The organism is Sphingobacteriales bacterium, assembly GCA_016719635.1.
In the GTDB taxonomy this organism is placed as follows: Bacteria; Bacteroidota; Bacteroidia; order Chitinophagales; family JADIYW01; genus JADJSS01.
Genome location: JADJYT010000001.1, coordinates 115,343 through 346,028, shown reverse-complemented (window position 1 = coordinate 346,028; position 230,686 = coordinate 115,343). Strand labels below are relative to the sequence as shown.

Annotated in this window: 206 protein-coding genes, 2 tRNA genes, 4 pseudogenes and 1 CRISPR repeat array (2 of these 213 cut by a window edge); of the genes and pseudogenes, 79 read left to right on the top strand and 133 right to left on the bottom strand. The window is 39.7% G+C overall.

Annotated elements, in window-relative coordinates; translation table 11 throughout:
• The 6 genes from IPM95_01625 to IPM95_01600 all read right to left on the bottom strand — a co-directional run.
• Positions 1 to 266 carry the 5' portion of a hypothetical protein gene (locus IPM95_01625; protein ID MBK9328016.1) on the bottom strand. The gene continues 256 nt to the left of window position 1, outside the view, so 266 of the gene's 522 nt are visible here — the first part of the coding sequence; its start codon is at positions 264 to 266; its stop codon lies beyond the left edge, outside the window.
• An 84-nt stretch (positions 267 to 350) separates the two neighbouring features.
• Complete coding sequence (locus IPM95_01620; protein MBK9328015.1) at positions 351 to 1,112, bottom strand: TPM domain-containing protein; 762 nt, start codon at positions 1,110 to 1,112, stop codon at positions 351 to 353.
• Positions 1,093 to 1,533 (bottom strand): TPM domain-containing protein, encoded by a 441-nt coding sequence (locus tag IPM95_01615; protein MBK9328014.1) that lies wholly within the window; start codon positions 1,531 to 1,533, stop codon positions 1,093 to 1,095. Before IPM95_01615 ends, IPM95_01620 begins: the two co-directional genes overlap by 20 nt.
• Before the next feature lie 4 nt (positions 1,534 to 1,537).
• On the bottom strand, positions 1,538 to 2,119 hold the full coding sequence (locus IPM95_01610) for a LemA family protein (protein MBK9328013.1): 582 nt from the start codon (positions 2,117 to 2,119) through the stop codon (positions 1,538 to 1,540).
• A gap of 153 nt (positions 2,120 to 2,272) precedes the next feature.
• Positions 2,273 to 2,512: a hypothetical protein gene (locus tag IPM95_01605; GenBank protein ID MBK9328012.1), complete on the bottom strand. Its 240-nt coding sequence runs from the start codon at positions 2,510 to 2,512 to the stop codon at positions 2,273 to 2,275.
• A gap of 75 nt (positions 2,513 to 2,587) precedes the next feature.
• The gene (locus IPM95_01600) at positions 2,588 to 4,237 is read right to left on the bottom strand and encodes a hypothetical protein (GenBank protein MBK9328011.1); all 1,650 of its coding nucleotides are present in this window, start codon (positions 4,235 to 4,237) and stop codon (positions 2,588 to 2,590) included.
• A gap of 186 nt (positions 4,238 to 4,423) precedes the next feature.
• Here IPM95_01600 and IPM95_01595 point away from each other — a divergent pair, with 186 nt between their 5' ends.
• Complete coding sequence (locus IPM95_01595) at positions 4,424 to 5,095, top strand: phosphoadenylyl-sulfate reductase (protein MBK9328010.1); 672 nt, start codon at positions 4,424 to 4,426, stop codon at positions 5,093 to 5,095.
• 65 nt (positions 5,096 to 5,160) lie between these two features.
• Positions 5,161 to 6,083 (top strand): annotated as a pseudogene (locus IPM95_01590) (SDR family oxidoreductase).
• A 225-nt stretch (positions 6,084 to 6,308) separates the two neighbouring features.
• On the opposite strand, the gene IPM95_01585 reads toward IPM95_01590, so the two are convergent.
• Both IPM95_01585 and IPM95_01580 read right to left on the bottom strand, forming a co-directional pair.
• Positions 6,309 to 7,232 (bottom strand): hypothetical protein, encoded by a 924-nt coding sequence (locus IPM95_01585; GenBank protein ID MBK9328009.1) that lies wholly within the window; start codon positions 7,230 to 7,232, stop codon positions 6,309 to 6,311.
• Between the two features lie 108 nt (positions 7,233 to 7,340).
• A complete protein-coding gene (locus IPM95_01580) occupies positions 7,341 to 7,823 on the bottom strand; it encodes a hypothetical protein (protein ID MBK9328008.1) in 483 nt (160 codons plus the stop codon).
• Between the two features lie 642 nt (positions 7,824 to 8,465).
• Here IPM95_01580 and IPM95_01575 point away from each other — a divergent pair.
• On the top strand, positions 8,466 to 9,023 hold the full coding sequence (locus IPM95_01575) for a hypothetical protein (protein MBK9328007.1): 558 nt from the start codon (positions 8,466 to 8,468) through the stop codon (positions 9,021 to 9,023).
• A gap of 47 nt (positions 9,024 to 9,070) precedes the next feature.
• Here IPM95_01575 and IPM95_01570 read toward each other — a convergent pair whose 3' ends face one another.
• Complete coding sequence (locus tag IPM95_01570; GenBank protein MBK9328006.1) at positions 9,071 to 10,345, bottom strand: metallophosphoesterase; 1,275 nt, start codon at positions 10,343 to 10,345, stop codon at positions 9,071 to 9,073.
• 57 nt (positions 10,346 to 10,402) lie between these two features.
• Between IPM95_01570 and IPM95_01565 the strand changes: the two genes are divergently transcribed.
• Positions 10,403 to 12,253 carry a hypothetical protein gene (locus IPM95_01565; protein ID MBK9328005.1) on the top strand — a complete coding sequence of 617 codons (1,851 nt, stop codon included), beginning with the start codon at positions 10,403 to 10,405 and terminating at the stop codon, positions 12,251 to 12,253.
• Positions 12,254 to 12,261: 8 nt separating this feature from the next.
• On the opposite strand, the gene IPM95_01560 is transcribed toward IPM95_01565, so the two are convergent.
• Together IPM95_01560 and IPM95_01555 are read right to left on the bottom strand one after the other, a co-directional pair.
• On the bottom strand, positions 12,262 to 12,618 hold the full coding sequence (locus IPM95_01560) for an META domain-containing protein (GenBank protein MBK9328004.1): 357 nt from the start codon (positions 12,616 to 12,618) through the stop codon (positions 12,262 to 12,264).
• Positions 12,619 to 12,626: 8 nt separating this feature from the next.
• Positions 12,627 to 12,845: a DUF4377 domain-containing protein gene (locus tag IPM95_01555; protein ID MBK9328003.1), complete on the bottom strand. Its 219-nt coding sequence runs from the start codon at positions 12,843 to 12,845 to the stop codon at positions 12,627 to 12,629.
• A gap of 161 nt (positions 12,846 to 13,006) precedes the next feature.
• On the opposite strand from IPM95_01555, the gene IPM95_01550 reads away from it, so the two are divergent.
• A complete protein-coding gene (locus IPM95_01550) occupies positions 13,007 to 13,450 on the top strand; it encodes a heme-binding domain-containing protein (protein ID MBK9328002.1) in 444 nt (147 codons plus the stop codon).
• A gap of 6 nt (positions 13,451 to 13,456) precedes the next feature.
• On the opposite strand, the gene IPM95_01545 is transcribed toward IPM95_01550, so the two are convergent.
• A complete protein-coding gene (locus tag IPM95_01545; protein MBK9328001.1) occupies positions 13,457 to 14,431 on the bottom strand; it encodes a polyprenyl synthetase family protein in 975 nt (324 codons plus the stop codon).
• Between the two features lie 73 nt (positions 14,432 to 14,504).
• On the opposite strand from IPM95_01545, the gene IPM95_01540 reads away from it, so the two are divergent.
• Positions 14,505 to 15,020, top strand: coding sequence for a hypothetical protein (locus IPM95_01540; GenBank protein ID MBK9328000.1), 516 nt, complete (start codon positions 14,505 to 14,507; stop codon positions 15,018 to 15,020).
• Positions 15,004 to 16,323 (top strand): AarF/ABC1/UbiB kinase family protein, encoded by a 1,320-nt coding sequence (locus IPM95_01535; protein MBK9327999.1) that lies wholly within the window; start codon positions 15,004 to 15,006, stop codon positions 16,321 to 16,323. The genes IPM95_01540 and IPM95_01535 overlap by 17 nt, the downstream gene beginning before the upstream one ends.
• Here the strand turns inward: IPM95_01535 and IPM95_01530 are convergent, their stop codons facing one another.
• From IPM95_01530 to IPM95_01505, 6 genes are all read right to left on the bottom strand, one after another.
• Entirely contained in the window at positions 16,324 to 17,679 is a 1,356-nt protein-coding gene (locus IPM95_01530) for a DUF58 domain-containing protein (protein MBK9327998.1), read from the bottom strand.
• A gap of 8 nt (positions 17,680 to 17,687) precedes the next feature.
• Complete coding sequence (locus tag IPM95_01525; GenBank protein ID MBK9327997.1) at positions 17,688 to 18,668, bottom strand: MoxR family ATPase; 981 nt, start codon at positions 18,666 to 18,668, stop codon at positions 17,688 to 17,690.
• Between the two features lie 7 nt (positions 18,669 to 18,675).
• The gene (locus IPM95_01520) at positions 18,676 to 19,995 is read right to left on the bottom strand and encodes a hypothetical protein (GenBank protein MBK9327996.1); all 1,320 of its coding nucleotides are present in this window, start codon (positions 19,993 to 19,995) and stop codon (positions 18,676 to 18,678) included.
• 1 nt (position 19,996) lies between these two features.
• Positions 19,997 to 20,716, bottom strand: a complete 720-nt coding sequence (locus tag IPM95_01515) for a hypothetical protein (GenBank protein ID MBK9327995.1) — start codon at positions 20,714 to 20,716, stop codon at positions 19,997 to 19,999.
• Positions 20,706 to 21,302, bottom strand: coding sequence for a hypothetical protein (locus IPM95_01510; protein ID MBK9327994.1), 597 nt, complete (start codon positions 21,300 to 21,302; stop codon positions 20,706 to 20,708). The genes IPM95_01515 and IPM95_01510 overlap by 11 nt, the downstream gene beginning before the upstream one ends.
• Positions 21,303 to 21,413: 111 nt before the next feature.
• Positions 21,414 to 22,565: a stage II sporulation protein M gene (locus tag IPM95_01505; GenBank protein ID MBK9327993.1), complete on the bottom strand. Its 1,152-nt coding sequence runs from the start codon at positions 22,563 to 22,565 to the stop codon at positions 21,414 to 21,416.
• A gap of 97 nt (positions 22,566 to 22,662) precedes the next feature.
• On the opposite strand from IPM95_01505, the gene IPM95_01500 reads away from it, so the two are divergent.
• Positions 22,663 to 23,403, top strand: coding sequence for an RDD family protein (locus tag IPM95_01500; protein ID MBK9327992.1), 741 nt, complete (start codon positions 22,663 to 22,665; stop codon positions 23,401 to 23,403).
• A 47-nt stretch (positions 23,404 to 23,450) separates the two neighbouring features.
• On the opposite strand, the gene IPM95_01495 is transcribed toward IPM95_01500, so the two are convergent.
• Complete coding sequence (locus IPM95_01495; GenBank protein ID MBK9327991.1) at positions 23,451 to 24,053, bottom strand: DUF1573 domain-containing protein; 603 nt, start codon at positions 24,051 to 24,053, stop codon at positions 23,451 to 23,453.
• 128 nt (positions 24,054 to 24,181) lie between these two features.
• On the opposite strand from IPM95_01495, the gene IPM95_01490 reads away from it, so the two are divergent.
• The 4 genes from IPM95_01490 (at position 24,182) to IPM95_01475 (ending at position 28,690) form a co-directional block, all read left to right on the top strand.
• A complete protein-coding gene (locus tag IPM95_01490; protein ID MBK9327990.1) occupies positions 24,182 to 24,844 on the top strand; it encodes a PorT family protein in 663 nt (220 codons plus the stop codon).
• A 150-nt stretch (positions 24,845 to 24,994) separates the two neighbouring features.
• Positions 24,995 to 26,866 carry a type IIA DNA topoisomerase subunit B gene (locus IPM95_01485; GenBank protein MBK9327989.1) on the top strand — a complete coding sequence of 624 codons (1,872 nt, stop codon included), beginning with the start codon at positions 24,995 to 24,997 and terminating at the stop codon, positions 26,864 to 26,866.
• 364 nt (positions 26,867 to 27,230) lie between these two features.
• Complete coding sequence (locus tag IPM95_01480) at positions 27,231 to 27,953, top strand: helix-turn-helix transcriptional regulator (protein MBK9327988.1); 723 nt, start codon at positions 27,231 to 27,233, stop codon at positions 27,951 to 27,953.
• Positions 27,954 to 27,973: 20 nt separating this feature from the next.
• Positions 27,974 to 28,690 (top strand): hypothetical protein, encoded by a 717-nt coding sequence (locus tag IPM95_01475; GenBank protein MBK9327987.1) that lies wholly within the window; start codon positions 27,974 to 27,976, stop codon positions 28,688 to 28,690.
• Positions 28,691 to 29,355: 665 nt separating this feature from the next.
• A CRISPR array of direct repeats spans positions 29,356 to 31,512; the repeat unit is 34 nt; unit sequence TTTTAAATTGTGTTCTTTATATATTGGTTTCAGC.
• Between the two features lie 234 nt (positions 31,513 to 31,746).
• Here IPM95_01475 and cas2 read toward each other — a convergent pair.
• From cas2 to IPM95_01440, 7 genes and pseudogenes are all read right to left on the bottom strand, one after another.
• A complete protein-coding gene (cas2, locus tag IPM95_01470) occupies positions 31,747 to 32,076 on the bottom strand; it encodes a CRISPR-associated endonuclease Cas2 (GenBank protein ID MBK9327986.1) in 330 nt (109 codons plus the stop codon).
• Between the two features lie 56 nt (positions 32,077 to 32,132).
• Positions 32,133 to 33,241 (bottom strand): annotated as a pseudogene (locus tag IPM95_01465) (IS3 family transposase).
• 218 nt (positions 33,242 to 33,459) lie between these two features.
• Positions 33,460 to 34,350 carry a type II CRISPR-associated endonuclease Cas1 gene (gene cas1 / locus IPM95_01460; GenBank protein MBK9327985.1) on the bottom strand — a complete coding sequence of 297 codons (891 nt, stop codon included), beginning with the start codon at positions 34,348 to 34,350 and terminating at the stop codon, positions 33,460 to 33,462.
• 133 nt (positions 34,351 to 34,483) lie between these two features.
• The gene (locus tag IPM95_01455; GenBank protein MBK9327984.1) at positions 34,484 to 34,768 is read right to left on the bottom strand and encodes a hypothetical protein; all 285 of its coding nucleotides are present in this window, start codon (positions 34,766 to 34,768) and stop codon (positions 34,484 to 34,486) included.
• Positions 34,756 to 35,301, bottom strand: coding sequence for a hypothetical protein (locus tag IPM95_01450; protein ID MBK9327983.1), 546 nt, complete (start codon positions 35,299 to 35,301; stop codon positions 34,756 to 34,758). The genes IPM95_01455 and IPM95_01450 overlap by 13 nt, the downstream gene beginning before the upstream one ends.
• A gap of 200 nt (positions 35,302 to 35,501) precedes the next feature.
• Complete coding sequence (locus IPM95_01445) at positions 35,502 to 36,827, bottom strand: HNH endonuclease (GenBank protein ID MBK9327982.1); 1,326 nt, start codon at positions 36,825 to 36,827, stop codon at positions 35,502 to 35,504.
• Between the two features lie 371 nt (positions 36,828 to 37,198).
• On the bottom strand, positions 37,199 to 37,933 hold the full coding sequence (locus IPM95_01440; GenBank protein ID MBK9327981.1) for a hypothetical protein: 735 nt from the start codon (positions 37,931 to 37,933) through the stop codon (positions 37,199 to 37,201).
• Positions 37,934 to 38,216: 283 nt separating this feature from the next.
• On the opposite strand from IPM95_01440, the gene IPM95_01435 reads away from it, so the two are divergent.
• Together IPM95_01435 and IPM95_01430 are read left to right on the top strand one after the other, a co-directional pair.
• Complete coding sequence (locus tag IPM95_01435) at positions 38,217 to 40,613, top strand: DNA gyrase/topoisomerase IV subunit A (protein MBK9327980.1); 2,397 nt, start codon at positions 38,217 to 38,219, stop codon at positions 40,611 to 40,613.
• A 67-nt stretch (positions 40,614 to 40,680) separates the two neighbouring features.
• Positions 40,681 to 41,445, top strand: coding sequence for a pentapeptide repeat-containing protein (locus IPM95_01430; GenBank protein MBK9327979.1), 765 nt, complete (start codon positions 40,681 to 40,683; stop codon positions 41,443 to 41,445).
• A 15-nt stretch (positions 41,446 to 41,460) separates the two neighbouring features.
• Here the strand turns inward: IPM95_01430 and IPM95_01425 are convergent, their stop codons facing one another.
• Positions 41,461 to 42,099, bottom strand: coding sequence for a nucleotidyl transferase AbiEii/AbiGii toxin family protein (locus tag IPM95_01425; GenBank protein MBK9327978.1), 639 nt, complete (start codon positions 42,097 to 42,099; stop codon positions 41,461 to 41,463).
• A 300-nt stretch (positions 42,100 to 42,399) separates the two neighbouring features.
• Between IPM95_01425 and IPM95_01420 the strand changes: the two genes are divergently transcribed.
• The gene (locus IPM95_01420) at positions 42,400 to 43,275 is read left to right on the top strand and encodes a 1-aminocyclopropane-1-carboxylate deaminase/D-cysteine desulfhydrase (GenBank protein MBK9327977.1); all 876 of its coding nucleotides are present in this window, start codon (positions 42,400 to 42,402) and stop codon (positions 43,273 to 43,275) included.
• Between the two features lie 84 nt (positions 43,276 to 43,359).
• Here the strand turns inward: IPM95_01420 and IPM95_01415 are convergent, their stop codons facing one another.
• The 4 genes from IPM95_01415 to IPM95_01400 form a co-directional block, all read right to left on the bottom strand.
• Positions 43,360 to 45,444, bottom strand: a complete 2,085-nt coding sequence (locus IPM95_01415) for a M13 family metallopeptidase (protein MBK9327976.1) — start codon at positions 45,442 to 45,444, stop codon at positions 43,360 to 43,362.
• Positions 45,445 to 45,505: 61 nt separating this feature from the next.
• Positions 45,506 to 46,003 (bottom strand): DUF2061 domain-containing protein, encoded by a 498-nt coding sequence (locus IPM95_01410; protein ID MBK9327975.1) that lies wholly within the window; start codon positions 46,001 to 46,003, stop codon positions 45,506 to 45,508.
• Positions 46,004 to 46,100: 97 nt separating this feature from the next.
• Positions 46,101 to 46,673, bottom strand: a complete 573-nt coding sequence (locus IPM95_01405; protein MBK9327974.1) for a type 1 periplasmic binding fold superfamily protein — start codon at positions 46,671 to 46,673, stop codon at positions 46,101 to 46,103.
• 11 nt (positions 46,674 to 46,684) lie between these two features.
• Positions 46,685 to 49,018 (bottom strand): TonB-dependent receptor, encoded by a 2,334-nt coding sequence (locus IPM95_01400; protein MBK9327973.1) that lies wholly within the window; start codon positions 49,016 to 49,018, stop codon positions 46,685 to 46,687.
• A 124-nt stretch (positions 49,019 to 49,142) separates the two neighbouring features.
• Here IPM95_01400 and IPM95_01395 point away from each other — a divergent pair.
• The 3 genes from IPM95_01395 (at position 49,143) to IPM95_01385 (ending at position 51,733) form a co-directional block, all read left to right on the top strand.
• Positions 49,143 to 49,217: transfer RNA gene (locus tag IPM95_01395), tRNA-Val, on the top strand.
• 138 nt (positions 49,218 to 49,355) lie between these two features.
• Positions 49,356 to 50,519, top strand: coding sequence for a HAMP domain-containing histidine kinase (locus IPM95_01390; protein ID MBK9327972.1), 1,164 nt, complete (start codon positions 49,356 to 49,358; stop codon positions 50,517 to 50,519).
• An 83-nt stretch (positions 50,520 to 50,602) separates the two neighbouring features.
• On the top strand, positions 50,603 to 51,733 hold the full coding sequence (locus tag IPM95_01385; GenBank protein ID MBK9327971.1) for a cysteine desulfurase: 1,131 nt from the start codon (positions 50,603 to 50,605) through the stop codon (positions 51,731 to 51,733).
• A gap of 10 nt (positions 51,734 to 51,743) precedes the next feature.
• Here the strand turns inward: IPM95_01385 and IPM95_01380 are convergent, their stop codons facing one another.
• From IPM95_01380 to IPM95_01355, 6 genes are read right to left on the bottom strand one after another with little or no spacing between them, the layout of a single operon-like run.
• Entirely contained in the window at positions 51,744 to 52,631 is an 888-nt protein-coding gene (locus IPM95_01380; protein ID MBK9327970.1) for a ribose-phosphate pyrophosphokinase, read from the bottom strand.
• Positions 52,631 to 54,115 carry a thymidine phosphorylase family protein gene (locus tag IPM95_01375; protein ID MBK9327969.1) on the bottom strand — a complete coding sequence of 495 codons (1,485 nt, stop codon included), beginning with the start codon at positions 54,113 to 54,115 and terminating at the stop codon, positions 52,631 to 52,633. Before IPM95_01375 ends, IPM95_01380 begins: the two co-directional genes overlap by 1 nt.
• A 1-nt stretch (position 54,116) precedes the next feature.
• The gene (locus IPM95_01370; GenBank protein MBK9327968.1) at positions 54,117 to 54,980 is read right to left on the bottom strand and encodes a restriction endonuclease; all 864 of its coding nucleotides are present in this window, start codon (positions 54,978 to 54,980) and stop codon (positions 54,117 to 54,119) included.
• Positions 54,981 to 54,984: 4 nt separating this feature from the next.
• Positions 54,985 to 55,476, bottom strand: a complete 492-nt coding sequence (locus tag IPM95_01365) for an asparaginase (protein ID MBK9327967.1) — start codon at positions 55,474 to 55,476, stop codon at positions 54,985 to 54,987.
• 4 nt (positions 55,477 to 55,480) lie between these two features.
• On the bottom strand, positions 55,481 to 56,044 hold the full coding sequence (locus IPM95_01360) for an RDD family protein (GenBank protein ID MBK9327966.1): 564 nt from the start codon (positions 56,042 to 56,044) through the stop codon (positions 55,481 to 55,483).
• A gap of 33 nt (positions 56,045 to 56,077) precedes the next feature.
• Entirely contained in the window at positions 56,078 to 57,073 is a 996-nt protein-coding gene (locus IPM95_01355; protein ID MBK9327965.1) for an acyl-CoA reductase, read from the bottom strand.
• Positions 57,074 to 57,144: 71 nt separating this feature from the next.
• Here IPM95_01355 and IPM95_01350 point away from each other — a divergent pair, with 71 nt between their 5' ends.
• Positions 57,145 to 57,492: a 4Fe-4S dicluster domain-containing protein gene (locus IPM95_01350; protein MBK9327964.1), complete on the top strand. Its 348-nt coding sequence runs from the start codon at positions 57,145 to 57,147 to the stop codon at positions 57,490 to 57,492.
• A gap of 81 nt (positions 57,493 to 57,573) precedes the next feature.
• Here the strand turns inward: IPM95_01350 and IPM95_01345 are convergent, their stop codons facing one another.
• The 7 genes from IPM95_01345 to IPM95_01315 all read right to left on the bottom strand — a co-directional run bounded on the left by IPM95_01345 (position 57,574) and on the right by IPM95_01315 (position 62,667).
• Positions 57,574 to 58,542, bottom strand: coding sequence for a zinc metalloprotease (locus IPM95_01345; protein ID MBK9327963.1), 969 nt, complete (start codon positions 58,540 to 58,542; stop codon positions 57,574 to 57,576).
• Positions 58,543 to 58,715: 173 nt separating this feature from the next.
• The gene (locus IPM95_01340) at positions 58,716 to 59,432 is read right to left on the bottom strand and encodes a T9SS type A sorting domain-containing protein (protein MBK9327962.1); all 717 of its coding nucleotides are present in this window, start codon (positions 59,430 to 59,432) and stop codon (positions 58,716 to 58,718) included.
• Positions 59,433 to 59,516: 84 nt separating this feature from the next.
• Positions 59,517 to 59,765 carry a hypothetical protein gene (locus IPM95_01335; GenBank protein MBK9327961.1) on the bottom strand — a complete coding sequence of 83 codons (249 nt, stop codon included), beginning with the start codon at positions 59,763 to 59,765 and terminating at the stop codon, positions 59,517 to 59,519.
• Between the two features lie 80 nt (positions 59,766 to 59,845).
• Positions 59,846 to 60,241: a hypothetical protein gene (locus tag IPM95_01330; GenBank protein MBK9327960.1), complete on the bottom strand. Its 396-nt coding sequence runs from the start codon at positions 60,239 to 60,241 to the stop codon at positions 59,846 to 59,848.
• A gap of 166 nt (positions 60,242 to 60,407) precedes the next feature.
• Positions 60,408 to 60,998, bottom strand: coding sequence for a hypothetical protein (locus IPM95_01325; GenBank protein MBK9327959.1), 591 nt, complete (start codon positions 60,996 to 60,998; stop codon positions 60,408 to 60,410).
• A complete protein-coding gene (locus IPM95_01320; protein ID MBK9327958.1) occupies positions 60,962 to 61,591 on the bottom strand; it encodes a hypothetical protein in 630 nt (209 codons plus the stop codon). The genes IPM95_01325 and IPM95_01320 overlap by 37 nt, the downstream gene beginning before the upstream one ends.
• A gap of 185 nt (positions 61,592 to 61,776) precedes the next feature.
• On the bottom strand, positions 61,777 to 62,667 hold the full coding sequence (locus tag IPM95_01315) for a 3-hydroxybutyryl-CoA dehydrogenase (GenBank protein ID MBK9327957.1): 891 nt from the start codon (positions 62,665 to 62,667) through the stop codon (positions 61,777 to 61,779).
• A 294-nt stretch (positions 62,668 to 62,961) separates the two neighbouring features.
• Here IPM95_01315 and IPM95_01310 point away from each other — a divergent pair, with 294 nt between their 5' ends.
• The 3 genes from IPM95_01310 (at position 62,962) to IPM95_01300 (ending at position 65,794) form a co-directional block, all read left to right on the top strand.
• Positions 62,962 to 63,618: an alpha-galactosidase gene (locus IPM95_01310; protein MBK9327956.1), complete on the top strand. Its 657-nt coding sequence runs from the start codon at positions 62,962 to 62,964 to the stop codon at positions 63,616 to 63,618.
• A gap of 5 nt (positions 63,619 to 63,623) precedes the next feature.
• Positions 63,624 to 64,610, top strand: a complete 987-nt coding sequence (locus tag IPM95_01305; protein ID MBK9327955.1) for a hypothetical protein — start codon at positions 63,624 to 63,626, stop codon at positions 64,608 to 64,610.
• Positions 64,611 to 64,717: 107 nt separating this feature from the next.
• Positions 64,718 to 65,794 (top strand): tetratricopeptide repeat protein, encoded by a 1,077-nt coding sequence (locus tag IPM95_01300; protein MBK9327954.1) that lies wholly within the window; start codon positions 64,718 to 64,720, stop codon positions 65,792 to 65,794.
• Positions 65,795 to 65,797: 3 nt separating this feature from the next.
• Here IPM95_01300 and IPM95_01295 read toward each other — a convergent pair whose 3' ends face one another.
• The 3 genes and pseudogenes from IPM95_01295 to ung form a co-directional block, all read right to left on the bottom strand.
• Positions 65,798 to 68,356 carry a TonB-dependent receptor gene (locus tag IPM95_01295; protein ID MBK9327953.1) on the bottom strand — a complete coding sequence of 853 codons (2,559 nt, stop codon included), beginning with the start codon at positions 68,354 to 68,356 and terminating at the stop codon, positions 65,798 to 65,800.
• A 92-nt stretch (positions 68,357 to 68,448) separates the two neighbouring features.
• Positions 68,449 to 68,838: a DUF423 domain-containing protein gene (locus IPM95_01290; protein MBK9327952.1), complete on the bottom strand. Its 390-nt coding sequence runs from the start codon at positions 68,836 to 68,838 to the stop codon at positions 68,449 to 68,451.
• A 230-nt stretch (positions 68,839 to 69,068) separates the two neighbouring features.
• Positions 69,069 to 69,750: pseudogene (gene ung, locus IPM95_01285) on the bottom strand (uracil-DNA glycosylase).
• A 110-nt stretch (positions 69,751 to 69,860) separates the two neighbouring features.
• On the opposite strand from ung, the gene IPM95_01280 reads away from it, so the two are divergent.
• A tRNA-Arg gene (locus tag IPM95_01280) sits at positions 69,861 to 69,933 on the top strand.
• Positions 69,934 to 70,104: 171 nt separating this feature from the next.
• On the opposite strand, the gene IPM95_01275 is transcribed toward IPM95_01280, so the two are convergent.
• A complete protein-coding gene (locus tag IPM95_01275) occupies positions 70,105 to 70,299 on the bottom strand; it encodes a hypothetical protein (GenBank protein MBK9327951.1) in 195 nt (64 codons plus the stop codon).
• Positions 70,300 to 70,432: 133 nt separating this feature from the next.
• On the opposite strand from IPM95_01275, the gene IPM95_01270 reads away from it, so the two are divergent.
• Entirely contained in the window at positions 70,433 to 70,942 is a 510-nt protein-coding gene (locus tag IPM95_01270; protein ID MBK9327950.1) for a thermonuclease family protein, read from the top strand.
• 26 nt (positions 70,943 to 70,968) lie between these two features.
• Entirely contained in the window at positions 70,969 to 71,772 is an 804-nt protein-coding gene (locus IPM95_01265; protein ID MBK9327949.1) for a hypothetical protein, read from the top strand.
• A 200-nt stretch (positions 71,773 to 71,972) separates the two neighbouring features.
• On the opposite strand, the gene IPM95_01260 is transcribed toward IPM95_01265, so the two are convergent.
• The gene (locus tag IPM95_01260; GenBank protein MBK9327948.1) at positions 71,973 to 72,317 is read right to left on the bottom strand and encodes a hypothetical protein; all 345 of its coding nucleotides are present in this window, start codon (positions 72,315 to 72,317) and stop codon (positions 71,973 to 71,975) included.
• Positions 72,318 to 72,341: 24 nt separating this feature from the next.
• Between IPM95_01260 and IPM95_01255 the strand changes: the two genes are divergently transcribed.
• On the top strand, positions 72,342 to 72,593 hold the full coding sequence (locus IPM95_01255) for a hypothetical protein (GenBank protein ID MBK9327947.1): 252 nt from the start codon (positions 72,342 to 72,344) through the stop codon (positions 72,591 to 72,593).
• A 1,197-nt stretch (positions 72,594 to 73,790) separates the two neighbouring features.
• A complete protein-coding gene (locus tag IPM95_01250) occupies positions 73,791 to 74,144 on the top strand; it encodes a hypothetical protein (GenBank protein MBK9327946.1) in 354 nt (117 codons plus the stop codon).
• A 180-nt stretch (positions 74,145 to 74,324) separates the two neighbouring features.
• On the opposite strand, the gene IPM95_01245 is transcribed toward IPM95_01250, so the two are convergent.
• The 28 genes from IPM95_01245 to IPM95_01110 form a co-directional block, all read right to left on the bottom strand.
• Positions 74,325 to 76,865 carry a heavy metal translocating P-type ATPase gene (locus IPM95_01245; GenBank protein ID MBK9327945.1) on the bottom strand — a complete coding sequence of 847 codons (2,541 nt, stop codon included), beginning with the start codon at positions 76,863 to 76,865 and terminating at the stop codon, positions 74,325 to 74,327.
• A gap of 19 nt (positions 76,866 to 76,884) precedes the next feature.
• The gene (locus IPM95_01240; GenBank protein MBK9327944.1) at positions 76,885 to 78,099 is read right to left on the bottom strand and encodes an efflux RND transporter periplasmic adaptor subunit; all 1,215 of its coding nucleotides are present in this window, start codon (positions 78,097 to 78,099) and stop codon (positions 76,885 to 76,887) included.
• A gap of 10 nt (positions 78,100 to 78,109) precedes the next feature.
• Complete coding sequence (locus IPM95_01235; GenBank protein ID MBK9327943.1) at positions 78,110 to 79,366, bottom strand: efflux RND transporter periplasmic adaptor subunit; 1,257 nt, start codon at positions 79,364 to 79,366, stop codon at positions 78,110 to 78,112.
• Between the two features lie 2 nt (positions 79,367 to 79,368).
• Positions 79,369 to 80,625: a TolC family protein gene (locus tag IPM95_01230; protein MBK9327942.1), complete on the bottom strand. Its 1,257-nt coding sequence runs from the start codon at positions 80,623 to 80,625 to the stop codon at positions 79,369 to 79,371.
• A complete protein-coding gene (locus IPM95_01225; protein ID MBK9327941.1) occupies positions 80,612 to 82,549 on the bottom strand; it encodes an efflux RND transporter permease subunit in 1,938 nt (645 codons plus the stop codon). Before IPM95_01225 ends, IPM95_01230 begins: the two co-directional genes overlap by 14 nt.
• Positions 82,546 to 83,838, bottom strand: a complete 1,293-nt coding sequence (locus IPM95_01220; protein MBK9327940.1) for an efflux RND transporter permease subunit — start codon at positions 83,836 to 83,838, stop codon at positions 82,546 to 82,548. The genes IPM95_01225 and IPM95_01220 overlap by 4 nt, the downstream gene beginning before the upstream one ends.
• A gap of 11 nt (positions 83,839 to 83,849) precedes the next feature.
• Complete coding sequence (locus IPM95_01215; protein ID MBK9327939.1) at positions 83,850 to 84,314, bottom strand: heme-binding domain-containing protein; 465 nt, start codon at positions 84,312 to 84,314, stop codon at positions 83,850 to 83,852.
• Between the two features lie 3 nt (positions 84,315 to 84,317).
• On the bottom strand, positions 84,318 to 84,995 hold the full coding sequence (locus IPM95_01210) for a DUF3347 domain-containing protein (protein MBK9327938.1): 678 nt from the start codon (positions 84,993 to 84,995) through the stop codon (positions 84,318 to 84,320).
• A gap of 51 nt (positions 84,996 to 85,046) precedes the next feature.
• Positions 85,047 to 86,093, bottom strand: a complete 1,047-nt coding sequence (locus IPM95_01205; protein MBK9327937.1) for a DUF1513 domain-containing protein — start codon at positions 86,091 to 86,093, stop codon at positions 85,047 to 85,049.
• A gap of 73 nt (positions 86,094 to 86,166) precedes the next feature.
• Complete coding sequence (locus IPM95_01200; GenBank protein MBK9327936.1) at positions 86,167 to 86,673, bottom strand: hypothetical protein; 507 nt, start codon at positions 86,671 to 86,673, stop codon at positions 86,167 to 86,169.
• A 141-nt stretch (positions 86,674 to 86,814) separates the two neighbouring features.
• Positions 86,815 to 87,249: a hypothetical protein gene (locus IPM95_01195; protein MBK9327935.1), complete on the bottom strand. Its 435-nt coding sequence runs from the start codon at positions 87,247 to 87,249 to the stop codon at positions 86,815 to 86,817.
• Between the two features lie 77 nt (positions 87,250 to 87,326).
• Complete coding sequence (cadA, locus tag IPM95_01190; protein ID MBK9327934.1) at positions 87,327 to 89,309, bottom strand: cadmium-translocating P-type ATPase; 1,983 nt, start codon at positions 89,307 to 89,309, stop codon at positions 87,327 to 87,329.
• A gap of 9 nt (positions 89,310 to 89,318) precedes the next feature.
• The gene (locus tag IPM95_01185) at positions 89,319 to 89,672 is read right to left on the bottom strand and encodes a heavy-metal-associated domain-containing protein (protein MBK9327933.1); all 354 of its coding nucleotides are present in this window, start codon (positions 89,670 to 89,672) and stop codon (positions 89,319 to 89,321) included.
• Between the two features lie 26 nt (positions 89,673 to 89,698).
• On the bottom strand, positions 89,699 to 90,067 hold the full coding sequence (locus IPM95_01180; GenBank protein MBK9327932.1) for a DUF3703 domain-containing protein: 369 nt from the start codon (positions 90,065 to 90,067) through the stop codon (positions 89,699 to 89,701).
• Between the two features lie 11 nt (positions 90,068 to 90,078).
• Complete coding sequence (locus IPM95_01175) at positions 90,079 to 91,380, bottom strand: efflux RND transporter periplasmic adaptor subunit (protein MBK9327931.1); 1,302 nt, start codon at positions 91,378 to 91,380, stop codon at positions 90,079 to 90,081.
• 7 nt (positions 91,381 to 91,387) lie between these two features.
• Positions 91,388 to 95,755 (bottom strand): CusA/CzcA family heavy metal efflux RND transporter, encoded by a 4,368-nt coding sequence (locus IPM95_01170; protein ID MBK9327930.1) that lies wholly within the window; start codon positions 95,753 to 95,755, stop codon positions 91,388 to 91,390.
• A gap of 547 nt (positions 95,756 to 96,302) precedes the next feature.
• Complete coding sequence (locus tag IPM95_01165) at positions 96,303 to 98,381, bottom strand: hypothetical protein (protein MBK9327929.1); 2,079 nt, start codon at positions 98,379 to 98,381, stop codon at positions 96,303 to 96,305.
• A 181-nt stretch (positions 98,382 to 98,562) separates the two neighbouring features.
• Positions 98,563 to 99,354 (bottom strand): nucleotidyl transferase AbiEii/AbiGii toxin family protein, encoded by a 792-nt coding sequence (locus IPM95_01160; GenBank protein ID MBK9327928.1) that lies wholly within the window; start codon positions 99,352 to 99,354, stop codon positions 98,563 to 98,565.
• Between the two features lie 39 nt (positions 99,355 to 99,393).
• Positions 99,394 to 100,212 (bottom strand): type IV toxin-antitoxin system AbiEi family antitoxin, encoded by an 819-nt coding sequence (locus IPM95_01155; protein ID MBK9327927.1) that lies wholly within the window; start codon positions 100,210 to 100,212, stop codon positions 99,394 to 99,396.
• Between the two features lie 119 nt (positions 100,213 to 100,331).
• Entirely contained in the window at positions 100,332 to 102,590 is a 2,259-nt protein-coding gene (locus IPM95_01150) for a DUF3987 domain-containing protein (GenBank protein MBK9327926.1), read from the bottom strand.
• 1 nt (position 102,591) lies between these two features.
• The gene (locus IPM95_01145) at positions 102,592 to 102,921 is read right to left on the bottom strand and encodes a helix-turn-helix domain-containing protein (protein MBK9327925.1); all 330 of its coding nucleotides are present in this window, start codon (positions 102,919 to 102,921) and stop codon (positions 102,592 to 102,594) included.
• A 114-nt stretch (positions 102,922 to 103,035) separates the two neighbouring features.
• Positions 103,036 to 104,049, bottom strand: coding sequence for a hypothetical protein (locus IPM95_01140; protein ID MBK9327924.1), 1,014 nt, complete (start codon positions 104,047 to 104,049; stop codon positions 103,036 to 103,038).
• Between the two features lie 26 nt (positions 104,050 to 104,075).
• A complete protein-coding gene (locus tag IPM95_01135) occupies positions 104,076 to 105,302 on the bottom strand; it encodes a site-specific integrase (protein MBK9327923.1) in 1,227 nt (408 codons plus the stop codon).
• Between the two features lie 280 nt (positions 105,303 to 105,582).
• Positions 105,583 to 105,996 carry a hypothetical protein gene (locus IPM95_01130; protein ID MBK9327922.1) on the bottom strand — a complete coding sequence of 138 codons (414 nt, stop codon included), beginning with the start codon at positions 105,994 to 105,996 and terminating at the stop codon, positions 105,583 to 105,585.
• 14 nt (positions 105,997 to 106,010) lie between these two features.
• Positions 106,011 to 106,355, bottom strand: coding sequence for a hypothetical protein (locus IPM95_01125; protein ID MBK9327921.1), 345 nt, complete (start codon positions 106,353 to 106,355; stop codon positions 106,011 to 106,013).
• Positions 106,356 to 106,560: 205 nt separating this feature from the next.
• On the bottom strand, positions 106,561 to 107,052 hold the full coding sequence (locus IPM95_01120) for a DUF4442 domain-containing protein (protein ID MBK9327920.1): 492 nt from the start codon (positions 107,050 to 107,052) through the stop codon (positions 106,561 to 106,563).
• Between the two features lie 14 nt (positions 107,053 to 107,066).
• Positions 107,067 to 107,807, bottom strand: a complete 741-nt coding sequence (locus IPM95_01115; GenBank protein MBK9327919.1) for a polyprenol monophosphomannose synthase — start codon at positions 107,805 to 107,807, stop codon at positions 107,067 to 107,069.
• 97 nt (positions 107,808 to 107,904) lie between these two features.
• Positions 107,905 to 109,263, bottom strand: a complete 1,359-nt coding sequence (locus IPM95_01110) for a peptidoglycan synthetase (GenBank protein ID MBK9327918.1) — start codon at positions 109,261 to 109,263, stop codon at positions 107,905 to 107,907.
• A gap of 324 nt (positions 109,264 to 109,587) precedes the next feature.
• Here IPM95_01110 and ytxJ point away from each other — a divergent pair, with 324 nt between their 5' ends.
• The 4 genes from ytxJ to IPM95_01090 all read left to right on the top strand — a co-directional run bounded on the left by ytxJ (position 109,588) and on the right by IPM95_01090 (position 112,365).
• A complete protein-coding gene (ytxJ, locus tag IPM95_01105; GenBank protein ID MBK9327917.1) occupies positions 109,588 to 109,911 on the top strand; it encodes a bacillithiol system redox-active protein YtxJ in 324 nt (107 codons plus the stop codon).
• A 137-nt stretch (positions 109,912 to 110,048) separates the two neighbouring features.
• Positions 110,049 to 110,825 carry a hypothetical protein gene (locus IPM95_01100; protein ID MBK9327916.1) on the top strand — a complete coding sequence of 259 codons (777 nt, stop codon included), beginning with the start codon at positions 110,049 to 110,051 and terminating at the stop codon, positions 110,823 to 110,825.
• A 47-nt stretch (positions 110,826 to 110,872) separates the two neighbouring features.
• A complete protein-coding gene (lipA, locus tag IPM95_01095; protein ID MBK9327915.1) occupies positions 110,873 to 111,733 on the top strand; it encodes a lipoyl synthase in 861 nt (286 codons plus the stop codon).
• A 14-nt stretch (positions 111,734 to 111,747) separates the two neighbouring features.
• Entirely contained in the window at positions 111,748 to 112,365 is a 618-nt protein-coding gene (locus tag IPM95_01090; GenBank protein ID MBK9327914.1) for a hypothetical protein, read from the top strand.
• Positions 112,366 to 112,368: 3 nt separating this feature from the next.
• Here IPM95_01090 and IPM95_01085 read toward each other — a convergent pair whose 3' ends face one another.
• Genes IPM95_01085 through IPM95_01070 form a run of 4 tightly spaced genes read right to left on the bottom strand, consistent with a single transcriptional unit; the run spans position 112,369 to position 115,525 of the window.
• Positions 112,369 to 113,628, bottom strand: a complete 1,260-nt coding sequence (locus IPM95_01085; protein ID MBK9327913.1) for a DEAD/DEAH box helicase — start codon at positions 113,626 to 113,628, stop codon at positions 112,369 to 112,371.
• 19 nt (positions 113,629 to 113,647) lie between these two features.
• On the bottom strand, positions 113,648 to 114,175 hold the full coding sequence (locus IPM95_01080) for a GNAT family N-acetyltransferase (protein MBK9327912.1): 528 nt from the start codon (positions 114,173 to 114,175) through the stop codon (positions 113,648 to 113,650).
• Between the two features lie 41 nt (positions 114,176 to 114,216).
• Positions 114,217 to 114,966, bottom strand: coding sequence for a tetratricopeptide repeat protein (locus IPM95_01075; GenBank protein ID MBK9327911.1), 750 nt, complete (start codon positions 114,964 to 114,966; stop codon positions 114,217 to 114,219).
• The gene (locus tag IPM95_01070) at positions 114,959 to 115,525 is read right to left on the bottom strand and encodes a sigma-70 family RNA polymerase sigma factor (protein MBK9327910.1); all 567 of its coding nucleotides are present in this window, start codon (positions 115,523 to 115,525) and stop codon (positions 114,959 to 114,961) included. Before IPM95_01070 ends, IPM95_01075 begins: the two co-directional genes overlap by 8 nt.
• Positions 115,526 to 115,626: 101 nt before the next feature.
• Between IPM95_01070 and IPM95_01065 the strand changes: the two genes are divergently transcribed.
• Both IPM95_01065 and IPM95_01060 read left to right on the top strand, forming a co-directional pair.
• On the top strand, positions 115,627 to 116,418 hold the full coding sequence (locus IPM95_01065; protein ID MBK9327909.1) for a hypothetical protein: 792 nt from the start codon (positions 115,627 to 115,629) through the stop codon (positions 116,416 to 116,418).
• Positions 116,419 to 116,444: 26 nt separating this feature from the next.
• Positions 116,445 to 117,686: a T9SS type A sorting domain-containing protein gene (locus tag IPM95_01060; GenBank protein MBK9327908.1), complete on the top strand. Its 1,242-nt coding sequence runs from the start codon at positions 116,445 to 116,447 to the stop codon at positions 117,684 to 117,686.
• 8 nt (positions 117,687 to 117,694) lie between these two features.
• Here the strand turns inward: IPM95_01060 and IPM95_01055 are convergent, their stop codons facing one another.
• A complete protein-coding gene (locus IPM95_01055) occupies positions 117,695 to 118,060 on the bottom strand; it encodes a lipocalin family protein (protein MBK9327907.1) in 366 nt (121 codons plus the stop codon).
• Positions 118,061 to 118,197: 137 nt separating this feature from the next.
• On the opposite strand from IPM95_01055, the gene IPM95_01050 reads away from it, so the two are divergent.
• The 4 genes from IPM95_01050 (at position 118,198) to IPM95_01035 (ending at position 127,617) form a co-directional block, all read left to right on the top strand.
• Positions 118,198 to 118,482, top strand: coding sequence for a co-chaperone GroES (locus tag IPM95_01050; GenBank protein ID MBK9327906.1), 285 nt, complete (start codon positions 118,198 to 118,200; stop codon positions 118,480 to 118,482).
• Between the two features lie 112 nt (positions 118,483 to 118,594).
• On the top strand, positions 118,595 to 120,235 hold the full coding sequence (gene groL, locus IPM95_01045) for a chaperonin GroEL (GenBank protein MBK9327905.1): 1,641 nt from the start codon (positions 118,595 to 118,597) through the stop codon (positions 120,233 to 120,235).
• 202 nt (positions 120,236 to 120,437) lie between these two features.
• Entirely contained in the window at positions 120,438 to 123,830 is a 3,393-nt protein-coding gene (locus tag IPM95_01040; protein ID MBK9327904.1) for a gliding motility-associated C-terminal domain-containing protein, read from the top strand.
• A 64-nt stretch (positions 123,831 to 123,894) separates the two neighbouring features.
• On the top strand, positions 123,895 to 127,617 hold the full coding sequence (locus IPM95_01035) for a gliding motility-associated C-terminal domain-containing protein (protein MBK9327903.1): 3,723 nt from the start codon (positions 123,895 to 123,897) through the stop codon (positions 127,615 to 127,617).
• Between the two features lie 18 nt (positions 127,618 to 127,635).
• Here IPM95_01035 and IPM95_01030 read toward each other — a convergent pair whose 3' ends face one another.
• Both IPM95_01030 and argB read right to left on the bottom strand, forming a co-directional pair.
• Complete coding sequence (locus tag IPM95_01030; GenBank protein MBK9327902.1) at positions 127,636 to 128,703, bottom strand: M20 family metallo-hydrolase; 1,068 nt, start codon at positions 128,701 to 128,703, stop codon at positions 127,636 to 127,638.
• Between the two features lies 1 nt (position 128,704).
• On the bottom strand, positions 128,705 to 129,496 hold the full coding sequence (gene argB / locus IPM95_01025) for an acetylglutamate kinase (GenBank protein ID MBK9327901.1): 792 nt from the start codon (positions 129,494 to 129,496) through the stop codon (positions 128,705 to 128,707).
• 34 nt (positions 129,497 to 129,530) lie between these two features.
• Between argB and IPM95_01020 the strand changes: the two genes are divergently transcribed.
• From IPM95_01020 to IPM95_01010, 3 genes are read left to right on the top strand one after another with little or no spacing between them, the layout of a single operon-like run.
• Positions 129,531 to 130,517, top strand: coding sequence for a hypothetical protein (locus IPM95_01020; GenBank protein MBK9327900.1), 987 nt, complete (start codon positions 129,531 to 129,533; stop codon positions 130,515 to 130,517).
• Positions 130,518 to 130,557: 40 nt separating this feature from the next.
• Positions 130,558 to 131,556: a hypothetical protein gene (locus tag IPM95_01015; protein ID MBK9327899.1), complete on the top strand. Its 999-nt coding sequence runs from the start codon at positions 130,558 to 130,560 to the stop codon at positions 131,554 to 131,556.
• A gap of 11 nt (positions 131,557 to 131,567) precedes the next feature.
• The gene (locus IPM95_01010; GenBank protein MBK9327898.1) at positions 131,568 to 132,215 is read left to right on the top strand and encodes a hypothetical protein; all 648 of its coding nucleotides are present in this window, start codon (positions 131,568 to 131,570) and stop codon (positions 132,213 to 132,215) included.
• Here the strand turns inward: IPM95_01010 and IPM95_01005 are convergent.
• From IPM95_01005 to IPM95_00945, 13 genes and pseudogenes are all read right to left on the bottom strand, one after another.
• Positions 132,212 to 132,802, bottom strand: a complete 591-nt coding sequence (locus IPM95_01005) for a hypothetical protein (protein ID MBK9327897.1) — start codon at positions 132,800 to 132,802, stop codon at positions 132,212 to 132,214. The genes IPM95_01010 and IPM95_01005 overlap by 4 nt on opposite strands.
• A 101-nt stretch (positions 132,803 to 132,903) precedes the next feature.
• Positions 132,904 to 133,872 carry an N-acetylornithine carbamoyltransferase gene (locus tag IPM95_01000; protein MBK9327896.1) on the bottom strand — a complete coding sequence of 323 codons (969 nt, stop codon included), beginning with the start codon at positions 133,870 to 133,872 and terminating at the stop codon, positions 132,904 to 132,906.
• Positions 133,869 to 134,998 (bottom strand): annotated as a pseudogene (locus IPM95_00995) (aspartate aminotransferase family protein). Before IPM95_00995 ends, IPM95_01000 begins: the two are co-directional and overlap by 4 nt.
• Positions 134,999 to 135,021: 23 nt before the next feature.
• Positions 135,022 to 135,987, bottom strand: a complete 966-nt coding sequence (locus IPM95_00990) for an N-acetyl-gamma-glutamyl-phosphate reductase (GenBank protein ID MBK9327895.1) — start codon at positions 135,985 to 135,987, stop codon at positions 135,022 to 135,024.
• 128 nt (positions 135,988 to 136,115) lie between these two features.
• A complete protein-coding gene (gene ffh, locus IPM95_00985) occupies positions 136,116 to 137,423 on the bottom strand; it encodes a signal recognition particle protein (protein MBK9327894.1) in 1,308 nt (435 codons plus the stop codon).
• Between the two features lie 19 nt (positions 137,424 to 137,442).
• Positions 137,443 to 138,330 carry a hypothetical protein gene (locus IPM95_00980; protein MBK9327893.1) on the bottom strand — a complete coding sequence of 296 codons (888 nt, stop codon included), beginning with the start codon at positions 138,328 to 138,330 and terminating at the stop codon, positions 137,443 to 137,445.
• 20 nt (positions 138,331 to 138,350) lie between these two features.
• The gene (locus IPM95_00975; protein MBK9327892.1) at positions 138,351 to 139,808 is read right to left on the bottom strand and encodes a carboxylesterase family protein; all 1,458 of its coding nucleotides are present in this window, start codon (positions 139,806 to 139,808) and stop codon (positions 138,351 to 138,353) included.
• Between the two features lie 136 nt (positions 139,809 to 139,944).
• Positions 139,945 to 141,372, bottom strand: a complete 1,428-nt coding sequence (locus tag IPM95_00970; GenBank protein MBK9327891.1) for a glyceraldehyde-3-phosphate dehydrogenase — start codon at positions 141,370 to 141,372, stop codon at positions 139,945 to 139,947.
• A 76-nt stretch (positions 141,373 to 141,448) separates the two neighbouring features.
• Positions 141,449 to 142,318, bottom strand: coding sequence for an RNA polymerase sigma factor RpoD/SigA (locus tag IPM95_00965; protein ID MBK9327890.1), 870 nt, complete (start codon positions 142,316 to 142,318; stop codon positions 141,449 to 141,451).
• A gap of 179 nt (positions 142,319 to 142,497) precedes the next feature.
• A complete protein-coding gene (locus tag IPM95_00960; protein MBK9327889.1) occupies positions 142,498 to 143,022 on the bottom strand; it encodes a putative metal-dependent hydrolase in 525 nt (174 codons plus the stop codon).
• 199 nt (positions 143,023 to 143,221) lie between these two features.
• Positions 143,222 to 144,976, bottom strand: coding sequence for an alkaline phosphatase D family protein (locus IPM95_00955; protein MBK9327888.1), 1,755 nt, complete (start codon positions 144,974 to 144,976; stop codon positions 143,222 to 143,224).
• Between the two features lie 109 nt (positions 144,977 to 145,085).
• Positions 145,086 to 145,796, bottom strand: a complete 711-nt coding sequence (locus IPM95_00950; protein ID MBK9327887.1) for a methyltransferase — start codon at positions 145,794 to 145,796, stop codon at positions 145,086 to 145,088.
• Positions 145,797 to 145,882: 86 nt separating this feature from the next.
• Entirely contained in the window at positions 145,883 to 147,367 is a 1,485-nt protein-coding gene (locus tag IPM95_00945; GenBank protein ID MBK9327886.1) for a Do family serine endopeptidase, read from the bottom strand.
• Positions 147,368 to 147,500: 133 nt separating this feature from the next.
• On the opposite strand from IPM95_00945, the gene IPM95_00940 reads away from it, so the two are divergent.
• Genes IPM95_00940 through IPM95_00930 form a run of 3 tightly spaced genes read left to right on the top strand, consistent with a single transcriptional unit; the run spans position 147,501 to position 150,294 of the window.
• The gene (locus IPM95_00940) at positions 147,501 to 148,289 is read left to right on the top strand and encodes a diaminopimelate epimerase (protein ID MBK9327885.1); all 789 of its coding nucleotides are present in this window, start codon (positions 147,501 to 147,503) and stop codon (positions 148,287 to 148,289) included.
• Entirely contained in the window at positions 148,286 to 149,236 is a 951-nt protein-coding gene (locus IPM95_00935; GenBank protein MBK9327884.1) for a magnesium transporter CorA family protein, read from the top strand. The genes IPM95_00940 and IPM95_00935 overlap by 4 nt, the downstream gene beginning before the upstream one ends.
• Positions 149,236 to 150,294 (top strand): AI-2E family transporter, encoded by a 1,059-nt coding sequence (locus tag IPM95_00930; GenBank protein ID MBK9327883.1) that lies wholly within the window; start codon positions 149,236 to 149,238, stop codon positions 150,292 to 150,294. The genes IPM95_00935 and IPM95_00930 overlap by 1 nt, the downstream gene beginning before the upstream one ends.
• Positions 150,295 to 150,621: 327 nt before the next feature.
• On the opposite strand, the gene IPM95_00925 is transcribed toward IPM95_00930, so the two are convergent.
• The 3 genes from IPM95_00925 to IPM95_00915 all read right to left on the bottom strand — a co-directional run bounded on the left by IPM95_00925 (position 150,622) and on the right by IPM95_00915 (position 153,439).
• On the bottom strand, positions 150,622 to 151,497 hold the full coding sequence (locus IPM95_00925) for a metal-dependent hydrolase (protein ID MBK9327882.1): 876 nt from the start codon (positions 151,495 to 151,497) through the stop codon (positions 150,622 to 150,624).
• A 44-nt stretch (positions 151,498 to 151,541) separates the two neighbouring features.
• Positions 151,542 to 152,399 (bottom strand): metal-dependent hydrolase, encoded by an 858-nt coding sequence (locus tag IPM95_00920; GenBank protein MBK9327881.1) that lies wholly within the window; start codon positions 152,397 to 152,399, stop codon positions 151,542 to 151,544.
• A 92-nt stretch (positions 152,400 to 152,491) separates the two neighbouring features.
• Complete coding sequence (locus IPM95_00915; GenBank protein ID MBK9327880.1) at positions 152,492 to 153,439, bottom strand: methionyl-tRNA formyltransferase; 948 nt, start codon at positions 153,437 to 153,439, stop codon at positions 152,492 to 152,494.
• A gap of 207 nt (positions 153,440 to 153,646) precedes the next feature.
• On the opposite strand from IPM95_00915, the gene IPM95_00910 reads away from it, so the two are divergent.
• From IPM95_00910 to IPM95_00900, 3 genes are read left to right on the top strand one after another with little or no spacing between them, the layout of a single operon-like run.
• Positions 153,647 to 155,437 (top strand): FAD-dependent oxidoreductase, encoded by a 1,791-nt coding sequence (locus IPM95_00910; protein MBK9327879.1) that lies wholly within the window; start codon positions 153,647 to 153,649, stop codon positions 155,435 to 155,437.
• Positions 155,425 to 157,251, top strand: coding sequence for a 2-oxoacid:acceptor oxidoreductase subunit alpha (locus IPM95_00905; protein ID MBK9327878.1), 1,827 nt, complete (start codon positions 155,425 to 155,427; stop codon positions 157,249 to 157,251). Before IPM95_00910 ends, IPM95_00905 begins: the two co-directional genes overlap by 13 nt.
• Positions 157,252 to 157,254: 3 nt before the next feature.
• On the top strand, positions 157,255 to 158,307 hold the full coding sequence (locus tag IPM95_00900; GenBank protein MBK9327877.1) for a 2-oxoacid:ferredoxin oxidoreductase subunit beta: 1,053 nt from the start codon (positions 157,255 to 157,257) through the stop codon (positions 158,305 to 158,307).
• Between the two features lie 70 nt (positions 158,308 to 158,377).
• Here IPM95_00900 and IPM95_00895 read toward each other — a convergent pair whose 3' ends face one another.
• The 7 genes from IPM95_00895 to sufB all read right to left on the bottom strand — a co-directional run bounded on the left by IPM95_00895 (position 158,378) and on the right by sufB (position 164,727).
• The gene (locus tag IPM95_00895; protein MBK9327876.1) at positions 158,378 to 158,794 is read right to left on the bottom strand and encodes a BrxA/BrxB family bacilliredoxin; all 417 of its coding nucleotides are present in this window, start codon (positions 158,792 to 158,794) and stop codon (positions 158,378 to 158,380) included.
• 155 nt (positions 158,795 to 158,949) lie between these two features.
• On the bottom strand, positions 158,950 to 159,270 hold the full coding sequence (locus IPM95_00890; GenBank protein MBK9327875.1) for an SUF system Fe-S cluster assembly protein: 321 nt from the start codon (positions 159,268 to 159,270) through the stop codon (positions 158,950 to 158,952).
• Positions 159,271 to 159,297: 27 nt separating this feature from the next.
• Positions 159,298 to 159,717 (bottom strand): SufE family protein, encoded by a 420-nt coding sequence (locus tag IPM95_00885; protein MBK9327874.1) that lies wholly within the window; start codon positions 159,715 to 159,717, stop codon positions 159,298 to 159,300.
• Positions 159,717 to 160,937 (bottom strand): cysteine desulfurase, encoded by a 1,221-nt coding sequence (locus IPM95_00880; GenBank protein MBK9327873.1) that lies wholly within the window; start codon positions 160,935 to 160,937, stop codon positions 159,717 to 159,719. Before IPM95_00880 ends, IPM95_00885 begins: the two co-directional genes overlap by 1 nt.
• A gap of 80 nt (positions 160,938 to 161,017) precedes the next feature.
• The gene (gene sufD / locus IPM95_00875) at positions 161,018 to 162,253 is read right to left on the bottom strand and encodes a Fe-S cluster assembly protein SufD (protein MBK9327872.1); all 1,236 of its coding nucleotides are present in this window, start codon (positions 162,251 to 162,253) and stop codon (positions 161,018 to 161,020) included.
• 83 nt (positions 162,254 to 162,336) lie between these two features.
• Positions 162,337 to 163,089 (bottom strand): Fe-S cluster assembly ATPase SufC, encoded by a 753-nt coding sequence (gene sufC, locus IPM95_00870; protein ID MBK9327871.1) that lies wholly within the window; start codon positions 163,087 to 163,089, stop codon positions 162,337 to 162,339.
• A 189-nt stretch (positions 163,090 to 163,278) separates the two neighbouring features.
• Complete coding sequence (sufB, locus tag IPM95_00865; GenBank protein MBK9327870.1) at positions 163,279 to 164,727, bottom strand: Fe-S cluster assembly protein SufB; 1,449 nt, start codon at positions 164,725 to 164,727, stop codon at positions 163,279 to 163,281.
• Positions 164,728 to 164,864: 137 nt separating this feature from the next.
• Between sufB and IPM95_00860 the strand changes: the two genes are divergently transcribed.
• Entirely contained in the window at positions 164,865 to 165,617 is a 753-nt protein-coding gene (locus tag IPM95_00860) for a DUF481 domain-containing protein (protein MBK9327869.1), read from the top strand.
• A gap of 61 nt (positions 165,618 to 165,678) precedes the next feature.
• Positions 165,679 to 167,229 carry an acyl-CoA carboxylase subunit beta gene (locus IPM95_00855; protein ID MBK9327868.1) on the top strand — a complete coding sequence of 517 codons (1,551 nt, stop codon included), beginning with the start codon at positions 165,679 to 165,681 and terminating at the stop codon, positions 167,227 to 167,229.
• Positions 167,230 to 167,247: 18 nt separating this feature from the next.
• Here IPM95_00855 and IPM95_00850 read toward each other — a convergent pair whose 3' ends face one another.
• A complete protein-coding gene (locus IPM95_00850; protein ID MBK9327867.1) occupies positions 167,248 to 168,114 on the bottom strand; it encodes a sphingomyelin phosphodiesterase in 867 nt (288 codons plus the stop codon).
• A gap of 112 nt (positions 168,115 to 168,226) precedes the next feature.
• Here IPM95_00850 and IPM95_00845 point away from each other — a divergent pair, with 112 nt between their 5' ends.
• From IPM95_00845 to IPM95_00830, 4 genes are all read left to right on the top strand, one after another.
• On the top strand, positions 168,227 to 169,276 hold the full coding sequence (locus IPM95_00845; GenBank protein ID MBK9327866.1) for an alkaline phosphatase family protein: 1,050 nt from the start codon (positions 168,227 to 168,229) through the stop codon (positions 169,274 to 169,276).
• A 184-nt stretch (positions 169,277 to 169,460) separates the two neighbouring features.
• Positions 169,461 to 170,543 (top strand): M42 family metallopeptidase, encoded by a 1,083-nt coding sequence (locus IPM95_00840; protein MBK9327865.1) that lies wholly within the window; start codon positions 169,461 to 169,463, stop codon positions 170,541 to 170,543.
• A 79-nt stretch (positions 170,544 to 170,622) separates the two neighbouring features.
• Positions 170,623 to 171,513 (top strand): UbiA family prenyltransferase, encoded by an 891-nt coding sequence (locus tag IPM95_00835; protein ID MBK9327864.1) that lies wholly within the window; start codon positions 170,623 to 170,625, stop codon positions 171,511 to 171,513.
• Between the two features lie 6 nt (positions 171,514 to 171,519).
• Positions 171,520 to 172,299, top strand: a complete 780-nt coding sequence (locus IPM95_00830; protein ID MBK9327863.1) for an aminotransferase class IV — start codon at positions 171,520 to 171,522, stop codon at positions 172,297 to 172,299.
• Position 172,300: 1 nt separating this feature from the next.
• Here the strand turns inward: IPM95_00830 and IPM95_00825 are convergent, their stop codons facing one another.
• Positions 172,301 to 172,723, bottom strand: coding sequence for a CBS domain-containing protein (locus tag IPM95_00825; protein ID MBK9327862.1), 423 nt, complete (start codon positions 172,721 to 172,723; stop codon positions 172,301 to 172,303).
• A 94-nt stretch (positions 172,724 to 172,817) separates the two neighbouring features.
• Between IPM95_00825 and IPM95_00820 the strand changes: the two genes are divergently transcribed.
• From IPM95_00820 to IPM95_00810, 3 genes are all read left to right on the top strand, one after another.
• Positions 172,818 to 174,137, top strand: a complete 1,320-nt coding sequence (locus IPM95_00820; GenBank protein ID MBK9327861.1) for a deoxyribodipyrimidine photo-lyase — start codon at positions 172,818 to 172,820, stop codon at positions 174,135 to 174,137.
• Between the two features lie 362 nt (positions 174,138 to 174,499).
• Positions 174,500 to 174,688, top strand: coding sequence for a hypothetical protein (locus tag IPM95_00815; GenBank protein MBK9327860.1), 189 nt, complete (start codon positions 174,500 to 174,502; stop codon positions 174,686 to 174,688).
• On the top strand, positions 174,672 to 175,589 hold the full coding sequence (locus IPM95_00810; GenBank protein ID MBK9327859.1) for a hypothetical protein: 918 nt from the start codon (positions 174,672 to 174,674) through the stop codon (positions 175,587 to 175,589). The genes IPM95_00815 and IPM95_00810 overlap by 17 nt, the downstream gene beginning before the upstream one ends.
• A 1-nt stretch (position 175,590) precedes the next feature.
• On the opposite strand, the gene IPM95_00805 is transcribed toward IPM95_00810, so the two are convergent.
• The 4 genes from IPM95_00805 to IPM95_00790 form a co-directional block, all read right to left on the bottom strand.
• Entirely contained in the window at positions 175,591 to 177,075 is a 1,485-nt protein-coding gene (locus tag IPM95_00805; protein ID MBK9327858.1) for a T9SS type A sorting domain-containing protein, read from the bottom strand.
• A 37-nt stretch (positions 177,076 to 177,112) separates the two neighbouring features.
• The gene (locus tag IPM95_00800; GenBank protein MBK9327857.1) at positions 177,113 to 177,667 is read right to left on the bottom strand and encodes a YqgE/AlgH family protein; all 555 of its coding nucleotides are present in this window, start codon (positions 177,665 to 177,667) and stop codon (positions 177,113 to 177,115) included.
• A 19-nt stretch (positions 177,668 to 177,686) separates the two neighbouring features.
• Positions 177,687 to 177,971 (bottom strand): hypothetical protein, encoded by a 285-nt coding sequence (locus IPM95_00795; GenBank protein MBK9327856.1) that lies wholly within the window; start codon positions 177,969 to 177,971, stop codon positions 177,687 to 177,689.
• A gap of 119 nt (positions 177,972 to 178,090) precedes the next feature.
• Entirely contained in the window at positions 178,091 to 178,930 is an 840-nt protein-coding gene (locus IPM95_00790) for a DUF5103 domain-containing protein (GenBank protein MBK9327855.1), read from the bottom strand.
• Between the two features lie 154 nt (positions 178,931 to 179,084).
• On the opposite strand from IPM95_00790, the gene IPM95_00785 reads away from it, so the two are divergent.
• Positions 179,085 to 180,041, top strand: coding sequence for a GSCFA domain-containing protein (locus IPM95_00785; GenBank protein MBK9327854.1), 957 nt, complete (start codon positions 179,085 to 179,087; stop codon positions 180,039 to 180,041).
• Here IPM95_00785 and IPM95_00780 read toward each other — a convergent pair.
• Genes IPM95_00780 through IPM95_00770 form a run of 3 tightly spaced genes read right to left on the bottom strand, consistent with a single transcriptional unit; the run spans position 180,022 to position 183,979 of the window.
• Positions 180,022 to 181,806 carry a hypothetical protein gene (locus IPM95_00780; GenBank protein ID MBK9327853.1) on the bottom strand — a complete coding sequence of 595 codons (1,785 nt, stop codon included), beginning with the start codon at positions 181,804 to 181,806 and terminating at the stop codon, positions 180,022 to 180,024. The genes IPM95_00785 and IPM95_00780 overlap by 20 nt on opposite strands.
• Positions 181,803 to 183,623, bottom strand: a complete 1,821-nt coding sequence (locus IPM95_00775; GenBank protein MBK9327852.1) for a hypothetical protein — start codon at positions 183,621 to 183,623, stop codon at positions 181,803 to 181,805. The genes IPM95_00780 and IPM95_00775 overlap by 4 nt, the downstream gene beginning before the upstream one ends.
• The gene (locus tag IPM95_00770; GenBank protein ID MBK9327851.1) at positions 183,617 to 183,979 is read right to left on the bottom strand and encodes an MmcQ/YjbR family DNA-binding protein; all 363 of its coding nucleotides are present in this window, start codon (positions 183,977 to 183,979) and stop codon (positions 183,617 to 183,619) included. Before IPM95_00770 ends, IPM95_00775 begins: the two co-directional genes overlap by 7 nt.
• Before the next feature lie 82 nt (positions 183,980 to 184,061).
• Here IPM95_00770 and aceK point away from each other — a divergent pair, with 82 nt between their 5' ends.
• Together aceK and IPM95_00760 are read left to right on the top strand one after the other, a co-directional pair.
• Entirely contained in the window at positions 184,062 to 185,786 is a 1,725-nt protein-coding gene (gene aceK / locus IPM95_00765; GenBank protein ID MBK9327850.1) for a bifunctional isocitrate dehydrogenase kinase/phosphatase, read from the top strand.
• A gap of 10 nt (positions 185,787 to 185,796) precedes the next feature.
• Positions 185,797 to 186,627, top strand: a complete 831-nt coding sequence (locus tag IPM95_00760) for a hypothetical protein (GenBank protein ID MBK9327849.1) — start codon at positions 185,797 to 185,799, stop codon at positions 186,625 to 186,627.
• 136 nt (positions 186,628 to 186,763) lie between these two features.
• On the opposite strand, the gene IPM95_00755 is transcribed toward IPM95_00760, so the two are convergent.
• Entirely contained in the window at positions 186,764 to 188,077 is a 1,314-nt protein-coding gene (locus tag IPM95_00755; GenBank protein ID MBK9327848.1) for a TlpA family protein disulfide reductase, read from the bottom strand.
• A 257-nt stretch (positions 188,078 to 188,334) separates the two neighbouring features.
• Here IPM95_00755 and IPM95_00750 point away from each other — a divergent pair, with 257 nt between their 5' ends.
• Both IPM95_00750 and IPM95_00745 read left to right on the top strand, forming a co-directional pair.
• Positions 188,335 to 189,033 carry a glycosyltransferase gene (locus tag IPM95_00750; protein ID MBK9327847.1) on the top strand — a complete coding sequence of 233 codons (699 nt, stop codon included), beginning with the start codon at positions 188,335 to 188,337 and terminating at the stop codon, positions 189,031 to 189,033.
• Positions 189,034 to 189,077: 44 nt separating this feature from the next.
• Positions 189,078 to 190,085, top strand: coding sequence for a DUF288 domain-containing protein (locus IPM95_00745; protein MBK9327846.1), 1,008 nt, complete (start codon positions 189,078 to 189,080; stop codon positions 190,083 to 190,085).
• On the opposite strand, the gene bshB1 is transcribed toward IPM95_00745, so the two are convergent.
• Genes bshB1 through IPM95_00725 form a run of 4 tightly spaced genes read right to left on the bottom strand, consistent with a single transcriptional unit; the run spans position 190,086 to position 193,098 of the window.
• Positions 190,086 to 190,805 (bottom strand): bacillithiol biosynthesis deacetylase BshB1, encoded by a 720-nt coding sequence (bshB1, locus tag IPM95_00740; protein ID MBK9327845.1) that lies wholly within the window; start codon positions 190,803 to 190,805, stop codon positions 190,086 to 190,088.
• A gap of 57 nt (positions 190,806 to 190,862) precedes the next feature.
• Positions 190,863 to 191,987 (bottom strand): hypothetical protein, encoded by a 1,125-nt coding sequence (locus tag IPM95_00735; protein MBK9327844.1) that lies wholly within the window; start codon positions 191,985 to 191,987, stop codon positions 190,863 to 190,865.
• A gap of 12 nt (positions 191,988 to 191,999) precedes the next feature.
• Positions 192,000 to 192,497 (bottom strand): glutathione peroxidase, encoded by a 498-nt coding sequence (locus IPM95_00730; protein MBK9327843.1) that lies wholly within the window; start codon positions 192,495 to 192,497, stop codon positions 192,000 to 192,002.
• Complete coding sequence (locus tag IPM95_00725; GenBank protein MBK9327842.1) at positions 192,451 to 193,098, bottom strand: DUF4294 domain-containing protein; 648 nt, start codon at positions 193,096 to 193,098, stop codon at positions 192,451 to 192,453. Before IPM95_00725 ends, IPM95_00730 begins: the two co-directional genes overlap by 47 nt.
• Before the next feature lie 139 nt (positions 193,099 to 193,237).
• Here IPM95_00725 and IPM95_00720 point away from each other — a divergent pair, with 139 nt between their 5' ends.
• From IPM95_00720 to IPM95_00690, 7 genes are all read left to right on the top strand, one after another.
• A complete protein-coding gene (locus IPM95_00720) occupies positions 193,238 to 195,007 on the top strand; it encodes a sensor histidine kinase (GenBank protein MBK9327841.1) in 1,770 nt (589 codons plus the stop codon).
• Between the two features lie 5 nt (positions 195,008 to 195,012).
• Entirely contained in the window at positions 195,013 to 195,651 is a 639-nt protein-coding gene (locus IPM95_00715) for a response regulator transcription factor (GenBank protein MBK9327840.1), read from the top strand.
• Between the two features lie 92 nt (positions 195,652 to 195,743).
• On the top strand, positions 195,744 to 196,538 hold the full coding sequence (locus IPM95_00710) for a hypothetical protein (GenBank protein ID MBK9327839.1): 795 nt from the start codon (positions 195,744 to 195,746) through the stop codon (positions 196,536 to 196,538).
• Positions 196,539 to 196,689: 151 nt separating this feature from the next.
• Positions 196,690 to 197,115 (top strand): 6-carboxytetrahydropterin synthase, encoded by a 426-nt coding sequence (locus IPM95_00705; GenBank protein MBK9327838.1) that lies wholly within the window; start codon positions 196,690 to 196,692, stop codon positions 197,113 to 197,115.
• 124 nt (positions 197,116 to 197,239) lie between these two features.
• Positions 197,240 to 197,551: a DUF4286 family protein gene (locus tag IPM95_00700; protein MBK9327837.1), complete on the top strand. Its 312-nt coding sequence runs from the start codon at positions 197,240 to 197,242 to the stop codon at positions 197,549 to 197,551.
• A 56-nt stretch (positions 197,552 to 197,607) separates the two neighbouring features.
• A complete protein-coding gene (locus tag IPM95_00695; GenBank protein MBK9327836.1) occupies positions 197,608 to 198,444 on the top strand; it encodes an MBL fold metallo-hydrolase in 837 nt (278 codons plus the stop codon).
• Positions 198,444 to 199,976, top strand: a complete 1,533-nt coding sequence (locus IPM95_00690; GenBank protein ID MBK9327835.1) for a PD40 domain-containing protein — start codon at positions 198,444 to 198,446, stop codon at positions 199,974 to 199,976. The genes IPM95_00695 and IPM95_00690 overlap by 1 nt, the downstream gene beginning before the upstream one ends.
• A 9-nt stretch (positions 199,977 to 199,985) precedes the next feature.
• Here the strand turns inward: IPM95_00690 and IPM95_00685 are convergent, their stop codons facing one another.
• The gene (locus IPM95_00685; protein ID MBK9327834.1) at positions 199,986 to 200,414 is read right to left on the bottom strand and encodes an RDD family protein; all 429 of its coding nucleotides are present in this window, start codon (positions 200,412 to 200,414) and stop codon (positions 199,986 to 199,988) included.
• 96 nt (positions 200,415 to 200,510) lie between these two features.
• Between IPM95_00685 and IPM95_00680 the strand changes: the two genes are divergently transcribed.
• From IPM95_00680 to IPM95_00665, 4 genes are all read left to right on the top strand, one after another.
• Complete coding sequence (locus IPM95_00680; GenBank protein ID MBK9327833.1) at positions 200,511 to 201,251, top strand: hypothetical protein; 741 nt, start codon at positions 200,511 to 200,513, stop codon at positions 201,249 to 201,251.
• Positions 201,252 to 201,256: 5 nt separating this feature from the next.
• Complete coding sequence (locus tag IPM95_00675) at positions 201,257 to 203,068, top strand: transporter substrate-binding domain-containing protein (protein ID MBK9327832.1); 1,812 nt, start codon at positions 201,257 to 201,259, stop codon at positions 203,066 to 203,068.
• 142 nt (positions 203,069 to 203,210) lie between these two features.
• Positions 203,211 to 204,398, top strand: a complete 1,188-nt coding sequence (locus IPM95_00670) for a DEAD/DEAH box helicase (protein MBK9327831.1) — start codon at positions 203,211 to 203,213, stop codon at positions 204,396 to 204,398.
• Between the two features lie 233 nt (positions 204,399 to 204,631).
• Positions 204,632 to 206,917 carry a T9SS type A sorting domain-containing protein gene (locus IPM95_00665; GenBank protein MBK9327830.1) on the top strand — a complete coding sequence of 762 codons (2,286 nt, stop codon included), beginning with the start codon at positions 204,632 to 204,634 and terminating at the stop codon, positions 206,915 to 206,917.
• A 75-nt stretch (positions 206,918 to 206,992) separates the two neighbouring features.
• Here IPM95_00665 and IPM95_00660 read toward each other — a convergent pair whose 3' ends face one another.
• The 7 genes from IPM95_00660 to sucC form a co-directional block, all read right to left on the bottom strand.
• Positions 206,993 to 208,819 (bottom strand): long-chain-acyl-CoA synthetase, encoded by a 1,827-nt coding sequence (locus IPM95_00660; protein MBK9327829.1) that lies wholly within the window; start codon positions 208,817 to 208,819, stop codon positions 206,993 to 206,995.
• A 5-nt stretch (positions 208,820 to 208,824) separates the two neighbouring features.
• Positions 208,825 to 210,024, bottom strand: coding sequence for an acyl-CoA dehydrogenase family protein (locus IPM95_00655; GenBank protein ID MBK9327828.1), 1,200 nt, complete (start codon positions 210,022 to 210,024; stop codon positions 208,825 to 208,827).
• Positions 210,025 to 210,036: 12 nt separating this feature from the next.
• Positions 210,037 to 211,356 carry an acyl-CoA/acyl-ACP dehydrogenase gene (locus tag IPM95_00650; protein MBK9327827.1) on the bottom strand — a complete coding sequence of 440 codons (1,320 nt, stop codon included), beginning with the start codon at positions 211,354 to 211,356 and terminating at the stop codon, positions 210,037 to 210,039.
• 146 nt (positions 211,357 to 211,502) lie between these two features.
• Positions 211,503 to 213,491: a T9SS type A sorting domain-containing protein gene (locus IPM95_00645; GenBank protein MBK9327826.1), complete on the bottom strand. Its 1,989-nt coding sequence runs from the start codon at positions 213,489 to 213,491 to the stop codon at positions 211,503 to 211,505.
• 53 nt (positions 213,492 to 213,544) lie between these two features.
• Positions 213,545 to 214,165, bottom strand: coding sequence for a threonylcarbamoyl-AMP synthase (locus IPM95_00640; GenBank protein ID MBK9327825.1), 621 nt, complete (start codon positions 214,163 to 214,165; stop codon positions 213,545 to 213,547).
• 98 nt (positions 214,166 to 214,263) lie between these two features.
• On the bottom strand, positions 214,264 to 214,761 hold the full coding sequence (locus tag IPM95_00635) for a DUF1761 domain-containing protein (protein ID MBK9327824.1): 498 nt from the start codon (positions 214,759 to 214,761) through the stop codon (positions 214,264 to 214,266).
• A gap of 153 nt (positions 214,762 to 214,914) precedes the next feature.
• Positions 214,915 to 216,105, bottom strand: coding sequence for an ADP-forming succinate--CoA ligase subunit beta (gene sucC / locus IPM95_00630; GenBank protein MBK9327823.1), 1,191 nt, complete (start codon positions 216,103 to 216,105; stop codon positions 214,915 to 214,917).
• A 126-nt stretch (positions 216,106 to 216,231) separates the two neighbouring features.
• Here sucC and IPM95_00625 point away from each other — a divergent pair, with 126 nt between their 5' ends.
• The 4 genes from IPM95_00625 to IPM95_00610 are packed head-to-tail and all read left to right on the top strand — an operon-like array spanning position 216,232 to position 218,969.
• Entirely contained in the window at positions 216,232 to 217,008 is a 777-nt protein-coding gene (locus IPM95_00625; GenBank protein ID MBK9327822.1) for a DUF3822 family protein, read from the top strand.
• Between the two features lie 27 nt (positions 217,009 to 217,035).
• A complete protein-coding gene (locus IPM95_00620; GenBank protein ID MBK9327821.1) occupies positions 217,036 to 217,584 on the top strand; it encodes an RsmD family RNA methyltransferase in 549 nt (182 codons plus the stop codon).
• Positions 217,581 to 218,291: a 16S rRNA (uracil(1498)-N(3))-methyltransferase gene (locus IPM95_00615; GenBank protein MBK9327820.1), complete on the top strand. Its 711-nt coding sequence runs from the start codon at positions 217,581 to 217,583 to the stop codon at positions 218,289 to 218,291. Before IPM95_00620 ends, IPM95_00615 begins: the two co-directional genes overlap by 4 nt.
• 6 nt (positions 218,292 to 218,297) lie before the next feature.
• A complete protein-coding gene (locus IPM95_00610; protein MBK9327819.1) occupies positions 218,298 to 218,969 on the top strand; it encodes a DUF4159 domain-containing protein in 672 nt (223 codons plus the stop codon).
• 2 nt (positions 218,970 to 218,971) lie between these two features.
• On the opposite strand, the gene IPM95_00605 is transcribed toward IPM95_00610, so the two are convergent.
• A complete protein-coding gene (locus IPM95_00605) occupies positions 218,972 to 221,638 on the bottom strand; it encodes an LPS-assembly protein LptD (protein ID MBK9327818.1) in 2,667 nt (888 codons plus the stop codon).
• Between the two features lie 91 nt (positions 221,639 to 221,729).
• Between IPM95_00605 and IPM95_00600 the strand changes: the two genes are divergently transcribed.
• From IPM95_00600 to IPM95_00585, 4 genes are all read left to right on the top strand, one after another.
• Entirely contained in the window at positions 221,730 to 222,971 is a 1,242-nt protein-coding gene (locus tag IPM95_00600) for an N-acetylmuramoyl-L-alanine amidase (GenBank protein MBK9327817.1), read from the top strand.
• A 47-nt stretch (positions 222,972 to 223,018) separates the two neighbouring features.
• Positions 223,019 to 223,594 carry an MCE family protein gene (locus IPM95_00595; GenBank protein ID MBK9327816.1) on the top strand — a complete coding sequence of 192 codons (576 nt, stop codon included), beginning with the start codon at positions 223,019 to 223,021 and terminating at the stop codon, positions 223,592 to 223,594.
• Positions 223,578 to 224,075, top strand: coding sequence for a hypothetical protein (locus IPM95_00590; protein MBK9327815.1), 498 nt, complete (start codon positions 223,578 to 223,580; stop codon positions 224,073 to 224,075). The genes IPM95_00595 and IPM95_00590 overlap by 17 nt, the downstream gene beginning before the upstream one ends.
• Before the next feature lie 255 nt (positions 224,076 to 224,330).
• Complete coding sequence (locus IPM95_00585; GenBank protein ID MBK9327814.1) at positions 224,331 to 225,869, top strand: hypothetical protein; 1,539 nt, start codon at positions 224,331 to 224,333, stop codon at positions 225,867 to 225,869.
• A gap of 187 nt (positions 225,870 to 226,056) precedes the next feature.
• On the opposite strand, the gene IPM95_00580 is transcribed toward IPM95_00585, so the two are convergent.
• From IPM95_00580 to IPM95_00570, 3 genes are all read right to left on the bottom strand, one after another.
• A complete protein-coding gene (locus IPM95_00580; GenBank protein ID MBK9327813.1) occupies positions 226,057 to 226,527 on the bottom strand; it encodes an OmpA family protein in 471 nt (156 codons plus the stop codon).
• A gap of 138 nt (positions 226,528 to 226,665) precedes the next feature.
• A complete protein-coding gene (locus IPM95_00575; protein MBK9327812.1) occupies positions 226,666 to 229,851 on the bottom strand; it encodes a DUF3604 domain-containing protein in 3,186 nt (1,061 codons plus the stop codon).
• 198 nt (positions 229,852 to 230,049) lie between these two features.
• Positions 230,050 to 230,686, bottom strand: partial view of an amino acid permease gene (locus tag IPM95_00570; protein MBK9327811.1) — the 3' end only. It continues 1,043 nt past the right edge of the window; 637 of the gene's 1,680 nt are visible here — the last part of the coding sequence; its start codon lies beyond the right edge, outside the window; the stop codon is at positions 230,050 to 230,052.

Sequence of the window (230,686 nt, the reverse complement as noted above, 5' to 3'; positions counted from 1 at the left end):
GAACGTGGGTGAATGGATTTACCCGATTTGGATACAATTGTTCCAACATCTTTTCCGTCTATGGTTAAATCCAGCACCACATCTTTCAGTGTATAGGATTCTTCACTGTGATTAAAAAATACGGCAAGCCCTCTTGCTTTGGCATTTTCTTTAGACAAATTCCCTAAGTCTAAATTCGCCAATTTATTAAATTCTATACTTTTCTTTTCCTGTTTGCAAGAGAATAGGGTGAAGGCGGTGAACAGCAGCAGCAATTTTTTTTTCATGGCATCCGATTCTGATTTATTTTTGTAAAAGTATTCAATCGGCTTCAATAGTTTATTTTTTTAATCTTTTTTTAGAAAACACTTTTACCAGCTTCCGGAACTTCCTCCGCCGCCGAAACTGCCGCCGCCACCGCCGCTAAATCCGCCGCCGCCGCCCCAGGAACTGCCGCCACCGCTCCAGGAACTGCCACCTCCCGAATTCCAGGTCCAGCCGCCGCCGCTGACTGATACACTCGATTTCCCACTGGATATGATATAAGCGATAAATACGATAAAGACAATAATCAGGATATAGGCCCAGGGCGGTATAGCATCTGTGCCGGTATGTTCAGATGATTGAAAAGTGCCCTGCATGAGTTCGATAAGACGGTTTGAGGCATCCTCCAGTCCTCTGTAATAGTTGTTCTGTTTAAATGCAGGAACAATCAATTCATCAATAATATGTTTGCTGTCATAATCCGTTACATAACTTTCCAGTCCGTATCCTATTTCAATGTCCACCTTGCGGTCGTTTTTGGATACTAAAATCAGGACTCCGTTATTCTTATCTTTTTGACCGATACCCCATTTCCTTCCCAATCGCAGGGCAAAATCTTCAATACTGTAATCGCCAATCGTTTCAACACAGACGATGTAAATCTGCGTAGAGGTGGAGTCATTGTACGCCAGTAATTTTGTTTCCAGTGCATCCCTGTTTTCATTACTTAGCATGGAGGCGAAATCATTCACCAGCCGGAAGGGGGTGGGGATGTCCGGAATACCTTCTTTATCCAACGTCTGACCTCCTGCAAAAAAATGCAATGTCAGCAGTATAATTGCCAGTATCTTATTCAAAGGAGAGGTCATTTGGTAAATCGTTTCTGTCTAATTGATCGATATCCGGAAAGTGGGTACTTAAGGTAATTCCTATTGTCTGGACACATTTCATTATGCCTTCCATGAAGTGTTGGCTGGAGAAATCTTCTCTCAGGTTGCCCAATACAACATCCCAAAAATCAGGATGGACCTTTTGGTGTATCGCTTCATCACCAATGATGGCAAATTTTTTATCTTTTACGGCAATGTAGAGTAAAACGCCATTCCTGAAAGGCGTCTTATACATTTTCAGGGATTGAAAAACTTTCAATGCTCTGTCGTAGGCATCCTGGTCGCAGCGGTCATCAATATGAACGCGTATTTCGCCGCTGGTATGCAATTCTGCCTCACGGATAGCGGCAACCACCGTGTCTTTTTCAACATCCGATAAAAATGTTTTTGCAGATGCCATTGATTTAGAATTGAACTTTCGGCGCTTTTTCTGCTCCCGGATCTGCTTTGAACGGTTCTTTTTCCTTGAACTTAAAGATCATGGCCGTAATGTTGGAAGGGAAAGTACGGATTTGCGTATTGTAATTCTGAACGGCGGCATTGTAATCCCTGCGGGCAACATTGATTCTGTTTTCCGTTCGTTCCAACTGATTCATCAGTTCGCTGAATGCCTCTGTGGCTTTCAGTGTCGGGTATTGTTCGGCAACTGCCAGCAATCTGGACAGGGCGCCGCTGAGCTGTGACTGCGCTTCCTGGAATTTAGCCATATTTTCCGGGGTGATGTCTTCCGCCTTCAACTGGATGGAGGTAGCTTTTGAACGGGCTTCCACAACGGCAATCAATGTCTCTTTCTCAAATTTCGCTTCTCCTTTCACCGTCTCTACCAAATTACCGATCAGGTAGGCCCTGCGCTGATAGGCTGCTTCCACATCCGCCCAGGCCTTCTTTACGCCTTCATCGTAGGAAACTATGCTGTTATAGGAGCAACTCTGCAGAAAAAAAGAACTGATAATAAGTACAAATAGATAAATAAACTGCTTTTTCATGATTTTTTGTTTGAATAAATATAATCAATAATTGTTGCTTTTAGTTCCATTTAGTTGAAAATTTTCAAGGGGAATGTATGCTTTAGATATATGTAATAAAAAAAAGAGCAACAAATACAGTTGCTCTTTTCCTTGCAATTTTTAATTTTATTGTTATTTCAAAGAACAGTCTTGTTCTTCTGTGCCGGTAACAGACAGATTGTCTTCCAAATCGCATTCTGCAACTGCTGCATCTCTTGGAACAGCTACTCCCAAAATTGATCTTAAAATCTTAAAACTTGAAGTTACAGCACCTGTTGTTGGATTTTTGCATTCACACGTATAATCTTTTTTACATGAAACGGATCCTAATAGAATCATAGCCGCAAAAGCTAAAAAAGTCATTTTTTTCATAAACATTGATTTTTGGTTTATTAATAATTACTCAAATGTATAAAAAATATTTAAAATCAGCATTTTTTCTGAATGTTATTTTAACTTTTTAGTAAAAGAGATCAGGTTAATGGCTTTACTAATATCAACCGTCCCTTTAATGGCATCGATTACATGGCCGCTTTCATCATACAACTCCAGTATATCGTAACTTCCCGTGTCGAGATTTAAAATAGCCTTAATTTCAGTATTATTGCGGGATAATACAGAGAATATTTCCATTGTAATCTCAGCCAGATAGCATGGGTTTCTTATATTAAAAATCACATAATAGTTCGTATTGCTTTTCTTGTCGGTACAGATAGCTAACAGTCTTCTCTCCCTGAGTTCTCTTTTTGCCTTTTCAATGGTTATTAATAATGAATCCTGATAACATAATAGTTGCGTTTGGAAAACGGTAGCTTTTGCTTTCTTTGCCCACTTTACCATCTCAGCGTATCCTTTTACGGTTGTTAATGGGTTGCTTATTGGTTGGCCGGAGGGTATTGTAAAATGAGAATTTTTAAGATTCAGCACATTTATTCCGCCGTCACTGAGCATCACCAGACCATGTCTGTACGGAGATATAACGGTGTTTATAATGGCTCCACCTTCTACCGTGAATCCATCAGGCTGTTCCAGAATATTATTAAATCCGCCTGATGACACTATTATCAGAGATTCATCCTTCTTTTGTCGTTCATGCTTTGACACAATGTCGCCCGCTGCAAAGTAATGTGCATCGATATATTCCTGTAATGAATCTTTTCGGGTAAGCCATATGCTTTCACCTATCGTTTTTCCATCGGTTGTTATGAGTCCGTAAGTCCGAACTGCCGGTGTATTGTTTGTGTAAAAGTATTTTTTTATTAGTCTCTGAGTGAGTGCGGGATTCTCTAAAATGGATAAATCCGGTTTTTCATATTCTCTTCTTATAAAAATATGTGCAATCAATAAAATAATTAAAATCAGAATTCCGTAAACTGTTTTTTTTCCACCAGCCCAAATGAGATATGAAGTGAAAAATAAAATAAACAACATCAAAAACCAAAATGCATCGCCCAGTTTTTCATAATACATATAAAAATAATCTTCTAAGTTTACATAGGTTCTGAGAAAGACATATTTAAAATTACCTTTCCTGAAATTGACAATTGCCTTTGTCAGGTTTCCGGGTACGGTACAGATGAATACCTTTCGGTCGGAAAGCCTGGATATAAGTTTTTTGTTTTCAGGGTCTCTGACATCAAAGGTCGTGTTCTGTATGCCGTATTCTAATTTCTTTGCCACCTGACCCAGAATAAAATAACCTATAACGGAATAGATTTCAGTTGAATCTCCGGTATTTTTATAATCCAGGTATTTTTCCCCAATAGTTATCTTTCTTTCTATATTTTCAGCAGTAACAGGATAACTCCCGTTATTGTAATCACACAGCTGATATAAAAAATCATCTCCGCCGTTTAACGTGTGATTTAAAAAGAGTCTGTCTGCTTCTAATTGCTTTATGTCGCTAAAGGATACGTTTTTAAGGTATTTTTGATAAGGGAATTGTTTTAGAAAATCATTCCTGGGTTTAGGTTCGTTGCTTCTAAAATGCTGAGTCATGAAAGCGCTCTGTGCAAAAGCCGTTACGGCATACATAAACATAAATAGTGCCGTCATGTAAAATTTCATCCGATTGAATCCTGCGATTAATACATTCATGCTGGAAAATGTGTTGTACCTTCTTAAGAGAGTGGTACTCAAATATACTAAAACCGTTTACAGATAATGGTATAGGACAGTTTATTATTGCCAAATCCGATTGTAAGTTACAGGCAGCTGATTTTCTAATGATTTATTAATGTCAATCTATCTTAAGTATGCATTTTAAGGTTTTATTTTTATTCTATGACATTTGAGGCAGAAATAGACAATATTCGAAAAAAGATTGAAACGTACCGTAAAGAGGGCAAATCCATGTTTGCAGGTTCTTCTTTTCAGACGCATTCCATACCGATGCTTCATATAATCTCTGTTATTGATAATTCCATTCCCGTATATTTTCTGAATACAGGATATCTGTTTCCGCAAACCATAGAATACAGGGATGAGATTGCCGCTTCATTCAGGATAAATGTGACGGACGTAAAATCATCCACGCCGAGAAATATGCAGAAAGATGAAAACGGGCGTTTGTTGTTCACCTCTGACCCTGATTTCTGCTGTCATTTAAATAAGGTTGCACCGATGGAACCCATCCTGCGTTCCCATGATATCTGGATTAACGGAGTCAGGGCTGACCAGAATGCGAACCGGGCAAAGATGAAAGAAGAGCAGCAGACGCCGCAGGGAGCGATGCGTTATCATCCGATGCTGCACTGGACCAGACAGATGATCTGGGCATACATTAAAGAGCATAATATCCCGCATCATCCGCTGGATGCCGAAGGCTATACCAGTATTGGATGTGAACCCTGCACGAGAAAGATTGATGCCTCCCAGATGGGAGACGAGCGTATGGCGCGTTGGTTCGGTTTAAATAAAACGGAATGCGGGTTGCATACGGAGTTAATCCAATAATGATAGAATCAAGTAACAAGAGTTTGATGAACAGTGTAAATCAGACTACATATAGGATAAATTGAATGAAAGTATTAATAACAGGAGGTGCAGGCTATATTGGAACGGAACTGGTGAAGAAACTGGTAAAGATTCCAAAGGTTAAAGAAATTGTCGTGTACGACAACCTAAGCAAGGGCGGATACAATTTTTTCCTGTGTACCTGCATCGGCGGTGATAATATACGTTTTGTACAGGGGGATATACTGGACACGCGCAAACTGAAGAAAGAGCTTCAGGGAGTGGATGTGGTTTTCAATCTGGCTGCCAAAATCGCATCCCCATACGCAGATGCGGATCCGCACCTGTATGAGCAAATCAATCACTGGGGTACGGCAGAACTTACTTATGCCGTTGAAGAAAGCGATATAAAAAGTTCATTCATGTGAGCAGTTTGTCCGTTTACGGTTCATCCGGCAAAGGGAAGCTGATTACTGAAAGCACCAAACTAAATCCACGGACCAATTACGGTATTTCCAAAATGAGAGGAGAGGCGTTTGTGGAAAGGCTGATGAAAAAATCAGATGTACAGATTGTCCGTCTGGGAAATGTATACGGATTTAATCAATCCATGCGCTTTGACGCAGTCATCAACCGGTTTGCCTTTGAAGCTAATTTCCTTAAAAAGATTTCTATACATGGCGATGGTCAGCAAATCCGTTCATTTATAGATGTGGATAAGGCTGCCAAATACATTACGCAGATTCCGTTCCTGAATGTACCATCCGGCGTCTATAATCTGGTGGATTTTAACAAGTCGGTGATGGATATAGCATTGGCTTTCAAGGATTTATTTCCAGAATTGGAGATGCAGTTCATCAACCAGCACCTGCAACTGAGAAATATTGCCGTCGAAGAGGATTGTAAGATTTATAAATACCTCCCACGGGAGGCTTCCAATTTTAAGGACGATTTATTCACCATGATTAATCAGTTTGCATTCCATTGATTAATAATTGATTATATTCTTCTGTTATTTTTTTGCCTGTTATGGGTATTTATGCACATTGAGTTATCCACATTTATTACTTATTAATCAAATGTTAATAGAAAAAAATAATTCAAAAAATTTGGATTTTAATTCCTGCGTATTATTTTTGTCCCAGGGTTTTTATGTTTCTAGACTTTAGGGTCTGACGGGTAAGTGCAAAGCTTACCCGTTTTTTTGTTACCCCTAGTTTATAATCCCCAATATCCGCTGGTCGTTTATCTTTAATATATCCAGCAATATCTCCCACAGGATGTCGTAAAATACGATTTCACTTTCATGCATGATCTGATGGCTGTAGTTTTCTTTCAGCGCCATGTATTCCTTTTGTTTGTTCAGTTCTTTATAATTAAAACTTTTCTTTTCCATAATGGAAAGCAGCTTGATAAACAAATTACTTCTGGAATCGGAGTCTTCTTTCAGGTATCTGGTTTGATAAACTCTCAACGTTTCAATTTGCTGCATCGCATTATCCAGGTCATTTCGTCCGATATAAAACAGGATGGAAGCGATTCTGGCGGCTAAGTTAAATCCCGATTTGTCGTGGGTGGCGTTTGGTATCTCATTGGAAAACTTGGACAGGCTGAATTTGTAATTTCCGTTTTTGATATAATTTTCGAGGAACTCTGCATATGCGTTGTAAATCACCCATCTTTCTTTCAGTACGGAATTTGCATTTTTATATTGTGCCGTGGAGTGAATCTGATGGATGATCTGTTTTGACTGTTCCGTTTGTTTCTGATTCAGCAGGATTTTTATCTCAAATTCTTTCACCGCCAGATAGCTTACACCCTTTGCGGCCGGCAGCAGCGCATAAATGAGTGACAGCGCCTGTTCATCCTTTCGCAGGTCGAACAGAGATTTTAGTTTATAGATGTAAATGGTATTCAGATAGTTTTCCGCCAGGATAGAGGAGGAGTATTTTTTGTAATCAGCCAGGAACTCGTCACAGACTTCATTCATTTTGGTATTATTACCCAATATTTCAAAATAAAACAGCTGCGTTCGGATGTAGATAAAGTAAACAACCAGCGATTTGGATTCTTTTACCAGTGCTTTGATCTCTTCAGTATGTTCCTTTATGCGCTCTTCCTTCTCTTTCCGGTTCATTTTTATGTAATGTGCCGCGAGGACTACACCGGTGTATATTATCTGGGCTTTCTGTTCCAGTTCATATTCCTTGGCATAAAGCTGATAGGCAGCATATTCCTCGCTGTATCATTTTTCATCGCCGGTCATTCCGTAGTGTACCAGCAGCTTGTAGGAATATTCCTTCAGCATATCAAAGAAGTTATTCTTCTTGGCAGTACCGTAAGCTTCTATGATCAGTTGGATCGAGGCATTTCTGTTTTCCGCATACCGCAATAAGATGTTGCTCAGATATAATCGGTTGACACAGTCAAAGTAGGCTTTCTTACTGCTGTCGCTTTCAGCAGCATTGTTGATGTCAATGAAGTAAAGCGTATTCAGCAGCCTGTTTTTAAAACGGGATTTTAACTTCCTGTAGGTTGCGGCTTCACCGGAAGACTGGTATAGATAATTCAACGCATCTTCATCCGAGTGGATTTCACCATTGGCAATGCCGTCGTAAAACTTCGCAAATAAGGTATCTTTCCTGCTGATTAATGACTTATCAAATACCTCTATCTGGCTCAATTTGCGTTTATTGATGATTTGTACCAGCTCTTTCAGATTCTCCATAGCTTATTTGTATTATATATTACTACTAAGATTGTCCTTTAATGCGAATAAATTTGTTATTAAATTTCCACAATGGTGGAAATAAGAATGTCACATTGATAACAAAAATGCCTTTTGCGCCCGCCTTTGTCTGATATACCTTTACATCATCAAACAGCGAGAAATGAATTGTACTTGTTTGGATATTAAAAAAAGGGCGCAGGCAGGTATGATTCATTTCCCGATAGATACAAAAAGCACTAAGATGATTATCAACATACTAAGAAATATAAAAACCCAATTGAGAGAGAAACGTATTTTTTTGATAATGAATCAATTAAAACCATTGGCTATGTTGACAATTATCACAGACGACGGAGTTGGGAGGTCTTAATGTAACCCAGTCTAGGAACATAAAAGCCCCCAACTCTTAGTCTAAAACGAAAAACCTGACCTGAAATCTAACAGAAGAAACCCAAAACCTAAGTCCGGGAGCATAAAAACCCAAATCCTTGATTTAGCAACACAAAACCCGACAGATGCTGAGACTAAGAGCATAAATTCCCTGGCTGCATTGTAAAAAATCTCCTCTGTCAATTTAGAACCCGGCTGTTTCCGGCCGGCTTCTTTTTTAAACTGATTTGGATATTAAAATGCATTTCTATGAAAAAGACCATTTATTTAATCCTTCTCCTTTCACTGTCCAATTATATGAAAGCCCAGGTGCTGTTTTCGTTTGTTGGAACAGGAGCAGAACAGGATGCAATGAAGCATCACCTGAATGTTGCTTCAGATGAAGAGAATATCGCAAGCGGTTTCCAATTTAATTCCTATAAAATAAATGATACACTGGTACTTTCCGTAACTGGTCCAAAAACGATAATCCGGAAATTAACATTTAACAATAAGATGAAAAAATGTGATTTTGACCAGGTTATCCTGCCCAATTGCGACCCATGCTCTAAAAAACAGTTGGAAGTTATTTTAAATGACAAAAAGATGCAATGGAAAGAAATTTCCAAAAACCAGTATTTATCGAGTATAGAACGGAAAACAATCTTAACGGTCACTCATGATGTGAATAACGTTTGTACGGTAATGACGTTTAAAGAATTAAACATAAATAAAGACGCGTATCTCGGTTTATATAAGGATTATGATGAATATACGACGGCGGAGTATGACTTGACTTTGAAATCGGTTTCCGATTCTCCCCAATGAACAGAAATGAGAAATTTTTTAAAGGCTGACAGAAAGTTCAGCTTTTTTTATGCACTCTCTAGTTGGAAAACCGTTATCTCGGGCGATATACCCAGCCGGCCCGGGTATCCCAGAAAGCCAACACCGCGGTTGACATACAGATGTTGCTGCACACTTTTGTATAAGCCAGCCCAATGCGGATAGACAAATTTTGACGGACTCCATTTGATATTCAATGTAGGAATTTCCACCCCAAACTGAAAACCATGCGTATGGCCGCTGAAAGTGACATGGATATTTTTATAGCGAGAAAGTTGTGAAATTTCTTTATCCCAGTGGGATGGATCGTGAGACAGAAGCAGCTGAATATCGGCATTTTCAGCACCCGAATAAGCTTTTTGTAAATTTCCGAAGGAGCCAAACCTCAGCGTATGGCCGATATACTGAACGCCAATGATAGCTAACTTCTTTCCGTTTCTTTCCAGTATTCTGTTTTCATCCATCAGCAGATCCCAGCCTAACTCTTCCCGTTGGATACGAAGCAGTTCGTTGAAATTATCCTTCATCATCTTATCCGTATCCCATTTTACATACATGCCGTAATCATGATTACCCAGGATGGAATAAACCTTGATTTTTGCTTTTACATTTTTGAGGATGGAAATATAGGGTTTGACTTCCCTTGCAGCATAATTGACCAAATCCCCGGTAAAAAAAACGAAATCGGCTGCTTCATCATTCACCAGTTTTACGATTTTTTCAATGGCGGATTTATCGGCAAAACTACCGACATGTAAATCGGATATCTGGACAATCTTAATGTCTTTCCATTCGTCCGGCAAGTTAGGTATGGGTAATTTTACATTTCTTTTCTGATAGTTATACGCACCCCGGACAATTCCGTAAAAGAAGGCACCGAATGTGGCGGATCCGACCATTAAACCCACACGACTGAAAAACTGCAGGCGGGATATGCCGTTAGCCTGCACATCTGAGGCGGTAGTGGGTCCAAATAAATTGAATGCATAGCGAAATAAACGCAGTATGTCGTCAACAAGCAGGAATGGTATGATGAGCAGTTTGCCTACAAATACTGCCTGTGCAATGCCCATAATAAAAATCTTACTCCATCCGTGCCAGTTGGTAAACCCTTTCGTGATCAGGATGGCCAGTGCGATGTAGGTAATGGATGACAATGTCCAGTAGATGATATAGGCAATGCGTTGGGTAGCAGGTTTTGAAACGGAGAAGGATGTTTTGAGAGACTGAAATACATAAATGTCCACTGTTATCGTGATGAGCAGCGGCAAAAGCATCCAGGCGGGGTTAAATCGATTATTCATAAAAAATTCAACAAGGAAACGTGATATATGTTGTAAATTGAGTGCGAATTTAAGGGAATGTCTTACATAAAAAGAAATAAAACAGCAGTATTTCTTGTATTAGCCGCCTGTAGTCTGGTATTAGTGCTTCAGACCGCCTTTTCAGATAAAAAAACAGCATTGGAACGTACCCAGACGTATTGCCTGGAAAATATTAAATTATTTCAGGCGCAACTGGATACCTTTCAAGATCTTAGCCGGCAGCAAGCAACCCGAAAACAACTGGTGGAGCGTTTTAAAAAAGCCCGAATCGATTTTAAACGGTTTGAATTTTTCCTGGAATACATGGATAACAGAAGGCATCCGTTTTTTAATGGTGCAAATGCGGTTGAAATGGATGACGGCTATAACCCGAATGCAAAACCGGAAGGACTGCAGGTTCTGGAAGCTGAATTATTTACAGACAGCCTGGATTACGAAAGGATTGTTTTTCTGACCAAACAATTGAAATACCGTGCACTTTCCTTTTATCTGTATCTGAAAGATTCGAAACTGAAGGACACCTATATTTTTGAATCACTTCGCTTTCACCTGATACGGATGGAAACACTCAGTCTCGTTTCATTTGATTCTCCGGAAATCAGAAACAACGTAAAAGAGATGGTAACCACCTTACAGACGATACATACCATTTTATCCTTCTACAGGGATGAAAGGAATGATGCCGCAATCAGTTCGCTGCAACTTGATATTAAGTCTTCCATTGCATACCTGTCATTCAAAGACTTTAATTCACTTGACAGATTGCTTTTTATAAGGAAATACCTGCAACCGCTTGCAAAAGGACTCTCGAATGTACAGCAAAAACAGAAGGTTCCTTATCTCGAAGAATATAATAAGTTATTCAGGGTGGTTAATTTGAAATCAACCACCATTTATGATACCGCTTTCATAAATCCCAGGTTTTTTGCACAGGACAAATATTACAAGGATAATCCGTTGTATGCAGAACTGGGAAAAAAACTGTTTTTTGATAAACGGCTTTCTGCTGACGGCAGCATGAGCTGCGGCACCTGTCATCAACCGCAGAATTTTTTCACAGACAGGTTGCCGACAGCCATTACCAATAAAACGGGGGAGTTCCAGAAGCGTAACACGCCTTCTTTACTCAATGTGGCTTTTCAGGCCTCCTACTTTTATGATTTTGCCGCGGTTACGTTGGAGAGCCAGGTTGATCATGTTGTGGTAAATCCGCTGGAATTTAATCACAGTTATGATGAGATACTGAAACGCATCAGCAGCGATACCCAATATGTCCGTTTGTTTGCTGCTGCTTTTCCGGAATTCAAACAGGAGACGGTTTCCATCTATGGCATCAATACATGCATTTCAGAATTTCAGCGAAAGATGATTTTTTTGAATTCACCTTTTGATAAATATATGCGCGGACAAACCACCACACTGGATGCATCCGTGAAACGAGGATTCAATTTATTTATGGGCAAGGCGCAATGCGGTTCCTGTCATTTTGCACCTACCTATTATGGTTTGACACCTCCGTTTTACGGAACTTCCGAATCCGAGGTATTGGGCGTTATCCAAACATTTGATACGATTCATCCGGTTCTGGACGATGATATCGGACGATTTAAGAATTTCGAAATTGACCAGTTTAAATTTTCGTTCAAGACGTCTACCGTCAGAAATGCTCAACTGACAGCTCCATATATGCACAACGGAAGTTTCAGAACGCTGGAGGAGGTAATAGAATTTTATAATATGGGCGGCGGTGCCGGGATGAAACTGGATGTTCCGAATCAAACATTGCCGGATAACAGATTGAATCTGACAAAGCAGGACAAAAAGGATATCATTTCATTTATGAACGCACTGACCGATACGACCGGTATATCCCGGTTTAAATTATAGCTGCTGTTTTATTTCTTCTTTGTAAAAAGTGCCACGAGTGATTTACCCTTATAGAGGTACAGCATTTTAGAAGCCACTTTATAATTTGTCGCTGAATTTATCGCTTTCAGAAAGTCAGTTTCAATAGAATGTTTCCTGCAGGCCATCTTGGTAGTTATAACATTTTCAAATGTCAGTTGAGACTTGTCTATCGTAACGGAAGCGCTGAATGAATTGCAATCGGTGTTTCCTGTGACAGTATTGTTTTTCATATCAAACTGCAGATAGGCTTTCTGCAGGCTGAATGTCTTGATACCATCTTTCATCTTTAACTTATACAGCAACCAGGTACTGCTGTCTCTTATAGAAATAGCCGGCTTTTCCATGCTTTCGGCTAAAGTGTCTTTTTTATTTTTGATTTGATTTCGCTTAATGTATATTTCAGCAGTGTGCTGGAATCTGATGTCCGTACTTCCACCAGTAAACAATATTCATAACCTTCTTTGTAACTAAATCCTTCAATGGGATAACTGAATGCTTTCCATTCACCTATGGGTTCATCACGTGTCAGCAGGCACTTTGAAGCATCGCAATCCGTTTGTTTATCGGACACATATATCACTTTCAAATAGGAAATCGCATAACTATGCGATAAATAACAAACACAGAGTATTAAAAGAAGGTACCTCATTTGGGCAAAGTTATAAATTTTTGATGATTGGGATTGTATTTTGCCCGTTAATGCACTAAATTGGAGTACACAAATAATAGGTTATGAGAAGAAAAATCTTGTTGAGTATCTTATTGGCATTGATTGTAATTCAGTTTTTCCATCCTGTTAAAAACCAAGATGCTGAACTGTTGTCTACGGATATCACAAAAGTGCATCCAGTGCCGGAAGATGTCTTAACCATTCTTAAAACATCCTGCTACGATTGTCACAGCAACAATACCGTTTATCCGTGGTACAACAATATACAGCCTGTTGCCTGGTGGTTGAGCAATCATGTAAAGGAAGGTAAAGAACATCTTAATTTCTCCGATTTTGGCTCTTATCCGGAGAAGAAAGCCAAACATAAACTGCAGGAGGTGAAAGAAGCCATAGAAGAAAATGAAATGCCTTTGACGAGCTATACGATCATCCACCGGAATGCAGCACTGAATGATGCGCAAAAGAAACTGGTACTGGATTGGGTAAACAGTACCGGTGTCAAATAGGAATGGTTAAAAGCTACGTAATACCAAATAATCAACGAGTTGTTTCAAGACTGTTTTCTTGTCCTCCGTCAGATTAAGCTGTTCTAATGCCTGCAGGGATTGCTCGATGTAAAAATTCCGTTGTTCTGTTCCGAACGGTTTGATTTTGTATTCCTCAAAAATAGTCAGGGTTTCTTTCACTTTTTCAGCATTGCCGATACCGGTGCTTTCTGTAAGAATGTCAAGACGATGGTCATTCTGCGCCCTGCAAAGTCTCATAGCTTCAATCAGCAGCAACGTTTTTTTATTTTGAATGATGTCCCCGCCCGGTTGTTTGCCCACCAGTTGCTCATCGCCGTAGCAGTCCAGTATGTCATCCTGTATCTGAAATCCTATTCCGAGGTTTTCGGCATACGTATAGAGCAAATCTGCATCTTTATCGTCCGCATTTCCGAGTATTGCCCCGATTTTCATACTCGCAGCCAGCAATACAGCCGTTTTTAACCGAATCATCTCAATATATGCCTCGTGAGATACATCTTCCGAAGTTTCAAAATCAATGTCATATTGCTGCCCTTCGCAAACTTCGATAGCCGTTTGGGTGTAGACTTCCACTATTTTCTTAAAGCAACGTTCATCCACCTTGTTTAAACATTGATAAGCTTTTATCAGCAAGGTATCTCCGCTTAAAATGGCCGTATTCAGGTTGTATTTTTCATGTACCGTCACAAATCCCCTCCTGACCGGTGCTTTGTCCATCACATCATCGTGTATCAGGGTGAAGTTGTGAAAATATTCTATGGCTAACGCGGCAGGCAGCGCATCTTCCGCATGCCCTCCGAACAGTTCATTGGCTAAAAGCAGCAGGGTAGGGCGCAGCCGTTTCCCGCCGATTTGCAGAAAGTAATTACATGGTTCATATAAGTTAGAAGGCTCACCTTGCAGCAGATTGTCCTGTAAATACTGATTAAAAAGTTCTCTTAATGCTTCGATTGAACGCATAGATTAACAATTTCTAACAAAAATAAGTGATTTAATAGAACTAATTTTAGATTCTCGCATTATATTATCAAAAATGAATACAGCACTGCAAATTGAATGGACGACTGCCTTTGACAAAACCAGGGAAATATGTGAGGAGGATGCAAGTTTTTTCCAATATTCCGTCCGTGAAAAGATGATGGCGTTGATCTATACCTTCCTGCAAACCCTGCAGGAAAATGAACTGCAATTTTCCAGGCCTTTACAGGAAAACCGGTTGCCGTTTATCAGCAATCGTTTTCTGCAGGAACTTAAATCAGACTTTAACAGTTATACCGGTAACCTTCTTTTGGAAGGGACAAATTCCGGTGAAATACAGGCAAGGCCATTTATTGCCAATTATTATCAGTCCTTGTTGTGGAATGCTTTCCAGTCGATATTATACTTTTGGGCAAATGACAAAAGCGATAATAAAGAAAATACGGATGTGATGGTGGAAAAAACGGTTCATTTTACATTTGATATGCTTGCACCCAATCCGATTGATTCCGGAATTGACCTGGCACAACATTTTTTTAAGCTGAGAAAAGCAGATGCAGGAACAAGATAAGATACCAACTTCCAAAGTGGAAAGAGCTTCCAGGGTATTCCGGACCAGCATGAAGGTGGGTGCCAATTATATCAAACACAGCGCACAGAAAGCCGTCAGTAAGGAGGTGGATGAAGATGCGTATAATCAGAAAAATGCGGAGGAATTGTTTAAACTGATGAGCCAGTTGAAGGGCAGTGCCCTGAAAATTGCACAAATGATGAGCATGGACAATGGCTTATTGCCGAAAGGATATGCCGAGAAATTTGCGATGGCACAAAACAGCGCAATGGCTCTGAGTGCGCCCTTGGTCATGAACACGTTTAAAAAATATATTGGCAAAGCACCCAACGAACTTTTCGATTCATTCAAGCTGAATGCGGTGTATGCAGCATCTATCGGTCAGGTACATGAGGCTTATAAAGGCGGCAGGAAGCTGGCCGTTAAGCTGCAATATCCCGGTGTGGCCGACAGTATCCATTCCGATATTAATTTGGTGAAACCGCTCATTCTGCGATTTATCGGGGTAAAAGAAAAGGACGTCAGGCAATATTTTGAGGAATTTGAAGAACGGCTGAATGAAGAATGTGACTACGAACTGGAATTGAAAAACGGAACGGAAATAGCCGAAGCCTGCAGGGATATTCCCAATCTGATCATTCCCAAATATTACAAAGGTTTATCGGGAAAGAAAATACTGACGATGGAATGGATAGATGCCCGGCCATTGCAGTCTTTCATAGACAATGAAACCGACCAGGCAAAGAAGAATCAGGTCGGGCAGGCGTTGCTGGATTTTTTGCACACATCCATTCACGTGCATCATCGTTTTCATGCCGATCCGCATCCGGGTAATTTCCTGGTGACAAATGATAACAAGTTGGTTGTACTGGATTTCGGCTGTGTTAAGGTTTTACCGGAAGATTTTTATACCTACTATTTCGCATTGGCGAAAGACGAAGTCTTTAATGACCCCGGAAAATTGCGCATTTGCCTGGAAGGCCTGGATATGCTGTGGAAAGAGGATAGCGAAGAGGTGGAGAAGCTGTTTTATGAAACCGCTGTCCGGGCGATACAGAACATGTCGAAACCCATGAAAAGCGATGTTTTTTATTTCGGCGATAAGGCATTTTACGATGAACTGCAGGCACACGGAGAAGAAATCATGGGCAATAAAGATTTCAGGAAGCCTTCTGCCATGCGCGGCTCCAGGCATGCCATTTACCTGCATCGCGCATTTTTCGGACTTTATTCCATTTTGTTCAAACTGGATGCCACCGTCAATATAGACAGACGGTTTTTGGATAAGATTCACATTGACTGATCATATCCAGCCTTTAGCCTTAAATTCAAGGTATTTATTGATGGTCAGCGTTGATAAGTCTTCCGGAGCGGTCAGCACCGACTGAATGCCGTATTTGGCTAATTCTTTCACCATCATTTCCTTTTCTGCAAGTATTTTTTTACCGATAGTCTTGTGGTAGATTTCCAGCGTATCGGAGGCGTGTTCATAGCTGTATCTTTCAATCTCGGTATTTTTAAAAACCACCACAAGCAATAAATGTGTGTGATTTAATCTTCTTAAAACAGGCAGGTATCTTTCCAGCGTGTAGTAACTCTCAAAGTTTGTATAGAGTATCAGCAGGCTGCGCTGTTTGATCAGTTTGTTGACAGCATTAAACAGCAATTCGAAATTTGCTTCCAAACCGCTTTCCTGTTCTTTGTGCAGCGTTTCTGAAATCAGTTTCAACTGCCCTGGTTTTTTTGAAGCTTTGATGAAACTGCCCATCTTTTCATTAAAGGTGAGGATACCAGCTTTGTCCTCTTTCCGAATGGCCGTGTTGGAAATCACCAAGGTGGTGTTGATGGCATAATCCAGTAAACTTAACCCGTTGAACGGTAAATCCATTGCCCTGCTTTTGTCCAGTATGGAATAAATCTGCTGGGATTTTTCATCTCCGTATTGGTTAACCATAATCTGGTTTCGCCGTCCGGTCGCTTTCCAGTTGATGGTTCGGACATCATCGCCGCCGGTATAGCTTTTTATCTGCTCAAATTCATAGCTATGCCCGATTTTGCGCATTTTCCGGATACCCTGAAAGGTGTGCAGTCTGTTGAATAATAATAACTCATGTTTCCTGACTTGAACGGATGATGGATAAACAGGGGTGACCGTTTTTAGTTGGAAGATAATTTTATGCTGAATCAGGCCAAGTAAGGTGGAAACAAAAATGTTGCAGTTTCCAAAGGAATATTCGCCTCTTGTCAGCGGCCGGACTGAATAGGTTACCATTTTCTGTTCGCCGGATGACAGGTGGAATTTGAATGAGAAGTCTCTCTTTTGAAATTCAACAGGCAATTCGTCTGCCACTTCAATGTTTGCAGTGGTCAGTTGGTTGTTTCGGATGAAAATGCGAATCTGTTGTTCATCGCCCAATGGCAAAACGGAAGGAGTCTCTCTGGAACAATCTATTTTCTTATCAGATATCTTTACGATAATAAAATCCAGCACTGAAAATGATGCCAGCAGAATCAGTAACAATTTTGCTAATGGTAAGAGGAAATCAAAAGAGAAACTGAGGATAAAAAACAAAACCACTATGGCCCATGCATAGAAGAATCGTCTCGTAAGAAACGTGTTGTATATAAATCGCTGATAGTTGTTTTTAATGGAATTCATTCGTTTGTTTATCTCGGAACTTCAATTTGCCGTATGATCTGACGGATAACATCCTGAGCGGTAATGCCTTCCATTTCTTTTTCCGGTGAAGGTATAACCCTGTGGTTCAGCACCGCTTCTGATACGGTTCGCACATCATCCGGCGTTACAAATGCCCTGCCGGAGATGGCGGCCATTGCCTTGCCGGCTTTCAGTAAAGAAAGGGATGCACGGGGAGAAGCGCCTAAAAAAAGATCGCCGTGCTGTCTGGTCTGATGCACAATCTGTGCGATATAGTGAATGATTTCTTCTTTCACAAATATGTTTTCAATAATGGAACTAACACGTTTTATGTCATCAGCATGAACAACGGGTTGGACGTCATCGGTCACTTTCGCCGAGAAATCATTGTTAAAGCGGTGCAGGATTTGTTTTTCTTCTTCCAGATTCGGATAGTCCATGACGATCTTAAAGATAAAACGGTCCAGTTGGGCTTCCGGCAGGCGGTAGGTGCCTTCCTGTTCAATGGGGTTTTGCGTTGCCAGTACCATAAATGGAAATGCCATCTGATGGGTGTGCCCGTCGATGGAAACCTGCCGTTCTTCCATCAGCTCAAATAAAGCAGCCTGTGTTTTTGCCGGTGACCGGTTGATTTCATCAATCAAAATGATATTGGAAAAAACAGGTCCGGGCCGGAAATTAAATTCCGAATCTTTCAGATTAAAAACGGATGTTCCGAGAATATCCGTCGGCATTAAATCAGGTGTAAACTGAATGCGGGAAAATCCGACTGAAATCGTTTTGGCAAGCATTTTCGCTGTCAGCGTTTTGGCTATTCCCGGCACACCTTCCAGCAGGATGTGTCCCCCCGTAAATAAGGCAGAGAGCATAAGGTCAATGGTGCCTGTTTGCCCGATGATAACCTTTGACATCTCTGTCTTTATTTTTTCTGCCGTATCGGTTATGAACAGGATGTCTGCCTGTTGTTTTGATTCATTGATTTCTTCCATCGTATGATTATTTACAATTTTTATAAAAGTATTCCAATTCGGCGTTTAACTGTTGTAATTGCCTGCTGCTGATTTTTTTCTCTGTACGGATTCTATTGAAAGTATTGAAAATGGATTGCACCGATTCTATTGAAACAGATGATTTTTGTGCCAGTAAATTATAAAATGATTCGTCCGTTTCATTGGTTTTGAGAAAATATTTTTGCCGGATATGATTGAGAAGCTGTAACCGCATTTCCAGCGCTATTTCAAGGTGTTCCTCAGCATTGAAATAAAGCTGTCCTATCGTTTCAACATATTTTAAGGAAGTGTTTTCTTTGGGAGGAATGACTGGAATGATGTTCTGCCGTCGTTTCGCATGGAAAAAACCATAGATAATTACCCCTAAAATGGTCAGATACCATGCCCACCTCAATGTAGCGTGTTTTAGTATGAAGTATAGCGGGCTGTCGCCGAAATTGCTGTTGCCACGGTACTGATTCCCGGTATCAAATTTATATTCATGCGATACATCATCCCACAGGGTGGTTTGGTCCGGCAAATGGGAAAACACCTTTTCGGCATATTCCAGCCCTTTTTGGGTCCGCATGAAATAATTGGTAAAAGGTATGGCGGAGAGTAAAATAACGATCTGTCCCTTTCCGTGTTTTAGTATCGCAAGATTCAATCCGGAATCATACGATTCTTCCAGCCCGGCAAATGAAATGGAATTGATATCCGGAATCGGATATACGCATTCAGAATCAGGTAATGCCCGAAAGGTATTGTAATGGTTGATGATGGTGTCCGCTTTGTTCTTAAGGTAATAGATATAACCATTGCTGTCTTTTAGAGTTGGATGTATGAAATTAAAAGTACTGTACCGCTTGATTTCACTGACAGAGTCGTAAAGTTTATAGTATACTTCATTATAACCGGATGTGACTTTCAGGTGATAGGATTTGTTGATAATACTGTCCAGGAACAGGTAGTGGAATCCTTCACAGCTGATAAAAACGGTGTTCCCGTTTTCGGCAAACCGGTAGAGCGCAGCTGTTGACGCAGAATCATAATAGGGAATGTTATGGATAAAGATATAGTTGTAGGTTTTGTTGCTGTCCAGTTTTTTCAATGTTTCCGGCAGTGGTTTCCTGATTTCAGCAAACCCGTATCTGCTGTACTTCTGTTTTAATAATTCATACGTAATAAATGTACCATAGGCATTCTTTCCGGATTTGTCCAGATTCAAACTCCATTCACCGGAACTGCCTTTCAGTAAATAATATCCGGCTGCGAGAAGCAGTATGACCAGACCGGTCAGGATATATTTATTTCGTTCTCCCGGCACTTTATTTTATTTGGTGTAGAAAGTTTACAAAATCAGGTTGTATGGATTCATATTCCGTTTCTGAAAAATCATTATTGCCAAACCAGCATTCCTCATACAGGTGGGTCAGTTTCTTATAGATGGCATAATATTCGCCGCTTTCTTTTAGTTCACTCAGGTACTGTTTGTTGGTTTTGTATTTTTTCCAGTTGATTTTCCCGTTAAACGAGAGCTGCTGTATGATCATCAGATAGTACAGCCGGATGGCGAGTTTAAAGTTTTTATCTTTTATCGCGGCATATAGATGCGGGTCTATAGCCGCAGTGTCGAGATGCTCTTCAATATCATCCAGCCCTATGCTGATGTCTTTATTCTTTGATTTAACCTTGTATGGCCGTATGCCCAGCACATTCAGCACTAAAAAAAGCAAGGCAAGCAGGATGCCGCCGAATAATATCCATTTTAGATATAATCTTACATTTGGGGGAAGGTTCAGGCTCCATTGTTTTTGTGCCGTATTTTTTTTCTTCTCTTTCTTCCTTTCAGGCTTCACTTCCCTGATTTTAATTTTCTGCTTCAATGCACTCCACTCCGTTTTATTTAATTTTTTTATGGACAGGGACTGCTCTTCGTATTGTTTTTGCTGCATTCGCCCCTTTTCATAACCCGTTGGCTGACCAACACCTGCAAAGTGGGCGTAAAACAGAATGGATGCAGTTAAGGATATGCGCTTAAAGAACATGTTTCCCGGAAGTTTTGCCTAGTTTGTCAAGTTCAAGAATAAGACCTTCTGCACAATGCCTTTCTTTTTGGGAAAAATAAAATATACCCTGAGAGATACAGAATAACTGCGTGCTCATTGTTATGATGGTGGTAACCGCAACAAGAAAAAACAGGAGGAATACGGAGTCGCTGTCAGCGAGGTCATTCGTCAGGTTCAAGGCCACTGCCTGATAGATTATCCAGAAGATGGAGGAGCTGATAAGCAGGAAAAGCGCAAGGCTCAGCAGGATGAATACCGTATGTACGGCAAAAAGATTCATTAACCCTGACTTAAAGGTCATGGTGAAGGAGTTAAACCGTTTTGCCGTTCCGGTTTGTACATATGGGAAAAACACAGAAAAGGATGTGATGAATTGCATGGGAAGAATGAACAGGTAGGTATATAGTTCAAATTTGTAATAGGATATGAATAAATAAAACGCTGTCTGTACACATGCATTTATCAGAATTTGTTTACGGTTCTGCTTCATCCAGTCAAAAAAGGGAATCTTTGCCGTTTTATTTTGCTCAGACAACTCTCCGGAAAACAGGTATGCCGCCTGCATGGATATGAATGTAAAAAGAACAGGCAGCGAAATGGTGAACCAATTCTTTTCACCGGCAAGTAAATAATGATTCAGATTAATAAGGGACCATTCAGTATAATAAATGTCCTGTCACAGGTATTTCTTATTGATGGTGATGCCAATCAGGGTGAAAATCAGCATACTCCTGAAAATGGCGGCAATAAACAGACCGGCGTATTTTCTGTAAATCCGGAATGTATCCAGTATGATTTCAGAAACCTTCCTGATGGAATAGAAATCAAACGGCGGAAAAATTTCAGGCAGTACCTTCTCCGCTTCCGGAATGCGTAGTGTGCCGTTTCGTTTTTTCACCCAGGGCAAATAGACATAATACCCTAAAATGAAGAACAGCGAGATGATGATCAGAGCCAGCCTGAGGATATCCGGCGCCTGTGTGTATCTGGTTAAAAAAGATTCGATGATTCCGGCGGCAACTGTAATCGGCAGTACGGAAAAAAATATTTTGGTGGCTCTTTGAGCAGAGGATAAGAATGATTGTGTTCGGCTGTAGGTACCCGGAAATACCAGCCCTTTCCCTAAGGCCAGCCCGGCAGTTCCGCAAATGACCATGGCGGAAATTTCCAGGGTGCCATGCAGCCAGACCGCCAGAAAGGAGTCCCAGAACAGCCCCCGCTGGATGAAATAAAACTGAAAGGCAGAAAGCATCAATCCGTTTTGCAGTAAGACAAGTATCGATCCGATGCCCAGTACCAGGCCCGAAAAAAAGGTAAGTATATCGACCTTTAAGTTATTGATGACTATGCGGACAAACATTTCGATGGGGCCGGATTGTTTATACACTGCCATCGGATCTTTTTTAGCAATGTTTTCTGCCGTCATGGCCACATACCCGTCACCGAGTATCCTGTTGGCAAATTCGCTGTCATGCCGGTAGGTCAGTAATCCGATGGCAATTGCAACGATTAAGATGATAAATGACAGCAGCAGCTCCGATCGGTGATAATACATGATGGAAGGCAGTTCCTCCATCCAGAAATTTCGGAAGACGGATTGTTTTCTGCGGTTTCTGCTGAATACTTTATGGAAAATACCCTGTGCTAGGCTGTTCAGATAAACCCTTACGGAACGGTTGGCGTAAAAAGTTCTGGCGTATGATAAATCATCTGTGATCTGGATATACAGTTTACTGTACAGATTTGAATCTTTGACCTTATTCCGGGACATTTCTTCAAACTCGGCCCACTTTTTATGGTTTTGCCGTATGAATTTAGTTTCCTTCATCCGTCGCCAAAATAATAAAATTTAAGAATGGAAGTACTTGATTAATTGATAATAAATGTTGTTATTTGATGCAGTCTGCATTTCAGTATTTTATACTATGGCAAAAATAGACGTCGTAACCACTCAAAAAGTAACCATCCAGTATGATACCGCAGGTTTTATGTGGCGGTTTATTGCGTGGTTGATCGATATTTCTGTTATTGCGTTGGTTTTTATTATTATCCTCTACTTTTTATTCACCTACGATGTGTTATCCGGATCCAGGACACTTACTTCTGTACTGACAGGATTGCTGATCTTTTTACAGTATTTCTATACGTTAGTGCTGGAGGTGCTGACCAATGGGCAAAGTATCGGAAAAAAAATCACGGGTATTGCGGTCATTAAACTGAACGGCAACGCGCTGGAACTGAATGATTATCTGATACGGTGGGCATACAGGGTGATAGACTTCGGATTTTCCGGATTTTCTATCGGCACCATTTCCATCCTGATGAGCGCTAAAAATCAACGGCTGGGCGATATGATAGCAGGTACGACTGTGGTGAAACTGAAACCGGAAAGGGTAGTGACGCTGGTCGATTTGCAGAACCTGCCTGAAAAAGATGACTATGTGCCTAAGTTTCCCCGGGTAACAAGTTACAGCGATGAGGAAATGCTGGCACTGAAAAACCTGCTGCTTCGCTCACAGCAATACAGCAATCCCATCTATCAGCAGCTGTTAAAGGATACTGTCCGGAAAATAAGAGGCCAGTTAAACATTGAAGAATATACCCAAATGGATGACCGCACTTTTCTGAAAGAAATTATCAGTGAGTATGTAATCCTGACCAGATAAAAAAAAGCCTCCCAAAGGAGGCTTTAAATGGTTCTTTCTGGACAAAATTATTTTGTTCCGGTTGTCTTTGTAAGCGTTTTTGTAACAGGCTTGGTTGTAGGTTTTACCGTACTTTTAGTCTTGGTAGCAGTTGATGATGCTTTTGAGGTGGTGCTCTTTACAGCAGTTTTTGCTGCCGGTGCAGTAATGGTTGGAGCCGGAGCCGGAGTAGGGATGATAGAACTTGGTTCTGTTGCGGTTGGAACCACAGCAGCAGCTTCTACCGTTCCGCTGATTTTTAACACTACCGGTGAATTTTTAGCATTGGAGTTTACCGTTACACTTTTAGAGAATGGTCCTACTCTGTGCGTGTCATAGTGAACTTTAATCTCTGCTTTTTGGCCCGGCATAATCGGTTCTTTAGGGTACGTCGGAACTGTACAGCCGCAAGATCCGTGTGCTTCACTGATTACGATTGGCGTTTTTCCGGAATTGGTAAAGGAAAATACTCTGTTACCATCAGCATCTTGTTTGATGGTGCCATAATCAATGGCATCGTTGTCAAAAGTCATAGTCGGCGCGTTAGGGTCTGGTGCTGCAGCCGGTGCATCATCTGCAAATACTCCGAAAGTACCTGCCATAAGTGTTAGTGCTAAGAATAATTTTTTCATGTTTGTATTTTTTTATTACTGTAACAAATGTAATGCCTTTTACAACATACCGCTTTGATTGCTGAAAAAATTAAGTATAGTTTAACAAAAACCACATAATCTTTCAAAAACTACGGTATATTTGTCTTATGAATCCCCGAAAACTGATTTTTTCATTTCTCTTTTTTGCCATTACAATTCATGTATTGGCGGAAGTGGGTGTAACCGTAGGTGCACGTGCCGGATTCAATATTGCACACCTGAGAAAATACACTCCGCCGGATATGTATGCTAAGAGAGTCATTATGGGCGCAGACCTCGCCGCTGTTTTACGTATTGATTTCAATAAAAATTTTGGTATTCAGACGGAAGTGGAATTTACTCAAAAGGGGCAGGGCTGGAAACGAACGCAGGACTCCGCGCATTATACCGGAAAACGTATAGCTAATTATGTGCAGTTTCCCATATTGGCCGTAGGCAGGGTGGGTACTGAAAAATACAAAGCCGTTTTCTTATTGGGGCCATATTTTGCATACTGGACCGGTGGTTATACCCAACAGTCGGTATCGGTTGACCATCAGTCCCTGAATGCCCAAACGGTGAAATATGACTTCACCAAAAATGATAACCGTTTCGATGTGGGCTTGGTGACTGCCGCCGGAGCGGATTTTAAGGTGGGCAAAGGGTGGATAGAGCTGATGGCGCGCCACAACCTTGGGTTTTTAAGCACAGCTAAGAAAAATTCCGGCTTGCCGAATACCTATCACTGCAACTTCAGCCTTTCTTTGGGGTACCGCTATACCATCAAATAATCTTCGGTAGCCTAATTATACCCCCGTGTGGAAAAATTCATCCCGCTTTCTTCCTTCAGATTGATACTTTTGTTTGCAACGTACGTGGATTTGTTTAAGTTCCGGCGTTCATTTACCCTGTAACAATTAACGAATAACCTGTTACCCATCATGGCTGAAGTTCAATATACCGAAGAAAACATACGCTCCCTCGACTGGAAAGAACATATCCGTCTGCGACCGGGTATGTATATCGGAAAACTGGGAGACGGATCCGCTCCGGATGACGGTATTTATGTGCTGCTGAAAGAGATCATCGACAACTCCATCGATGAGTTTGTCATGGGATACGGAAAGCAGATTGAAATTGAAATAAAAGATAAGATGGCCATCATCCGCGATTACGGCAGAGGTATCCCTTTAGGCTCCGTAATAGATTGCGTTTCTAAAATCAATACCGGCGGGAAATACGATTCCCGTGCTTTCCAGAAATCGGTAGGCCTGAATGGTGTCGGAACGAAAGCCGTCAATGCCCTCTCCACGTATTTTAAGGTCGAATCCGTCCGGGACGGGGAGAAGAAGGCAGCGGAGTTTGACAAAGGGGAATTGGCAAAAGATTATAAGATTGAAAAAACGGCAGATAAAAACGGCACTCGTTTTCAGTTTCACGCCGATAATTCCATTTTCAGGAATTTCCATTATGTAGCGGAGTTTGTAGAAGAGCAGCTTTGGAACTATGCATACCTGAATGCCGGGCTTACGATTCATTTTAACGGCAATAAATTTGTTTCCAAAGACGGGCTGAAAGATTTACTGACTAAAAAAACCAATGAAGCCGAATTGCGCTATCCGATCATCCACCTGAAAGATACGGATATAGAAATTGCCATCACCCACAACAATCAATACGGCGAAGAATACTATTCGTTTGTCAACGGGCAATATACCACTCAGGGCGGTACACACCTGGCGGCATTTAAGGAGGCGATTGTGAAAACACTCCGCGAATTCTATAAAAAACAATTTGAAGCTTCCGATATCCGTCAGGCGATCGTGGGAGCTGTTTCCGTCCGGGTGCAGGAACCGGTGTTTGAGTCGCAGACAAAGACCAAATTAGGCTCGCAGAACATGTGGGAAAACGGCCCGAGCCTAAAAGCGTTTGTCAATGATTTTGTGAAGGACAAGCTCGACTCCTTTTTACATAAGAATCCGGCCATTGCGGATGCCATGCTGAAACGGATACAGCAATCCGAACGGGAACGAAAAGATTTGAGCGGTATCCGTAAACTGGCGAATGAACGTGCCAAGGCCGCCAACCTGCACAACAAGAAACTACGCGACTGCCGGGTGCATTATACCGATGAAAAAAATGAACTGCACAAGGATACGACCTTGTTCATTACAGAAGGGGATTCCGCTTCCGGTTCCATTACCAAGGCCCGTAACCCGCAGACGCAGGCGGTGTTCAGCTTGCGCGGAAAGCCACTGAACTGTTACGGACTGACGAAAAAGATCGTGTACCAGAACGAAGAGTTTAATTTGCTGCAGCACGCCCTGGACATTGAGGAAGACGTCGATAACCTGCGCTACAACAACGTGGTGATAGCCACCGATGCCGATGTGGACGGCATGCATATCCGTTTGCTGCTGATGACGTTCTTTTTGCAGTTCTTTCCCGAATTGGTGAAGAAAGGGCATTTGTACGTACTGAATACCCCTTTATTCCGGGTCAGAGATAAAAAAGAAACCATATACTGCTATTCTGACCAGGAAAGGCTAAAGGCCATCGGAAAGCTGAAAGGCAAGCCTGAAATCACCCGATTCAAAGGATTGGGAGAGATTTCACCGAATGAATTTGAACAGTTTATCGGCAATGATATCCGCCTGGAACCGGTGGTGCTGAAAAGCAACCAGAGCATTGAGCAACTGCTGGAATACTATATGGGCAAAAACACCCCTGAGCGGCAATTGTTTATTATCAATAACCTTAAGATAGAGAAAGACGTAGTGGAAGAGAACCCTATTCCTGTAGTTGCCTTGTAGTAATTTTATTACCAGACCCAATGCTGGTCGCCTGACCAACATCAAATTAGTTTATATAAACAGGACATTCCTGTTTTCGGGTTTGTCTGCATAAATTACCTTTTACTCAAGCATTGTACCGTTCACACATTTTCCCTGCTATATTTATGTAGATTTACTACTTTGGTATAGCTAATTATGAGGAGTTCCTTAGATTCCGGTCAATAAAAAGCATGATTTTGTACATATTTATAGGGATATATTTTGTTTAGGTCTCCTGTTATTTATGTAGAGATAGTGTTCGAATATATTTTATTTAAAAATTATTTACAGTTGCATGCCGGTACGAACCTGATTTATTGTTAAATTTATAATTACCGAAGCTATGAATGAAACTTACAACGAACTGAATTCCTTAGTGCAGGTTTTTGAAGAAAGCCGGACATCCTTTATGGATGATTATGACCTGGCTTTGGCTGAACTGCAAAACAAAGCGGATGCTTCCCCGAAAATCTGTCAGATTGTGGACTTTGAAAAACATTGCCAGATTTATTTTAATCCTGTTGCTGTTTCGTATTTCGGCGTTTCCAATGAAGAATTATTAAAGTTGGGATTTCAGTATGTATTCAAATACCTGCATCCCGAAAATTTTGATATCATTCGAACCCATTTAGCCTATTTTGCCAATCCTGACAACTACGGCAGGGTACTTTCACATGTTTACTACGTCAATACCAAAACAGGCTGGAGATGGCTGTACAATTGCACCAAGGTGGCTACCTACACCAATGAAGGGAAGGCAAAGTATCTTTTTGTCAACGGAACGGATATTTCCGATTTTTTAGAAGGTAAAAAAGATAAGTTCAGAAAACTGAGAAAGAACCTGGCTTTTGTGGAAGAAAACGCGCAGCATTTCGAAAAGTTAACCCCCAGAGAAAAAGAAATCCTGCACCTGATTGTATCGGAACGCAACAGCCAGGAAATTGCCGAGATGTTAAAAGTCAGTCCCGTAACCGTTGATACCCATAGAAATAACATTATTAAGAAACTTCAGGTGAAATCATCGGTTGGGCTGGTAAAGTATGCCATCATGTTTGACCTGATTTAACCGAAAATAACCCAACGTCCATGAATGTAATTAAATCATCCTTACAGCAGCTCGCAGAGGCATTTAAACAAGCCGATGTCGGGTATGATGAATCATTGGGATATCTGAAAAAACTATGTGATGCATGCAAACAGGTGGCGGTTATCCGAAATATGGACAACAATCTTGTCTGTCATATCAATGACGCTGCACAATCCTACTTTGGTCTCAGCAAACAGGACGTGGAGCACAAGGGCATATCTTTTGCGAAAAAGATATTACATCCCGATTTCCAGCATCTGTACCCGGTGGCGATGACCTTTATTGCCAATCCGGAAAATTTTAACAAGCCGTATGAATACATCTATCTGTTTAAAACCGCCACCGGCTGGACGTGGACCTATACCTGTTTCCAGATAATGGCCCTGCACCCGGACGGTACCCCCCGTTACATCGTGTGTATTGCAGATGATGTTAATAATATCCTGAACAGCAATACTGCCACCGAAAAGTTTGTTTCAGAAATTGACGGACTGAACAACCTGCAACTGGACAGGTACCTGTCCTTATCCAGCCGGGAAAAGGAAATCCTGCGGTTGATCAGTAAGGAATATACGACGAATGAGATTGCACAGGAACTCTTTATCAGCAAGGCTACGGTAGATTCGCACCGCAAGCATCTGCTGCGGAAGCTGAACGTCAAGAGTGCGATTGGCCTGGCCAAGTATTCCCTGCTGTTCGATGCTGAAAATCAATAGCTTCAACTACATAAATGTAGGGATAATCCTTCAGAATCACACTTGAAATTTCATTATATGGTTGTATTTCAGGATAGTTATAATTCAACTATCTTGGAATACAAAACTATAAAACAGGAAAGAGTTATTTATAACCAAAAGGCTGGAAGATTCTTTACTCTTTCTGTTCGTTTTACTGATAATCTTATTACCTGGTTTAATATCTAAATAAATCCCCGGCATTTAATCTATTCCCACTGGCAGGCCGCAGACCGGGTAGCGGTCTGTTTTTAACCTTACACAAGGATTCAGTAAAAGACCATTGCTACATAAATATAGGGATAGAATTCCTGCTCCGGTATTTTCATTTTAACTATAAATGATGATTGTCTGAGTTGTTAAATTGCCCGAAATTTGACCTAAATCAAAGTTTGTACCAGTTAGTCGTATAATTTGATTATCAGTAAGGAGAGAATGGGTGAACTGAGCATACTCATATCCTGTCATAAAACCATGAAACTATGAAATACCAATAATCAGTTCATCATTTTTTTCATAAAGACGGGTGTGTGCAGAAATGCACACACTTTTTTTTATTGCATGGATTGACGCTGGCCGACCTGAATGAATGTTTTCTTAAACCGCCCAGAAAAAAATAAAAATCCAATTAAAAATTGGATTTCACCTTTTAAATTGTGTTCTTTATATATTGGTTTCAGCTAAAAGCGGATATAAAGCTCCGTATCTGAGGTTGTGAATTGATTTTAAATTGTGTTCTTTATATATTGGTTTCAGCAATGGAAAAGATTGTGGAGATTGTGAGTGTGTTGTGAATTGATTTTAAATTGTGTTCTTTATATATTGGTTTCAGCTAATGTGTTAGCTGCCGTTGTATCTGATATGTTGTGAATTGATTTTAAATTGTGTTCTTTATATATTGGTTTCAGCGAAGTATTTATTTTACGTGTTTGTGCATAGTTGTGAATTGATTTTAAATTGTGTTCTTTATATATTGGTTTCAGCACAGGGCAGGTTTTTAATCGGCTCACAGATAAAGTTGTGAATTGATTTTAAATTGTGTTCTTTATATATTGGTTTCAGCGGTTCCAAGAAGAACCCTAAAATCATAAGGGTTGTGAATTGATTTTAAATTGTGTTCTTTATATATTGGTTTCAGCATTATGTATTTTGCCAGTTACTACATAGAACAGTTGTGAATTGATTTTAAATTGTGTTCTTTATATATTGGTTTCAGCTTTTGCGTTCGAATTCCGACCAGTACTGCCTCGTTGTGAATTGATTTTAAATTGTGTTCTTTATATATTGGTTTCAGCTATGAGAAGGAAGAAACTGAAACATCGTAGTTGTGAATTGATTTTAAATTGTGTTCTTTATATATTGGTTTCAGCACAACTCCATATCATTGTCTAATGTCGAAGTTGTGAATTGATTTTAAATTGTGTTCTTTATATATTGGTTTCAGCTGGATATGGACAGCACGATTTAGAGATCAGTTGTGAATTGATTTTAAATTGTGTTCTTTATATATTGGTTTCAGCGAACCGGTGCCAGCGTATGCATAAATATATAGGTTGTGAATTGATTTTAAATTGTGTTCTTTATATATTGGTTTCAGCCGGATGGCTAAGGACCATAATATTGCCATTGTTGTGAATTGATTTTAAATTGTGTTCTTTATATATTGGTTTCAGCCTGAATGTCTTTGAGATTTACCTTTCTAAAGTTGTGAATTGATTTTAAATTGTGTTCTTTATATATTGGTTTCAGCCACCATCAGCATCAACGTGACCGGACAGAGTTGTGAATTGATTTTAAATTGTGTTCTTTATATATTGGTAACAACATTAGAGAAAGCGAGTACGACGGAAATTGCAGTTGTGAATTGATTTTAAATTGTGTTCTTTATATATTGGTTTCAGCCCAGTTTATCGCAGATACATTTAGCAATCAGTTGTGAATTGATTTTAAATTGTGTTCTTTATATATTGGTTTCAGCAGGGATATCCAGCGTATTATCATGGATACCGTTGTGAATTGATTTTAAATTGTGTTCTTTATATATTGGTTTCAGCTGCAATGTCTAAAGAAATAAAACATCAATTGTTGTGAATTGATTTTAAATTGTGTTCTTTATATATTGGTTTCAGCACAACTCCATATCATTGTCTAATGTCGAAGGTTGTGAATTGATTTTAAATTGTGTTCTTTATATATTGGTTTCAGCCAAAGTCCATCCGGTTCAAAGCTCTTCGCAGTTGTGAATTGATTTTAAATTGTGTTCTTTATATATTGGTTTCAGCTCATACTGATGAATATATTGCGGCGGTATTGTTGTGAATTGATTTTAAATTGTGTTCTTTATATATTGGTTTCAGCTCATACTGATGAATATATTGCGGCGGTATTGTTGTGAATTGATTTTAAATTGTGTTCTTTATATATTGGTTTCAGCGGCAATCCATCAACATCCGAAATTTTATCTGTTGTGAATTGATTTTAAATTGTGTTCTTTATATATTGGTTTCAGCTAAAAAGTTCTATCAGATGACAGGAATCGGGTTGTGAATTGATTTTAAATTGTGTTCTTTATATATTGGTTTCAGCCCGTTTTTAAGGTTGGTATTATAGAGTTGTGAATTGATTTTAAATTGTGTTCTTTATATATTGGTTTCAGCATAGATCTGAAAAGGATATTGGTAAATAGTTGTGAATTGATTTTAAATTGTGTTCTTTATATATTGGTTTCAGCCTGGGAATGATAAAGTGTTCTTATATATTGTTTCCATGATTTTAAATTGTGTTCTTTATATATTGGTTTCAGCTGAAACCGTCAAACCACCAATATATATTGATATTCCGGCTGAAAACCGATGTGAAAAAATGCTCCGTATCCGCTATGAAACAGCAGGGTGGGAGCATTTTTTTCTTTCCCCGTCATTTCGACGCAGGAGAAATCTCCTTCTAATTATTGAATATTTAATTTTTTGAAAGGTTGAAGAAAAAAGATCGCTTCGTCGTTCCTCCTCGCGATGACGTTCGCGTGTATGTACTGAAAATTAAAACAATTCCAGTTGCTGCGGGATGTCCGGCAGTTCTGCCTCTTTCTTTCCGATAAATAACTCCATTTGTCCAAATTGCTTGTCCGTAATACAGATAATGCCGACATGTCCCAGCTCCGGCAGCATCCGCTTTACCCGTTTGACGTGCACCTCCGCATTTTCACGGCTGCTGCAATGGCGCAGGTAGATGGAAAACTGGAACATGGAAAAACCATCTTCCATCAATCCTTTGCGGAATTTGGCATACCGCTTACGGTCTTTCTCCGTTTCGGTCGGTAAATCGAAAAACACCAGTATCCACATAATCTGATAAGCGTTCAGGTGCATGATGTGAATAATAATTTTGAACCAATTACCTGCTTTACCCACTGTAAGTACCCCATTTATCGGACAGTCAAATTTAGAGTATTTGTTTGATTTAATAAATTAATTTTCCATTCATTGGGTGTTTGATTCTGTAAAGATTCGTGAGGTCGTCTGTTATTGTATTCTTCTATCCATTCTGCTGTGAGTATTCTTACTTCGTTCAGTTCAAAAAACAGGTAGGCATCCAATACTGCTTCCCTGTATAATCGGTTAAATCGTTCTATATAGCCATTCTGCATTGGTCTTCCTGGCTGTATGAACTGAAGTTTTATTTCATTGTCTGTACACCATAGTTCAAAGTCTTTGGAGGTAAATTCCGGACCGTTGTCTGTTCTTATCATGCGTGGCTTTCCTCTGTACCCAATAATCTGTTGCAATGTCCTGATGACTCTTTTAGCAGAAAGGGGAGGTGTCTATCTCTATAGCCAGTACTTCTCTCGATCCATCATCCATCACATTAAATGTCCTGATCTTTCGGTTCCCCACCATACCGTCACTCATGAACTCCATGCTCAAGCTCTGATTGATATGACTCTGCTGTACCACTCGTTGTTTTACTCTCGCCGGCAACCTCCTTTTGCCTTTTCGTTTTCTGTTTAATTTTAATAGCTTATAAACCCGATATACCCGTTTGTGATTCCAGCTTTTGCCCGCTCTGCGCAGATACGCAAATAACTTCCTGAATCCATAGGATGGATGCTTAAAGGCTAAATCCTGCGCTCTGTAATCACGTCTGTGTCATCCTTCTTACTCCGGTAATAATACTGAGAACGAGGTAATGAGGTCATTTTACAGGCCCTGCTCACCGGAACTTCATAATCCTTTACTATGGATGCTGTCAGTTCCTTTGTTTGCAGAGCCCCAGCCTTTTTGAGATAACATCCTTTAGTATGGAGTGATCCAGGCTTAATTCTGCGTACATCTTCTTCAGACGGGAATTTTCCTCTTCCAAATCTTTGAGTCTCCTTACATCAGAGGTTTCCATACCTCCGTATTTGCTCTTCCAGTTGTAAAAGGTAGCATCCGAGATGCCATGCTCCCGACAGATCTCTTTGGTGGTTCTGCCACCTTCCTGTTGTTTTAAAATGGAAACTATCTGCGTTTCCGTAAAGCGTGTCTTTTTCATAGTAAACAATTTAAATTTAAGAATTTTACTCCATTTTTAAACTGTCTGAGTTTTAGGGACACTTACACCACCCCTTAATCCCCTCAGCGGAGGGGAGACTCGGTTCGTGGAATGCAATACGGTCCTTTCATGTAATTTTTAAGCCCGTATGGTTTCCGGCTGATTGCACTGAATTGCACTGTCCATTTCCCCTCTCGAGAGGGGGTGGGGGTGTGTCCTTACGCGAATTCCGGATACAACACTTTCCGGCCTTTCCCCTCGAAACAAGCCGCCAGTGAGGCCGTCGTGCGCTGTAAACCCACCATCAGCGGGCTCTTATTCCCGTCTATCACCAGATCCATCGCAGGTATTTCCAATAATCGTTTTTTGACAACGGTCGTCAGTTCCTGTTCATCCGTTTCCAGCATCAATTGTTTCACCAGATGGTCCACATACGGACGGTAAGGCTCCATGATGTCATCCGCCAGGCAATATGCGTTGTATTTATTGCGGTGGTGGATGCCGAGGGTGGGCAACAGTCCCGAAGCCACCAGGCCTCTTGCCACGGTCGCCCTCAGGATGGCATAGCCGTAATTCAGGAAGTTGTTGGGGTAATCGCCAAACCGGTGCCGTGTAAAATACGGGTCTTCTTCCTGAAACAGGTTGTTCCAGTAATACCTGGAAGCCTGCGCTTCCTGGTTGGATGTATCGCCGCTCAAAACCATTTTCTCACAGCGTTTCATATAGGCGCTGTCTATCTCCCAGATATCGAGTACTGCCGCCTGGTTGGATATTTTAGATCGGATGGTTTGCTGCCAGAGCTGTTTCTTTATGGGTTCGCTCGCTTCCACCTGTGCCTGAAACTTTTCGGATTGCTGGGTGTGCCCGTCTAAATTGAGCAGCAGTCCGGTAGGGTGGTGCTTGTCGTTGCAGGTGATGACGGCGGCATTGTTGTCCAATAATTTATGCAGAACGGCATGGGTGACCGAAATCTGCGGATGGTCAATCACCAGCACGCCTATATCTTCTATAGCCACCGCAGTCTCTCGCTCTTCAGTCTTAATCAGCAGTTGCTGCTGCTGCACCGAGAGGCGGGTAGGATTGCCGAAGTATAGGGTGCGTTTAATCATTATTCACCAATTTTAATAATTTCGCCTAATTGGTTAATTCTAATCTTAGTTAATCTTTTTAAATGATCATTTGACTGTATTCTTTCCCAAGTTATACCCCTTAAAGAAGTATCCGTTCTCAATACTGTTGTTTCTAAATGATGTCGAAGTCTATTTGAAATGTTCCAGCATTGTTTTTACTCAATTTCTGTATTCTAAATAATTTATTACTTATTTGTTTTCTGTTTTTTGAATCCCAGAAATTTATTTCATTTTCTTCTTTTGGATTTTCTGTATGTTTTAAGTCAAATACAAACAAGTCATTTATTTGCATAGAGAAATGAAATTTACCTAATAAGCTATTATCGTTTTTATTAATAATAGGATAGGGCTTTCCTGTTTGTAGAATATTGAGTTTGCCAATTTCTACCTTTCCCAAAATGAAACAACTTTATCTATTAACTTGCCTTCTTCATTTTTATAAATAAGTGCATGATGGTTGCTGCCTGTTTTTACATATCCGTTTCTTACTTTTTCTACCTTGCTTTCGTCATAGACTGTTATAGATTTTATTTGAATAGCATTTTCTTTGCTTAGCCATATTGGATTTTCTTCTAAATTTGAGAAAGCATTTTTAATTTTCCCTTTCTCTTTAATTCTTGCTTCAAGTATATCTTTGATTTTTTTGTCTGTAATTTTTTCAATTTGGGCAGGAGTCACATGTTCTGATAATTTTACTCTTTTTGTACAAACAAATTCATAAACTGCAACATCTTTAAGTTCCAAGCCTTTAAAAAATAAAGGATTTTTCTTAAGAGTTTTTGGGTTAAAAGCTACTTGTACATTATTATCAAATGCATTTAAGTATTCTTTAAGGAATTTTTTGATTTCCTCGTTTGCTATATTTTCAATGTCAATTAATTTATCATTCAGTTTTACTTTTTTCTCTGCAATTCGTTTTACTTGACCCATTACAGTTTCTTCATGTAGTCTGCCACGAGGAACCCATGTGATTTGAGGAGTACTATTTTTAGGAATATTGATGTTCTTACTTAATACCTTAGAATTATTTCTTAATAGAAATAAAAATAGTATCTAAATGTTCTTTTGTTTTCTTCCTTAAATCCTTTATAGGTTCATCAATAAATGTCGGATAAATCAGCAAAGCTTTTTTAAATCGTATTTTCTGTCGGTTCTATTTCATCACTAAGTATTTTTTCAATTTCTATTCGTTCTTCTTTACTTAACAAATTTCGTTCATATTGATACAGTTTATTTAAGTTATTCAACTTAAAGATAATTTTCTGGTCTGTTAATGCACAAATTAGTGCGTCAACTGCATGGTGTCTATGGTCATCACGCTTATTCCAATCTTTAATTGTTTCAAATGTTTTTGTGCTACCTTCCTTGTCTTTTCTTTCTTTGATTTCTACCTGTCCAATTGCCCTGTATTTTTCAATGTTTATTTCTTGAAGTACTTCTTTTAGTTGCCATTTCTCTCTTAAGTAGTCTGTAATCTGCCCAGTAGTGGTATATGTATTTTCACAAACTGTTTTTAACATTTTTACAGCTTCTTTAGATATATATTGCGAATCTTTTTTCATCCGCTCTACAAAGTCTGAAGGTATGTCTTCTCCTTTGCACATTAACATCTCAAATTTTTGTTTGGAAATTTTTCCTTTGCCATCGTTATACAAACTGTTGACTCTCTCAATGTAGTCTGCAAATCTTTGTTCTCCACGGGATAGCATGAAATCATAAGCAGTTTGTTGGTTTTTATCTTTATTACATTTTCTATGAGCTAGAATAAAATTATTCATGTTATTGCTAAACGATCTAGATTTTGGCAGAATATGCTCTATGTCAGCTTGGCCAGAAATGAAGTCAGTGTTTGTAATTGTATTGTTGCAATACAAACATAGTTGGTTTGTCTCTTCCCACAATTTATATCGTTGAGTATCTCTTCCATTTACTAATTTAAAATTGTATTCATTTTGTAATCGTGCTCTGATTTCATCATTTAATTTTTTATTTTTAGAATTTTGAATAGTGAGATTCTTTCTTGTTTTAGCATTGTTCCTCAATTCTCTAGCTAATTCAACTCTTATTTCATCAAACTTACCATGTTTTTCTATTGCAAGGTTTACCATGTTCACTACTTGATTTAGAATCTGTTCAACAACGGGGTTTCTTAAGCTGTTTTGTTTTATTGGTTCTAATTTTTGTTTTATTTCTACAATTGTTTTATATCCACTATGGTCATATCCAACCTTATAGCATGCTACGTTGTATTGCGAACCTTTTTCTAAATGAGGGAGTAATTTTTTTATTGCTTTTGTTGACAAACTGCCATAATCTGCATTAAAACCTACTTCATTCGCAATAATAGTAGATTGTTCTTTTGTGAACCTAAATCGCTTTTCTAGGGTGTATAATTTCAGATTCTGTTGGTAGGGAGTATAATATATGCCACAATTCAAATAATCCTCCTTTTTCATCATTGTTTTGATAGTTGAAAAATAAAAATTTGTTTTCGTCTTTAATACCTGCTTTAATTAATGCATTTTTTATGATACAATATGTTCTACTTCCGTCTAATTCGGTAAAATTTAAATAAATATTTTCTCTAGTTGAAAATCCTAATGCTTTTTTTATTGCTGATACTGTCAGTTTGTATTTACTTTTTGCTTCAACTTCATAAAAAAGTTTATGAAAAAGAATATTTTTCTGTTCTTGGGTGGGTTGTTTATTTTCGCCATTAGGTAATTTCCAAGCTAAATCATTTAATCGTTGCCATATCCTGAAAATTTCAAAAATGGAGATGATTTATTTATCGCTTTATGGTATTTTTCAAACAAGCAATTTGATACTAATCCTTTTGACTCTTTAATGGGCGCTGATAAAATAATATTTGATTTCTAAATGTGTTGTATGAAGTTCCTTTGTTATCATCTTCATGAATGCCTCCAGTTAATATTGTTGGATGAAATTGTTTTTGAAATTCCCAAATTCTATCAAATTCTTCTATGTATGAAGTACGCAAATAAGTTCTTTCTCTGAGTAATATTTCTATTGGATTCCTTGAATTAATTAATTCACTATATAAGTGTTGACCGATAGTTTCATTACCAAGTTCTTTTTCAAGTTGTGCTAATCTTTTTTTATATTCAGTAGAACTTTCTTCTTCGCTGTTTGATTTTCTATTGCTTAAAAAACCTCTGCGCTGGTTTAGGTGTATAAGTACCCTGCCAAATTCTTCTAAAGTTAATTTTTCCTTAATAGCTTTGTCTCTTAATCCATATAATTCTATTGCAGATAATCTGAATAAATTTTCATTGGGAAACATATTCTTTGTTTCCAATTCAGCATATAGTTTATCTCTCCTTAGTTTAAATCTTTGTATTCCTCTTCTTATGCCTCTGTCTGTTGTTCTGTCTATGTTTTTGCTGGCTGTATTTCCAGAGTAAAATTTACCATGAAAGTTTGGATCTTCTGGTACAATTCGAACAGCCATCTCTGTTATTATTTTTTCTTTTTCATGTTCTTGTATTACAGATAAACCGACTGAAGAAACACCAATGTCTAATCCAAGTATTTTTTTCATATTCTGAATGTATTTTATGATGATTACACTAATTTAATAAAAATATTTCTTTAATCTGATTTTTTCTATATATTTGCAGTACACAATTTAAAATCAATTCACAATAAGGATTATTCCGTTGTGAAAACATTCAAGGCGGGGCAACTCGCCTTTTTTATTATTGAGATACACAGAATCCCGTTTTCTATAAAACCACCTCATTTTTATCTCCACACCCGTTTAAAACTCTTTTTGTAAATCTTCTTTCCTTGTCATATACTTGCAGGTTGAAGAGATTTGTACCATGTCCACCGAAGAATACAACGAGCAGCAGAACGGTCACATCACCACCATTGACGGTTTATATGAGAACTGGTTCCTGGATTATGCCTCCTATGTCATCATGGAGCGCGCCGTGCCGGCCCTGTACGACGGGTTTAAGCCCGTTCAGCGCCGTATCCTGCACGCCATGAAGGAAATGGAGCGTTTGTCCAAATTTGCACTGGATGTGGTCTTCAATGAGGACACTACCGAATGGCAGCTTTCCTATGACGGCAGAAAACGCGAACCGGTGGAACTGCCGGTCAAATTTCCCTTGCTGCTCGCTCAGGGCGCGGAAGGTATTGCCGTGGGACTGTCCACCAAAATCATGTCGCATAATTTCTGTGAACTGATAGATGCTTCCATCAAATGCCTGCGCAGGGAACCATTTGAATTGTATCCCGATTTCCTGACCGGCGGCCTGGCGGATGTGCGCGAGTACAACGACGGCAAACGAGGCGGACGGATCCGGGTGCGCGCCAAAATAGAAATTGTCGATAAGAAAACGCTTAAAATAACGGAAATACCCTTCGGCACCACCACCACGGACCTGATTGATTCCATCCTGAAAGCCAACGAAAAAGGAAAAATTAAGGTAAAAAAGGTGGTGGACAATACCGCCAAAGACGTGGAGATACTGATAGAGCTGCAGCCGCAGGTTTCTCCCAGTGTGACGGTGGATGCGCTCTATGCCTTTTCAGACTGTGAGTTATCGATTTCACCGAATACCTGTGTGATCATAGGGGATAAGCCCCATTTTATCGGGGTGACGGAGGCGTTGAAATTATCAACCGATACGACGCTGGAGTTGCTGAAACGGGAGCTGGAAATTGACCTGAAGGACCTGGAAAACAAATGGCATTTCTCCTCGCTGGAGAAAATTTTCATCGAACAAAGAATTTATCGTGACATTGAGGAGGAGGAAACCTGGGAAGGGGTGATTGCCGCCATCGACAAAGGCCTGACGCCGTTCAGGAAATTGCTGATGCGCGAAGTGACGGAAGAGGATATTGTGCGGCTGACGGAGATAAAAATCAAACGCATCTCCAAATTTGATAAGAAGAAGGCGGATGAATACATCCGGGGGCTGGAAGTGGCGATGGAGGAAACAAAGAAGAACCTGAAATCGCTGACAAAATACGCCATACGCTACTTTGAAGAATTGCTGAAAAAATACGGCAAGGGCAAAGAGCGCAAGACGGAGATTGCGCTGTTTGATACGGTGGAAGTGAAAACGGTGGCCGCCAATAATGAGAAATTATATGTCAACAGGGCGGAAGGTTTTATCGGCTTTGGCAAGGATTTGAAAAAGGAGGAGTTTATTTCCGAATGTTCGGATATCGACGATATCATTGCCTTCATGAAAGACGGCACCATGAAAGTGGTGCGCAACTCCGAAAAGGTGTTTGTGGGCAAAGATGTGATACATGTGGCTGTCTGGAAAAAGAACGACGAGCGTACTACGTACAACTGCGTTTACCTGGATGGAAAATCGGGCACCAGCTATGCCAAGCGGTTTAATGTCACTTCCATCACCCGGGACAAGGAATATCCCATTACGCAGGGCCATCCTAAATCGAAAGTCTTGTATTTTTCGGTGAATCCGAACGGGGAGGCGGAAAGCTGCAGCGTGGTGCTGTCGCCGACCTGCAGTGCGCGCAACAAGGTATTTGAGTTTGATTTTTACAATCTGGATATCAAGGGCAGGGGTTCTGTGGGCAATATCGTGACGAAGTATCCGGTGAAAAAAATAGAGCAGAAAGGAAAGGGCAGAACTACCCTCGGCGGTGTGGAAATCTGGCTGGACGATACGGTAGGACGGTTGAATACGGAAAAACGCGGCCGCTACCTGGGCTCTTTCCAGAATGAAGACAGGATACTGGTGGTGCTGAAATCCGGCGAGTATTACCTGACCAATTTTGATTTGACGAACCGCTATGCGATGAACGATGTATTTGCCATCGATAAGCTGTATCCGACCACAACGGTGACGGCAGTACATTATTCGGATTCCAAGAAAGCGAACTATGTCAAACGTTTCCAGATAGAAACGACCACTATCGATACCAAATACAATTTCATTTCCGATGAAAACAATGCGAAGCTGGTTTTTGCCACCCTTTATACCAATCCGACCATCGAATATATACTGGATATGGGTAAAGGAAAGGTGAGTGCGCCTTATACTGAAAATCTGGCCGACTTTATTGAGGTGAAAGGCTGGAAGGCTATTGGCAATAAATTGTGCGGCGGTACTGTCAAAGGGATTAAGCTGGTGGAAACGGCACACGATGACGAACAGGATGCCAACTTTGATGTAGATTTCGAAATCACCAATTTATCGGACAAGAAGGAGCCGGAGCAGGGAGAATTGTTTTAATAATATCCGCTGAAATGGATGGAAACTCGATTTATTTTAATACTTTAGAGTACCAAAACTCTTTAAAATGAAGTATTTAATTGTTAAATCCAGGCGGATTTATCTCTTTCTTTTTATGTTTATTAGTATTTCTGCCTATTCCCAATCCGGTACAAAAACCGTTTTGCAATGGGCTGTACTGGCAAAAAACGGCGAGAAAAAACTGGCGGGTGCCAACCTGACCGGAGTTCAGCTGCAAAAAGCAGATTTAAGCGGAGCGGATTTAAGCAATGCCAATTTAACGGGTGTCAACCTGAGCGGAGCGAATCTGAGCGGAGCGAAATTGTACGGCTGTAATTTAACGGGTGTCAATTTTACAGGGGCAAATCTGACGAAGGCGAATTTCTTGGCAACCAATATGCATTTTGTCAACCTTCGGGATGCAAATCTGACACAGGCGCTTTTACAGGAAGCGGATTTGAAGTACGCCATCCTGAACGGCGCCAACATGACAGCTGCGAATCTGATTCTTTCCATCCTGGAAAATGCGGACCTGCAGAATGCCAACCTGAGTCAGGCGCTGTTTGTGTATGAGTCATCCCCCACACAGCAGTCAACGACCGTGTATGAGAATAAATCAAACCCGACATCCGGTGCCGCCTCTGCCGCCCAAATATTGGTTCCTGAAATTGTGGAAACAGAGGCCTTAGGTATGGCCCTGGAGAAGATGGAAAAAACGAAAACGATGCCGGTGAAACTGACCGGTGCTAAAATCAATTCCGGTACCAAGGGGATACTGGTGGCGTGGGCCAAGAAAAACGGCGCGGTGGTGGTGCCCTCGCTGATAAAGTAAAGGATTTACGGCTGTTTAACCATCCCTTTTCATCTTTTTAAAAAACAATTTTACGGCCGTATTAATGGCTGACTTCATTTCTTTCCACTCTGCGCTAATCAAACTTACAGGTGTGGCGGTGTTTTCGGCATCGTCAAAATAATTCATTGAACGGTATAGTTCGAAGGCATTATCTTTAGTGAATACCATCTTATAGAATTCTACCAATTCATCTAAACTGTAATGTTGTAATAAAAGATAAAAATCATAAAAATCTTTTTTTGAACCACGCTGAGTCAGCGCATTCAGTTTTAATGCGGCAATGTCCGGAATGGATGCCATACGTACGCCTTCTTCCGTATCAACCGGCAGGAGTGTATTTACAATCGGATGTTTAACGAAATCAATTTTCACATCCTCTATGAAGCAGAATAACATTCTGCTGTTATTTCCTTTGAAATCGAAAGAAGGATATTTTTTTTCTAAGTGTTGTTTTAATTCAAATACATCAAAATCTTCAAAAGAAAACAAGTCCAGATCAATGGATTTCCTGTGTCCGAATTTCAGAGAAAGTGCTGTTCCTCCGACTAAGAAAAAATGTTGAAGATATTTATCCTGCATCAGCTCCACCAGGATTCTCCACGTTGTTGGCTCAACTGTGTTTTTGAATAGCATTTAAAGTTGGATTTATCAATTTCAAAAAAGGTAGAAACGAAATTTAGATTTCTGGGACTTAGGTAATTTGCGGACTGTATATCTTTTTGAATTCTCTCGTAAGGATAGATTTTAAGCAGATTCTCAAAGTCACATATATTACCACAGGATATTATTCTGCTGATAATAAAGACGCTGTTTTTTTCAATATCCAATGTGTCGAAATCAGTATCCCAGAATAACCGTTTGTCAATTAAATCCTGTTTATTCATTAAATTAAAAATCTTTTATCAAATTTACAGGAATAACTCTAATGCTGCAATGAAAGGATCGGATATTTTTGTATTGCCAACCCCCTTACAGCCCATTCACAATGATATTACCCGGCAGTTTAAGGTTCAGCTGTTCATGAAACGGGATGACCTGATTCATCCGGAAATATCCGGCAATAAATGGCGCAAGCTGAAATATAATACAGAACAGGCGAGGCTGGAAAATAAAGCCACCTTGCTGACGTTTGGCGGCGCATACTCCAATCATATTACGGCGACTGCCGCTGCCGGAAGACTCCTTGGATTTAAGACCATCGGCATCATCAGAGGAGAGGAGTATCAGCCTTTGAATAAAAGCCTTCAGTTTGCGGTTGATTCCGGGATGCAGTTGTATTATATCAACAGGGCTGCCTATAAAGACAAACAGCATATACCTTTTACTTTATTCCCTGATCTTGATTCGATGTATGTCATACCCGAAGGCGGGGCGAATGCATTAGCGGTAAAGGGATGTGCTGAAATACCGGAAGAGATTCAAATGGATTTCGATTATATCTGCTGCGCCTGTGGAACGGGAACCACACTGGCGGGAATGGCAGGTAGCCTGAAATCACATCAGCAGGCTGTTGGTTTTCCCGTTTTGAAAAATGGGGCGTTTCTGTCGGATGAGATTAAACGGCTCACTACAGCTGATTTTCAGCTGATAACGGATTACCATTTCGGTGGATATGCAAAAACAACGCCTCAATTGATTCAATTCATCAAGGATTTTTATGCTGAACACCATATTTTGCTGGATTATGTGTACACCGGCAAGATGATGTACGGCATCATGGATTTGATAGCTAAAAACCATTTCCCACCGGAATCTGTTATTGTCGCCGTTCACACGGGAGGAGTAATGAATGCCAATGTGTTTGATTAGCTTTTTTTATTCTTGCCTGAATACTTAAAAACAGGAAACGCCGTCTTTAGACGGCGCTTCCTGTATCTTATTTGAAAAAAAAGGCTACCACATTTTTGCCCTGTCAGCTTCGTTGATATACATGCCGTCACCCGGTTTCACATTAAATGCCTTGTGGAAATCAGGCAGATTGCTCAAAACACCGTTTACCCTGTATTTAGGAAGTGAATGCGGGTCGGATAAGGTTTGCATACGCATAGACTCCGGCCGCATATTTTCCCGCCAGATAATCGCATAGTTGATAAAGAAACGTTGTTCAGGTGTCAGTCCGCTGATTAGAGTGTTTTTAGTGCCTGTTGCTTTTTTCAGGGCGTTTAAACTGATAATCATACCTCCCAAATCGGCAATATTTTCCCCTAATGTAAGTTCACCGTTTATATGTAAACTGTCTCCGGGAAAAATCAGATAGCTGTTGTATTGTTTTACGAATTTATCTGTCAGTGCCTGATAGCTTTTTTTATCTTCTTCCGTCCACCAGTTCTTTAGGTTTCCTTCCGCATCAAACTGACTACCTTCGTCATCAAATCCATGCGTGATTTCATGGCCGATGACCATTCCGATACCTCCGTAGTTTACGGCGTCATCGCCTTTAGCATAAAAGAAAGGCGGTTGCAGGATGGCTGCCGGAAAGACAATTTCATTGATTAACGGATTGTAATAGGCATTTACCGTTTGAGGGCCCATACCCCATTCTGTTCTGTCAATCTTGTCTTTTTTTAACCTTGCCAGTACCCGTAAGTTTTCTGCATAGGCGCAATTCAGCACATTTAATACAAACGGCTGGTTGCTGACATCCGTATTTTCATAAGTCCACCATTTATCAGGATAGCCTATCTTCACATCTATTTTAGCCAGTTTTTCCAGTGCTTTTGCCTTTGTTTCAGCACCCATCCAGCTCAGGTTACTGATTCGCTCTTTTAAAGATGCCTTGATATTGTCTACCAAATCCAAAGAGCGTTTTTTAGCATAAGGTGAAAAATTCGTTTTTACATATTCCTGTCCGATCAGGTCTCTCAAGTTATCCTCTGAAACCCGTGCGACGCGTTTCCATCTTGGTTCCAGTGTTTTTATACCACTCAGCGCTTTTCCATAAAAATCAAAACGTGCATTAACAATAGCATCGTTCAGGTATTTGGCGGTGCTGTTTAATAATTGAAATTGAATATAGGAAACCCACTTGTCATGAGGTACATTCGCAAACATACTGTCTAATGATACAAAGAAACCCGGTTGTCCGACAACTATTTCATGCGGTGATACTTTCATCTCTGTAAAGAAAGCATCCCAGTCAATATGCTTATAGTCTTCTTTTAATTTATCAATTGTATATAAATTATAATTTTTTTCCGGATCTCTTAATTCAACCCTCGATAAGGAAGCACCGGCCAGTTTAGTCTCCATTTCCAAAACATTTTCCATCTGTTCTTTCGCTGAAACAGTTTTATCCAGACCAGCTAATTGGAAGAGTGTTTTTATATACTCCCGGTATGCTTCCAGGTTTTTCAGGGACTTTTCATCCTTGCGGAAATAAAAATCCCTGTCCGGTAATCCTAATCCGCCTTGCCCGATATACGTTATGTACCTGGTTGTATTTTTTGCATCCACTTCCACGGAATAACCAAGGGGGGAATTAATATTACGCATACCTAATCTGGATAGTATTTTACTAAGTTCCGATGGCGTGGCGGCATTTTCTATTTCTGTAAACCAGGGTTTTAAAGGTTCTACACCCACCTTGTTAATGGTAACGGTATCCATCGCATTCCTGTAGAAGTCCCCCAGAATTTGCAGGTTGGATCCTTTCGGTGCTTTTATCTTTTGGTTGGCGGCATTTTCCAGAATTTTCTTCACAACTATCCTGCTTTGTTCGTCCAGTACATCAAACATGCCATACCTGGATTTGTCAGAAGGAATCGGATTAGCTTTACTCCATTTATCATTGACATGGTCATAAAAGTCTTTACCCGGTTGGATTGTTGTGCTGAAATCACTTTTCCTGATGGCTACCTCTTTAACAGCCTTTGGATTGTTTTTGGCAGGTGCCGGTTTTGCCGTTGTTGGTGCTGCTGACTGAGCAGTAAAACTTACCGAAAGTATTAATACCGGTAAAATTGCTTTGTTGAAGATCATAAAAAATAATTAGGTTGCAAAATTAGTAGAAAGATGTGACTTAATATTACAATATGTACAACTATTTATTGTTCAGGTCACTTACGGTCTCATGTTTCCTCGTGTAGCGCATCCAGATGCGTTCATGTAAATAAAAGAGGAAGACTTTAGTGATGACTTCTGTAAATCCTATTTTAAAGGCTGTAGTATAATCACCTGTCCATATGGTAGCGATAATAATGGTGTCCAGCGTACCTACGATTCGCCAGCTAATGCCTTTTACGACACTTCTCAGATGTGATTCTTTCCAAATGTCATCTTTGTGCTCATAATCACTCAATTCTTCTTCTGACAGGATTTTCTGGCTTTCAATCCTTACTAACCCCCATTTTATCTTAAACCAGGCTCTTTCATGCAGGTAAAACAGGATTATTTTTGTAAAAACTTCCGTAAATCCAATTTTCAAGGCACTTCCGAGGCTTCCTGTAAAAATATACGATAACACCATGGTGTCCAGTGTGCCGATAATCCTCCAGGTGACACCTTTCGTCAGACTGATAAAATGCTTGTCCTTTTGCATACTACTATTATATACTCTATAGGAATAGTGTACTACAAATATACATTTTTCAATTCAATTCTATAAAAATGAGTGAAATTATTTACATCGGGCGGTATTACCGCACAATTAACGGAAATGCAATTTCGATGTCTGTTTCTCCGTTGGCATTGGTGATATCGTTTTCAGAAACATTCGCTGCGCTTTTATCGGGTGCATGCCGGAGAATAATTTTTAGTGCGCCATTTGCAGCACCAGATGCAGACTGACAACTAAACACCAATCCAAGCGGTTTGCCGTTATCATCATAATCGAGATAGGAAAAGTTGGATAAGAAACCAGCGGGAATGGACTGATAGAAAAACTGGTGAGCGGTATCTTCTTCCGTTATTTCATGATTGATGGTATCCGCTACCGGATTCCGTTCGTCTAACAGCAGCAGGCTTGCATTAAAAATTCTGTCAGCCGGCAACCTTAAGGTATCGGGTGTCAGTATGGCATCTTCTCCGCCATCGCCGTCTAAATCCCTGAACGTAATGCTGTACGAGTTGTAAGGATATGCGGTATCTGTCAGCGTAAGTTGGACGGTTGTAATCAGTTCGGATTCGTTAACGGGCAATGGCTCCTTTATACAACCATTGGTTATCAGTATAATTGAAAATAAAGCGGCAGAAGAGATGTGTTTTATCATAAAACTGTTTTTTAAGATTTTGTGAATGAGTAACGTATTCTGAAGGTCAGGTTCCATCCCGGTTCATCGGAGTAATATCTGAATCGATTCATGTAATCCCGATACACGGTATTGGTTATGTTTTCGCCCGTTACAGAAAAGGAGAGGGAGTGATGCTCGTTGAGAACAAAATCAAAGCCGGCATCCGCATTCAGAACAGTATAGGCGTTTGGGGTGGCCTTATAATCGGCAATCAGTACGGGTGTGTTTTTTTGTTTGAAAGTATGTTGTACATTCATTCCCAGGTGCACATGTCGGATCTTTTTAAAATCATGGTGCAGCTCAAAACCCGCGCTGATTCTGTCAGCCGGCATGTAAATTAAATGATCATTGATGCTGGTATTTTTACCTCTTCCTATACTGGATTTCAGGAAGAGCGATAAAAAGTCTATTGGTTCGCTGCTTATCGTTATATCCAGTCCGAGCAAACGGGCATCGGTTTGATAATATTGAAATGCGGGAAAGGCTCCCCGAATGGTAACAATAGGCTTGGGTAATGGAGCCAGGTAGATAAAATCATATATTTTAGAGATGTAAAAAGTGGCTTCTGCCTGAATATATTTTTTATAGGAAGCAGTAAATGTGGAAACCCATTTAATGCCTTTTTCGGGTTTTAAATTCGCGTTGCCGAACTCCAGTACTGCGATGCCATGATGCAGCCCGTCGCTGAACAATTCAGAGGCATTCGGAAAACGGGAACTGAACGATAAATTATTTTGCAGTCGCATATTACCGGAGGTGTTTTTCCAGCTTCCGCCAATTGTGAATGCATAGGTGTGGAAATTGTAGACCGGTTTTTGCAGGACATTGTTATTGTCAAACCGGAGTGCTAAAAAACGGGTATAGTCATACCGTCCTCCAAATTCCAGCGTGAAATGCTGCAGCTGAATTTTCTCCATATCAAAAATGCCGATACCATATTGATAATAATCCGGAATCAGCGGACGTATACCGGTAGATGAATTATTAAAATTATGTTTGGTCAGAAAATTAAATCCGCTTTTACCTTCCATGCTGATATCTTTTGAATCGAATCTTTTGAATCGGCTGTAGGTACCCAGCAGGTTATGAGACCATAATTGCATATCGAGTGCGGGGATTTCGGAGCGTCCGCCCCGACGGATATCGAATTCCTTACGCTTGTTGACTTGAAGGGAATAGGTGACATCCAGATGGCTTTGATTGGAAAAATACTTAATGATATTTATCTTCGCCAGGTGATGGTACACATCCTGTTTTGGATTCTCTATATTGTAATTGAAAGGTTTTACTATTAATGGCGTATCGCTTTCAATCGCATTTTCCAGATCCGTCAAATTGCCGATGTGCGAACTTCTTAAAATGCCTAAATCCTGATGATATAAGGAGTAGAATGCATTTATATCCCAATTTTTCTTTAGTACGCCTATGCCTGCGGATAAATTCCCTTCCTGTAATCCCGTATTGGTTAAGTTGTAATGCGGTGCCTGTCCGTCTCCTAAGCGTTTATACGTGCCTTGTACGAAATAGGCGATTTGTTTTTTGAATCCCTGTTCTATTTTTGCTGAAGTGATGATACCACGCCCATTCGTTTGCCCGACCAGGCTAAACCCGGCTTTTAGGTGCTGATTCTTTTGTAAAACAGGCGGTTCCAAAAGTATCATTCCACCCAAGGCATCCGTACCATATTCCAGGCTGCCGGCACCTTTTATCACTTTAACCGTATTGGATGCCATCGGATCTATTTCAGGCGCATGCTCTGTGCCCCAGTCTTGCGTTTCCAGTTTCACACCATTGCTGATAATGGATATACGGTCGCCGTATAATCCGTGAATGACCGGTTTGCTGACGGTTGACCCTGTTTTTAGCTGGTTCACACCGGAAATGGTGGATAGTATGGTACCTAAATCCTTACCTTCCAGTTTATGGAGAGTCTTAATATCCAGCACAGTGGTATTTTGGGAATTCTGACCATTTGTTCTGGATGCTGTAGATATGATTTCTGCAAGTTCCTCTGCGTGATGTTCCAGGTAAAAGTCCTTATTGGTGTTTTGGGTAATACTCCAGATAACCGTATCACTGGAACATCCGATATGATCTATGACAAATGAATATGTACCCGGACAAATACCGGAAAACTCAAAATTTCCCTTTTCATCTGCCGCCGTTCCGGTCTGAAGTTCAAGGATATAAATATTTGCAAAACTCAGGGCGGATCTGTCATGTTCGTCCAGCACTCTGCCAGTAATTTTGATGGTGCAGTTTTGTGAATAGGAGTTGAGACCTATAATAACTAAAAGATATAAATATGTCAGCTTATGCAACATGATTGCAAATGTAAGTGTTTTTAAAATAAGATGCAATCTAGTTGCAGGTTAAAATTAATGTAAAAAAGTTTTTTATTTGCTTAGATAATTCTATATTAGCACTCCTTTACAAAAAGGCGGTAAAGGGCGCATAGCTCAGCTGGTTCAGAGCACCTGCCTTACAAGCAGGGGGTCCGCGGTTCGAACCCGTGTGCGCCCACAAAGTCCCGACATTATGTCGGGACTTTTTTTATTGAGATACTGATAGCCGGTTCGACTTCTCCAACTAGATAGCCATTCTAATTGGTTTGACTATCTAATATTCCTTTTGTCTGTTTCTTTTCCTATTTTTACTAAAATGAATTTCTATCAACATAGAAACCGCTGGAAAGTCCTGCTTTTCCTGTTTGCTGTGAGTATCATATTTTTTACATTATGGTATACACATCGGCTTGCAAAGTCGATTGCAAGGGAAGAGATTAAAAAAGCCGAAGAAATTGCGGAAGCCTACAAGGTGCTGAGCAGCAATACGTCAGATGAGATTGAGTTATCCAAAGCATTGGATAAGATCAGGTATAATGATAACATCCCGGTGATTTGGACAAATGCCAATGAGGAGATACTGGCACACAAGAATTTCGATTCGACCAAGGTGGTGAAGGATAAAAATTATTTACCCGATCAGCTGAAAATGCTCAAAACGATTCGGCAATTCATAGAAATTGATTTACCGGACAGTGAAAAACAGTATCTGTATTACAAAGATTCCGACCTGCTTATCGGTATCCGTAAATATCCGTTTTATGTACTGGCACTGGTCGCCTTGTTTTTTATTATCAGTTATGCGGCGTTCACATCTTCCCGCCGGGCGGAGCAGAATCAGGTTTGGGTGGGGCTTGCCAAAGAAACGGCGCATCAGTTGGGAACCCCATTGTCTTCTCTTTCCGCCTGGATTGACATTCTTCGGGAAAAATTAAACACGGAAGAGGATGAGATGATGTTTGAGGAGATGCAGAAAGACATAGACAGGCTGGTTCTTATTGCCGAAAGATTTTCCAAAATCGGTTCGGTGCCTGAGTTGCAGCGACACCGGGTGACCGACGTGTTGCAACACGGTGTTGATTACATCTCCAAACGGGCATCTAAAAAAATCAATATCTATCTCCTAAAGTCCGATGAAAATATTATTGCCATGCTGAACCCGCCGCTGTTTGAATGGGTACTGGAGAATGTCATGAAAAATGCACTGGATGCGATGGAAGAATCCGGTGAGATACATGTACATGCCTTTGAGAAAGATGGGTTGGTAAACATTGATATTCAGGATACGGGTAAAGGAGTTCCTAAAAACAGTTTTGAACAGATTTTTGAACCGGGATACAGCAGTAAGAAAAGAGGCTGGGGACTGGGTTTAACACTGGCCAGGCGAATTATCGAGGAATATCATCATGGAAAGATTTTTGTGAAAGATTCTTCTTCCAAAGGAACCACCTTCCGGATTATTCTGAAAGCAGAGGCCTAGTTCAAGACTTTATAACGGTAAAAGTAAATGAGATTTTATTGCTAATTTTACAGACTTATAATTTCCAAATTTCTGACTGTTACATGAAAGTATATTTTGACAATGCCGCTACGACACCGATTGACGAAGAGGTACTGGAAGCCATGATGCCCTATCTTAAAGAACATTTCGGCAATCCATCTACGCAATATTCATTTGGACGTGATACAAGGGCAGCCGTGGAAGAGGCGCGTAAAACCGTTGCTCAGCTCATCAATGCCCAACCCGGTGAAATCATCTTTACATCCGGCGCCACAGAAGCAAACAATATGGCTGTCAAAGGTGCGGTGATGTATCTGGATGTGAAACGCATCATCACTTCTCCGATTGAACACCATTGTGTGGAATATTCCGTCGATTTTTGCAGAGATCAGCTGCATGCTGAAATAAAGCTGGTCAAAATAGATGACAAAGGAAATGTAGATCTGGAAGATTTGAACCGTTTACTGGCAGCTTCCTCAAAAAGAACTCTGGTCACGTTGATGCATGCCAATAATGAAATCGGCACCTTGCTGGATATTGAGAAAGTCGGGACATTGTGTAAGCAATACCAGGCCTTGTTTCATTCAGATACAGTGCAGACATTTGCCCATTTACCGATAGATGTTCAAAAGATGCAGGTGGATTTTATATCAGGAGCCGCACATAAATTTCACGGACCGAAAGGTGCCGGATTTTTGTTTATGCGCAAACAGAACAAGGTGAAGCCTCTGATTCACGGGGGCGGGCAGGAGCGTGGTTTTCGTGCCGGAACAGAAAATGTGTATGGCATTGTGGGTTTGGCAGCCGCAGCAAAAAAAGCGTATGCAAATCTTGAACAGGATGCAGCCTGTATCAGGGGTATTAAAAATTATTTTATCGAACAGCTGAAAGCGAACTTTCCAGATATCGGTTTTAATGGTAATACAGATGACAGAAGTTTGTATACGGTGTTGAATGTTTCGTTTCCGCCGAATGATAAATCAGCCTTGCTGTTGTTTGCTCTGGATATGGAAGGTATTTGCTGCAGTGGTGGCAGTGCCTGTGGCAGTGGCGCCTCGGCGGGTTCCCACGTGGTGAGGGCATTGCATAAAGATGACAACAGGGTATCCATCCGTTTTTCCTTTTCTAAACACAATACGAAAGATGAAGTGGATTATGTCATAGGTAAACTGAAACAGATTTATTCGTTGTGATTTTCTGAAATCAGCGATGTTCCTCACTCAGGCTGCTGATGATTAAGTCGCTCACATCTATCTGATTGGACAGATGCTGTATGGTATTGCAGGTCACCACTCTGCCGACACCAGAATTCAGTAAATCGTTGTATGCATTTCCTGAAAATAGTCCGTGAACCCCGATACAAACTGCCGGCTTTAATCCGGATTCCATTAGGTGGCCTGCGGTAACAATCATCGTCTTTGCCGTAGAAATGATATCATCTATCAGTACCGGCGTGAAGTCTTTATAGTCATACACATCAGGAACGGATATTCTTACCTCTGTGTCGCTGAGCCTTGTTTTATTCAAAACTATAAAAGGTGTGTTCATTTTTTCTGCTGTCTTCGTTACCCACTGTTCACTTTCACTATCCGGCCCCACGAGCAAAGGCTTCTCTATGTTTGTATTTATCCAGCTGGAAATGACAGAAGTGGCGTGTAAGACCTTGCAGGGAATCGGATAGATTTCATTCATGGAACTTCTTCGGTGCAAATGAGGGTCTATGGTAATCAATTCATCTGCAAAAGAGGCTAACAGTGCTGCAAAATAGGAGCTGGTCACCGCTTCTCCGGAATGAAACTGTTTGTCTTGCCGCATGTAGGCTAGGTAAGGAGCTACCAATGTGATTTTCATCGCACCTTCATCCTTGAGCAATTTACATAAAAAATAGAGCGGTAAAAATTTTGTATCCGGTTGATGCAGCGAATCAATGAATATCACTTCCTTTTCCCGGACATCAGAAAGTAAGCGCACATAGGTTTCTCCGTCCGGAAAGGTATGCAATGTCATTTCCCCGATAGGAATAACCAGTTTATGCGAGATGGCATACGCAATGGCTTCATTACCCGGCATAAAATAAATGATTCTATCCATTATTCAAACGTAATGAGGTGATTGATGGTCTTTACATATTCTTTCACATACTCCAACTGTCCTTGCCCTTCGGCATATATGGAATACAGGACATCACCAGATTTGACGTACTTTCCGATGGGGGCGTTGAAAAGAATTCCAGCCCCCGGAGACTTAGGTGCGCCGGCAAGTTTGGCGATACGGGCCAATTTCCGGTTATCTATTTCATTGACTATGCCGTCCTTCTCTGCCAGCACATCAAAGGTATATGCCCCTTTTTCAGGAATGGAAAATCTGCCCTGTGCCAGGCAAACAGCCTTCAGCTTTTGAAGGGCCTTTCCGGAGGTGATGATGTCATCCGCCATTTTTTTTCCATTGCCGGCATCACATTTTTGGGCGAGCTCCAATAGCTTTCCCGCAATGGTGGTGGCGCGGTCTCTCAGGTCTGATGGAGCATCGGCATCATTGTTTAAAACACTCAGTACGTCCAGCGCTTCCAACGCCGGGCCTATACCTCTTCCAACCGGTTGTGAGCCATCCGTAATCAGGACTGTCATATTCAGGCCTATGGCTTCACCCACCGCTTCAAAATAATATTTCATTTTCAAGGCATCTTCATGCGAACGGACTTTGGCCGTTTTTCCAAACGGAATATCAATGATGACATGTGTAGAACCGGCAGCAGCTTTTTTAGAAAGCACGGAAGCGATCATCTGCGGTTCGCTGTCTATATCCAGCGCTTTCTCCACATAAATGAGCAGGTCATCGGCAGGGCTAAGTTTCACTTCACCGCCCCAAACCAGACAGGCATTCTCTTTTTTGACGACTTCTTTTATTTCATCAATGGATAGATTTACATTGGTGATGGTTTCCATCATATCCGAAGTCCCGGCAGGGGAAGTGATGGCTTTGGAAGATGTTTTAGGAATGATGAGTCCGGCAGCAGCGACAATACTAACCACTATGGGGGTTGTTCGGTTGCCGGGTACGCGACCCACACAGTGTTTGTCATAAATAATAGGTTGCTCCCATTTGATTTGCTGTCCTGCCACGAACATGGCTTTGGTTAGATATACCATCTCCTGCAGGTTCATATTGTTGCCGGCACAGGCGGTGACAAAGGCTGCCAGCTCTATATTGGAGTAGTAGCCATTGACGACGTCTGTTATAATTTCATGGTAGGCAGCTTCACTCAATTCTTTGCCATATATTTTTGCTCTGACATAACTTAATGAATTGATGGGCTGAAGATGTTTGATGACAATCGTGTCGCCTTCTTTTACCTTGAGCCTGTTCATGGCTTCTTCCGAAAGCCCGGCTTCGCCAACCTGCAGCAGGTTGGAATGAACGGTGTTGAGTGTTGCTATTATCTTGGAACCGTTGAAATGCACAAAAACCCTGGTCAACACCTTAAACCCTTCAGAGTGGGTGAGCGGCGAATCCTCCCGAATATAGAGGGTATTCTCATGAGAAGCATGTATGCCGATATTTTTTAAGCGGAACATTTTATCTGGTAGAGTGATTGTGGTTGTTTGCTGCCATCTGGCAAAGCTGATTGCCTTCGTCATATACAGATTTAAGTCTTGCTTCCTTTACACCAGCATTACGAAGTATATTTTCATCGTGATAGATTTCACGGACGAGTATATAATTCTTTTCCAGCAGGTTTTGTTTTTCCGTTCTGGTAAGGCTGGTAAGGCAGGTGAGCGGGTATAAACCTGTTTTGTCAATTATATCTTTCAGGGAATTATTTTTAGGATAATTCCAGCTCAGCAGATGCATTTTTTTACATAATCCGTAGGAGAGGGCATCATCGGTGAATTTGGTATTTGTGGCTATCCATCCGATAAAATTGGTTTTATCATCCTTTTTCAGCCCGTTATCCAGCACATCCTGAAACCGTGCAAAAATATAGAGCGGTGTTTTTACATCTACGGAAAACCCGGATTGATTTCTGTATTTACACTCGACAAATTCAATGGTATTTTCCTTTTCGGCAACTACGTCAATCTCGTGTGTTACGCATTTCCCCTGAACTATCTTACCTACCTGGACATGATATCCCTGCTGTTTAAATAGTTCTCCGACAAACCGTTCAAATGGAAATCCGGTAGGACCAAATTCCATCAGCCCCCTTTTCAGGTAATAGCGTGCCGCCTTTGTTTTGGACTGGTTTCTGAGCAGCTTAAAGGCCTCACTATAGATTTTCTTTGTGGTGATTCCCTCATATAAATTTGGCAAAAGTGTATCGGTGATGGATTTGATTTCTTCCGCTGTTGCATGGGCGCGCGTCAGGGAGTTTATAAGTTTCTCCAGCGAAAATGCTTCACTCTCTCCCGATGCCTTGGTTACGTATATCTTATCTTTCATTTCTTTATTCATCCAGTGATTCAAACAAACCAAGTTCCTTATTCTTGCGGGCGCTGTTCCAATGAAAATATTTACCATTCATGGAGATGTAAATTCCATTTGGCAATGTCTGTACAAATGCCAGTGCGGCACCCAGGTTAAACAATCCGTCGGAACTGCCGAATTTATAGGGTATCATGGCTCCAGTCAGCACGATGGTTTTAGCGGTAATTTTAGAAGCCAGCAGTTTTGCCGTTTCCACCATCGTATCCGTACCGTGTGTAATGACAATCTTGTCCTCTTCACAGTGCCGGCAATTATGCGCGATGATATTTCTGTCCTCTTCCGTCATTTCCAGGCTGTCAATCATCATTAATGTCCGGATATTGACATCCAGTTTACATCTGCCTAACTCGAGCATTTCCGGTACATGCGTGTCTTCAAAGAATAATTTGCCGTTGAGTTCATTGTACTCTTTGTCAAACGTACCGCCGGTTATGAATAATCGAATCTGCATAGGTTTAATCTTCAACTACTAATGTTTTTGGAATCGAATCGTGCCAGAAAATAGCGGACGTAAAAAGCCCGCTGACATATTCAAACGGAATGATCCTGCAAAATGAGCGTATAAGACACTGCCCGAAACTCAGTTCCGTCCCATCGCTTGAAACTACTTTGGTTCTGGTGAAAAACTTTCCGATGGTTTTTCCGAATTTATATTCCATAAAAACATAGTAAAAGGGAAATGTAAGCAGGAATAAAATTTGTATCACCTCATTTTCTGTCATGGTAAATGTATATCCCATCGAATGAATGAACATGATGATGAGAATGATGATGAAAATGATACAGGTGATGTCGATGATATAATTGATGAACCGTTTTGACAAAGGAGCGGTTACATAGGTCTGCTTTTCAATTAGATCGAGCATGCCGGATTCATTGGTCAGTTCAAATTCCTTTTTCACCTTATACCCTGTATCGTATTCATTGACGTGGCCGCAGTTGAGGCACCTGACCTGTGTCCGGGAGAATTGCTCGTACAAGGTATTGCCACAGGATGAACAAATATAGGAGGAGTGCATTTCGGGTTGGATTGAGGTATAAAAATACGGTTTTTACAATTCTAAAATAAATTTCATCGTGTCAATATTGTCGGCATAGTCATTTAGGCGCGGTTGCTGGCTTTTACCAAACGGCAGAAAATCCTTTCCTATTACACATTGGATGTTTTCATTTTCGGCAATTATAAAATTAGTTACCTCATCCAGCGTTTCGTAGCGTTCCACATGCAGGCAGGATATGGGCGAATGCAGGCTTTTGTTTTCAACGATGTTGATGAAATCGATATCAATCAAATGGGTTTGGTTCATCAGGAATAAGGTACGCTGATAATCCAGGTTGTTCATGTACTGGTTATGTTCCATTATGCCACTATAGCAGGAGAAGCCCTCTTTTAAGGAATATAGATCGTATTCCTGCGGCACAAAAATCTTGGATACGTTCCTGCATCCCAATCCAAAATAATCAAATATGTCGGCACCTAAGGCAGTAAGTTCTTCTTTCGTCTCATTTCCTGTCAAAACGGCGATAGAGTTTCTGTTTCTGCGAATGATGTTTTTATATTTTCCAAAATAGTATTCAAAGTGTTTGGCTGTATTATTGCTACCCGTGGCAATAATTGCGTCAAAGTTCTCCAGCTTTGGCTGGATGGATATGAAATCTTTAAACTCCGGTTCAAATTCTGTCAGTTTCTCCAAAAGATGGGGTAATAAATAGCTGTCTTTATCCGACAATTTGAGCTGTAAGCTGTTTCCCGATACCAATATGCATAAAATATCGTGAAAAGCGACCATCGGGATATTTCCTGCCGCAACAGTAGCAATTATTTTAGGTGTCTTGTATGATAAACCATATCCCTCAACCCATTTTTCCAGATTATCTTTAGACAGAAATTCAGTGGATATATTATTCAGTGCCTTTAATGTATTCGTTTTGGTGAACCAGGTATTGTGTAAATAGGTTGTGTGAATGGCTTCCAGCAGTGAAACTGGGCTTTCTTTGATGTAATTTCCAAGTTCGGCAAGTGCCTGTATACGGGTTTCTGTATTCATTAACTATAAATTATTGTTTTTCTTTTATCAATTTTGTGCTCAATGTATATATTTGTGCAAAAGTACAACAAATGGCAATCAGAATAACCGATGAATGTATAAATTGTGGCGCATGTGAGCCGGAATGCCCGAATAATGCGATTTACGAGGGTGGTATTGAGTGGGCTATCAAGGATGGAACGAATGTATCCGGACAATATACCTTAAAAGATGGAAGTGTGGTAGGTGTTGATGAAAAGCAAAAACCGGTTTCCAACGATGTTTATTTTATAGTAACAGATAAATGCACCGAATGCAAAGGATTTCACGAAGAACCACAATGCGCGGCGGTCTGCCCGGTGGATTGCTGTATTCCCGATGAGATGAATGTAGAAACGGAAGAAGAACTGTTAGCAAGAAAAGCAAGATTGCACATATAAGTTGTTCATTAGCATATAAATAAAAAGTCCCGAATTAATTCGGGACTTTTTATTTATGCTATTATGTTGGTTATTTAACTATTATAGTGCAAAAGACGCTCTTGGTCCGCCGGTAGCAAAAACAGCCAGAATTCTTGATTTTTGACCTAAAGAGAACATATACATACACGGATCGTCTGTATAATCCATATAGTTCATCGTCATTTCGATAGGTGTACCTGTACAGGTAGATTTGTGACCTGCGGCAGGACATCCATAATTGGCGGTGTTATGTGTTGGCGTATCACTTACCAGGTCGCTTCCGCAGGTGGCATCACCCCAGATGTGGCGTAAGTTCAGCCAATGACCAACTTCGTGAGTCGCTGTTCTGCCTTTGTTATAAGGAGCCCGAACCGTACCTGTACGTCCAAAAGCGGTATTTAAGATTACCACGCCATCCGTTGAAGAAGAACCGCCTGGAAATTGAGCGTAACCCAGAATCCCGTTTGATAATGTACATGACCACATATTTAATTTAGTTGTAGGAGAGGTCGGATTGATACCGCCCTGTGAGCTTTTCTTCATGGCATCATTGGTTCCCCAACTTCTTTTGTTAGTGGATTTTCGGATAACCTGGTCTAATACGAAACGTATACCAACATTTGCCTTAACACCGGAAAAAGCAGACGGAACCAGGCTGTAGTCAGCATTGGTGGCATTAAAGTCTTCGTTCAATACGTCAATTTGGGACTGAATCTGAGTTAAAGAAATATTTTCAGAAGCTGTTTTGTATAACACGTTGACAACCACCGGTATTTCAATTACACCATTCACCAAACGGGCAGTGGCTCCTTTAGCAATGGCATCCTGTGTGAATGCTTCAATGGAGTTCATACGCGCTTCCAATGCAGGATCTGCATTCATCTGTGCTGCCAATACTTCCATGGAGCCGCAGCTTCTTTGTACACTGGTGTTGTTGTCTGTCGGATTAACCAATTGGTCATCTTCATTTTTTTTACATCCGGCAAAAAGCACAGCAGCCAGTGAGCCGATTAAAATTAGTTTTTTCATTAATAAGAGTTTTATATTAAAAATAGTTTGTTTACGACTAAAACATTAAGCTAATTTAAACAAAGTATCTTATAAACGAAATTTATGTTTCGAATATTTTACCCACATCCGTGTATTTTAACAAAAATGACAAAAAAAAGGCTATTATAATTAACATATTATATCTGTCATTTTCATTGTACTATCACGGAACTGCTGTAAATGGCGGTTCCGTCATTCAGCTTTATCCAATAGATGCCTTTTGGAAAACGGCTCATATCCAAATCAAAAAGGGATGATGCCTGATGGGGTTTCTTTTCCAGGTACAAGGTTTCACCTTTGATACTGACAATTTCCAGTTCAACGGCAGAATTGGTCGCATTCTCAAATTGGACACTGAATTTGCCCGCATTCGGATTGGGATAGAGCTTCAATTTTCCTTTATTTGCCGGGTTTGTTTTGACAGCAGACAATAAGATGATATTTGTTCTTACCGTATTCGTCGCAACCGGCTCATTGTAATCAAAGAAAATATGTGCGGTATTATCGATGCTGCTGCCTAAGGAAAGTCCGGTTTTCGGGCTTACTTTATAAGAAATAAAGCCGGTACTGGAAATGTCGAGTGTATCAAAGGACAGGCGGATATTGCTGAACGTAAACTTGAGGATATGCTCGTCGATGATATCGAGCGTATAGGTATGGGATGCGCCCGTTATTTGAAGTGAAGAGGCATCCACATTAACGCTGAGCGTATCCAGTACCACCACTCTGAAAGCAGTATCATTGCCGTAGTTTTGGAAATGGATGATGTAGGATATATACTCCCCGTTGCTGACTTGCGATGGAGTCAATGTGCTGCCGGATAAAATGGATTTCTCATTCGGGTCGTAAGAAGTTCTGATGACTCTCACTTACTTCAGCCGCATTATCCAATGGCGTCAGGTCAATGGAGTCGCTTTCGAACCAGCCTTTGGAACTAATCGTATCGTCACCGTTTAATACAGGGGTATTTCGGCTGTAAAATCAATAGCGACGGAAAGGGTTGAGTTGGGCAGGAGGTTGGAAATATCCCAAACGATGGTGTCTTCATTGCTGAAGGAATAATTGGGATTCGTGCTGATATTCAGCAACCGGCTGTCCATTTGCAATTTTAATTTGCCGGTAGCCGTTGTGGTGCCGATATTCTTAACGGAAACGGTATATCGGTTGTTTTGTCCCAATCGGGTCATCCAGTTGTTGAACATATTAACTCCGATATCGTTTTTGCCTGGAACAGGATGTAAGGCAAAATATAAAGTGTCTGCATTAAAGTAATCAGGATGGGTTATCCGTTGCTCAGGAGAAACAGTGTAATAATCATTATATAAATGAAGTTTGGCGGTATAGGCTCCTGTGTCAGAAAGAAATTAAACGGATACAGTGTGTTTAAGTGCTGGGTAAGTATTTCATCACCCTTTTGAGTGACGGCGTAACCATTGCCAAATTGTTCATCACCTGCATCCATATTGTTATTCGTATTGTAGTCTATGAATGCGATCCCTCTAAGGTTATTGAAGTTGTGGGAAAAATAACCCAGGTAAATATCGCCTTGTCCTAAATTGCAATAGGTGTTTTCGTTACAGGCGATAAAGAATTTTCCTCTGTCATAATAGCTCTTGTAAAAAGAATACTCCGGTTTGGCATCAATAATCATGCGCTCTTTTACAGCACCGGTCTGCATATCCAGTACCTGGATTAAATGAATGGTTTTACAATTGGAGCAGGAGGTTTCATTATAACTGGTGAAATGATAGATATCATTCCTGTCGTACGATAATTGGGAATTGGTACCATTAACTTCATCAGTGCCTAATGACCAAAACCTGTCATTATAATAAATGGTATCATTAAAAACCGCCTGGCTGGTCCCATTTTTTTATTCCGTTCTCAATCAGTTCATTATTCAAATAGATGGAATTATTGCTGGCAATGACCGTTTTGTATATCTCATTACTGGCAATTCCTGTATTGTATTCCCATAAGAGATTGAAGTGAATGTCGTAACATCGCAATATGCTGTCATCTAGAGGATAAGGAAGCCTGAATATACGGGAGGTGTCATCGTATCTCCCGTTGTAGCTGGGCATCAGGATGTCGTTAATATCAACGTTGTCGGTGCGTGTATACGATAAATCATTCGGATTGATCACTACCCGTATCATATTGTTAAAGTTGCTTCTGTTGTAATGAAATCGAACAATGGAGTTGGAAGAACTGTAATTATATATCGGCTGATACTGCATTTCCTCTGTGTCAATCAGCGTATCGCTTTTGATTAAATTTCCTGAAGAATCTAATAATCCATATACCAGTGCGGCTGAATCATTTGTAATGCTCCAGGAATATCTATGTGCAACATATACACTGAAAAACGTGTTCTTATTGGATAACGGCAATAGTGTCAGGTTGGAATATATATTATTAGGATCTTCCGGCAACAATCCGGATTTCGATATCTGTGTTCTCCATAAAATACTACCCGTATTGGAAATCGAAAGAACATCACTTTCTGTTTTTGATCACTTTTATAGGTGTAAATGCTATAACCACCTTCCGGTTTATTTTGTATAAAGTAATCATAAATGGTGCCTGAGTCCGGGATACTATCCACTTCCCACAGAAACTGTCCACCTTTGTCAAATTTCATTCCTCTCATCTTCGAATCATAGATTGTTCCCATGGTATCCTCCGGTCTGAAATAAAAAATAACAAAGAACCCGCCGTCATTATCAAATGTCAGGTAACTGCTGTTTAGGGGCAGATAAGGTATGAGAGAGTCAATGGAGCTGTTGTAAAGGGTGTTTTTATCTTTATCTAATTTAATCAGCCGATACCTCAGGTTGATTAATACATCCGGATCATTATCATATATTTCATAGATTATACTCGTGGTGGAATCAGCATTCTCATGCGTACTGATGATAACTTCATTAGTCGTATTTCCAATACATTCTTCCCTTACCAAATGTTGCGCATGTGTTAAAACAATGGATATACACATACAGATTGCAACCAGTATGCTTTTTTGCATAATTCAATAGTTTATGTAAATGTATGCAATTCAAATAATATTAGTCAGAGATAAATTTAATCTAATGTAGTAAAGAATAAGTTTTTATTTTTATATTTTGTTGAAATTCAGGTAAATGCGTCTGAATATGTAGGAAGTGTTTGTTTTGACCCGTCCTGTGGTGTAAAAATAGTAAGCAGGAATGTTTATTTCACAAACATACCGCTCACATTGATGTCTTTACTGCCAGCTTCGTATCTGTAAAAACCTTCACCGCTTTTCACACCCAAATATCCGGCGGTGACCATATTTACCAGCAGCGGACAAGGCGCGTATTTAGGGTTTCCGAAACCTTCGTGTAGTACTCTTAAAATGGCCAGGCAGACATCCAACCCAATAAAATCTGCGAGTTGCAGCGGTCCCATCGGATGGGCCATGCCCAGTTTCATCACCGTGTCAATTTCATGGACGCCTGCTACGCCTTCATAAAGTGAATAGATGGCTTCATTGATCATAGGCATCAGGATACGGTTGGCTACAAATCCCGGATAGTCGGTCACTTCTACCGGAATTTTTTGCAGTGCCTTCGACACTTCAAAAACCAGATGGGTGGTTTCATCACTCGTCGCGTAACCGCGTATCACCTCCACCAATTTCATCACGGGCACCGGATTCATGAAGTGCATACCTATCACCCTGTCCGGGCGTTTCGTCACTGCCGCAATCCGGGTTATGGAAATCGAGGACGTGTTGCTGGCCAGTATGCAATGCAACGGACATACTTCGTCCAGTTCTTTAAAAATCTTTTCTTTAATGCTGAAATGCTCAGAAGCAGCCTCAATCACCAGATCACTGTTGGCTGCCGCGGCCTTTAGTTCTGTGTAGGTTTGTATATTTTGAAGTGTGGTACTTTTGATGTCTTCCGTAATGGCTCCTTTTTGTATCTGCCGGTCCAGATTTTTAGTAATGGTCTGTATGGCCTTATTCAATGCCGTTTGTGCGATATCCACCAGCGCTACCTGATAGCCAAATTGCGCACAAACATGTGCGATGCCGTTTCCCATAGTGCCTGAACCGATTACGGTTATCTGTTTGATGGACATTTTTCGTTATTTTAGCGCAAGTTATCAAATTTTAGTATGCAATTCCAACAATTTTCCTGAAATATAAATCAGACAACGAAGCGAAAGAAATAACGTCTTCTGATTTTTCCGTGTTTGAAAATGAAGCGCTTAAGGTGGAATTTTTGCTGGATGCGGTTGGGGATGATAATCGCTATAAGTGCACCTTACAGCAAACGTCCTGTTGAACTGATGGATTTTTATATTACCGCCAGAGGTTGATTACAGTGAAACCAGACATATTTTCTGTATAAAAATCAGAAAGGCATCGTGCATAGCTGGACCTATACCTATATCCAGCTTCCCAAACGCCACCTGTTGTTTTTGGGTTCTTTGAATGACAACATAGGATATACCATTTTTGAGCACAATGCTGTACGTAATCAGTTACTGATTAAAAAGGATTGTGAAGGATTGGCCGTGCAGAACGAAACCGTTCTGATGGATATACTGCATATTCAATCGTATGAGTTTGTCTGTTTCCAGCGATATTTTGAGGCCCAGCAATTAAAATCTGTTCATGTCAAACCAGCTATCGGCTGGACCAGCTGGTATTATTACTATACTAACATTTCCGAAAAAATCATTGAAGACAATTTGCTTTCTTTTGCCAAAATAACGTTCCCTATTGAAATTTTTCAGATTGATGACGGATATCAGAAAGCGGTAGGCGACTGGCTGCATTTCAATGCACGCTTCCCGAATGGCCTGACTTCCATCGTTGACAAAATCCATGCACAAGGTGTGAAAGCGGGATTGTGGCTGGCACCGCTGGCTTGCGAACATGATTCCTTCATTGTAAGAGAAAAACCAGACTGGATTGTGAAAGACGATAAAGGCAGTTTTTTAAGATCGGGTTTAATCCGCTCTGGAGTTATTGGTTTTATGCTCTGGATGTTTACAACGAGGAAGTGCGGGCTTATCTGAAAGAGGTGTTTCATATAGTCCTGCGCGAATGGAATTTTGATCTGGTGAAACTGGACTTTTTATATGGCACGGCGTTGGCACCAAGATATGGTAAGTCGCGCGGGCAGATCATGCGGGAAGCGATGGAGTTTTTGAGGGAATGTATTGGCTATGATAAGATGATTTTAGGCTGCGGAGTGCCGTTGAGTGCGGCCATGGAAACCACGGATTACTGCCGCATCGGACCGGATATCCATTTAACCTGGGATTTTAAGATTTTGAAATGGATACGCGCCAGAGAGCGGCCATCCGTGTTAAATGCCATTCATAATACCATTTCAAGGCGGCATCTTTCCGGAAAATGGTTCTGGAACGATCCGGATGTTTTTCTGCTCCGGAAAAATAAGAATATGCTATCCTTTGACGAAAAATATTCCTTGCTGCTGGCGAACCTGCTGTTCGGCCACCTGCTTTTTACATCTGACAATATTGGAGAATATGATGAAAAAACGTTGTTGCTGTACAAATCCATTTTTCCGCTGATGGCTGTAGAAGATGTGCAGGTGTTGTATCAGGATAATTTTTATACCATTCATTTTCGAATAAAGGACAAATATTTCCTGGTTCTGATGAATACGGGAGATATGTCTAAAATGTATAAGCTGCCGGACAATCTGTATTATGATAATGTAAAACAGGAATTGGTAAAAGGGGATAAACGGATTGAAATTCCCAAACACAGTTCCAAATGCTACCTCACCGTTGGGTTTACTCCGTTTGCCATCGCCGGCAGCAGCGGACATTTCTTTTCTGGCACAGAAATTGAAAATATTTTTATGACGGGTAATAATATTGAACTGAAATGGACAGAAGGGATATTGAACGACGTAAAGATATACATCAAGGTTCCGACAGGTTATGCCGTGGAGACAATAAACAAAAGTGGAAACTTTAAACGAATTGAGAAAAAGGATTTTTCTATTATTGAAGTGGAAAAACGTACTTTAAATTAAACGATAAAACTATTAAGTTACTGAGGTATTTATTTATGAATAGTGCTTTCACAAGAATATTCAGTTCGCTGCGTATTCACTGTTTCCTGCTAATTATTTACCTTTTAGTGAATAACTCAGCTGTTGTTGCACAGTCCGGTGACCCGGTTTTCGACTTCGCCAAACAGCAGTTCGATGATAAATTATACCTCCCTGCCATCTCTTCCCTTAAAGGATACATAGCCAGAAAACCAAATGATGCCAATGCCTTATACCTGCTGGCAAAGTGTTATTCTGAAATAGGAGATTTTACACAGGCTAATGTTACCTATGAAAAGGTTTTAAAGTTTAAACCCAAAATATTTGAATTGTACGAAGATTTAGGAAACAACAACAAAAAACAAAATAAATTTGATATTGCAGCTGAATACTACACCAAAGCATTGTTGATAAGGGATACCAGCATCCGTGTACTGAACAACCGCGGTATGTGTTTTTATTACCTGGAGAATTTTGAAGCGGCCATCAGGGATTTTAATAAAGTCATTAAACTGGATTCTACCTATTACCTGGCCTATAACAACAGAGGTTCTTCCAGGTATAATAATCAGAATATAGCCGAAGCAAGTATAATCGATTTACGCATGGCAGAAACGGATTTTAATAAATGCCTTAAACTCCAGCCTGACTTTCAGCTGGCCTACAGAAACAGAGGTATCGTTCGTTACTATATGGACAGCCTGAATACGGCCTATAAGGATTTGTGGACAGCTATCCAGCTGGATCCGGACGATGCCAACGCTCACTATTATTTGGGTAAAACATTGTATAAGCAGAATAAATACCCGATTGCCATTCAGTTTTATGACAATGCAATCAAATTGGTGAATTATAAATCAGATATGTTCCTGGATCGTGGTATCTGTAAACTGGAAATGGGAGAGTTTGGGGGGGCTAAGGAAGATTTTGTCATGGCTTCACTTATCAATAAACAAGACCCGAAGATACCTTATAATATGGCACGTTTATATGCGGCAGAAGCAGACAAATCAGGTTTTATCTTTGCTCTGAGAAGAGCCAAAGAACTTGGACTATTTATAAATGGCAGGTATTTTACTTATATAAACAAAGATAAGTATTTTGCCAATTATCTGAAAGATAAAGATTTTATGGAGCTCATTGAAGAGTTGAAGTGGGGAAAGTAAAAACTATCCGCCGCCTTCCACGCCGCTGCCACTGTCTTCAAAGTTGGATTTCTTCTGTTTGGGCATACCTTGTTTTTGCTCTGACTTCCCAAAACGATAGGTAAACACTATATTGCCCACGGTACTTTCCCAATAACGTCTGACAGTGCCGTCAAATGTACTGCCATTGGTGGAAACACCAAAATACTGAGAATGAAATATGTCGCTTACATTTACTGCGATGCTCGCTCTGTTTTCCTTTAAGAAATCATAACGGAATCCGATATTGGCAAAAACCATCGGAGTGATTTCTCCCTGAAGGAACTTGATTTTGCTTCTGTAAGAAACCATGAGCTGAAGCGTTGCCCTTGGAGTAAGGTTAAACGTATTCATTAACCGCAGGTTATACTGAAAACTGTTGGTGGTGGCATCCACCTCGCCATTAGGCACATTTCCCTGTATCTTATTGTAAAATAAATTAGCAGACAGCACAAAATTCCACCACCTGAATAGGGTTGTCTTATTGGTAAACTCCACACCGATATTTTGTCCGGTATTCAGGTTGTCAAAGTTTACAACAGAACGGCCAAGGCTGTCAACCGTTCTGAAACGGGTGAAAACATTGTATGCGTAACGATAATAAACGGTGGTGCTGAAAAAGACGCTTCGCTGAAAGGTGGAATCTCTTTTTCCCGGTTTGATATCTATGTTTTTGACATGGGTTATTTCTGCCGCATGTGTGTAGGCAGGTTTCATTCCCGGATTACCGGTCAGGATGTTATACGGATCGCTGTAGTTGCCAAACGGATTGAGCTGTTCCGGGTTTGGCCGGTTGATACGTTTGCTGTAACTCACACTTAGTGAATGGTTCTTTTTTAAATTGAAGGACAAGGATGCTGACGGGAAGTAATCAAAATATTTTTGACGGTAGGATTGGCTGCCTACATTCTGCGTCAAATCGATGTTTGTATTTTCCAGCCGTATGCCGGCTTTGTAGTTGGCGATTTTTTTGATGCTTCCGCCAAAAATGATATAACCGGCATGGATCATTTCCTGATATCGGTATCTATTGGAAATGGAACTGTCATAAACGGTCACCAGCGTGGTGGTATTCAACGAATCAGCATATAGTTCGGTGGTATAGTCACGCATATTGAACCGATAACCGAATTCCAGCCTTGATTGGATCTTTTTGAATGGCTGCGTATAATCTGCCTGCACAAACCCGGAGTGGCCGGTATTATAGTTGCTGTTGGTTTGCCGTTGCGGAATCATCAAAACCTCCTTGTCGTTTACATCTAATGTCTTTTGCACATAGCGAACAGGCTTGCTGGTTCTGTCAGAATAGGCATAATTCCCTGCAATGACCAGGTCATTGCTGTTGTCTTTGAATGTTCTTCTGAAGGAAGCATTGACCTCCCCATTCCAGTTTACATTCTTCGAGTTGGAATATCGGTCGTAAGAATTGATGTAATTAAACAGGGAATCCAAAAAATCAGTATTCACCTTCCCTTTTCCATTGCCGTTGGATTCACTCAGCAGCAAAGAAAACGATAAGGTGTTTTTTTCCTTTATGTACCAGTCTAAACTGGAGTTGATCGTGTTGGAAAAATTCAGGGTTGTACCATAATCATTGGTGTTCAGGTAGAACGGAGGCTGTCCGGGATAAAAATTATACCGTTCGCCGATCCCTTTGTAATAGGATTCGGTAAACCGAAAGTTATAAGAGGTCGAAAAGCTGATACTTTTCTTCCTGAAATTGAGTGTCACTCCTGTATTGATATCGTATTTGGTGCCGTATCCAACGGTGAAATTTCCGTTTAGCCCTATTTTGGTGTTTTTTTTCAGGACAATGTTGATGATTCCCACTTCTCCTTCCGCATCGTATTTGGCTGATGGATTATTAATGACTTCTATACTCTCAATCTGGGAAGAGGGAATGGCATCGAGTATCGCTTTCGTATTGTTGGACGTAATTCCCGAAGGCCGCCCATTGATAAAGACCTTTAAATTGCCCGAACCGCGCATGGAAAGATTGCCATCCTGATCTACCTCCACAACAGGCACCTGTTTCAGGGCATCCGTTGCGGAACCGCCTGCCGTCATGATATTTTTTTCGATATTAAAAACCTTTTTTTCCGCATTCACGGTCATGATGCTCTTCTCTCCGGTGATTTCCACTTCCTGCAATACCTTTGTATCTTCCTGAACTTTAAGGGTGCCCAGATTCGTTTCCACTTTGTCCGGCGGAATGATTGATAGTTTTTCAATCACATAGTCCGTATATCCTACAAAACTGACGGTAAGTCTATAGGCACCTAAGCGGATATTGGAGATTTCAAAATTTCCTTTTTCATCTACAAGGCCTCCGTATATTTTGCTGGAATCTTTCAGGTTCTGGATAGTCACAGAAGAATACTCCAATGGGGTATTTTTGGCTGCATCCAGTACCTTCCCGTAAATCCTGCCGATAGCAGGCGGCGGTCCGTTCAATCCCTGCGGCGGCTGAGCGGATAGGGAGAGAGTCAGCAGGAGCAGAGAGAAGGACAAAAGAAAAAGGAAGAAAGCGGGTGTTTTTTTCATGGGTTATTTTTGGATAAAAAGGATGGAAACCGGAGTCTGACTTTTTTAAACGACAGGTTATCCGTTATCAGTATTTGAGCAGACAAAAAATATTACAGTTTGGTGAAAGAAATTGCCAGCAAAACCCAGCCTGTGATAAGACATAAACCGCCCAATGGTGTAACCGGTCCTAAAACAGGAGTCAGTGCATCCGTACCCAGTAAACTGCGGGTGGCCAGTAAATATAAGGAACCGGAAAACAACAGGATGCCGGCGGTGAAAAACCAGCCCGCCAATGTCAGAGTCTTTGCCTGTATCTTATCGGCTAAAAATACAACTGCCATAAGGGCTATGACGTGGTAAAACTGGTAGCTGACGGCTTTTTCATAAATCGTATGTTGATAGGCATCCAGCTTGTCTTTCAGAGCATGTGCGCCGAAAGCACCCAGTATGACGGCCAATGCTCCGTAAACAGCGACAATGATTCCAAAGGTCTTTTGCATAAATAATTTTGCACAAAAATATCAAAATATCATGAAAGCAAACCAGTTGTACGGTTATACTATTGTTATTCCAGGACTATTGGTTCAGTTATGGCTAACTGTAAGGATTTATAAGATGAAATCTATGTTTCATGTTATCAATATATAGTTTTATGGCTTATCATAAATTATTCATATTCGAGATTGTGGATGCAATTTTCAAATATGCCTTTAGCGTTTTTACCAATTCCTTATAGCTGCCAGTCTATCGTTGCTTCTCCTTTTTGTGCCAGTATTTCATTGGTTTTGGAAAAATGATTGCAGCCGAAAAAACCATTGTAGGCGGAAAAAGGGGAGGTGCGCCGCTTTCAGGATGGTATGCCTGGTGTCGTCAATCAGCACAGCTTTTTGCTGTGCAAATGCCCCCCACAGGATAAATATCAGTCCCCTGCGTTCTTTGGACAGCTTTTGAATCACGGCATTTGTAAATTCTTCCCAGCCTTTTTTCTGGTGCGAGGTCGGCTGGTTGGCTTCCACCGTCAGGATGGCGTTCAATAAAAACACACCCTGTTCCGCCCATTTCTGAAGGCAGCCATGGCCGGGTATCTCAAATCCCGGAACATCATCCTTCAGTTCCTTAAAGATATTCACCAGGCTGGGCGGTGGTTTGACGCCGTGCTGCACGGAAAAACACAAGCCATGTGCCTGTCCCGTTCCGTGATAGGGGTCTTGCCCCAGTATCACCACTTTCACTTTGTCAAACGGTGTGGAATTGAAAGCATTGAATATAAGGGAACCGGGCGGATAGATGCTTTTACCGCTTGTTTTTTCCTGCTGCAGAAAATGCCGCAGTTCCCTGAAATACGGTTTTTCAAACTCATCGGCCAATACCCTTTTCCAGCTCTCTTCTATCTGTATGTTCGTTTCGGACATGATTTTTTAAACTTATTTTTTGGGAAATTAGTCATTTAAAGAATATCTTTGCACTCCGTTACAGGAAAAGTTTGCAGTTTCCAATATAAAAGTTTGCAAATAATCCATTTGGCCGCGTAGCTCAGGGGATAGAGCAACTGCCTTCTAAGCAGTCGGTCGCACGTTCGATTCGTGCCGCGGTCACAGTAAAATAAGGGTTTTAGCGAGGTGCTGAAACCCTTTATTTTTTAAATGTGACCTCAAATGTGACCTATAAAAAGTTGAATAAATGCAACCACACAACAATTAAAGGAAAATAAGAAGCTGGATTTTAAGATGCCGGTTGCCTATCATAAGCAAAGGCGGACTGAGATTTTAGTTTAATTGCTTGAAAACAACCTCAAACTGTAATCCCATATACTGGCAAAACTCTTCAATAGTAACAACCTGGTGTTGTTCTTTCTTGAAATATTCCCTGATTCTTTTAATAAGGTATCTGCCATATCTGTCACTTTTGCCTGTGATTATCTGAATGTCTTTCGGATAAATACACAGTCTATTCATTGTCAAATATTCAATTTATGAGTAAAGATAATTAATTTTTTACATAGGTAAAAGTGTGTTTGTTGGCATAATTATGCAAAAACGGAAATGTCGGAAGCTCTTATTTTACAAGTATATCCAGTGTATTTATATTTGGTGCATGGTTCGATTTTATAAGATATTATTTATCATTATTTCTTTGGCATTTTGCTTGAAGTTATCAGCAAATGATAGTGCAAGAGTTGTTTGTGTCAAAGATGGAGATACTTATGTTTTGAGAAAAGGAAATACATATTTTACTTTACGTCTCAAAAATGTTGATGCACCTGAATTAAAACAACCTTATGGTTATTTATCATTCGTGTACACAAGTAAATTAATATCAGGTAAAATGGTATCGTATGACAGTACCGGGAAAGATTTGTATGGTAGAGTGCTTGCTGATATTTGGATTAATAATCAACGACTGGACAGTATGCTAATTCGTAATGGATGGGCATGGCATTATCAAACATACAGTAAAGATTCACTTTTAAAATCTTTGATGGTGATTGCAATAAATGAAAAAACAGGACTTTGGAAGTGTGGAATGACTGGCGTTTGTCCACCTTCCTTTTGGAGATCATATAATTTAAAAGACAGAAGTAAATATTGTAATACTTGTAAATAATTTTTAAACATTTAAATCTAAAAAAAATGGCTAAACAAAAAGGTCCCTTAAAATATGTCGGTACCATCGGCGACATCAGACATTTTAAAATCAAAGGGCAAGAAGGATATTTCGCAGGCATGTCCGGCGGTCCAACCGATGCACAAGTTAAAACGGCTCCAGAGTTTCAACGTACTCGAGAAAACATGTCTGAATTTGGAGGCTGTGCAAAAGCAGGAAAATCAATCCGTGTTGCAATGTCAGAAGTACTGAACGGTATGACAGACCCGCAATGTACCGGAAGGCTGACATCCATCATGAAGAAAATTAACCTGGAAGATGGTACAGAAGCTCGTGGTGAAAGAAAAGTAGAAATAAGTACACAGCGCACGTACTTACATGGTTTTGGATTTGATAAAAACATTTCCTTTGCCAGTGTTTCTTATGTGCCGTACTTACTGAATCATTCTGTAGACCGGTTAACAAGTAATTTCACCACCTTGGCTGCAACACCTGCCAGCTCTATCAATGCACCAATCGGAGCTACACATTTCCGGTACATAAATGCGATTGGAGTAGTTTCAGATTACGCATTTAATGCTTCCACCGGCACGTATGAGCCTACTAATCCCGAATTAAATGAGTTGAGTAGTACAACCTATGGTTCCTATTCACCATTAAATGCTGCATATGCAGGTGAGGTATTAGATGCTTCACTTCCTGTCGGTACGGTAATGACCGCTGATGTATCAGTCTTGCATTGCATTGGTATTGAGTTCTTCCAAGAAGTAAATGGTAATTTCTACAAATTCTCTTCCGGGAACTGTTTAACCATAGACAATGTCTATTAAAAGGATTAAAAGAAATTTCAGGCGCACCGTTCGTGATGGTCGCAATCCCTCCACAGGAGCATAGTTGTTAGTTTAGGTTTCTCTCGTAATCCTGCATGAAAGTGCAGGATTTTTTATTTTATGTTGTTTACATATCAATAAACGAATTAACGGGCATATATGTATGCCTTATGTATGTCTTATGTGTGCTTTACCTACGACTATAAAAAGGAACGTTTATAAAATATGGCTCTTCTTGCTTGTCTGACAAGCTGCAGATTCTTTTCATACAGTGTTTCTAACTGTTCGAACTTCTGCGCCTGGCTGATGGCAGTTTGAAAATCGGCTTTGTTTTCATTGGATTTACGCAATGATTTAGACAGGCACTCCTTTATGTCATCTATCGTGATATATTGGATAACAGAGCCTTTATGGTAGTAATGAAAGGCTTTTGAGTACCAGAGCGCAAAACAGAGCCAGTAAAGCTGCTCTTTCAGCTCTTCGCTTTCAGCGATGCAAACGAAACAATTCGGGCAGGAAGATTTCAAAGGCTTCCCGCTGTTCATGCCTTTATTTAGGATGAAGAAAAAATGACCTTCGTAGTTGAAGTTTTTGTTAAATGTTTTGAGTTGAACGGTACACATAGTATGAGCATTAATTTTTGTGCTCGCTGCGCTTCGCGCATCACCCATAAACCCAAAAGAAAAGAAGAAAAAAAACGGCAAAAAAAAAGAAAAAAGAAAGCCACTATTTTAAGTGGTGAAGCCTTGGGATGTCAAGGTTTTTTGGAAAAAAATACTACCTCATCGACATTGTTGAGTTTATTGAAGAAAGGTTATTGAGGTGGAGATTTTTTTTCAAAAATACATTTTAACCTTGCAGCCCAATGGCGAGCCACTTACCTTTGCTTTCTTTTTTATTTTTTGGGGATATATGTGCTGTTCAATTTTTCAATATTAAAAATGGATGGTTGATTTTGTAGAATGATTGGGATTTGCAGTAAAGGGCAAGGGTGCGAAGCACTCTTGCTTTTCAAACTGAGGTGGCTGATGGAATGAAGATGCAATGGAGTGGAGGGATCGGGAGCGGATGAAAGTAGCGACCGCCCGGAACGGAATGCATCGAAATGGAAGAAGCGACCGCAAGCATATTTGGTTTCCTTTAACGGAATGCTTGAGGTTATGTAGTATGGGGCAAGTGTATGACTGAATGGAATGAACAAAATTACTTTGGTGCTTGAAGTGGATTGAGCAGATGCATTGCAGCTTCGGCATTATTTTGTAAATTTTCTCACACAAAATAATAAGCGTGGGTATGCATCTGCCAATACACGAAAAGCAATAGCATAGCTTTTGTGAAATGGAATGAAGGAACACTCTTGCTTAGGGTGCTGAGGTGGCTGATGGAATGGAGCTGCAGCGGAATGGAAGAAGCGACCGCAAGGCACGCAAGAATGTAGGCTTTCAGCATTTATAAAAACACCTATAAACAACTACAACATTTTTTATGAATGCTGACTGTGGTGGCGGCTACTTAACATAGTGTGCTTATGTGACAGCCATTGCCAGGCATGATAATGAGCGTTGGCATGGCTGTGCGCAGCGTACACATAAGAGCACATTATGTATAAGTTGCTTCAGACCATTTTTTTTGGCGTGATTTTTTGTTTGTAGAATAGCATGGCGCTTTGCTTTGTTCCTTCGATAAACTCAGGAAGACATTAGTAGCGAGATTCTTTACTTCGCTCAGAATGACATTAGGAGAAAGCAATGTGCCATAATGGGCAGGTACAAAAAGCATGACAATAAAAATGGGCTGCGACACCACAGATGCAGTATAGGTATGATTTTAGCTTGGCTACTGCATAAGCCTACATTATTGAAAGGGAAAATAAATGTATGGATTTAGACCATAAGAACCTGTAATGTAAATCAACCTTTCACATTGGTGGCATGGTATTTGAATATGAAAGGTAAATTATTGGTTTCAACATGTAAACCAGTAAGCTTAATAATAAAAAGTTAAATAATACTAATAATATGAAATCAAGAACAAAATTCGCTGCCTTTTTTCTATTTGCATTACTTGCATTGTCGCTAAGCAGCTGCAAAAAATGTAAAAACGAGCAACCTGCAGCCCGAATTATCAATAATGGAACACAAAAGGCAAGCGTTCAGATTCAAACTTCTAATGGTAATACAGTGAACATTAATAATGTTGATCCAGGTACTTCGTCTTCTTACAGCAACTACGCTGCCGGTCAAGTTAAATTTACGCTTAAGATTAATGGTGTAGATTATGAAGAAACCGTACAACTAAGTAATTGCTTCTACTACGATATTGCGATTGACAGCAATAATAATATCACTACGGTAGCAATTGACAGGAATTAACAGGTATCATTAGTGATAAAAGGTAGTTTATAAAGATAATTATTTCATTTTAGTGGCAAATCGCGCTGTGATTTTCATTATTTACAGCATTCTTTTTCGCGGATAAATATTGCTTTGAAGAGCCTTTTTAATATATTCAAAAGCCATTTCCCGATTTTGATTAATTGCTGTTTCATTCAGTTATAGTTTTATACTTCTTAATCTTAATGAATTTGCTATTACAGATACTGAACTGAAACTCATAGCAGCAGCGGCAATCATAGGTGATAATAATATTCCAAATACAGGATATAAAACACCTGCTGCAACAGGAATACCTAATACATTATAAAAGAATGCGAAAAATAAATTTTGCTTAATGTTTTTCATTACGGAATGACTTAAATTCTTTGCTTTTACTATACCCTGCAAATCGCCTTTTAATAAGGTAATTTCTGAACTTTCGATAGCAACATCCGTTCCTGTACCCATTGCGATACCAATGTCTGCCTGTGCCAGAGCAGGTGCGTCATTTATACCATCACCCGCCATTGCAACAATTTTACCTTCCGCTTGTAATCGCTTAATTTCATTTAATTTATCCTGTGGCAAACATTCCGCCTTAAAGTTAGTTAGATGCAATTCATCTGCCACTGCTTTTGCTGTATTATGATTATCACCAGTCAGCATGATAACTTCCACGCCTTGTTCTATTAATGTTTTTATTGCATTCTTACTTGTTGTTTTTATAGCATCTGTAATGGTTACGTATCCCTGAATTACTCCATCAACAGCAATATAAGAAACTGTTTTTCCTAATATCTGCTCATTAGTAATTTGCTTTTCAATCTCCGATGAAATAACCGCTTGCGCTTGTTCCATCAGTTTTTTATTTCCTAAAGCTATTTTCTTATCTGTTATTGTACCGACAACACCTTTTCCGGCAACGGCTTCAAAATCCTTTACGTCAACAATCCCTATTGTTTTCAATTTTGCGAATTTCACTACGGCTTCTGCTAATGGATGTTCGCTGTATTGATTTAATGATGCGCTGTATTTTAGTAATTCATTTTCATCGAATGTATTAAATGCTACTACTTTTTCAACGGATGGTTTTCCTTCTGTAATCGTGCCTGTTTTATCTGTAATCAGCACATTAATCTTATTCATATTCTCCAATGCTTCCGCATTTTTTATGAGGACACCATTTTGCGCACCTTTACCTACACCCACCATTATAGACATTGGCGTTGCTAATCCTAAAGCACAGGGACAAGCTATAATTAACACAGCGATAGCATTAACGAATGCAAAAACATAAGGTGATTCTACGCCGAATATCGCCCATGCAATAAATGTAACTATTGAAATAAAAATTACTATCGGTACAAAGTATTTTGAAATTTTATCGGCTAACTTTTGAATTGGTGCTCTTGAACGACTTGCAGTATTTACCATTTCAATAATCTGTGCGAGTAATGTTTCGGCACCAATTTTCTCTGCTCTCATTATAAATGATTTAGTGCCATTGATAGTTCCTGTACTCACTTTGTCATCTTTTTTCTTATCCACCGGAATGGGTTCACCAGTAATCATTGATTCATCCACGTTGCTGCTTCCATCTGTTATAATACCATCCACAGGAATTTTTTCACCCGGTTTTACACGTAATAAATCACCTTTCTTAATGTCATCAATGGCAATGACTTTATCTATACCGTCTAACACCAAGGTAGCTTCTGTCGGTGCTAATTTTAAAAGTTCTTTAATTGCTCCACTGGTTTGACTGTGCGCTCTTGCTTCTAATAATTGTCCTAATAAAACCAATGTCAGAATAACTGTTACTGCTTCAAAATATACAAAGACTGTTCCGTTATGACTTTTAAACTGGTCAGGAAAGATATTAGGAAAAAGCATTGCAATAATACTAAACAAGAATGCAGCACCTGCGCCGATTCCTATTAATGTAAACATGTTCAAATTCATGGTTCTAATGGAAGTCCAGGCTCTTTGAAAGTACATCCAGCACGCATAAAAAACAACAGGTAAGGACAAGCCAAATTGTAACCAGTTCCACGCTATTTGTGGCATAAGGCTTGTCAAGTGTAGACCCGGGATCATTTCCAACATTGCAATTACAAAGATTGGAACTGTAAAAGCGGTAGAAACTATCATTTTTTTTAATAGTTCCTTGTATGTATTATCTTCTTCGCTAAGTGCTGTTGTTATCGGAATTAAATCCATACCACAAATAGGACAGGCACCGGGTGCATCTCTAATAATTTCAGGATGCATCGGACAAGTGTACTGCGTTTTTTGTACAGTAAGTTCAGGAACTTTTTCTAAATTCATTCCGCATACAGGGCAATTACCTGCTTTGTCATACATTTTGTCTCCCTCACAATGCATCGGACAATAATATTTTCCGTTGCAATTTTTTGGAAGCGGTTTTATATCTGTTGTATGTTTATTGTGTGATGAACAACATGATTTTGTTTCATCAGTAGTATCTATTTTAGCAGCTATGTTTTGATTGTTAAACATTTCTATGGTATAATTACCCGCAGTTGTTAAAGCAGTTTGCAATTGTTCAATCGGAATATGTTTTTCCATTGTAATGGTTGCAATCGGCGGATTTAACGTAACGACAGCAGAAATACCTTCTACTGCATTCAATGTTTTTTCAACTTTCGTTCTGCATCCATCACAACTCATGCCTGTTATTTTATAAGTATGTATCATTATTATTGATTTTAAATTATTACATTTTCATTCCTTCCATAGGGTCACTACCTTTTCTAAATTTATATTCACTATTGATAGCATAAGCACCCGTGATTACAATCTTTTTTGTTTTGTCCATTTCTGATTTTATTTCTATCATTCCATTAATTTCTGCACCTGTTTCGACCATTCTATTTTCAAAAACGCCCGGTCTTTTCTCTACCCAGATATACGTTGCATTTTCTTCCCGAATGACAGCATCGGTAGGAATAAACAAGCCTTTAATGTCAGGTTGTTTAAATTTAATTACTGCCTGCATACCGGGTTTTAGCATTACATTCTGATTTGGTATCTCCAGGCGAATCAGCAGTAATCTTGAATCGGGATTGATTTCAGGATTGATAAAGGTGATTTTTGAGTTTATTGATTTATCTGGAAAATCAGTAAAGGAGATACTTGCATTCTGCCCTAAACTTACCTGATTTGCATAGTTTGCATTTATCTGCGCTTCCAACCAGAGGTTACTCAGGTCTGCTATCCTGATTAAACCGGACCCTTCCATTACATAACTGCCTTCCGTAACAGTTATCTCTGTAATGTAGCCACTGTATGTGCTGTAAAAAGTGATGTACGGAGAAACTTCATTGTTTTTTTGCAGGCTTTCAATCTGTTTATTTGTTAAGCCATAAAATAATAGTTTCTGTTCCGCTGCATCCATCATTGTTTTAGCATTTTTACCAAAATCACCCGGAATTGACAATTGTTTAAATGCTGCCAAATAATCCTGTTTTGCAATGGCAATATCTTCACTATACAATACATATAAGGGGTCATTTACCTTTATAAAATTTCCTGTCGTCTTGAAATATAATTTTTCAATCCGTCCCATTGTTCTTGCAGAAATTGTTTTAATATTATTCTGATTATACGTCAGAATACCTGTGTATGATTCTTCCCTTCTGGTTTTCGTTTCTTCAATCGTTTGTGTTGTAATATTTCCAAGTTTGATTTGCTGTTCGCTTAATGAAATTTCGTCTTCGGTATCGGCACTATTTTTTATAGGAATCAAGTCCATGTGACAAATAGGGCATTTACCAGGTTTGTCTACCCTAATCTGAGGGTGCATAGAGCAAGTGTAATACGAAACGTCACCCGAATTATGTTTACTATGGTCTTCCGAATCTTTATTTATACAAGCCGTTACAGTAATAACAAATGCAAGCAGTATGCCGATTATTTTAAATATCTTCATCTAATTCCGTTTATCTGGTTTTAATAAAACTTTCACTATCAATCAAATATTGAGCATTGGCGGCAATGGTGTCCGTTTTTGTAATTCCGCCCAAAATCTGTATGAAATTATTGATTTCAATACCTGTTTTTATTTCTCTCGCTTTAAAGCCATTCTCTAATCTTGTAAACACCATTTTTTTAGTACCGATGCTTACCATTGCCTGCTTTGGCAGCCAAAGTGCTTTTACCGGATTTGTTCTGACGTTGCCCTGCAAGCGCAAACCAACCGGCAGTTTCAGTTTGCTATTGTTTAAATAGACTCTTATTCTAAGGCTGTTGTCTGACTGATTGAGCTGTGTTTCAATGAAGTTTATTTTTGCATATACCGGATCAGCAGTATTTAGTTCAGAAGAAATAACTACAGTCTGATTGAGTTTAATTAAGCTGCTGTAACCCTGTAATACATTAAAAACAGCCCAAACCTTATCCGTGTTCGATAATTTAAAAACCACTTCACCTTTTTTAATGTAATCACCTTCTTTGATATTTAGCATATCCGTACTTTTACGGCTTCCAGTGTTTTGCATGCCATTACCATTCGCGGAGCCACCCATTTCTTCCGTACTTTGAATAATGCCATAAGCAGGACTATAAATAGAAATGACCGGATTTGTCTTTTTAGTTTCTTTGAGTGATTTTAACTGAGTTTCCGTTATGCCATAGAGCATCAATTTGTGTTTAGAAGCTGCTATCAGTGATTCATTTTCTGCATCATTCGTCATCAGGTAAATATAATTCTGCTGCTCTGTCAGTAATTCAGGGCTGTACAGGTCAAAAAGTTTCTGACCTTTATTTACTCTCTGATATTTATAATTTACATACATTTTCTCTATTCTTCCACTTACTCTTGCCGCAATGTTTACGGAAGCGTTCGGGTCGTATTCCACTATGCCCGGCAAATTTATTTCCGCGCTTACGGATGTATCTACCGGAGTTGTCGTTTGAAAATCACCTACTATAAAGTTGTCCGTCGGTTTCAACAGATTTTCAGACAATGTGCTATCCATTTCCTGCGTATGTGTTTCTATTTTTATCAGTTTCATTCCACAAATCGGACAATTACCCGGTTTATTCTTTCTGATTTGAGGATGCATAGAGCATGTATATACTTCTTTTTGGCCATGACTATCCATCGTGCCGTGTTGTTTTATAATCAAGAAATATACGCCGACACCGATTGCAGCAATTATCAGAAGAATCAGACTATATTTTAGGATTTTTTTCATGCTTATTTGATTTCAAGTTGTTTTTCAATTTCCACCTGTGTCAGAAGTATAGCCTGTAATTTTTCGAGTGCATCCATCTGCGCCATATTTAATGCTTCCCATGCATCTAAAACGACGAATAAATCACCTGTGTTGTTCTGCCATGTAATCAATGCTGTTTCATAATTCCTACGCAACGCAGGAATAATACTGTTTTGTGTTATTTCGTACTGTTTATTCAGACTAATCAATTCGGTACTCATACCCGAAATCATACCTGTTGCTTCATTTAATATCATTTCCTTTTGCCACTTCAAGCTCTCATTCTTCAATAAATAACTATTTGCATTCGCTTTGAACATTTTAGATGACCAGGGCATAAACGGCATATTCACCATCAGCATCGCTGAGAATTGCTGTGGCTGTTTGCCAAAGGCAAACATGTGTTCATACCGGACACCAAACTCAGGTAATAATTTTGTTTTTTCCGCTTTTGCCTTTAACTGATTTATTGTTATTGTTTTATCAATGGCTTTTACATCACTTCTGTTTAATGAGAGGGACGTAGTATCAGACAGCAGATATTTCAGTTCATTCAGGTTGTAGGAAGTGTCAACTTCAAAGATGTTATTCTTATCTCTTACCATCAATGTATTCAACATTATCCGTTTTTGAGCAATATCATTCTGCAACATGACTATCATATTTTGCAATTCACTGTATTGAGATTTTGCTTTGTAGTACGTGGGCAGTTTATCCATATTGTACTGGTATCTGATTTCCATGCTTTTTATCATATATTCCAGCAACAATAAATTGTCATTTGCAATCTTAATTTTTTTATTCAGCACCATCCATTGATAATAACTTGTCTTAGCCGCAGCATTCAACTGATTTATTGTATAGTTTTTATTTTCTTTCTCCACAGAAGACATCGAACTCATATATTCATAGTCGGCTTTCAGTTTTTTAGCATTCGGAAACATTTGTGTAACACCTAACATATAGGAACCCATGCCTTGATTCATATCATCTGCTTTCCACATTTTAGCATTGTAGGGCGTCATAAAGAAGCCGGTGTTTACCTGTGGCGGCATCCAGCTTTTAGCCCCTTTTGCCGCAGCATCCATGCTCTGAATATCGGCTTCATACATTTTCAGCTGCGGGTTATTTGTTTTTATGATTGCCAAAACCGTATCGAGCGGGAGCATTTGGGCTACTGCATTTGTACTGCTTATTAACAGGCAAGCTATAATGATATAGTATTTACTCTTTTGCATCTATAATATTTATTTTACCATTTCTTTTTAATTCACGAAGTTTTACCATTTCAAACACAACCGGCGTTACCAATAACACATAAATGGTGGATGTAATTGTACCTCCGATAAGCGGAACTGTAATTGGCAGCATAATATCTGACCCTGTACCGGTAGCCCAAAGGATAGGTACCAACCCGAATAATGAAACCGAAACTGTCATAAGCTTAGGTCTTAACCGTTTTGCAGAGCCATCAATGATATATTGTCTCAAGATATCTTCCGTAATCGTTTTTTTATCATTTCCATGTTTCGCTATCATTTTATTCATGGCCTCGTTGAGATAAATAGTCATTAGCATGGCTGTTTCAATAGCCATACCAAATAGTGCAATGAAGCCGACCGCTACAGCCACTGACAGGTTAATGCCGTAAAAATATACCATAAAAATGCCGCCGATTAAAGCAAATGGCACCGTTATCATTGTTATGATGGCTTCTTTCATGGAGCCGTATGTAAAGAATAATATCAAGAAAATTATAAGCACCACTATGGGCATTATCAACTTTAATGTTTTGTTTGCCCTTAACTGATTTTCCCACTGTCCGCTCCATTCCACATAATATCCTTTTGGCATTTTAGCAATCATTGCATTTAGTTTTTTCTGTGCATCCTTTACTGTGCTTCCTAAATCACGATCCCGTACATTAAATAAAACACTACCTCTTAGCATGGCATTTTCACTGTTTATCATAGGCGGACCATCGCTTATTTTAATATCCGCCACCGATTCTAAGGGAATAGGACCAAACTGCATGGTTTGCACCTGTAATTTTTTTAATGCTTCAATGCTATTTCTATATTCCTGAGCATATCTTGCATTTACAGAGAAGCGCTGCCTTCCTTCGATGGTTGTCGTTAATTTCATACCACCAATAGATGCTTCGACCACATTGTTTATATCATCTATCGTTAGTCCATATCTGCCAATCACTTCCCGTTTGGGCTGTATGTCTATATATTTCCCACCTGTTATAGGTTCTGAATATAAATCTTTCACTCCATCAGTCCCTTCGAGTGCTTTCTTTATTTTTTGTGATAAGACATCAATGGTGTCTAAACTTTCCCCGTAAATCTTTATACCGACATCGGTTCTTATACCTGTTGAAAGCATATTTATCCGATTGATAATAGGCTGTGTGAAACCATTTGTTACGCCCGGTATTTGCAGTTTGTTGTTGATTTCAGTTATAATGTCATCCTTTGTTTTATCTTCCCTCCACTCGTTATGAGGTTTCAGCAGAATAATCGTTTCTATCATACTTACGGGGCTATTGTCTGTTGCCGTATTAGCTCTGCCAGCCTTACCTAACACATGTTCCACTTCCGGTACTGATTTAATCAGCTTATCCTGCACCTGTAATATTCGTTTCACTTCCGAATTTGATACATCGGGCAAGGTTACCGGCATAAATAATATAGAGCCTTCATCCAGTGGCGGCATAAATTCGGAACCCAGCCGAGTGTACATGAATATCCCAATCAATAATGCAATACTATTTATTGCCAAGACTGATTTTCTCCACTTTAAGCAAAATGTAAGAACAGGGGTGTATAGTGTCTCTAATCCTTTATTAATCGGATTCTTTTCTTCCGGGCGTAGTTTACCCTTCAATAAAAAGCTGATTAAAACAGGTGTAAGCGTAATGGCAAAAAACGCATCTACGATGAGAATAAAAGACTTTGTATATGCCAAAGGACTAAATAACTTACCTTCCATGCCCGTTAAGAGAAATACCGGTAAAAATGAAGCTATTACAATAATGGTGGAATAAAACACACCCGGACCCACCAACTTAGAAGATGCCTCAATTATCTTTAGCTTTTCTTCATCAGAAATAGGGTCGTATTCTTTTTTGAATAATTTTTTAATCTTATCTATCATTCCGACTCGGTTTTATTGTTATCAAATTCCTGCTGCCTTTCGGATATACTCCGATAGGCATTTTCCACCATTACAATGCCATCATCCACGACTACACCAATTGCAAGGGCAATACCCGTAAGTGACATGATATTGGAAGAAATACCAAAAGTCTCCAAGAGAATGAAGCCTACGGCTACCGATATCGGCAATTGAATCAGAATAATCAGGGCACTTCTCCAATGAAACAGGAAGAGCAGGATTACGATTGATACCGCTATCATTTCTTCGAGCAAAGTGCCTTTTACCGATTCTATCGCTTTCTCAATCAGTTCGCTTCTGTCGTAGGATGTTTTAAATGAAACGCCTTCGGGTAATCCTTTTTCCACTTCCTTCATTTTTTCCTTAACGGCTTTTATAACCTTGTCGGCATTTTCGCCATATCGCATTACCACTATTCCGCCTACCACTTCTCCTTCGCCATTCTGGTCGAAGATGCCCAAACGTAAATCGCCCCCCATTTGTACAGAGCCTATATCTTTTACCCTTACCGGAATGGAGTTGTAATTTTTAACCGCAATGTCTTCTATGTCGTTTATGTTTTTAATGTATCCTAATCCTCTAATAATATAGGACATATCACTCATTTCAAATTTTCTGCCCCCGACATCGTTGTTGTTTGTCTTTACAGCATTCATCACTTCCATCATACTGACATTGTAATATTGCATTTTTAAAGGATCTAAAACCAACTGGTATTGTTTTTCAAAACCACCAAAAGAGGCCACTTCGGCTACCCCCGGAACGGTTTGCAAAGCAAATTTCACATACCAATCCTGCAATGCCCTTTGCTCGCCCAAATCCATGCCATTCGCTTCGAGGTGATACCAGAATATGTGACCGACACCGGTACCATCGGGACCTAATGTAGGCACTACACTCTGAGGCAGTAAACGCTGGGCATAATTCAATCTTTCCAAAACACGGGTTCTTGCCCAGTATATATCTACATTGTCTTCAAAAATGATGTAAACAAAACTCATCCCAAACATAGATGCACCACGAATGTTTTTCACTTTGGGAATGCCCTGCAGGTTAGATACCAATGGATAGGTAACCTGTGCTTCAATCACCTGGGGGCTTCTGCCCATCCATTCCGTAAATACAATTACCTGATTTTCTGATAAGTCAGGAATAGCGTCAATTGGATTCTGCTTTACACTATAAATACCCCAACCCAATAAGCCGGCTGAAATGAGCAATACGATTATCCTGTTTTTTAATGAGAATGCTATTAGTTTTTCTACCATAGAATTTTACTTTACTGATTTGATGAAAGACTGTCTCTCGTCTTATTTGCCCAATTTATAATTAACTCTTTGTTGCCGGAGGATAGAACAGCCTTTTTGTGTAATATTAAATAAGATGATATTGGCATCTTATCATCCTGAATCTGGCTTGCAATTGACTTAAACTTGCTCATTTGTCTGCGTTGTGAATAAGAGCCAAAATCACTAAAATTGAGTTTGTCTTTTCCATTCTTTATATGATTATTCAGTATCCATCCAACAGGTTCTATATTGACGTAAAAAGGATAATTAGTATTGTTGCTATGACAATCATAACAAGACATTTTTAAGACATTTAAAACGCTGTCAGGTATATTAAACGTCTTTGTTATATCTGTTGACAATAGCTGTCCGCTTTCGTTGCGAACAGGTCTGATAAATTGAATGCCCATCAATACAAGCAGCAGCAATAATAATATCTTTTTTAAGACAGACATAAATTATTTTAATTCCTCTTTCACCGTACCACAAGATGACATAGCTTTTCCATAATAAGGATTTTTTATATCCTTCGTTTCACTTAGCCATATCGCACCTTTATTGTCATTATACATAGGACAAAAATCTTTGTATAAGGTTTGACCTGCACCAAACGCTTTTACTAAATCATACATATCTTTGCTCAATAAATCAAAGTGTTCACGCTGGTGAGCAATGTTACCTGAATTTGCACCGATGTGTTCTGCATGTTCCCTTGCATCATCTTCAATATCTTCAAAGATTTTCTTTTGCTCAGCCGTTAATGCTGACTTGTCGAAAGCCTTAAACGCTGCTTCCAATGCTTTGCCTGCGGTTGCAGCATTGTTCGTATTATCGTTCGTAAATGCATTTTTTAACTGCAGATAATCACCTACAATCTCTTTAATTGTACCTGTCGTTTTTGTTTCTGCTTCTAATGGGGGCGTAGTTGCATTCATATCTACCGGTACGGATAATTCCATACCACATTTAGAACATTTATCACCCTTGTTACCCATTATTTCAGGATGCATAGGACAGGCATACATTTTAGAAGAATTTTCGGCAGCGTCGCTACCAGTTTCATTTGACGTTTTATTGTTACAAGCTGTAAATGCAATAAGGATTGCAAAACTTATAAGGATTAATTTTTTATACATTTTTTAGTTGTTTAATTTGTGTTAAAGAATACTACCTACTACGAGATTTCATTATTGTCTAATAACAATACCGTTTGGTTTTTTGCCAACATTTATAGTCTTAGATACCGTATGTGCTGATACATTTACAACCGATACCGTGTTCGCCATTTGGTTGGTTACATATGCAGTATTGCCATTAAATACAATAGCATGGGCACCTGCACCAGTAGCAAATTCACCATGCTTCATCCAGTTATTACCACCCATATCCAAGAAATAAGCTACTTTTCCATTGTCAGGGTCTGTCACCCACAACTCACCTGTAGTAGCATGGTATGCTGCATAACCAGGCATAAAACCTAAAGTGACAGTGCCTACCACTGCATTAGTGGCAACATCAACAATACTAATTGAATTTCCGGCTTCATTGTCAATAAACATTTTTCCAATTGAGGATGTCCATGCACCCACAGGGTCTAAGCCAACAGCCAGAGTAGTTATCACTGATTTAGTTATGGGATTTATGACTGTGACCGTATTGCTTCCACCATTACACACATACGCCTTAGATCCATCTGCACTAAATGTAACTTCGGCGGGATCTTCACCAACGGTAATTGTATTTTTCAGGCTGTATGTGTTTGCATCGTATACTAACACCGTACCTGTGGCATCCATTTGAGAAGTCCAAATTTCTGTGCCATCCGGTGAATAGATTGCGTTATGGTTCATCATCGGCGTTTCAATATTTTTTAGCATTGAACCATTCGTTGCATCTAATATAATAACTTTACCCATCATGCCAGCCATGCCACCAGAATGCCCTGCGCTTAAATCCATTCCAGGGACGCCAATAGCCAAGTGATTTTCATGGTTGTATATATGATGCGGCCACATAATCATATCTGAACCAGCACCCATTAATTCTATTGTTTCCGTTACTTCATTCTTACTCAGATTAATAACCGATATACTTGCATCTTCACCATTTACCACATAAGCGGCAGGGTAGTTTATATTTAAAGGAGTTTCATTTTTTTTACATGCAACTGATATCATTATTATTGATACAAGCATTACGAGGCTAAAAGCTGTAATTTTATTGAATTTTTTCATTTTGTTTATTTTATAATGATGAATAATGCCTGCTGAGTAAAAATATTTACCCAGCAGGTGCATTTAATTCAAATTACATTCCTTTGCGAACAATCTTTGAAGGCTGGTAAGTTGTTACTTTCTTAGCTGAAAGTGCCATTCCGCATTTTGAGCATTTTCCGGCATCTTTTTCCAATTCAGAAGGATGCATGGAGCATTCATATCTGTTTTCAGCAGTACCATCGTTTTTGAATGTAGCGTATATTAATAATGTGTTTGGTCCATTTTTAAATTTCAACGTGGCAACCAATTGTTTAAAATCTACAGCAGCGCCATTGATAACAAAAGCAGATTCCCCGAAAGGGCTTAAGGTTACTTTCTGTTTTTTGCCGTTTACATCTTTTAATTTTACGGTTGCCGTTACATCTTTATTTGAATATGGCGAGTCCTTTTCGTCTGTAATAAACAGATATAAATTACCGTCCATTTTCATTAATTGCGCTTTTAATGACAGGTCTGAAGCTGTATTATTTTGCGCGTTTACTGCCATTGTACCTACTATCATTATAATAGCTAATACTAAATTTGAGATTGATTTCATTTTTTAGGAAATTTTAAGTTGAATAATAATTGATTAAATGTAGACGATATGTCTGTATAATGCTTACAGCATTATATTATAATATTACATAATACCTAACAGGTATCCTGCCATTTCCTGAGTGGAAATTAAAATCAACTACTAACAACGGAAGATTTGCAACTCAACAGGGGTTGGCCGCAACAAATATTTAATGGTGTATAGATTATCGGGAGGCGGAATGCCTGTGATATATCTATCAAAATTTGTCTGATGATTATAAATGAAGTTATTTATAAGGAAATCACTGCAAACTATTTTATTAAAAGGTTTTAGCTCTATTTGATTTGCTGTAAAACCTTCAATCGGCAATTTTTTAAAGAACTGCTTTTGTTCGCAGCAATCTTTTTTCTTCACCGATTTTTCAGGACAACAGGTAGCCACCTGTTTTTCCATACCACAGTCCGCCTTCGTAAAAAAGGCAAAATCTTTTGTGTTTGAAGAATTACAAATATGTACCGATAATGCTACCCCATTGCTTGTTGTAAAAACAAGTAATGCCATTAATAGTGCCGGTATGTTGGTTTTGTACTTCATTTAACTATGTAAATTTAGTTCTAATATTTGGATATTGCAACTGGCAATAGTTTATAAATTGTTAAATAGTCAATCTTTTAAAACTTCATTCTTTGTATTCTAACAGCATTTAATATGGCTAATAATGCTACACCTACATCTGCAAAAACGGCTTCCCACATGGTGGCTAAACCACCTGCGCCGAGTATTAACACAATGGCTTTTACTGTGAATGCCAAACCTATGTTTTGCCAAACAATCTTTTTAGTTTGTTTGCCTATATTAATTGCCATTGCAATTTTTGAAGGTTCATCATTCTGAATTACAACGTCAGCAGTTTCAATAGTTGCATCACTACCTAAACCACCCATTGCTATACCTACATTGCTTAATGCTACTACTGGTGCATCATTTACACCATCACCAACAAATGCAACTGTTTCTTTCCTGTCTTTAATTTCTTTGACTTTATTTACTTTGTCTTCAGGTAGCAAATCACCAAAAGCATTATCAATTCCTAATTTATCTGCAACATATTTTACCACCGAAGTTTTATCGCCACTTAACATAGTAGTTTTTACTTTCATGCTGTGCAACTTATTTACAGCATCCTGTGCGTCTTCTTTAATTTCATCGGCAATAGTTAAATAACCAGCGAATTTTTTATCATAGGCAATTGCAATTACCGTATAAACGAGTTCATCGGAATTTACATCATAAATAATATTGAATTTATCCATCAACTTGAAATTACCGACTAATAATTCTTTTTCATTGATGTTTGCTTTTAAACCATGACCTGCAATTTCCACAACGTTGCTTAGTTGTATAGATGTATTTACATTTCCTACATATTTATGAATAGCAGTAGCCACCGGATGTGTGCTTTGACTTTCCAACCCATTTACCATTTGCAGCATCTCCTCTTTATTAAATTCTGTTTTGATATTTACTTCTTGAACATCAAACACGCCTTTGGTTAACGTTCCTGTTTTATCCATCACCACATTTTGGATATTGGCAATTATATCTAAGAAGTTACTTCCTTTAAATAAAATACCGTTCCGAGATGCTGCACCAATGCCACCAAAATAACCCAATGGAATACTAATGACTAAAGCACATGGACAAGAAATAACTAAGAATACTAAAGCACGATATAACCAATCTTTAAAAACATAATCGTTGACAAACAGCATAGGCAATACACAAATGGCAACAGCTAAGAACACAACAATAGGTGTATAGATTTTGGCGAACTTTCTGATAAATAATTCTGTTGGTGCTTTTTGTGCTGTGGCGTTTTGCACTAATTCTAAAATTTTTGACAGCTTACTATCTTTATATGCCGTTGTTACTTTAATTTGAGAAACTGTATTTAGGTTTATCATACCTGCTAAAACAATTTCGCCTTTTTGTTTGGTATCAGGTTTACTTTCACCTGTCAAAGCTGCTGTATTAAATGATGCTGATTCTGATAGTAATTCACCATCTAATCCTAATTTTTCACCTGCTTTTAATTGTATTATATCATTAATGTTTACCGCTACTGCTTTTACTGTTTTAGCTTCGTTATTTTGCAAGATAGTTACGGTGTCAGGTCGTTGGTCAAGTAATGTTTTGATGTTTGCTTTGGCTCTTTTTACCGCTAAGGTTTGAAACACTTCACCAACAGCATAAAATAACATTACGGCAACACCTTCAGGATATTCGCCAATAGCAAATGCACCAATAGTAGCAATACTCATTAATAAAAACTCTGAAAATATTTCGCCTTTGCTTATACTTACAAATGCTTCTTTAAGTACTGGCAAACCAACCGGGATATATGCTGCGATATACCAAATAATTCTTATCCAACCTGTAAACCATGATTGAGGAAAATAATTATCAAATGCTAATGCCATTAGCAATAACACCAAACTAATAATTGCCGGTAAAAACATGCTGAATGTACTTTGACTTTCTGTATGTTGGTGTACCTCTTCCACAGAATGTTCTTCAGCAAGCTGATTTATTTTTTCTTCCTGAGTACAGCAAAGTTGTTTTCCTTCTTTGTCGTAAATGTGTTTATGTGTCATCTTGTATTTTTATTGTTTACAGCATCCGTCTAATTGTTCTACATATTCAGCAGTTGCCTTTTGGTCATCTGCATCATATCCCGCTTTGTTAATCTGGTCTTTAATGCTTTTAATACTTACCTGTGTCGGATTAAATGAAATTTTTATTCTTGAATTTTGCACATCTAATGTTACCGTTTTAACTCCTTTTAATTTCTTTACGGATTTCTCTATGCGGGATTTGCATGATTCGCATTGACTGCAATGGTCGCAATAGATTTTAGTTTTTATAGTTGTAGTTGTGTAAGCTGTTTGTGCAATTATATTATTTGAGAAAAAAAATAAAGATGCTGTAATTAGAAATAATTTGGTGATTGTTTTCATTGATTAATTATTTTAGTGAAGAAATTTTAGTTTTTAGAATTATTAATGATTTCTTTGAGGTCGTTTGGAATTTCCATAACCTTTAATGGTGGTACATTTGCGCCACCTGTGTTCCCTGTAGGAATTTTGCCGACAAATGATTTAACGCCACCGACTAATAAGCGTGGAATTTGTCCAATGATTTCTTTTGTATCTTTTATTTTAATTCCAAATAAAAGCATTTGCCAATGAACTACCGTGTGTTCTATTGGATATGGTTGTGCTAAGATATGCGCACGTTCTAAGTGATACCAACTATCCGCTAAATCATTTTTTTGAAATGTTACTTTTGCATTGCTTAACTCGGATTCATAGAATGGAATTAATTTTACCGGCATTTTAGTATTTATTTTCATAGCATTTAATTTTAATGTTCATGTGCTTCGCCTTGGTTAGTTAATTTAGCATTGACAAAAAATGCACCTTTGGTTACAATTTTTGCATCTTTTGGTATTTCTGTTACTGTTGTAATTGCTGTATATCCAACATTTGAAACACCTTTTACAATTTCTATTCTCTCAAAGTTTGTAGTTGGTTGTTTTTCTTTTTCTTCATCATGTTTCTCATTTGCTGCATGCTTGTGTCCTTCTTCTTCATCGTGATGTTCGTCTGGTTTTTTATCCGTGATTACAAAGATATAACTTTTACCTTCTGCATCTACAATGGCTTCGTTTGGTACTGCTGATGTAGTTACATTATTTAAACTAACAATAGCTGTAATATTCATACCATCTATGAGTCCTGTTTTATTGCCTTGTACAGTACAATGTATTGGAATGGTTTTACTGTCATTTTCAAATGAGGTGCCTATACTGTAAATTTTAGCATCGTATTCATTTACCGGATTGTTGGTTAATGTAAAATGAATTACCTGTCCTACTTTTAGCATTGGTAAGTCTTTTTCAAAAACATTTAAATCTAAATGTAACTGATTATTATCTACAATTTCTGCAACAGGTGATGATACATCTACATAGCTTCCGATTTTAGCTAATACGTTACTGATAGTGCCATTTATCGGACTTTTAACAACTAATGCTGATTGCAGATTTGTGTTACTTACATTGCTTGGATTGATACCCATGAGTTGTATTTGCTGTTGTAATGATGCTCTTCGTGTGCGTAATGTTTTTAGTTCTGCATCGGCACTCTGATAGTTTTTTAATGCACCAGCATTGCCATCGTTCAATTCTTTTTGACGTGCTAACTCTTGTTCTGCATACGTTATTTTACTTGCAATGGTTAAGTATTCTTCCTGTAATTGTATAAATTGAGGATTAGTAATTGTTGCAATTACTTGTCCACTTTTTACATAACTACCTACCTGTACATTTATGGTTTTGATAACACCACCATACAAAGAAGTTGCATTTGCTTTATTATTATTTGGCACCCTCAATGCACCATTAACTTTTAATGTAGCGGTTAGCTGCTTCTGTTCTATGCTCCCTAATACAATGCCTACGGTTTTGATCTGTACAGCGGTAAGTGATGCAATCGAGGCTTCTGTACTTTTTTCCTCCAGTTCACCTGTTGTTTTTTCTTCTTTGGCTTCTTGTGTTGTTCCGTGTTTATGACCATCACTTTCATTATGCGAACATGCAGTAAATAATGCTATTATAATTAGCATTAGATATTTATTGTGGATAGATTTTATATTAAACTTCATTTTGTATTTATTTACTGATTAGATAATTGATATTAATAACCGATTGATTGATTTGCTGTATGGATTGCAAATACTTTAATTCTGTATCGGTGGCATTTTGCAATGCTAATATGTATTCGATATAACTTGCTTCGCCAGTTTTATATCCTAATTTTGCCGCTTTTATTATTTCAGTTGCAGTTGGAATAGCTTGTTGTGTATAGTAATTATATTGCATTAAATACTGATTGTATTGTTGGAATGCATTCAATAATTGTATTTCTAACTGGTGTTGCTCGGTTTGTGCAGTAGCTTGCAATGCCTGCTTTTGATACTCTAACGATTTTATTTTTGCTTTAGTAGCACCAAATGTAAGTGGTATGCCAATGCCAACAGTACCAACATGGAAACGATTTCCAGCATTAAAATATTTTTCCTGATTGTTGATGGTTTGGAAACCAATTAATGATTGATTGTTATAACCAAACGTAAAATCAGGTAAGCCTAATGCTTTTTCTGCTTTTTTATTTTGTTCAACCACTTCTGCATCCTGCAATATTATTTTTATTGTTGGATTTTGTGAAAGTAATGTGCTATCTAAAATAGTAGTTGTTACTAATGGTTGATATGATTTTGTATCTTCAATAGTAAAATCATCATCTGTATTCATCCACATTTTTAGCAAATTATATGTTGCTGTTACATCATTTTCGCTTTGCTGCAACAATAACTTTATTTCACTTCGTTTTGATTCGGCGGTTGTTTTTTCCAATTGTTTCGTTTCTCCTGTTTTATAACGAAGTGCAGAAGCATTTACAAAATCAACGTACAAACTATCTAAATACAGTAATTTATTTTTATTATTTTGTAAAAATAATAATTGATAATAATAGGTTTGCACTTGTGCTTTTATTTCATTTTGGGTTACTTGCTTCATTAATTCTTTACTAACTACTTCTGCTTTAATTACTCCTTTTTTTGCAGCGAATAAAGAAGGAAACGGAATAGTTTGAGAAATCTCAAATGCATTATCAAATTGCTTACTATTGTATTGACCTAACTGTACATTGAAATTAGTTTTTGGAATCTCTTTTGCAGATTTACTTAAACTTTTAGCAGCCAATATAGATAACTCGTTTGCTTTTAGTTTTGTACTGTTTTTAAGTGCTATACTTACTGCATCTTCTACACTTAGTTGCTGTGATGTAGTTTGTGCATTTGAGTATTGTATTGATAACAATAGAAATACTAAAACAGTAGTAACAGGTTTCATTTTTGATTTTCTTTTTAATGAGATTTTAGAATTGAAAATGATGTATAGCAGAGGCAGTACAAATAAAGTTAAAAAAGTAGCAGAGATTAAACCACCAATTACTACTGTTGCCAATGGTTTTTGAACTTCCGCACCAGCGCTTCCGCTTAATGCCATTGGTAAGAATCCGAAAGAAGCTACTGTTGCTGTCATTAACACCGGCCGTAAGCGAATTTTAGTGCCTTCAATAACACGGCTAATGACATCATGCCAGCCTTCTTTTTCTAACTGATTGAATGTGCCTATTAATACAATACCGTTTAATACAGCGACGCCAAACAAGGCTATAAAACCAATGCCTGCCGATATGCTAAATGGCATACCGCGTAATAACAAAGCAAACACACCACCTATGGCACTCATGGGAATGGCTGTGAAAATAAGCGATGCCTGTTTTAAAGAATTGAATGTAAAATAGAGCAACATAAAAATTAGCAGTAAAGAAACAGGTACTGCTATCATTAAACGTTTTGATGCCTTTTGTAAATTCTCAAAAGTACCACCATAATTGAAATAATAACCTGCCGGCAATTTGATTTCAGCACTTAATTTCTGTTGGATTTCCTCTACCACACTTTGCACATCTCTGCCATCTACATTAAAGCCTACTACAATTCTTCTTTTACCTGCTTCACGACTTATTTGTGCCGCTCCTAATTTGTATGATACATTTGCTACCTGCGATAATGGTATCTGATTGCCTGATGGTGTTGGAATGAACAGATTGTTTACATCATCAATACTACTCCGATATGCACTATCTAAACGAACTACCAGGTCAAATTTACGTTCGTTTTCATAAACAACACCTGCTGATTTACCCGCAAAAGCTGTACTTACCATTGCGTTTACATCTTCTATGTTTAAATTATAATTAGCTAATCGCATTCTGTCGTATTCTATATTAATTTGTGGTAAGCCATCTACACGTTCAACCATAGGAGAAGATGCTCCATCTACGTTTTGAATGACTTTGCCTATTTTATTTGCATATAATAGTAGTGTGTCCATATTTTCGCCGAAAACCTTTACTGCCACATCCTGACGGATACCTGTCATTAACTCATTAAAACGCATCTGTATCGGTTGATTCTTTTCAAAGAAAACCCCAGGAATAGCTTCTAATTTTTCCTCAATTTCGTCTGCTAATTCATTGTAGCTTTTTTTAGATTTCCATTCTTTCTGAGGTTTTAGAATAATCATCATATCTGTTGCTTCCGGGGGCATCGGGTCAGTAGGCACTTCTGCCGCACCTGTTTTTCCAACTATCATTTTCACTTCGTCAAACCTTTTAATTACTCTTGAAGCCTGCATAGATGTTTCTATGCTTTGGCTCAATGAAGTGCCTTGTGGTAAAATACAATGAAATGCGAAATCTCCTTCCTGAAGTGTTGGAATAAATTCGCCACCTATTCTGCTGAATAAAAATAGAGCTGCAGCAAATAATACTACTGTAACCGATATTAAAACATATTTAATTCTAATCGCTTTTAGCAATAAAGGTTTATAAATTCCATAAAAATAATCCATCATCTTGTCAGAAAAGTTTTTCCGTTGATTTTGTTGTTTTGGCAAAATCAAAGCACACATCATTGGTATATAGGTTAACGATAGTATTAACGCACCCAATATTGCAAAACCTACTGTCATTGCCATAGGTTTAAACATTTTACCTTCAATACCGATTAATGAAAGTATCGGAATGTAAACAATCAATATAATTATTTCGCCAAATGCAGCACTACTTCTTATTTTAGAGGCTGATTTAAATACCTCATTGTCCATATCTGACTGAGATAATTTTTGAGTGGATTTCCTTAAGCCTAAATGGTGTAATGTAGCTTCCACTATAATAACTGCACCATCTACAATTAAACCAAAATCAATTGCACCTAAACTCATTAAATTGGCACTTACACCAAATACATTCATCAAGCCTAATGCAAATAACATGGATAATGGAATTGCTGATGCAACAATTAAACCTGCTCTTAAATTGCCAAGAAAAACAACCAATACAAAAATGACAATCAATGCACCTTCAATCAGGTTTTTTTCAACGGTTGATATTGCACGTTTTACTAAATCGGTTCTGTCTAAATAGGCTTCAATCACCACATCCTCCGGCAATGATTTTTGTATAGTAACCATTTTTTCTTTGATGCGTTTTACCACATCGCTGCTATTATGACCTTTCAGCATCATTACCACACCACCAACGGCATCCACTTCGCCGTTATAAGTCATTGCACCGTAGCGCACCGCATATCCAAACTTTACTTCTGCTACATCTTTTATAAAAACTGGTACACTGTTAGGATTGCTTTTAACCATAATATTCTTTACATCTTCTAACGATGTAACCAAACCCACGCCACGAATAAAATAGGCGTTAGGCTTTTTATCAATATACGCACCTCCAGTGTTTTGATTATTTTTGTCTAATGCGTTAAAAATATCCGGTATGGTTACTCCCATTGCTTTCAACCGATTAGGATTAACAGCAACTTCATACTGCTTTAATTTCCCCCCAAAACTATTTACCTCCGCTACCCCTTTTGTTCCATTCAATTGTCTTGCCACAATCCAATCCTGCATGGTACGCAGATCCATTGCAGTATAGTTGCTTTCGCTTTCTTTTTTTGGATGTAAAACATATTGATACACTTCTCCAAGGCCTGTACTAACCGGAGCCAATTCAGGTATTCCAATACCTTCCGGTATATTTTCTTCAGCATCTTTTAATTTTTCGTTAATGAGCTGCCTTGCAAAATATATATCTACCTTTTCATCAAAAACTACGGTAATTACAGACAAACCAAATCTTGAAATACTTCGAGTTTCTTCAATATCTGGAAGATTTGCGATGCTTTGCTCAATAGGAAAGGTGACTAACTGCTCTACTTCCTGACCCGCTAATGTAGGACATATTGTAATTATTTGTACCTGATTGTTTGTAATATCAGGTACGGCATCAATAGATAATTTTGTAGCGCTCCATAAGCCCCAAATGATGAGTGCTAAAGTCATTATACCAATAATGAATTTATTTTTTATACTAAAATGGATGATTTTGTTTAACATATCTAAAATTTAATAATCGTGAATAATGCTACTATTGAGCTAATCAATAAGCATAAAAGCATTACGATGTAATGCAAAAAAAGAGACGATTAAGAAATTTTAGGTGGTTGCCAAATAGTGGCACTGAACTGAGAGATAAATGTTTGGTTGTATATTGCTATACAATTGATAAAATTCTCAGGTTTTAAAACTGTTTGAGCTATCGGATAATTAATCTTACTTGCAACAGGCTGACCGCAACAAGCACAAATACAAAATGGTGTGCAATTTTCATTTTCATGTTTGTGGCTGTTATGAGATTGTTCCGTTTTTTTCCGCTCACCACATTCAACATTATCACCACATGGTGCGAATGAGAGCATCAAAATGTATATGCTGAATATGATGGTAAAAATTTTCACAACGTAAAGATGTTAAAATTATTGAACAATTTTTACCTGAGTTAATTTAAATATTCCATACACAAGCATAAATAAGTGGATTTAACATTAATTATCAAACAAAAATGTGTAATAATATCAAAAATAAGGCTTCTGCTCTCTTAAATTTATAAAAACCATAAGTTTTCTTTTCCAAAATCAGGCAATTTATCATGCTGAAAATATGGATAGATTTGCGCTACCATTTCAGGGTATTTGATGGTGACAGGCAGGCTTTGCTGGTCTGTGCTTTTCCAATACATACGGCTAAACTGATATACCTGGTCTATCAGTTGCTCAACCAAATCCATGTCGTCCAACATGCCGCTTTCAGAACATGCCAGAGAAATTTTTACCGGAAAGTGGTATTCTTTTTTCTTCGGGGATGAATATTCATCGTAGCGGGTATTGTTGAACAGGAGATATTCTTTTCTGCCTACTTTTATAATAGTACCACTGTAAGGCATCAGGTTTTTTGTGTCTGTGGTGTCAAATCCCAATAGTTCCTTACTTTCTGTTTTGTTTATAGTAAGAATAATGACCGGTATATTTAATCCTAATTTATGCAGGGTTTCCATTATTGGTCTCAATTCCTTTTTGCCTATGTCTTTATAAAAATGAATGATTAACCTATCTGCTTTATGGTTGGTTACTATAAATTTCAATACCGCTTCTCGAATAGAACCTGCCAAGCTCGTTGTATCGTTTGCGTTGAAACAATCAAAGCCTTTAAAGATTCCTTCATTATTGAAGCAGAATGCAGAACCTACAAACCTTGTTTTTTGAGATACCGAGAAGAATGCGCCTACGCCTACTATCAATTCGTTTGTAGTGGGTCTGTTTAAACGCCAGGGGATACCACCCAGTTTCGCCAACATTGCAATTTGCAGGTGCGGCAGGAAGGTATTAAAATCATTGTTTTTGTAGCCGTTTCTGTGAATGTGTTCCGTTTTAATGACCTGTGATAAAATCCCTTCATTTAGTAATATTTCTTTCAAGCGATAATAAATCGCATTGCGACCTGCATCCTTATCGGCTTTAGGGACAGGATTGATATATATAGCGAGGTATTTTGTGTCGGGCAATTTATCCATATTCTTTATCGCTTTATGTACGGTGGATATGGCTTCGTTTAAGTTTTCGTATTCTATATTTCCCGTTACATCCAGTTCAAAGGGTAATCTGATGTAATCATTCATGCTTGGAAACGGAAATTTTTCGTGATAGAATCCATTTTTTAAATAATTGTAGATGGCTTTAACGGCTGTATCCTTGTCGGACTTCTGATAAATGAAAAAGAATTTTACATTGTTTGGCGGCGGCACGGATTTGAACGGCCCTTTGCTTTTAAAATCTTTCTTAGGGTCTCTGCCTACCTTTCCGTTTGAATACTGCAACTCATTCGATTCGGGATTTATTATCCGAACCGTATCACCGGGCGGTGTGAAGTATCCTTCTTCTGCCAATGGCAGTATTTTGCGAAACTCTTTTGTGTTTAAGTAGTTGTTGTAAAAGTCTTCCAATATTTTAAAATATTTGGGATAGCGATTTTCAAATGTGGGTACATCGAATTTAATTCCGAGATGTGGTTTTAATGTATTGCTTAGTACCGGATAGTTCTTATCGTGGTTTAATTTCTGTTGATCGGTTAAATATTTCCATCTGTTCAACACTCCGTTACAGTTTATCCAATTATAATATTGTGTCTGAAAATCGGCAATTTCCGCCAGGCTTTTGTTGTACACCTTAGTAGTACCATCGTAGGATACGACCAATTCGGGACCATCCGTAAAGCGGCTGTGCTGTACCTTGAGTGTAAACTGGTTATATACCTTGTATAGGTTGTCGCTTAGCTGCTTGTTTTGAAAATAGACTTCAATTTCCTTAGTGAAATTGCTGTGCATTATATCTGCCTTGCCGGAAAAGTAATTGCGAATGAGGTACCTGTAATAATGCAGGGAGAAGTACACGTTATCATACAGGTTTACCTTTATTCTTATGGCGTTTTCTTTTGCCGGTTGAAAATCGGTGTAGAGCCACTGACCTTCGTGTAATTCGCTTTCGTGGATTTTATCTTCAAACAAATCATTTAAATCGTCTTTGTGGATGCGGCAATAGTTGTCATGATTTGTTGTATAGAATGCAAATTCTACTTCTGCTACAGGTACGTCAAAAGGAATGACGTTTAGTTTTATGGTTTGTTTCATGATTTAAAATTTGTATTTCTATGGCATAGTTTTTAAAATATTTTTTAACTCAAATAAGCAATGGCGAATTTTTTCTTATCATATAGTCAAATATAAGAAAAGAAAAAATAAAGACTGAGTGTTGGTTTAGGAATTTGCAAACATTGCAAAGTCTGCAAGGTTGCAAGAATGCAATTGCATTTTATATTTTATCGAGAAGCTCTGATTTCACCAATTGGTAAGCCGCTTGCTGGTCGTAATTTTCTGCAGGTCTGATTAATCCTGCTATATCACCTAAAAACTCAGGGTCCTGCATCTTGGCTTCCATGTTTTGCAAGTACAGTTTTTGACCGGGCGGGTTGTCAACGGCAAACTTCATATACTCATGGTAACATTTCAGCAGCGCATCTTTATCCAAATCGGGTTGATTTACCAGCGCCTTGTGCATGTCGTATAGATCTCTGCCTTTTCTTCGTTGGTAAAGTGCCCTTAGTTTTGTGCCCAGTAATTCCTCTAAGCGATAGGTGGTAATATTACACCCACCTGTAAACCATGATGATTTTACTTCAAATGGGAATTGCTGATAACCTAATACCGTGAAGTGTTCACGACAGTTTGTTTCTACTTTAAGGCGAAGGTTTTGTACCGGAGGGAACTCCGATTCAAAGCGAAATTTGAGTGTATTGTTACTATTTTTTTGTGCTACTGAACTTTCTCCTAAAAAGGCCAGCCGTTCCTGCAATCGCTGAATGGTTTCTTTGATGGGTTCGGGTCTAATTTGTACCAAATCAATATCTTCAGAATATCGAGGTTGTGGGTGTAAATACAATTTGTGCAATGCCGTACCACCTCTAAATGCCAGACTTGATGCCAGCCATTCGTCAGAAAATATTTCTACCAATGCACGGCAAATGACCAAGTCTTGCTCTACCTGTTCGTTGGTTTGCCATGGCACGTGGTTTGCCCATTCTGTTATGTATGCCTGTGGTATCATTATCAGTTTATCTCTTTATCTTTTGGTCAAAAGAACCAACTAAAAGTCAGTTTCTATTTCTGTATTTACAATCACTTTCCATCGGTTTTCGGATGAAAAGCCTTTTTTGCCGGTTGATGCTTTTAGCGGAATACGAAATAGTTTAGCTTCGTTTATTTGTAATGAATGAAAAAGAGCATCTGCCAGAATCTGATTCTTAAATTCATGTTCTAACAAATAGCCTAATCGCTGTAAAGCTGTAACGTGCGTATTTTGTAACAGGTATTGGTTAAACACTTCCGGCTTTATAGCTTCTGCTAATTCATTTAAAACAGTAGCCACCCTGTTTATGCCACCCATTCTTTTTTCATATTGAATCAGGTCTGTCGCTGTTAGTATGGGGTTTGATATTTTTAAATATCCTGCCTCTGTTTTTTTTGTTTCCAACAAATTTACCGGTAATTCTTTTTTACTGATGTAGTTTACTTTCAGTCCTTTTTTGTTTGTTGGTCTTAACACAGGCAAGGTCGTAATTACAAAAAACACCTGCGGCTGCTGATGCGATGCCCCGTGATATGCGGCTGCATTTAACAGTGCCAAATAATACGGACGATTGAGTTCTTTCATAAATGCATCTAAATACAAAGATGGTGGTAAAATGCCCTTTGATTTGTATTGAGGCGGAATTATCAAATAATATCCTTTGTGAATAGAGATAATCAATCCTTTTTTTGAAAGGCGGCTTAATGAACTCTTAATGGCTATTGCTGAAAAGTTAGATAATTGTTCTTGAATGAACGCTAATGAAAATGCATATTTACCCTGTGATTGAAGGTTTTCAACCCATTTATGAATCTTTATTTCTACTTGTACACTCATTTAAAGAGTTATTCTATGCGAAAGGTACTGAAAAACGGTGCTTTTTGCAATTATTTTATCTTTTTATTTTAAAAATAAAGTAAGATTATGGACTGTCTAATATAGCTAATGCCAGAAAATCAGCATTTCAAATATGTGCCAGATTTGATTTTAGTCAAGTTTTTGCCGACTGAAGTTTTCAACATTTCATCGATGGTGCGTGTGCCTAAGCTGAACTTTTTGCCTGTTTCTATGGCTTCTTTCCGGCTGAACTCCTTCGGCAATGCGTCAAAGAGTTTACGCTTACCATCGCCGGACAGAAATTCCATCCTGTCGTTTTGTTTTGGCAAATTGTTGAACATTAAAATATTGTGCTGCAGGTAGGTTTGTGTAATCATCAGGGCATTCTTAAAATCTTCCTGTGTGCAATACATGAAATCTGATATCTCTGCGTTTTCTACCTTGCGCATAGCGGTAAATATCATGCAAAGGCGGAAGGTAACCAGCCCCAATCGGAATACAATACTGGCAGCATCTTCGCCGGTGAAGATGGTCACGTCTGACAGTCTGCTTCTAAATGTGCTGTTTAGGCTATCCCATTGGTCGTCACTTAACAGTATTTCTGTGGGTGATTGTTCCAAAAACTCAATGCTTTGCAATAACATATCGGCTAACTTGTCGAAGTGGTCGTTGTAAATAATAGAACGATTTTGAGGGGACGGGTCCTGCCATTCTATTTCGTTTTTATAGGCATAAAACATAAAACGACTGAAAAGTCCATCTTCGGCAGATGCAATGAGCTTTGGAGCTTGTGCCGGTGTACCCGTTATCGTAATAGCCAGACGTGGTTCATTAACTTCTATAAATTCATTGTTGGTTTTACGTGATACGGAGATTTTTTCATGGTGGAATGCACCTCGCATGATAGAAGAGTAATCGCCCCAATCCTGTTTCTTTGTGCTGCTCATGGTATCTGCTTCCGTTTCGCAGATAATGCCTTGTCCGTCATTGGCTTGCAAATGCTCGATAATCCTTGCCTGACTGCAATTAGCCGGAATGAATACTATTTTGAAGGGTGGTTCTTCGGGTTTCTCGGGCAATGGTTCTCCCTTTTTTACCTGATGCTGTTTGTTTTTGTAATCCAGCATTTCGAGTTCGTGCTTCTTTTGTGCGCTTCTGCTTTCCTCGACTACCTTCTGGTGGTATTTATCAGCTAAACGTTTGGCATTCTTTAATACACCTTTGCCACTGGCGGCAGGTGCAATAATAAAGGTGTACAGGTGCGGATATACCCTTTCCTGTGCATATACACCCGTAACCTTAGGAAGACAGCCGCTCAGGATAGCGATAGCCCCTGAAAAAAATACATCCCGTTTACGGTTGTCTGTAAATGCTAATGCGCTTTCTCTGAGTATATCTGGCAGGGTATCGTAGACTTCATCGGGAATGACGGGGGTATTCTTCAGAAAATCTTCCTCGATTTCATTTTCTCCATCCGTATTTTGCAAGTTTGCAACATTTGCAAACTTTGCAAATTCTGTGCTATGATGAGAGTAGGCACTATTTACAGATGCTCTAATTTCTCTTTCAGGTAGGTCAAAATGCTCCAGGCAATATTGAACAGTGTCCATTTCTGACAACCCAGCGCGATTGCAGTTAGATCCCAGCAGATACAGGTAATTATTACGATTTCCATTTGTGTAGTTTATTTTTTTGTTAGTGAATCCGATTTGTTGATTGAAAATGAAGGCGGTGTTGGGGTTTTCCCGCTCCTGTGTTTGCTTCCGTTCTGGATTGGGTGTTACAGATATTACTTGTGGTACACTTTTGCTTTCGGATTGCAGTTCCAGAATTTCTACCTTGAATTTTTCGTACCTGATGTTCATATACAGCTCAGGGTGGTAACTTATAAAACACAGCCTTGTGATGTCTTTGCAGCTTGGGTCTGCCTTTAAGGCTGTGGCATCCTCATAGAACTTTTGAACCTGACGATAGGCGGTTTCGTGGTGTTCCATGCCTGTGTCCACTTCGATAAATACTTTCAGTCCGTTTCCACTTGGGCTGATAAAGCATATAAATGTGTGTTGAATGGCTGAGATTACCTGAAATGCCTGTTGCAACTGCTCCGGTGATAGTTTGTCAAAGTCGAGGTGGAGGAAACCTGTGTACCTTTCCAGATAGGACAATTGCCTTTTTCCTTTGAATATGCCAGAGGGTGTGAAGGCGAGGAGTTGCTTCTTTTTGTCGGAAGCTTCCTCGTTTTTACCTTGCCGTACCAATGAACGGATTTCCTCGATTTTGGTTTTGTACTTACCTTCGGCAATCCATTTTGAAATGATCACTAAGGATTTGTCTTCTACTGGTGCAGAAAAGTTTTTAAAAATGGTGCAGGCTGACATGTTACTTGGATTTTGATGATGAATTGTTTTTAGCTCTGGTTACCCGTGTGAAGCTGTCTGCTGCGGTTACCTGTAATTCCTCTTTTGTAAGTTGCCGATTTCGGAGTAGCCAGGTATCCAATTCATCCCTTCGGAAGTAGAGTTTTTTCCCTTGTGGGCAAAAGTGGGGGATGTGCCTTGCGCTGGTGAGCTTGTAAAGGTGTGACTGACTTAAATCTAAGTAGGCACATGCTTCGTTGAAGTTGAGGACTGTTTTTTGAAACAGGTTTTGCTCTGTTAGCTTTTCTGCTATTTCGGTGAGCTTGTCGAGAATTAATGAATTTTCTCCCATTTTGAAATCTTTTTTATTGTTATTAATAATTCGATTCAAAATTGGCTTTACGTAAAAAACAAAACCATGAGATAGTAAAATCTCATGGTTTTATCTCATTGTTCTCATTGTTTTTTATTGCAGTTGTTTGATAATATTGTCTATTTTATCTTTTTCTTTCGGGTTGGAAATTTTATTTGTGTAGAGATTCTGAGCTTTAATTAATGTGCCTTTTTTGGTAAAAAAGCATTTAGATAATTCAATGTTCTGTGGGTTGAGGGCATTAAAAGAAGGTTTCAATTTGTCGATTATATACCTGAATTGGACTGTTTCGCAGCCTATTTGAATTTTAACACTTCCGGGAATTATATTTTTTGCTGTTAGAATCGTTATTAAATCATCTGTTTTTGTATCGCTATTTAATAGTTCTATTTTAATACATAACAGATTAATTACGGTTCTGAGTTTTCCTACATCTTCATTAAACCCAAAAGATAGCTTTTCCTGTATTTGTTGGTTTGATTTATCATTTTCAATTACATGAATTTTTTCTAAAGGTAACATGCCAGATAAGGGTTCTTCTAAATCCAACAGATAGAAGTCTTCAAGCGTTGTTTTTTCTTCAAGTCTGTCTTTATATTGTTCCTGTATGCTGAAATATAGCTGTATGAGGGAATGCTTTAGACAATAGATAGCGTAGTTTGATGTTTCAACTTGTGACGTTGTACCAGAGAAGCCCATCATATCCAATTCAATTGAAGCCTGCTTTGCTAAAACCTTAGCATATTTCAACACGTTACCTGTATGATAGATTAGGTCTATTTGATTGTCAAAGATTTTTAAATATTCTAACACCCTATTGTAAATCCGTTGCGTTTCTAATGTAATTACTAAATAATAAAAGTTAGTAACTGCATTATTATACATTGGTAAATTGGTATTAAAGCAAAGAGGTTGGAGTGTTTTTTCTAAAGGAATTTCTGTTTCTAATACTTTTTGTAATGTAGGGTAATCTGCTAATAAGTAGTAAAGTTGTAGATGTTGTTCTCTGCAGGTGGAGGGATTGACTTTCTTAGCTTCTTTTACCAATTCAGTAAATCTTTTGTTATTTGAAGTATCCAACTTCCAGGGCTTGAGTACGCCGTGCATTATGCTGTCTAATATTCTTAATTCCATTATGCTTTCAGGTCGGTTAATAAATTTGCGTATTCTAATTTTACATCATCAGTAAAGCTGTCTAAGTAGTTTTCTGTGGTTACTAATGAACTGTGTCCTAAACTTTCTTTGATAAACTCTGATGAAATTCCTTTTCTCTTTAAAATTGTGCTAAATGTATGACGTGCTACATAAGTGCCTAATTTCTGTTCAATCTTTAATTCGGACCTTATATTTTCCATTCTTGTATTTACCCATTTAATTAATCTCTTGGAACGGTGCTTCTTTGTTACAGGACTGAGGTTGGGTTCTAAGAATGGAAACAGATATGGATTTTCAGGATTGGTATTTTTGTATTTTTCTATAATCTCTATTGCTCTTGGATTTAAACCTACTTTGATTGGACGTAAGTCTTTCTTTTTTGTGCGTTTTGTTTTCTGCCTTACAAATTGCAGCAGGTTGCCTTTTATATCTTCAGGTTTCAATTCTATAATATCTGCGAAATTCATACCGTTACATAAATAGGAAAGAATCCAAAGGTCTAATGCTTTCTCTTCGTCTTTCTTTTCCGGTTTGTGATTCAGTAATTTTGCAATATCACTTTCATTAAGTGCCTTTTTTACATTTCTGCCGGATGGTATTTCGTATTTTCTGAATGGGTACATTTCAGCAGGTAGCACGCCAGCGGTGATAGCCTGGTTTAAAATTGTTCTAATTTGACGCATGTATATGCTTATTGTACTGACGGATTTCTTGCTGCTTATTAAATGACTTTCGTAGCTTTTTAAAAGGGCAGGTGTGATGTCCTGTAAATTTAAGCCTTTTTTAAATTCATCAATAGAGTTCTTTGTCGTTCTATATAAATGTGCAGTGCCTATCTGCCCATTATCTTTGAGTTCCTTTATGTAGTTTTCAAACCAGCTTTTCAGGTTCTTAGTGTGGCTTTTTGATGCCTTATTAAAGAATCTTTCTTCAAAGGTTACAAATGAGAATGGGTTTAGCTCCTTAATGATGTTTGAGGCTTTCTCTTCTATTCCGTTCAATTTCAGTTTGATATCCTTTAATTCTTCGTTTTTTAGGTATGAGCTGTTGAGTTTCTCCCATTCTTCTTTAGTCACATTGTGACCTGTACCATATCTTTTTTTGTCTGGTTTGCAATAAATGTTTAACTTTATTAGGCATCTTCCATCAGCATTGGGGCGTGATGCATCTAAAAAGAAAGAGATGCTAACCTTATTTTCTACCATAGTTTTAGTTTGAAATGTGACCTTGAATGTGACCTAAAGTTACTAAATAAGGGCGAAAAAAGGAAATAAAAGGAAAGATATTTTGAAAATAAGTGCTGTAAATCAATAGATTAACAAATAAAGGAAACTAAGAATAGGGTATAGGTAGTGCCTTCTAAGCAGTCGGTCGCACGTTCGATTCGTGCCGCGGTCACGACTTTCCGATTTATTTCGGGTTTTTATTGGTACAAATTTAAAAAACCGCCTGAATTCAGGCGGTTTTTTTTGACATGGATTCCGGTTAATAGATACCCGGTTCACCGTAAATGAAATCATCCAGAATGACCAAATCATTGGTGCCGCCGCTGGATATGTCCTTAACTCCGGCACCAATGCTGCCATTTCCACAGGTTATCGTCACCTTGGTGACCTTGTTATCCGGAAAATGGACACCTAAGAATGAAAAGGATGTACTGCCGGAACGAACGGGCACTTCAAATTTTCCCAGGCTGGTGTAATTCTCATAAAACTCCATCGTCGTGCTGCCGGCAACATCGACATCCGAGAAGATAGCTCCAAAGCCATTCACCGCCGCAGCAGTTGCCTGTCCCGGTAATCTGAAGGTGACTGCGAGCGTATTGCTTCCAATAGAGCTAAACGTCCTTTTCGGGCTGAATGCACTGAATTCGACAGCGTTGGAAGCATCGAGTTCCACAAAAGCACTGGTATCTACCCTGAAACCGGTACCGGTTGTGGTGAATACAGCACCGCGCTTTCTGCCGTTGGGTGCAGCACCGTCTGTTGAATTAAAAAAATCACCGGGGAAACTGTTCGTGTTGGAAAAGGAAATCGGAACAGCATCCCAGTTGATTTCCTTCTGCCGTCTAAGAATGCCGGCGTTGGGGTAGAGTTGAGGGAATCACCCGCCAGTGACCTGAACTGTGCCAGTACGGTGGTTAAGTCATTCGACCCGCTGACCACCGTTTTTTGGATGGAATCTTTATTACAGCTTGTAAAAAAGAGGGACGAGAGGCATACGCCGGCTAAGGCAAAAAATAAAATCTGTTTTTTCATAATAGTAATTTTTATTATTCCAAAGATAAAAGATAAGATTTATATGAATATGGCGGTAAACCATGTTTTTGTAATTTGGTGGTTTACCACCAGGCAATCATTTGCCAGTAGGATGAAATTCAATCAGCACCCAGCAGCGCAGATTGGATGTATCCGCTGGATTTGACGGGAATGAAGAAACGATAAATTAATACCCGGCGGACGCTTATTGGATTCTGGCTTTGAGGCTCCACTCAAAATTAAAATCCACCAAAAGGACATTGTCCTTGTCGTAGCCTTTTACATTGCTTTGTATGGTCTGCGGCTCTCTGGTGTCGATGGCTTTCTGTATGGTATCGGCGATGAGTTGTCCGTCAGTACAGATAAAGGTAGTGATGCCCACTGCTCTTTTTAAGAATTTTCCTTCACAGCCGGTTACAAACATGGAAACGGATGGATTCAGCTTGTGCGTGTACATTTGTACCATGGCGCCACTGGCCATTTCCGCCGCCATACCCAGTACGGCCCAGTAGGTGGTATTGAAAGGATTTTTATTGATGTATTTGTACGGAACCGTCACTTTGCATTGTTGTTCGTCCAGTTCCGTTATTTTTAAACCAGCTATGGTGCCCATAGGCAATACCTTTAGCATGCCGACTTTAAAGAAGGGGGATAACACCAGGTTACGGTATTCTTTTTGGGATGCTGCATTCAACATAATAAGGCATGGGATTAATGAGGTAAATATCGTCTTTTATTTTGTAAACTCGCCCACTTCATCTGAAGGACACCCACGAAAGCTTCCTTGATGACACCGCCGTGCATTTTGGATACGCCTATTTCACGGTCTTTAAAGATAATGGGTACTTCAATGATTTTAAGCCCTGCAAGCCAAACTGCAAATTTCATTTCTATCTGGAAAGCATAACCGACAAATTTGATTTTGTCAAAATCAATCTGCTGCAGGGTTTGCCTTTTGTAACAGACAAATCCGGCAGTGGTGTCCTTTACACGCATGCCGGTAATGAGCCTGACGTATTTGGAGGCAAACAGAGATAAAAACAAACGGTTAAAAGGCCAGTTCACTACGCCGCCATCCTTTACATAACGCGAACCGACAGCAAGGTCAGCACCTTTGTTTTCACAGGCATCCAGCAATTCCAGTAATTTTTCAGGAGGATGGGAAAAATCGGCATCAATTTCAAAGATATACGCATATTCTTTTTGCAGCGCCCACTGAAAGCCGGTGATGTAGGCGGTGCCCAATCCTAATTTTCCGCTTCGCTCTATCAGGTGTATTTTCTCAGGAAAATTCCCGGTCAGGTCTCTGACAACCTGGGCTGTCCCATCCGGAGAACCGTCTTCAATGACTAATATTTCAAATCTGTCGGATAGATTTAAGATATAAGGAATAATCTTAGCTATGTTTTCCTTCTCGTTGTAGGTTGGTATAATGATGAGGCAGTCTCTCAAGCAGTGAAAATATTAGTTAAAGTGAACGCAAAAATAAGGATATATTCTTACTTTTTGGAGAATGGGGTGTTTTTCTTAAAATTTTAATAAGGTCTGTTTATGCTAGCTGCAGTTCTGTTATGGATAAACCGCCAAAGTTTCCTGAACTCATCAATAGCAGCACACAGTCGTCCGTTCGCTGATTTCGAATCATCCCTTTCAGCTCATTGACATCTTTAACCACCAGGATAGTGTCATCGGCAAATTGTTCTTTGAGCCATTGTTCTTCCAAATCTTGTTTGTTCTTGATTTTCAGCGCCTCCGTATCTAAAAATAAAACCCTTACATCCGCGGCATCCAAGGAATGGGCATAATGGGATATAAAATTTTCCTGCAGGGAACTGTAGGTATGCAATTCAAATACGGCAACTATCTTTCGTTTGGGAAAACGTTCCCGTACTGCTTTAACGGTAGCCTTTACTTTGCTGGGAGCATGTGCGAAATCCCTGAATACCGTCACCCTTTTTTCGCTGTTATCATACACCTTCTCCAGCCGTTTGGCAGGTCCCAGAAATGACTGAAAGCATTTTAAGACGGCCTCATCTTTCAGTCCGATTATTTTCCCTGTTTCAAAAGCTGCTTTCAGGTTCGCAAAATTATGGCTTCCGAAAACATGGACAGGATATTCATTATTGTTATAAATCAAGAAACTTTCATCATCTGTGGTTTTGAATAAAAACGGATGATAAGGTACCAGGTGTATTTCAGGGTTTATTTCATGTACCATCTTTTCAAGCTCCGCATCTTCCGCATTATAAATAAGATAACCGCCGTTCTGAATACTTAGGATGAATTTCCGGAAGGTTTCCAGATATTCTTCAAAAGTCGGAAACACATTGATGTGATCCCAGGCAATGCCGGAAATAATGGCAATATGCGGATGGTAATGCAGGAATTTACTGCGCAAATCAATGGGGGAAGTCAGGTACTCATCGGCTTCAATGACCATCAACGGTGCGGTTGAAGATGTTTTCACCATAAAATCAAATCCTTCCAGCTTTGCACCTACCAGATAATCAAATTCCTTATCACTTACCCGCAGCAGGTGCATGATCATGGAGGTGATGGATGTTTTGCCATGACTGCCTGCCACGGCAATACGAGTTTTAGCTTTGCATTGCTGAAAAACGAATTCAGGAAAGGAGTAAACAGGAATTCTTAACTCCTGGGCTCTGATAAGTTCGGGATTATCTGCTTTCGCATGCATACCCAGTATGACTGCATCAACCGATGCAGTGATTTTTTCCGGGAACCAGCCGATAGAATCCGGCATAAGTCCAAGTTTTTCCAGATTGGATTTGGCAGGATCGAAAATGGCATCGTCTGAACCGGTAATGGTATTGCCTTCATTTTTTAAATGAGAGGCTAACTGGTGCATGACAGCTCCTCCGATAGCAATAAAATGAAAATGTTGCATTTTATAAAAATATGTAAGTGCAGGAATTTGGTTTTTTATAGTTATTCACACTTGCGCATATTTTATTAAATCATTGATTTACCTGAATTTATCATAGTTAAATTGTTAATTAAAGTGAAACGGGTGTGTTAATGTCCAATAAATGATATAGTTTTGCGTAGTAAACACAAACGTAAACAACATGAAGCCAACAAAAAAGTCACTGCTGGTGCTTTTATGCGCCGGATTAATCACACTTATTTCTTCTTGTCATAGAGGCACGGGATGTCCAACCTGGACCAAAGTTAAACAAGAACAATCTTCCAAAAAGAGTGTTTAACCATTATGAAATGGGAAATTCTGACCACCGAAGAACAATTTCTGAATTTGATTAAGAGCGGTTCTGTATTCGCTGTCTTTAAACACAGTACCCGATGTTCTATCAGCTCAATGGCCAAAAGCAGGCTTGAAAGAGAATGGAATCTGGATATTCCCGTTTATTATTTGGATTTAATTCAATTCCGCACTCTTTCCAATTTGATTGCCGGTTATTCAGGGGTGGAACACCAGTCTCCGCAGTTAATTGTTTTTCAGGGTGGCACTGCTGTTTATAATGCGAGTCATAATACCATACAGGTGAATACTCTTAAAGAAGAGTTGATTTTTTAATCAGCCTCATTTATGAAAATGGTTCGTTTCTTCCGCGCCTGTCTTTCACTATTCACAATGCTTTCTAAAATATTCATTTCTGCCTATGAATATTCACTACTTTTAAACTAAATTAGCACCTTGAATGTATTATATCCGTGAATAGATATCTGCAAATAATTTACCTGATGGTGTGCCTGTTATTTTATGAGAAAGTAACGGCACAGATAAATCCTGATTCCGTCATATACCGGAAATCCTGGCAGGCGGGAGCTAGATTGCGCAGTGACGGATTTGGATTCGGGGCAGAAATTACCAGAAGCAGGAAATATAAAAGCAGTATCCTGTTTCAGGTTCAATTCGCCTATTTCTGGCATTTGAAACAGGTCAGACAATCATCACGGTATGGCAGCGGCGGTTTTTTTGGCGGAGATGGATACAAACCTTTTGTATATGGAAAACAAAATACCCTCTTTACAATATACGGTGGTGTCGGGCAAAAATTACTGGTGGCGGAAAAAGGGAAGAAACATGGTGTGCAGATTTTTTTTAAATATGCAGGAGGATTAACCTTGGCCTTGTTGAAACCCTATTACCTGAGGGTTATTCCAAAACCGTTAACCTTAGCGACGGAAGAAGATTTGGTGGATGTTACCTATGACCCGAACGAAGATAACAGTTTCCTGGACTGGGAACGTATTGTTGGAGCATCCGGTTTCCTGAGGGGATGGAAGATAAAAGTAATACCCGGTTTGCATACAGAACTCGGATTGGAGTTTGACTGGGCGAAAAATGAAAGTTTTGTTAAAGCCCTTGAAATAGGTCTGGCAGCGGACTTCTATTATAAAAAAGTCCCTGTTATGGTGCAAAACAATTCATTTTTCTTCCCCTCCGCTTATGTTGGGATTATGTTAGGTAAAAGAAAGCAACGCTGATGGTTCCTGCTTTTTCAGCATAACACACCTGTTAATATTTCTGGTTCATGAACGATACAGACATAACTTTAAAGCCTCGTAAGCCTCCATGGCTGAAAGTAAAGATTCCGATAGGGGAGAATTATAAAAAAGTCAGAAATTTAGTTGACACCTATAACCTGCATACCATTTGCGAAAGCGGCAATTGCCCGAATATGGGTGAATGCTGGGGTGCAGGAACGGCTACTTTTATGATATTGGGTAATGTATGCACCCGTTCCTGTTCCTTCTGTGCTGTTGCAACAGGCAGGCCTACATTTATCGATTATGACGAGCCGCAGCGGGTAGCAGAAGCAATTAAACGGATGCAGGTAAAACATGCCGTGATTACTTCTGTCAACAGGGATGAACTGCCGGATAAAGGTGCGCAGATCTGGCATGATACCGTAAAAGCCGTTAAGTCAGTATCACCGCATACAACTATAGAAACCTTGATACCGGATACGAAAGGAGACTGGAATGCATTGCAAATAATGATCAGTGCCGGACAGGAAGTGGTTTCCCATAATATGGAAACAGTTAAACGGCTGTATCGAAGAGTTCGACCTCAGGCGAAATACGACCGAAGTCTGGAGCAGATTCAACGAACCAAAGACTTTGGCAAACGTACCAAAAGCGGCATAATGCTTGGCTTGGGCGAAACGGATGAAGAAGTCTATGAAATATTAAACGACCTTCAAAATCATGGATGTGATGTGGTGACACTGGGGCAGTATCTGCAGCCTACCCGCATGCATATTGAAGTTGCGGAATTTGTACATCCGGATAAATTTGCCCGTTTCAAAGAAATCGGTCTGTCTATGGGTATTCCTTATGTAGAAAGCGGCCCCATGGTGCGGTCATCCTATCACGCAGAAAAACACATCTAAACATAAAGCACATAATGAAAAAGGTAAGAATTGGTAAAAAGGTATTATTTATTGTAAGTATGGCGATTCTGGTTGCGGCAGCCTGTAAAAAAGAAAAGTCAGATCCGAACATCATTTACAGATTATATAATCTGGCACTCACCGACACGACCTCATTGACTGCACCTGAACTGCAGCTGAATGTGGATATTGATGGCGATTCTGTAATGGATTATGCATTAAAAGCTGCTTTTGATACGATCGAACCGGATACCATCATCCGCCGGATTATCCTGCAGCACGGTGATACCAATAATAACAAGGTTCTGGCAACATCCACTTTTCTGCCCAATGGAATTTACACATCTGTGCTGAAGCAATTATATGCGGATGATGCGATTGACAGCAACTCTGTCGGATTTAACAATACTGGAGATGTGTTGTTGAGAGCATTCAAAGGAACGGAACTGTTCGGCTATTTTGGATTTTATGATGATACGGAAAAATTAATAGGTCTAAAATTCAAGATTGGTTCCGAAACTCATTATGGATGGCTGAGGGTTCAGCTTTCTTTTGATAAAAAGACCTGTACCATTAAGGATGGTGCTTACCAAAACCTGGCAGATAAGGAGATTGCCGCCGGCGATTTATGATACTCAGCGCTTCTTCATGTTCTTTTTCTTCTTTTTGTCTTTAAAGGCGAGTTCATCCACTTCTGCCTGTTTCAGCAATGATTTTAAATCCTCCTTTATCATCGTGTCTTTTGCAAATTCAATGGTGCTCAGGTAATCCTCTTTATCTATTTCAATGACATGAACCGGATTGTGCAGGAATGTTTCAATGATTTTCAATGTCGGCTGCTCTTCCGTACTGCAAAATGAAATCGCCTGTCCTTTCTTGTCACCCCGTCCTGTTCTGCCCACCCGATGTACATAATTCTCCGGCTCATCCGGTAAGTCATAATTCACCACATAATCCACATTCGGTATGTCTATGCCGCGTGCATTGATATCGGTTGCTATCAGCACTTTTGTTTTTCCCCGTTTAAATGCATCCATGACTTTCACCCTTTCCGCATGTTCCTTGTCGCTGTGCATCGTCAGACATTTTATGCCGGCCCGTTCCATTGCTTTGGCAACACGTTCGGCTCGGACTTTCGTTCTTACAAAAATCAATATTTTGCTGTCAGGATGCTCGTTGATGATGCGCTCCAGGAAAAACCGCTTTTCCTCCATCTCAATGAAGGCTACGGCATGCTGCACATTCCTGGATACCGGATCTTTCGGGGAAATCTGAATGCGGATGGGGTTATGTACCAATGAATACGCCAGTTTTTTTATTTTCTCATTGATGGTTGCCGAAAAAAATAAGGTTTGTCTTCTTTTGGGCAGAAATTTAATCATATCCTGAATATCTTTGATGAATCCCAGGTCCAGCATGTGGTCGGCTTCATCCAAAACCAAATAGTTGATTCTCGATAAGTCCAGAGCACCCTGGCTTACAAGGTCAAACATTCTGCCCGGTGTGGCAATCACCACATCCACCCCTCTATACAATGCCTTTATTTGCGGGTCTTGTTCCACACCTCCGAAAATACATAATGTTTTTACGCGTGTCTTAGCGGCGATCTTTTCAAATACTTCATGAATCTGCAATGCCAATTCATGCGTTGGAACCATCACGATGCATTTGATTTCATCGGTGCGTTTGGAGGACTTTTGCTGGTGGATTAAATGGATGATGGGGATCGCGAATGCCGCTGTTTTTCCAGTACCTGTCTGAGCAATGGCGAGCACATCCTCGCCTCTTAATATGGGTGGAATGGATTTATACTGAATATCGGTCGGTTTCTTGAACCCTAATTTATCCAGATTGTACTTGATGTCGGGATTAATGTTGTAATCTTCAAATTTCATGCTGTAAAGTTAGTGCAAATTAGCGAGCGAGGTAATCTGATTTCAGCAGTGAATAAACAGCCGTGTCTAAAAACCGGCCGTTGTAATGATAGTTTTCCTTGAAATAGGCTTCCTGCACAAATCCGTTTTTTGCCAGCAGTCCGGCGGAAGCATCATTATTCGGATTGATATATGCTTCCATACTGTGGAAATTTAAGACGGTAAATCCATATCGGATGACTTCTGTAATGGCTTCCTGCAAAATGCCTTTTCGCCAGTATTCCGGCATCAGCATATAACCGATCTCAGCACGGTGGTGGGCTTTATCAATCCGGTGGAAAGAGATATCGCCGATAAATTTGTTTTCATTTTTAAACGTAATGGCCCAACTTACATTCTCATTGTTCAGGATACCGTCTTCTGTTTTTTGAAAAAATGCAGATGCTTCGTCCAGCGATTCAAATTTTGGTTTGTCCAGGAATTTCATAGCGGCATCATCAGACCGCAGTAAAAAAATATCCTGAATATCAGCAGCTGTTTTTCTGCGCAGGCATAACCTATCGGTCATTAATAGAGGAAATTCGGTAAATTTTATCTCGAGCATAGTTGTCAGTTGTTGTTGGCCAATTTTCCCTCCAAAGCTGTCAGTATATTCTTTGCCTGATGCTGATAGTAGTTTTCATTTTGAACAATTTTTTGCAGGATGTCCTGCGCTTTTTGAATCTCTTTCGTTTTTATGTAAGCTAAAGCAAGATACCATTGTATGTCATAATGAAATTCTTCAGAGGTGGTGATGCTGCCCAGAACATCAATGGCTTTCTTAGGCTGATTCGTGGCGAGGTAAGAAATTCCCAGAAACAGTTTGTTCTTTACATTGGCCGGATTGTCAGCCACCAGCTTTTCATACTGCCTTACCGCTTCAAAATAATCTTCCCTTTCATATGCCTGAATAGCCTGCTCATCATTCGAGAGCTTATTTTCGCCCCGAACGGCCGCATCGGGATGTGTTAAGGGTTTGAAGTAGGAAGCATAGATTGTCTGTTCATCCACGATACGTTTCGTAAAAACATAACGCCAGCTGGTAAAAGCGACAATACCGATGACGCAGGCAGCTGCAGCCAGTTTAAATACATTCATGAATGTAATTTTCCCTCCCGCTTTGGCAGATGCTGTCCGGGTGTCAATCTTTACTTCAAGTTCCCTTAGAATTTCTTCTAATTTTGGAGGTTGATTGAAAGACTCTAATCCATCCAAAGCTTCCATTAAGAACGGATCATCCTGCATCTCCCGTTCAAAAGCATTTCTTTCTTCAGGGGGTAATTCATTTTTCAGGTATTTCTTGATGCGGTCGTTATCCATGTTGTTGTTTTTTTTCTTCCATAAATAATTTTAAATTCCTTTTCCCATTCTGAATAGCGCTTTTTACTTTATTCAGATCGTAGCCGGTTATGGAAGCAACTTCTTGGTAAGGTTTCTGTTGTAGGTAGAACAAATCAATACAGGTACGCTGCTCGTCGTTTAAGTTGCTTATTGCTTCTTGCAGGAGTTCACTTTCGTGTTCCTGCTTATTGAGAGACAAATCTGTCGCGGATTCCATAATTTTTTCTGAAATATTTTCTATATCAATGATTTCCAGAGAATTATTTTTGGATTGTTGGCGTATCAAATGGTGCTTACTCACCATAAACAACCAGGATTTAAAAAAACCGACCTGGTGTATTTTTAATTTTTCCAGTACGATTTCGAATATATCCGTGACAGCATCCTTTGCCTCCTCCTCCTCTTTGAGGTATTTGTAACATAATCCATAAACCAGTAAAGAATACCGCTTGTACAGTTCACCGATACAGGCAGTATCGCCCTTCTGCTGGTAAAGCAGTATCAGTTCCGGATCCGTTAATGTGGAGAGTGAATTCATAAGGCAATAAAATTATTGAAATATTCATAAAAATCAAACACTTATTTAATTACTCTAAACAACATAAATTAACATGTTTTTAGTCAGTTTAAAATTGATTTATGGTAAATTTGACGGTGCGTAATTTTCTGCTCATACCGGCCATTCTTCTCTCTAATTTAATTTTTGCTCAACAAAACGAGATAACTCTAAAGGTTAAAGTAGTGGATGAAAACAACAACCCTGTACCATTTGCAGATGTAGCTTTTCGCCGCATTCAGGTCGGATTTTCTGCCAATAAAGATGGGTACTTCAACCTAAAAATGCATCAATCAGATTCATTGATTATATTGAAAAACGGGCATGTACCCACCAAATTGACACTCAAAGACTCCATTCCCAAAAGTGAATATTTTGTTACACTGGTTCTTCAAAGGACACCGCAGGAACTCACAGAGGTTCAGATCCATGCTATCAGAACACACCAGCAAATCAGGCATGAGATCAATAAGCTCTATATAAAACAGACAGATATCAATCCGGATGCCCGACCCTTAATCAGTCCCATCTCATATTTGTATGAATTACTCAGTAAACATGAAAAAGAAAAAAGATTTGCTGCTAAACTGGAAACAGAAGAGGCAAAACGGATCGTTTTAAAGGACTTGTTCAGGCTGTATAACAGTTATAATATCATTGATCTGGATGAGGAAGAATACGACCGGTTTATCACCTTTTTAAATATGCCGTATGATTATCTTCAAAATACCAGTGATTATGATTTAGCCATCAATATAAAAAGGATGTATGCAGGTTACTCTAAAGACAGGAGCAGTTCTTTCCGTAAATATGTCTACCCGGCCGCTCTGGATGATAAGGAATTCTTGAAACAAAATCAGGACAGCGGCAGATAAAATGATATTTTTTGTATCTTTCCTTTATGAAAAATCAGCTGCTTTTTCTTTCAACTTATTTTTACATTCTCCAATTGTCAGCACAATGTGACGGCGGCAGGTATCTGCAGAAAATTTTTCCCCAGGTAAAAGCAACAAAAAACATTGCCTATAGTCATGCAAAAAATGCCGGAGGCTATGTGCAACCTATCCTAATGGATATCTTTGAACCGAAAGACGATACAGCTTCTTTGCGGCCACTCATAATTTTCGAACACGGCGGAGCCTACTGGACAGGTACCAAAGATTATGAAAGCCAGATAAAAATGGGAGAGGAGTTCGCTAAATTGGGGTATGTTTTTTCCTCCGCCACCTATAGATTGGAACCGACATTTGTTTCACTGCTGTTTCAGGATTTGATGCTGAAAGCTGTGGGCAGGGGGGTACAGGATACTAAAGAGTTGGTTCGTTATTTTTATAATTCTGCCAGAGACAGCTCTAACCCATTCAGGATAGACACCACCAAAATATTTTTGTGCGGTGCCAGCGCGGGTGCATTCAATGTGATGCATGCAATCTATCTGGATTCCCTGGATAATTTAAGCACGGAATGGAGGGGATGGTTGAATGAAATTGGCGGAGTTTTTGGTAATTATGATTTTATAGACTTTGGCAAAGATGTTTTCGGGGTGGTCAATATCAACGGTGCTTTAGGAGATAAAAGTTACCTGGACAACGAGCATACCAATTTCCTGAGCGTTCATAACATTTGGGATCCTGAGATTCCATTTAACCGCGGCAGACCCTATAATATTGCAACTTTAATGTATGTGGACGGCAGCAACGTGTTGCATCCTTATGCGCAAAATCTGGGTATCTATAATCCTTTCTATGTCATTCCAGATGGCGGACATACTTCTTATTCTGCCGACTTCTTCGGTTTTGTGGTACAGCCGTTTTTTGACAGTACGGTGTATTACATGAAAAACTTTTTTGCCCGCCAGTTAGGGTGTAATTCCACACCAACATCCATCCGCAATAATCCGGTTATAAATATAAATGTATCTCCCAATCCTACAATCGATGAGTTTTACCTGACCGGTATTCAGCCATACATAGGTAATGTGCTTTCCATTACTGATATAACCGGGAAAGTAGTGTACAAATCGGTGTTTACCGGGAAACCTATATCGACACAGTCCATCGGATTGACTAAAGGGGTATATGTTATATCACTGATTAATGAAAAAACGCAAGAAATTACTGCAGCAAAACTGGTGGTTGAATGATAGGTTCACTATTTTCTAATCAATATCAGTATTTCAGGCTGTCCGCCCCGGTTCATGTTAAAGACAAGGCTGTCTTTCGTCAATTTGGCTATCTCGACCATAATTTCCAGCTGGTCTTCAGCGGTTGTAAATAATTTATTTTCCCGGAGAATATAAGTTCCCTTCTCCCTACTGCCGCCAAAATCGGATACATAACCACCATCGTCTGAAAATTTGAGATATACTTTAGAAGCATCATTGTCTGAAGGTTTTCCGTTGGCCAGCCATTCTGCTCCTTTCCATTCGCCCACCAGTAACGCTTTGTTCGCAGAATGTATACAGGAAACGAGGGTGATTGCTAATAGAAGAACTACAGATAATTTCAGATTTTTCATATTGCTTCTTAGTTTACTTAAATCAAACTGAAAAATTAGCATTTAATTTTGCCATTTTGCCATATATTTTGGAATGGCACGAATTTAGTCTATTTTTGCGCGCAATTTAATTCATTCAATAAAAATCAACAATAATTATGGCAAAGAGTAAAGTGAACATTCAGCCCCTGGCAGACAGAGTGGTCGTGAAAGCCGCAGAAGCGGAAACTAAAACAAAATCAGGCATCATCATCCCGGATTCAGCTAAAGAAAAGCCTCAGAAAGGCGAAGTTGTAGCAGTAGGGCCTGGTAAAAAAGATGAACCGACAACCGTAAAAATAGGCGATACGGTACTTTACGGAAAATACAGCGGTACAGAAATCAACATTGACGGAACTGATTACCTCATTATGAGAGAGTCTGACATTTTGGCAATTGTATAATTACATGCCGTCATGGGGTGATAAGTAGCCATTTAAACAGTTACAATCGCTTCATTTCATCCGAAACAACCTAAAATTCATCAATTCATCAAATCAAAAAAAAATAATAAAAATGAGCTCAAAACAAATAAGTTACAGTACAGAATCGAGAGATAAGCTAAAAGCCGGTGTGGATGCATTGGCAAATGCCGTAAAAGTTACATTAGGCCCGAAAGGAAGAAATGTGATTATTGAGAAAAAATTTGGCGCACCTGCCATAACGAAAGATGGTGTGACGGTTGCCAAAGAAGTTGAACTGGAAGACCCGTTTGAAAACATGGGTGCTCAACTGGTAAAAGATGTCGCTTCTAAAACCAATGATGTGGCCGGTGACGGAACAACAACCGCTACCGTATTGGCTCAGGCTATCATAGGTCCGGGACTGAAATCCATCACAGCCGGAGCGAATCCAATGGATTTGAAACGTGGTATAGACAAAGCGGTACATGCTATCGTTGCCGAATTGAAGAATATCTCTGAAAAAGTGGGAAAAGATTTCAGCAAGATCAAACAGGTAGGGACCATATCTGCCAATAATGACGAAGAAATCGGAAAATTCATTGCAGATGCCATGGAAAAAGTAGGCACTGAAGGTGTTATTACCGTAGAAGAAGCGAAAGGAACAGAAACCTATGTAGACGTGGTGGAAGGTATGCAGTTCGACAGAGGATATATCTCTCCGTATTTCGTCACCAATGCGGAAAGTATGGAAGTGGAAATGGAGAAACCATTCATCCTGATTTACGACAAAAAAGTCTCTTCGATGAAAGACCTGCTGCCGATTTTGGAAAAAGTGGTACAGACAGGCAGAGCCTTGTTAATCATTGCGGAAGATGTGGAAAGTGAAGCACTGGCGACATTGGTGGTGAACCGTTTGCGCGGATCCTTAAAAATTGCTGCTGTAAAAGCTCCGGGTTTTGGTGACAGAAGAAAAGCGATGTTACAGGATATTGCTATCTTGACGAACGGACAGGTGGTGTCTGATGAGTTAGGCTACAAACTGGAAGATACACAAATGGATCAGCTGGGTGTTGCCGAAAAAGTGGTGATAGACAAAGACAATACGACAATCATCAATGGTGCGGGTAAAAAATCTGACATTCAGGCAAGAGTGAATCAGATAAAAGCGCAAATTGAAACGACCACATCCGATTATGATAAGGAAAAGCTGCAGGAGCGTTTGGCAAAATTGAGCGGCGGTGTCGCAGTGCTTTATGTAGGTGCACCTTCGGAAGTGGAAATGAAAGAGAAAAAAGACAGGGTAGATGATGCACTACATGCAACACGTGCTGCTGTAGAAGAAGGAATCGTACCGGGCGGTGGAGTTGCGTTGATTCGAGCCAGTGTTGCTTTGGACAAACTGAAAGGGGCGAATGAAGATGAGCAAACAGGTATTGAAATCATCAAGATTGCCTTAGAGTCACCATTGAGACAAATATCAGAAAATGCTGGTGTTGAGGGTTCTATAGTTGTATTCAATGTGAAAAACGGTAAAAAGGACTATGGCTATAATGCCAAAACGGAAGTATATGAGAATCTGTATAAAGCAGGTGTAATCGATCCGACAAAAGTGACACGTGTCGCTTTGGAGAATGCAGCTTCGATAGCTTCTATGATTCTGACAACAGAATGTGCTATTGTGGAGAAACCGAGCAAAGAAGCGCCGGCAATGGGTGGCGGCGGCATGCCGGGCGGCATGGGCGGAATGATGTAGTGAGACTCAATCTCTTCAGAGATTGTATAGTCGAACTATCCTGAGCGGAGCGAAGGATCTAGTCAAACTATTCCGGTAAAGAAAGTAAACAAGACAAACATTTTTAAAGCGGTGGAATTAATTCTCCACCGCTTTTTTTATTATCAACAGTCTAATAAATCATATAAAATCTTCGTACCTTACTTGGCTATAAATATAGCTTATGAAGCGACTGTTGTCCATCCCATTTTTAGCCTCTATTGTATGTATTGTTTCTGCATTTTTTGCATGGGCAGATCCATCTATCTCTTTAACCTTACAGACACCATCTGTCATCTGTACCTCCGGCAATGACACGGTTCGGTATACGGTCTCAGCATCCGGAATCCCGGCAAATACCAATGTTGTCATTTATCAGAGTTCAGACAGCACCTTTAATCCATACAATGCTCAGGGTGACAGCATTGCTTTTATACCTGGCAATGCCATCCCGCGTGATACGGTCAACTTTGGAAATTGTATAAAAACACTGGGTATATTTATTGATGCCTGCGGCCTCAGCGGAACAGAACCTCAGAACGAATACATGGTACTGACCTCCGGAACAGGTATTAAGGTTTCTAACCTGGCGATAAATTTTGACCCGGCAAACAGCAACAGCGGAGACAATAATGACAACGATATTAATACCGGAGCCAATCCTTGTGGTTTTAAGACACCGTCCGCCACATTAATCAGCAATCTCAGAACAGGTTCCTGCAATGTGGGTAATCTCATTCCCGCTTCACCAACGGATTCCATTCCGGCAAACGCCATTATTTTATGTTTTACCAGTGATTCCGTCAATACCATCTACAACGTAAGCGGACTGTGTAATTTAGGCTACCCCATTTATGTGGTACAAAGTGCCTGTAAAAGGACGATTGGGGCATTTACAAATGCCGCCAGTTGTTCGTCAACAGCCACTACAAGATATCGCAGAACGTTGGCTATCGATAAACGTCAGGGTTGTCAGGATAATTTCGTCTATGACCGATGCGGTATCTTTAATCTGGACGGCACCTATGCCATCCGCCAGCAAGGGACGGATACAGCCAGGGTTGCCAACAACGGCATCCGGCGAAATCTGATTGATTCCTGCGGTGGAATTGATTATGCACAGCTGAATTTCAGCTCTGATACTGTTCTTGAAATTGTACTCAGCAGAAATGACTGCAATACCGGTAAACATTTTATCAAAGCCATCACACATCCCAACGGAAGTCTGCCGGTTTCCAATACCATTTCCTATCAGCTGGTTTGTAATGATGTGAATGCCACTACTTCCACCACCAATATATGCAGCGGAGATTCCGCCATCATTACACTTTCTTCATCCGATCCAAATGCATCGATGAGTTGGACAGTGAGCGGAGGTGCAGGTATTACCGGAGCCATTGCAGGAACCGGCAACAATATTCGTCAACTGCTGACCTATAGCGGCAGTACGAAAGATAGTGTAGTTTATACGGTTAGCTCAGAGGATGCCGGATGTGTGAAAACACAGAATGTTAAGGTTGTTGTTAATAGGTGTGTCCAGCAGTGTACTGTTTCTATTTCCGGCAGTACTTCATATTGTGCCGGTCAAAGTACAATCCTGACTGCCGTTGGACAATTCGACTCTGTGCGATGGAATACGGGAGAAACTTCTACTTCCATTTCTGTCAGTCAACAGACTACGTATTCTGTGTCTGTTTTTTTAGGAAATTGTTCAAGCACTGCATCTGTTGATGTTTTGCAGAGAAATTGTGGTTCCTTAGATACCGTCTATGTTTGTGAAGGTGACTCAGTTCCCTTAATTGGCCCTAATGGCTATTCTTCCTATTTATGGAGTCCTGCAACAGGTCTGAGTAATGCATCAATTCAATTACCCAATGCAGCACCGTTACTAAATACAACCTATGTAGTAACAGCATCCAACAACGGCTCTGATGGAGCTGAAAAGATTGTAAATGGGAGCTTTGAGAATGGTATTCAGTCATGGAACACAGACATGTGGTATGCACCGGATGGATCCAACTTAAATGGCTGGTACAGGTTTTCTGCTTTAACCTGGTGTAATTCTCCGGATTATTCTACTATTGGAGATAGTTTATTTTTGACATCCCCATCTTATGATACTACCAAATTATTAGTAGGACAGACCGTCTCTACGGAAACCAACAAGACGTATAGATTATCTTTCTGGATGATGAATTTTAACCCCAATGGTCCTGTATTAAAAGTTAAAATTAACAACCAGATTGTAGCGACGAATATTCAAAACTCGCAGACCTGTGTTTGGGAAAATTTTACCGTAAACTGGAACTCCAATTCAAGTACTTCGGCACTCATCCAGTTATATGATATTCGCAGTGAAGAGGTGGGCAATGATTTCGGATTAGATGATATTTCATTCAAATCAATTGGTAATAACGATGTTATTAATGATACAGTGGTAGTTATAGTTAAGCCGAAACCTGAACCGGCTATTGATGGTGCATTGAAATTTTGTCAAGGTGGATTTACCACGCTTACTGCCACCGGACAGTTTGATTCTGTTCGATGGAATACCAATGAAACAACAAACACTATTATAGTCACACAACAAGGAACGTATACTGTTACGGCATATAGCAATGGCTGTTCAGGAACTGCATCTGTTGATGTCAGCGTTATTGATGTTGCAGCAGATATCAGCGGGAATCTGTCATTTTGTTCCGGCAGTCAAACAACTTTAGATGCCGGACAGGGATTTGATGCATACTCATGGCAGCCGAACGGGGAACAAACTCAGACGATAACCACATCCGAGCCCGGAAAATTTGTTGTGTCAGTTATTAAAGATGATTGTATTGCCAAGGATTCTGTTGTTGTTTCAGAATTACAACTGCCTGCAACGATTTCTTTAGGGAATGATACTACATTTTGCGGTGACTTTACAAAAGTTTTGTCTACAGGAATACAATCTACGCAATGGAATACTGATGAGAGCGGGTCACAGATAACTGTTTCGGCAGCAGGAATCTATATAGCGACTGTCAGTAACGCCTGTGGAAGCGTTAGTGATACCGTAGATATTGTTAAAAATGCACTTCCTGTAATTAATCTTGGTAATGATACCACTTTTTGTTTGGGTGAACTGCAATTGAGTGTACCCGGCCAGTTTAGGTCCATTTTATGGAGCACAGGTGCAGAAACCTCTTCAGTAATTGTTTCCAACGAAGGAACATACAACGTAAGTGTGAGCGACCAGAACGGATGTTTCGGCTCAGATACAATCCTCATATCTTCCGACTGCGATATAGATTTATTTATTCCAAATGCCTTCACTCCAAACGGAGATGGGGTAAATGACATATTTTTAGTCAGGGGTAACGCACAGACGACCAGTATTGATCAGATGATTGTTTACAATCGCTGGGGAAATAAGGTGTTTGAGGCTAAAAACATACTGCCAAATGACCTGACTGCAGGTTGGGACGGCAAATACAAAGGAGCTTTAGCCCAGGAAGATGCCTATGGTTATTATGTTGTTGCTAAATTTACAGACGGAACCCAAAAAATAGTGAAAGGCAACGTAACTTTGCTAAGATAAGTACGACGTGTTTGCAACTATAACTTAACCTGGTTGTTAGCCCGTTTGTACTGTAAAGGATTTTATGAAGAAAAGATTATTATCAGCTTTAATTTTAATCAGCGTCAGGATTTCATTTGCGCAGTCCATTCAGTTAACGAACGTTTCACAAAGTGTCTTTTGTTCTACAGGGAAAGATACGGTCAGGTTCTCGGTAAATTATGCAAGTATCCCACAAAACAGCAATATTGTTTTCTATCAATCTACCAATCCATCTTTCAATCCTTATTTGGGACAGGGGGACAGTATTGGTTTTATAAATGTGGGCGGAAATACGACAGGCGGCACTCAAATTACCACCACCTGTCCCAAAATATTAGGGATTTTCATAGATGCCTGTAATCAGCCGCCTTTAAATGAATGGGATAACGAGTACATGGTTATTACTTCCGGCAGTGGTTTTTTGGTAAACAATCTAAAGGTTGATTTACCAGCCAATCCGAGTATCAATATCTCTCCGAGTTCCTGTGTTTTCACGACACCCTCTGCGGCGATGATGACAACCCTCAGATCCGGTACCTGTAACACTACAACGTTACTCGCAGCCGGACAAGGTGATTCTATTCCACCGAATGCTATTGTTATCATTTTTACCGGCAGAGGACCGATTTACCCATATAACTTTACCAGCTATTGCAGCAGCGGTCAGCCAATCTATATTTTACAAAACTCCTGTACACCGGGTAACGGTTCATTTGTAAACAATCAGCCAAGCGGTTGTCCGAACAGTTTCCGGACAACCACCATACAAAATAGAAGCTGTTTTGATGCTTTAACATATGCACCCTGCACATTACCACCATTTGATGCCCTAAATCCTAATGCAAATGATGGGAATTTTGTCATCCGGTTAGACAATACCGATACTTCTTCAATAACCAATGGCGGGATACGAAATAACGCAGCAGATATCTGCAACGGACTTGTGTTTGATTCGATTGTTGGGAATACGATTATTAAATATGCTATTCCAAATGACGGCAGTGGCAATGCTACAACGGATTTTTGTAATACAGGAGATCATTATATTAAAGCGATTACGCACCCGAATGGGACACAGCCTGTTTCCAATGCATTGCAGTTTAGATTAGTTTGCCTTGACCTGACAAGCGTGACTTCTAATAATACCATTTGCAGTGGGCAGAATGCTCTTATCAACAACAGCAGTTCTGATCCAAATGCCCTATTCAGTTGGACGGTAAGCGGCGGAACAAACATAACGGGTGCAAGTTCTGGAACGGGGAATCCTATTAATCAGACACTTACCAATACTTCCAATGCAACAGACAGTATAACCTATATAATTACAGCAAAAGATACGATCTGTACTGTTTCTAAGAATGTAAAAATATATGTGAATCCTACACCGACTGCCTTTAATCTAGGCAATGATACTACCTATTGCGGCAATTTCTCAAGGGTTTTGTCAACCGGAAATCCGAATACGGTATGGAGTACCGGAGTGACGGCTGCTTCTATCACTGTCACAACAGCAGCTACCTATACTGCAACTATAACGAATAGTTGTGGTAGTGTTTCTGATCAGATCGTCATCAGCAAGATAACCGTTCAGCCGCCTATTAATTTAGGTAATGATACAGCTTATTGCGGTACTTTTTCAAGAATACTTTCTACAGGAGATCCTTCAACTGTCTGGAGTACCGGAGTGACGGCACCTTCTATCACTGTCACAACAGCAGGTACCTATACCGCAACAATTTCCAATAGTTGTGGTACGGTATCAGATGCCATTACCATCTCTCAAAATCCAGGTTTAAATTTTACATTTGGAACGAATACAACTACCGTTTGTCAGGGCGGAAGCATTTCCCTGGATGCTGGATCCGGATTTGACACTTATGATTGGAGTACCGGATCAATTGCACAGTCTATTAATATTACGCTGCCAGGAAAATACTGGGTAGATGTGACAAAAAATGGCTGTAGCGGAAGCGATACCATGAATGTTATCGAAATTACGAAACCTGCAAAACCCGACCTTGGCAATGATTTAAGTTTCTGTGGTAATTTTTCTCAGGTATTAAGTACCGGAAATCCAAATACATTATGGATAAAAGATTTTACCTCTACAATTACTACAGCGGGTTCAATAACGGTCACTGCTACAGGAACCTATACGGCAACTGTTTCCAATAGCTGCGGTGCTGTATCTGATACCATTGTCATCTCAGCAACGGCGACACAGCCTCCGATTTTCTTAGGAAATGACACTTCTTATTGCAGCAGTTTCTCTAGGGTTTTATCTACCGGCATTCCTTCTACCGTTTGGAGTACGGGTATTGTAGCCGCTTCCATTACGATTGCACAACCGGGTAAATATTGGGCAACCATCACCGGTGCCTGCGGCTTTGCAGTGGATACTATTAATATTACTCAGTCGCCCGGATTGAGCTTCACATTTGGTACGAACAGCACCACCGTCTGCAGAGGTGGGAATATAACGCTCGATGCCGGGATTGGCTTCGATCAGTATTTATGGAGTACGGGGCAGAATGCTCAATCCATTAATATTACCCAACCCGGAACCTATTGGGCGGAAGTGACAAAAGATGGCTGTACCGGTCGGGATTCGATTGATGTGATTGAAATTAAATTACCAAACAAACCGTCATTGGGCAGGGATACTTCTTTCTGCGGAACTTTCAGTCTAACCTTATCAACCGGAGATAACCAAACCAACTGGTTCCTGAACACGCAGTTTTTAACAATAGCTCCATCTATCAATGCTACTCAGGCCGGTACTTATATTGCTAATATCAGTAACAGCTGCGGCAGTGTTTCTGATACAGTTATTATTGCGAATTCCAATCAGTTGAATGTGAACTTAGGCAGGGATACATTTATTTGTACCGGAGCTAATATTACCCTGAATGCAACGGTTGCCGGCAATAACATACAGTATTTATGGAATACGGGAGAGCAGACCTCAACTATCAACGTGAATGCATTCGGAAAATACTGGGTACAGGTTTCCAGTGCAACCTGCTCGGTGAGCGATACCATCTTCATTGATGAGTTCGCAAAACCGAGCCCATTTGTTTTGGGGAATGATACATCTTTCTGCGGTTCGTTTTCAAAGACATTGTTTACAGGAAATGTCACCACCAGCTGGAGTACAGGCGACACTGCAGCGTCAATAATAGTTACATCTCCGGGAATTTTCTTCGCGACCATCTCCAATCAGTGTGGTGTTGCATCGGATACCATTCGGTTAGAACAGTTTTCATTGCCCGTTTTTGATTTAGGAAATGATACGACCATCTGTGAAGATATAACGCTGAGTATAGGGAATGGAATTTTTACATCCGTATTATGGAGTACCAATGATACAATCAATTCGGTAACCGTTGATGATGCAGGCTTATATACGGTGTTGGTATCTAACACGAATTGCTCCAGAAGCGATTCTGTCCGTGTGCTGAAAGAGTGTTTATATGATGTCTATCTGCCTACTGCGTTTACACCCAATAATGACGGCCTGAATGATATCTTGGTGCCGCGTGCTTCCGCTGACAGTTCTGTTGTATTGGAATTTTCAATTTTCAATCGTTGGGGTGAGCGGGTTTTCTTTTCCGCTAATTTTGCACCGGATGATATTGTAAAAGGCTGGGATGGCAGATACAAAGGGGAAGATTGTCAGGTAGACAGTTATGTGTATTTTTACAAGGCATTGTTGCCGGATGGAAAAATTAAAACCCACAAAGGGACTGTAACGTTGCTTCGTTGATTTTTTGTAAGAGAACCGTTACAAAATCTGCTCCAGCAGTTTTCTGTAGATAGTTAAGCCCTCCTCAATTTCTTTGAGATAAACAAATTCATCTGCCGTATGCGAGCGTTCTGATTTGCCCGGTCCGATTTTGACCGAAGGAATTTTAAGTAATGCCTGATCGGATAGGGTAGAGGAACCAAAAGTTTCTATTCCCAGTTTTTCGGCTGCTTTTACTATGATATGCTCTTTGTCGATTTGTGAAGGTTGTAAACGAAGGGAGCGTGGTTTTATTTCTGCCTTCACATTATCCCGGATAATTTCCAGAACCTGGTCAGTGGAGTACTCGGGAATGGTTCGGACATCCACCACATATTTACAGGCATCCGGAACTACATTATGTTGTGTACCGGCATGTATCATGCTCACGGTTAGTTTGACAGGGCCCAATATCGGGTTAATCTTTTTAAACTGATAGTTCTGAAACCATTGAACGTCTACCATGGTTAGATAAATGGCATTTCCCCCTTCATTACGAGCCGCATGGGCTGATTTCCCTTTTACTTCATCATCCAGTACCATTAATCCTTTCTCCGCAATGGCCATCTTCATTTCTGTCGGTTCACCGACGATGGCAAACTGACAGGCACTGGTCACTTCTTCAATCTGTTCGATACCATTCTTTCCGGAAATCTCTTCTTCAGAAGTGGCAGCGAAAATAAGATTATATTTCAAGTCCTCACTTTCATAAAAATGCAAGAAAGTAGCCAGCAAGGAGATGAGGGCGGCACCTGCATCATTACTCCCTAATCCGTATAATTTCTGATCTTCTATAAACGGCTGGAACGGATCCTTGCTCCATCCTGAAACCGGCTTAACGGTATCAATATGAGAGTTGAGAAGAACGGATGGTTTTAGAAAATTATAGTGTTTGTTCTTAACCCATGTGTTGTTGAGTTTTGTTTCAAACGGGATCTTTTTAGACTTTAAGAATTTACGGATAATATCCGCAGCCTGGTCTTCTTCTTTGCTGAAGGACGAAACTCCGATTAGTTTTTGAAGCAACTCAATCGTCTGATTTTGGATATCCTCTGTTGTCTTTGTCATATTACTTTGCAGTAAAGGTCGTGCCAAAAATACTATTTACTTTCATAATTGAACCCACCTCCTTTGCATGGCATAGGATAACTTTTTCCACACCATTTTGTAACGCATTGACAATGTTCTCCATTTTTGGAATCATGCCGCCTGTAATAATTTGTTTTTCTTTGAGTTGTTGAATTTCTGACAGGTTAACATGAGAAATGACACTATCCGGATCATCGATATTTTTCAACAATCCGCATTTTTCAAAACAATAAACAAAAGTTAATTTTTGGGATTTTGACAATGCAATCGCTAATTGTGCAGCCATTGTATCCGCATTGGTATTTAGAATATTCCCCTTTTTGTCGTGTGTTAAAGGCGCAATCACGGGTACAAAATTTCTTTCCATCAACTCTGTCAGGAGCGCAGGATTTACTTTATCTATATCGCCGACAAATCCATAATCAATGGTTGGATGAATTCGCTTGTGTGCTTCTATGATATTTGCATCTGCACCGGTCAGTCCGATAGCATTGCAACCGTTTGCCTGTAAACCGGCAACAATTTTTTTATTGATCAGACCTCCGTAAACCATCGTTACCACCTCTAAGGCTGCCTGGTCTGTAACTCGGCGGCCGTCTATCATTCGGGTAGGTATGTTTAATTGTTCACTGATGGTGGTGGCTGTTTTTCCGCCACCGTGAATCAATATTTTTTGATGGGGGATTTTAGAAAATACACTTAGAAAATCAGTTAATGCATTTTCATCATCAATTACATTTCCTCCAATTTTTACGGCTACTATATTTTCCAATTGTTGTATATTTAATCGTTACAAAAATACGCTTATGTTCAGGAAAATATTGCTTTGGAGTATTATTCTTTGTACAATTTCCTGTTCTAAGGAAACATTAAAGAAACAATACGACCGGATTATAACGGCATCCGGACCGGAGGATATCGTCTTGGATGTAAAAAACGACAGGTTGATTGTTTCGTGTGATGAACGGAGAGATGATAAACCTGATATAGGTGTGTTGTATCAAATCAGTCTGACATCAGATGAAAGCAAGGAATTGAAAATGATAAATCTTCCTTCGATTCCGTTTCATCCGCATGGAATCGATTTCCAAACTGTGAACGGTACGGACTATCTTTTTGTCATCAATCATTACGGAGATGCATTGCAAACGAACGGCATCGAGCAATTTAAAATCAATGAGGACAACCTGGAGTTTATCAGGGAGTATAAGAATCCATTGTTGATATCTCCCAATGACATTACGGTATTGCCTAATGGCAGTTTTTATTTTTCCAACGATAAAAATTCAACGGATGTATTAGAACTGCTGTTGAATCCGAATAAAGGATCCGTAGGTTTCTGTAATGGTGGAGATGTGTGGAAAATAGTGGACAGTCTTATCTCATTTCCAAATGGCATGTACAATGAGCACAATATCTTGTATCTCGCTACTTCCAGAAATCACGCTTTATTCACCTATACCATTCTGCCGGATGGTTCCCTGAATGACAAAAAGGTATTATCGAACATTAATGGAATGGATAATATCACCAACCATGGTGATGAACTCATAATCGCCGTTCATCCGGATGAAATTAAGTTTGCGCTCTTGTCTTATATCCCTACAATCTTTTCACCATCCAAATCATATTCCATCAATAAGTCAACCGGTGAAACTAAGGTTATTTTCTCCGATGACGGCCGAATGCTGTCCGGTGGTTCTACCTCTCTGATTTACAATAATACCTTATATCTTTCACAGGTTTTTGACGGATTTGTTCTGAAAATTGAAAATTACAATGTAGAGGAATAATTTTTAAACGGATTCTGCGTTATCAGTGAAATCTGCAGTCATGAAAAAATACCTGATGTTTCCGTTGCTATTTCTTTTTTTTAGCTCTTTTTCCAAATTTAACATACCTGAAACTTCTTTCAGTGAGTATGTATTTGAGTCTAAATCGTGCAGGGTGATTCATCATAATGATTCACGCATTTTTATACCGCCGTATGCATTTTACCTGGAGGGCAGATTGTATGAAGGAACAGTCCATCTGAAATACAGGGAATTCCGGGATCAGCTGGATATTCTAATCAATCATCTGCCGATGACATACTTTGAGGATGGACGGCAGCACACACTGGAAAGTGCAGGTATGTTTGAACTCAAAGCGTATGGCAACGGGAAATTATTATCATTTGCCCCAGGCAGGAGAGCGCAGGTACAATTAGCCAAAAACCTTAATATGACTGGAGGTGAAACGTATGTCTTAAATGAATATTCAAAGTCATGGGACAAAGCAACGCCCTTTGCAGCAAATAAAGAGTCTAACCAGATTCTCACAGATAATAGCCAGGATTTATGGGGAGATAATATCTGGCGAAATGATGACAATGGAATGTCCAGTGCAACCCAGGTTATTGTAAACGATACGGGTGGTTTGGACTATGTTAGAGTTGTAAATCTTTCATTTGCTGTGATGAATGTTGACAGGATGGCGACTTATAACTGTGATAGGATATTGGATGAAGAAAATGTTCCGGTTGTGGCAGATTTTAATCTGGAAGGATATGCTCAAAAATTAAATAGTGAGGTTTTTGTTGTTTATAAAAACAGAAATGCCGTGATCAGTTATATGCCGGAGCAATTCACAACTGATTTTAAATTATTACCCAACGAACCATTTACCATTTTCACATTTTCTCTGGATGGTAAAATAGCAGTACTGGATAAAAGTTTCTCTGATTCATTTGATGTAAAATTGAATATAAACAGGAAAGTCGTATTTCCAATGAAGGTATTTAAAAATCAGCCCAAGACGAAAGAAGCATTGGCTGCAATTTCAGGGTTATAAATTTTCATATCATGGCCAGATTTATTTTGAGCATCATTTGTATTGTTCTGTTTATCTCAAGTAGTGTAAAGGCTCAGAATTTGTTTCAAACGGACACGTTTACCTATACCATAAACCTGGATTTGTCAAAAAACAATTACCTGAAATCTATTCCGGTTGATTTATTAAAGGGCTATTGCAAAGGGGAATGGAATGCCTTTTACCCTGCGAAAGAAATGAACCAGTGTCTGTTTAATGATTTTCTAAACCGTTTCAGCTATGCAGAGCCTCAGAGTGTGGACTCAAACTCTTGCCTGGAAAATTATTGTGACGATTCATATTTCAAGGATTTGTACAGCCGGTTTTCGAGAAAATTAAAATACCGGGAAATCGTATATTTTGATAAGAAGCATTCTTATGTGAAGCGGGAATTGTTGTGGCTCCAGGTATATTATTCTGTTCAGGATGCAGATACCTGGAAACACCACAACGGTCCTGTATTTTGGCTGAATGAAATCAAAAAATCAATACATCCGGTGATGGTCCAAAATAAGGATTTCAGCAATCAGCCCAGGACAATGGACCATACATTTATGTTTCCTGCTTTTATAGTCAACGAAAACAAACAGAAAGGGAACACTAAAAAGGTTATTATCTATAATCAGACAGAAGAGAATTAGTTATAGATGCTTTTCAATTTCATCTTCATTCCCAAATTCATTTCTATAATCAACGGGAAGTTTTCATCATTGACATAAGTGATTTGAAAATCGCCTCCATCAGAAACCGTCCGGCATTCAAATTCATTGGAGAAATTATTTTGATATCCAATCGTTTGTGTGTGGTTATATGGATTTCCAAAAATGGTCAGTACGCCATCTTTTTTATCGGTAAAGATCTCGATGGACCCGTTACCTTTTAACGCATTGAACATTTTTCTGCTTAGCAGAAAGCAGCATTCATCCTTCAACTGGATTTTTCCACCGGAAAAATTACTGAATAAGCTATTCGCATTTTCGAGTGCTATTTTACTGACATTTATCGAGCCGCTCTTGTTTTCCGGACTGCTGATCTTCCAGTCAAAATTGTAGGAATCGGATTCCTCATTCATCGTCACCGTGCACTCATATTGAGTTCCGGAATAGTTCACATCATAAACGAGTTTAGTTCCCTTTCTAAGGATTTGTTTGGGACTGATATAGGCGGAAGTGGTGGAAGATAAAACCACCAGCACTGCAATCAGTGTAGTTTGTAAAATCTTTACCATAGTTATTAATCAATAGAATAAACAAGATAAGTGAAGTTACATCTAAATTTGATGTAAGTCAATAGTAAAATTCCAGATATGAGTTGATAATTTGTTAAATTTCAACGATTTCTGTCGGATATTGACAAAAAATGAAGCAATTCCTTTAAGACAGCCTGAGCGGCATATTCACGGTTTGCTGCCTGCTGAATCACAATGGAGCCGGATGAGTCCAGTATATCGTCTGAAATTTCTACATTTCTACGTGTAGGAAGGCAATGCATGAAAAAAGCATTGTTGGTTACTTTTAGTTTCTTTTGTGTTATCATCCAGTCATCTTGCTGTCCGATTATTTTGCCATAATCTTTATAGGAACTCCAGTTTTTGGCATAAATGAAATCAGCATCTTTAAAGGCTTCTTCCTGATTATAGAGGAGAGGAGCATTCCGGGAAAATGTTTCTTTTAGTTCATATCCCTCCGGGTGGGTGATGACAAATTCAACAGCTGCTTTATTCATCCATTCAGCAAATGAATTAGCGACACACTGGGGAAGTGCTTTGACATGCGGCGCCCAGGTCAGCACTACCTTCGGTTTGGGTTTATTGGAAAATTCGCGGATGGTCATCAGATCGGTCAGTGACTGAAGCGGATGAACCGTTGCCGATTCCATATTCACTATTGGTACAGTCACATTTTCCAGAAATTTATGCAGGATATATTCTGAATAATCTTTTTCTCTGTCTGTGAGAGAAGGAAAGGCACGAATGCCTATAATATCGGCATATTGGGAAATGACAGCAGCTCCTTCCCTGATATGTTCCGCTTTATCTCCATTCATAACAGCGCCATCTTCATATTCCATATTCCAGCTGTCCTGGCCCAGGTTCAGCACGATGGTGTTCATACCCAAATTTTGTGCGGCTTTTTGAGTGCTCAATCTTGTTCTCAGTGATGCGTTCAGGAAGATAAGTACCATTGTCTTATTTTCACCCATCTTCTTAAAATCAAATGGGCTGGATTTTAGAGCAATGGCTTTCTGTGCCAGTGCTTCCACATCATCCACATCGTTGACAGAGAGAAAATTCTTCATGAGTTCAGACATTTTTTGAGTGCGTTCAGTAATTCATCCGCTTCCTGCTGTCCAATAGTAAGGCTCGGCAATAATCGGATTGTATTTGGATTATTGGAATTACCAACAAAGATATGATGTTCATAGACTAATTTATCCCGCAGTTCTTTAATGGGAATTCAAATTCCACACCAATCATCAACCCTTTGCCCCGTACATCTTTTACTTTAGGAAGCATATGACATTGCCCGGACAGATATGTACCCCTGGCAGTGGCATTTTCCATCAACTGTTCGTTGTCCATTACTTCCAGTACGGCTAACCCGGCAGCACAAGCCAATGGCGCCCCCCCGAAAGTTGTGCCCAGCATGCCATATTTTGAATGAATTTTCGGGTGTATTAAGATGCCGGCAATAGGGAAGCCGTTACCCATTCCTTTTGCCATCGTTATGATATCCGGCTGAATGCCTGCATGCTGATGAGCGAAAAACTTACCGCTACGTCCATAGCCGCACTGTATTTCATCCGCAATAAGAAGAGTATCGTTTTCTTTGCATAATTGCTGGATCAGATGTAAAAATGAAACTGATGGTTCATATATACCATTGACGCCCTGAATAGGTTCGATAATAACGGCACAGATTTCCAGTTCTTTAAAGACTTTTATTAATCCCTCCGTATCCTCAAAATCCAGAAAAACTACATGAGAGTCATCGTTTACCGGTGGTTTTATTTTAGCATTATCCGTTACGGCCACCGCACCGGAGGTACGCCCGTGAAAAGCACCTTTGAAAGCAATGATTTTTTTACGGTTATTATGAAACGAAGCAGCTTTTAAAGCATTTTCCACCGCTTCCGCACCGCTGTTACAAAGGAATAACTGATAATCGTTATAGCCGGATATTGCTCCTAATTTATCAGCCAGTTGCTGCTGCACCGGCAGACGGACAGAATTCGAGTAAAAGGAGAGTCGGTGGAGTTGTGATTCAATGCGCTGAAGATAATGTTCGTGTGCATGTCCAATGGAGATGACCGCATGGCCTCCGTAAAAGTCCAGGTATTTGGTGCCATTTGAATCGTACACATGATTTCCTTTACCTTTTATAATTTCAATATCAAAAAGCGGGTATACGTTGAATAAGTTCATGATTAATTTTGCGAGATAATAAACTAATAAGCTACCGGTTTTAATTTCAATCCTTTTGTTTCATCGAATCCAAACAGTAAATTCATATTCTGCACGGCCTGTCCTGAAGCGCCTTTTATCAGGTTGTCGATGATGGATACAATCATCAGTTTGTTGCCATGTTTTTCCAGATACAACAGGCATTTATTCGTATTGACTACCTGTTTCAGGTCAATGTTTTCAGTAGAAATGAATGTAAATGGTTCATCCTTGTAACAGGATTGATAGAGGTTATTCGCCTCTTCTGAGGTTCCGGCAAAATCAGTATAGATGGTGGTGATAATACCGCGTGTGAAATCCCCTCTATACGGAATGAAATGGATGGGATGATTAAAAGAAGCCTGCATCTGACTCAGGCTCTGTTTGATTTCTCCCAAATGCTGGTGGGTAAAAGCCTTGTAAACCGATATATTATCATTACGCCAAGTAAAATGGGTGGTTTCACTCAGGGATACTCCGGCACCTGTACTCCCTGTTGTTCCCGAAATATGTACATCCGAATTCAACAGATTGTTTTTAGCCAAAGGCAGCAAAGCCAGTTGGATGGCAGTCGCAAAACATCCCGGATTGGCGATGTTCTTAGCCTGTTTGATAGCGTTTTTGTTTAATTCAGGCAATCCGTAGACAAAATCAGAGGCCTGTTCCTTCAGCCGGAAATCGTTGCTTAAATCGATGATTTTTATGTTTGGTGAAAAGGTATTCTTTTCTAAAAAAATGCGTGCTTCACCATGCGGCAGACATAAAAACAGCATATCAACACTGTTATTGATTTCAGTTGTGAAAATTAATTCGGTGTCTCCCAGTAAATCGGTGTGTACAGCATAAACAGGTTTCCCGTTTTGACTTCTGCTGAAACAAAAAACAACTTCAACATCAGGGTGCTGCAATAGAATGCGAATCAGTTCGCCGCCCGTATAACCGGCTGCTCCAACGATGCCTGCTTTTATCATATCCTAAAATAGAATAATTCAGCCGGATTCTTGCAATTAAGAAGTAATGTTTGTGTTAAAAGTGTCGTTAGATTTCCGGAATCAGGTTTTGGATTACGACTGAATGTAAAACAATTCAAATGCCCATTCTATCGTTTACTCATTCCCATTCCCTGCATACGCTTCATCATCACTTTCATCTGGTCGAATTGCTTGATGAACTGATTGACATCCTGGATGGTATTTCCGGAGCCTTTTGCCAGGCGTTCTCTGCGTTTTCCATTAATCAGATCAGGGTTTCTGCGTTCTTCCGGTGTCATGGAAAATATGATGGCTTCAATTTTCTTGAAGGCATTGTCATCGATATCAATATCTTTCACCGCTTTGCCCACTCCCGGTATCATACCCAGTAAATCCTTGATGTTTCCCATCTTGCGGATCTGGTTGATCTGCTGCAGGAAGTCTTCAAAATCAAACTGGTTCTTGGCTATTTTTTTGCTTAAGCGCTGCGCTTCTTTTTCATCAAACTGTTCCTGTGCCTTTTCCACAAAAGAAACGATGTCACCCATACCGAGGATACGCTGCGACATACGTTCCGGATAGAAGATGTCCAGGGTATCCGCCAGCTTTTCGCCGCGCGACACAAACTTGATGGGTTTATTAACCGTATACTTGATGGAAAGAGCTGCACCACCCCGTGTGTCACCGTCTAATTTGGTCAAGACCACTCCGTCAAAATTGATTCTGTCGTTGAATGCTTTTGCTGTGTTCACTGCATCCTGACCGGTCATGGAATCCACAACGAACAGGGTTTCCTGCGGTTGAATCGCCTGTTTGACATTGGCGATTTCATTCATCATATCTTCATCTACGGCTAAACGTCCTGCAGTATCCACAATAACCACATTCTGTCCTTTTTGTCCGGCATAAGCAATCGCATTCTGCGCAATTGATACGGGATTCTTGTTTTCAATTTCAGAATAGACTTCCACGCCGATTTGTTCACCCAATACTTTCAACTGATCAATCGCCGCGGGGCGATACACATCACAGGCAACTAACAGAGGTGTTTTATTAAGTTTTGTTTTGACGTAATTGGCAAGTTTACCGGAAAAAGTAGTTTTTCCTGAACCTTGTAATCCGGAGATTAAAATAACCGCAGGACTGCCTTTTATATTGATTTCGGTGGCTGTTCCGCCCATGAGCTGCGTCAGTTCATCACTGACAATCTTTACCATCAACTGACCCGGAGAAACGGAGGTCAGCACATTCTGACCCATGGCCTTATCCTTGATGGTATCCGTAAATTCCTTGGCAATTTTATAATTAACGTCAGCGTCAACTAAAGCCCGTCGTATATCTTTTACAGTGGCGGCAATATTCAGTTCCGTCAGTTTACCCTGGCCTTTCAGGTTTTTGAACGCGCCTTCTAGTTTATCCTGTAAGTTTTCAAACATTGATTAAAAGTTTTAGGTTTTAGTAATACTCAAATTCATAAGTAAAAAATGTCGTTGATGGATTTCTAAAATTCACAATAAATTTATCCAGTTGATTTTGAGTATTAAATTCATAGGTCATATAAACAATAGCAGTAGAGTCATTGTAAGAACGTATTGTATTTACTAAGTTTTTATTTGGTTTATAAAACCTATAACCCTCTAACCCTAAGAAATATAGTAAATCGTAAGTTACTTCACTTGGTATACCTAAATTGAAGAATGTATTAGCACTATACATATTTTGCATAGGTGCATATTGGGTATAAGGCATATTAGTATAGTCAATTTTTGCTGAATCTACAACATGTACATTACCACCAAAAATAACATACCAGTCATAATCAAATATAAATTTAGTATAATTATTTCCATCAAATACGTAATTATAACATTTTCTATTGAATGCAAAAGGCCAATAATATTTTTCAAAAACAGTATCTAAAAGTTGATTTTTTAGTGTGTATTTAAAATAGGTATTTTCCGTATTGTATATAACATCTTCTTCGTTAAAGTCTAAAATATTTTTGTTATAATCAGTATTAATTTTATATCTGTGAAAAGGGGTTACGTTGTCTATTCCTATTTCGTCAATTGTTATTAGGTTGTTTTCGTACCTAAAATTATATTCTCCTTTTTGGCGAAAAGTATCTATGTTTGATGGTTTTATAAAATTTAAAATTCGTGATAGTCTTGCACTCACAGAGTCATAGAAACAAATTATATTGATTTTAGTTGAGTCTGTTACAGATATTTTAATAATCCTTACTTTTCCTTTTAAAGTATTTACAGGTTGGATATTTTCTTGTATACAGCAAGACGATAATAGAAATAAAGAAAAACCAATAGTAATTGTTAATATTTTCATTATATATTATTTGTGTCCGTTTAACCACTTAACGCATCTGAACGAATAAGACTGTATAATGTTGCTTGATTGCCACTTGTAACTGCCCAGCCATGATTGGCATTATCATAATATTTAATTCCATGTTTAAATCCTGATATATATGATGTTGGTACAGAACCTCCTGATGAATTATAGTTAAATATTAAACCTCCAAAATTTGTTAAAGCAGTACTCATATTATTAGTTGCTTGAGCTTTTGGAATCAATGCGTCATTATTACCGTGCATAATGAATGTAGGTACAATTCTGGAACTATTCAAAATATTGCAGGGTGATATATTGAATAATTCTGTAGATGTAAGTGGCGAAGTAATAATAGTTTTAACTAAACTTTGAATAAGTTTATAAGACTGCAGCACTCTTGAAATTGGATAAGTTGCGGCCTGACAAGTATAATTGGTAGTATTATACACCATGTAAGGATTATAAATATCTGTAATAGGAAAATACCAAGGATAATAAGAGGTAACTGGAAAAAAGAAATTACCACAAGTAAAAGTTATGGGTATATTTTTCAAATAATTTCCATATTGTTGAAGATTAGTAGGTGCATACATACTTACAACTGATTTGATGTAAGATACATTTGCGTTAGCATAAGCCCAGGATAATACCAAATGACCACCTGCACTCTCGCCTAACACCTGAATACTATTAGCATTTAAACCTAAGCACGTTGGGAAATTAGTGCGTATATGCAAGATGCCTGAATTTATATCAGAAATTTGATCTTGTACAGAAACAGGATTTGATGTAATATCTGAATTTACATCGCCATAACGAGTTAAACGATACAACAAGTTAACCACCACAAAACCACTGTCTAATAGATTTTTTACAAAGTTATCAGGTTTATTAGAAGTAAAGCCATAAGGCCAACCAGATAATTCATCAGGATTAGGGCCACTAAACCAACCGCCACCATGCACCAAAACAACAATTGGCGAATTTGTACTTTTATTGGTAGGATAATGTACTACATACTGTTGTCTGAAATCAGTTCCATATTGTCCAAAGGCATTAATTACATTATTAAATGTATCTTTTGGCGGAATTACATCACATGCCCAACCCGGTTGCAATGGAAATGAAATACCATTACAAACTGGTAATGAATAACAATCACCATTATTACCACCGCCACTCGCTGCAGTTGTTATATTATTTTCATTATATTTCCAGATGGTAAGATCAGGTAAAACACCACCAATGTTATTAAATTTATCAATATCTCTTGATGGAGAACCTAAATTGGCATAGTATAAAAATGAGTCAACAGCTGCCTTACGTTCATTGTTTGAATTATTGATATAATTTTTAGTTATCTCTATAGAGTTTGATGACGTATTATTGTTTATCTCATCAATTGACTTTGTACAGGATGTATAAATAATTGAAAAAATAGTTAAAATTAATATTGAATTAAAATTTTTCATAAAAGATACATTTGAAGTTAGAAAATAAAAAATAGAATTTTAGACAAAAATTTATTTTCTACTAGAAAGGATTATAATATCCATTATTTTATTGTATTTTTTACAAACATACACACAACTATTAAATAGTAACTTATTAATAATAGGTAAGTCGCTGTACTTTGCCAATATATTTTGCCAATCGGATCACCTGACGCGTATAGCCGTATTCATTATCGTACCAAACATACAATACAATGGATTTGCTGTTTGGAGACAACAAAGTAGCATGCGAATCAACAATAGATGCATGTGGATTGCCGATACAGTCGGAAGATACCAGTTCCTGAGAAGTGGAAAAGTCAATCTGCTCCACCAAAGAGCCGAAAGAACCCGCCTGTTTCAGAATCGCATTGATTTCATCAACGGATGTAACCGTTTTGGACAGGTTCAGATTTAAGATGGCCAGTGAAACATCCGGTGTTGGTACACGAACGGCATTACCGGTAAATTTTCCGGACATTTCCGGCATTACCTTGGTAATGGCACTAGCAGCACCTGTTTCGGTGATAACCATGTTCATTGGTGCGGAACGCCCGCGTCTGTATTTCTTATGGTAGTTATCCAGTAAATTCTGATCGTTGGTATAGGAGTGAACGGTTTCAACGTGTCCGGATTCAATACCATATACATCGCTGATAACCTTGATGATAGGAGAGATGGCGTTAGTGGTGCAGGAAGCAGCCGTCCATACCTTAAAGTCATCCGGATGATAGCTGAGGTGGTTGACTCCATACACTATATTCGGCAAGGTGCCTTTGCCCGGTGCAGTCAGCAACACTTTGGAGATACCCTTGGATTTTAAGTGATTACTCAATTTTTCGGCATCTCTCCAGATACCGGAGTTGTCTATCAGTAAAGCATCGTTGATGCCATATTGTGTATAATCAATTTCTGCCGGATTGTCGGCAGAAATCATGTGAATGACATTGCCGTTCGCAACCAGGGTTTTGCCCTCGAAATCTTCCGTAATGACACCGCGGAATTTTCCATGCACCGAGTCTTTTCTCAATAAGGAAGAACGCTTTTTGATTTCTTCATCGGAATTGCCTCTGGTAACAATAGCTTTCAGGCGAAGCTGCTCACCATTGCCATGTTGCTGGATGAGTTCTCTGGCCGCTAAACGTCCTATACGTCCGAATCCGAACAACACCACGTCTTTCGGTTCGATCACGCGCTTATCTTTCCCGATATAGTCCGCTAATTTATTTGCCGTAAATTCTTCCACCGAAGAGAAGTTGGCTTTTTGTTCAATCCATTCTTTATTCAGGGTGGCAATATCAATTCTTGAGTTTGAAATTTCGAGCTGTTCGATTGCAGTTGCAATAGTTAGAAAATCTTCAATGGATAACGGAAGATTCAGGTATTTTTTAGCGTATTCCTTATTGTTTAAAACTTCTGTGTAGCGGGCATCCACAATATTTCTGCGGAAAATGACCAGTTCTACGTTTCTGTCCAGCCACAGTTTGCCGGCGATGTTAATCAGTTCGAGGGCTTTTTTTTCTTTTTCGATCCACTTGCTCATGACGTAATTTTTGAATTATAGAATGATTGGAATGTAGTAGATATAGATTCTTTTCAGTATTCGGATATTGACATGCCTAATTACCCAGGTAATTTTTCAGCAATTTGCTTCTGGAAGTGGCACGGAGCTTATTGATGGCTTTGTCTTTGATTTGACGTACGCGCTCACGGGTAAGCCCAAACTTTTCGCCGATATCTTCCAGTGACATCGGATGTTCGACACCGATACCGAAATAATATTTTATAACGTCTTTTTGTCTGTCTGTCAGCGTCGATAAGGAACGCTCAATTTCTCTTCTCAGGGATTCCAGATATTCCAATTGCAAATCGGTTCTTGGTGCTGACGTATTTTCCAAAACATCCAGCAGGGAGTTTTCTTCCCCTTCTTGAAACGGTGCATCCACGGATACGTGACGGGCGGCAACTCCTAATGTCGTTTCCACTTCTTCACGGGTTATTTCCAGTATTTCCGCTAACTCGTCTGCTGACGGTTCACGTTCAAATTCCTGCTCTAAGTTGGAAAATGCCTTATTGATCTTATTCAATGAACCCACTTTGTTCAACGGCAAACGAACGATACGGGATTGTTCTGCAAGTGCCTGCAGAATAGACTGCCGAATCCACCAAACGGCATAGGATATGAATTTAAAACCTCTCGTTTCATCAAATCGTTGAGCAGCTTTTATCAGACCTAAATTACCTTCATTGATTAAGTCACTCAATGTCAATCCCTGATTCTGGTATTGTTTGGCAACGGAAACCACGAAACGAAGGTTGGCTTTTGTCAGTCGCTCCAACGCAATCTGGTCGCCTGCTTTGATGCGCTGCGCTAGATCAACTTCTTCTTCCGGCGTTAATAAATCAACTTTTCCGATTTCTTGTAAATATTTTTCTAAGGATTGGCTTTCGCGGTTGGTGATGGATTTGGTAATCTTAAGCTGACGCATAGGTTGATTTAGATTGGATAAATTTTAAAAGTGTGCAAAGATAAGCATTTTTAGAGTCAATGTCAATATCAGACAAGTCATTCAAAGTGAATGTATTGTTAAAATTATGGACGGAAAGTGGGGTATGAAAATCACCGTTTATTCCGGTATTTTTCATGATAAATTCGCAGAAAATACCATTAATTGTTTCTCAGCGCCACCTCAATCTGCGCCACGTGATGTTTACCGTGCCACGCATATAAAGCCAGTGTTTGTTCTAAAGTCGAGGCTCTTTTGTACTCAGGATGGTAAAAGGTACGTTTCCAGTCATTATTATCCATATTTTCCAATAATGACACCCACTTTGCGTGTATGGATTTCAGCAGGCGAACGGACACTCTAATGGGTAGCTGTGCGTCAGCAGTTTCCACCCATAAATCCTGATCATAGGGCTTGATGGTTGGATTGTTTTCAGTCAGCGCTAATTTAAAACGTATGAGCGCATTCATGTGGCTGTCAGCCAGGTGGTGAATGATTTGCTCTATAGTCCATGCGCCGTCCCTGTAGGAGTATTGTAGCTTTTTCTTTTTGTTGATTTTTTTGGTTACCGCCTTCAGGTGTTCCGGCAATACGCGAATGTCCTGAATCAGTTTATTGATAACCGTTTCCGAATATTCTTCCGGGTATTTCAGTTTTCCGATTGGAAAGATATTTATATCTGACACATTTTCTTTTACTGCATTTGGTTTAGCTATATTCGGCGGAGATGCTATTTTCTTTGAATTTGGCGTTACTGTCTTTCTAGGCATTATTAGAATTTTTCAATGGTTCTTTCAATCAGGTTGTTATTGTCTTCAAGCACCAGTTTATAGGCACCGCGGGCTAAATCATTTAAATGAATGGATTTGTTATGCAGGCCTCTCGTTAAAAACCGAAATCAATCTTTTTTACCAATTTTCCGCTCAGGTCATAAACTTTTGCCTCTGCATTGGAATTGTTCACCATGTTAAACTGCATGAATATTCTGTCTATAAAAGGATTCGGATAGATACCCATCATTATCAACTCATTCGCTTTTGTGTGTATCCCGCTGATGATATCTGTTCTGGGTGTTTCAGGTGCCTGAAACTGCAACGGATCTAATTTGACAGACGGAGTGGTTGATTTTTTCAGCCACCTGGTTGAGGGCAATGTAAACCAGGCGCTTTCAAATGTCTGATTGGTGTCAATTGTTTGAATTGTTTTAATTGCATAGAAATTCCCCTGAGCCTTTTCATCGGTTAGGTCTAAAATTCCATAACCTTTTTTATATAAATCCACATATTTAATATGCGGCAGTAAGTTGGTTACCAGTCCGTAAATCGGATCCAATGGGACAGGTGAGGAGCCGGATGTAATACTGGTACAGACAAATTCCACACCGACTGAACCTTGTCCGGTTGAGGCGTTATAAGTTTGCTGATTATAGGGTAAATCCATAGCCCATGCAGTATGTATATCGCCGGTAAGGACTATGACGTTTTGAATATTATTGTTTAAAATGATATCGAACATTTTTTTCCTTTCGGTCTGATATCCATCCCATTGATCCATATTCAAAATCAGTCCGGTGCCGCCGTTTAACTGCCAAAAGGGATTCAGGTTCCCAACCATAACCTGCTGACCCAGAATTTTCCATTTTGCCGTGGAGTTTTTCAGTTCATTTTCCAGCCAGGCCATTTGTTCATCTCCTAAAATTTTCCGTTGATTATCGGCTAGCGCTTCCTGCAGCGTTCTGGCGTATAGCCTGGTATCGAGCATAAAGATATCTGCCAGATTTCCATAACTGATTTTGCGCCATATTTTATTTGGATCTCCGGCAACAGGCAGCCTTACCGGCAACCACTCGTCATTGGCTTGTTGCCCGGCAGCTTTACGCACATCCCATGGACCTTCCGTAGCAGGCGTATGATTGTCCGAACCATCCTTGTATGAATTATTCGCCGTTTCATGGTCATCCCAGACTGTCATGAAAGGATATTGCTGATGCAGTTTTCTAAGTGCCGGATCTAAACGATAGGAAGAATACCGTAATCGATAATCTGCCAGTCTGATAATTTCACTATTGGGCAGCTGGTCTGTTCTGGTAGAAGACGAACCGGTACCGGATTCGTAAATATAATCACCCAAATGTAAAACGGCATCTATATCATTCCTGTCTTTGATTCTGGCGTAAGCATTAAAAAAACCATTTGGATAATTGGAGCAGGAAACAAATGCAAATCTCAATTGGTTTACGCCTCCGACAGGTGCTGTTTTCGTTCTTCCCGTCAATGAATTTTTTCCTAAAGCGGTAAATTCATAAAAATACCATGTATTAGGGGACAACCCGGTCACATCAATTTTTACAGTGTAATCCTTGGAACTGTCAGTATTGAATGTACCGGACTGAACTATAGATGTGAAATTGGTGTCTGTTGCTACCCGCCAGGTTCCGTTAATGACACCCGCTTCCTCAGGAGTCACGCGCGTCCAAATGATTACAGCATTTGGTGTCGGATCACCGGATGCTACACCATGATAGAAGGGTACCAGTGAAGTATCCGCCATAGAACGCATCGCTTCATCAGCAGGTGAGATAGCATAGGATGTGGAAAAAGTTAAGATAAAGACAAATAGAGTAAGTATAGGTTTTTTCATAACAAATGTTTTATATCGAAAATTACATCATTTTTCATATAAAACAAGGTGATTCTTCAATATTTCACAGAAGTTTAGCAAATTGTGACAAAAGTAAACCGCTGTTGGATTATAAATATTGATAGAACGGTTTCAATAGAGAGGTTGCCGTCTGACTGTAATTGCCATCTGCATCCTTAATTGAGAAGGTTGAATCCTGTGGTTTTACAGAGCCATTACAAGTAAACAGTGCCGCATACCTGAAAGATGCATGATGCTGAGTCTGCTGAATTTCAATGGATTGTTCCGGATATAATTTGTATAACTGTGCCCATTTCAGACAGTCGGCTTTTCTGTAATAGGGCAGAAGAATGGCTAATTTACCAGTCTCTTTCAGTAAATGAGAAGCACATTTAAACAAGTTTTCCAAAGTAAGCGCCGTTGCATGTTTTGCAGTACGGTCCTTTGCATCTGCCGAATGCAATTGATTTTCATAGAATGGTGGATTCGAAATGATTAAGTCGTATTTTTTTTGTGTTTTAAAATTATTGAAATCACCCCAAAAAACGGAGATTCTTTCGTTGTAGGATGAATTTGCCGTATTTTCTTTTGCCTGTAAAAAAGCCGCTTCATCAATTTCCACTGCATCGATATGCGCAGTTGTCTTTTGTGCCATCATCAGGCTTAATAAACCGGTTCCGGTTCCTACATCCAGTATATTGCCTGTTGAATTATTGGCCGGAATCCAGGCACCGAACAGGCAGGCATCCGTACAAACTTTCATGGCACACCTGTCCTGTTCTATCCTGAAATTTTTAAACTGGAAATAGTGGTTGGGCATTCGGGGTAAAAATAGGAAAGTTATAGGAAATAAGTTAATGGCATATTACCGCCTTTATCCTAATATAAATAACTTATAAACTGTTATCAATACCCAAAAGCATAATATTTTATTCCATTCTGGTTTGGATATTTTCCTTCCATGAGTATTCCGTTGCCTTTGGAGTCTGATAGTATACCTTCTAAATCTTCCGTTTTAGAAACGGCTCTGTTGTTGATGGCCGTTATGATAAATCCTTCCTGAATATTGGTGTTTTGTTTAATAATGCCATCTGATATTTTAGTGATACGGATGCCATTCGCTATTCCCAGTTTCTTGGCCTCTAATCCGGAAACCTCTTCAATGCTGATACCCAGGCTTTCCAGCACGCTGGTTGAATTTTTATTGTCTTTGGAAAGCAGGGAAGTGGTGTTATCCTTTGATTTCAGAATGATGGTTTTGTTTATCATATTACCATCCCTGTATATCTCTACATTTATCTTATCTCCAGGCCGGTAGCTGGCTATATGTTCTTGTAAGTCCGCTGCGTTTTTAATGTCATTATCACCTACTTTGATGATAACATCTCCGCGTTTGATACCGCCATCTTCAGCAGCGCTGTTTTTATTCACTTCGGCGATGTAGGCCCCCTGAATCTTCTTGAGCTTCAGGTCTTTAGCCAGTTCATCATCGATTTCACGGATATTCACACCTAAAAAACCCCGTTGTACAATACCGAAATCAATAATATCTTTCACTACTTTTTTTGCAAGGTTGGATGGGATGGCAAATGAATAACCCGCGTATGAACCGGTAGGTGTGGCGATGGCTGAATTGATTCCAATAAGGTTTCCGTTGAGGTCGACCAGTGCACCACCACTGTTTCCGGGGTTTACGGCGGCGTCGGTTTGTATAAATGATTCAATCGCCAGATTTCCGGCTTTTTCCCTTAATATATTGATATTGCGTGCTTTGGCGGAAATAATTCCGGCCGTTACTGTTGAAGCGAGGTTAAATGGGTTTCCAACAGCCAGCACCCATTGTCCGACCTCCGCAGCATCGGAATTGGCAAATGTCAAGAACTGCAGATCGGAGGTTTCAATTTTAATAACTGCCAAGTCGGTGTTCGGGTCGTTGCCAATCAATTTGGCTTTGAACTCTCTGTTGTCAAACAGGTTAACCTTTATTTCATCGGCGCCTTCCACAACGTGGTTGTTCGTGACGATATAACCGTCATTGCTGATAATAACTCCAGAACCGGAGCCTTCCTGGTCTTGTTCGGGCATATCAAAAGGCGAGTTGCCGAACGGGTCTCCGAAAAACTGGAAAAACGGATTCATATTCCGCATATTCTTGGATGTTTTCTTTGCTTTTACAGTGGTGTTAATGTGCACAACAGCAGGGGTGCTTACTTTAGCAGCCTGCACAAATGCATCGCCCGATAAAGAACCGTTATGTCCGGCAAATTTTACCGGAACAGCATTGCTTTCCCTGATAAGGGTAGGGGAATGACCGTTCAATTTGTTTGAAATGGCAACGGCAGACATCGCACTGATGATGCCGATTACAAAGTATACCAATAGCTTTTTCATAAACGTATTTATTTTAATGATTGCAAATTACACACCTACAACAAATGAATCTTTTAAAAAATTATAACGGCGGGTTAAAAAAAGTTAACTGGGTGATTGATTATAATACAGTCTGAATACCTTATTTTTGTGCATGCCAATTCGTTTTTACAAATACCAGGGAACAGGAAATGATTTTGTGTTAATAGATAACAGAAACCATGAATTTCCTGTTGGCCAGACAGCGCTCATCCGGAAAATATGCGACAGACGCTTTGGTGTTGGTGCTGACGGACTAATGTTGCTGGAAGAGCATGCAGCTACTGACTTTAAGATGGTCTATTTTAATGCAGATGGGAATGAGAGTACGATGTGCGGCAACGGAGGAAGATGTATCAGTGCTTTTGCCCGTCTTTTAGATATAGCCGGCGAACACGGTACATTCATGGCTATTGACGGGGAACACGAGTATGTTTTGAAAGATGGTCTGGTTCATTTAAAGATGATTGATGTCCCGGAAATTTCAAACGCTGGAGAGGATGCGGTTTTGTTTACAGGCTCCCCGCATTATGTGTCGTTCAGAGATGATATTGCAGCTTTAAGAATTATGGAAGAAGCGCATAAGATAAGGTATAACGATACTTACAGGAAGGAAGGCATCAATGTGAATTTTGTAAATGATCAGACTGGAAAGATTAAAATGCGTACTTATGAAAGGGGGGTAGAGGATGAAACGCTTTCCTGCGGAACAGGAACAGTAGCGGCAGCCTTGTGTATAGCGGAAAGGCGTAAGATGGATACCGGCGTACTTGATATAGAGACTCCCGGCGGCAAACTCAGCGTTTCATTTGAAATGGAAGGAAATACTTATAAGAATATCTGGTTGATTGGTCCCGCAGAATTTGTTTTTGAAGGTGTATTAAGCGATACGATACTGTCATGATTAAGATATATTCCACACACAACGGTCATCTGACGGAGCTTTCTCAGCCGGAAAGAGACTGCTGGATAAATATTGCCCCTCCTTTTCATCTGGAACAGCTCGAAGCATTGGCTCAGAAACTGGATGTGCCCTTTTCTTTTATCCTGGATTGTATTGACCAATATGAGCGTTCCCGTTATGAGAAGCAGGATGATGCCAAATTGATAGTCATCAATACACCTATTTTAAATGAAGGGTTTGATATGGAAGATGAGGCGACTTATATTACCATTCCTGTCGGCATCATATTAATTCCCGATATGCTGTTAACGGTAAGTTCTTTAAGTAATCCGATGATGGAGTGGGTGGAAAAAAACAGTGTCAAACTTGGATCGCTCAGCGAAAGGAATTTCTTTGTGTTGAAAATTTTTGAACGCAACGTGTATTATTTTTTACATTATCTGAGAGAAATCAACAAACGAATATCCCAGATTGAAAAAGAGCTGAACTATTCCAGCAGAAATCAGGAATTAAATAAATTATTACATTTACAGAAAGCATTGATCTATTTTGTGAATGATATTAGAGCCAACGAGATGGTTCTGCTGAAGATTCAGAGGACAGACTTTCTTAATTTCAATGAGGATGAAGATTCCAAAGAATTGTTTCAGGATATCCTGATTGATAACTCTCAGGCACTGGAAATGGCCAATGTTTATTCCAATATCCTGGGGAATATGATGGGGGCTTTTGCATCTATAATTTCCAATAATTTAGGGCATGTGGTAAACCGTCTGACAGCGGTCACAATCGCATTGATGCTTCCTACGCTGGTTGCCGGAATATATGGTATGAATGTGGATTTGCCATTCCAGCACCAGCGCCATGCATTTACCATCGTTGTATTGATTAGTGTCTTACTCACTATATTATTTGTTGTGTATTTCAGAAAAAAACGCTGGTTATAATGGTACAATCAGAATTGACAACCATAAGGAATGTCCTGGTCTTCTTTACATCAGTAATAGTGCTCGGCTTGTTATATTTATTACAGGACCTGTTGATTCCCTTAATGCTGGCTATGTTTCTTGCACTGTTATTTCAGCCAGGCCTGGTTTGGTTTGAAAAAAGAAAATTTCCGTTATGGCTGAGCATTTCCATTATCCTGGTCTTATTTCTGACGACTATTTTTTTCATCGGTACAGTGATTTACAAGACTGGAGCGGATATTTACGGGGAGAAGGAGTATATTTTATCTCAGATTAATTCAAAACTTTCAGGTGTACTGGAAATGTATAATAGGGTTACAGGTAAAAAACTGGATTTAGAACACCTGTTTAATGATGTTACCTCAGGCATTTCCTCAGAGATGATTATGACCAATTCAGGTTCGATATTCGGTACATTAGGTTCGCTTTTCGAAGAATTTTTACTGACTTCCATATATTTGGTAATCTTATTATCCGGAATCATGCGATACGAAAATTATCTGCATTATCTGGGAGGAGAAGGTAAAAGCAAAAAATACATTGAGGCATTTGAGCAGATAAAAAATTCCATTGTTTCTTACATGAAGGTCAAGCTGGTTATCAGCCTTTTTTACGGGGTAGGTGTAACGGTTATAGGTTTGCTGTTTGGATTACAATTTGCTTTCTTTTGGGGTTTTATAGGATTTGTGCTCAATTTTCTTCCTGTTTTCGGAGCTATCATCGGGTTGGTACCTGTTTTTATTATGGGTTTAATCCAGTTTGATTCCGTTTACACCGCCATCACACTCAATCTCATCGCTTATGCCTATCACTTCATACTGGCATCAGTACTTGAACCTGTATTTTTGGGAAACAGGACATCTTTGAATACCATTGTCATAATAATGGGACTATTGTTTTGGGGATTCCTTTGGGGGATTTATGGTATGTTCTTATCCGTACCTATGATGGTGCTGACCAAAGTCATTCTCAGTCAGATCGAGGGTACTGATCTGTTTGTCAGGCTTTTAGGCGTTCAGGAAGACACCACCAAATAAACTTACAAAAATTTATAATTTAGTTTAGTCTGCACCCAGGATTTTTCTAATTTCTACTGCTGATTGGTTTATTTGCCATTTTAGTAAGTTTAATTAATCAAAACTTACACTAATTTGGCTCCTTACAAAGTGAACTCTTATATTCTTATTTAGGTAGTCAATTTAATCCAGTCTTACATGGTCAATCTAAACCAGAATAGGGAGGTCAACTTTACCGGATTTTAAGTCAGGTAGTTCTGTAACTACCCAGAAGTTGTTGATTCACTGAAAATTATAATGAAGAGAAAGAATAAAAATCTCTGAAACTACTCAGGGATTTTTTACACATTAAGCATAGGCTTTATCCCTAAAGAATTCTTCCGCCAGATGATAGTCATTTAAAACAGACGGATGAAATCCTTTTTTAAAAAACTTAAAATATTCTTTATAGGCATCTGCATGCAATTCATTAAATAATCCGGTTGCAAATTCGTTAAACTGTTTAGGAAGGTCTTTCGTATTTATATATTTTCTATCCTGATACATCAGTAAGCCTGTTCCCACAAAAAGATAAAAATAAAGCAAGGCAGTTACTACCGGCATAGCCACCACCCGTTTGGCATATTCCTGCTCATCTACTTTCTGCATCACATCAAAGGCGACATGCTTGTGCTCGATTTCTTCAGCGGCATGCCAAAGGAACAATTCCGCCATATCTTCCGGGACAACATCCTTTTGTGTATTGACATGCATGAATAAGGCATGTCCGAATAATGCCGTAAAATGTTCCAGACAGGCGGTTGCCACCAAGTCGATACTTTTATCTTTAAGGAATGGAATTTTGATTTTTGAGACTATTTTGTGCAGTAATTTATCAATATGATTTTCGTAGCCTTCTATCTGATAACCGTTCTCTTTTAATATTGCCCAAAACCTTTCGTGCATGGAACTATGTATGCCTTCCTGTCCGCAAAAGTTCCGAACTTGCTTTTGCAGCTTCCCGTCTTTAACCTGATTTTTATACTTCAAAACGGAATTTACAAAGAATCGTTCGCCGGTTGGAAATACAATATGCAGCGCATTGATAAAATGGGTGCTGAAGGGATTGTTTTTGTAATAAAACCGGGGGTTGTCTTTATTGAAAGAAAAATTGACGCGTCTGACCTTTATTTCTTCAGGGTTATAAGGATTTAAAGAGACATCATTGGGAGATATGTTTGACATAGATTTGATATTTTCATTGACAATAAGACATTGTAGTAGTTGAATTATGCGTAATTTTTACCTTTCAGCAATTCTTCTGCCAAATGATAATTTTCGATCTGATCCGGGTGGAAATCCCTGCGGAAGTATTGACCAAATTGTTTGGTTAATGTACCGCCAAAACTTTGTCTGAATCTGGATAGGAATGATATTAAGTCTTTCGGAATGTCTTTTGCTTTTACATCCTTGTCATTATAGGTAAGGACTGCTGTTCCAACCGCCAGATAAAACCACAAACCCCAGGTGGCTATCGCCATGCCACCCACTCGGAGGGCATAACTGTCGTCCACTCTTTTCAATACATCAAAAGGAATGGATTTATGTTCTATTTCTTCTGCGGCATGCCACATGAATAAATCTTTCATCTCCTGCGGCATCTTTTCAGTGATGTCTTTATTGATGATGCCGCTTTCAGCCAGCATGGCGGTATAATGTTCCAAAGCCACTGTAACACTTAATGAAATCTTATTCCCAAGATTATTCTTGGTTAAGGTGGTACGAGCCCAGTTTTCTATTCCATTCCATGCCGTCTTTCTGAAAAAATCAACAAACTTCATGGGTTGCAGATCCTGTGATTCCATAATATCCCAGAATTTCTGATGTTCGGCATAATGTGTCCCTTCCTGACCGATGAAATTATCTACTCGTTTTTTTAATTCCGGGTCATTCTTGTATACTTCAGCAAAAGCCTTTACACTTCGGATAAAGAACTTTTCGCCATCCGGAAATGCCAGATGCTGGGCATTCATAAAATGAGTAGCAACTGGATTGTCATTATACCAATGTTTGGGAAATGGTTTTTCAAATTTGAAATTTACCTTCCTGATTTTTGCTTCCGGTTTTTTAGTCGCTGTTGCAGCCATAAGTTTTAAGTTAGTTGAACCAAAATTAATCAACCAGTATACGTATTGCTATAAACTTTAGATAATTTAGTTAAGAAGGTTATACCCCGATGTTAATTAAATTTATACCCTCTTAAAAACTCATCTACCTTCATTTTCTTTTTACCTTCCAGCTGTAATTCCAGAATATCCAGATATGTATCGGCACATTTGATGGAAAAATAGGTTCTGTTATCTGTAGAATACTCAACAGATAGTAATTGATGGTCAATAGCTGATGAAGATTTACGTGGGCTGTGGACTATGGACTGTGGACTAATCTGCGAAGCAAATATCTTTAATACCTTTCCATCCAGATAGGTAAAAGCAGTAGGGTAAGGGGATAAGCCACGAATCAGATTATGAATTTCTATAGCCGGTTTATTCCAGTCAATCAGACAGTTATCTTTAAATATCTTCGGAGCATGATGTAAGCGAATTTCAGGTTGTATATTTGATAACTGAGATTTAGTCTCTGCTTTATTCAGTTCAATAGCCTGAACCGTTTTCAAAACTAATTGAGAACCGATATGCATTAATTTATCATGGACAGAACCGGCATTGTCTTCGTCATCGATTTTAATCTTATCCTGAAAAATAATATTTCCGGTATCTATTTCATGCTGCAGAAAAAAGGTAGTGACGCCTGTTTCTTTTTCGCCATTGATGACCGCCCAGTTGATGGGAGCCGCTCCGCGATATTGTGGAAGCAGCGAGGCATGCAAATTAAATGTACCGAATTCAGGCATTTGCCAGACCACTTCCGGAAGCATACGGAACGCAACGACAACAAAAAGATTGGCATTTAAGGATTCTAATACTTGTATGAAATCCGGATTCTTTAGTTTTTCCGGCTGAAGAACATTCAGCCCTTTTTCAACAGCGTATCTTTTTACGACGGATTGATTGATTTGCTGTCCGCGGCCTGCCGGCTTATCGGGTGCAGTAACGATGCCCACCACACTAAAGTTATTCCGGATTAAAATATCCAAAGAAGGAACGGCAAAATCCGGCGTTCCCATAAACACAATACGAAGGTTTTTCTTCATACTGCAAACCTACACAATTGCCGACTTTTTTTATTGGAGAATATAAAAAATGCGACTCGAAAATCAATAACTTTATCCTAAATCAAGAAAATCAGTCCTGCACCACTGTTGATAAAATTTATGTTTTGTTCTACTGAAACTTATCCTAACTTTGATGAAATTTTAACTAAAACATAAATTTTGAAACCTACGGATATTAAAGACTACGAATATTTTCATAAAGTAGTAGATTGTCAGTATGCCTGTCCGGCACACACGCCTGTTCCGGAATATATTCGACTGATTGCAGAGGAAAAATATACAGAAGCCTATATGGTCAACTGGGAATCCAATGTGTTTCCCGGGGTTTTAGGAAGAACCTGTGATCGCCCCTGTGAGCCAGCTTGCCGTCGTGGAAGGGTAGAAGAGGAGCCGGTTGCCATCTGTCGCCTGAAGCGGGTAGCTGCAGATAATAAAGGAGATGTCAAAGCATTGCTGCCCAAAATACCGGAACAAAAGAACGGTAAAAAAATTGCACTGATTGGAGGCGGGCCATCCGCATTAACGGTTGCCAGAGACCTGGCACCTTTGGGTTATGAAATTCATTTGTATGATAACCAAGAGGTTGGCGGCGGAATGATGCGTAGCCAGATTCCATCTTTCCGTTTACCGGGCTCTGTATTGGATCAGGAAGTGGGTTATATTCTGGATATGGGCATTCAAACTCATTTTAACACCTATGTTTCCAGTTTAAAAGAGATCACGGATAAAGGATACGATGCCCTATTTGTGGGTACCGGCGCTCCAAGAGGAAAAGATCTAAAAGACCTGCCTGGACGTTGGGATGATCCGACGCATGTACATATTGGAATAGAGTGGCTCGCAGGTGTAGCCTTTGAACATATCAATACTATTGGAAGAAGGGTTATTGTTCTCGGTGGAGGCAATACCGCTATGGATTGCTGCCGTACCTCCAAACGTTTGGGGGGTGAACAAGTCACGGTGGTTGTCAGAAGCCCATTTAAAGAGATGAAAGCATCTCCTTGGGAAGTTGAAGATGCACAACACGAAGACATCCCGATTTTAGACTGCATGGTTCCAAAATCTTTTGTATCGGAAAATGGTGTATTGAAAGGAATGACTTTTGAGAAAGTACATGCAGTATATGATGAACAAGGAAAACGTTCCCTGGTACCTACCGGCGATACCGATATTTTTATAGAGGCAGATGATGTACTGGTAGCTATCGGACAGGAAAACAGTTTTCCCTGGATTGAACGCGACCTGGGTATAGAGTTCGATAAATGGGAAATTCCCCTAATTGATAAAATAACGTTCCAGTCAAAAGTTCCGACTGTTTTTTTTGGCGGTGATGCAGCATTAGGGCCTAAAAACGTCATTACCGCTGTCGCTCAGGGACACCAGGCAGCCATTTCCATAGATTTGTACTGCAATGGTAAAGACCTTCATAAAGACAGGCCTTCGCCGATGGTGAATCTGGTGAGCCAGAAAATGGGCATCCATGAATGGATGTATGAAAATGAAGTGGTGGAAGATGTACGTTATGCCGTTCCGCACGCTTCAAAACAAAAAACATTGAAAGACAGGAAACTGGAAGTAGAATTAGGTTTTGCCATCGATACCGCCTTTAAGGAAGCACAGCGCTGTCTGAATTGCGATGTGCAAACGGTGTTTATGGAGTCCCGTTGTATAGAGTGCGATGCCTGTATGGACATTTGCCCGACGAGTTGCATCACGTTCACTCAAAACGGAGAAGAAGAGGAATTAAGGTCTCGCCTGAGTGCTCCTTCCATTCATCCTGAACAGGATTTATATGTTTCCGATACCCTGAAAACGGGCAGAGTCATGGTCAAAGATGAAGATGTTTGTCTGCATTGCGGACTATGTGCAGAACGCTGTCCGACATCAGCCTGGGATATGCAAAAATTTTTATATCAAGTTTCTAAAGCCGGTCATTCATGCAATCACTAAATCCATCTGTAAACGATTTCGTTATACGTTTTGCCAATGTAAACGGTACCGGTTCTGCCAGTGCCAACAAAATGTTTGCCACTTCTATTTTTAAAATGGGCATTCCGGTAACGGCAAAGAATATCTTTCCATCTAACATTCAGGGATTGCCAACCTGGTATGAAGTACGTATAAATGACAAAGGTTATCTGGGCCGTCGGGACGGATTGGATATCATGGTTTGCCTGAATCCGCAAAGCATTAAAAGAGACGTGGAAGCAGTCAGGCCTGGTGGTTACTTTTTGTATGACAGTACGAAGTATTTAGTCAAAGAATTTATCCGGGAAGATGTTCATTATCTCGGCATTCCCATGACGGAAATATGCAATACTTCCTTTGAAGATCCGCGTTATCGACAGCTATTGAAAAATATGGTCTATGTGGGTGCGTTATCTGCCTTGTTGGATATTGAACATCAGGTGTTGAAAGACATCATTCACAGTGAATTTAAAAATAAGGAAAAGCTGATCGCACCGAATGAACAGGCCTTGCAGATGGGAATTGATTATGCCCGTAAGCATTTTGATTGTCCGCTGGATATAAGAGTGGAAAGACGCAATCTCAACGGAGATTCCATTGTTATGGATGGTAATACCGCCTGCGCACTGGGAGCCATTTATGCAGGTGCCACGGTTGCTGCCTGGTATCCGATTACTCCTTCTACATCAGTTGTCAGTTCGTTTGAAAAATATGCGAATAAGCTGCGGGTGGACAAAGAAAACGGATTGAAGAATTTTGCGGTAGTTCAGGCGGAAGACGAACTTTCTGCAGTCGGTATTGCCATCGGTGCCAACTGGAATGGTGCAAGAGGTTTTACTGCAACGAGCGGTCCCGGACTCTCCCTGATGAATGAATTTTTAGGCCTGGCTTACTTTGCAGAAATTCCGGTTGTGCTGGTAGATGTACAACGCGGCGGACCATCTACCGGTATGCCTACCAGAACACAGCAATCGGATTTGATGATGGCTGCATATGCATCACACGGTGACACCAAACATGTTTTATTGTTTCCGTCGAATCCAAAAGAGTGTTTTGAACATACCGCTTATGCTTTTGATTTAGCGGAAAGATTACAGACACCAGTTATCGTGATGACTGATTTGGATTTGGGTATGAATGAACATTTATCGCCGCCTCTGAAATGGGACGATAAACGAAAATATGACAGAGGAAAAGTCTTAAATGCGGAGCAGCTGGAAAAGATAGAAAAATGGGGAAGATACCTGGATATAGACGGTGACGGGGTACCTTACAGAACATTGCCGGGTACACATCCGATCAAAGGCGCCTATTTTACAAGGGGTTCCTCGCATGACGAATTTGCACGCTACACGGAAGACAGTCATACCTATGTGCATATCATGGACCGCTTATTGCTGAAATGGAATACAGCCAAAAAATTGGTGTATGCTCCGCAGATTTACAATCAGCCATCACAAAGTTCAATCGGTATCCTGTTTTTCGGTACCACCACCTATGCCGCTTTGGAAGCAATCGATTTACTAAATGAAGAAGGTATTAAACTGGACGCATTGCGCATTACAGCTTTCCCTTTTCAAGATTCCATTGAAAAGTTTATCCAGGAGCATAAGACAGTCTTTATAATTGAACAGAACAGGGATGCCCAAATGAAAAAAATCCTTTCCAATGAACTGGAAATTGATAAACGAAAATTGATTTCCATACTGAATTATGACGGTACACCCATCACCGCTAATTTCATACACCAGTCAATTTCAAGAATTACCACCCAATCACTCACTCTTCAGCAATAACGTATGTCATATATAAAACCAAAATTTCATCATCCTGAGTTGCCTGTCAATCGATTAGGATTTACTAAAAAAGAGTACGAAGGTGTGATCTCCACCCTTTGCAGCGGCTGCGGCCATGACTCCATCAGTGCCGCGATTGTACAGGCATGTTTCGAGATGAATATACAACCACATCAGGTTGCGAAATTGTCCGGGATAGGATGTTCGTCTAAAACACCTGCCTACTTTCTAAATAATTCGCATGGTTTCAATTCCGTTCACGGACGTATGCCATCCGTGGCAACCGGTGCGGTGTTAGCCAACAGAGACCTGATGTACTTAGGCATTTCCGGTGACGGTGACAGCGCCTCCATTGGAATAGGACAGTTCGTGCATTCTATTCGTAGAAATTTAAATATGACTTACATTGTGATGAATAATGGCTGTTACGGACTGACCAAAGGACAGGATTCCGCTACGGCAGATGTGGGTTCTGTAAGTAAATCAGGCAATGCCAATCAATATACGGCCATAGACCTGGCCGGATTGGCATTGGAATTAGGTGCCACTTTCGTTGCCCGCAGTTTTTCTGGAGATAAAGCACAGTTGATTCCCTTGATAAAAGCGGGCATGTCGCATCATGGATTTGCATTGATTGATGTGGTGTCGCCGTGTGTTACATTTAATAATAATACAGGTTCCACTAAATCCTACGACTATGTTCGGGAACACATGGAAGCGGTGGACACATTCGATTATGTTCCCTATGAGAAAGAAATTACGATAGAGTATAAAGACGGAGAGGCGCTGGAAGTGGAGATGCATGATGGCTCCAAAGTATACCTCAGCAAACTGGCTAAGGATTGGGATCCGTTCAACAGGTTTTCAGCTTTAAATAAATTAAATGAATCCAGGGCAGGCGGAGAAATCTTAACGGGACTGATTTATATAGACGAACAAAGCAAAGATTTTCATGAGATGATTCATACGGTTGAGAAACCTTTAAATCAGTTGACGGAACAAGAGCTTTGTCCGGGCAATGAGGTACTGCAGCGCATCAATGATAGTTTCAGATAGTTTTCAGGATATGCCTGCATAAATAAAAGAGAACACTACCAGGTTCTCTTTTTTATACAGTTATTTTTACTTAATTGCAGTATTCTTCGTATGCTGCAACAAGGTTATCCGCAATCATTTTAGCAGGGCGGCCTTCAATCATGTGGCGTTCAATGAAGTGCACCAGTTTACCGTCTTTAAATAAGCCGATACATGGGGAACTAGGCGGAAAGGGGAAGGTGAATTCCCGGGCTTTTGCTACTGCTTCTCCGTCTACTCCCGCAAAAACGGTCACTAAGTTTTTGGGGCGTTTTGCATGTATGATGGATGCTAAGGCTGCAGGGCGGGCATTCGCAGCCGCGCAACCGCAAACGGAGTTGATAACCAATAAGGTGGTACCTTTTGTGGAAGAGAGGATCTCCGTTACTTCTTCCGGTGTTTTCAATGCCTTGAAACCGGCATTTGTTAATTGTTCTTCGCATGGTTTGGTGATGTGTTCTGGATACATATTTATAAAATTTGATAATTAAGTAATTAAATAATTTAATGCGGATATACAAAAATTGTACAATACTGTTTATTTGTCAATTTGTCATATTATTTGCTATTGCAGAATGAAGAAAATGATGAATTGTTTCATTGTTAAATTGCTTTATTGTTACATCATAAAAAGCCCAATTCCAGTTTTGCCGTTTCGCTCATCATCTCCTGGTCCCAGGTAGGTTCAAAAGTGATTTCCACTCTGCAGCTTTTTACGCCTTCAATAGCTTTAATCTTTTCTTCGACTTCTGCCGGTAAACTTTCTGCTGCCGGACAGTTGGGTGCAGTCAGTGTCATCAGTACGTGTACATTATTATCTACATCTACATTCACCTCGTAAATCAGTCCCAACTCGTAGATATTCACCGGAATCTCCGGGTCATAGATGGTCTGAATCTGATGTATGGCTTCGTCTTTTATCTCCATAAATGTTTTTTGTGTCATCTCCTGTGTACCTCTGTGAAATTAATATTAATGTGCCTGAAAAGCGATTCCGTATGTTTTCATCTTCTTAATCATACTCACCAGTCCGTTGGCGCGTGTCGGGGATAAGTGTTCCTTCAATCCTATCTTTTCAATAAAATATAACTCACTTTCCGCTATTTCCTTCGGCGTATGCCCGCTCAAAACCTTTACCAATAATCCCACAATGCCCTTGGTGATGATGGCATCGCTGTCCGCAAAAAAATAGAGTTTATACTCTTTCAGTTCGGCATGCAGCCAAACCCTGGACTGGCAGCCGTGTATCCTGTTCTCTTCTGTCTTATACTGTTCATCTATCAGCGGTAACGATTTACCAAATTCAATCAGGTATTCGTACTTGTCATTCCAGTCATCATACATGGAAAAGTCTTCGATGATCTCATCTTGTATGTCATTGATGGACTGCATTAACTCAGCATTTTTTTAGCTTTTAAAATCCCTTCTATCAATACATACACTTCTTCTTTGGTATTGTAAAAAGCAAACGAGGCCCTGCAGGTTCCTGGAATACCGTAGTGATCCATCACGGGTTGCGCACAATGATGGCCGGTACGAATGGCAATGCCCATATTATCTAACAACACGCCCACATCGTACGGGTATATGCCCTCCATTAAGAATGAAATGACAGATGATTTATGTTTGGCTGTTCCGTATAGTTTCAGTCCCTCAATCTGAGATAATTGCTCCGTCGCGTACTGCAGCAATTCCGTTTCATAGGCTCTGATGTATTCAATGCCGGTATCCTGTACATATTTTACAGCAGTACCTAATGCAATGCAGCCAGCAATATTGGGCGTTCCGGCTTCAAACTTAAATGGTAAATCATTGTAGGTGGTTCCTTTAAAGGAAACCGATTTGATCATATCACCGCCGCCTTCATACGGAGGCATTTCATTTAAAATTTCCTCCTTTCCATACAGTACTCCGGTTCCGGTCGGGCCGTAAATCTTATGCCCGCTGAAAACCAGAAAGTCGGCATCCAATGCCCGCACATCAATGGTAAAATGCTGAATCGCCTGAGCTGCGTCTACTAAAATCTTCGCCCCGTTTTTATGCGCGATGGCAATCAGTTCAGGTATCGGATTTATGGTTCCCAATGCATTAGACACATAAACAACCGACACCAGTTTCGTTTTAGAGGTAATGAGCCTTTCAGCATCTTCCAGGCTGATAGAACCATCTTCCTGCAAGGGAATGAATTTCAGCACACATTTCTTTTCTTCACAAAGCATTTGCCAGGGAACGATATTGGAATGATGTTCCATTTCCGTCACAACGATTTCATCGCCCTCGTTGATGAATTTTCTTCCAAAGGTATAGGCTACCAGATTGATGGCATTCGTGGTTCCTTTGGTGAAAATGATTTCATGATCGTGTTTCGCGTTGATAAACTGCCGTATCTGCTTACGCACGTTTTCATACAAATCCGTTCCAATCTGTGATAGATAATGCACGCCGCGGTGAATATTGGCATACTGGTGTTCATAGTAATATTTCTCCGCTTCAATGACGGCATGCGGCTTCTGTGTGGAAGCTCCGTTATCCAGATACACGAGCTGCTTACCTCGAATCTTTTCCTGCAGGATCGGGAAGTCAGCTCGAATTTGTGCTATGTTTAATGACATGTTTATTTTCTTATCGTCATTGCGAGGAACGAAGCAATATTTTTAATCAGAGATTGCTTCACTTCATTCACAATGACGGGTTACAATTCTATCTTCAACAACTCCGCTATTCTCTTTTCCATTTTATTCTTTAACGCTTCGTGCCTGATTTTTTCTATAACTTCTTCACCAAAAGCAAATACCAGCAATCCCCGAGCCGTATCTTTTCCGATACCCCGTGCCTTCAGGTAAAACAATTCGCTGTCTTCAATCTGCGAGGAAGTAGCCCCATGTGAACATTTCACATCATCCGCAAAAATTTCCAGTTGCGGTTTTGTGTAAACATTCGCATCATTACTCAATAGTAAATTTCGGTTGCTTTGAAATGCATTGGTTTTTTGAGCAGCTTGCTTTACTACAATTTTACCATTAAACACACCGGTTGATTTTCCACCGAGTATGCCTTTATACAACTCAAAACTCTCACAGTTGGCTACATGATGATTTACGAGGGTTCTGTTATCGACATGTTCCTCGTGCTGCAACAAATAAAGCCCGTTCATATGTGACTCCGCCCGTTCACCGTTTACATCAAACTGCAGCACATTCCGAATAATACCTCCGGATAAAGAGAGTGTGGTAATATTGCAGATTGATTTGGCAGCCTGGTGTACAAATGTATGATCCGTAATATTGAACATACTGCCGCCATCCTGAATCTTATAGAATTCCACCAGGGCGTTTTCAGCAACATCTATATGGGTAACCGTATTATTGTAAGCCGGGGATGAGTTGTAGTTGATGGAATATTCGGCAAACTTCACCTGTGCACTTTTGCCCACTTTTATCCTGTTTTTCAGGTTAATGATTTGCGTGCAATCTATATTGATATAGAAGATTTCTATGATCTCATCCACGATAACATGGTCGTCGATTTCTAAAAATATACCATCTGTTGTCAGGGCATTATTCAACTCTATCAGAAAATCGACCGTATGGTTTTCCGAAACATTGGGGGAGTCCCAGAAATTAATTTTCGGGTGGTTGATGAGCGCAGATAGTTCATTATGGAAAACACCGTTCACAAAAACAATTCTGTTGCCGGAAACGGAATTCGCTTCGATGAACTCTTTTTCAACACCTGCCAATGTCGAAGGGGTTTTGAGCCCCTTCGGCGTTGGGACGGTAAACCCTTGTTGTAAAATCTTATTGTAATAGGTGTACTTCCATTCTTCCTGTTTCATGGTCGGAATACCAATGGAAACAGCATTTTGCAACGATACTTTTTGGTGTTCGTCCTGAATAGCTGGTATTATATTTTCGAGTTGTTCTATCATTATTATCCGTTTACGTCATTGCGAACGAAGTGAAGCAATCTCATCATTCAACAGATTGCTTCGTGCCTCGCAATGACGATGAGTTAAACTATTTCCAATTCCTTTACCCAGTCATATCCCTTTTCTTCCAGCTCTAGGGCTAAGTTTTTATCACCGGTTTTTACGATGTGTCCGTCGTACATGACATGCACAAAATCCGGAATGATATAGTCCAGCAAACGCTGATAGTGGGTAATCACCACAAAGGCATTGTCTTTTGTCCGCAATTTATTTACACCATTGGCAACGATACGCAAGGCGTCGATATCCAAACCGGAATCCGTTTCATCGAGAATGGCGAGTTTAGGATTCAGCATGGCCATCTGGAAGATTTCATTGCGTTTTTTTTCGCCGCCGGAGAACCCCTGATTGACCGAACGGGAAATGAAATCTTTATTCATTTCTACCAGAGCCATTTTTTCGCGCATCATTTTCAGGAAATCACCCGGAGGCATAGGCTCTTCGCCTTTGGATTTGCGGATTTCGCTCACGGCAGCTTTCAGGAAGTTGGCATTAGAAACACCTGGAATTTCCACCGGATACTGAAAGGCGAGGAATATACCTAAGCGTGCCCTTTCTTCAGGTTCTAAATCGAAGATGCTGACACCTTCAAATTCAACCGTGCCTTCCGTCACTTCGTAACCTTCTTTACCGGAAATAATATTTCCTAAGGTTGATTTTCCCGTGCCGTTGGGTCCCATGATGGCGTGTATTTCGCCGGCATTGACTTCCAGCGTAAATCCTTTCAGAATTTCTTTTCCTGCAATGGATGCGTGTAAATTGTTTATTTTAAGCATTGTTAGTTGTCTAAACTGTGATTGTTATAATTTATTTGATTGTTGTTAGTTCTGCCTAAACCACTTAATTAATTTATAAATTGCATCCAAAAGGATAAAAAAAGATATGCATGATAAAATCAAAATAATATAAAAAATAAGCAATCCAATATTTTCCAAATTATCTCATTTTCAAATCTTCAAATTAAATTATCCAACACTTCCTTCCAGACTGATTTCCAGTAATTTTCGTGCTTCCACGGCAAATTCCATCGGCAGGTTGTCCATGACTTCTTTGCAGAAACCATTTACAATCATGGCCACGGCAGTTTCTTCGTCAATACCGCGCTGCTGGAAATAAAATAACATGTCTTCTCCGATTTTGGAGGTCGTGGCCTCGTGTTCGACCTTAGAGCTGTTATTGCTGATTTCCAGATATGGAAACGTATGTGCACCGCATTGGTCACCCATCAGCAAGGAATCACATTGCGAAAAATTACGCGCGTTTTCCGCTTTCCGGTGCACTTTCACCAAGCCACGGTAACTGTTTTGTGATTTTCCGGCAGAAATACCTTTGGAAACGATACGGCTTTTCGTGTTTTTACCGATATGAATCATTTTTGTACCGGTATCTGCCTGCTGGTAATTGTTGGTGACCGCCACAGAATAAAACTCACCAATCGAATTATCACCGGCCAGAATACAGCTTGGATATTTCCAGGTAATTGCTGAACCGGTTTCTACCTGTGTCCACGAAATTTTACTGTTGTTCCCTTTACAGATACCGCGTTTTGTAACGAAGTTGTAAATGCCGCCCTTGCCTTCTTCATTGCCCGGATACCAGTTTTGTACCGTAGAGTATTTGATTTCAGCACCTTCTAAAGCTATTAATTCAACAACTGCTGCATGTAATTGATTTTCATCGCGTTGTGGTGCAGTGCAGCCTTCCAGATACGATACATACGAACCTTCGTCTGCTATCAGTAAAGTTCTTTCAAATTGGCCTGAACCCGCTGAATTGATTCGAAAATACGTGCTCAGTTCCATTGGGCAGCGAATACCTTTTGGTATGTAACAGAACGAACCATCACTGAACACCGCACAGTTTAAAGCGGCATAAAAATTATCGTTTTTGGGAACGACAGATCCTATATATTTTTTTACCAGTTCCGGATATTCTTTTATCGCTTCACTCATAGAACAGAAGATGATGCCTTTTTCTTTCAGTGTCTCCCGGAAGGTCGTTTTTACGGAAACACTGTCAAATACCACGTCCACGGCTATTCCGGATAGGCGCTTCTGTTCATCCAGGGAGATACCGAGCTTTTCAAACGTTTTAAGCAATTCAGGATCCACTTCATCCAGGGAAGACAGTTCTTTTTTAGGTTTCGGGGCTGAATAGTAAATGATGTCCTGAAAGTCAATCTTAGGGAAATGGACATTTGCCCAATACGGTTCAGGCATTTTCTGCCATTCGCGGAAAGCCTTCAATCGCCATTCCAGCATCCACTCCGGTTCTTCTTTTTTGGCTGAAATAAACCGAACCGTATCTTCATTTAATCCTTTTGGGGCAAATTCCTGCTCTATATCGGTAACGAAACCGTATTTATATTCCGAATTGACAACATCTTCCAATATTTCATCCTGTGTTTCTGCCATCACAACTTTATTAAAGTCTCTTACCTAAATATTAGTACAAAATTAGTTCTTCTTATAATCTAAAACAACTTTAATTTAGAATGGTTCTAAATTAAGCTGTTTTTTTTATGTTAAGAAGTATGATTAATTTTGAATACATGAAAAACTCTGTCTTACTAGTAAGTTTTCTTGCATGGTTCAATACTGTTCAAGCTCAAATTGTTAATATTGAACGTTTTCGTTATACAACAGATACCACCGGCTGGAAAGGGGAGTATAATTTAGGATTTACATTCGGTAAACAGGCGGAACAGTATTTTTCTCTGACAACGGGCGCACATGTTCAGTATAAATCTAAAAAGAGTTTGTATTTGCTGATGGCTAATATCGATTTAATTAAAAGTAAAAGTCAGTCATTGGTCAACAGCGGTTTTTTTCATTTTCGTTATAATTATAAGATTAAGAATTGGGTACGCTGGGAAGCATTTACACAAATTCAATACAACAAAATGATTGGCATTAAAATGAGATTTCTTTTGGGTACTGGTCCACGTTTCAAGCTTGTACAGATTGAAAAATTTAAGACCTATTTGGGAACTTTATACATATTGGAGTATGAGATTAGTAATAATAGTTCACAGAAACTATTACAAGGCAGGTTCAGCGGCTACTTAAGTTTCAGTTTTAATCCGGTAAAACAGGTAGAATTTATCAGCACCACCTACTATCAGCCTAGGTTGGATAATAGCAAAGATTACAGGATTACAACAGATAATGCCCTTGTTTTTAAGGTGTATAAAAATTTCAATTATTATATCAATTTTCGTCTAAATCTGGACAGCCGGCCTCCTGACGGTGCATCAACCGGTCTTACCTACGCATTGGATAATAAGTTTCGTCTCGACTTCTGACGAATAAATTAAATAAAGGTTAGATTGATTACCATTCGGGATTTAACCTTATTTTTGCTGTATGACGCATGAACAAAAGTTACAGTTATTAGAACAAAAAAAACAGGAAGCGCTGTTGGGAGGCGGCCAGAAGCGTATTGACGACCAGCATAAAAAAGGGAAACTCACTGCCCGTGAACGATTGGAACTATTATTGGATGCAGGAAGTTTTGAGGAAATGGGAATGCTGGTTACCCATCGTGCCACTGATTTTGGAATTGACAAAGAAAAATACATGGGAGATGGGGTGGTAACTGGTTATGGAACCATCAATGGACGTTTGGTCTATGTTTTTTCACAGGATTTTACTGTTTTCGGCGGTTCCTTATCTGAGACTCATGCCGAAAAGATTTGTAAAATCATGGATCTGGCTGCCAAGACAGGTGCACCGGTTGTCGGATTGAATGACTCCGGAGGTGCCCGTATTCAGGAAGGAGTGGTTTCCTTAGGCGGCTATGCCGATATATTTCACCGAAACGTACAGTTTTCAGGTGTCGTACCGCAAATTTCAGCAATAATGGGGCCTTGTGCCGGTGGTGCGGTATATTCGCCTGCCATGACGGACTTTACGCTTATGGTAGAACAATCATCTTATATGTTTGTAACGGGGCCCAATGTAGTAAAAACGGTCACCCATGAAGAGGTGACTTCAGAAGAACTGGGCGGTGCCCATACCCATGCATCCAAAAGCGGCGTGACACATTTCACGGCGAAAAATGAAGTGGAATGTATTCAGCAGGTGAAGCAGTTATTGAGTTACCTGCCGCAGAACTGTGAAGAATCGGCACCCAATTATCCTTACCAGACAAAAGAATCAGAGGTAAGAATGCCCTTAAAATCCGTATTGCCGGCAAATCCAAATCAGCCTTATGATATGCGGGATGTGATCAACAACACGGTAGACGCGGATTCCTTTTTTGAAGTGCACAAAAAATTTGCTGAAAATATTGTAGTGGGTTTTGCCCGAATTGCCGGAAGAAGCATCGGTATTGTGGCCAACCAACCGGCCTATCTGGCAGGAGTATTGGATATCAACAGTTCCAGAAAAGGAGCGAGGTTTACCCGGTTTTGCGATGCCTTTAATATTCCGTTGTTGGTTTTTGTAGATGTACCGGGATTCTTGCCGGGCACTGATCAGGAATGGAACGGCATTATCGTCAATGGGGCAAAATTATTGTATGCACTCAGCGAAGCTACCGTTCCGAAAGTAACCGTTATCACCCGTAAAGCATACGGTGGCGCGTATGATGTGATGAATTCCAAACATATCGGGGCTGACATGAATTTTGCCTGGCCAACAGCAGAAATTGCAGTTATGGGACCTAAAGGTGCAGCCGAAATCATCTTCAAGAGTGAAATCAAGAATGCTGCTGATCCTGAACTAAAACTGCAGGAGAAAATTGAGGATTATACAGAAACTTTTGCCAACCCATATCGTGCGGCAGAAAGAGGATTTATTGATGAAGTCATTAAACCGGAAGATACGAGAATAAAGCTGATCAAGGCATTTCAGATGCTGGAAAACAAGGTGGTGAACTCGCCAAAAAAGAAACACGGTAACATTCCGCTCTGATAAAATAGTCTTACAGATTTACGGAAGGTGTATGGTACTTATGATAGGGTTGTGATCGGAAAGGTTGAAATAGGCTTTCTTGCAAAAACAGCCATCTTTTGTTGGCTTTACTATTTCAGTTGCCACAATCTTTGCCAATGTTTCATGATCTCTTCTGAGCATAACATAATCCAGCGTTTGCTGTATATGTTCGAAAAACTTGTGCGCAAGGTCATTGTTAATTCCATCCCAGCTATATTTTTCTCCGGAATACTGAACAGGAGCGGCATCAAAGATGGACAACATGCTGCTGTAAGCTGCCGTATCATAAAAATCAGCGTTCATGTCACCGATAATAAACTGAGGGACAGCCGGGTTAAAATGCTTATCCGCCAAACCTGATTTTAATTGCTGAAACTGCAACTCCCGAACGGAACGGTATTTTTCCTGACTTTGAGTATGTGTACCAATTACCTGAATGGGATTATCGTGAATATTGATTTCAGCAAATGTCGCACCTTTCTTTGAAAACCGGTCAGAGCCGGATTTGTCTTTATAAGTAATAAAATCCTGCTTTTGAATAGGGTATTTGGAAAATATCCAGACACCGCTGTTGGATTTAAGTGCACCTTTTTTAGTAATGTCTGATTGAAACGGATACAATTCCTGCAGTTCAGATTGGAGGATGTCTCTTGTTTTCTTCATAAAGGTTTCTTCCAGGATGATGATATCCGGTTGTTGTGCCTTAATGTAATCACCAATCATAAAGGCTCTTTCCTGCTGACAGGAGCGGAAAATGACAGGCGGAACCATAAATACATTCCAGGATAATATTTTAAGAGAATCAGCCGCTGTAGCAACGAAAGTTGTAAGGAACAGATGGAAAAACAATGAAAAATGTTTCATAAGATTTGTCTTTAATCAAAAAAATCAGTGTGGGTGGGCTTTATTTCAAAAAACACCTTAAAATACCCTGAAAATCAAACAAATTACGTATTTTACACACAAAATTTACATAATGAAAAAGTTATTCTATCTATTATTTATTTCAAGCATTGTAACATCCTGTATTCCTACAGGTGGTCCGGCACCGACCATCAAAGCTGTGGATGAGAGTGTCAATCTCTCCCGTATAGCTATTGGTTCTTGTTCGCGCCAGGATCAAAACCTTTCTATTTTCTCTAAAATCAGGAATACAAACCCTGATTTATATATCGCCATGGGCGATAACATGTATGCTGATTTAGGGGCAGTAACAGGCGACCCGACTACATTTATTCAGCAACAATACGATTTCTTAAACAATAACTATGATTTCAAAACACTGAGATCGAATGTTCAGTGCATCGGAACATGGGATGACCACGATTATGGTTTGAATAATGCAGGAGCTGAATACCCCTACAAAAATCAATCTAAAGATTTGTTCATGAATTTCTTTAATGAACCTTCTACCAGTCCTCGCAGGATCAGAGATGGTGTCTACACATCCTATATGTATGGAGATGCAGACCATAAAGTACAAATTATAGTATTGGATTGCAGGTATAACCTGAATGTAATCAGCGGAGAGCCTATCACACCCACTACAGATACGACCAAAACCATCCTAGGTGCCACGCAATGGGCATGGTTGAAACAGGAATTGCTAAAACCTGCTAAAATCAGAATCGTGGTTTCCAGTTCTCAAATGTGTATTCAAAACAACGGATGGGAAGGATGGCCAAACTATCCACATGAACTGGAAAAATTCTTTAAAACAGTGAAAGATGCCAATGCAGAAGGTGTGTTTGTCGTTAGCGGAGATGTTCATTATTCAGAATTCAGCAAACGCACACCAGCCGGACAATATCCCATCTATGATTTCACTTCCAGCGGTTTAACACATACCGAAAGCGCCCCTGCTGCAAATATGTACAGAATCGGCTCTGCTTATGTTAACCTTAGCTTTGGTTTGGTGAATATTAACTGGAGCGCTTCACCTGTTCAAATTTCACTGGATATCTGCGATTTTAACGGAAATATCGTTAAATCACAGGCAGTATCTTTGGATGAATTAAAATTCTAAGCATCAAATAAATAAACTACAGGCCGGATTTATTCCGGCTTTTTTATGTCATTTTGTGTTAAAGGATGGGATATAATTTAGATTAATCGTACTTTTGGTCTCTGAATTAAAATCAGTATATCGGTAATGAATAAATTATCGGATAATTTCGTTTTAACAATATTCCAAATTAAACAAAACACAGATGAAATACTCCATCGATCAGAAAGCAGAAGAATTCTTATTCCAGTATCTTAATAATGCATCACCGACAGGCTTTGAGGCGGAAGGTCAGAAAATCTGGCTGAATTACATCAAACCTTATATTGATGAGTACCATGTAGATCATTATGGTACCGTTTACGGAGTGGTAAACCCAGAAGCGGAATTTAAGGTCGTGATTGAGGCACATGCCGATGAAATTTCCTGGTTTGTCAGCTACATTGGCGAAGACGGATTAATCAACGTGATTCGCAATGGTGGCAGTGACCATATCATTGCACCATCGAAAAGGGTAAATATCCACACGAAGAAGGGGATAGTTAAGGGTATATTCGGCTGGCCGGCCATTCATCTGAGAGATGCTTCAAAAGACGCGGCACCCACCATTAAAAATATTACCATTGATGTAGGAGCAAAAGACAAGAAAGAAGTGGAAGCTATGGGCATTCACGTCGGTTGTGTCATTACGTATGAAGATGAGCTGATGATTTTAAATAAAAAGTACTATACCGGAAGAGCTTTGGACAACCGCATGGGTGGTTTTATGATTGCTGAAGTGGCACGTTTAATAAAAGAGACCAAAACAAAACTCCCATTTGGGCTGTATATATGTAATTCCGTTCAGGAAGAAGTTGGTTTGAGAGGAGCAGAGATGATTGTACGCAAAATCAATCCGAATATTGCCATTATAACAGATGTTTGTCACGATACGACCACACCGATGATTGACAAGAAGGAACATGGTGACTTCAAATGCGGCAAAGGACCGGTCATAACGTATGCTCCAGCCGTTCACAACACTGTTCGTGAACTGATTCTGGATACGGCTGAAAAGGAAAAAATAGCCTTCCAGCGGGATGCTGCCAGCCGGGTGACCGGCACTGATACGGATGCCTTTGCCTATAACGGCGGAGGCGTACCAAGTGCCTTAATTTCGTTACCATTGAAATATATGCATACTACGGTAGAAACAGTCGCTAAGTCGGATGTAGAAAGTGTGATAAGACTGATTTATCTTACATTAAAGAAGATATCACCCCGAATGAAACTGAAGTATATTCATTAATGAATGGATTCAAATCCATTTTATTGGAAAATGTAAATATATTGTATATTCAACCTGTAAGTAAATCTTACAGGTTTTTATGAAGCGGATTTTAAAAATATTAATTGAAACCAATCTTTTTATCGCTTTAGCGGCTGTCGCTTTTATGTGGGCGAATATACTTTTTTTGCACTTAGATACCTCTCGTTTGTTGTTCCTTTCATTTCAGGTTTTTTTCTCCACCTGGTTTGTTTACCAAATCAGCCGCTGGGTGTACTATAAAAAAGGAGAATATGCAAATACGGAAGAATGGGTGGTAAAGTGGTTTGAGAAGCATCCAAAATTCAATTTAGCAACCATTATTATCTCCGGGGCAGGAGCATTTGTTTTTTCCGTTCTGTTAAAATGGAAAACCATAGGTATTCTGCTGTTTATAGGCGGCATATCGGTATTGTACCCATTTCCGGTTTTAAGACCTTTTGGAATCCAAACTAAACTGAGAGATTTCCCCTTCATAAAAATATTTCTGATTGCTGTCGTATGGAGTACTGCTTCTGTCCTGCTTCCGGCTGTTGAATCCGGCATAAACCTGCATGAAAGAAGAGATGTTTTCCTGCTGCTGCTGAGCCAGTTCGTTTTCATATTCTTCATTACACTGCCTTTTGATATCAATGATGCGGAAGTGGACCGGAAAACCAACATTAAAACGATTGCTTCTGTATTAGGCATAAAGGCATCCAAGATAATATGCCTGATGAGTGGCATTCTATATGCGTTCCTGATACTGTATTTGTTCATGATAGAAAACTGGCGAAGCATATCTAACATTTATTTAAAGGAATCCACTATCTATTTCATCTGGCTTCTGTTAATTTTATTACAGGCATTTACATTCTTGCAATCAGACAAGGTAAAGAAGTGGATGATAAAATTAATTTATGACGGCAGTATGATCTTATATTTCGTCATACTGTTCCTTACCGTAAAATAAATTGACTTGGGAGAATTTGGATTAATAGAAACCATCAAGGTGGTAAATGGCAGGATTGTATTCCGTAATCTGCATGTGAAGCGATTGCACAGAAGCCTGAAGGTCATTAATATTGATGAAAGTGAATATAAGCTGGAAGACAGGATATTGCGGTTGTTGAAATATGAATGTGTAGAAAAAGGATTAAAAAACTTCAGGCTTCGGCTGGAAGTCCAGAAAAACAGGGCGCATGATTACATGCCTGAAATAGCACAACTGAAATGGAACTGTGTGTTAAGGCCGTTGGAAAGCACCGTATATCAGCTGAATGAGTTCGGATTGAGTTTAACTTTTTTGCCCAAGCATAACAAATCGCCGGATGCATTTTGCAACCTGAAGCATACAGACAGAAACATATATGAAAAGTCTATAAAATATGCCAGGGAAAATGATTTTGATGATGCGCTTGTCTTAAATGAAAACAACACGGTGGCAGATGCATCAATTTATAATGTCTTTATCGTAAAGGACGATGTCATTTACACGCCTCCGCTTACAGACGGTCCGGTGGCAGGTGTCTTGCGGGAATTACTGCTGACTCGATTGCCCACCATCCAAATTTCAGAAAAATCCCTGACCATTCAGGATGTCTATGCGGCAGATGAAGTTTTCCTGACAAATGTAATACGTGGTATCCGGTGGGTTAAATACATGGATGAGAAGCAGTACAGCAATAATGTGACAAAACAACTATTCCAGGAATTTAAATCCGTGGTTTCTGAACATTACGGTGAACATCTCGTTTAATTTACTTTTTCAGTTTTTCCGAAAAATAGCGAAAGACATCCGAAACGGATAAGATGCCCACCAATTTCCCGTTGTCCACTACGGGAACTGCATGGAACTCATGGGAAATGAAAATTTCCATAACCACTAATATGGTCGTTTCTGACGAAACCGTGTATGGATTCCTGACCATTAAATCGTTGAGTTCAAAGATTTCCATGACAGCTTCATTTGTTTGTTCTGCATCCTCGAAGATGGTGCCGAAGGTGAGACGTAAATAATCTGTCTTGCTGATAATGCCTGTCACCTTATTTTTTTCCATCACAGGAATATGCCGGATATTCTGGTTCATGATGATGTGATGAATGCTTTTCAAGTCAGCCGTTACGTCCACTGTTACCACTTCTTTAGTCATGATTTCTGAGACGGGGATATTATTTATCATAATAACGTAATTTGATAAACCAATCTATCATCTTTTTTGTTTATTTGGATTGATATAACTCATAATTACAACTGATAAATATCATTGTTTCAACATGTCAGCAATTTCAATACATTGGTTCCGGCGTGATTTGCGCTTAGAGGATAATGCGGCATTGTACCATGCATTGAAATCGGGTTATCCGGTATTGCCTGTTTTTATTTTTGATACGTCTATATTAGAGGAGTTAAAAATGAATAAAAATAGCCTTTCAGATGACATACGGGTATCTTTTATATACCGGGAGATAAAGCGATTAAAGGAAGAATTGCAGCACATTGGAAGCGATCTGCTTGTTTATTACGGCAATCCGATTGAAGTGTGGGAACAAATAATTTACCGTTATCCGGTAAAAAACGTCTATTGCAACCATGATTATGAACCGTATGCAAAAGAAAGAGATGCTGCCATACAAACCATACTGGCAGACAACCAGATTGCATTTCATACTTTTAAAGATCAGGTGATATTTGAAAAAGGGGAGGTGGTGAAAGATGATGGAAAGCCTTATATCGTTTATACACCATACAGCAAAAAATGGAAAGCAAAGCTCCATGACTTTTATCTCCGTACATATCCAATAGAGCCATACTATCGAAATTTTTATAAATTTAAAGACAAGCTGCAACTTATTCCAATTACTGAAATGGGCTTTTCCAATAAAGTATTTGAGTTTCCGGATAGGGTGATGAATGACAACCTCCTGCTTCATTATCCGGAGGTGCGAGATATACCAAGCCTGCACGGTACATCCAGATTAAGCGTGCACCTTCGATTTGGTACAATTTCCATTCGTCGGTTAGCCAGACACGTCATTGATATTAATGCAGAGAAATACCTCAATGAATTAATCTGGCGGGAATTTTATATGATGATACTACATCACTTTCCGCAGGTGGTGCATCAATCTTTCCGGCCTGAATACGATAAAATTGTTTGGAGGAATAACGAAGCGGAATTTCAGGCTTGGTGTGCTGGCAGAACGGGTTACCCGATTGTAGATGCCGGCATGCGAGAACTCAATGAGACAGGATTCATGCACAACAGGGTACGTATGATAGTAGCCAGTTTTCTGACGAAACATCTGCTGATAGACTGGAGATGGGGAGAAGCCTATTTTGCCCAGAAGCTGCTGGATTATGAATTAGCTTCCAATAATGGAGGATGGCAGTGGGCAGCGGGTTCCGGTGTGGATGCAGCACCCTATTTCAGAGTCTTCAATCCATATTTACAGACATTGAAGTTTGATACCGATCTGAAATATATCCGGAAATGGGTGACGGAACTGGATAGCTTCGAGTATCCCAAACCTATCGTAGAACACGATTATGCCAGAAACAGGTGTTTGGAAACCTATAAAAAGGCACTGAAATAAATACTCTATTTTCTTCGTACCTTGTAAATTGCAATTCTGTTTTAAAACCATTAAATTTGACTGTATGTCGTGAAGATACACTTGCCAAAGTCCCGTTTATTCCTATGTATAAGCACACAAAATATTTAATAATTATCTCGTTCATTCTTTCGTGTCTAAATTTTTTCACATCGTCCTTTTATAATCAGGAACTGTATCCCTTTTTTCACTGGAAATTATATTCACAGCCACTTGGAAACGATTATACCTATACTGACTACAGATTATACGGCATAAACAACAGCAGAGATACCATACGAATTCAAAATGCAAATTCAGTCCTATTCAGTAAGGATGATCGGTATTATTTTTTATCCAGGGAAGTGACCAATATAAAAACCAAGAGCATCGTTTCTCAAAAGCTGCAACAACGATTGGGAGATTTTGGGGATGCAATCACGAAGAATGCTTATGACGATTACTTACTGGTTGAAGAATCATTTAATCCATTGAATCTGATAATAGATCCGAACGCTTACACAAAGAGCATTATTTATGAAGTACATCAATAGGGTTATGGCTCGTTTTTACAATTCTGGAGAGGATGAACTTTATCTCTATGACTTTCGGGTATTCGATAAAATAGTCGGCATCTTTTCCGTTATCTGGACATTATATATCGTCTGGCTGTATCAAAACGTTCTTTTGCCAAGGCCGGAAAGCCTGTATATGCCTATCAACTGGTTTCAAACGGTTTTTATGCCAACATTGCCACATCCGGCATATTTTTACTCCATGGTTGTTTTAACCCTGCTGTCACTGATTCTAAATTATTTCCGCCAACATCTATTTTATAGAATAGTGCTCTTTTTTTTTATACTCTGGCTTAATGCTTTAAAATGGAATTATAATTTTGCATCCCATGTAGGACACATTTTCGTGCTCACCTACTTCTTTTCCATTTTTTTAAATTTTGATAAAATGGGAACCGATGTGAGGGGCAGAGCTGCTGCCGTTCATTGGTTCCATGCCGGAATATTACTGACCTATACGTTTGCAGGAGTCTGGAAGTTCATAGGTTTGTTTTATAAATTGTTCATCGATACCCAAAAGATGGGTTGGCTGCATGAACATGCCATTGAACTGAATGCCATTGTCAGCAAACGGATACACGATGAATTCCCGTCTTCATCTGTTTTGCAATTATATTCTATTCCGTATCTATGGGAAGTTTTGACTGCCGGTATATTTCTCATACAGCTGTTTTCCATTATGGGTTCCTTAAATAAAAGGCTTTCTTACTTTTTCCTGGCCGGGTTAATCATTTTCCATCTGTACAATTCCATATTAAACAATACGGATTTTTATGTGGCCGGCATCACGTTGATTCTACTATTTTTTCCATACCACCGATATAAACGCATCTTTGATGCCGTATTAATCAAGAGTGGTTCAGGAAATAATGCTGTCTGAATTAATTTTTCTTAAAAAGTTTCTGGACAACTGAAAATTCGTCGTTGTAACATTTTACGGCATATAATCCTTCTGCCAAAGACTGTATATTGATAAAGTGTTCAGCGGTATTCTTTTTTATCTGTGACGCAGAAACGACTTTACCGGCAACATCTACTATTTCAATGTTGACTTCTTTTGTTAAGGATTTGTCAAAATGAACGGTCAATAAACTGCTGGCCGGATTCGGATAGACGGAAATGCCCAGATCTTTCATCCTTGGATTGTAAACAGACGAGATGACGGATTCAGCTTCCCTCTTTGTTATGAGACCGGCCCGTCTGGTCAGCAAATTATAGCGCATCATGTTTACCTGCTGCTTCGTAAATAGATTATAGCACAAATCTGATGAATAATCCATATAGTTTTCGTACATATCCGGATAATCCCTGCCTAAATAAGGCTTATTGCAGGTATTTACAGAAGTGTCACAGGGATTTAAGGTACCCCTTGGTATATTGTTGGCAAATGCTTCTGCTTCTTCCGGAGTATCATCCATGAAATCATCTATCGTGCAGCCGTCTGTTACAGGCAACCCGGGTAAATTCACCACATTACCCCATTGATGCTGTAAACCAAAATAGTGCCCTGCTTCGTGTACGGTAGTTCTGCCAGCAGCATAAAAATCCCGGAATCTCTGGGAGGTAGAATCTATTGCATACCAGTTGTTCTGACCGAAGAAACGGAAATCAATGACGATACCGTCATTTTTTCCGCGATCCAGTGCCAATCCACCCCAGTTGATGGCATTGGAAGGCGGGTAAGCGAACCCGCCCAAAGCTCCGCAGGTATCACATAAAGTAAGACAGGTGCGGCATTTTCTGTTTGCAAAATTCAAATCACAAACATACATATTGAGGTACCTGGAAGCCGGCCATGGAGATTTTCCTGTTGAACCTGTTAATAAAAAGAAATCTTCTTTCAGCGGCTCAATGCCCAAAGCAGTCCATAATAATGTACTCAACGGATCCCAACCCGGCAGATTGCCCAGGTTACCCTGTGTTCTGGTAATACCGGTCGTATTTTGTCCGCCGGGTGTTTTGCTGGCCAGTTCAAATTTTATCTTTGCTTTACCTCTGAACGGGATAAAGAAGGGTCTCAGATTTACACTATCTGCATTCAATAAGTTAAAATCTCTGTTAAGTGCATCTATCTGTGATTGAATGATAATATCAGGTATGTTTTCGTACTTGTTATTTCCCAGATACACCACATGTACGACAACCTGCACGGTATAGATGGAGTCGGTATTTACCAATGAAGTGTCATAAGCAGCAATACCATTTACCGCGTTGGTTATTTGCTCTAAATAAGTTGAGCGGAGAGCCGCGTCATTCATCACATCATTTTGGATAATTTCGTCCAAAGCACATTTTCTTAAGTCCTGTGCCCTTGTGAACATAAAAATGGACAGAAGGAGTCCAAACAGCGCGGTAATTTTCTTCATATCTGTTGCGTTTGCGCAAAGATAAAACTTTTATGGCTTAATTCAAGATAGGATCTTCCGGAAATGTGGATAACAGTTTGTTTTTTCCGCCCATTTTCACCAAGACCTCCTGCCACATATATTCGCTCATCTTGAAGACTTCCGGGTAGTCTTTTGAAACAATCCAGCTTTCATCCTGCATTTCTTCGTTCAGCTGTCCGGCATCCCAGCCGGCATACCCGGCAAAGAACCGGATATTATGCGGCATAATCTTCTTTTCACGTATCAGCTGCTTCAACTGTTCAAAATTGCCATTCCAGCAGATATTGTCTTTAATCTGAAAGGAGTTCTCTATTAAATCACCATAGGCGTGAATGAAATTCAGCCGATCCATTCCGACCGGGCCGCCATAATGCACCATACCCTGAAAAGCCGGAAAATCAGGTATCATTTCATTTATTCTGAAAATGGAGGGCCGGTTCAGTACCAATCCAATCGTACCATCTGCATTATGCTCACATACCAATGTCACCGTTCTCTTAAAGCTCGGGTCTTTCATAAACGGTTCCGCAATGAGCAAATCACCTTTTTCTACATTATAATTTTTTGCCATGTCATTTTCGTATTAGGTATTACCATCGGTTCAGTATCGAATTAATATGTTTAACAGCTATCAGCCTGTCGTACCGCTCACCAAATGAGTTGTAGTATAACAGGATGGTATAGTCGTTTTCTGTATCCATATAATAGCCTTCTGTGACAAACTGATCCGTTACGCTCTGATTTTCATCTTTAAACACATAACTGTAGTTGTAGGTTCCTTGTTTCAGTAAAATATTGGCGGCATAGCTCTTGTCAAGATTATCATACGTCATTTTAGAAGCTTCGTCGCATCGCCAGTCATTAAAGGCCCCCACCACATAGAAGTTGCCGTTGGATACTGTGCCTCCGAAATCAAACGTAAAATGGACATTGGCATAATCAGCAGCGGTATTATAATACGGATTATCCAGGTTGTCAATGTAGTATTGTCCGTTCAGGTCTTTACTATCTGGTATTTATTGGGAGCTTGCGGCTTTTCCAATAAGAGGTACACTTCATTTTCATCGTCCCTGATATCAAACGAGCGTATATTCTGACCTCGGAAACGCAGTGAACGCATATCAAAAAAACGAAATTCCCGCCCGGCAGTCGGGAAAGTGAGTACACCGTTCAAGTCGAAATTTAATTCATTCATTCCGATGAATTGCGGACGAACATCAAATTTTGCATTGTCCCAGCGGTAATTTTGCAGGATAGCGGCTTTAATTTCAATATTCGGATTGTCGATCTTAAACCCTTTGTAGTTCACCCTGAAAATCACTTCCTGAAATCTATCCCTATTCATTAAGCTGCGCGGATAGACAACCCCTGCATCCATCATCACTTTTGACTCCGCAATCATGAACCGCCTTGTAAAAACAGGATTATCCTTATTCTGGTCATAAACGACCATCACATAATTTCCAGACTTATTGATCTGCATGTCGTAATTTGGAAATTGAAGGCTGTAATGGACATAAGCTATTTTAGCCCCGTTGGAATAATCGAAATCAGTGATATTGGCTTCCGTGAATCCATCTACATATTCCATAATGTTCATCAACGTCGGTGTCCAGTTGCTGTTACACTGGATGATGGTATAGTAATAGTTTTTGGGCTTTCCGGACAAATCATCAAAATGCAGCTCCAGTTTTTCGTTTTGATTCAGGTACAGGATAGGCATAGCCATGTCCGCACCGGTCGGGAATAACTGAACAGTTTTGATATATGGAACAAACACCTGGTTTTCATATACGATAGCATGGATTCTTATAGCCCATAGTAAAAAAAACAAAAGAAGAGCATTACGACTTTTCATTAATCAATTATAGCAAATATCTTTCCAAAATTCAAGTTCTTGCGATAGTAATGAAAAAAACAGATTAAAAGAGAGATGATAGACGCTGGTTAGGATGGAATTAACAAAAAGTAAATTGTAATTTTGATGCATGGAATTCAGAAAAACCATTCAAATTTCCAAACCTTCTTTCCAAATTACCCATCAGGATGGAATATTGCTGATGGGTTCCTGTTTTACGGAGAATATAGGTGAACGATTAAAGTATTATGGCTTTAACATTACCATTAATCCGTTTGGAATTATATACAATCCTGTTTCGATTTTCCGAAACATGGGCAGCATCAACCGAAGAAAACATTATACGGAGAATGATCTGCTGATGCGGAATGAATTGCATATATCTCTGGACCATCATGGAAAATATTCCGATACCGATAAGGAACGGCTGCTGAATGCAATCAATTCTGAGATAGAACTGACAAATAAGAGTCTTTCCGCCTGTAAATACATTATTTTTACATTGGGTACCTCATTTGTCTATCACCACATGGGTACCGGCAGGATTGCCGCCAATTGTCATAAGCTTCCAAACACCCGATTTAAAAGGCAACTATTGTCAATAAATGAAATCAAGACAGCATTTGTCAGCATTAAATCTGACTTAAATGACAAGATCATTTTATTTACCGTTTCGCCTGTAAGACATTGGAAAGACGGAGCTGTACAAAATCAAAGAAGTAAAAGTATCCTGATAGAAAGTATCCATGAGATAATTGAAGAAAATGACAATTGTTATTACTTCCCTGCTTATGAAATTATGATGGATGAGCTGAGGGATTACAGGTTTTATGATGAGGATATGCTGCATCCGAATAAAACAGCGGTGAATTATATCTGGGAACGGTTTAGTCAAACCTACTTTGAGGAAACAACGCAGGAAATTCTGACTAAGATCCATAAACTGCGGCTGATGCTTCAGCATAGAATTAAACACTCTAACACTGCTGAACAGGAAGATTTTGAAAAACAGAAGAGATTCCAGATTGAGAGCTTTAGAAAGAGCCATCCTGATATCAAAATTGACCCTATTCCTTCAGCAGAATAGGAAATTCCAGATGCAGCCTGAAATTCCAGGCATTCAGCAGGTTTATTTCATATTTACCGTTTAATAAATCAATCACCGAAATGACAGATTTGATATTTTCATCCTGCACATTTATATCTGCACCGGTATGCTGAACACGAATCTGCGTCTCTTTGATGGACGGAATGACGTAAATGCTGATGGTCAGTTGCTCCGGCTTATGGTTGGAGAAATATTGTATGATATAGCGTATGATATCGTAAATAAGATGCTGGGAAACGGGAGAGAGGTTGTCGGGAATATTAAAGTTGTATTGTAATAGGATATTATATTGAACTTTATATTCTTCCAGTAAATCTTTTAAAGCTACCTGGACACCGAATTTTTTTAACGTAGGCGGCAGCAGCGTATGAGAAAACAAACGGATTTTAGCGCAAACATTATCAATATCACCGGTAATTCTTTTTACTTCCAGATCAGAGAAAGTGTCATTTATTTTCAAGGCAGACATTTTCATTTTTACGGCTGACATCATTATACCGATTCCGTCATGCAGTTCTCTTCCAACACGTGCACGTTCGTTCTGCTGGCCTTCTATTAAATAAAAATTATTCAATGAATTGATGACACTCATTTCTTTCTTCAGCTGTTCATTGCTCTTAATTATCTTCAGCACCCTGTATACCAAGGAAACACATATAATTGTGGCGATGAAAAATGCATTGCTGTAGGTGTAAATCTGACCCATATAAACGCCTTTCACATCGCTGCCAAACTCAGGCTGCGGGTAAAAAAGGAAGAAGGTGAAAGACAGGAAATACACCATGCTGAATAATACAATGGATTTATCATTGGTATTCAGATACACAATAATGAATGTGATAAAGACCGTTGTAACACAAACAATTACAAAAATATTCTGTATATAAATGAAGATCTTCTGTGCAGGTATGCTGAATAAACCGACGACGAGCGAAATAAAGACAAAAAACAATCCGAAATAAATGAAATAACGCAACCTGTTATAAAAAACGGGCAAATCCACCTTGTTTTTCATAAATCCCCTTAAAAACAGGATGGAGCTGATTAAATAGATGGATAATATTATCTTTTTGAAAAAATAGTCTACCGTCGGGTGATCCGGCCATAAAAGTTCATATCCTAAATTGTTTTTAATAAACAGGTAAACTATACCGGACATGAGATACAGTAAATAATAGTAATATTTTCTGACATTAATCAGAATGGCCAGGATAAAACATATAAAGGTGAAGAGCAGTAATATACCATAAAAAACTCCGCGTGTGAGTTCCAGTGCCTGCATCCTCTTCAGTTTTGCATCTTTTTTCCAGACGAGAATCATCGGTTTTATCAGATTATGAACGTCCTCCTTATGGTAATTCAGGACAATAGTATTGGTCTGATGAGGTTTGAGTTCAAAGGGAAATACAATATTCCTGTCATAGTAAATCCGCTGACTTAATTTTTTGGAAACAAATTGATACCGTTTCAGAATACTGTCGTTTCCCAGTTGCTGCAGGGATATCCTGTCTATCTGCTGTATTGGAATTTCCAGCAGTATCTCCTGCCTGCTATTTTCAGTATTTAGAATCTTCAGTTCATATTTTACGGAATCCAGCGTTTCGGTGATAACCAAATATCGGGAGGCGGGTTTGCACCTGATCGATTGGTCGACTATAAAGATACTGTCTTCAGCACCGGAGCGATGAGCGATAAACAGCAGAAAAAGCAGACAAAAAGTTGATATTTTAAATTTTCCGATCAAGTAATATCTTTTAATAACAAAATCAAATGTATGGTGGAGCCTATCTTTTCATCAGACAATACATAAAAATGCCCATTCAGGCTATTTATTCTGGATTCAATGTTCATCATCCCGATTCCTGATTTCTTGGCAGTCATTCCGGAAAAACCTATACCGTTATCACTTATCTTTATCTGCAGTGATTTATTATCATTTATTGCTGAGATGTTTACCATATCCGCTCCCGAATGTTTGATTATATTGTTGGAGACCTCCTGAATGATTCTGTACAGATTTATATTTGCGACTGCGTTCAGCAGCATATTTTCTGGGATTCTGCTGAAATCATAGTTCACTTCCAGTGTTGTAAATAACTTATCGGTAGCAGTCAGGATCAATTCTTTCAACTTCATTTTCTGCATATCCGGTGCCACATAATTGCTGGTGATATTTTTGATATCTTCAAGAGTGGTGTTCATTTCATCCAGTACCATTGGAATGATTTTTGTGTCTGGATGATGTCTGTTGAGCAGTCGTAAATCATTCTTTATCTTTGATATATCTTTAGATATGCCTGTCTCGATAGAAGAGGTGATTTTTTCACGCTCCTCTTCCTGTCCCAATACAAATGTGTTGATATTTCTTTTTTGAAGAAAATCCAGCCTTTTAGCGGATAAATTATTTTGCCTGATGAGATTATGATAATTGACGGACATGAATACCGTTACCAGAAACATTTCAAACATTGTGATATAGTAGCAGTTTTGCGGAATAAAGAGGTTGCTGGAAAACAGTTGAAATCTGCTAAATCCGTTAAAGGACGGAAACATGGCATATTCGTTGTTTATAAACAGTAACCAGTTGCAGAAATGAAGTATGCCACCGGCTGTAACCCAGATAATTTCTCTTCTTCTGGCCACTATATAGGTATTGACACCAAGTATAACTATCATTGTACCATAAAAGATGAAAACTGCATAGATGAACCGTTGATTCCAGTTGGATTGGATATTGTCGTAGCTTTGATTATAAAATTGAATCAGGAAGAAAATACCGAATAATACTAAAACGGCAATGATGAATTTCAGCATCCAGCCGGAAAAATTATTTTTAAACTGAACGGCAAAAAACAACCTGATAAAGGAGATATGTGCAATCAGATATCCGAGAACAGCAACGACTGCAATATGTTTTTGAGTGGCTGCAGAATAAAACCATCCGTACTGATACCCATTCCCGCTGTATTGAAAAAACACGATTAGCGTAAAGAACTGTATTGCAAAGTAGATCAGGAAAAATTTATTTTTGCTGAATATATAAAAGCATATCAACAGCAACAGGTAAATAAAGAAAATACCATAAAATATGCCCGCCAGAAAATTATCATGGTTGGTTGCCCTTATAAAACTGTTTTCCGAAGACAGGTTGATTCTGAAATTAATTGGCTGCCATTGCCTGCGTATGGTATACCGTATGGTCCTTGTTTCATTTGATTTTAAAGAAAATGGATAGACGTGATTGTAATGTTTAAACTGCCTGACGGTATATCGTATCAGATCGCCCAGGACAGCTGTCTGTTTATTATCTTCTATTATGATTCTATCCAGGGTTGGATTAATAAAATTCAAATAAAGGTTTTTATCAGAAGAACCTGTGTTTTTAAGGGTGATTTCTCTGACAAAGTCCTGTTGGGCCGGGTTGTAACTTGTATTTAAGGTGTTCTCCAGCTCCTGCGTTGTGAATTTGTCATTTATCAGTATGGGGGTACCGCCATATGAAGCTGCACATTGAAGCAGGAGCAACCCAACGAATAAAATATGTATCCTCCAGTTTAACATGGCAGCTGTTCGAGTTCATTTCTTAATTTCTTCGTCATTCCTTTCATCACTTCTTCATACGAATGATCTATCATATCATAAAATGTCCTGTCTGAAAACTCCTCAGCGCACCATACCGTATTCCAGTATTTCTTATTCATGTGATAACCGGGCTGCACACTTTCATATTGCTCCCGCCATTGCACCGCCAATTCCGGATCGCATTTCATATTGACACTGGTTTCCGCCGCACGGATATTCATCAGCAGAAACATTTTTCCCATCACTTTGAACACCAGTGTCTCCTTATCAAAAGGAAAGTCTTCTGTAACCCCCTTTTTCCGTATGCAATATTCCCGAATGTCTTCTACAGTCATCCTAGTCGATTTTTATTTTATATTTGTAAAACGAAGCATGCAATTAATAAACGCCTGATGGTTGCTTAAAAATACACAATAAATGATAAACCAGAATACCGTACACGAAGTAGCCGCTTCAATTGCCGAAAAATACGACATCCTCCTAGGAGCATTTAATGATATTACCCTTTGTGCAAAAGAATACTTTGAAAACAGGCGGTTCAAGGATTTATTTTTTCGCCAGCAGGAGCGATACCGCTTATATGGTCAGTCCGTAAAACTTGTATTCGCCGGAACACAGGAATTATTGGGCGAAAACCTGTATAGCATTGCATACTGGAAAGCCATTAAGATTGAGTTTTCCAAAATCACCAAAGATAAGCCGCACAGGCTCAATTCAGAAACCTTTTACAATTCCATCACCAGAAAAGTATTTGTGGACAAGAGCTTCAATTCGGACTATGAATTTTTCGATTATACCGACTATAAGCCGATGCCCAAATACGACGTGGAAATCTTTGATACGATTGACTGCTCGCACTTTTCTGTTGTCTCTATCAAACAAATTCTGAAATACTTTCAGTTCAGCGTCCCATTTGAGGACATAGACAGGGATGCCCAGCTGATATTTGACGAAATGGCACCCACCATTATTCATCAGAAATCCAATTTGTTTTTAGACCGGATTGAAATCCTGAAACCGGTATTTTACCGCAACCGCGGCGCTTTTATAGTAGGAAGGTTATTTTACAAGAACTGGTCGATGCCTGTTGTGATTCCGCTGCTGAATGAAGAAAAAGGTATCTTTGCAGACTCCGTTATTTACGCACCGGCAGAAATCAGCATTATTTTCAGCTTTACGAGGGCCTCCTTCTTTGTTCATACCAAATATCCGGCACAGCTGATTGATTACCTGAAGTCGATGTTGACACATAAAGCAGTGGGAGAGTTGTACGACTCCATCGGCTATTACCGTCATGGTAAAACGATCTTATACAGGGATTTGATGAATTACATCCATAACCATGAAGATAAATTCATCATTGCACCCGGCATCAAGGGGATGGTTATGGCGGTATTTACCCTGAAATATTACAATTTCGTCTTCAAAATCATCCGTGACAAGTTCGAAGCACCCAAAAATTGTACGCGGGAGTTTGTTATAAAGAAATACGAAGAAGTGGAGATAAATGACAGGGTGGGAAGAATGGCTTATGCGCATCTTTTTGAAAACTTAGAATTTCCAAGGCATTTATTCACCTTTGAACTGATACAGGAACTGCAGGATTCGTGTAAAGAGTCGGTAGAATTTAAAGGGGATAAGGTGATTATAAAACACGTTTATATTGAACGCAGGATGTCACCGCTCAATTTATATTTGCAGCATGCCAATCCGATTGATGCCTGCCGGGTCATACTCGATTACGGATTTTGTGTAAAGGAACTGGCAGCTGCCAATATTTTTCCGGGCGACCTGTTACTGAAGAATTTCGGAGTCACCCGGCACGGACGTGTCATCTTCTACGATTACGATGAGATTGCCAAAGTGACGGACTGTCGTTTCAGAAGACTCCCGGACATGAATAACGAGGATGATACGAGAAGCAATTTTGAAATGATTACGGCAGAGCCGAACGACATCTTTCCGGAGGAGTTTAAAGCTTTTATGGCTCCGGAAGGACCAATCGGGGAAATCTTTTTAGCGGAACACCACGAAATTTTCGACCCGAAATACTGGCGAGACATTCAAAAAAGAATTGAAGCAGGTGAGTACCTTAGTTTTTACGCCTATGATCAGTACCGCCGGTTTAATCAAAACATATAAATATAATTATATGAAAAAAATTATTCTCTTCTTTTTGGCAGCAATTAGCATTTCAGCCTGTAAAAAGGGGGGCACAAATGCCACTAATCGGTTCATGACGGCAAATTATTATGTCAATGATTCTTTTATCGGTAAAACAGATTATTTGTATGATGACAGCAGTGGTTTGTTAAAAAGTGAAATAACCCGAATAAATGGAAATCAGTATGTAAAACATCTCTACATCTATTTCAGCGATTCTATTTTGGTCAACCAGGTCATATTTAACGGAACGGACTCCGTTCATAACCTGGTTACAATCTTTACTACAGGAAACAATCGTTTAATCAACAGAATCATGACTTACAGTCTTGAATATCTTACAGTAAGTTCAGACAGGACCTACCTGTATAATTCCTCGAATCAAATGCAACAAGTTAACTACTTTTCAGGTACCCAGATTTTTGATTTTAACTATATGGTTAACTCTATTGCAAATTATAAGTTATTACTCCCCAGATTTTTACCCCCATATGGTAATGATACGATTCAAGTTTCTGCAAGTTATACGGTATTCCGGAATCAACCCGGAATTAACAATTTTATACTGGTTACTATGTTTAATCTGATTTCCAGTGAATTTCAAACGATGAATCTGGAATTGGCAGGCTGTACCTTTAATACGTCGGAAAATTTGCTTGTACAGCTAAATCTAACCCCAGGTACTTTGCCTGGTTATGTTTATGATTATACATTTGATTCAAAACAACGGGTTTCTACTAAAATGCTGGATTATAGTTCGCCTGTCGAATTTCCGCCAAATCAACTGTATAGGGTTGAATATATTTATCCAGTTGAGTAGGATAGATATTTAAGATAATGGTTACCTGACTGAATGATGTTTTATCCGTAAATACTATTTAACATAATATAAATTATAGGACAAATGACAAACTAATTTATAAGGTATTCTATTGAATCAGTATAACTTAGAATCATCACTGCTTCTTATTCAGAATCTGATTGAACACTTCTTCGAGCTGTTCAGGATGTAAATCTTTTCCGACAATCCTATTATTTCTGTCCAAAACATAAATTTCTGGCGTAACATCTATGTGGTACTTTTTATGATACTGGCTTTCTCGCTTAGGGTCAATAACATTATGGAAATTATGGGTACGATACTTCTCTACAAACTGTCGCCATTTGGCTTCATCGTCATCCAATGAAAGGGCATAAACCGATACTTTATCTTTCCATTTGTCTAATAATGCATGCAACTTTGGGGCTTCTTCCTGACAGTGGCTGCAATCAGGAGAATATAGAAATGCAACTTTTACAGGGGTGTTCAGCTTGTATAAACTCTCATTGTGTCCATTCAGGTTTTTACACATCAAATCCTGGCCGATGCTTCCTGTCATACTTGGCCGCATAGAGTTTACTTTTAATCGGATTTTAGTCAGTTCATACGGATTATCTTTAAACCATGGACCGGCAATAGCATCGGTAAAATAATTATCCGCCATGTAAACCAGTATCTTTTCATCCCCCATGATACTCGGTTTCTCGTACTGTATGGAAATCCAGTTGACAATGAATTTGAAACATTCCGGGCATTTCTTTGATTTTTCAATTAATGGCACGGCATATTTAAGGATAGAATCAGGATTTTGAGGGAGTAATTGCGTGATATAAGTCTTTAATTTATTGGCAATTACAGGCGTTCTGAGCAATTTCTCATCTGAAACATCGGTATTGTTCCAAAAATCATCTCTATAAAGCTGCACCTGTAAGGCCGTATCCAGTATTCCATTTGCCTTTTTGGGGAATTGTAAAGCCGGATTTTGACCAGACATTTTAAAATAGGTGAAAAATGCATGCGGATATTTAGTTGAAATGGACTGTAAATACTCTTTTCTATCTTTTATCAAAGCATCCTTCTTTAAATTTAAGGATATAAAAAACTGATTATCAGGTGCTAAAAATTTCAAAGCATTATCGATGGAGTCAAACCGTTTACGATGAGAGGCCTCAAATTGTTGATTATCATAAAAAAGTAGGTTGTCTACGCTCCCGTTAATCTTCATTTGCCCAATTAAATCAGCTGTATCCGTTTGCAAAGAAAATTGCTGCTCTTTATCGACTAAAAACTGTATGAAACTTTTTTGATCAGGGAAAACAAAATAATACAAACCACCAGGAAGCAACTCATTTCTTGTGTATGTTGCCTTTCCGCTCTTGGCAGGCACTGTATCCACCAAATAATTATTATTGCCCAACATGCCGACAATTTTGCAAAAACCGTCTTGCATCCCTTTGATTTGAAATGTTATAGAAACTTTGGGTTGTGCCGGAACTGAAAAGAAAAGAAAAATTGAAAAAATTAAAAGTAATTGCCTGAGTCTCATTAAACGTTTTTTTATCATCAAAATTGCAAAATATATGCCATTTTATGTAAAGTTTAATAAAAACCTGAAAATTCTTTTTTTAGCGCTTTTCAGCTATCTTTAGCGATTTAATACAGCGTAAACACATGTACTTATATACCAATTGGGCAGCTACCATACCTATGGCCAACGAGGAGCAGGATTTTGAACCTTTTGTCAACTTACTGACTCGTGTAATGGACGTTATCGGAACGGGTAAAATCTATTTTGTGATTGATAATGCCTCTAAAGACAAAACACTGGAACTTGCGCAGGATTTGGCACAGAAGGACCCCCGTTTTGAGGTGGTTTGGGCACCGGACAACAGAAATGTCGTGGATGCGTATCTGGCGGGATTCCGGGTTGCATACGCCAATGGACATGATATCATCATTGAGATGGATGCTGGCCTTTCACACGATCCAAGAGCTATCCCGATGTATCTGAGGGTTCTGAACGAAGGAAATGAATGCGCTTTTGGATCCAGGTTTATCAAAGACGGTTCTATGGGCGACTCTCCGTTCAACCGAAGGATGCTGTCAAAAATGGGAACTGTATTGGCTAACTTGTTGTTAGGCACAAAGTTATACGATATGACCAGCGGTTTCCAAGGTTTCCACAGAGATATCATCGGTAAATTATTGCAATATCCGCTGAAATCAAAGGCTCATTTCTATCAGACGGAAGTAAAATACCTGTTGCGAAAACACCGTATCGCTGAAGTTCCGATTCATTATCAGGCTCCATCCCCGCGGGTTTCACCATCGGCTGTAAAAAATGCCCGCAATACCTTATTGTATTATTTTTGGGAACGACTGAAAGGTAATACTCCTATTCTATAGAAACACTTTATAAATTTTATATAATTATTGAAATTTAATATACTATGTCAAAAAAATCACTTGTTATTACATCCATCGCATCAGATACGCTTGAAGTTTTACATACCTACGCCAAAGATTGTAATGAACGAAATATTGACTTTATCATGATTGGAGATACTAAATCTCCGGATACCTTTAACATCAATGGCTGTGATTTTTGGTCGGTTGATCGCCAGTTAACACTTGATTCATCCTTTGCAAAAATTTGTCCTACAAGACATTATGCCAGAAAAAATATTGGTTATATCATTGCACTCCAAAATGGAACGGACGAAATCGTTGAAACGGACGATGATAACCTGCCAAGGGCTGAATTCTGGAATGAAAAATCAAGAACAGTTAAGGCACACGACATTAAAGCTCAGGGTTGGGTAAATGTATATAACTATTTCAACGACAAATTTATATGGCCTAGAGGATTGCCATTGGAAGAACTTCAAAAACCCAGCAAACCCCTCTCCGATTTTGAGATTAGGGATATTCTGTGTCCTATTCAGCAGGGACTGGCAGACGAAAACCCGGATGTAGATGCCGTTTATAGGCTTACCTATCCTCTGCCACTGGATTTTAATAAAGGAATGAATATTGCTTTGGGAGTCGGCGCCTGGAGCCCGTTTAACAGTCAGAACACTTACTGGTACAAAGAAGCATTCCCATTATTGTACCTTCCTGCCTATTGCAGCTTCCGTATGACGGATATCTGGAGAAGCTATGTGGCGCAGCGTATTGCATGGGCAAACGGCTGGAGTATCCTCTTTCATGAAGCTACGGTCTGGCAGGAACGCAACCAACATAATTTATTGAAGGATTTTGAAGACGAAATTCCAGGATACCTTAATAACTCGAAGATTTGCAATGAGTTATCGTCGTTAAATATCAAAGGTGGTAAAGAAAATATGCTGGATGATTTGTTAACGTGCTATGATATGCTTACCGGAAAAGGATTTGTGGGAAAAGAAGAAGACGCCCTGGTCAGATCCTGGTGTGAAGATATAAGTAAAGTGTGGTAACTATTTTACAGCGAACAGGTTATCTAAACCTATATAACGTTCAACTGTAAATCCTTCGCCATAAGAAACACCAATTGGCCTTCCATACTGTTTAGCTCTGCCCATGACAAAATCCAGAAAATCTTCCCTGGAAATGGGTGTCTGCGGTTCTGTAGAGTTTGGATCGTAAAACTGTGATTTAAAAGCCTTTATAGCCTCCATTTTTTTTGTTTCAAATCCGGTGATATCCACCACCAAATCAGGCTGGATAAAATTATCCTGTACATAGCGGTAGACGGCTTTCGCTCTCCAGGCTGTCTGCTGCTGATTTTCAAAACTGGTGGCAATTTTAATTAGACCACTCAAAAAATTGGCTCTGGATACCAGGTCCCCACCTCGAGGGTGGTCGGGATGGCGGTCAGATTTCGCATTGGCCAGAATAATCTCCGGCTGGTATTTCCGGATGATTTCCACCACTTTTAACAAATGCGCTTCGTCAATCTCAAAAAATCCATCCCTGAATCCCAAATTTTCCCGAACCTGAATACCTAATATTTCAGTCGCCTTCTTTGATTCTTCCGCCCGGATTTCTTCCGTCCCCCTGGTTCCCAGCTCACCTCTGCTCAAATCAATTATGCCGACTTTGTACCCCTGGCTGATATGTTTCAGTACGGTACCACTGCACGCCAGTTCCACATCATCCGGATGGGCTGCAAAAACGAGTATGTCTAATTTGCTCATATAGAAATTGAAAACAAAATTAGGTAAAATATTGATAGTCTACCGTAAGACTGGCCATTACTTAGAAAAATGTAAGACTGTCTGATAGATATAGGTTTTACCCAGCTGTCCGCCAATCCATATTTTATCGCGTTTATGGATATCGGAAGAATAATTCAACAGATAGAAGGAATTTTCATCACGTGGGGCGATTCCCGGAAATGCAGTATCACCGGTAGACGGAAAATCAATGATATGCTCAATTTCCATTTTTTCCTTATTTATCCTGAATAAGGCGGTCACTTTCTTTGAAAAGGAATAACGGATGAGATTTTGCATCCGTTGTTTATCATCCGGAATTTCCACCTTAGTAGCATCGCCTTTAAGATGCCTTCGGGAAATCAGGTAAATAGCATCTCCGTACTCAAACAACAGTGCGCTGTCGTATTTTAGCTTGGAAAATTTAACCTTCCATCTATCTATAGAATCCTTCGAAGCATAACATAAATAGGAACCCGACCCTTCCAGCCGGACAGTAGCCCATAAATTTCCTGAATGGTCAAAAATGAACTCACCCTCCTCCGCTCCTTGCGTGGCTATTTGAGCTTGTTCGCTTATCGGAGTAAAATATATCCCGTTTTCTGATGTAAACAATCGCAGATTAGCCTGATGTTCATTAGTATATAGATTTACTCCGTAATAGGCAGATAGATAAAGTTTGCCGGACTGTACACGAAAGCGCCAGTTCACAAATCCGTCCATATTTGTCTTTTGCTTTTCACTCCATCCATTGTCCGACAATATACTTACCCAGATATGTTTAGGTTCAAATTTAAATAGTCTGGTACCGCCTTCAAAAAAATAAAAAAATAGACGGTCTTTGAAAACAACAAATCTCGGTTCGCGCATATCGGCACCTACAGAGTAGGAGTTTTCATATACCCAAGTTTTAAAATCAGTGGAACTGATAATATAAAGTGTTGTCTTTTTGGAAGCGAAATGAGTTGGTGCCGTCCTGAAGGCAACATAATAACGACCGCTGAATAGAACAATATCCAGATTGTTATTGGAATTTCTGCATTTTATATTTGTTGGCATGGCTGCTGATGGTATCAGCTGAATCCATTCTGTTGTAAATACATTCTGGGCATACAGTCCTGCAGTAAACAGGAATGAGAAAAAGGTAACCAATAAAGCATTCATTATCGAAAATACTTACTTTTTCAATAACTCTCGGATCTCATTTTTGATTTTATCGGATTCAGGGTCGGTGGTTGGAATAAAATAATCCACCACTTTTCCATCTTTATCTATCAGGTATTTCTGAAAGTTCCATTTGGGGTGTGTTAAAAGCTTGACGCCAGGGGCATTGTCTCCCAGAAACTTAAACACCTCGTGCTGGTTCTCCCCTTTCTTGACATGAATTTTCTCCATGATGGGAAAGGTCACGCCATAATTAATCTGGCAAAACTCTTCCGCCTTTTCAGAAGATAAGGGTTCCTGACCTGCAAAATCATTGGAGGGAAAACCGATAACTTCGAAACCTTCGTTCTTAAACTCTTTGTACAATTTCTCCAGTTTATCATACTGAGGTGTTAACCCGCATTTGGAGGCGGTATTTACTACCAGGAGGACTTTCCCTTTGTAATCACTCAGGGTTACGTCCTTATTTTGGGCGTTTTTCACCCGGAATTGGTGTATTGAATTGCTCATTTTCTATCTTGTATTTGGTTCCGTCTTGTTGATATATTTCCTCCAATCGGGCAATATAGTTTTCAATTTCCTTGTCATCACCCTTAGGATCATACGTATCTTTTAAGTTTAACTGAAAAAATTTACCGGCAAAATTCCACCAAAACGCTTTCCAGCCGCTTCTGTAATCCTTCAGTAAATCATACACCGTCTGTCCAGTTTCCCTGTGTATCAGTTTTATCAGGAACTGCCCTTGCTTTCTGGTCAGATTTTTCAGGTTATCTTCAAATTCCCCTCTCAGTACTTTCTCGCACTCATTCAGGTAACGTTTTTGCTGCCTTTTTGTTTTACATTGCTGCAAATCATCATTTATTTTTTTGGTCAGCCGTGCCGTCCGCAAGGCATAAGGGTATACCTTCCGCAAGTAACGCATTTCCCAATCCTGCAGGTTTACTTTTGTCAGTCGTGTCGCATTAATCTCTATCGGATCCAATACAATTTCAGGAAGCGTATCACCTAACAATATTACTTTAGGTAATACTATAGGATCTTTCTCAGACTGCGCCTGAAGCACCTGAATGGTAAAAAAGAAAAATATGAATATGCCTGACTTTTTTATCAAAATAAATATTATTTCTATCTTTTAGAACGCTATAATTATACCAAACTAACTGCAAAATGTATAATTAATTGCAGTATGTTGGCGTAGATGCGACTGTAATTTAATATTTTTAACAAATAATACAAGGTAATACATCCTGATGATTAGAATCTGCAATTATTTAAACCTGATTTTCTTTACTTCTTTTTACTTAATTGGTTTCCTGAACTTATATTCTGAGACCAGGCATTCCCTGTTGGACAGTGCCGAGCATTACAAGTTTTCCAACTATAAAAAAAGTATTGACTTTGCTCGGCAAATCGAGTCCGATGCTGAATCAACCGGAAATGACACGTTAGTGGCAGAATCCATTCTGATTCAAGGAGTTGCCACTTATTTAGCAGGCAAACATGACGAGGCGCTGGGGTTTTATTTAAAAGCCCTTAAACTATTCTCAGCGGCCCATTATAACTCCGGCATCGCCCGAACCTATAATGAGTTGGGCATCTTATACCGTAAACAAAACAAACCCGACTTGTCTAAAACGATTTTATCGGAAGCCTTACGAATAATGAATGCTTCTGTGAATCCGGAAATCGTTGCAACCTCTCATAACAATCTCGGTTTAGTGTATGAAGCTGAAAACAAGATTGACAGTGCAGAGTATAGCTACAAAAAGGCATACGAAATATACAAACGTACCAGCAACCGGCTTGGTATGGCATACGCACTGGATTATCTGAGTGGTATTTACGCCCGTACCGAACGCTTTGATGAGGCCGAACGTGATTTAAGGAAATCATTGGCATTAAGACAACAGCTGAACGATAAAACCGGCATAGCCATTTCCATTAATAATTTAGGGGAATTATTTTTTGCAAAGAAGGATTATCCCAAAGCTTTATATTATTTCAGATCTGCCTTTGATTCGGCAACGGTGCTGGACTTTATAGATTTGAAGGCCAATGCGCTGAACATGCAGGCAGCTGTATATCAGTCAACCGGCGACTATAAAAATGCCTATGAAGCATTGCAGCAGTACAATACCATCCAAAAAAAGATACTCGATGAAAAACGGCTGAAAAACATTGAAGAATTTGAGGCAAAGTATGAGAGTGAAAAGAAAGAAAATGAAATTACCCGCCAGAAACTGCAACTGATTCAACGTAAAAATATTTCCATTTCCTTAATCGGGATATTATTATCCGCCCTTTTCGCATTTTATTTTATTTATAACAGATATAAACAACAGCAAGAAAAACGGCTGCAGCTCGAGTTACTAAAAGAGGCAGAAAAACGCTCCAGGGCGATACTTGAATCAGAAGAAAACGAACGGCAGCGGCTGGCGCGCGAATTACACGACGGTGTCGGACAATTACTAACGGCCACAAAACTCCACCTTAATACACTCTCGAACTCATTTTCAGCCTCTTCAGACCAAAAGTCAGGCTTAGACAACTCCATGAACATGCTCGATGAATCCATCCGGGAAATTCGCTCCATTTCCCATAATATGGTGCCGGATCTACTGCAACAGTCAGGGCTGGAAAAGGCTGTGGGCGATTTCGTTTCTAAATTTAATCAGACAGGGAAAACAGAATTGGAATGGGAATGCATCGGCTGGATGGAATCCATGCTGGAGGAGACTTCTAAGCTCATGCTATACAGAATCATACAGGAAGCCGTCAGCAATGCCTTGAAATATTCCGGTTCCACTAAAATAATGCTTCAGCTAACAGCCGATGAACATGAAATCTCCCTGCTTATAGAAGATAATGGCAAAGGTTTTGATGTAATGGAAGCCAAAAGAAAAGGCGGAATTGGATTAAAAAACATCTTACTGAGAACTGAATACCTGAAAGGAACTTTGGATATTGACTCCTCCCCGCAAAACGGCACTACCATTATAATAGAAATTCCATTATCTTAACACCAATGAAAAGCATCCGACTGATACTGATTGATGACCACCAAATGCTGATTGACGGATTGTCAGCATTACTCACCACGTATGATGATATCGAAATTCTGAAGACCTTCACCAACGGGAATGGTCTACTGGATGAAATTGAGACATTACAACCCGACATTGTTCTGACGGACATCAGTATGCCGGATATGGACGGTTATGAACTGACAAAAAGAATTAAACAGCTTTTACCGCAAACGAATGTCATCGCCTTGTCCATGTTTGGGGGTATAAATGAAATCAATAAAATGCTGGAGGCCGGAATTTCCGGTTATCTTTTGAAAAACGTAGGTAATCTGGAACTGATAGAGGCTATACGTAAAGTAGCCTCGGGAAAAATGCATTTCAGTGATGATGTATCGGAAGAGATGGCGAAGAATGCCTATTCCAAATCATCCAAACCGGAACATCAGCCCAGGCTTACAGACAGAGAACTGGAGATTCTGAAACTCATCGTACTCGAACTGAATAATGCAGAAATTGCAGATAAATTATTTATCAGCGAACGGACAGTGGAAACCCATCGCAAGAATATGATTCGCAAATTCAACACCAAAACGATTGTAGGCTTAATAAAATATGCCCTGGATAAAAAATTGATTTAACGCCTACGTACTGGCACGCAGGTTAAGATACTCCCAATTACGTATTTCCATTTCTACAGACAGGTGTTACATTTGTCAAAAATCAAAATTATATGCGCACAGTAAAAACTCTCAGCTACGTTTTATTGATGGTTGCATTGGCAACATCCGGATGTTCTAAATTATCCAGCAGTACAGACACCGGTGTACCATCAGCTCCATCACCTTCTTTCTCCGGTGATGTAAAAGGAACATTGGTATCTTTAAGAACCAGTTTTTCTTACGATCCAAATAAGTTTATCAATCCCAAACCTCCTATTTCCTTGCCGGTTGTGGATGTTGATGCAGAAACTGCCGTTGCAGCCTTCAGCAATGATTTCTCTTCAGGTGTCTTCCTGGATGGCGGTGCCGTAAGTGTAAATACCAACCCCCTGGACAAGTTATCTAATAACACGTATACCAAACTGGCGTTTGACTATACCTCTCCAAGCCTGGATCTTGACTTCGGCTCCGGCAGCAACTGGTCTGTGGCCGGAAATGGAGATGTTCCTTCGATTTCCTACAATCATACCACTGCGTTCCCCAATTATAGCGGAAAAGCAGATTTACCGGAAACAGTCTCTTCTTCTGCCGACCTGACTATTTCGTTAACCGGTAAAATCAGCAGTGCAGACTCTGTTTATGTGTTGTTGTTGAATGGCAGCAAACAAATCTTAAAACGAGTGGGCGGCGGCGCATCTTCCGTGACCATCAGCGCATCTGATATTTCCGGATTAGGTACCACAGGCGGCAATGCTACCGCTATTCTGGAAGTATGTCCGTGGAACTTTATCATCGAAACCATCAGCACCAAGAAATATGCTTTTGTAAAAGAGCAGGCTGTGGTTAAATATGTAAAAATCAATTGATCTGCAAAAACCATTTTTAACATATGTAGCAGAAACGGAGTTCGAGATAACTCCGTTTTTTTATGAAGTTTAAATTTTATTTTCAATGAAAATACATTTTTCCGGAAATTAAACGTCTTTGTAGTATTTTTGCAGCAGCAATAAGAAAAACATGTTATTCGTTACCAAGATATTTCATTTTGAAATGGCGCATGCCATACATGGATATGATGGCCCCTGTAAGCATATTCACGGACATTCCTACGTATTAGAAGTTACGGTGACCGCCCATTCTGATGATAATGCATACCTGAAAGAAACGGGATTTATCGTTGATTTTAAGGATTTGAAAAAGATAGTCAGTGATACCATTGTTCATAGATACGACCATAAACTGGTATTGTCAAAGGAATATATGGACGAAAATCCAGCTTTTAGTGAGGCAGAGAACCTGATTATATGGGATTTCGAACCCAGCGCGGAGAATATAATACTCTATTTCAAAAATGAATTGAATGCCATACTATCGGAAGAGATGCAACTGTCCAAGCTTAAATTATATGAAACCAGCAGTTCTTATGCCGAGTGGATTAAATGAACCTGAGAAATCAAATCCTTTTAACAGGATAAAAATAAATATGCCCATTTCCGGTCGAAGTCAGGCCGGCTAAGCTGGAATCAGGGAGATTAATAGATTTGCAATATTATCTAACTTTACGGGCATGATAATTTATTCTGTTTACATTACCATACAGCAGACGGCATCGGCCGCGTGGTTGAAATTCATGCAGCAGAAACACCTGAACGACGTGATGCAAACAGGCTGCTTTGTATCTTGTCAGATGCTTAAACAAACCGAGTCCGGCTCTGACAATGCCGAACAGTATGTCATCCAGTACAGTGCTGAATCCATGGAAAAATTGCAGTACTATCTTGACAGACACGCCCTTCGCCTGCGACAAGATGTAGTGGTGCAGTTCGGTGACAGCTTTACCGCCCAAAGAAGGATTTATGAAGTAATTAGTACGATGTAGTGACCTGTTTTTCTATGGTGTAGAACAAATTCATGTATCTTACTATCTTTGTACCTATGAAACTGTTTACGATTGATACCGGTTATTTTAAACTCGACGGAGGCGCGATGTTCGGCGTCGTACCGAAAACCATCTGGCATAAACTGAACCCACCCGATGAAAACAATATGTGCACCTGGGCCATGCGTTGCCTGATGGTGGAAGACAATAACCGGCTTGTACTCATCGATACCGGCATGGGTGATTTTGTGGACGAAACGTACCGCAGTCGGTACCAGCCGTTCGGCGATGACACACTTGAAAAATCACTGAAAAGACACGGCTATGCTCCTACGGATATCACCGATGTATTCCTGACACATCTTCATTTCGACCATTGCATCGGTGCATTGAAAGATGACGGCAGCGGTAAACCTACGCTCCGCTTCCCGAATGCCACGCACTGGTCGTCCTATATACAATGGAAATCCGCACTGAATCCGAATGCGCGTGAAAAAGCGTCTTACCTTAAAGAGTACCTGACCACCATCTTCAATTCCGGAAAACTGAAATTCACCGAAAATGAAGAACTGGCCATGGAAAACATGGAAATAGAATATGTCTTCGGACATACGGAGTCCATGATGCTATGCCATATCTACAAGAAAAAACAGACCATCTCCTACTGTGCGGATTTGATTCCATCCCACCATCATATACGGTTGCCCTATATTATGGCCTACGACATCCGCCCGATGGACACGTTAAAGGAAAAATCTATTTTTCTTGAAAAGGCTTACGAGAACGATCATATCCTATATTTCGAACACGATAAGGACATCGAGTGTTGCACACTCAAACGGACGGAGAAGGGCATAGAATTTGATGAGTTACTGAAACTGGAAGACATTTAATGGAGCAGCAATCTTCTATCCGCATATTACAAAACTTCAGCAAAGTATTAACGGCTGTTATCTTTTGTCTGTTTACCTATCCCCTTTTTGCCCAGATGGACAAAGCGGATAAGCTGTTTGCTGATTACAAATATGCGCAGGCTGCTGAATTATATAAGCCCATAGCCGACAAAGGCAATATACGCGCTATCCGGAAAATCGCTGAATGCTACCGTAAAATCAATGATTATGAAAATGCGGAACACTATTTCGCACTGGTTGTAGCGGACAAAAATGCCATCCCCAAATCTTTTCTGTATTACGGTCAGTTGCTGATGACCAATGAGAAATACAGTGAAGCTAAAATTTGGCTAAAAAAATATTTGGCACTGAAACCCGACAGCGATACGGTTGTAGCGCGGACATTATTACAATCCTGCGAAAAATCAGGTACGGGCATACTGACGGAACGGAAGATAGCCTATAAAAACAGTAAACAATTGAACTCCTCAGGATCGGATTTCTGTGCAGTTCCATACGAAGACGGCCTGCTTTTCACAAGCACCCGTCAGGGAAAAATCAACGGCACCTCCGGCAGCGGTTTTCAGGAAGTTTTTATTGCCAAACTCCTGAATGATTCGGTCATTTCCATTGCACCTTTAAAGGGTACCGTTAACACGAAAAATTACAACAGCGGGCCGGCCTGTGTGGACACCACAAAAGACATTATCTATTTCACCAAAAATAATTTCCAGTACGGCGATGCCATCACCAACAAAAAGGGCGATGTGACATTAAAGATATTTTCCGCTAAAAAAAGCGGCGATAGCTGGAAAGACATCAAAGAACTCGAACTGAATGATGTCGAATATTCCTGCGCCTTCCCGAGCATCAACCGTTCCGGTGACATCTTGTTTTTCACCTCCGACAGAGGCGGCGGTTATGGGGGAAAGGATATTTATTATTCCACCTGTCAGAACGGTAAATGGAGTAAGCCAAAAAATGCGGGAAAAAACATCAACACGCCCGGGGACGAACGCTATCCGTTCATACATGCTGACGGCACCCTGTACTTTTCATCGAACGGACTGCCGGGTTATGGCGGCATGGATATCTTTAAATGTGCACCCAATAAGCTGGGTGAGTTCGGAAAGCCGGAAAACATCGGAAAGCCATTCAACGGTGCTACCGACGACTTTGGATTTTTTCTGGACGGCAATTATGAAAAAGGCTTTTTCTCCTCTAACCGTATCGGAGGGGAAGGAAGTGATGATATTTACAGCTTCGAATACCTCGATGTGCCGCTCGAACTGAACTTATTGTGCGACGGTAAACCTGCAGAAGAAATCAAGGTAACGGTTAAAAAAGAGGATACGCTGCTTTCAGAAAACAGCTATTCCCAAAGACTATTTTTGCTGCTGGATACAAACTCAAACTATACGTTTGAAATTTCGAAAGAAGGCTTTGCTGCTTCAACCATTGCCATTAAGACGACTGTGAAAAAGCCGGTCTATAAGTCGGTGAATTTACAACCCCTTCCATCCAAACAGTAAAAAACTGCCTTACTTTCTGATGATGGTAATATGGCATAATTTATCTGCCAGTGTCTGGTATTTGTCATTCGTGAGCAGAAGAAAATAGCCGAAAAATAAAAGAAGGGAAAGGATATAATGTTTAGCGGCATCCGTGAAATTTATATCCAGTTTATTTTCTTTCAGAACCCGGATCTGAAGAATTTGTTTACCTAATGTACCCTGGCTTTCACTCCCTTCAAAATACAGGAAATACAAAGAAACCGACAGTCCGATTTTCCACCAGTTGATTGTAACAAAAGTCCAATAGTCCGGCGATTCGCTGTATAGCAGGTAAATACCACAGGACAGCATAATAAAGAGAAGGATATCTGCCAAGAGTGCAGCAGTCCGCAATGAAAAAGGTGCATATTGCACCACTCTTGTCTCGTAGGTTTTTTCATCTAAAATCTCATCCATACAGCGATCCGTTTGGTCTTATCATAACAAAATTTACGATAAAAAAATTGAATATTCTCTCTACAATTCGCATATTTGAGAAAATTCTTTTTTAACATGCAAAACCGTCTGCTAAAATTGTCGATTCTGCTGCTCAGTGTATTTGGCTGCAGCGCCTGTTTTGACCTGCAGGAAAATCTGTATTTTAAGAAAGATGGTTCCGGCAACTTTTCCTTTACCGTTAGCCTGGGTGACCTCAAATCAATGATGTCTATGTTTGAAAATGGAAAATCAGATGATAATTCCGACAAAAACCCGCGTGCTAAAAGATCATCCAATGAGAAGCTGAGCAATAATTTTGAATTCACCAGAAGAAAGTTAATAAAGATTGAAGGCATCAGCAGTGTGAAAACCGTAGAAGATACCATAAACAATAAATTTGGTCTGTCTTTCAATTTCAAAAATATGGATGCGCTGAACAGTGCCATGAACAGATTGTTCGAGGATGATACGGCAACAGACAGGAAACCGGATATTGTTTATTTTCAATGGAAGGGAAATCAGTTGATTCGAAATGAAGAAATTGATTCCAAATCGATCATTGGAAAATCGGGTGATTTCACCAAAGAGTCTAAAAAAAGTTCAGAAACCCTGCTTCCTTTTTCACTGGATCAGTTGTTTGGTTCAGTATCTTACAGTTCCGTTTATGAATTTGAGAAAAAAATCACACAGGCAGCCAATCCAAATGCTATATTGTCATCCAATATGAAAAAGGTAACGATTAAATGTTACCCGTTTGCTGCGGAAAAAGACACGCTCAGACAAAAATGCACCATCGCTAACACCATTTCATTTTAATTCTCTTGAACACTACCCGCAATTGGATATTGCTTACTCTTTTTACTATTCTCGCCTTTTTTGCAGTAAGATGGCTGGCCGATTATCAGATTCGTAAAAATACAGTTACAGAACCGACTGTTGATGTTGACATAAGCGAAATAAAGGAGCGTGGAGTACTGCGTGTCATTATGGAGTATAACTCGATCAGTTATTTTTTCTATAAGGGCCAGCGTTTAGGTTTTGAGTATGAATTGATCCGGAAATTTGCAGATGCCTTGGATGTTAAACTGGAATTGGTGATAACAAAGGCAGATGAAGACCCTTATAATTTACTGAATGAAGGGAAAGGCGATATCATAGCAAACGGATTACTGGTCAGCAACAAGATAAAACAGCAGGTGGCATTAACCAACGGATATAGAAATGTGGAACAGGTTATCGTGCAGCGAAAACCTGGAAGAATCATCAGCCCGGTTGACAGCACGGTTAAACATGACACACTGATACAGTCACCATCAGAGTTATCTGATAAGATTGTATATGTCCCTGAAAACTCGGCGTATTACAATCAGTTAAAAGAACTTTCCGATACGTTAGGAATCAACATTGATGTGCGTATTTTGAGTGATGACCGGAGCATAGACGAAATCATGGAAGCCATTTCTAACGGAGAAATCGATTATACGATTGCCAATAAGGATATTGCTCTGGTAAACCAGTCCTATTTTTCCAATCTTGATGTCAATACGACGGTCAGCAGGCAGCAGCAATTGCATTGGGCAGTACGGAAGAATTCAACTGAATTGTTGAATGAGCTGAATATATGGCTAAAAAATATGTCGGGAGAAAAAGCATTTGCTGAATTGTATGATAAATATTTCAAGGAAAATAAAAATATCGCCTCTGGATATGATGAAGAATCAGGCATACAGCAGGGAATGATTTCAAACTTCGATGCCATTATTCAGCGCTATGCCAGGAGAATAAACTGGGACTGGAGACTGATAGCGGCTGTCATACATCAGGAATCCAAATTTAACCCATATGCAAGGTCGTGGTGCGGTGCACAGGGCCTGATGCAGCTGATGCCCGGAACAGCCCGGCAGGTCGGTGTTTACAGCAGTGAGGTATATGTACCGGAAAAAAACATCCAAGGTGGAACAGATTACCTGAAGCAGTTAGAACAAATATGGAATTCGATTCCGGATTTTACGCAACGGATAAAATTCATCCTGGCCTCCTATAATGCCGGTCCGGGACACGTGGCAGATGCTGCCAGGCTGGCAGAAAAAAACGGATATCCTAAAGACAAATGGGATGGCTCTGTCGAATATTTTATGCTCTATAAGTCAAATCCCAGGTTTTACAATGATCCTGTGGTAAAGTATGGTTATTGCCGCGGACAGGAACCATTCAATTACGTCCGCAATATTGTTAAAAAATATTTTGACTACAGAAATAAGATCAATCTGACTACCGCCACTAAGGTTTCCAAAACCTTCAGACTGGAACAAGTGGAAAATGTATCATTTGACGGGATTGAAGGGTATTATAACCCTAGTCAGGGACTTATAGCCCGTTCTGCCAGAAGGGAGTTGTTTTTATCTCACAAATTATTCAATGAAAATACAGAACTGGTACCTAAAAACACTGGCAGAAATCCGTTTGATAAGTCCGGAAAAGAAATTTTTGTAAAAAGAGAGAATTCCGCCGCCGCTGACACCGGAAAACAACTCTTCCGGAAAAGGAATCAATTGTTTCAAACCACCCGATCGAATCAACTGGCACCAAAGCAGGATTATGAGTTCAACAAATTGAAACCCAGGAACAGGTAGCAGTATCAGCATTTGTTTATCAAACATTTCTCACTAAATCTGGTTATTTGAGTATCTTCGTGTTTTTAATCTTAAACGACCGGCAAAATTGGACTTTAAAGAATTTGAATTTGATACACGCTTACTGGAAGGAATTGACGCCATGAACTATCGTTATGCCACACCTGTTCAGGAACAGGTGATTCCTATCATACAGGCAGGGAAAGACTTAATCGCTTCTGCACAAACCGGCACCGGCAAGACGGCTGCATTTCTGCTGCCCATCATTCATGAATTGATTACCGCGGAAAAACATGAAGACGAAATAAATGCATTGGTCATCGTTCCAACCCGTGAGTTGGCTGTTCAGATAGAACAAAACCTGGAAGCATTCTCTTACTTTACTCCTGTCAGCTCTATTGCTGTTTATGGCGGCGGCGACGGATCTTCATTTGAAACAGAAAAGAAAGCACTTTCCCATGGAGTAGATTTTGTCATCTGTACCCCGGGAAGAATGATCAGTCATCTGGCATCCGGATATGTGAAAACAAAAGGCCTGAAACACCTAATCTTGGATGAAGCTGACCGTATGCTCGACATGGGTTTCTTTGATGATATCATGAAGATCATCACCTATCTGCCGGATAATCGTCAGACACTTTTATTTTCAGCCACTATGCCGCCAAAAATAAGGCAACTGGGTTTAAAGATTTTGAAAAATCCGGAACAAATCAATATTTCCATTTCCAAACCTCCTGAAAAAATAATACAAAGGGCATACATCATCTATGAACCGCAGAAAATTCCGCTGATCAAAATGATTTTAAAAGATAAAGCTTACAAGAAAGTGGTCGTTTTTTGCTCCAAAAAGGAAAATGTAAAGAAGTTAAGCAGAGAACTAATCAGAGCGGGTATTCACAATGAAGAAATTCACTCTGACCTGGAGCAAAGTCAAAGAGAACAGGTATTATTGAATTTCAGAAATAACAAGACACCAATACTGGTCGCAACGGATATATTATCCAGAGGAATTGACATAGAAGACATAGACCTGGTCATCAATTATGATGTACCGCATGACGGGGAAGACTATGTTCACAGAATCGGCAGAACCGCCAGAGCCGCTTCAGAAGGTAAGGCCATAACACTGGTAAGTGAAGCTGAGCAAAAGAAATTGTTACAAATAGAAGAATTGCTGGAATACCTGGTTCCTAAGGAATCAGTTCCGGTTGAATTGGGAAAAGCTCCTGAATATGCTCCTCAAAAGAGAGAAGTCCGGAAATTTTCTCAAAAAAAGCCATTTAGAAAAAACGGACGCAACAGCCACTCGAAACCTAAAGGAAATCAATGAAATACATTACATTTTAATGAAGCTGAAAGTCAGGTTTTAAAACTATTTTTTGAAAAAAATAAAAAAAGTTGCGAAAATAAAAATATTGGTATATATTTGATATTGAAACGTAAACCTTTTGCATTTTCAATCCAGTTGGAATGCGAAACATAATAAACCTAAATTTAAATATTTTATTACTAAGTAATTATGTAGTTATGTCTATAATTGATAACCCTTTAAATATTTGCAACATGAGACCCTTTTTTCTATCCTTATTTCTCACCTTCATCTATGCAGCCGTCATGGCGCAAGATGTTACACCCCCAACTGCAGTTTGTAAAAACATCACTGTTCAGTTAGATACCTGGGGGTATGCTGCCATTGCAGGACAAGACCTGGACGACGGTTCAACCGATGACGATGTCATAGTAAGTTATGATGCTTCGATGACAGAATTTACCTGCAGTGAATTATTCGATAATCCGCATACAGTGGTATTAACCGTTACGGATGCATCCGGAAATTCATCGACTTGTGAATCTGCCGTTACTGTTGAAGACAATCTGGCACCTGCCAACCCAAATTGCCTGAGCTTTATAGCTGATTTGCTGGAAGACGGCACCTATTATGTGAACCCATTTTATTTGGACGGAGGCTCTGAAGAAGGATGTCTGGCGGATATTACGTCCAGCAAAACAGATTTCACCTGTGATGATATCGGTGATAACTATGTTACTGTAACCTATATAGATATGAGTGGAAATACATCAACCTGTGAAGCATTGATTCAGGTGATAGATATACTGCCACCAAATGCGGTTTGCCAGGATATCACCATCGAACTTGACCAGGACGGGAATGCCTCTATTACTGCGGCAGATATTGATGGCGGTACTTATGACAACTGTTCATTTTTACTGGAAGCCTCACAAACAGCATTTGATGTAAATAATTTAGGGGAAAATGTTGTTACACTTAATGCAACTGACCCATCCGGAAATGCATCTCCCTGCGATGCAACGGTAACCGTAAATCCGTACCCCATGTCAGCGGTTTGTCAGGATATAAGTGTTGCTTTAGCCAATGGTAATGTAACCATATCAGCACTGGATGTTGACGGCGGTTCCTTTGGATATACGGATGCGGAAGTATCCAACTCCTATTTCGATTGCTCTACTATCGGTGCAAATGAAGTGACACTCACGGTATCTAACGGCGATGCGACATCATCTTGTACTGCAATCGTAACCATAGAAGGAAGCATTCCAACCGCAACAATAACAAGTGCAGATATTCCAACAAACTGTCAGGGAGATTTTAAAATACTGACGGCCGGTTCAGATGATGAAACCTCCTCTTTCTTATGGAACAGCGGGGAACATACGGCAACCATTAATGCTGTAAACGGTTTGTATTCCGTGCTGGCAACCAATCAATACGGCTGCACAGCCGAAGCATTTGAAACAGTATCCTTTGATAAGACCGTCACAACAAATGCCTATACCATTGTAGGTATCGATGCTGTTACTTTGAAGCGAAATACTGTTCAGAATGGCGGTATTGCCGTTTCTAAAACGGGTGCAAAAGCTATTTTGGACAGAAGCAGCGTTGTAATGGCTCAAACCACATTTGTAAAAGCCCCGGTAATTAATGTTGTCGGAGGAAGTGCCGTTACTAATAAAATAACCGCAGCTGCAGTCGTAACCTTACCGGTCATTTTAGCGAATCCATTCGGAACCAGTAAAAAAAATGTAACCGTAGCTGACAATGCGACCGTTACCCTGACAGATTCCATTTACGGTACCATTTCCCTGGGCCGGAATTCAATAGTAACCTTCACGCAGCCAAGAATCTATGCCGTGCAATATACCGCTAAAGAAGGATCGACAACCGATTTTCCGACATGTTCGGAGATTACCGTAGTTAAAGCTGTAAAGTTTGAAAAAAACACTAAAACAAACCTTGCTCAAAACAAGGTGACGTTTTATGTAAAAGATAAATCCGGTGCCGTTGAATTTACATTCGGTCCGGGTGCACAATTTAACGGTAACGCTTACACACTGACAGGAGAAATAGTTGTACAAAAGGCCACTGCTGATGCTCCGACGAGATTAACAGGTCAGTTTGTAGGAAAGACTGTAAATTCCGACGAACATGTGACCTGGAACTGGAATACCAACTGTTTATCCTGTTCAGAAGAACCTGAAGCGTTTGCCGCTATTACCAGTTCCCGATTAGCTGCACCTGTACAGGAAGAGGTAAAATCTATAGAGAAATCCGTTGAGATGGCAGCGTATCCTAACCCGTTTAATGATGTTGCAACTATCCGTTTCACAGCATCAGGCGATGGAAAAGCAAAACTGGCCATCTTTAACATTGCCGGACAGGAGGTAGAAAGATTATTTGAAGGAAATACAGAATCAGGCAATGAATATACCTTCCAGTTTAACGGAGCCAATCAACCGTCCGGAACTTACTTCTATCGCCTGGAAACCAATGATAAAGTATATGTTAACAAACTCATGTTGTCAAAATAAACGCTCCATATTGACATTATTGATAAACCGCAGATGAAATCTGCGGTTTTTTTATCTAAAGGGTTCATGTAAGAATCAGAAACGATACTGGCCGCTGTTAATGGCATCCCTCAGTTCTATGGAAACAGCCGTATATCTTTTGTCCATCAGTACATACACCTCATCACCGATGACTGCACAATCATACCCCTCTTTCTTTAATTTATATTTTTGATGCTTGAAAGTGGTGGTGACATCAGAATGCCTGGAAAATCTGATAAAGAGAGGTACCGCATATGTCGGCAGTTCTTCATTCAGGTATTGATAAAATGCATCCAGATCAAACATACCGGCATCATTTTTCAGTATAATATTGACCATCCCTGCTCTGCCGCTGTTATCCGGGATTTCTACCCCATAAACGATACTTTCTTCAATTCCCGTAAACTGATTGACAATTCCTTCCACCTCACCGGTAGATACATTCTCTCCTTTCCACCGGAACGTATCTCCCAGTCTGTCCACAAATTGAGTATGAAAATATCCCATATCCCTCACCATGTCTCCTGTATTGAACCAGGCATCTCCTTTTTTGAAAACGTTTCTTAAAATGGATTTTTCCGTTTTATCCCTTTCGGTATATCCGTCAAACGGATAGCGCTCATTTATTTCTCCAAGCAACAAACCCGTTTGATGGGTATTCACCTTTTTCATATAACCTTTGCGGTCTAAAACCGGCTGATCATTTTCCTGATCATATTCTACGATGGCATAACTGGTGATAGAAAAGCCCATTGTCTCATCAATATTAAATACATTGAAAAAGGCGATATTTCCTTCACTGGAAGCATAAAATTCACATATCTGCTCTATTTCAAACCTGTTTTTAAATGTTTTCCAGATTTCAGGACGCAACCCGTTTCCAATCATCCTGGTCAGTGTATTATGCTTTTCCAACGGATGAACAGGTGCATTCAACAGATACTTGCAAATCTCTCCGACATATCCGAAACCTGTGGCTTTATAGTGGTCAATGTCATGCCAAAAATCTTTTACGCTAAATTTATTCTTAATGACAATGGCTGCACCACCTGCCACAACGGAAGTCCAGCAAACCACCATAGCCGTCGCATGATAGAATGGCAGGGGTACATATAGGATATCCTCCGGCGATAAACGAAAGGATGTCAGTCCGAATGCGCTGTATCCTTTAATCCATCTGCCATGACTTATAATGGAAGCCTTTGGCAAGCCGGTGGTGCCGGATGTATAAATGTATAAGCCTGCATCTCTAGAATAGATCTTGTGATTAAACTTCGGTTCAATCAGCGGGAAAGCTGAACTCTGAATATCAAATTCATTAATGGCCGGTATTTTAGGTGTCTTTAAAGTGAGATGCGGAACCAACTGTACCTGGTTAGCCGTTTCTTTTAATTCATCTCTAATCTCCAGAAAATGATCGATTAATTCGCTTCCGACTAAAATAAGTTTCGGATTTGCAAGACGGATACTATGTATCAGTGGTTTATGTTTTTGAGCAGTGTTCAGCAATGCCGCAATGCCGCCAATCTTTGCCATAGCCATGGATATGGCCAGTATTTCCGGCCTGTTCTCCACTAAAACGGCAACGACATCGCCCTTTTTGAATCCAATGTGTAAAAAATGATTCGCTAGCCGGTTGACCCAGTTATTAAACTCCCTGTATGTCCATTTCTGATCCTGGTATAATATACAGGTATGGTTCGGATATCTGGAAACGGTTTTATTGAAAATTTCTCCGATGGAAATCTCCGACTGCGGATTAATGGTAAAGTTGTAGTATAATGCTGTCAGGATTTTTGGTAAATCTTTTACTGCGCCGGGCAATCTAAGGATTAAATCTGATAAACTGACCGTATTCCCGCGTACACCTTTTATAGCCATTCCAATTATTTAAGTTCTGATGATGATTTGTTCAGCAACCTCCTGGCAATAATCAACTGCTGAATCTGCTGCGTTCCTTCAAAGATATCCAGTATTTTCGAATCCCTGGCCCACTTCTCTATCAGCTCTTTGTAAGAATATCCCAGTGAACTGCACAACTCAATACATTTTAATGCAATCTGATTGGTCACACGGCCTGCTTTAGCCTTACAGATGGATGCTTCCAATGAATTGGGTTTGCGGTTATCCGCCATCCAGGCGGCACGCAGTGTCAACAAACGGGCAGCTTCGTATTCAGCTTCCATTCTGTACAATTCCGCTTCCGCTGCTTTTACATTATTTACCGGCATTCTGTAATCGAGTTTGATTTTATCTCCTAACAGTTCTTTCGTACGTTCGATAACTGCTTCAGCAACCCCATTTGCCATCGATGCCACGAAAGGACGGGTGTTGTCAAATGTTTCCATGACGCCGCCAAAACCTTTTTTTATATCTATTTCCGGCGTACCCAATAAATTTTCAGCCGGTACTTTACAATCCGTAAAGGTGATGGCAGCCGTATCAGAAGAACGGATGCCTAATTTTTTTTCTAACCGAACCAATTCCATGCCGGGTGTTCCCTTTTCCACCACAAAAGATTTAATAGCCGCTTTGCCCACTGATTTATCCAAAGTGGCCCAGACGACCACCGCATTGCTTCGCTCACCAGCGGTAACATAAATCTTTTCTCCGTTTAAAATATAATGGTCTCCTTCCCTGCGTGCCGAAGTGGTAATGGCAGAAGAATCGGAACCGCAATTCGGCTCCGTAATGGCCATGGCCGCCCAGGAATTGGAAAATCGCTTTAACTGCTCCGGATTGGCCACCGCACTGATAGCGGCATTTCCCAACCCCTGTCCGGGAATGGATAAGAGCAATCCGACATCGCCGTAACACATCGCCTGTATATTCACACAGTTCGCCATGTTGGCTCCATTCCGGACACCACCATCATCCGCATCCGCTTTTTTTGTAGCTGCTCCGCCAACGGGAGCGTCGGATCCTTCGTTCAAGCCTTTTAATCCCGCAGCAAACAAATCCAGTTCAACCGGATAGGCATGTTCTTCGATATCATATTTTCTGGATACCGGCCTGAAGATTGTTTTGGCCGCCATGATGGCAAAATTTTGTATCCCTTTAAACTTTCCAGGAATTTCTAAATTCATTTTATTCTAATTTTACAGATGTACTCCATTTAGTCCAATAGAAACCGCTCTTAAGTCCCGGTACCAGCGCTCCACCGGAAAATCACGGATATACCCGTGTCCACCTAAGAGCTGAACGCCGTTACTGCCGATCTGCATACTTTTATCACTGCAAAGAATATGTGCTAAATAGGCTTCCCGCTCAAATTTCAACCCTTGCTCTGCCCTCGAAGCTGCACGTTGAGTGAGCATACGCATACTGTCCAGTTCAATTTTGATATCGGCAATCATAAATGCCACCGCCTGGCGATGGCTGATGGGTTCTCCGAAAGCATAACGGTCATTTGTGTATGGAATGACATAATCCAGCACCGCCTGACAACAACCAACAGCTAATGAACACCAACCCAGCTTGCTGTAGGCAATAAATTCTGGATAATTGAGGCCTTTCGAACCACCCAGCATGGCCGATTCATCCACTAAGACATTGTCTAAATGTATTTCACCCAACTCAGCGGCATTTAATCCCATGCTTCTGTCTGATGTAATCTTAACACCATTGGCCTCTTTATCAACGATAAATAACTGAATTCCGAAATTCTCGGTCTGAGCAGCCACCAGAAAAAAGGCTGATTCCGCTGCCAGCGGTACCATATTTTTGATTCCGTTTAATACAAATTCATCTTCTTTATTTACCGCGGTCGTATTTAATTCAAAAGGAGAAAACAAGGGTGTAGGTTCATTAACAGCAATAGTAGCAATTTCCGGCTGTTCATTTAAAAAGTCAGGCACCAATGCCTCCTGTTGCTCGGCAGTTCCCCATTGGATAATGGCATTTAAGACGCTGTGTTTAGTAAAAAGTGCCAATGCCTGACCTAAATCACCGTGCGCCAGCGTTTCCACCATCATCATTTGCGTAACGGTGGATTTCTGTTTCATCATTCCGCCCAAATCTTCCGGAACCTGCATATAGGCCAGTTGCAGGGCATTAAACTCTTGCCATAACTCATCGGAAATGACACCTGCCTCATCAATCTTTTCAGCCTCTGCCCGCATTTTTATAGCAAACGCCTGTACGGACTCCCGGATGATAGATTGTTCTTCCGTATAATTTAAATCAAACAGGTCGGACTCGGGTTTTGATTCAAGCCGTTTAGCATTCCCAATTGTTAAATTCTTGAAAACCCTGGAAGTACTATTCGCCGCTTTCACTCCGTTCTTTATGCCTTCATAAACGAAACGTTCCGAAATTTTTCGGAGATTGAATGCCTTACCGATTCTTGAATCTAAAAACTGATTGTAATAGCTGAAATAGGCAGCTAACGGAAAATCCTTTTTATTTTTAGTGCTCATCGTATAACTAATAATAATACAAACATAAAATTAATCCCTTATAAAGATGGTTTTAAGCAGCAAAAGATAACACATCATTTCGGTAAACAAGCATTAATTTACTTTCGTATATTAATATATCCCGTCAAACGGAAATGAGAAGACTGCTACTTGATGAGTACTGCCTGAGCCGCTTTCCTATCTCCATTGCCATATAAAGTAACAAGATATGTTCCTTTTGAAAGGTTATTGGAAAGCGCATCCACCTGCACAGTTTGTTTTATAGTAACATCTCCCGGCAGGTTTTTAATAAATACCTGCTGACCTAACGGATTATAGATGACAATCTGATAATTGGTTTCCGGTTGTGCATCAAACTGAACGTAAAAGTTTCCGTTTGAAGGATTGGGATATATCGTCAGTGCGTTATTATCCTGACCGAGATTCTTTTTTGTTTGCTTAAGCAATATACTGGTTGTAGCAAATCGCTTTAAACTTGTACCCTCCGCCCATACCGAAAGATTGTATATACCGTTATCCAATGACAATTTATCCTGACAAACAAATGCCTTTTCAATTTCATCCCAAACAAAAGTAACGGGAATCAACTTATCCCAGATAACCTCTCCCTGTTCATTGATATTCCTGCTGAGGAATCCTCTTACCTTTGTAAGAAAAACATTGTCCGTCCAATCCTGTACATGTACAATCAACCCGAGTGGTTCATCTGCATAGAATGTTTTATCTGACGGAACGCTTAGTTGAATGGCAGCTTGTTTTCCGTCTTTTAGGAAACCTGTTAATTCCACGGAACTTTTCAATGCATATTTTTTCCCGGGCGTTAAGAATGATAAATCAATTTCATGAAAGATGTCAAACATGGCTTTCGTCGCAATCGTCAGGTCTATGGTTTTTACCAGTTCATTCTTGTCATTATACACAGCCAATGCGGCATCTTTATACTCACCTACCAGATACAATTTACCGGGAGTATCCATGTTCAGTTCAATACTTTTTGACTGAATCAATTGTATATCTGAAACGGGCTGATAGTCTGCTGTTGCGGCAGGTGTCTCAACCCAGTTCTTTTTACGCAAAACGGGATGATCTTTAAAATATTGAATTTCAGGAAATACCTTATCCCACATGTAGGAAGACAGTAAAACATCAATATGATTCAGATAGGAATGCTGGGAAGGTGGTGGCTGGGAAAATGCTACCGCCCCCGGACGGATACTGGAAAAATAAGGTGCGAGACCGTCAATATCGTATATATTCTTCTGTGGATTGTTGTACTTATCCTGCACCTGAACTATTCGGGAAAGATTTCCGGTAATATTCATAAAACCACTCATCAAATCTCCGGCAAGTGTTCCGAAACCGGGAATATCCACACATATTGGACGGTAGTCGTTAAAAACCACTTTTAAAATATCATCCGGCATAGCATCCGGCAAAACTGTCTTATGATCCAATCCCCAGGAAGCAAAACAATGAAATTTCTCGGGACGATTCTCCGGATGATTATCCATCATAGGCCTTACCACGCCCGCCATGTAGGCAGTCTGCATCTGGTAAGAACCCTTTCCTTTAAAAATGGGGCCGACAATCGGCATGCTTTCCAGCAAAGAACGAATAATCGGTACGGCAATTAAATCAGACATGGGAGCACCACGAAACGGTGTAGACAAAGTGATGACACCCTGAACGGTATCCCACATATTTTCATTGTACAGGGCATACTCCATATCGTAACCACCCTTACTGTGACAAACAGCAATAACCCTGTTGGTGTTGAAATGCCTGCAGGTTTGCCGAATCATCTCTGCAATTATTTTCCCATTTTTTTCAAATTCATCACTATACGACTGGAAGAAAAAGGCCGATTTATAGCCGGCATTATAGGTGTTTTCGTACCACTTGTTTTTTGCCATAAACCATGCATAGCCATTATCAAACCAACCATGAACAAAGACTATGACCGGTTTGTCATCTGAATCTGGCGGTGCTGCTCCGAGGACGACATTGTTCAACCTTGCCGGCACTTCACCGCATTGCAGCAGGGCTGGTGGTTTGATGATAGTCGTGGTAACGGTTTGAGCAAAGGAAACTAATGGAAAAAGACAGGATACCATTACCGTGTAGAAAAATTTCATTCGGACAATTTAGATTAAAATTAGCGAAAAATACGATGGTTGTTACACACCTGTTACATAAAGTCATCAACAGCCCCTGCACCTTCCCGCACAACAACAGGTATGTCACCGGTACAGTCAATGATGGTGGATGGATGATAGCCCCCCGGTCCGCCATCAATCACCATGTCCACGAGATGTTCATACCGTTCATGAATGGCATAAGGGTCCGTGATGTAATCGATGACATCGTCTTCATGATGTACGGAAGTCGTAATGATGGGATTGCCCAATTCCTTTACGATGGTCCTGGCTATTTCATTATCCGGCACCCGGATACCAACCGTTTTTTTATTGTTTTTAAATAGTTTGGGAATGGAATTATTTGCTTTCAGGATAAACGTGTAAGCTCCTGGCAGACAGCGCTTCATCAGTTTGTAGGTGGGTGTATCCACGTTCAGCGTATAATCGCTGATATGGCTCAAGTCATTACAGATGAAAGAGAAATTCATCTTATCCGGCTTTACTCCTTTTATCCGGCAGATCTTCTCCACGGCGTCTTTATTAAAAATATCACAACCCAAACCATATACCGTGTCTGTCGGATAAATCACCAATCCTCCGTTGCGCAGGCATTCGACCACCTTTTGCATCTTGCGCATATCTATATTTTGTGGAAATATTTCGAGGAGCATGAATTAGTTGTAAGTCTTGAGTATTATTTCTTAAAAATAAGTATAAAAATAAAAAAAAGCCGCCTTTCGGCGACCTAATAATTATACAAAGTTTCATATCAGGCAAACTGACAAATGATACCACCCATCAGCAGCATGGTAACGACCCAATATCCTAAATGAATACCTATATATTTAAACCCTCTGCGCTCAAAGAGTGCGTTTATCCCCAATACCGGCAAAGCAACGGTAATCGCACCAATAGTTCCGTGTAAAGCTCCGTGTTTGAATGTCCGGAATTCATTGCCATAGGTACTCATCGTATCGTTGAAAATCTTTTGTGCAGCTGCATCAGCCGCATGATTTTGCAGCATGGAGAAAAGTCCCATCTGGTGAATTACCATAGCGGTCAGGGAGAAAGACAGAAAGAATCCTAAAACCAACGTTAAGCCAAAAACCAGCGGCATGTTAAAACCTTCATTCATTTTGGCTTCATCAAAACCACAAACTTCCATCCAGGCTTTCCCGAATACTTTTGGATTATACCAGACAAACCCAATCAAAAGTGGCACCAACGAGGTTAGTCCCACCACTAAAAAATTAATTTTTAATTCCATAATTCATTATTTTATTAGAAGCAATCTATATCATTTTTGTAAATGTCATGTTAAGGAAAGGCATTTAGTTTTCAACAGTTATTGATAATCAATGACATAAGACACAAAAAGTCGCCATAAGGCGACTAATTGTCAATATATTTCTGCTATAAATCAGGCTACCGCTTTGCTGACTAAATCAGCAGCTTCTGACAATAGAATAGCGGACTGAACTTTCAGTCCGGATTCTTCAATCATCTTTTTGGCTATCTCAGCATTGGTTCCCTGTAAACGGACAATGATGGGAATGTCAATCGTTCCTATATTTTTATAGGCTTCAATGACACCTTCGGCTACCCGGTCGCAACGAACGATACCGCCAAAAATATTGATCAGGATAGCTTTCACATGCGGATCTTTCAGGATAATTCGGAAAGCTTTTTCCACCCGCTCTGCATTGGCGGTGCCACCCACATCGAGGAAGTTGGCAGGTTCTCCTCCACTCAGTTTAATGATATCCATCGTCGCCATGGCCAATCCTGCACCATTAACCATACATCCGACATTGCCATCCAGTTTCACATAATTTAAATCCGCCTCTCCGGCTTCCACTTCCGTCGGATCTTCTTCCAGTAAATCCCGCTGTTCCTCCAGGTCTTTGTGACGATATAAAGCATTGTCGTCCAGATTGACCTTTGCATCCACGGCAATGATCTTATCATCCGAGGTTTTCAAAACCGGATTTATTTCAAACAGGCTGGCATCCGAAGCTTCATAAGCCTTGTACAGACGCTGCACGAAATCCACCATCTCCTTAAAGGCTGTTCCGCTCAAACCCAGGTTGAAAGCGACTCTTCTGGCCTGAAAAGGCTGAATTCCCACTAATGGGTTAATCCATTCTTTAAAAATCTTTTCAGGAGTATGTTCTGCTACGTGTTCAATATCCATCCCGCCTTCAGCTGAATAAACGATGGCATTGCACTCTTTGTTTCTATCCAGTAAAACAGACATATAAAATTCCCTGGTAGGAGATGCACCTTCATAATAGGCATCTTCTCCGATAAAGATTTTATGCACGACTTTTCCCTGTGGACCCGTTTGGGGCGTCACCAGTGTCATTCCTAAAATAGTAGCCGCCTTTTCCTTCAGTGCCTCCAGATTGGGAGCGAATTTAACCCCTCCTCCTTTTCCGCGGCCACCGGCATGAATTTGTGCTTTTACGACTACTCCGTCTTTTCCTGTTCTGGTTTTTAGGGTATTCCAGGCATCAATGGCCTGTTCTACCGTTTCCGCTACAATTCCTTCCTGTACTTTGACTCCAAATTGCTTTAAAAGTTCTTTTCCCTGATATTCGTGTAAATTCATGGGTCAAATGTATAAAGTCAAACCTAAAAAGCCAAAAAAATAGATAAAAAAACTATGTTTGTAAAAAAATAGCCTATCAACCCGTCATTAGACATACTCAAACGCTCCCAAAACCTTGAATTACTGATGCATTTGCATCCTTATTGCCTGTCCTTTTCCATTCTTGAACAGGAAATCAGAAAGATTGTATATTTTGATGTGAAGGTAATTGAACAGCCAATAGGTAAAAATTTATCTTTGGATACGATTGCGACCTGGTTTTCGGTTCATCAGGAAATTTTCAATTTACCCTTCAAAGAGAGTAAAGTATCGATCTATTCTCCGGAATACACCGTTTTGCCGGAAAAGACCGATAATGCGAGGCAAATATTCAATACCCTAGGATTTTCTGACAGCACAGAAATAACGTATCTGAAAAACAAGCTAAACGAGCATTTCTGGGTTTATTTTTCTTTGCCTGACAAAACCATCAGTTTTATTGAAAATCATTTGCCCAATGTCACTTTCTATTGTTCTGACTACGGATTGCTGCAATTTTACAATTCAAAACTGTCTTTCAAAAATTACCTGTCAGCCAATCTGTATGGAGAAGAACTCACCATCTGTTATAAAAAGGACTCGGAAAATTTTTACTACAATAAGTTCCTGGTAAAGTCAAAAGAAGACCTGCTCTATTATCTCCGTTTATCCTATGAACATCTAAGCCTGGATATAAATGAATTTCCGACCTATCTGTACGGATTTATTGAAGAAAAGTCTCCCATGTATTCCACAACGTATGGATTTATCCGAAACTTTGAAATAGACAGAACACTCAAGAACACCTTGCCGTTTTTATATACCATTGAAGATATTCCGTTACACTATTATATCAATTTATTAGGGTTGGGTTTGGAGAATTAATTCCCCTCCCGTCAGTCATATCCAGTCATGAGAATCATATCAGGTACATTAAAAGGCAAACGATTTTATCCGCCTCGGAATATTCCGGCACGTCCCACCACTGATTTTGCCAAAGAAGCACTGTTCAACATCTTAAACAATCATTTTGATTTCAGAGAAGTGAAATTTTTGGATTTATTTGCCGGAACCGGCAGCCTCGATATGGAAATATTTTCACGCGGCTGTACGGATATCACATCGGTGGATATGAGTAAGATAAGCCTTGGATTCATTAAAAAGATGAGTGAGGAAGTGAAGATCCCGAACCATAAAATCATCTTTGGAGACGCTGTCGCCTTTGCCAGAAACTGCAAACAGCAATATGATCTTATATTTGCCGGACCACCGTATGCACTCGATTGCATCGATGAAATGCCGGGCATCATTTTCGATCAGAAATTATTGACAGAAGGCGGAATGTTTATTCTGGAAACGTCGCCCAAACACGACTTTACGGATCATCCTAAACTGCTGGAAGTCCGTAATTACGGACAAACCCATTTTTGGTTTTTCGGAGACGAAAATGAAGAAGCATGAAACGGTTTTACAGTCAGCTCATTCAAAACAATCTCCTTTTCCTGGAAAAGGAAGAGGCACAGCATTGTATAAAAGTATTGCGTTGCAAAGAAGGGGATACCGTTGAAGTCCTAAACGGAAACGGCATCCTGTATGCCGGAATTATAACTGCAATAAACAGGCAGGAAGTACATATATCCATTTCGGGAATCAAAAAAGAGCAATTTGAAAACAGCAATAAGCTGTCTATAGGCATTGCTCCGACTAAAAATCCGGCAAGGCTGGAGTGGTTTATTGAAAAGGCAACAGAAATCGGAATTGCCCACATCTTCCCTATTTTGACGGAGCGAACGGAAAAACAAACCATCAAACTGGAACGATTGCAGCAAATCAGCATTTCAGCCGCCAAACAGAGCGGGCAACTATTTTTTCCTGTTGTACATGCATTAACCCCGCTGAAAGAAGCCTTTTCAGATTTTGAGGCGCTTCAATTTTCCAATCATTACATAGCCCACTGCGAAGAGGAAAGAAACCTGCTGAAAGATGTATACAAGAAAAATGAAGCAGCATTGCTTTTAATTGGTCCGGAAGGTGATTTTACCAAAAATGAAATTCAAACTGCGCTTAACAAAAATTATATCCCCGTTTCACTCGGAAATTCTATCTTGCGGGTAGAGACTGCAGGTATGATGGCCTGTGCCATCATTAAGGTGATAAACGATAATTAAAAAGAAATGAATCGAGCAACCAGCATAAAGACATTTATTACAGTATTTGCCGTTTATCCTATTTTGCTTTTCAGTCAGGTAAAGACAACTGCAAAAATCGGCTTATTAAAATACAAGGGCGGCGGCGACTGGTATGCGAATCCCACTTCGCTGCCCAATCTTGCAAAATACTGTAATCAGCAGTTGAACCTCAACCTGAATTTTGACATTGAAGAAGTGGAACCGGGCAGTGCCACGTTATTCAACTACTCGCTGGTCCATATTACCGGACATGGCAATATCATTTTTACCAATCAGGAAGCAGAAAACATGCGTAACTACCTGATAGCAGGCGGGTTTCTGCATATTTCTGATAATTTTGGCATAGACAAATTCGTTCGACTGGCCATGAAGAAAGTTTTTCCTGAAATAGAGTTTGTCGAGCTTCCTTTCTCTCATCCAATCTATCATCAGAAATTTGATTTTCCCAACGGATTACCAAAAATACATGAACACGAGGGCAAATCTGCGCAGGGGTTTGGGTTGATTTATCAGGGAAAGCTGGTCTGTTTTTATGATTACGAATGTGACTTAGGAGACGGATGGGAGGATGCAACCGTTCACAATGATTATCCTGAAACCAGGGCTAAGGCTCTGAAAATGGGTGCAAATATTATTCAATATGCCTTTACCAAATGATTTTACCTCGGTATAAATGTACTTGGATTAAATCCGCTTCCAAAGAATCCACTTTCAAAGAATGCTTTCTGTTTTTGTAATTTCAACCAGCTGAACTGCTGTGAAGTGACGTATACCGTCATATAAAATCCCTGCTGAAAGCCAAGCGGCGTCCACTTGAATTCCATTTGCCAGCAGTGTAAATCACGAACAACGGAAATATCGGTCCGGGTTACACTTTTATGGGTAAGATCAAACCCGGAAGAGACATTGATCTTCCATTTCTTGGTAATATTCAGATCAAAACCAAGTGCCAGCGTTTGTGTAATAGCTGTGGTGTCTTTTTTATTATATTTAAAACGGGCCAAATTTAAGCTGTACTGATAGTTTATCGACCACGGGATATTAAAATTATAGTAGTCCCTTTCATAAACTCCTTTTTGGTAGAACTGGTTGTTTAACCCCTGATTTACATAGAGTGATTTATTCATTTCCGCCTGTTCATTCAATCCTTTCTTGGAGTGTATACTGCCGCTCAGGGAAATATTTAAGGAAGATAACCTGAAAAGCTGTTTTCGTTCTTTGTAATAAAAAGTATTTGTCTGTCCTCCAAGACTATCCAGCGCATAGGGGTCTAAACTCATATTCATACTGAAATTCAGTTTATCCGTAATTCGGGTACTGGCACTGATACTTAACGGACTGAATCGTTTGGTCAACAGGTTGTAACTCATACCTACAGACAGGTTATCTAGCAGGGTAATCTTTTTGGTATGATTTATTGTATCTTTCCTGGAGTATACTTTTATTTCCAAGGAGTTTGAAAAGTTAATCCCAATGCTCCCCTGCTTTCCGGGCGGAATAATTCCATTGTTTTGAAAGATGGAATATTTTTCCGTATTGCCGAATGAATCGATTTGCACCGTACGCATATATTTAAACAACGGAGCGGTAAAATCAGGACTGAAATTAAAGTTCAGGCTCGGACGAAAAACGTGGCGGATAGCCTTGAGTTTACCTTTCTTAAATTGTAACTGTCCGTACAGATTGGTATTAAAACTCATATTAAAGTTAAAATCCCGGTATGTTTTAAATCCAAATTTAGTTTCCGGTACTGCCTGATAAAGGAACGTATCAATCCTATTGGTTGTTTCATTTAGCCTGATCAGCGTATCCTGATAGGTTTTGTTGACATAACTGAAATACCAGTTTTCCCTGTAATTAAACCCGACATTAAAGTTTAAATATTTAAACAACGTGAAATTTCCTGAAATCGGGAGATTATGCGTTATGCTGGTGCGCATATTCTTCAATGTTTGTTTGGAAAGAAAAGTAGAATCCGTAGCGCTGATCTGATTGGAAACATTCAAATCATAGGAGAAACCTATATTTTCATACCATTTCCGTTTTGTAACGGCGACTTTCTTCTGAAAAGGATTGATTCGGGTGACGTTAAAGGAGAACTGAGGCAATGTCAAAGAAATCTGTTTCGATTGTGTATTTTGTACCAGGCCGGTATTCAATGCCAGGCGGTACGGTTTATTGGGCCAGTATTTGCTGTAGGATATATTCGAGGAAAAGTTAGTCGCCAGCACACTTTGCGGATCTCTTGAATTCAGGTACTGGTATGTTTTGTTGCTGACGATGTTCAGGTTGATGTTAAAACTGCTGTTATACATCTTTTTCGGGTCCACATTCATCTGCCACTGCAATCCGAAGTTGATGGGAGCCTTCAGTCTTTTAGGGTTAAACCGTTCATAATCAGAACCGCCACGCTGCTGATTAATATTAAAACTCAGGCTTCCGGCGTGTTTGTATATCACTTTATAATTTAAATTGGTGCGCAATGCCCAGCTTCCCAAAGTATATATGTCGGCGGTTGTTGTCAGATCCATCTTATCATTGATATGCCAGTAATATCCGATACCGCTTAAGTAAAACCCTAAATTTCCAGCCTCACCGTAGGTGGGCATAATCAGGCCGGAACCTTTTGACTTGATGGATGGCACGAGGGCAAATGGCAGGAATAATGGTGTACGGACACCTTCAATGATGATGTTAGCAGGCTTACCGACAATAATCCGGTCTTTGATAACTTTCGCCTTGCCTATCTCTACATAAAAATGAGGCTGATCATAGCTGCAGGTCGTATAGCGGGCATTTTTGATATACAAGGTTGAGTCATTCACTGCTTTGACATAATCTCCATGAAGATAACCCTCCATTTCTTTAGTTACCAACCCGGCACTTTTACCTTTTTTAGTTTTAAAATTAAATTTCGCTTCCATCGCCACATACTCGCCTGTCCCATCCTTAAATTCAATTCTTTTCAGGTTGCCGCTACTATCAGGTGTTGCCCTGGCATAGACTTCACTGCTATCCCAGTTAAACCGGATATAACCGCCTCTCATATCCATTTCCTGATACGTTATTCGGGCATTCCCAAAAAGCAGTACGGTTTTATTCGGAATATCATAAATAATTGAATCTGCTGCATTGTATTTTACATTATCGTCCAAATCATTCTCTGCAATCTTAATCTTTTTTACATCCACAATTGTGGAATCTTTAGAGACTGAATCAATAAGGGATTTAATTACATTTGGCCCGGTGTTTGTTTGAGCTAAGGTGTCATTCGTTAGTTCCGTTATATCCTGATTTTCAATTTGGGAAAATACGGGAGCGGACATAAAAAATATGATCAGAAAAAAAACAAACCGCTTATCCAGAATAAAACTTAACAACGATGCAATATTTATTTACTTACTGAGTTTCAAAAATATGTTTAAAAGGACAAAAATACGGATTGCTTGTTTAATATTTCTATTATCTGTACACAGTATTGCACAATGTATCTCAAAACCGGCAGGAATCTATAAAATAAAGACTATCGTTTTAGATGCAGGACATGGCGGACATGATACAGGCTGCCACGGGCCCAGCCATTCCTATGAAAAGGATGTAACCCTGAAAATAATCCTTGCTTTAGGAAAATTAATTGAATCGAAGTATCCGGATATAAAGGTGATCTACACCCGCAAAACCGATGTTTTCATAACTTTACAGGACAGGGCGCTCACCGCTAATAAAAATAATGCAGACTTATTTATCAGTGTACACTGCAATGCCAATGCAAACAAATCTGCCTACGGATCAGAAACATTCCTTATGGGACTGCATGTATCACAGGCAAACCTGGATGTTGCAAAGCGGGAAAACGCCGTTATCAAACTGGAGGAGAATTATGAAAAGGTCTATGAAGGATTTGACCCCGATTCGCCGGAAGCCATGATCGCTCTTTCGCTTGCCCAAAATGCCAACATAGAGCAAAGTACGTTTTTAGCCAGCAAAGTACAGGAATACTTTACGAATAAACTGGGCAGGTTCAACAGGGGTGTAAAACAGGCCGGATTTTGGGTTTTATACAGAACTACCTGTCCGTCCGTTTTAATCGAAACAGGTTTTTTAACGAACAAAGTGGAAGAAGAGTACCTTACTTCCTATTCCGGTCAGCAGGCTTACGCGGAATCCATCTTCAATGCATTTGAAGATTACCGGAACACCATCGAAAAAGGAAGTAAGCTGACCGCTCCGGTCATAATCAACTCCGAACCTATTCCGCCATCCAAATATTCATCTGAACCGGATACTGTTCCCGCAGAAATAAACACAACGAATACCACCCCGGTTACGCCAACTGCATCGGAACCCAAAACCATATCTGCAGAAGAAATAATTCCTGTTGCGGAAAAAACGGTAAAAGGCATCGTTTATAAAGTTCAGATTACTGCCACCAATAAATTGCTTCCGAAAACGGACAAAGCCTATAAGGTAAAGGAAAAATTAAGTTTTGAAAAGACAAAAGGCACCTATAAATATTCATATGGAAATTTCAGCACATATGATGCAGCCTTAAAAGTGCTGAAGAAGGCCAAAGGCAATGGATATAAAGACGCATTTATAACTGTATATAAAAACGGAAACCGGTTAACTTTTAGTGAATCCCAAAAATATTTTAAATAATAGTTCAATTTTCTCCTTATATTTGGTGAGTCTAAAACCATTTTTGCTTGGAAAATAAAAACGAAATTTTAGTTGGAGCCCTAACCATAATAGGTATTACCCTTTTTATCCTTGGCTTCAAGTACTTACAAGGTGAAGACCTGTTTACCCGCAGTAAGTATATCACTATTGTTGCAGACCGCACGAATAATATCCTGCCTTCCAATTCCGTTCTGGAAAACGGGGTACCTATCGGCAGAGTTGATGATGTGAAAATCTCCACAAGTGCAACTTATCCTTACAAAGCACTGATTACCTTAAAAATGAATAAGAATGTATCCATTCCGAATGACAGCAAGTTCATTATTTATGGATTGGATATGCTGGGCAAGGTAGGTGTTGGTTTGGTTCGCGGAACTTCCTCCGTAGAAACGAAAGATTCTGATACCCTCTTGTGTTTGGTAAAAGGCGACGCCATTACTCAGGGCGTTGATCTGATTGCTCAGTTGAAACCTAAGATTGACAGTACGCTCGGCTCGATAACTGCATTGGCAAACAATATCAATTCAGCATTAGGAACCGGAGATAACAACTTATTGAAAAAAGGTATCCGACTTAACGGTAACCATGCAGTCCATAAATAAATTAGCCGTAAACGCCGATAAAATGATAGTTACATTGAATAGTACCGTTACAGACAACAGGACGAATATTGACGGAATACTGAAAAATGTGAATGAACTGACCGGGAAATTTAACGGGGAAATGGGAAAAATAGATTCCATCCTGACTAATTTCCAGACATTATCCGGTAAGGTTGCTTCTCTTGACCTTGCTTCCACACTGGAAAGTGCCAAAGGCACACTGGATCAGCTTAAAAAGACATTGTCCCTGATTAATGACGGAGACGGAAGTATCTCAAAACTGTTAAAAGAAGACGGTGCCTATAAGGATATCACCAGAACCATTCAATCGCTGAATGCTGTGTTGGTTGACTTGAAAGCAAATCCAAAGAAATATATCAGTCTGTCATTAATAGACAGAAGCCGTACCATCACCATTTCAGATACTTCCGTCCAGCAGTTTTTAGAAAAAAATCCCAAGGCTGCAAAAACATTAAAGTAAGTTTTTTTTAAAAGACTGAAAAACGGTTTTTAATATCTTTATTGAAACTATTACTACTTTTGTTTATTGAAAACAAATCCATCATATCAATTGCTTTTTCCAATCAGATCAGGATCAATTGATAAATTTCTTATTACCGCATTCTTTATTTTTCTTATCCATTCGGGGTTTGCTCAAAAAACCGTCTATTTCCCTCCTGTAGTGAAAGACACCTCTAAAAAAAAACGAATTGAGATTATAAAATCGGATTCACTGATGTTTGAAACAAAGGAATTGGGAAAATACCGCAAACTAATCGGACATGTCATACTGAAACATATCGATGCTTACATGTACTGTGACAGTGCTGTGATAGACATCGATGCAAATTACCTGACGGCCCTTGGCAGTCAGGTGCACATAAAAAAAGGGGACAGCGTGGATGTGTGGGGCAATTTTCTGGAATACTTCGGTGACCAGAAATTGGGACGCCTGACAGGCATGTGCAGTATGCGAGACAAAACCATGATACTAACCGCTCCTGAATTAAATTACAATACAGAAACCGATGTAGGAAATTTCATGAGCGGCGGAAGAGTGGTCAATAAGGAAACCACCATCACCAGTGCTATCGGGTATTTTTTCCATAAAACCAGCGAAGCTGTTTTTTACGGCAATGTAATCTTACGCAGCCCGGAAAGAACCATCTATGCAGACTCTCTAAAATACAACACGGATAAAGAAATCGCCTATTTCATAACCAAAACCACCATAGTCGACAAAGACAGCAATATCATTGTGACCAACAGCGGATTTTATGATACCAAAAATGAAAAGGCGTATCTGGGAAATAATGCGACCATACGCAAAGGGGACTCTTATGTAAAGGCAAACTCCATTGACTATGACAACCAATCCAAGCAGGCCGTTGCAAAGGGGAATGTGGTGTGGCAGGACAGTTCTGAACGCACCACCATTTTAAGTAATTACATATATTCCAATGAAGACAGTTCTTATGTGAAGGCCTACCAGGATCCTTTGATGATAAGCGTTTCTGAAGACATGAAAGACACCATGTATCTCAGTGCGGATACCCTCCTTTCCTTTAAGGAAGTCTATTTCAGCTGGCTTACATCAGGGGACAGCACCGGAATAACTGACTCCTTGCAGGAAACGGATTCACTGAGGATTGTAAAGGCTTATTACCATATGAAAATGATTCAGGGAAAAGTAAGCGCAGTATCCGATTCCATGTTCTACTCGGAACAGGATTCGATATTTAAACTGTATGTATTCCCGGTTATGTGGATGGATTCCACACAGATTACCGGTGATTCCATTTATCTCTATACTAAAAATAAAGAGATACATAAGGTCGATATTTTCGGGAATGCCTATGTTGTCCACTGGCAGGATGCCGATGTTTTCAATCAGGTGAAAGGAAAGTTTATGCAGGCATTCATAGAGAACAAAAAAATCAAAAAAATAGAAGTGGATGGAAATGCCGAAAGCATCTATTTTATTAAAGATAAGGATGCCTATACCGGGGCCAATAAATCATCATCCGGCTTTATTACGGTTTCGTTTAATGACGGAGAGGTAAACAGGATAAAACTTACCGGGTCCCCGGAAGCGGAATTCACCCCTATGAAGAAAATCAATTTATCTTCTTTTAGGCTGGACGGATTCAGCTGGCAATGGGAGAAAAAACCACAAACACCCTATGATGTTATCCGAAATCAGCAACAGTACGAAAAGTTTATTTTGGAACAACCCGTCAGGATAAATAGCGAAAATGACAAACAAAACAAGTAAATCTCTTGACAATAATCAATAAGTTTAAAAAATGTTAAGAAAATAATGGCGATTGTAAAATTAAAGTGTTAATATAGATTAGTAAAAACACCCGGCGACCCTAAAGAAGCCTAAAAACCCTCACAGAAACATTAAAAACCCCTGAAATCGTCAGGGGTTATTTTTTTAAGAGTTAAGCCATTCTTTTTTAATATTCACAAGGGTTAAACCGTTTTTTCGCATAACCATCTGCCGCATTTCCGGGAGTAGACTTGTTGTTTAATTCGGCAATGTAGAATCCTATTCGGGTATTCGTTAACAGGTTGCATTCATCTAACGGAGCAATGGGTTTGGTATCACCAAAAGCAACCGGAATCAAACGTTGGCAATCAATTCCTTTTTCAGTCAGGTAATAGCTTATCATAGCGGCACGCTGCAAACTGAGTTTCAGATTTTCTTCCGGAGATTTTTCCGTATATACATGCCCTTCAATACGCAATTTGGTAATGCTGGTCTTTTCTTTCAGATAATCCGCAATGAATAATAGCATGGGATCGAGCGTATCTTTTACATCATAAGCATGCTGATCAAATTGTATGGTTGTAGGTAATTCAACAGAATAGGTATAATGGTCTGCATTATTAGAACTTTCAGCAAACACCATAGAACCTAAAAACATAACAAATACAAATAGACAGTTAGATTGGGACATATCGGCTCATTTATACAATTAAATATCCGAAAATATTTCGGCAGGGAATGCTAAAAATTTGTTATAAAATCAAAATCCGTAAAATTTAACATCCATCAGTACACACTAATGTTCATCTAAGATAAAGAATGTATGTTTGATGAATATATCGTCCGATTTAAAAATCAGGAAATATACATTAGAAACAAAAGAGGCTGCAGGCAGTATAAAATGACCATTCCCGCCCGGTATCAATACCATTTCACGGTGTAACACCCTGCCCATGACATCCACTATCAGAAAACTTCCTGAAACAGCAACGGCAGAAGTTGTTTTTATATTCAGATCCGTTTTCCCTTCCTGCATAAATGAATTCAACACCTTCATAGAAAATCCGTTAAGGAAACCGGCATGGATTCCGCTGGATATGATCCGCTGCGAATCAAGCGAAGTATGATGGTCAGATTCACCGGCAATTACTTGCTTTATCTTGTAATAATTGATTCCCGGAAGCGGAAGCGTGTCATAACGGATATAGGAAACGGTATCAAAGATACCGCCCTGCGGAATAACAGTTTCCAACGTATTGTAAACTATCCTGTTTATGCTTTTCTGAACCTCGTAGAAAGATGTTTTATGTTCATGTACCCCCTTCCAGGCAATTAAAACCGTATCCCCTATAAGCTGAGTATAAAAATCAACGATGGAATCCATCACAAAATAGACGGTATCCGTTCCCGACAACTTAAATGTGCCGTTCGGAAATTTCATAATGACATTGTATATGGAAGAATCCTTTAAAGGCAATTCATCCAGAAACGAATAATGGGATAATTCATCTCTGTATAGGGGAGCACGCGAATCGATTACGGTAAGATCGTTCCGGATGGGTGCACGATTCAATTCATAACGATTGCTCAAATATTCCAAGCCTGTCCAATCAATTTTTACACCATTCCGCTGCAGCACTGCACTGAATGAATGTATCGAATCGTTTCCAAAACGTATGCTGACGGAATCGGCATTCGAATAACTAACGGAATCAAAGAAGGAAACCATCTTTACTCTGTAATATAAAACAGGGTTGTCGGGAAATGAATCCACATAGGTATATGCAACGGAATCACCGGGCTCTCCTGCGGCACTTATGTGTGCATAGGCGGAGAAATGACTGTTATCCCTGCTCCTCTCCAGAATGAAATAATCCGTATTCACCTGATTTCTGACAGCCCAGGCAACATGTATCTTATACTGATTGCCTGCGGATGAATCCGCTGCATCCAATGGAAGCAACACATCTTTCGTGGCGGTGTCACAGTTTACCTTATTCACCCATATCGGACTGGACCATGCCCATACTTCCCGGTCGTCAATTTTATTTTTTTGTTTAACTCGGATATAATAGACACTGGTATCCGTCATAAAACCATCCACTAAAGAATCATTAAATCCTGATGTATTGCCTGAAAAACTGTATGTCTTTATAACATTAAAAAGAGGGTGGTTATCCGAAGAGTAAACTCCGTTCTTAAAATCCCATTTTAATACCTGAATATAATCCAACGCATCTGTTCCGTCTACGGATATCTTCAGTTCGGGATATTCCTCACATCCAATACCTATCTCGTCTCCCATCAGATGGTTGTTGATATAAAACTTCATAGCTATCCGTTCTCCGGTGGTGGCATAGGTATGCCTGTCTTTAATATGATGGAACAGATTGTTTCGCTCCAGACTGTCCGCAATTACCGCAAATGAACCGAACTGTTTTTGAGTAGCTCTGGCAACATGGTTGTCAGAGCTGGCTATGATACCCAGCTTTTCACGCAATGCCAGTGCATCCTGAATATAATTGCTGCCGTTGTTTGATTTGGTCGTGGCATTCAAACTCTCATACGACAAACCATGCTGAGGATTGTAGGATTCACACTGTCCGTGACCGCTGTAAATTTCGGCTGTCATCTTATACCTTATATTGGCATAAGTTCCTCCAAATGTATTGCAGAAATTACAGACAGGTGTAGGAAAAACAGAAAAAATCTTGCCGCTGTGATGCGGTATGGTTATGGCTTCAATTCTGTTGTCCATACTGTCTAACCTGCTCCACATCCTTTGAATGGAATTGTACAGCATCTTCGGAATGTTTGGAACAGCATACAATAAAGAGTCCGGAGCATTAAAGATGGTATTATAATGCCCGGATGGTGTGTTCATACTGTTTTCAAACCCCATAAACGCGACGAATCTGCCGGGTTGGTTATAAAACCTGACATTTTGCAGAATATCATTCCATTCGCTGGAATCTAACCCATACTCTGCATTGCCATCCGAATGATCCGTTTGTGCGAAAAAATCCAACCCTACTGCATTTCTCGCATATTTAAACGCGTCCTGCCCCTGTCCGTCCCTGCTGTATTCCGTATGTGTATGAAATTCTCCCCAGAAAATCTGCATTGAATCCTCCGAAACATTTATAGGGTTGGATGCATATATTTTAGAAATGGTGCTGTTTCCGCTTGTTTGCCGGGCGTTACAGCTGAATACTCCATTCTGCCCGAATGTAATGGGTATTTCAACATGACCGCTGTCAGCAGTCGTAAACTGAATCGTCGAATTATAGGTTGCAGACGCATCGGTGCAGGTGACATTGAAACTTCCGGTGAAGTATGGAACTGAACTGACATTATCATCAAAAATAACCGCCTTCAATAATGTCGGTTTATTCACCTTACCCGTGGATGAAAGTATCAATTGCAGGACATCCGCTCTTTTAGGTTTAGAAACGATAGAACCCGTATGTTGCTGATGGCTGTAAACCCCGTTCCTGTCAAAATCTATCATAGCTTTAAATGCGGAACGGAAGGATATATTAGGTGGAATGACATAATTTAAGGCAGCACCGTACCCGTATGTAAGTATGAGCGTATCGCCTATTCCAAATAGCGTATCTAACCGTATAGTCATAAGATACTCATTATCGTCATGTTTATAACCGTTGTAAGGTGAAGATCCAATAAATTCATCTCTGGTCAGTTTAATACTCACTATGGAAGCCTTTAATCCACGGTTGCCGGACGAACGGCAATAGCCTCTCTGCAGGGAGGGAAGCGGCGGAAACGGAGGTGGATTGTTGTCAAAGGCAAATTGAGAAAATTCTTTAGGAAAAATCAGTTTAACAAAAGTATTTTTTTGTAACGGAACTGAATCGATGACCAGGTAGATATTTATCTGCAATGGCGTATTTGCCGAAATCTTATCCGGTGATACAACCAAATGTGTAAACGTAGACTTACCGTTTTGCGCTTCAGACATAGTGGAAGCAAAAAAAAGGCTTAATATTATCAGTAAATGGTTTTTCATAGTACAACACAAAAATACATTCCATCCAATCAATTTACGTATACAAATTTCATACGATGTAGTTTGGTTTTTAAAAATGATTCTATGTTTAATTGAGAAAATCAATTGATTGTACGTAAATCTATAAAGTATACATTTGCTTACCTTCCATTAATTCTTACGTAATTTACTGTTTTTAATTCCATATAAGAAATAAATAATTAATCCGAGAGCAAGCCAAATGATGAAACGCAGCCAGTTGACAACTCCTAAAGTAGACAACAGATAAGAACAACTTAAAAATCCCAGCACCGGAATAACGGACCAATTCTTCATGTATGTTTTAATCGAAACGAAAACGGAAAGCAGCAAAAATAACCAGAAAGGTATCTGATGCTGCCAAACATTAAAGCCATTTTGAAACGGAAATATCTCGGATAAACTGTCTTGCTGGCTGAAAAAAAGCAGGAATGCTGTGACGGTCAGAACGGGTACAATATACTTTCCGCTCACAAAAGGTGTTTTAAATTTTGGTTTTGACAGACGATTATCCGCTGCATGCTTATTGTCCTTTTGCTGTAAGATGATGACACCTCCGCACACCAGGATAAAGGCGAATAATGTTCCAATGCTGCACATATCCGTTACCAGATCCGCATCTAAGAATAAGCAGGGAATACCCACTAAAAGACCTGTTACAATAGTGGCAAAAGTGGGTGTCTTAAACCTCGGATGCACGGTAGCAAATTTTTGGGGCAATAATCCGTCCCTGCTCATGCTCATCCATATTCGTGGTTGGCCAATCTGA

Coding starts and splice junctions, on each gene's coding strand:
- IPM95_01620 (MBK9328015.1), bottom strand. CDS start 1,112: ATGACCTCTCCTTTGAATAAGATACTGGCAATTATACTGCTGACATTG.
- IPM95_01615 (MBK9328014.1), bottom strand. CDS start 1,533: ATGGCATCTGCAAAAACATTTTTATCGGATGTTGAAAAAGACACGGTG.
- IPM95_01610 (MBK9328013.1), bottom strand. CDS start 2,119: ATGAAAAAGCAGTTTATTTATCTATTTGTACTTATTATCAGTTCTTTT.
- IPM95_01605 (MBK9328012.1), bottom strand. CDS start 2,512: ATGAAAAAAATGACTTTTTTAGCTTTTGCGGCTATGATTCTATTAGGA.
- IPM95_01600 (MBK9328011.1), bottom strand. CDS start 4,237: ATGAATGTATTAATCGCAGGATTCAATCGGATGAAATTTTACATGACG.
- IPM95_01595 (MBK9328010.1), top strand. CDS start 4,424: ATGACATTTGAGGCAGAAATAGACAATATTCGAAAAAAGATTGAAACG.
- IPM95_01585 (MBK9328009.1), bottom strand. CDS start 7,232: ATGAACCGGAAAGAGAAGGAAGAGCGCATAAAGGAACATACTGAAGAG.
- IPM95_01580 (MBK9328008.1), bottom strand. CDS start 7,823: ATGGAGAATCTGAAAGAGCTGGTACAAATCATCAATAAACGCAAATTG.
- IPM95_01575 (MBK9328007.1), top strand. CDS start 8,466: ATGAAAAAGACCATTTATTTAATCCTTCTCCTTTCACTGTCCAATTAT.
- IPM95_01570 (MBK9328006.1), bottom strand. CDS start 10,345: ATGAATAATCGATTTAACCCCGCCTGGATGCTTTTGCCGCTGCTCATC.
- IPM95_01565 (MBK9328005.1), top strand. CDS start 10,403: ATGTCTTACATAAAAAGAAATAAAACAGCAGTATTTCTTGTATTAGCC.
- IPM95_01560 (MBK9328004.1), bottom strand. CDS start 12,618: ATGGAAAAGCCGGCTATTTCTATAAGAGACAGCAGTACCTGGTTGCTG.
- IPM95_01550 (MBK9328002.1), top strand. CDS start 13,007: ATGAGAAGAAAAATCTTGTTGAGTATCTTATTGGCATTGATTGTAATT.
- IPM95_01545 (MBK9328001.1), bottom strand. CDS start 14,431: ATGCGTTCAATCGAAGCATTAAGAGAACTTTTTAATCAGTATTTACAG.
- IPM95_01540 (MBK9328000.1), top strand. CDS start 14,505: ATGAATACAGCACTGCAAATTGAATGGACGACTGCCTTTGACAAAACC.
- IPM95_01535 (MBK9327999.1), top strand. CDS start 15,004: ATGCAGGAACAAGATAAGATACCAACTTCCAAAGTGGAAAGAGCTTCC.
- IPM95_01530 (MBK9327998.1), bottom strand. CDS start 17,679: ATGAATTCCATTAAAAACAACTATCAGCGATTTATATACAACACGTTT.
- IPM95_01525 (MBK9327997.1), bottom strand. CDS start 18,668: ATGGAAGAAATCAATGAATCAAAACAACAGGCAGACATCCTGTTCATA.
- IPM95_01515 (MBK9327995.1), bottom strand. CDS start 20,716: ATGTTCTTTAAGCGCATATCCTTAACTGCATCCATTCTGTTTTACGCC.
- IPM95_01510 (MBK9327994.1), bottom strand. CDS start 21,302: ATGCAGGCGGCATACCTGTTTTCCGGAGAGTTGTCTGAGCAAAATAAA.
- IPM95_01505 (MBK9327993.1), bottom strand. CDS start 22,565: ATGAAGGAAACTAAATTCATACGGCAAAACCATAAAAAGTGGGCCGAG.
- IPM95_01500 (MBK9327992.1), top strand. CDS start 22,663: ATGGCAAAAATAGACGTCGTAACCACTCAAAAAGTAACCATCCAGTAT.
- IPM95_01495 (MBK9327991.1), bottom strand. CDS start 24,053: ATGAAAAAATTATTCTTAGCACTAACACTTATGGCAGGTACTTTCGGA.
- IPM95_01490 (MBK9327990.1), top strand. CDS start 24,182: ATGAATCCCCGAAAACTGATTTTTTCATTTCTCTTTTTTGCCATTACA.
- IPM95_01485 (MBK9327989.1), top strand. CDS start 24,995: ATGGCTGAAGTTCAATATACCGAAGAAAACATACGCTCCCTCGACTGG.
- IPM95_01480 (MBK9327988.1), top strand. CDS start 27,231: ATGAATGAAACTTACAACGAACTGAATTCCTTAGTGCAGGTTTTTGAA.
- IPM95_01475 (MBK9327987.1), top strand. CDS start 27,974: ATGAATGTAATTAAATCATCCTTACAGCAGCTCGCAGAGGCATTTAAA.
- cas2 (MBK9327986.1), bottom strand. CDS start 32,076: ATGCACCTGAACGCTTATCAGATTATGTGGATACTGGTGTTTTTCGAT.
- cas1 (MBK9327985.1), bottom strand. CDS start 34,350: ATGATTAAACGCACCCTATACTTCGGCAATCCTACCCGCCTCTCGGTG.
- IPM95_01450 (MBK9327983.1), bottom strand. CDS start 35,301: ATGGGTCAAGTAAAACGAATTGCAGAGAAAAAAGTAAAACTGAATGAT.
- IPM95_01445 (MBK9327982.1), bottom strand. CDS start 36,827: ATGAAAAAGGAGGATTATTTGAATTGTGGCATATATTATACTCCCTAC.
- IPM95_01440 (MBK9327981.1), bottom strand. CDS start 37,933: ATGAAAAAAATACTTGGATTAGACATTGGTGTTTCTTCAGTCGGTTTA.
- IPM95_01435 (MBK9327980.1), top strand. CDS start 38,217: ATGTCCACCGAAGAATACAACGAGCAGCAGAACGGTCACATCACCACC.
- IPM95_01430 (MBK9327979.1), top strand. CDS start 40,681: ATGAAGTATTTAATTGTTAAATCCAGGCGGATTTATCTCTTTCTTTTT.
- IPM95_01425 (MBK9327978.1), bottom strand. CDS start 42,099: ATGCTATTCAAAAACACAGTTGAGCCAACAACGTGGAGAATCCTGGTG.
- IPM95_01420 (MBK9327977.1), top strand. CDS start 42,400: ATGAAAGGATCGGATATTTTTGTATTGCCAACCCCCTTACAGCCCATT.
- IPM95_01415 (MBK9327976.1), bottom strand. CDS start 45,444: ATGATCTTCAACAAAGCAATTTTACCGGTATTAATACTTTCGGTAAGT.
- IPM95_01410 (MBK9327975.1), bottom strand. CDS start 46,003: ATGCAAAAGGACAAGCATTTTATCAGTCTGACGAAAGGTGTCACCTGG.
- IPM95_01405 (MBK9327974.1), bottom strand. CDS start 46,673: ATGATAAAACACATCTCTTCTGCCGCTTTATTTTCAATTATACTGATA.
- IPM95_01400 (MBK9327973.1), bottom strand. CDS start 49,018: ATGTTGCATAAGCTGACATATTTATATCTTTTAGTTATTATAGGTCTC.
- IPM95_01390 (MBK9327972.1), top strand. CDS start 49,356: ATGAATTTCTATCAACATAGAAACCGCTGGAAAGTCCTGCTTTTCCTG.
- IPM95_01385 (MBK9327971.1), top strand. CDS start 50,603: ATGAAAGTATATTTTGACAATGCCGCTACGACACCGATTGACGAAGAG.
- IPM95_01380 (MBK9327970.1), bottom strand. CDS start 52,631: ATGGATAGAATCATTTATTTTATGCCGGGTAATGAAGCCATTGCGTAT.
- IPM95_01375 (MBK9327969.1), bottom strand. CDS start 54,115: ATGTTCCGCTTAAAAAATATCGGCATACATGCTTCTCATGAGAATACC.
- IPM95_01370 (MBK9327968.1), bottom strand. CDS start 54,980: ATGAAAGATAAGATATACGTAACCAAGGCATCGGGAGAGAGTGAAGCA.
- IPM95_01365 (MBK9327967.1), bottom strand. CDS start 55,476: ATGCAGATTCGATTATTCATAACCGGCGGTACGTTTGACAAAGAGTAC.
- IPM95_01360 (MBK9327966.1), bottom strand. CDS start 56,044: ATGCACTCCTCCTATATTTGTTCATCCTGTGGCAATACCTTGTACGAG.
- IPM95_01355 (MBK9327965.1), bottom strand. CDS start 57,073: ATGAATACAGAAACCCGTATACAGGCACTTGCCGAACTTGGAAATTAC.
- IPM95_01350 (MBK9327964.1), top strand. CDS start 57,145: ATGGCAATCAGAATAACCGATGAATGTATAAATTGTGGCGCATGTGAG.
- IPM95_01345 (MBK9327963.1), bottom strand. CDS start 58,542: ATGAAAAAACTAATTTTAATCGGCTCACTGGCTGCTGTGCTTTTTGCC.
- IPM95_01335 (MBK9327961.1), bottom strand. CDS start 59,765: ATGTTCAACAACTGGATGACCCGATTGGGACAAAACAACCGATATACC.
- IPM95_01330 (MBK9327960.1), bottom strand. CDS start 60,241: ATGCAGACCGGTGCTGTAAAAGAGCGCATGATTATTGATGCCAAACCG.
- IPM95_01320 (MBK9327958.1), bottom strand. CDS start 61,591: ATGCAAAAAAGCATACTGGTTGCAATCTGTATGTGTATATCCATTGTT.
- IPM95_01295 (MBK9327953.1), bottom strand. CDS start 68,356: ATGAAAAAAACACCCGCTTTCTTCCTTTTTCTTTTGTCCTTCTCTCTG.
- IPM95_01290 (MBK9327952.1), bottom strand. CDS start 68,838: ATGCAAAAGACCTTTGGAATCATTGTCGCTGTTTACGGAGCATTGGCC.
- IPM95_01270 (MBK9327950.1), top strand. CDS start 70,433: ATGGTTCGATTTTATAAGATATTATTTATCATTATTTCTTTGGCATTT.
- IPM95_01265 (MBK9327949.1), top strand. CDS start 70,969: ATGGCTAAACAAAAAGGTCCCTTAAAATATGTCGGTACCATCGGCGAC.
- IPM95_01260 (MBK9327948.1), bottom strand. CDS start 72,317: ATGAACAGCGGGAAGCCTTTGAAATCTTCCTGCCCGAATTGTTTCGTT.
- IPM95_01255 (MBK9327947.1), top strand. CDS start 72,342: ATGACCTTCGTAGTTGAAGTTTTTGTTAAATGTTTTGAGTTGAACGGT.
- IPM95_01250 (MBK9327946.1), top strand. CDS start 73,791: ATGAAATCAAGAACAAAATTCGCTGCCTTTTTTCTATTTGCATTACTT.
- IPM95_01245 (MBK9327945.1), bottom strand. CDS start 76,865: ATGATACATACTTATAAAATAACAGGCATGAGTTGTGATGGATGCAGA.
- IPM95_01240 (MBK9327944.1), bottom strand. CDS start 78,099: ATGAAGATATTTAAAATAATCGGCATACTGCTTGCATTTGTTATTACT.
- IPM95_01235 (MBK9327943.1), bottom strand. CDS start 79,366: ATGAAAAAAATCCTAAAATATAGTCTGATTCTTCTGATAATTGCTGCA.
- IPM95_01230 (MBK9327942.1), bottom strand. CDS start 80,625: ATGCAAAAGAGTAAATACTATATCATTATAGCTTGCCTGTTAATAAGC.
- IPM95_01225 (MBK9327941.1), bottom strand. CDS start 82,549: ATGATAGATAAGATTAAAAAATTATTCAAAAAAGAATACGACCCTATT.
- IPM95_01220 (MBK9327940.1), bottom strand. CDS start 83,838: ATGGTAGAAAAACTAATAGCATTCTCATTAAAAAACAGGATAATCGTA.
- IPM95_01215 (MBK9327939.1), bottom strand. CDS start 84,314: ATGTCTGTCTTAAAAAAGATATTATTATTGCTGCTGCTTGTATTGATG.
- IPM95_01210 (MBK9327938.1), bottom strand. CDS start 84,995: ATGTATAAAAAATTAATCCTTATAAGTTTTGCAATCCTTATTGCATTT.
- IPM95_01205 (MBK9327937.1), bottom strand. CDS start 86,093: ATGAAAAAATTCAATAAAATTACAGCTTTTAGCCTCGTAATGCTTGTA.
- IPM95_01200 (MBK9327936.1), bottom strand. CDS start 86,673: ATGAAATCAATCTCAAATTTAGTATTAGCTATTATAATGATAGTAGGT.
- IPM95_01195 (MBK9327935.1), bottom strand. CDS start 87,249: ATGAAGTACAAAACCAACATACCGGCACTATTAATGGCATTACTTGTT.
- cadA (MBK9327934.1), bottom strand. CDS start 89,309: ATGACACATAAACACATTTACGACAAAGAAGGAAAACAACTTTGCTGT.
- IPM95_01185 (MBK9327933.1), bottom strand. CDS start 89,672: ATGAAAACAATCACCAAATTATTTCTAATTACAGCATCTTTATTTTTT.
- IPM95_01180 (MBK9327932.1), bottom strand. CDS start 90,067: ATGAAAATAAATACTAAAATGCCGGTAAAATTAATTCCATTCTATGAA.
- IPM95_01175 (MBK9327931.1), bottom strand. CDS start 91,380: ATGAAGTTTAATATAAAATCTATCCACAATAAATATCTAATGCTAATT.
- IPM95_01170 (MBK9327930.1), bottom strand. CDS start 95,755: ATGTTAAACAAAATCATCCATTTTAGTATAAAAAATAAATTCATTATT.
- IPM95_01165 (MBK9327929.1), bottom strand. CDS start 98,381: ATGAAACAAACCATAAAACTAAACGTCATTCCTTTTGACGTACCTGTA.
- IPM95_01160 (MBK9327928.1), bottom strand. CDS start 99,354: ATGATACCACAGGCATACATAACAGAATGGGCAAACCACGTGCCATGG.
- IPM95_01155 (MBK9327927.1), bottom strand. CDS start 100,212: ATGAGTGTACAAGTAGAAATAAAGATTCATAAATGGGTTGAAAACCTT.
- IPM95_01150 (MBK9327926.1), bottom strand. CDS start 102,590: ATGTCAGCCTGCACCATTTTTAAAAACTTTTCTGCACCAGTAGAAGAC.
- IPM95_01145 (MBK9327925.1), bottom strand. CDS start 102,921: ATGGGAGAAAATTCATTAATTCTCGACAAGCTCACCGAAATAGCAGAA.
- IPM95_01140 (MBK9327924.1), bottom strand. CDS start 104,049: ATGCACGGCGTACTCAAGCCCTGGAAGTTGGATACTTCAAATAACAAA.
- IPM95_01135 (MBK9327923.1), bottom strand. CDS start 105,302: ATGGTAGAAAATAAGGTTAGCATCTCTTTCTTTTTAGATGCATCACGC.
- IPM95_01125 (MBK9327921.1), bottom strand. CDS start 106,355: ATGAAAAAACAGATTTTATTTTTTGCCTTAGCCGGCGTATGCCTCTCG.
- IPM95_01120 (MBK9327920.1), bottom strand. CDS start 107,052: ATGTTGAATGCAGCATCCCAAAAAGAATACCGTAACCTGGTGTTATCC.
- IPM95_01110 (MBK9327918.1), bottom strand. CDS start 109,263: ATGCAACATTTTCATTTTATTGCTATCGGAGGAGCTGTCATGCACCAG.
- ytxJ (MBK9327917.1), top strand. CDS start 109,588: ATGAAATGGGAAATTCTGACCACCGAAGAACAATTTCTGAATTTGATT.
- lipA (MBK9327915.1), top strand. CDS start 110,873: ATGAACGATACAGACATAACTTTAAAGCCTCGTAAGCCTCCATGGCTG.
- IPM95_01090 (MBK9327914.1), top strand. CDS start 111,748: ATGAAAAAGGTAAGAATTGGTAAAAAGGTATTATTTATTGTAAGTATG.
- IPM95_01085 (MBK9327913.1), bottom strand. CDS start 113,628: ATGAAATTTGAAGATTACAACATTAATCCCGACATCAAGTACAATCTG.
- IPM95_01080 (MBK9327912.1), bottom strand. CDS start 114,175: ATGACCGATAGGTTATGCCTGCGCAGAAAAACAGCTGCTGATATTCAG.
- IPM95_01075 (MBK9327911.1), bottom strand. CDS start 114,966: ATGGATAACGACCGCATCAAGAAATACCTGAAAAATGAATTACCCCCT.
- IPM95_01070 (MBK9327910.1), bottom strand. CDS start 115,525: ATGAATTCACTCTCCACATTAACGGATCCGGAACTGATACTGCTTTAC.
- IPM95_01065 (MBK9327909.1), top strand. CDS start 115,627: ATGGTAAATTTGACGGTGCGTAATTTTCTGCTCATACCGGCCATTCTT.
- IPM95_01060 (MBK9327908.1), top strand. CDS start 116,445: ATGAAAAATCAGCTGCTTTTTCTTTCAACTTATTTTTACATTCTCCAA.
- IPM95_01055 (MBK9327907.1), bottom strand. CDS start 118,060: ATGAAAAATCTGAAATTATCTGTAGTTCTTCTATTAGCAATCACCCTC.
- IPM95_01050 (MBK9327906.1), top strand. CDS start 118,198: ATGGCAAAGAGTAAAGTGAACATTCAGCCCCTGGCAGACAGAGTGGTC.
- groL (MBK9327905.1), top strand. CDS start 118,595: ATGAGCTCAAAACAAATAAGTTACAGTACAGAATCGAGAGATAAGCTA.
- IPM95_01040 (MBK9327904.1), top strand. CDS start 120,438: ATGAAGCGACTGTTGTCCATCCCATTTTTAGCCTCTATTGTATGTATT.
- IPM95_01035 (MBK9327903.1), top strand. CDS start 123,895: ATGAAGAAAAGATTATTATCAGCTTTAATTTTAATCAGCGTCAGGATT.
- IPM95_01030 (MBK9327902.1), bottom strand. CDS start 128,703: ATGACAAAGACAACAGAGGATATCCAAAATCAGACGATTGAGTTGCTT.
- IPM95_01020 (MBK9327900.1), top strand. CDS start 129,531: ATGTTCAGGAAAATATTGCTTTGGAGTATTATTCTTTGTACAATTTCC.
- IPM95_01015 (MBK9327899.1), top strand. CDS start 130,558: ATGAAAAAATACCTGATGTTTCCGTTGCTATTTCTTTTTTTTAGCTCT.
- IPM95_01010 (MBK9327898.1), top strand. CDS start 131,568: ATGGCCAGATTTATTTTGAGCATCATTTGTATTGTTCTGTTTATCTCA.
- IPM95_01005 (MBK9327897.1), bottom strand. CDS start 132,802: ATGGTAAAGATTTTACAAACTACACTGATTGCAGTGCTGGTGGTTTTA.
- IPM95_01000 (MBK9327896.1), bottom strand. CDS start 133,872: ATGAAGAATTTTCTCTCTGTCAACGATGTGGATGATGTGGAAGCACTG.
- IPM95_00990 (MBK9327895.1), bottom strand. CDS start 135,987: ATGATAAAAGCAGGCATCGTTGGAGCAGCCGGTTATACGGGCGGCGAA.
- ffh (MBK9327894.1), bottom strand. CDS start 137,423: ATGTTTGAAAACTTACAGGATAAACTAGAAGGCGCGTTCAAAAACCTG.
- IPM95_00980 (MBK9327893.1), bottom strand. CDS start 138,330: ATGAAAATATTAACAATTACTATTGGTTTTTCTTTATTTCTATTATCG.
- IPM95_00975 (MBK9327892.1), bottom strand. CDS start 139,808: ATGAAAAATTTTAATTCAATATTAATTTTAACTATTTTTTCAATTATT.
- IPM95_00970 (MBK9327891.1), bottom strand. CDS start 141,372: ATGAGCAAGTGGATCGAAAAAGAAAAAAAAGCCCTCGAACTGATTAAC.
- IPM95_00965 (MBK9327890.1), bottom strand. CDS start 142,318: ATGCGTCAGCTTAAGATTACCAAATCCATCACCAACCGCGAAAGCCAA.
- IPM95_00955 (MBK9327888.1), bottom strand. CDS start 144,976: ATGAAAAAACCTATACTTACTCTATTTGTCTTTATCTTAACTTTTTCC.
- IPM95_00950 (MBK9327887.1), bottom strand. CDS start 145,796: ATGCCCAACCACTATTTCCAGTTTAAAAATTTCAGGATAGAACAGGAC.
- IPM95_00945 (MBK9327886.1), bottom strand. CDS start 147,367: ATGAAAAAGCTATTGGTATACTTTGTAATCGGCATCATCAGTGCGATG.
- IPM95_00940 (MBK9327885.1), top strand. CDS start 147,501: ATGCCAATTCGTTTTTACAAATACCAGGGAACAGGAAATGATTTTGTG.
- IPM95_00935 (MBK9327884.1), top strand. CDS start 148,286: ATGATTAAGATATATTCCACACACAACGGTCATCTGACGGAGCTTTCT.
- IPM95_00930 (MBK9327883.1), top strand. CDS start 149,236: ATGGTACAATCAGAATTGACAACCATAAGGAATGTCCTGGTCTTCTTT.
- IPM95_00925 (MBK9327882.1), bottom strand. CDS start 151,497: ATGTCAAACATATCTCCCAATGATGTCTCTTTAAATCCTTATAACCCT.
- IPM95_00920 (MBK9327881.1), bottom strand. CDS start 152,399: ATGGCTGCAACAGCGACTAAAAAACCGGAAGCAAAAATCAGGAAGGTA.
- IPM95_00915 (MBK9327880.1), bottom strand. CDS start 153,439: ATGGGAACGCCGGATTTTGCCGTTCCTTCTTTGGATATTTTAATCCGG.
- IPM95_00905 (MBK9327878.1), top strand. CDS start 155,425: ATGCAATCACTAAATCCATCTGTAAACGATTTCGTTATACGTTTTGCC.
- IPM95_00900 (MBK9327877.1), top strand. CDS start 157,255: ATGTCATATATAAAACCAAAATTTCATCATCCTGAGTTGCCTGTCAAT.
- IPM95_00895 (MBK9327876.1), bottom strand. CDS start 158,794: ATGTATCCAGAACACATCACCAAACCATGCGAAGAACAATTAACAAAT.
- IPM95_00890 (MBK9327875.1), bottom strand. CDS start 159,270: ATGACACAAAAAACATTTATGGAGATAAAAGACGAAGCCATACATCAG.
- IPM95_00885 (MBK9327874.1), bottom strand. CDS start 159,717: ATGCAGTCCATCAATGACATACAAGATGAGATCATCGAAGACTTTTCC.
- IPM95_00880 (MBK9327873.1), bottom strand. CDS start 160,937: ATGTCATTAAACATAGCACAAATTCGAGCTGACTTCCCGATCCTGCAG.
- sufD (MBK9327872.1), bottom strand. CDS start 162,253: ATGATAGAACAACTCGAAAATATAATACCAGCTATTCAGGACGAACAC.
- sufC (MBK9327871.1), bottom strand. CDS start 163,089: ATGCTTAAAATAAACAATTTACACGCATCCATTGCAGGAAAAGAAATT.
- sufB (MBK9327870.1), bottom strand. CDS start 164,727: ATGGCAGAAACACAGGATGAAATATTGGAAGATGTTGTCAATTCGGAA.
- IPM95_00860 (MBK9327869.1), top strand. CDS start 164,865: ATGAAAAACTCTGTCTTACTAGTAAGTTTTCTTGCATGGTTCAATACT.
- IPM95_00855 (MBK9327868.1), top strand. CDS start 165,679: ATGACGCATGAACAAAAGTTACAGTTATTAGAACAAAAAAAACAGGAA.
- IPM95_00850 (MBK9327867.1), bottom strand. CDS start 168,114: ATGAAACATTTTTCATTGTTTTTCCATCTGTTCCTTACAACTTTCGTT.
- IPM95_00845 (MBK9327866.1), top strand. CDS start 168,227: ATGAAAAAGTTATTCTATCTATTATTTATTTCAAGCATTGTAACATCC.
- IPM95_00840 (MBK9327865.1), top strand. CDS start 169,461: ATGAAATACTCCATCGATCAGAAAGCAGAAGAATTCTTATTCCAGTAT.
- IPM95_00835 (MBK9327864.1), top strand. CDS start 170,623: ATGAAGCGGATTTTAAAAATATTAATTGAAACCAATCTTTTTATCGCT.
- IPM95_00825 (MBK9327862.1), bottom strand. CDS start 172,723: ATGATAAATAATATCCCCGTCTCAGAAATCATGACTAAAGAAGTGGTA.
- IPM95_00820 (MBK9327861.1), top strand. CDS start 172,818: ATGTCAGCAATTTCAATACATTGGTTCCGGCGTGATTTGCGCTTAGAG.
- IPM95_00810 (MBK9327859.1), top strand. CDS start 174,672: ATGAAGTACATCAATAGGGTTATGGCTCGTTTTTACAATTCTGGAGAG.
- IPM95_00805 (MBK9327858.1), bottom strand. CDS start 177,075: ATGAAGAAAATTACCGCGCTGTTTGGACTCCTTCTGTCCATTTTTATG.
- IPM95_00800 (MBK9327857.1), bottom strand. CDS start 177,667: ATGGCAAAAAATTATAATGTAGAAAAAGGTGATTTGCTCATTGCGGAA.
- IPM95_00785 (MBK9327854.1), top strand. CDS start 179,085: ATGGAATTCAGAAAAACCATTCAAATTTCCAAACCTTCTTTCCAAATT.
- IPM95_00775 (MBK9327852.1), bottom strand. CDS start 183,623: ATGTTAAACTGGAGGATACATATTTTATTCGTTGGGTTGCTCCTGCTT.
- IPM95_00770 (MBK9327851.1), bottom strand. CDS start 183,979: ATGACTGTAGAAGACATTCGGGAATATTGCATACGGAAAAAGGGGGTT.
- aceK (MBK9327850.1), top strand. CDS start 184,062: ATGATAAACCAGAATACCGTACACGAAGTAGCCGCTTCAATTGCCGAA.
- IPM95_00760 (MBK9327849.1), top strand. CDS start 185,797: ATGAAAAAAATTATTCTCTTCTTTTTGGCAGCAATTAGCATTTCAGCC.
- IPM95_00755 (MBK9327848.1), bottom strand. CDS start 188,077: ATGCAAGACGGTTTTTGCAAAATTGTCGGCATGTTGGGCAATAATAAT.
- IPM95_00750 (MBK9327847.1), top strand. CDS start 188,335: ATGGCCAACGAGGAGCAGGATTTTGAACCTTTTGTCAACTTACTGACT.
- IPM95_00745 (MBK9327846.1), top strand. CDS start 189,078: ATGTCAAAAAAATCACTTGTTATTACATCCATCGCATCAGATACGCTT.
- bshB1 (MBK9327845.1), bottom strand. CDS start 190,805: ATGAGCAAATTAGACATACTCGTTTTTGCAGCCCATCCGGATGATGTG.
- IPM95_00735 (MBK9327844.1), bottom strand. CDS start 191,987: ATGAATGCTTTATTGGTTACCTTTTTCTCATTCCTGTTTACTGCAGGA.
- IPM95_00730 (MBK9327843.1), bottom strand. CDS start 192,497: ATGAGCAATTCAATACACCAATTCCGGGTGAAAAACGCCCAAAATAAG.
- IPM95_00720 (MBK9327841.1), top strand. CDS start 193,238: ATGATTAGAATCTGCAATTATTTAAACCTGATTTTCTTTACTTCTTTT.
- IPM95_00715 (MBK9327840.1), top strand. CDS start 195,013: ATGAAAAGCATCCGACTGATACTGATTGATGACCACCAAATGCTGATT.
- IPM95_00710 (MBK9327839.1), top strand. CDS start 195,744: ATGCGCACAGTAAAAACTCTCAGCTACGTTTTATTGATGGTTGCATTG.
- IPM95_00705 (MBK9327838.1), top strand. CDS start 196,690: ATGTTATTCGTTACCAAGATATTTCATTTTGAAATGGCGCATGCCATA.
- IPM95_00700 (MBK9327837.1), top strand. CDS start 197,240: ATGATAATTTATTCTGTTTACATTACCATACAGCAGACGGCATCGGCC.
- IPM95_00695 (MBK9327836.1), top strand. CDS start 197,608: ATGAAACTGTTTACGATTGATACCGGTTATTTTAAACTCGACGGAGGC.
- IPM95_00690 (MBK9327835.1), top strand. CDS start 198,444: ATGGAGCAGCAATCTTCTATCCGCATATTACAAAACTTCAGCAAAGTA.
- IPM95_00685 (MBK9327834.1), bottom strand. CDS start 200,414: ATGGATGAGATTTTAGATGAAAAAACCTACGAGACAAGAGTGGTGCAA.
- IPM95_00680 (MBK9327833.1), top strand. CDS start 200,511: ATGCAAAACCGTCTGCTAAAATTGTCGATTCTGCTGCTCAGTGTATTT.
- IPM95_00670 (MBK9327831.1), top strand. CDS start 203,211: ATGAACTATCGTTATGCCACACCTGTTCAGGAACAGGTGATTCCTATC.
- IPM95_00665 (MBK9327830.1), top strand. CDS start 204,632: ATGAGACCCTTTTTTCTATCCTTATTTCTCACCTTCATCTATGCAGCC.
- IPM95_00660 (MBK9327829.1), bottom strand. CDS start 208,819: ATGGCTATAAAAGGTGTACGCGGGAATACGGTCAGTTTATCAGATTTA.
- IPM95_00655 (MBK9327828.1), bottom strand. CDS start 210,024: ATGAATTTAGAAATTCCTGGAAAGTTTAAAGGGATACAAAATTTTGCC.
- IPM95_00650 (MBK9327827.1), bottom strand. CDS start 211,356: ATGAGCACTAAAAATAAAAAGGATTTTCCGTTAGCTGCCTATTTCAGC.
- IPM95_00645 (MBK9327826.1), bottom strand. CDS start 213,491: ATGAAATTTTTCTACACGGTAATGGTATCCTGTCTTTTTCCATTAGTT.
- IPM95_00640 (MBK9327825.1), bottom strand. CDS start 214,165: ATGCTCCTCGAAATATTTCCACAAAATATAGATATGCGCAAGATGCAA.
- IPM95_00635 (MBK9327824.1), bottom strand. CDS start 214,761: ATGGAATTAAAAATTAATTTTTTAGTGGTGGGACTAACCTCGTTGGTG.
- sucC (MBK9327823.1), bottom strand. CDS start 216,105: ATGAATTTACACGAATATCAGGGAAAAGAACTTTTAAAGCAATTTGGA.
- IPM95_00625 (MBK9327822.1), top strand. CDS start 216,232: ATGCATTTGCATCCTTATTGCCTGTCCTTTTCCATTCTTGAACAGGAA.
- IPM95_00620 (MBK9327821.1), top strand. CDS start 217,036: ATGAGAATCATATCAGGTACATTAAAAGGCAAACGATTTTATCCGCCT.
- IPM95_00615 (MBK9327820.1), top strand. CDS start 217,581: ATGAAACGGTTTTACAGTCAGCTCATTCAAAACAATCTCCTTTTCCTG.
- IPM95_00610 (MBK9327819.1), top strand. CDS start 218,298: ATGAATCGAGCAACCAGCATAAAGACATTTATTACAGTATTTGCCGTT.
- IPM95_00605 (MBK9327818.1), bottom strand. CDS start 221,638: ATGTCCGCTCCCGTATTTTCCCAAATTGAAAATCAGGATATAACGGAA.
- IPM95_00600 (MBK9327817.1), top strand. CDS start 221,730: ATGTTTAAAAGGACAAAAATACGGATTGCTTGTTTAATATTTCTATTA.
- IPM95_00590 (MBK9327815.1), top strand. CDS start 223,578: ATGCAGTCCATAAATAAATTAGCCGTAAACGCCGATAAAATGATAGTT.
- IPM95_00585 (MBK9327814.1), top strand. CDS start 224,331: ATGTTTGAAACAAAGGAATTGGGAAAATACCGCAAACTAATCGGACAT.
- IPM95_00580 (MBK9327813.1), bottom strand. CDS start 226,527: ATGTTTTTAGGTTCTATGGTGTTTGCTGAAAGTTCTAATAATGCAGAC.
- IPM95_00575 (MBK9327812.1), bottom strand. CDS start 229,851: ATGTCTGAAGCGCAAAACGGTAAGTCTACGTTTACACATTTGGTTGTA.